Source organism: Sphingomonas sp. CFBP 13603 (assembly GCF_014892665.1).
Classification (GTDB): domain Bacteria; phylum Pseudomonadota; class Alphaproteobacteria; order Sphingomonadales; family Sphingomonadaceae; genus Sphingomonas.
On the sequence record NZ_JADBIA010000005.1, the window covers coordinates 1 to 230,686 of the forward strand.

Here is a 230,686-nt window from a genome sequence, read left to right on the forward strand (position 1 = left end):
TGCCGGGCGCTGGTGGCGTCGCAGGCGCGGCCGGGCCGGCGCGGGCGCGGTTGCAGGCGATCCAGGGGCAGCTCGCCGATGCGCGGGCGCGGGGCTATACCGAGAACCATCCCGACGTGATCGCGCTGAAGAGCCAGCTCGCGGCGGCGACCGCGGCGGCACGCAGCGAGCCCCTGTCGGGCGGTGCGGCGGCCGGGAACGCGCAGAACCCGCTCTACGCGTCGCTACAGTCGATGGTCGCGGATCGCCAGGCTACCGTCGCCTCGCTTCGCATGCGGAAGAGCCAGTTGCAGGGCGACCTCGACCTGCTCAATTCGAAGCTGTCGGGCGATCCCGAGGTTGCCGCCGAGCAAGGGGCGATCGATCGCGACTATCAGGTGCTCAAGGATCAGTATGACGCGTTGCTGCGACAGCGCGAGCAGACTGCGCTGGTCGGTCAGGCGCAGTCGCAGAACGATCATGTGAAGTTCAGCGTGATCGATCCGCCGACGATGCCGCGCACGCCCAGCGCACCCAACCGGATGCTGCTGCTGTCGGGCGTGCTGATCGCAGGGCTCGGCGCGGGGATCGGTGCGGCGTTCGCGATGGGCCAGTTGCGGACGACGTTCCCAACGACCTCGCGGCTCGAAAAGGCGGCGGGGATGCCGGTGATCGGCTCGATCGGCGAAGTCGTGACTCGCGTGCAATCGAGCCAGCGTCGCCGCAAACTGACGATGTTCCTGGGCGGTACCGCCGCGCTGGGCGCCGCCTATGTCCTGTTGCTGGGGGTGGAAATCCTTCAGCGCGGGCTGGCGGCATAAAGGGGGCATGACCGTGACCAAACCCGTCCGCGAACCCTCGCTGCTCGAACGTGCGGCCAAGGTGTATGATTTCGGCGCACATGCGCGCGCACGCGGTGTCGTGGTGCCGGAAGCGCCCGTGGTCGAGACGCCAGTGGTCGAGACGTCAGTAGTCGAGACGCCCGCTGCCGCTCCTACCACGGCACCGGTCGCTGCTGCCGCGCGCGAACCGATCTTCGCGCCGTCGCACGAGTTCACCGATCCGACGTTCCTTGCTATCCCCGAGGAGCTGCGCGCGCCGATCGGCGACGAACTGCCGGACGAGTTCTACTTTCCCGAAGAGACGGGCGACACCGCGCGGATCGACCGCGGGATGCTCGCAGGCAACGGCATGATCGTGCCCGGCGCACCGGTCGGCCCGCTCGCCGAGGAATTCCGGCTGATCAAGCGCCAGTTGCTGATCTCCAGCACGCGCATCGCCGAAAGCGACAGCCCCGACAAGGCGCGGATGATCCTGGTGTGCTCGGCCCGTCCGGGCGACGGCAAGACGTTCTGCGCGGTCAACCTCGCGCTCTCGATCGCCGCCGAGCGCGATACCGAAGTGCTGCTGGTCGATGCCGACGTCGCCAAGCCCGATGTCGTCAAGCAGCTCGGGCTCGCCGATGGCCCCGGCCTGCTCGATGCGCTGAGCGACGTGCGCGTGGATGTCGAAGACTTCGTGATCCAGACCGACGTGGCGCATCTGTCGATCCTGCCCGCCGGGACCAAGACGACGATGGACACCGAACTGCTCGCCAGCGCGCGCACCAAGGCAGTGATCGCGCGGCTGCTTGAGGCGAACCCGCGCCGTGTCATCATCTTCGATTCGCCGCCCGCGCTCGCGGCCTCGCCTGCCGCCGTGCTGGCGATGCGCGTCGGGCAGGTGATGCTCGTCGTCCGCGCCGATCGCACGCCCGAAAACGAACTGCGCGCCGCGGTCAATCTTCTCGACGGGTGCGAGCATATCCAGCTCGTCCTCAACGCGGTATCCTTCGTCCAGGGCGGCGCGCGCTTCGGCAGCTATTACGGCCAGGAGGCCTGATGATGACCCAGCCAACCAGGCTGACGACCCGCGCACTCGCGCTGGCAGGCGGCACCGCCGTGCTGGCAACGCTGCTCGCGGCGCCCGCTGCGGCGCAGGCCGCGCGTCGCGTCACCATCAACCCGTATATCGAGGCCAGCCAGACGCTGTATGCCGATCTGAACGGTGGCGACGTGCTGACCTACACCAGCCTTGCGGCGGGCGTGGATGCCGCGATCGAGACTCAGCGTGTTTCGGGGCAGCTCAGCTATCGGTACGAGCGCCGCTTCGGCTGGGGCGACGACCTCGGCGACCAGGATATCCATTCCGGCCTCGCGCGCGTCGACGCCCGCGTCACGCGCAACCTGACGCTCGAAGCCGCCGGCATCGCCACGCGCGCGCGCTCGGACATCCGTGGCGCAGCGCCCGGCTTGCTCGTCGGCAACGTGGACAACGTCAGCCAGCTCTATTCGGTCTTCGCCGGCCCGAGCTTCACCGACACCTTCGGCCCGGTCGTGTTCAACGCGAACTACCGCCTCGGCTATACCAAGGTCGAGACGCCGACCTTCGGCGATACCGCGGTGGGCGGACGACGGCTCGATTATTATGACGATTCGATCGGCAACACCGCCACCGCCAGCGCGACCGTCGCACCCGGCAGCATCGCGCCGTTCGGCATCACGCTCAGCGGCGCGTATGACCGCGAGACCGCAAGCCAACTCAAACAACGCTACGAAGGTTATTACGGCCGCGGCGACATACTCCAGCCGATATCGCCCTATGTCGCGCTGACCGCGGGCGTCGGCTACGAGACGATCGAGACGAGCCAGAAGGACGCGGTCGTCGACGCGACCGGTACGCCGGTGCTCGACCGCGACGGCCGGTTCATCACCAACGCAGCGTCGCCGCGACGGATCGCCTACCGTACCGACGGGGTCTATTACGACGCGGGCGTGATCTGGCGGCCCAATCGCCGGACCTCGGTCGAGGCGCATGTCGGCAAGCGCTACGGCTCGCTCAGCTATACCGGCACGGCGACGTATCAGGCGTCGCAATCGGTTGGGCTCTCAGTCAACGTCTATGACGGCGTGCAGACCTTTGGGCGCCAACTCCGCACCGGCATCGGCAATCTGCCGACCAGCTTCCTGACCGGCCAGCAACAGGGCTTTGGCCAGCAGTTCAACGGATGCGTGTTCGGTACCACGGGCGCGGCGCCTGGCGGCTGCCTCAACGACGTGTTCCAGTCGATCTCGACCGCCAGCTACCGTGCGCGCGGCGTCGACGGCGTGATCGTCGCGACCCGTGGCCGATCGACCTTCGGTGCCGGCCTCGGCTATGCTAATCGCAAGCTGTACGCGCCCAATTTCGCGCCGGGCATCGTCGTCACCGGTATCGAGGATCAGAGCTATTACGGGCAGCTGTTCTACCAGCGCTCGTTGACGCAGGCCTCGGGCGTCAACGCCGACCTGTTTGCCAATTATTATGATCCCGGCGTGGCCAATATCGCCCCTGAAGACGTTTCTGGTGACGACGGCGTATGGTCGTACGGGGCGACGGGTACATACTACCACAATTTCGGGCGACTCGGCACAACCGCGTCGCTCGGGCTTTACAGCTTCAAGGTCGGTGATTTCGACAGCGAGTGGTCGGCGCAGGCGCTGATCGGCGCGCGGTACCAGTTCTGAAGGCGAGCAGCAGATGTACGACGAACATTATGGACTGACGGGTCGGCCGTTCCAGCTGACCCCCGATCCCAAATTCTGGTTCGAGACGGCCACGCACCGCAAGGCCATGGCGTATCTCGGCTATGGCCTGGCGCAGGGCGAGGGCTTCATCGTGATCACCGGCGATATCGGCGCGGGCAAGACGACGCTGGTCGGTCACCTGATGGACACGATCGATCACCAGCGGCTGAACGCGATCAAGCTGGTGTCGACCGCGATCGAGGCGGACGACCTGTTGCGGATCGTCGCGACCGAATTGCAGGTCGATCCTGCCGGGCTGACAAAGGCCGAACTGCTGACCGCGATCGAGCGCGGGCTGCACGCCGTGGCGCGGACCGGCAAGCGGACGCTGCTGATCGTCGACGAAGCGCAGGCTCTGCCGGTATCGGCGCTCGAAGAATTGCGGATGCTGTCGAACTTCCAGGCTGGCGGCCATGCGCTGTTGCAGATCGTCCTGCTCGGCCAGCCAGAATTCCGCGATCGGCTGCACGGGTCTGAGCGGCTCGAACAGCTGCGCCAGCGCGTCATCGCGATCCACCACCTTGATCCGATGGAGGAGCACGAGGTCTCCGAGTATCTTGCGCACCGGCTGTCCGTGGTCGGCTGGACGGGCAATCCCGACTTTGCCGACGATGCGTTTGCCGCGTTTTTCGCAGGGTCGGCAGGCGTTCCGCGGCGGCTGAACCTGCTCGCGGGTCGCGTCATGCTGTATGCGGCGATCGAGGATCTGACGGTCATCGATGCTGCGGTCGTACAGTCGGTACAGCGTGACCTGGAAGGCGACCTGCCGATGCTGGCGACCGATACGGGGAAGGGCGCCGCTGCGTCCGCGCCCGTCTCCGGTACCGCCGAGTCCATCGCAAAGCCGACGCCGGTGGCGGAGGCGGAGCGTACCGATCCCGCGATCGCGGACCGCATCGCTGCGCTCGAAGCGCGTGTCGAGTTGCAGGACAAGGCGCTTCGTCGCGTGCTGACGCTGCTGGTCGACTGGATCGAGAGTGACGACGACAAGCCGGAATATGCACCGATCCGCGGTGTGACGGCCTGGCACGACGCAGCGTAAATGACTGTTCTCAACGGCATGTCGGTCGACGTCGAGGACTGGTTTCAGGTCGGCGCGTTCGAGAAGGTCATCGACAAGGCGGACTGGGATTCGCTCCAGCCACGCGTCGAGGCGAACACCGATGCGGTCCTGGCGCTGTTCGCCGAACGGGAGACGAAGGCGACCTTCTTCACGCTGGGCTGGGTTGCGCACCGCTATCCGGCGCTGATCCGGCGGATCGTCGATGCGGGGCACGAGATCGCCAGCCATGGCTGGGACCACCAGCGCGTGTTCACGATGACGCCTGAGGTGTTTCGCGCTGACCTCGTGCGGGCACGGACCGCGATCGAGGATGCGGCGGGGGCGAAGGTCACCGGCTATCGTGCGCCGAGTTTCTCGATCGACCAGCGGACGCCCTGGGCGCATGTCGAGCTGGCGGAGGCGGGCTATGCCTATTCCTCCAGCGTCGCGCCGGTGAAGCACGATCATTACGGCTGGCTCGATGCTCCGCGCTACGGTTTCAAGCCGCTTGCGGACAGCGCGCTGATCGAGGTTCCGGTGACGGTCGCCAAGTTCGGTGAGCGCAAGCTTGCCACCGGGGGCGGGTTCTTTCGGCTGCTGCCCGCTGCGATCACCGATTTCGCCGTGCGGCAGGTCAACCGCGAAGACCGGCCGGCGATGTTCTACTTCCACCCGTGGGAGATCGACCCGTCGCAGCCGCGCGTCGAGCAGGCACCGATGCGGTCCAAGATCCGCCATTATTCGCGGCTTGGCGCGATGGCGGGCAAGTTGCGCGGGTTGCTTGGTCGTCATCAATGGGGCCGCGTCGATGCGGTCGTCGCGCGCGAAGCGGCCCGGCTGGCGTGACCGCACCGATGCCCGTCGGCGTGCGCGAGGCGGACCTTCGCGATGCGGGCGAGTGCGCGCGGATCACGGCGTTCGTCGACGCGACGGAGGGCGCGACGCCGTTCCACCTGCCGGCGTGGAGCCGTGCGGTGCAGGACGGATGCGGCCAGCGCGCGCGGTATCTCGTGTCCGAGGCCGGTAGCGCGATCGTCGGCGTGCTGCCACTGACCGAGATGCGCTCGCCGTTGTTCGGGCGTGCGCTGGTGTCGACCGGGTTTGGCGTCGATGGTGGCGTGCTTGGGGGAGCGGTCGAACCGCTTGCCGCTGGCGCGTGGAACCTTGCGCTGCGCATCGGATGCCCGTCGGTCGAACTGCGTGGCGGGGTTGCGCCGAACGGCTGGGATAGCGACGACGGCAGCTATCTCGGTTTCGCGCGCGATCTGGCGGCGGACGACGATGCCGAACTGCTCGCCATCCCGCGGAAGCAGCGCGCCGAAGTCCGCCGTGCGCTCGGATTCGACCTGGAGATCGTCACGGGCAACGATCGGAAACTACTTGCCGAGCACTACCGGGTCTATGCGGAATCGGTCCGCAATCTCGGTACGCCAGTATTTCCCGCAAAGCTCTTTCGTAGCGTTGCCAGCGCGATGGATGCGGATGTTCTCACCATCCGGCATGAAGGCAGGGCGGTCGCCAGCGTCCTGAGCCTGTATTTCAACGGTACGGTCTACCCCTATTGGGGCGGCGGGACCGACGCGGCGCGGGGACTTCGCGCCAATGACCGGATGTATTTCGCGCTGATGGCGCATGCACGGGCGCGCGGCTGCACGCGGTTCGACTTCGGGCGTTCGAAGACGGGGACGGGGGCGGCGGCGTTCAAGAAGAACTGGGGCTTCACGCCCGAGCCGCGGCTTTACGCCAAGCGCAGCAGCGGTCCCGCGCGCGAAGTGAACCCGCTCAATCCGAAATACGCGCTGATGGTGCGGACGTGGAAAAAGCTTCCCTTGTGGGCGGCGACCGCAGCAGGGCCGTGGATATCCCGAGGGCTGGGGTGAGCCTGCTCTTCCTCGCGCACCGCGTGCCGTTTCCGCCCGACCGCGGCGACAAGATCCGCAGCTTCCATATCCTGCAGTATCTGGCGCAGCGCACGCCGGTGCATCTGGTGGCGTTTGCCGATGACGAGGCGGACTTCGATCCGCCTGCTGTGTTCACCGACCTGCTGGCGAGCTGCACGATCATTCCGCGCGCGAAGTCACAGACGCGTGCCGCCATCGAAGCGCTCGCCACCGGCAAGCCGGTATCGCTGACCGCGTTCGCGCATCCGGCGATGCAGGCCGCTTTCGATCGGGTCGTGCCGCAGGTCGGCGGCGTCTATTGTTTCTCGGGTCAGATGGCGCAGTATCTGCCGGCTGGCGGGCCACCGGTCGTCATGGATTTCGTCGACATGGACTCCGCCAAGTTCGCGGGCTTCGCCGAGGAGGCGCGTGGCCCGATGCGGTGGATGATGCGCCGCGAGGCCCGCCTGCTGGGGGCTTTCGAGCGGGAGATTGCGTCACGGGTCTCTGCGAGCCTGTTCGTCAGCGAGGCCGAAGCGGCACTGTTTCGCGCGGGCTGTGCGGGCGGCCGCGTCCTAGCTGTCGAGAACGGGATCGACTCCGCGAATTTTGACCCTGCGGCGAGCGACCTCAACCTCGCAATTGGTCACCTCCCCGGCGGAGGCCGGGGCCCAATTGGTGAGGTTGCAGTAACGACGCGCAAACCTCGATTTTCGACGTCCCCCAATTGGACCCCGGCCTTCGCCGGGGGGGAGGGGATGAGCGAGGCCTATGACTTTCCTTCCATCGTCTTCACCGGCCAGATGGACTACCGCCCCAATATCGATGCGGTAACCTGGTTCGCACGCGACATCCTCCCGCTGATTTGCCGCTACCGTCCCGTGCAGTTCGCGATCGTCGGCCGCGCACCCACGCCGGCCGTGCAGGCACTGGCGAGCGACCACGTCACCGTCACCGGCGCAGTCGACGACGTCCGCGGCTGGCTTGCCGCTGCGGACGTCTGCGTCGCGCCGCTCAAACTCGCGCGCGGGATCCAGAACAAGGTGCTCGAGGCGATGGCGATGGCGCGTCCCGTGGTCGCCTCCGCCGCCGCCGCCGAGGGCATCGACCACGCCGGTACGATCCGCGTCGCCGAGACCGCCGCCGGGTTCGCCGCCAAGGTGATCGCGCTGCTCGAAGCCCCCGAGGACGCAGCGCGGCTCGGCGAGTCTGCCCGGGCGCAAGTCATCCGCCACTATGGCTGGGACGCGCGTCTCGCACCGCTCGACGCGCTGCTCGGTCTGTCTGCATGACCGCGTGGCGCCGGCACGGTATCGCGCTGGCGGTCGCGTTCGTCCTGATCCTGCTGACGTTCCGCAGCGACGTGCGCGATCTCGCGCATATCTGGTGGAACAGCACGACGTTCGGGCATTGCCTGTTCATCGGCCCGGTGATTGCCTGGCTCGTCTGGCAACGCCGCGCGGAACTCGCGCAACTCACGCCGACGGGGTGGTGGCCTGGCCTCGCGCTGATCGCGATCGGCGGGTTCGGCTGGCTGATGGGCGACGCCGCCTCGGTCGGTTTCGCGCGCCAGCTCGGACTCGTGATGATGCTGCAAGGCACGGTGGTCACGATCCTCGGGCCCAACGTCGCGCGCGGGCTCCTGTTTCCGCTCGGCTACGCGTTCTTCCTCGTGCCGTTCGGCGAAGGCCTCGAACCTCCGTTGCAGACCATCACAGTCGCGATCGTGATGCCGTTGCTCCATGTCGTCGGCGTGCCGGCGGTGGTCGACGGCGTGCTGATCCATGCCGGTCGCTATTATTTCGAGGTTGCCGAAGCGTGTTCGGGCGCCAAGTTCGTCATCGCGATGGTCGCGTTCGGCGTGCTGGTCGCCAACCTAAGCTTCGTGTCGTGGAAGCGCCGCGCAGTGTTCCTCGTGGTCTCGGTCGTCGTGCCCGTCATCGCCAACGGCTTTCGCGCGTTCGGGACGATCTGGGCGGCGGACCTGACGTCGGTCGAGGCTGCGACGGGCCTCGATCATATCGTCTATGGCTGGGTCTTCTTCGCGCTGGTCATGGCGGGCGTGCTGGCGATCGGCTGGCGCTGGTTCGATCGCGCGCCCGATGATCCCGCGTTCGATCCGGCGACGCTCCAGGCGACACCCCGTCACCGCATAGACCTCCCGGTCGCTACCGCGCTCGCGCTTGCGACGGTCGCGGTCTTCCCGCTGTGGAGCGCGGCGATCGCGAGTCGTCAGCAGGCGCTGCCCGCGCATATCGATCTCCCCGACATTGCCGGCTGGCACCGCGTCCCGGTCAGCACGCGCGCGCCCTGGACGCCCTATTACCCCGGCGCCGACCACTATCTGTTCGGTCGCTACGCCGACGCGTCGGGCGTGACCGTCGACGTGAGTATCGCCGTGTTCGGTAGCCAGCATGAAGGCAAGGAGCTGATCGCCTATGGCACGGGGGTCCTGCGGCAGGAGGACCGCTGGGTCCGGGTCGAGACCCTGCCCGCGATTTCGGGCGGTTCGGCGATGCGGATCACCGCGCCGGGCCCCGTAGAGCGGATCGTCGCGACGTGGTACCGGGTCGGCGACACGACCACGCAGGACGAGACGCTGGTGAAGATCGAGACGATGAAGGCGCGGCTGCTCGGCGGTCCGCAACGTGCGGTGGCGATCCACCTGTCGGTCGAGGGCGCCGACCCGCGTCCGATCGCGCGCTTCCTCGCCGCGTTGGGGCCGATCGGTACGGTCGCCGATCATGCCGCGGGGATGCGCTAGATGTGCGGCATCGCCGGGATCTTCCACCCGGGTACGCCCAAGCCGGTCGACCCCAATCGCGTCCATGCGATGATCGCCGCGCTGGCGCATCGGGGCCCCGACGGCGACGGTATCTGGACCGCGCCGGGCGTCGGGCTCGGCCACCGCCGGCTGTCGATCATCGACCTCGAAGGCTCGCCGCAGCCGATGTCCGACGGTACGCTGACGATCACCTACAACGGCGAAGTCTATAATTTCGCCGAACTGCGCGACGAACTGATCGCCAAGGGGGCGATCTTCCGGACGACGGGCGATACCGAAGTCCTGCTCCACGCCTGGCGCGCCTGGGGGCCGTCAATGCTCGACAGGTTGAACGGCATGTTCGCGTTCGGGATCCACGATTCCGCCGCGCACACGCTGTTCCTCGCGCGCGACCGGATGGGCGTGAAGCCGCTCTATTACGTCGAGCTCGCCGACGGCTCGCTCGCCTTCGCGTCCGAACTGAAGGGCCTGCTCGCGCATCCGCAACTCCGGCGCGTGCCCGATTTGAGCGCAGTCGAGGATTACCTTGCGCTGGGCTACGTCCCCGATGATTCCTGCATCGTCGCCGGCGTGAAGAAGCTGGCGGCGGGGCATTTCCTGCTGGTCGAGCGCGGTCGCGCGGTGCGGCAACCGCGTAAATGGTGGGACATCGATTTCTCCAACCGCGCGACCGGCTCTGCAAAGGCACTCGGCGAGGAACTGGTCGACCGGATGCGCGCGGGCGTACGCTCGCGGATGGTCGCCGACGTGCCGCTCGGCGCATTCCTGTCGGGCGGGGTGGACAGCTCTGCGGTGGTCGCGCTGATGGCCGAGGCGAGCCCCAAGGCGGTCCGCACCTGCACGATCGGCTTCGACGAAGCCGGGCATGACGAGCGCGGCTTCGCCACCACCGTCGCGCGCCGGTTCGCCACCGATCACCGCGAGCGGGTGGTCCAGTCGGGCGACGTATCGCTGATCGACACGCTCGTCGCGAGCTTCGACGAACCCTTCGCCGACGCCTCTGCGCTGTCGACGTACCAGGTCTGCGCGCTGGCCCGCGAAAGCGTCACCGTCGCGCTGTCGGGCGACGGCGCGGACGAAGCGCTCGCCGGCTACCGTCGCTACAAATTCCAGTCCGTAGAGGAGCGCGTCCGCGGCCTGCTTCCGGCGCATTTGCGCGCGGACGTGTTCGGGACGCTTGGCCGCTGGTATCCGAAAGCCGATTGGGCACCGCGTCCGCTGCGCGCGAAATCGACGTTGCTCGCGCTCGCGCAGGGTGGCGGCGAGGCGTATGCGCGATCGGTCGGCGTCACCACGCCCGAGTTGCGCGCGCACCTGTTTACACCCGGTGCCCGCGCCACGCTCGGTGGGTACCGTGCCGAAGACCGCTACGTCGCGACGATGGCGAACGCGCCGGCGCGCGATGCGATCGACCGCGCGCAATATGCCGACATTAAGCACTGGCTGCCCGGTGACATCCTCACCAAGGTCGACCGGACCAGCATGGCGGTCGGGCTGGAGGCGCGCGAGCCGTTGCTCGATCACCGCCTGATCGAGTTCTGCGCGACGCTGCCGGCGGCCATGCGGTTGCGGCACGGCGAGGGCAAATGGCTGATGAAGAAGGCGATGGAGCCGTATCTGCCGCGTGAGATCCTCTATCGGCAGAAAATGGGTTTCGTGACGCCGATCAGCGCGTGGTTCCGCGAGACGCTGGCTGGGGAGGCGTCGGCTTTGGCTAAGTCGCGCACGCTTGGCGAGACGGGGTGGTTCGACATGGCGACGATTGCGCGGATCGCCGATGAGCACCGCATGGGCCGGGTCGAGCATGGCCGGACCTTGTGGCAGTTCGTGATGCTCGAGCGATCGATGAAGCGGATGTTCGGGTAACTTCTGATCCTCCCCCGCAAGGGGGAAGTGTTGCCGAAGGTGACGGAGGGGAGGACACGGAACAGTCGTTCCGCGTGCCTCCCCCTCCGTCTGGCAAGTGCCAGCCACCTCCCCCTCGCGGGGGAGGATTCAGCCTTAAAACAACCCCTCGATCAGCCCGTCCTCATTAAGGCGGATCGCCTCCGCCGCGGGCACGCGCGGGAGGCCGGGCATCGTCATGATCTCGCCGCAGATCGCGACCACGAAGCCGGCGCCGGCCGCGAGGCGTACTTCGCGTACCGGCACGATGTGGCCGGTCGGTGCGCCAAGCAACGCCGGATCGGTAGAGAAGCTGTACTGCGTCTTGGCGAGGCAGACGGGCAGGTGGCCGTAACCCGCATTCTCCCAGCGCTTGAGTTGTGCCAGCACGCTCGGCTCGGCAACCGCATGTTCGGCGCGGTAGATGCGGCGGGCGACGGTGTCGATCTTGTCGAACAACGAGAGTTCGTCACCGTAGATCGGCGCGAAACCGCCGCCATGTGTCTCGCAGATCTCGGCGACCGCGTCGGCCAGCTCGACCGCGCCTGCGCCGCCCTCCGCCCAATGCCGGCACAGGATCGCACGCGAACCGTGCTGCGCGGCGGCCTCGACGATAGCGGCGATCTCGGCGTCGCTGTCGGTGTAGAAATGGTTGATCGCGACGATTGCGGGAACGCCGAACTGGCGGATGTTCTCGATGTGACGGACGAGGTTGACCGCGCCACGCCGAACCGCTTCGACATTCTCTTGCGCGAGGTCAGCCTTCGCCACGCCGCCGTTCATTTTCAGCGCACGGGCGGTCGCGACAATCACGACCGCGTCGGGGGCGAGACCCGCCTGACGACATTTGATGTCGAAGAACTTCTCCGCGCCAAGATCCGCACCGAATCCCGCTTCGGTCACCACGTAATCGCCAAGCGACAGGGCGGCGCGCGTGGCGATCACCGAGTTGCAACCATGCGCGATGTTGGCGAACGGCCCGCCATGGAGGAACGCCGGCGTGCCTTCGAGCGACTGGACGAGGTTGGGCTTGATCGCCTCCGCGAGCAGCACCGCCATCGCGCCGTCCGCCTTCAGGTCACGCGCGGTGATCGGCGAGCGGTCGCGGGTGTAGGCGACGACGATATCGCCGAGCCTGCGCTCCATGTCCGCCAAGTCGTTGGCAAGACAGAGGATCGCCATCACTTCGGAGGCGACGGTGATGTCGAAGCCCGATTCGCGCGGATAGCCGTTGGCGACGCCACCGATCGACTGGACGATGTTGCGAAGTGCGCGGTCGTTCATGTCGAGCACGCGGCGCCAGACGACGCGGCGGACGTCGATCTGGAGCGCGTTGCCCCAGTGGATATGGTTGTCGATCATTGCCGCGAGGAGATTGTGGGCGGCGGTGATCGCGTGGAAATCACCGGTGAAATGGAGGTTGATGTCCTCCATCGGCGCGACCTGCGCGCGACCGCCCCCGGTCGCGCCGCCCTTGGTGCCGAAGCATGGCCCGAGCGATGGTTCGCGAAGCGCCAGCACCGCCTTGCGGCCGGTATGGCGGAGCGCGTCGGCGAGACCGATCGAGGTGGTGGTCTTGCCTTCGCCGGCCGGAGTCGGATTGATCGCGGTGACCAGGATCAGGCGTCCGCCCTTGCCCTTCTCGCGCGTTTCGAGCCAGTCGAGCGAGATCTTCGCCTTGAACCGACCATAGGGCTCGATCGCCGCATCCGGAATCCCGAGGCCGTCTGCGATGGCGGCGATGGGGCGCAGTGCGACGCTGCGGGCGATGGCGATATCGGTGTCCATGTCGCACGCCTAGCCGTGGAACGATCCGCTTTCCAGACGGCTAAACGATGAAACGTCGAACGGCGCCCGCGTACCAACGCGGACGCCGTCGATGTCGTACGACCTGCGTTACATCGATTGCAGTTCGGTGATGTGCGTCTGGACGACCGGCACGATCCCCGCCGCGACCGTCTTCAGGCCGGGGACGGTACCATTTGCCGCATAGCCCTGCTGCAACGCCAATGCCTTCTCATGCGCTGCCTTTTGCTGCGTCACGTAAAGCCGGTCACGCGCGGTACCCTTGGCGGCACGCAGCGCTGCGACGTTCTTGGCGCCGACTGCATCGAGCTTGGGCGGGGTGACTTTGACATGCGCCGCGGTTGCCGCTGCCTTCACGTCGGCAGTGCTCTTGGTGTGATCCGTGACCATCATCTGCGCGAACGACTTCAACTTCGGATTCGTCGTCGTCGCCAGGACGAGCTGGCTCGATGTCTTCTCGTACAGATCGCTTGCGCCCGCCTTCATGACATAGGTCGAGGCTGGGATCGGGGCCTGAGCAGACAGTGCGTAAGCGGGCAATGCTATCAATATGGCTGCGGTATAAAAGCGATTCATCATCTTCTCTCCTTGGCGGATATCGTTCGGTCGCCGTTGCCAGAACTTCGACCGCACGATCCGAACTGAGCGAACAACTGTACCGAGCGCGCTAATGTTCCGGTCATTACCGGATCATTCGGGGATCTTGATTTGGGTCATGACGGAACTGCCTCGAGCAGCATCCGCGGTGTAACGAAGTTTACACATCGACAGGCAAATTTACGCGTCGGTGACAGGCCGACCTCGATTTCGCGCGGTTGTAGCTCCAGACTCGTGTCAACAACTCTACACGCCGATCATTGCAGCAGCAGACGAGGATCGCCCGTGACCTACCAGACCCACATCGCCCAGTTGTCCAACCTCATCGCCGACCAGAACGGCACGTGGGACGCGATCTCGCCGGAGTCCGTCGCGCGGATGCGGCTGCAGAACCGGTTCACCACCGGGCTCGACATCGCGCGCTATACCGCGGCGATCATGCGCAAGGACATGGCGGCCTATGACGCGGATCCGGCGCACTACACGCAGTCGCTCGGTTGCTGGCACGGGTTCATCGCGCAGCAGAAGATGATCAGCATCAAGAAGCATTTCGGCACCACCGACCGCCGGTATCTTTACCTCTCCGGCTGGATGGTCGCGGCGATGCGGAGCGAATTCGGCCCGCTGCCCGATCAGTCGATGCACGAGAAGACCAGCGTTCCCGCGCTGATCGAGGAACTCTACACCTTCCTCCGTCAGGCCGATGCGCGCGAGTTGGGCATGATGTTCCGCGACGTCGACGCCGCGCGCGCCGCGGGCAACGCGATCGAGGAACAGCGCCTGCTCAACGCGATCGAGAACCACCAGACGCACGTCGTGCCGATCATCGCCGACATCGATGCGGGTTTCGGCAATGCGGAGGCGACGTATCTGCTCGCGCGGAAGATGATCGAGGCGGGGGCCTGCGCGCTCCAGATCGAGAATCAGGTCAGCGACGAGAAGCAGTGCGGCCACCAGGACGGCAAGGTCACCGTGCCGCACGAGGACTTCCTCGCGAAGGTCCGCGCGTGCCGCTACGCCTTCCTCGAACTCGGCGTCGAGGACGGCATCATCGTCACGCGCACCGACTCGCTCGGCGCCGGCCTGACCAAGCAGATCGCGGTCAGCAAGGAAGCGGGCGACCTCGGCGACCAGTATAACTCATACCTGGATTGCGAGGAGATCGATCCGGCGACCGCGCAGAACGGCGACGTCATCCTCAACCGGGACGGCAAGCTGTTGCGCCCCAAGCGCCTGCCGTCGAACCTGTTCCAGTTCCGCGCGGGGACCGGCGAGGATCGCTGCGTAATGGACTGCATCGCCTCGCTACAGAACGGCGCGGACCTGCTGTGGATCGAGACCGAGAAGCCGCATATCGAGCAGATCGCGGGCATGGTCGACCGCATCCGCGAGGTCGTTCCGAACGCGAAGCTCGTCTACAACAACTCGCCAAGCTTCAACTGGACGTTGAACTTCCGCCAGCAGGTGTTCGATGCCTGGTCGGCGGCGGGTGATGACGTCTCGGCCTATGATCGCGCGCGGTTGATGAGTGTCGATTACGACGGCACCAAGCTCGCGGACGAAGCAGACGAACGCATCCGTACCTTCCAGGCGGACTCAGCGAAGCGGGCGGGAATCTTCCACCATCTGATCACGCTGCCGACGTATCACACGGCGGCGCTTTCGACCGACAATCTCGCCAAGGAGTATTTCGGCGATGCGGGGATGCTCGGCTATGTGAAGGGCGTCCAGCGCAAGGAAATCCGCGAGGGGATCGCCTGCGTGAAGCATCAGAACATGTCCGGCTCGGATCTCGGCGACGACCATAAGGAGTATTTCGCGGGTGAGGCGGCTCTGAAGGCTGGCGGCGCGCATAATACGATGAACCAGTTCGCGGCGTGATGCCCAAGCCGGAGCGAAAGCTCCGGCGCGGATCCGGCATCACGCCCGGCCGGCGGGGCCAAAAGCCCCGTCCGACGACGCGGCTTTGCCGCGGCGCTAAGCTTCAGGAATGTTCGCGGAAACAGGTGGTCCTTCCGACGATCCTCCCCTTGACTGGGGAGGGTCGTCAAACTCTCGACCTACTTCACTCCGCCGGGTCCACCCGGTCCGCCGCAAGCGGTTCCGCCAGCGCCGTCTCACCCAGCGATGCCAGCACCGCCGCCGTCAGCGCATCGAGCCCATACGGCTTCTCCAGCATTATCGCATCCGTATCGCCCTCAACCGACGCGGTGTCGCCGCTCGCGAAGACGATCCCAACACCCGGCCGCAGCGCGCGCGCGGTGCGGGCGAAGTCCGGTCCAGACACGCCGGGCAGGTTGATGTCGGTCACCAGCGCGTCGATCGGCACAGTCTGAAGCGCGGTCATCGCGTCCTCCGCGCTCGCCGCGTCGACCACCACGAAGCCGCTGCCTTGCAGCATCTTGGCGGTGTTCGCGCGGATCATCTCGTCGTCCTCGACCAGCAGGACGGTGCGCCGTGCCGACGCGTCCAGCCGTCGCTCCGCCTCGATCCGCGCATCGCGGGCGCTCTTCGCGGCAGGCGTGTCGCCGCGTTGCCGATTGGCGAGCACTTCGCGGAATTTCCGCGCCAGCGCCTCGCGCGAATACGGCTTAGACAGCAGGTCGACGCCGGCATCGAGCTTGCCGCCGTGGACGATCGAATTCTCGGTATAGCCCGACGTGAACAGCACCACGAGATTGGGCAGCCGCTCCTTCGCCTTGCGCGCGAGTTCCGGGCTTTTCAGCGTTCCGGGCATCACCACGTCGGTGAACAGGATGTCGATCGGCACGCCGCTTTCGACGACGTTGAGCGCGCTGGCCGCATCGACCGACTTCAGGACGCTGTAGCCGAGATCGGTCAGCAGTTCGACGACGGTGGTGCGAACCTCGTCGTCGTCCTCGACCACCAGCACCGTCTCCGTGCCGCCGCAGATCGGCCCCGCATCGGCGACGACCTCGACGTCCTCGCTCTCCATCGCGCGCGGCAGGTAGAGCTTGATCGTAGTGCCTTCGCCGACCTCCGAATAGATCTTCACATGCCCGCCGGACTGTTTGACGAAGCCATAGACCATCGACAGGCCGAGGCCCGAGCCCTTGCCTTCGCTCTTGGTCGAGAAGAACGGTTCGAACACCTTCTCGATGATTTCCGGGCTCATGCCGCTGCCGGTGTCTGACACCGCGAGCAGGACGTACTGCCCGGCTTCGACCTCCTCGTGGCTGCGCGCATAGGCGTCGTCGAGGTGGGCGTTGCCGAGCTCGATAGTGAGTTTGCCCTGGCCCTCCATCGCGTCGCGCGCGTTGATCGCGAGGTTGAGCAGCGCGTTCTCGATCTGCGCGGGGTCGATGAAGGTGTTCCAGAGGCCACCGCCGACCACCGTCTCGATCTCGACGCCTTCGCCGATCGCGCGCCGCAACATGTCGTCCATCCCGCGTACGAACCGCGTGACGTTGACGACCTTGGGCTCAAGCGCCTGGCGACGCCCGAACGCGAGCAGCTGCGAGGCGAGCTTCGAGCCGCGCGTGACGCCGGCCATCGCGTTGGCGACCCAGCGCTCCGCACGCTCGTTGCCGGCGAGGTTCTTGCCGAGCAGCTGGAGATTGCCCGAGACGACCTGGAGCAGATTGTTGAAGTCGTGCGCGACGCCGCCGGTGAGTTTGCCGACGGTCTCCATCTTCTGCGACTGCGCGAGCTTGGCTTCGGCCTCTCGGCGTTCGCCGATCTCGGCGATAACGCGCGCCTCCAACGTTTCGTTGAGCTGGCGGAGTTGATCCTCGGCGCGCTCGCGGTGGCGGACCTGGCGGGCAAGCGCTTCGGCCTGTTCGCGCAAGGCCGCTTCGGCGGCGCGCTGGTGCGTGATGTCGGTGTGGACGCCGACCCATTCGATGACATCGCCGGCCGAATCGAGGATCGGCAGGCTGCGGACCGCGAACGTTCGCCAAGCTCCGCAATGGCGGCGGACGCGGTGTTCGAACACGAACATCGACTTGTTCAGGACGGCGGTGGTCCACGCCTTGATCGTCGATGCGACGTCGTCGGGGTGGATCGCGTCGGCCCAGCCGAAATTCTGGTATTCGTCGATCGACTGGCCGGTGAGCGTCGCCCAGCCAGGTTGCTCGCCGATCATCCGGCCGTCGGGGCTGTTGGTCCAGAGCACGCCGTGGACCGCATCCATCGCGGTGCGGAAGCGGCCGTTGCTGATGCCGAGTGCGGCCTCGCGTTCGGCGCGATCCTCGACGTCGATCCCGAGCACGTAGATGCCGGCGACCGAGCCGTCCGCCTGGACATGCGGAACGTAGCGGAATTCGGAGCGGCGCGGACGGCCGTCGCGGTGCGGGAAGACGGTCTGCGCGATGAAGCTCTCGCCGGCAAGCGCACGCTCGAACGAAGGGCGACGATCCTGGTAGACCGTATCGCCGAGCACTTCGCGGACAGGCTTCCCGATCATCGTCTCGGGCGCGACGCCGAGCCATTCGTCATATTGCGCGTTGGCGAGACGGTAGACGTGGTCGCGGTCTATGTACGAGATCAGCATCGGCACGGCGTCGGTGACGCGGCGGAGTTCGGCTTCGCTGGCGGCGAGGCGGTGCTCGGCTTCGACTCGGCCGCTATTGTCGACCATCGTGCACAGGACGCCGCCGACGGTCCCGCCCGCGCAGTAGACAGGCGTGTAGAACAGGTCGAGCGTCAGCGTTTCCGGGCCGTCGGGGCGCCGGAACAGGATCGGCTGGTCGCGGTAGGCGATGGTCTCGCCACGCAAGCCTGCTTCGAGGACCGCGCGGTTCCAGTCCCACACCTCGGGAAACGCGGTCGCGACCGGGCTGCCAAGCGCGGCGGGGTGGCGGTCTCCTGCGACGGCGCGGTAGCTGTCGTTGTAGAGCATGATGTGCTCGGGCCCCCACATCACGACCTTGGCGACGGGCGAGTTGAGGATGTTGGCGAGCGTGACGCGGAGTTCGGCGGGCCACGAGTCGATCGGGCCGAGCGACGTCGCGCTCCAGTCGCGCTGGCGGACGAGCATACCGCATTCGCCGCCGCCGATCAGAATTTCCGCTGGTGCTGCCGAGGCAGCGTCGCGGTCGCGCATCTGTTGGAGCGCGGTGCGGACGATCGCGGCGGCGTCGCCATGCCCTCCGTCGGTCAATTCGTCGATGTAGCTGCCGAGGTCTGCGGGCAGGGAAATGGTGCGCGACGAGTCAGGCGTTGTCATGCCGGACTAGTGAGTATCGCGCGCGCGCGTGTCAATGATTAGGGGGGCTTGGGGAGGGGGCGGATCGCGCATCCATCCGGGCATACCCTCCCAGCACCACCCCGGCGAAGGCCGGGGCCCAGTTGGGGGACGTTGCTAACGGAGCGTTGCCCTTCGTTACAACCACCTTTCCAACTGGGTCCCGGCCTTCGCCGGGGTGGTGGCCGGTAAGCCGGGATGGTGGCCAGTAAAATTCGTTCGACCCCAAGCATGTTTCCCCGCGAAGGCGGGGACCCAGACTGGGCTCCCGCCTTCGCGGGAGAACAAGGAAGAGGGGGCCGCCCTGCGACGGCACCACCTTCCTCGTACTCTCGAGTCGATCAGCCCTCGGTGCGCGGCAGGCCCAGCGGGTTGTCGTGCTTGACCGCCTTCGGCAGCAGTACGTCGGGCAGGTCCTGGTAGCAGACCGGGCGCAGGAAGCGCTCGATCGCCGCCGTACCGACCGAGGTCGTGCGCGGGTCCGACGTTGCGGGGAAAGGCCCACCATGCACCATCGCAGGAGCAACCTCGACGCCAGTCGGCCAGCCGTTCGCGAGGATGCGACCGGCCTTGCGCTCGAGCACCGGCACCAGCGTCGCAGCGTCGGCATAATCGCCTTCGTCGATCTGCAGCGTGATCGTCAGCTGACCCTCGACCTGTTCGAGAACCTGGCGGACCTCGGCGAGGTCGGCGCAGCGGACGATGATCGAGGCAGCCCCGAACACTTCGTGCGACAGCGCGGGGTCGGCGACGAACGCCTTGCCGGTGGTCGAGAACAACGCCGCACGACCGCGGTTTGCGCCCTCGGCCTCGGTGCCGCGGGCGAGCGTCTCGACCGCATCGTGACCGGCAAGCGCGGCGACGCCCTTGTCGTAGCTGGCATGGATGCCGGGGGTCAGCATGACCTGTGGCGCAGCCTCGCCAAGCGCAGCCGCGGCTGCTTCGACGAAGGTGTCGAGATCAGGGCCATCGACCGCGACGACGATGCCGGGGTTGGTGCAGAACTGGCCCGAGCCCATCGTCAGCGAGCCGACATAGGCCTTTCCGAGCGCTTCGCCGCGCGCCGCAAGCGCCGCGGGGAACAGGATTACGGGGTTGACGCTGCTCATCTCGGCATAGACCGGGATCGGCTCGGGACGCGCTGCGGCGAGTGCGACCAGCGCAAGACCACCGCCGCGCGAGCCGGTGAAGCCGACCGCCTTGATGCGCGCGTCCTTGACGAGTGCTGCGCCGAGTTCGTTCGCCGGACCCTGGACCAGCGAGAACACGCCTTCGGGCAGGCCGCACTTGGCGACCGCGGCCTGGATCGCCTTGCCGACCATCACCGACGTGCCGGGATGCGCTGGGTGGCCCTTGACCACGACCGGGCAACCGGCGGCGAGTGCGGACGCGGTGTCGCCGCCAGCGACCGAGAAGGCCAGCGGGAAGTTCGAGGCGCCGAACACCGCGACCGGGCCGACCGCGATGCGGCGCTGGCGTAGGTCGGAGCGGGGGGCCGGCTTACGATCGGGCTGTGCTTCGTCGATGATGACCGAGGCCCAGGTGCCGGCGCGGAGATGCTTGGCGAACAGGCGGAGCTGGCCGGTGGTACGGCCGCGCTCGCCTTCGAGGCGTGGGCGGGGCAAGCCGCTTTCCTGGATCGCACGCGCGACGAGCGGCTCGTGGATCGCCTCGATCTCGTCGGCGATCGTCTCGAGGAATTTCGCGCGCGTTTCGGGATCGGTTTCGCGGAAGGTATCGAACGCTGCTTCGGCGAGCTTGCACGCCTCGGCGACATCGGCCTCGCTCGATACGGCGAAGGCGGGTTCGATCTTCGCGTCGGTCGACGGATCGATCGCGAGGAAGGTGACGTCGCTGCTTACGGCGCGCGCGCCGATCGGGAAGGTACCGTCCATGTCAAATCTCCAGGCGTTCGGAGCGGTCCTGCCGATCGAGGGCAGGACCGCGAATGATGCTGGCCATGAAGTAAGGTTGGGAGCGATAACACGCAACCCAAGCTTGCTCCGACGGTGATGTGCCCGATGATATCGATTGCAGGCTGATTATCCCGCATTCCCCTGCTAGACGTCGGTGATGGGGACCATCACGCGCAAGCCGCGCACCGCAACCGGACGCCGGAGCGGAGCACCGACTATTTCCGACGTCGCGGCGCTCGCCGGCGTTTCGCCGATGACCGTATCGCGCGTGATCAACGGCGAGGCCAAGGTGCGCGATGCGACCCGGGACGCGGTCAACGCCGCGATCGCGACGCTTCACTACGCCCCGAACCGTGCCGCGCGCAGCCTTGCCGGTGGCGGACAGATGCGGATCGGGCTGCTCTACAGCAATCCGAGTTCGGCCTATCTCAGCGAGTTCCTGGTCGGTAGCCTCGAACAGGCGAGCCGCAGCGACGTGCAGCTTGTCGTCGAGAAATGCGACATCGGCGATCACGAGATCGAGGTGGCACGGCACATGATCGAGAGCGGGATCGACGGCGTGATCCTGCCGCCACCGCTCTGCGATTCACGCGCCGTGCTGGACGTGCTGACGGAGGCCGGCGTGCCGACCGTCGTCGTGGCGACCGGCTCGCCGCCGAGCGGGTCGGCGGCGGTCACGATCGACGACTTCGAGGCGGCACGCGCGATGACCGAACATCTCGTCAAACTGGGGCATTCGCGAATCGGGTTCATCATCGGCAATCCAAACCAGACGGCAAGCGAGCTGCGTCACCAGGGCTATCTGGCGGCGATGGCGGATGCCGGGCTGCCGGCCGACGATTCCCTCGTGGTCGGCGGATTGTTCACCTATCGATCGGGGCTCGACGGGGCGGAGCAACTGCTCGACGCGAAGGACCCGCCGACCGCGATCTTCGCGAGCAACGACGACATGGCGGCGGCAAGCGTTGCGGTCGCGCATCGTCGCGGGCTCGACGTGCCCGGCGACTTGACGGTGTGCGGGTTCGACGACAGCGCGCTCGCGACGACGATCTGGCCGGAGTTGACCACCATCCATCAGCCGATCGCGGACATGTCGCGCGCGGCGGTCGAACTGCTCGTGGCGGCGATCTCGCATCGCCGTGGCGGCGGCAAGGATCACAACGGCCACGTCGTGCTCGACTATACGCTGGTCCGGCGGCAGTCGGATGCGGCACCGCGCCGCCGCCCACCCGCGAGCGTGCGCGCTTGACCGACTCCCGGTGGTCGCGGTAGCGCTCCCATCGGATAACAGACCGCGTCTAGGAGAGTTTGCAGTGGACCGTGTACCGGTGAAGCCGTTCCGATCGCGCGACTGGTTCGCCGATCCCGCCCGCTCGGACATGACCGCGCTGTATCTCGAACGCTTCATGAATTACGGGCTGACTCCGGCGGAACTGCGCTCGGGGCGGCCGATCATCGGCATCGCCCAGTCGGGTAGCGACTTGAGCCCGTGCAACCGCATCCATCTCGAACTGGCCAAGCGCACGCGTGACGGCATCCGCGACGCCGGTGGCATCGCGATGGAGTTTCCGGTCCATCCGATCTTCGAGAATTGCCGCAGGCCGACCGCGGCGCTCGATCGCAACCTCGCATATCTCGGCTTGGTCGAGACGCTGTACGGCTATCCGATCGATGCGGTGGTTTTGACCACTGGGTGCGACAAGACCACGCCGAGCGGAATCATGGCGGCGTCGACCGTCGATATCCCGGCGATCGTGCTGTCGGGCGGGCCGATGCTCGACGGCTGGCATGACGGCGAACTGGTCGGGTCGGGCACGGTGATCTGGCGCAGTCGGCGCAAGCTGGCCGCGGGCGAGATCGACGAGGAGGAGTTCCTCAACCGCGCCACCGACAGCGCGCCGTCGGCCGGGCATTGCAACACGATGGGCACGGCCTCGACGATGAACGCGGTCGCCGAGGCGCTCGGACTGTCGCTGACCGGGTGCGCGGCGATCCCCGCGCCGTACCGCGAACGCGGGCAGATGGCGTACGAGACCGGCCGGCGGATCGTCGAGATGGCGTATGAGGATCTGCGCCCATCGAAGATCCTCACGCGCGACAGCTTCCTCAACGCGATCCGCGTGGTCAGCGCGATCGGCGGGTCGAGCAACGCGCAACCGCACATCATGGCGATGGCCCAGCATGCCGGCGTGACGCTGTATCCGGAGGACTGGTCGGATCATGGCTACGACCTGCCATTGCTGGTCAACATGCAGCCGGCGGGCAAGTATCTCGGCGAGCGCTTCCACCGCGCCGGCGGCGTGCCCGCGGTGCTTCACGAACTGATCGCTGGCGGTAAGCTCGACACGAGCTGCCTGACCGTGACGGGGCGGTCGATCGGCGAGAACATTGCGGGCCGCGAGACGCGCGATCGCGAGATGATCAAGCCGTTCGATGCGCCGATGATGGAGCGCGCCGGCTTCCTGGTGCTCAAGGGCAATTTGTTCGACTTCGGGATCATGAAGACGTCGGTGATCTCGCCGGCGTTCCGCGCGCGCTATCTCTCGACGCCGGGTGCGGAAGATCGGTTCGAGGCGCGGGCGATCGTGTTCGAGGGCTCGGACGATTATCACCACCGGATCAACGATCCCGCGCTCGACATCGACGAGAGCTGTATCCTGGTGATCCGCGGCGCGGGGCCGATCGGCTGGCCGGGCTCGGCGGAGGTCGTCAACATGCAGCCGCCCGACGCGCTGATCCAGCGCGGCGTGCTGGCACTCCCGACGCTCGGCGACGGGCGGCAGTCGGGGACGTCGGACAGTCCGTCGATCCTGAACGTCTCGCCCGAGAGCGCGGTCGGCGGCGGGCTGTCGTGGATCCGGACGGGAGACATGGTGCGGATCGATCTGGTCGCGGGCACGTGCGATGCGCTGGTCGCGCCGGACGAGATCGCACGACGCAAGGGCGAGGGGCTGCCCCCTGTGCCCGAAAGCAATACGCCGTGGGAGGAACTGTACCGCGAGAAGACCGGGCAGCTCGCCGAGGGCGGCGTGCTCGACTTCGCAGTGAAGTATCGCGGGATTTCGGCAAAAACGCCTCGGCATAACCACTGACGGCTTGAGGGGCAGGGCGTCCTGCCCCCTCGTCGTCATCCTGACGACGACGGTGGATGCGCTAGGTTCAGCCCCGCGCATTCGTCAGCGACATCGCGATCGTCCGGGTCTCGTCCGGCGCCAGGATCGTCGGATCCGCCAGGTTCAATGCGTTGGGCATGTCGCTCACCGGTTCGGCGCAAAAGAACCCTAACCCCGGCGGCGTGAAGACGTGGAGATAGGGCGTGCCCTCGCCCGTCAGCGTGATCGTGTCGTCGCGCGTCGCGATCGTCGCGTCCTTGCTCCAGCCTTCATAGGCGTTGTCGATCAAGGTCGAGCGTACGACCGTCTCGCCCGACGACCAATCCGCCAGCTGGTTCGCGCCGGCACGGTCGGTCGGGAGCATCGCATCGTCCGCGAGCCAGACGGACTTCGCATCGAAGCTCAGGCGCGTGTCGGCATCGGCGGGAAAATAGGGATGGAAACCCAGCCCGGCGGGCATCGCGCGGTCAGTGGTGTTCCGGACCGACAGCGATACGTGAAGGCCGGACTCGTCGAGCGAGACATGCTGTTCGGCGCGGTAGGACCACGGCCAGTTCGCGTCGGCTGCATGCGTATGGACCAGCACCGCCGAGCCCGCATCCGTCGCCTGCACGTCCCAGCCGCGCAGCCAGCCGACGCCGTGCAAAGGATGATCCTGCCCCGCCATGTTGCGCGGAAGCGCGTACGACTCCCCCGCGAACAGGAACCGGCCGTCGGCGATGCGGTTTGCGTAGGGCACGAGCGGGAAGCACGCGGTTTCCAGCGGGTTGGTCGCGCCCGCCGGCGTCGGGCGCAACACATCGCGGCCCTGGAAGGTGAGGGCGGCAATCGTGCCGCCCAACTCTGGCTGCAACGCGACCTTCCAGTCGCCCGCTTCGAGGCGGAGCATCAGCCCTCCATGTCCTCGAGCTCGCGACCGCGCGTCTCGGAGACCATCTTCCACACGAAGAAGAACGAGACGAAGGCCGACAGCGCGTAGAAGCCGTAGGTGAGCGACAGGCCGAGCGAGATCGCCATCGTCGGGAAGCTGACCGAGATCGCGAAGTTGGCAAACCACTGTGCGAAGCCCGCGACGGCCAGACCCGAACCGCGGATCTGCGTCGGGAACATCTCGCCGAGCATCACCCACATGATCGGGCCCCAGCTCAGGTTGAAGAACACGACATAGGCATTGGCCGCGATCAGCGCGATCAGGCCGTTCTGGTCGGAGAGGCGCAGCGAACCCTCGACGATCGCACCGCTGGCAAAGCAGATGCCGACGATCGCTAGCGTGACGGTCATGCCCGCCGAGCCGATCAGCAACAGCGGCTTGCGCCCAACCTTGTCGACCAAGGCGACCGTCAGCAGGCAGGCGACGATCGACAGCGAGCCTGACAGGATGTTGATGAGCAGCGCATCGCTCTCGCTGAAGCCGACCGACTGCCACAGCACCGAACCGTAATAGAACACGATGTTGATGCCGACGAACTGCTGGAAGATCGCAAGGCCGATGCCGGTCCAGACGATCGGGCGGATCTTGCCGCTAGCCTTGTCGATCAGGTCGGACAGCTTGGGACGATGCGCGTCGGCCGACAGCGAACCGCGGATCTCGGCGACTTTCCGCTTGGCCTCGGTGGCACCGAACAGGCGCGTAAGGACGGTCTCGGCTTCGTCGTAGCGTCCCTTGAGGACCAGGAAGCGCGGGCTTTCGGGGATCAGGAACAGCGTCACGAGATAGATCGCGGCGGGGATGACCTGCATCCAGAACATCCAGCGCCATGCCGGATAGTCGAGCCAGAACAGCGCGGTCGACGAGCCGGCGATCCGCGCGAGATACCAGTTGGCGACGAACGCACCGGTCAGGCCGGTGATGATCATGATCTGCTGCACGCTCGACAGCCGGCCGCGAACGTTCGCAGGCACGACTTCGGAGATGTAGACCGGCGCGAGCACGCTGGCGGCACCGATGCCGAGCCCGCCGATGATGCGGGCGAGCACGAACATCGTCGCCGAAGTCGCTGCGCCCGCACCCAAAGCGCTGATGATGAAGAGCACGGCGGCGATCATCATGACGTTGCGGCGGCCGAGATTGTCGGCGAGCCTGCCCGCCATGAACGCACCGACCGACGAGCCGATCAGGATCGCGCCGACGGTGAAGCCGGTGCCGAGCGACGACAGCGCGAACGTGCTCTCGAGCCCCGCCTGCGTGCCGTTGATGACGCCCGAATCATAGCCGAACATGAACCCGCCGATCGTCGCGACGATGACGATCATCGCGATAAGCGCTCGGTTCACGTGTTGGCCGGAATCTGCCGCAATGGTCATTGGTTTTCCTCTCTGGTGCAACGCTCTGGCGGCGTTTTGCGCATTATAGTGTGATGGGGTCGACGAGCACGCCGGGGACGGCGACGCGGAAGGTGAAGAGATTGCCGGCGAGCGGCTGCGCCGCGCGGGCGTCGTCGTCGAGCCCCTTGGCCGCGGTCGTCGCATAGGCGGTGCGACCATCGGGACCGCCGAGTGCGATCTTGGTGATGTTGGCCACCGGGAAGCGGACGACATCGGTAAGGCTGCCATCGGCGGCATAGCGTCGTGCTGCCCAGCCGCCGAAAAAACCAACCCACACGCCGCCCTCGGAATCGCAGATCGCGCCGTCCGGGTGTCCGTCGTCCGGCCCGACCGTCAGGAACACGCGCGGCGCGCCGAGCGTGCCATCGGCGGCGATCGGATACGCATCGATCGTCTTGCCGAGCGTGTCGACCGCGTAGAGCGTGCGGCCATCGGGCGAGATCGCCGGGCCGTTGGTGATCGCGACGGGCGGGATGTCGGTCTTGGTCAGCGCGCCGTCATGCCAGTGATAGACATGGCCGGTGAGGTCCGCCTCGGCATTGTCCATCGTCCCGAACCAGACACGGCCCGAGGGATCGCGTGCCGCGTCGTTGAGGCGGTTGCCGGGTGTTTCTGGGTGAACCGCGGCGAGATGCTCGAACCCGCCGGTTGCCGGATCGAACCGGTGGAGGCCGCCGCGGACCCCCGCGAGGAAGTTGCCATCGTCGGTGGGGATCACCCAGCCGACCTGATCGGGCGCTTCCCACGTGTCGAGCGTTGCGGTCGCCGGATCGAACCGGTGCACGCACGGTGCCTTGATATCGACGAACCAGAGTGCGGCGTCGCGCGCGATCCAGATCGGGCCTTCGCCGAGCGTCGCGCCCACGTCGCAAACGCTTTCCGCGGTGATCTCGTTCGTCATGTCAGCGCCAGCCGGCGTCGACGAAATAATCGTGACCGGTGCACATCCGCGCATCGTCCGACGCGAGGAACAGCACCAGCGCGGCGACGTCGGCGGGCTGGACACGGGTCTTCAGGCACTGCGCGGCGATGATCTCCGCCTCGCCCTCGGGCGTGTACCATTTCAGCTGGCGCGGCGTTTCGACGTTGCCGGGGACGATCGTGTTCACGCGAATGCCGTCGCCACCGAGGTCGCGGGCCATCGCGCGGGTCATGCCCTCGATGCCGGCCTTGGCCGTCTGGTAGATCAGCAGTTCAGGCAGCGCGAGATGCCAGGAGATCGAACCGAAATTGAGGATCACGCCGCCGCCGGCGCGCTTCATCGACGGCACCACGGCCTGGCCTGCGAAGAACAGGTGGCGCAGGTTGGTCGCCATCCGCTCGTCCCAATAGGCCGGCGTGACCTCTTCGATGCTGTGGCGATCGTCGTTGGCGGCGTTGTTGATCAGGATGTCGATCCCGCCGAGCCGCTCTTCGATTCCGGCGATCGTCGTTTTCAGGGCGTCGATATCGCGCAGGTCGAGCGATGCGAAGATCGGCGCGGTCGCGACGTCCGGCGCAAGCGTTTCGATCAGCGCATTGGCGGCGTCCTCGGCCATGTCGACGAACGCGACGTGCGCGCCCTGCCGTGCGAACGCCTCGACCAAGCCTGCACCGATCCCCGACGCGCCGCCGGTGATCAAGACGCGCTTGCCCTTGAGGCTGGGATAGATCGCCGTCTGGTCGGCGGCTTGGGTCTTCTGCAACACGGGCTTACGCTCCCTGGTTCTTGGTGGGCGCGAGCAGGCCCCGGCCTGCCAGATTGCGCATGAGATCGCCGATGCCGTACTCCCACGGTGCCGCGTCCTTCGACGTCGTCACCGGATTGACGAGCGCACCGAGCTTCGGATTGGAGATCGTGACGACGTCGCCGACCGCATGCGTGAAACCGCGACCGGGCTCGTCGCGGTCCTGCGTCGGCGCGAACAGCGTGCCGAGGAACAGCACGAAGCCGTCGGGATATTGATGCTCGCTCATCGCCTGGCGGACGAGCTCCTCGGGATCGCGGCTGATCTGGTCCATCGAACTGCTGCCGTCGAGCCGATAGCCCTCGGCGCCCTCGATCGTCAGCGCGATCTGCGCGGCGCGAACGTCGTCCATGCCGAAATTATCGTCGAACAGCCGGATGAACGGGCCGATCGAGCAGGACGCGTTATTGTCCTTCGCCTTGCCGAGCAGGAGCGCCGAGCGCCCCTCGAAATCGCGCAAATTGACGTCGTTGCCGAGCGCCGCGCCGACCGTCTTGCCGGTGCGGTCGACGATCAGGACGACTTCGGGCTCCGGGTTGTTCCAGGTGGAGTCGGATCGGATGCCGATCTCGCCACCCCAGCCGATCGTGGAAAGCGTCGGGCTCTTGGTGAAGATCTCCGCGTCGGGGCCGATCGCGACTTCGAGATATTGCGACCACATGCCGTCTTCGATCAACGCAGCCTTCAGCGCGGCGGCTTCGGGCGAGCCCGGTACGACCGAGCGGATGCTGCCACCGACACGTTCTTCGAGCCGGGCGCGGACGGCGACCGCCGCCGACGCATCGCCGCGTGCGCGTTCCTCGATCACGCGTTCGAGCGCGGAGACGGCGAAGGTGACGCCGGAAGCCTTGACGCACTGGAGGTCGATCGGGCTCAGCAGGCGGACGTCCGCGGTGGCATCGGGTGAGAGCGAAAGGTCGTCGAGATGGCCGAGATCGGTGCCGGCAGCAGTATCGAACTTGCCGCTCGCGATCAGATCGGCGACAGTCGGCGCGACGTACGACATATCATACACGCGGCCGCCGCGGACGATGACCGGGGTCGGCCCGTCGCCCAAGTCGATTCGGCCGAGCAACGCCGCCTGTTCCCAATCGGCGGGCAAGGCCCATGCCGATGCGAATGCGATCTCCACGATGTAATCCCCTCCAGGTTTGTTAGCGGTACCGTATGCTGCGCAGCGACAGCGTCAAGTCCCCAATGTGGCATCCCGTTGCGCGAAGCTGATGTCGATCGGGCTTGCGCAAACCGTAAATGAACGACATTAATCTTACAAATGATATGTGCGAAGAGCACGGACACCGTTGCTATGAGCAGCTGGGCGGGGAACTGGGAGAGGATGATGATCGCCATGTGCAGCTCGAAGCCGGCAACGCTCGAATTTTGATGATAGCGATATCATTCTGCACCGTCCGCGACGGCTTCGCGGGCAATTATCGCGTGTATATCGGCACCGATACCGAGGGGCGGGGGATCGGCTGTGCCGACCGCGCTTCTGCGCAAAAGGATTGAAGATGGTTCGTATGAAGAGCGTGCTCGCCGGGCTGGCGCTGTCGGCGTCGCTGATTTCCAGCGTCGCGACTGCGCAGACCACCACCGAGGTTCCACGTCTGGTGACGAAGAACGGCCGGCATGCGCTGATGGTCGACGGTGCGCCGTTCCTGATGCTCGCGGGGCAGGTCAACAACAGCAGCAATTATGCGTCGGCCTTGCCGCAGGTGTGGCCGCTGCTCGACCGGATCCACGCGAACACGGTGGAGATCCCGATCGCGTGGCAGCAGGTCGAGCCGGTCGAGGGCACGTTCGATCTCTCGTTCCTGCAGACGTTGCTCGATCAGGCGCGCGTGCATGACAAGCGGGTCGTGCTGCTCTGGTTCGGGACGTGGAAGAACACCTCGCCGGGCTACACGCCGGACTGGTTCAAGGCCGACAACAAGCGCTTTCCGCGGATGAAGGCGAAGGACGGCACCGACCATTATGTCCATTCGCCGATGTTCCGCGCGACGCTGGAGGCGGACAAGCGTGCGTTCGTCGAGGTGATGAAATACCTCAAGGCGCATGACCCGCAGAACACGGTGATCATGGTACAGCCCGAGAACGAGGTCGGCAGCTATCGTTCGCCACGCGATTACGGTCCGCAGGCCAATGCGGTGTTCGCGAAACCCGTGCCTGCCGAACTGGCGAAGGCGTTGAAGAAGCCGGGCGGAAGCTGGACGCAGATGTTCGGTGCGCAGGCGGATCGCGCGTTCAACACCTGGCATACCGCGCGGTTCGTCGATGAGATCGCGGCGGCGGGCAAGGCGATCAAGCCGTTGCCGATGTACGTCAACGCATCGCTCGCCGGGCCGTCGAACGTCCCCGATCCGACCGGCGTCGCGAGCGGCGGTCCGCAGCAGGACGTGCTCGATATCTGGAAGGCGGCGGCCCCCGCGATCGATTTCGCCGCGCCCGATATCTACGACCGCGATGCGGGCCACGTCGCGCTCTACCTCGACGCCTATGCGCGGCCGGACAACGCGCTGATGGTGCCCGAGATCGGCAACGCGAAGGAATTTGCGCGTTTCTTTTGGGTGGCGCTCGGACACGGCGCAATCGGCTACGCGCCATTCGGCATGGATGACACCGGGTATTTCAATTATCCGCTCGGGGCCAAGGCGCTCGACGCCGAGACCGTCGACGCGATCGGGGCCAAATACGGTGTGCTGTCGTCGATGGCGCGTGACTGGGCGAAGATCGCCTATGAACATCCGACCTGGGGGGCGGCCAAGCCGGATGACGGGGCCAGTCAGACGACGACGATGGGCCACTGGACGATCGCCACGAGCTATGGCGAATGGCAGTTCGGGCAGAAGGACTGGACCTGGATCAAGTCCGAGCCGCCCGCCTGGGCGAAGGAAGCGGTCGGCGGCGTCGCGGTCGCGCAGCTGTCCCCCAACGAGTTCCTCGTGGTCGGCGATCATGTCCGCCTGAACTTCGGCACGGGGAAGGACGGTCCCAAGAACGGCTCTGTATTCCGTGTCGAGGAAGGCCACGTGGTCGACGGGCGCTGGGTCATGAGCCGCGTCTGGAACGGCGACCAGACCGACTACGGTATCAACCTCATAACGCCGGTCATTCTTAAGGTGACCATGGGCAGCTACAAGTAAGAGCCGCGCGCTCGACCGATATCAAGGAATGAAGACGATGAAGGCATTCGGTTTCGCGCTGCTGTTGGCTGGCAGCGCACTCACCCCGGCGGTTGCGCAAGCGCAGACGGCCAAGGGCGGTTTCGAGACGATCGCCAACGGGATCGGCGTCGTGCCGTCGAGCGGTCCGGCGGGCTGGGTCGAGTTGACGGTGCATGGTGACGGGATCATCCACGTTGTCGCCAGCCCGACGCGCGTGACTACTGCGCCCAGCCTGATGGTACCGACGCCGCCCATCGCGGGCGAGTACACCGTCACACGAGCGGGCAAGCGCGTGCTGGTCGCGACCGCGCGTGATACAGCCGAGGTCGATCTGAAGACTGGCCGCGTCCGCTTTCTCGACAAGGCCGGGAAGGTCGTGCTCGATCAGGCGGCCGCGCCTGCGTTCGCCAAGACCCAAGCCGACGGCAAGCCGTTCGTCGTCGCCTCGCAGCAGTTCAATCGCGGTACCGACGAGGGGCTGTACGGGCTCGGCCAGCACCAGAACGCGCAGATGGATTACAACGGCGAGGACGTCGAACTCGCGCAGCACAACATGGACATCGCCGTCCCGTTCGTCGTCTCGACGCGCAACTACGGCCTGTTGTGGGATAACGACGGCATCACCCGCTTCGGCAATCCGCGCCCCTATTCGTTGGTCGGCACCGATGGCCTGAAGGTCACGAGCGGCGGCAAGTCGGGCTTCACCGCGCAATATTATCTGGGCGATCGGCTGGCGGTGACGCAGCAGGAAGCGTCGATCAACTATCAGTATATCAAGGATCAGGCGAAGTGGCCCGCCGCCGCCAAGGCGCAGACGGTCGCCGCGACCGGCGGCCAGAATACTGCGGGCAACGCGGTCGAGACACAGAAAGTGGTGTGGACCGGCGACGTGACGCCCGACGTCAGCGGCGTGCACAAGTTCCAGCTCTACGGATCGAGCTATTTCAAGGTGTTCGCGGACGGCAAGGAAGTGCTGAACCGCTGGCGCCAGAACTGGAACCCCTGGTACGCGAACTTCGACCTGCCGATGACCAAGGGCAAGCAGGTCAAGGTGCGGATCGAGTGGGAGCCGAACGCAGGCTACATCGCGCTGCTCCACAACAATCCGCTCGCCGCGCCCGATCGGCATTCGGTGTGGTTCACCAGCGATATCGCGAAGTCGGTCAACTATTGGTACGTGCCCGGCAAGGACATGGACGATGTCGTCGCGGGCTATCGCTCGCTGACGGGCAAGGCCGTGATGATGCCGAAATGGGCGTACGGCTTCTGGCAGTCGCGCCAGCGGTACAATACGCAAGATGAGGTCGTTGACGTCGTCAAGAAGTATCGCGACCTGAAGATCCCGCTCGATAACATCGTCCAGGACTGGTTCTACTGGCCCGAGAATGCGTGGGGTAGCCATGAGTTCGACAAGGCGCGCTTCCCCGAGCCGCAGAAGATGGTCGACAAGATCCACGACATGAACGCGCGCTTCATGATCTCGGTGTGGCCGAAATTCTATCCGACGACCGAGAACTACAAGGAGCTTGCTGCGAAGGGCTATACCTATCGCAACAATCTCGACGTCAAGAACATGGACTGGGTCGGCAAGGGCTACGCGAACACCGATTACGATCCCTATGCGCCCGAGGCGCGGACGATTTACTGGCGGCAGATCAAGGACAGCCTTGCGAAGCTCGGCACGGACGCATGGTGGCTCGATGCGAGCGAGCCCGACATCCACTCGAACCTGTCGATCCCCGAGCGGATCGCGACGATGGGCCCGACCGCGGCAGGGCCGGGCGCGCAGTATTTCAACAGCTATCCGCTGGTGCATGTCGGCGCGGTCTATGACGGCTGGCGGCAGTACAAGCCCGACGTGCGGCCGTTCATCCTGACGCGGTCGGGGTTCGGCGGGTTGCAGCGCGAGGGTGCTGCGGTGTGGTCCGGCGACGTCGCGAGCCGCTGGTACGATCTGCGCGCGCAGATCTCGGCGGGCGTGAACATCTCGATGTCGGGCATCCCGAACTGGACGCACGACATCGGTGGGTTCGCGCTGGAGGATCGCTATTCGACCAAGACGCCCACCGCGGCGAACCTCGACGAGTGGCGTGAGCTGAACCTGCGCTGGTTCCAGTTCGGCGCGTTCAGCCCGCTGTTCCGCAGTCACGGCGAGGCGCCGTTCCGCGAGATCTACGAGATTTCGCCCGAGGGTTCGCCGATGCGCAACTCGATGGTGTGGTACGACCAGCTTCGTTACCGCCTGATGCCGTATATCTACACGGTCGCGGCGGACACGTGGTTCAAGGACGGCAGCATCATGCGCGGCCTCGTGATGGACTATCCGAACGACGTGCAGGCGCGGAAGGTGAACGACGAATATCTGTTCGGCGACAGCTTCCTCGTCGCGCCGGTAACCGAGTACAAGGCACGGTCACGCGCGGTGTACCTGCCGGCAGGGACTGCCAGCTGGTATGATTTCCAGACCGGTCAGGTGTATCGCGGCGGGCAGACGGTTACGGTGGCCGCGCCGTTCGAGCGGATGCCGCTGTTCGTGAAGGCGGGCGCGATCGTGCCGATGGGGCCGGTCACGCAATATGTCGACCAGAAGTCCGACGCGCCGCTGACGCTGTCGGTCTACACCGGGGCGAACGGCAGCTTCGGACTGTACGAGGATGACGGCACCAGCGAGCAGTATCGCGGTGGCGCGTACAGCCGGATTCCGGTTACGTACGACGACGCGACCGGCGTCGTGACGCTCGGCGCGCGTGAAGGGCAGGGGTATAAGGCCATGCCCGCCAGCCGGACGGTTCGGGTTCGGTGGATGACGGCCGGGCGTCCGCTCGATCTCGATGGGGCGGGCGATGCGACGGTGACGTATCGTGGAACTGCGGTGGAGGTGAAGCGGCCTGGTAAGTAAGGGCTGGGCGGGGCGGGGCGGTTGGGGCCCCTCCGTCATGCCGGGCTTGTTCCGGCAGCCAGGGTGCCGCGGACCGAAGCTCAGTCGGAGCATGGTAAGACTGCCCTGCCACTTCCCGTTCTTTCACGAAGGCGGGGTGTGAGAGCTACGTACGCCATTGCTCGTAACCCTGGGCCCCCGCTTTCGCGGGGGAACTAGCGTCAGATGCTCTTACGGTTCGTGGGGTGTGCGGCGCGGTGGATGCCGGAATGAGCCGGGCAGGACGGGGGAGGGGACAGGCGCTCTGAAAAACACCCTCTTATCACGAGAACACCCCCACCCCGGCGAAGGCCGGGGCCCAGTTGGGGGACGGCGGTAACAATACCAATCGCTTCGTTACTGCGACCTTTCCAACTGGGCCCCGGCCTTTGCCGGGGTGGGGGGTTTTGTTGGAATGGTATCTCGTCAATTTGGCGGGCGGCTAGCCTAGACGAGCCCACGCCCCTCCAGCTTTAGCACCGGCACGAACCGCCCGCGCGTATTCGGCGGCATCGTCACATGCAGCCCCTTCGCATCCTGCCGATGCGCGATCACGCCGCCGCCGAGCAGCGTCACCCGCTCGACCACGCCGGCATTCACCGTCCGCGCCAGCGAGCCGATCGTCGCCGCACCCTCGGGCCAACCGAGGAACACCGCGTACAGCGCGCCCTTGTTGGTCGTGAAGCGGACGTCCTTCGCCGTGAACGGCTTCACCGTCTCGTTCTGCATGCCCGTCGGCAGGATCGTCGGCCCCTCGCCGTAGCGCCGCCACGGTCGCGAGCCGAAGATCGCTTCGCCGTTGATCGCCACCCAGTCGGTCATGCCGTCGAGAATATGCTCGACCTCGCTGTCGATCGAGCCGTCGCCCGGCTGCGGCACCGACAGCAGCAGGTTGCCGTTCTTCGACACCACGTCGGCGAGCCGCTGGATCACCTCGGGCGCGCTCTTGTAGCTTTTGTCGCGGAGGCGGGCGACATTGTAGAACCAGTCGCCGAGGCAGGTGTCGGTCTGCCACGGCTCGTCCCAGACATGGTCGGTATAGCCGCGCTCGACGTCCTCGACCAAGCCGAAGCGGTGCCCCGGCTGGATCTTCTTGGCGGTGAGGACGACGTCGATCTTGCCATGCCATGCGATCGAGCGGTTGTAATAGTCCGCGGCGGATTCCAGCCCGATCGGCCCGAACGGCAGTTCGTAATCGTCGAAATAGACCATGTCCGGCTTGTACTTGTCGATCAGGTCGGTCTGGCGGAGCAGCCACTTCGCCGCATAGCCGGGCGCGTCCTTGGGGCCGTGCTCCATCCACTGGCCGTCGTTCTTGTCGTGCCAGTCGTTCATCGCAGCGATGCTGTCGATGCCGTCCGGCGCGGCCATGTGCGCGCCGGTGTAGAGATGCTGCGGGTCGAGGCCGTCCCACCATTTGCCCGCGCCGTCCGCTTTCCGGAGCGTCGACGCGTCGTAGCGGACGCCCTTCAACGGCCCGGTTGGATCATAGGCGTATCCCGTCTGATACCAGTGCCACGCGTGCGCGGCATGGTTCGACACGCCGAACTTCAGCCCCGCCTTCCGCGCCGCCTTTTCCCAGATACCGACGACGTCGCGCTTCGGGCCGACACGCAGCGTGTTCCACGCATGATAACGGCTGTCGTAGCAGTCGAGATTGTCGTGATGGCAGGCGAGCGACATGAAGTATTTCGCGCCAGCCTTCTTGTAGCGTTCGATCAGCGCGTCGGCATCCCAGCGGTCCGCGGTCCAGCGGTTCATGATGTCCATCATACCGGTCTTAGACGGGTGGCCGTACGTCTTGAGGTGATGCTCGTACATCGGATGACTCTGCATATACAGGAAGCGGCCATACCAATCGCCTTGCTCGGGCACCGCCTGCGGCCCCCAATGCGACCATAGCCCGAGCTTCGCGTCGCGGAACCAGTCGGGGTAGCGATACGCGCCGACCAGCGAAGACCATTCGGGCTTCACCGGCCCGGCGGAGAGTCCCATCGGGCTTTGCGCAACCGCACCCCGCGCCGCACCGAGCGCCGCCATGCCGGCGAGAATCGACCGCCTGTTGAAATCCATCTTCTGTCCTTATCGGCCGAGGGTTTTAGCGATCGCGGCGAGTGCGAGCGGCTTCATCACGGCATAGCCTTGCGGAGTCGGGTGGACACCGTCGGTCGCGTAGCCGGGCCTCATGCCGCCATCGGGGCCTGCAAGCGCGGCGTGATAGTCGACATAGGTGAAGCCGTTCTTCGCTGCATAACCGCGCAGCCACGTGTTGAACGCGACGATCTGCGGCGCGGGTTTCATCGCCGGGCTCCAGGGGAACGCGGCGGCGGGGGGAATCGAGGCGAGGATCACCTTGATGCCGTGCGCGCGCGCGAGTTCGGCCATCGTCATGATATTGCCCTGCACGGTCTCGATCGTCGCCGCGCCGGTATTGCCCGCGATATCGTTGGTGCCCGCCATAATGTGGACCGCGCGCGGTTTCAGCCCGAGCACGTCGGCGCGGAAGCGGACCAGCATCTGCGGCGTGGTCTGCCCGCTGATCCCACGATCGACGAGGCCGCCGGTGAACAATGCGGCATCCGCGCCGATCCAGTTGTCGGTGATCGAATCGCCCATGAAGACGACACGGACCTTCTCACCCGAGCCGAGCAGCGCTGCGTTCTGCGCGGCGTAGCGGCAGAGCTGGGCGAAATCGCGCGTTAGCATGTGCAGTTTCCACTGCTCCCAGCCGGCGCCGTCGGTCGGCCGGGGGTGGATCGGGCAGGGATCCGCGACGATCCCGACCGGATCGCCGGTGTAAGGATCGCCCGCAATCCGGGTTTGCGCGATACCGGGCTGCAGCGCGCAGCCCGCGAGCAACGGCCCGCATACCGCACGTAGCAATCGTGTTTTGATCATATGCTGCCGTTTCCCAAACCGTTTCATGTCCGACAATCTCCGAAGGTGACGGAGTTTAATCTATTATAACCAAAAGTTACGGCTACCATCGACGCTATACTCTATCCGAGGCGAATATCCCGAGAGGAATCCCTCTTCACAACCGCAAACTTCGTGATATGACAAATCAAGGCCGTTAGCGCTAACGCTAGCTCAAGAGGTCGAAGGAGGGAACGGGCAGGGTCGTTGATCCGAGCCGTACCATCGAAACTTGACGCGGGATTCCGCGTACCCGGAACGCAACTGCCCCGGGAAGCAATCGGCGGCGACACAGCAGCGTGGCGTGGTCAATCGATGTGTTGAAAGGGTTTGTCATGTTCGTCCGTTCGCAGCGCGAGATCGCGCTTCGTCTGCTCACCGGGTCCTCCGCCGCCGTGCTGGCCCTGAGCCTGACGCCAGCCGCGTCTGCGCAGGATGCGACGCCTGCTGCTCCCGTTGCTGCTGCTCCGGCTGCCGAACCACAGGCGACACCCGATGCGCAGGCCACCACCGGTGCGGTCACCGCACCGAGCGGCGATGCCGGCCAGCCCGTCGAGGCGGCCTCGGCCCCCGGCGGCGAGGACATCGTCGTGACCGGCGTCCGCGCCAGCCTCCGCAGCGCGCAGGCCATCAAGCGCAACTCCGACCAGATTGTCGACTCGATCGTCGCCGAAGACATCGGCAAGCTGCCCGATCGCAACGTCGCGGAAGCCTTGCAGCGTATCTCGGGCATCCAGATCCAGCGCAGCTACGGCGAAGGCAGCAGCGTCGCGATCCGCGGCCTGACGCAGGTCCGCACCGAGATCAATGGTCGCGACAGCTTTACCGCCAGCGGTAGCAACGGCCTGAGCTTCGAGGATGTGCCGTCCGAGCTTCTCGCCGGCGTCGACGTCTACAAGAACCCCGCGGCCGACATGATCGAAGATCAGATCAGCGGCACGATCAACTTGCGCACGCGCAAACCGTTCGACTTCGACGGCTTCCGTGCTTCGGCTAGCGTCACCAACAGCTATTTCGACCTGTACAAGAAGAGCAAGCCATCGGGTTCGCTCTTGCTCAGCGACCGCTGGGATACCGGCATCGGCGAGATCGGCATCCTGGTCGACGTCGCGTACCAGAAGACCGCATTCCGCCAGGACGTGATCTCGACCGAGCCGTTCTACACGCTGAACCCGGCCGTGGCATCGGACGCCGCGACGTTGGCGGCGCTCGGTCGTACCGGTCAGGTGACGACATTGCCGCACGGTACCGGCATCGGCCAGACGCTCGGCGATCGGCGGCGCTTCGGCACCGACGTCTCCATCCAGTGGCGGCCGACCAGCACGCTGGAGTTCACCGGCGAAGTGCTGCGTTCGGACTATAAGTTCCAGTGGCAGGACTATAGCTATTTTGCGTACACCGGCGGCGATGCGATCACGCCTGCGGCGGGCGCGGCATTCACCTACGCACCCAATGGCGATTTCCAGAGCGGAACCTTCGCCAACGTGCCGACCGCGTCGAACACCAGCCTGACCCGGCGGCATTCGATCACGACCGATTATTCGCTGAACGGGAAATGGACGCCGTCCTCGAATCTGACGATCACCGCCGATGGTCAGTATGTGCGCGGCACGACCAAGAACCTGCGCTCGATCGTCTCGCTCGCGTCGTCGCCGGTGACGCTGTACCAGGATATTTCTGGGACGATCCCGGTCGTCAACATCACCAACGCGACCAGCCTGACCGACCCGAGCCAGTATAGCGTCGGCTATTATCTCGATCACATCGATCGTTCGACCGCCACCGACAAGACCGCGCGGCTCGACGTCGAATACAAGGTCGGCGACGGCTTTCTCCAGTCGATCAAGGTCGGCGGTCGCTTTGCCGATCGCAAGAACAGCACGCAGGATGCCGGCTATCGCTTCGTGTATGTCGGTCGCGCGATCGGCGATGGCGATCAGGAGCAGGCCAATCTGAGCGATTTCTTCCGCGGCAATGCCGACCTGTTCGGCAACGTCCTTGCGTTCCCGGCGGCGACCACGCTGGATTACGACGCGACGCTGAAGCAGCTCCAGATCGATTCGAAGGTTGCCTATGTCCCAAGCAGCCTGAACGAGCAGAGCCAGAAGACCTATACCGGCTATGCGACCGCCAAGTTCGCGGCGAATTCACTGCCGATCCCGATCGACGGCACGCTCGGCCTCCGCGTCGTCAGGACCGAGCTGAACACGTCCGGGTTCATCGAGAACCGCACGTATAATCCGGCCACCGGCACCAACAACGATCCGACCACGACGCCGGTCAGCTACGATCAGAGCTACACGTCGGTACTGCCGAGCGCGAACATCCGCATCCACCTGACCGACAAGCTTCAGGCGCGCGTGGCGGCATCGAAGGCGATCGCCCGCCCGACCTTCAGCCAGCTGAACGCAAGCGTGTCGTTCTCGGAGCCTGGCCGCAACGCCGATGGCTCGGTCGTTTCCGGTCCCTACACCGCGACCTTCGGCAATCCGTTGCTCAAGCCGTTGAAGGCCGATCAGCTCGATGGATCGCTGGAATGGTATTTCGCCAAGGCGGGATCGCTGACCGGTGCGGTATTCTACAAGAAGGTCCGCAATTTCATCCAGACCGTGTCGGTCGACCAGACGATCACCTACCCGAACGGCAATGCGTACGATTACCGCGTGACCACCTCGGCGAACGGCGACAAGGGCACGATCAAGGGCTTCGAGGTCGCGTACAACCAGTTCTTCGATTTCCTGCCCGCGCCGCTCGACGGCTTCGGCGTGCAGGCGAACTTCACCTATGTCGACAGCAAGGCCCCGAGCCCGCTGGCGGCCGATACGTCGGGCAATGCCGTTTCGGTGCCGCTCGAACTGCTGTCGAAGTACAGCTACAACCTCGTCGGCATCTACGAGAAGGGCAAGCTGTCCGCGCGTGCGGCGTATAACTGGCGCAGCAAATACGTGATCACGACCGCCGGCAACGGCACCGGATCGCTCCCCGTGATCAACAAGGGCTTTGGTCAGCTCGATGCGTCGGTGAACTACAACGTCACCGATCACTTCTCGCTGGGCGTCGATGGTACCAACCTGCTCGACACTCGTCGCGCGACCTATTTCGGCGTCGAGACGCGGCCGCGCGACGTGCAGCTGAACGATCGCCGGATTAGCGGGACCGCGCGCATCACGTTCTGATCTTCTCTTTCACCGTCTCTCCCACGACTGGCCGGATCTCACGATCCGGCCGTTTTTTTGTGCGTCGGGATTTCGGGAAAGCGGTTGGCGCGCCCGGAGGGGTTCGAACCCCCGACCGAGGAGGTAGAAGCTCCTTGCTCTATCCAGCTGAGCTACGGGCGCGCGCTGCGGCGACGACTAGCGCGGATTGTGCGGGCTTGGAACCTCGATCATAATGTCGGTCATGGATATTGGTACGGATCACGCGCAGGGGGCGAAGCCGGTGGACGCGAGCGCGGTCGGCGGCACGCAGTTTCGCTATTTCGATTTCGTCATGGCGGCGTTCGTCACGATCCTGCTGCTGTCGAACGTGATCGGCGCGGGCAAGCGCGCGGTGATCGACCTGCCGTTCATCGGCGCGTGGCCGTTCGGGGCGGGGATCCTGTTCTTCCCCATCAGCTATGTGATCGGCGACGTCCTGACCGAGGTGTATGGCTATGCGTACGCACGGCGCTGCATCTGGGCGGGGTTCGGCGCGATGCTGTTCATGGTGTTCATGTCGGCGGTCGTCGTCGCGCTGCCGCCAGATGCCGGTTGGACGGGGCAGGCCGCGTACGAGTCCGTGTTCGGCCAAGTGCCCCGGATCGTGTTCGCGTCGATCTGCGCGTTCTGGGTGGGCGAGTTCGCCAACAGCTTCGTGCTCGCGCGGATGAAGATTTGGACGCAGGGGCGGATGCTGTGGACACGGACGATCGGCAGCACGGTGGTCGGGCAGGCGTTCGACAGCCTGATCTTCTATCCGCTCGCGTTCTACGGTGCGCCGGACTGGCCGGTCGAGGCGATGCTCATGGTGATGGTCAGCCAGTTCTTGCTGAAGGTGTCGTGGGAGGTGCTGCTGACGCCGCTGACCTATGTCGCGGTGGGGTGGCTGAAGCGGCGCGAAGGAGTCGATGTGTATGACCGGGGGACGGACTTCTCGCCGTTCCGAACGCGGGTTTGACGCCTACCCGTCACGCCTCTCCGTCATGCCGGGCTTGTTCCGGCATCCACAGTTCCGCGCTCTCTCCGGCCATTGATTGCGCCGGGACCGTGGACCCCGGAACAAGTCCGGGGTGATGGAGGAGGTTGTGGGGAGATTTAAGCGCTGACCGCCTCCAGCAGGCCCTCGAACAAACGACGACCATCGGTGCCACCGTGCGCTGCTTCGATGCGCCGCTCCGGGTGGGGCATCATGCCGAGGACGTTGCCCTTGTCGTTGAGCAACCCGGCGATATTGCGAGCCGAACCGTTGACGCTTTCCGCGTAACGGAAGGCGACGCGACCTTCGCCGTCAAGGCGGTCGAGCGTCTCGGTGTCGGCGAAATAGTTGCCGTCATGATGCGCGACCGGAAAGGAGACGCGTTCACCGGCTGAGTAGCCCGAAGTGAACGTCGAGCTCGCCGTCTCGACCGTCAGCGCGACGTCGCGGCAGACGAAGTTCAACCCCTCATTGCGCATCAGCGCGCCGGGCAGGAGACCCGCCTCGGTCAGCACCTGGAAGCCGTTGCACACACCGAGCACAGGCAAGCCCTTACCAGCCTGCTCGACGACCGCACGCATGATCGGCGAGCGTGCCGCGATCGCGCCCGAGCGCAGGTAGTCGCCATACGAGAACCCACCGGGGACCGCGACCAGTCCGACATCCGCCGGCAAGTCCGCATCACCGTGCCAGACCATGCGCGGCTTGACGCCGGTCACCGCCTCCAGTGCGACGGCGATGTCGCGGTCACAGTTGGAGCCCGGAAAGACGATGACGGCGGTCTTCATGCGCGCTCGACCCGGTAATTCTCGATCACCGTGTTGGCGAGCAGCTTGCGGCACATGCCGTCGATCGTCGCGTCGTCGGTATCGTCGGCGACCTCGAGCTCGATCAGCTTGCCCTGGCGGACGTCCTGCACGCCGTCGAAGCCGAGGCTGCCGAGCGCGTGGTGGATGGCCCGGCCCTGCGGATCGAGAACGCCGGGCTTCAATGTCACGAAAACCTTGAGTTTCATTTACTTGCCCCGGTTCTTGCGATGCTTTTCGAGGTCGAGGACGGCGTTGTCCGCACCTTCGGGCAGCAGGCCGAGCCGGCGTGCAACCTCTTGGTACGCTTCGACTTCACCGCCGAGATCGCGACGGAAGCGATCCTTGTCCATCTTCTCGTTGGTTTCCATGTCCCACAGACGGCAGCCATCGGGGCTGATCTCGTCCGCGAGGATGATCCGACCGAAGTCGTTGTCGAAGATGCGGCCGAATTCGAGCTTGAAGTCGACCAGGCGGATGCCGACGCCGGCGAACAGCCCGCACAGGAAATCGTTTACGCGGATCGCGAGGTCGGCGATGTCGTGCATCTCCTCCTGGCTCGCCCAGCCGAACGCGGCGATGTGTTCGTCGGAGATCATCGGATCGCCGAGCGCATCGTCCTTGTAGTAATATTCGATGATCGTGCGGGGCAGCTTGGTGCCCTCCTCGATCCCGAGGCGCGTCGAGATCGAGCCCGCGGCGACGTTGCGCACGACGACTTCGATCGGGACGATCTCGACCTGGCGGATCAGCTGCTCGCGCATGTTGAGGCGGCGGATGAAGTGAGTCGGCACCCCGATATGATCGAGCAGCGTGAAGATGTGCTCGGAAATCCGGTTGTTGAGCACGCCCTTGCCGTTGATCGTGCCCTTTTTCTGGGCATTGAACGCGGTCGCGTCGTCCTTGAAATACTGGATCAGCGTGCCCGGCTCGGGACCCTCGTAGAGGATCTTGGCCTTGCCTTCGTAGATCTGGCGGCGGCGAGCCATGCGCGGTCCCCTGGAAATCGAGCGGTGAAAATCGAGCGGCCCCAGCCTACGCGCTATGCACCGCGAAGCCGAGGCCGGAATAGGCCGCGCCTATAGGCGAAGGGTGCGGGGGGTGCAATCGCGGCTTAGCGCGGTGTCAGGTGACAGCGAGGCGCTCGGCGAAGGCGGGGTCTCGCCAGGCTTCGGTTTCGAGCGTTTCGCGCAGAATGTCGCCGGCCCGCCAGACATCTTCGTGGCTGAGGTACAGCGGCGTCAGGCCGAGGCGGAGGATGTCAGGGTCGCGGAAGTCGCCGATGACGCCGCGGGCTATGAGGGCTTGGGTGAGTTCGTAGGCGTGCGGGTGGCGGAAGCTGATGTGGCTGCCGCGTTTGGCGGGGTCTCGGGGGCTGACGCAGTCGAGGCCAAGCGCATCGCCCACGGCGGCGAGGATGTCGAACAATTGGGCGCTCTTGGTGGCGACGGCATGCTGGTCGATGTCGGCCCAGAGGTCGAGCGCGGTTTCGAGTGCCGCGGTCGACAGCATCGCGGGGGTGCCGGCGAGCCAGCGTTTCATGCCGGGGGCGGGGCGGTAGGCGTCCTCGAACGCGAAGGGCGCGGCGTGGCCCATCCAGCCGGAGAGTGGGTTGGCGAGCGCCTCCTGCCAGCGCTTCGCTACGTAGAGGAACGCGGGCGCGCCGGGACCGCCGTTGAGGTATTTATACGTGCAGCCGACGGCGAGATCGGCTTGCGCGCCGGCGAGGTCGATCGGGACCGCGCCGACGCTGTGGCTGAGGTCCCAGAGCATGAGCACACCGGCGGCGTGCGCGCGAGCGGTCCAAGCGGGCATGTCGAAGCGGTCGCTGGTCTTGTAGTGGACGTGGGTGAGCAGCAGCACGGCGGTGTCGTCGTCGAGCGCGGCGGCGAGGTCTGCGCGGGCGACAACTCTCAGACGCCCGCCGGGCACGCAGGCGACTGCGCCCTCGGCGATGTGCAGGTCGGTAGGGAAGTTGCCGGCCTCGCTGACGACGGTGTGCCGGTCGGGGTTGCTGCGAAGAGCGGCGACCAACGCCTTGAAAAGATGCGTGGACGTGGTGTCGCCGACGATGACCTCATCCGCGCGCGCGCCGATCAGCGGGGCGATCTTCGCGCCGATCCGCTGGGGGGCCTCGATCCAGCCTTCGTTCCAACTGCGGATCAGGCGGTCGCCCCATTGGCGGGTGGCGACGTCGGCGAGTGCGGCGGGCGTGGCCTTGGGAAGCGCGCCGAGCGAGTTCCCGTCGAGGTAGATCACGCTCTCGGGGAGTGCGAACTTGTCGCGGTAGGCGGCGAGCGGATCGGTCGCGTCGAGCGCGCGGGCGTCTTCGAGAGTCACTGGCTCTTTCCGAAATAGGTCAGGATCAGGCGTCTGGCTTCGGCCCAGGCGGGCGTTTCGGGCGCAATCAGTTCGACATGGCCGGTCGCGGGGATGGTGTTTAGCGTCGCGGTGTCGCCGGCCGCCTTTGCCTTGGCGATATAGTCGGTTGCCATGACGAAGGGGATGATCCGGTCTTCGCGGCCGTTGATCAGGTCCTGCTTCATGCCGAGCGGCAGGAGGCGCGGGACCGAGGTGTCGGCGTAGACGTCTGGATGCTGCGGCGTGGGCGTGCCGACCAGTTTCGCGACGACTTCGGTGCCGCAACCATTGTCGGCATTGGTCGCGGTGGCTTCGAGATCGGGCAGGCCGCCGAGGCTGATGACCTGGCGGATGCGGAGTGGGTGCGCGGTGTGGAGGGGGCTCGTCGTCGAAAGCTTCGGGCGGGTGGCTAGCCAAAGCGCGAGGTGGCCGCCAGCCGAGTGGCCGATCGCGAGCACGCGGCGCGTGTCCAGGTTGAACGTCTTGGCGCTGACCTTGAGTTGGTCGGCGGCCTTGGCAGCGTCCGCGAACGTGCCGGGATAGCCGCCGCCGGTGCGGTCGACGCCGCGATAGTCGATGTTCCAGACCGCGACGCCGGCGTTGCGGAGGTCGTCGGCGATCCAGTTCATCAGGCTGCGGTCGGCGATGCTCGTCGTCCAGCAGCCGCCATGCACCATCACGACCACTGGGAACGGCCCCTTGGTCTTGCCCTTAGGAAGCCAGACGTCGACCTTCTGCATCTGGTCAGTGCCATAGTCGACGGTCGCATCGGGCATCGGTTTCTGCCGCTTCGTCAGGTCGGGCCATGTCAACAGCTTGGCCGGCGGGGGAGCGGGCGTTTGCGCCATGACGGGCGTGGACATTGCGGCGAGCGCGATAAAGGCAAGGCGGATCATAAGGTTGGTGTAGCGGGCTCGATCGACCGCGTCATGCGGGCATATCGTCGTGATCGAACGTGCAGGCCGCTTCGTACGTTCATGCTTTGATCGTTTCGTTCGCGGCTGCTATCGCTGCGCGCAATGGCCACCGATTTCAAAGATCCGTTCGACTCCATCGTCGACGCCCCCTTCGACAGCGCGCTGTCCGAGCGGTACCTCGTCTATGCATTGTCGACGATCACCGCGCGGTCGCTGCCCGACGTGCGCGACGGGATGAAGCCGGTGCATCGGCGCCTCTTGTGGGCGATGCGACTGCTGAAGCTCGATCCCGCGCAGGGCTACAAGAAGTGCGCGCGCGTCGTCGGCGACGTCATCGGCAAGTATCATCCGCATGGCGACCAGTCGGTCTACGACGCTATGGTGCGCTTGGCGCAGTCGTTCGCGATGCGGTATCCGCTGGTCGACGGGCAGGGCAATTTCGGCAACATCGACGGCGATAACGCCGCCGCATACCGGTATACCGAAGCGCGACTGACGCAGGTCGCGATCGACCTGATGGATGGGCTCGACGAGGACGCGGTCGCGTATCGCCCGACCTATAATGGCGAGGATCACGAGCCCGAGTTGTTCCCGGGGCTGTTCCCGAACCTGCTGGCGAACGGCGCGAGCGGGATCGCGGTCGGCATGGCGACGAGCATTCCGCCACATAACGCCGCCGAGTTGCTGGAGGCGGCGATCGTGCTGATCGACACGCCCGACGCCGACGATGCGGCGATTCTTGAGCATGTGAAGGGGCCCGATTTTCCGACCGGCGGGCTGGTCGTCGACCCACCCGCGGTGATCTGCGAATCCTATGCGACCGGACGTGGTGGCTTTCGCGTCCGAGCGCGCTGGGAAACCGAGCGCGAGAAGGGCGGCGGCTGGCAGTTGATCGTCACCGAGATCCCGTACGGCGTGCAGAAGGGCAAGCTGATCGAGCAGATCGCCGATCTGATCAACGCGAAGCGCCTGCCGATCCTCGCCGACGTGCGCGACGAATCGGATACCGAGATCCGCATCGTGCTCGAACCGCGCAGCCGCACGGTCGATCCGCAGATCCTGATGGACGGGCTGTTCCGGCTGACCGATCTCGAGACGCGGATCAGCCTCAACCTGAACGTGCTCGACAAGGATCGCACGCCGCGCGTGATGAGCTTGCGTGAGGCGCTGGCGGCGTGGGTCGATCACCAGTTCGTCGTGCTGCGCCGGCGTACCGAGCACCGGCTGGCGAAGATCGCCGACCGCGTCGAACTGCTCGACGGCTACCTGATCGCGTACCTCAATCTCGACCGCGTGATCGAGATCATCCGCACCGAGGACGAGCCGAAGAAGGTGATGATCGCCGAGTTCGCGCTGACCGATCGTCAGGCCGAGGCGATCCTCAACATGCGGCTGCGCAGCTTGCGGCGGCTCGAAGAGTTCGAGATCAAGACCGAGCGCGACAAGCTCGACAAGGAACAGGCGACGCTCGCCGCGTTGCTCGCCGATCCGAAGAAGCAGCGCGCGCGGATGAAGCGCGACATGGCGAAGATCCGCGATCGCTATGGTCTGGAAACGGTGCTTGGCAAGCGGCGCACGACGATCGAAGAGCATGCACCGACCCGCGACATCCCGCTAGAGGCGATGATCGAGCGCGAGCCAATTACCGTGATCCTGTCGCAGCGCGGCTGGATCCGGGCGATGAAGGGGCACAATGATCTGGCGAGCCCGGAGGCGCTGAAGTTCAAGGAGGGGGACGGGGCGGCGTTTGCGTTTCATGCACAGACAACTGACAAGTTGCTGCTCGCGGCGGAGAACGGGCGGTTCTACACGCTGGCGGCGGACAAGCTGCCGGGCGGGCGCGGGTTCGGCGAACCGGTGCGGGCGATGATCGACCTCGATGGCAGCGTCGGGATCGTCGCGCTACTGCCCGCTAGCAAGCATCCCAAGCTCCTAGTGGTGGCGACCGATGGGCGCGGTTTCTCGGTAAGTTCGGCGGAAGTGATCGCCGAGACCCGCAAGGGCAAGACGGTGATGACGCCGCGGCCGGGTGCGCAGTTGAAGATCGTTCGACCGATCGGCCCCAACGACGACTACGTCGCGGCGATCGGCGACAACCGGAAGATGCTGGTGTTCCCGCTCGCCGAACTGGTCGAGATGACGCGCGGGCAGGGGCTGCAGTTGCAGCGCTACCGTGACGGCGGGCTCGCGGATGCGATCACGTTCGTCTTTGCCGAGGGTCTGAGCTGGGCGATGGGCGGCGGCACGGGAAGAACCCGGACCGAATCGGACCTTGGCCCATGGCGTGCGGCACGCGGCGCAGCAGGAAGAATGCCACCGACCGGTTTTCCGCGCGATAATCGGTTCGGGTAAATCCAGCGGTAGCACGCTGTAAAACCGAAAGATTGGCGATAAACGACAGTTAAGAGCCGTTTCGGTTCCTTCAGGACGTTTTAACGAACGTCGGCTAGGCAAGGCGCATGGCATCGATGGCCCCGGATGCGATGACGCAACCAATCGTCGCGACGGAACTCGTCGCGCGGGCGCTCGAACTCGTTCCCATACCGGCGGCGCACGTGGTGGTGAACGCCGGTGTGTTCGATCTGTTCGCGATGAACCGCGCCTATCGGCTGGCCGGCCTGGGCGTCATCGCCGAGCGATCGCCGATGATCGCCGATCTGGGGTCGCGTATCCTTGCCTTCCTCGATTCGGCGAGCTTGCAGTCCGATTTCGAATGGTCGCTGGGGGACGAGATCGACTGCCGTTATTACCGCGTGACGATCGCGCGGACGTTCGCGTCGTTGCGCGATCGCTGCACGATCAGTTTCATCGACCAGACCTCGCAGATCCAGACCGAACGCAGCCTGCGCCGCGAGATGACGACCGACAGCCTGACCGGTTTGCCGAACCGCGAGGGATTCGAGGAACTGATCGAGGATATCGGCGATCGTAGCGCCAGCGCGGTTCTCGCGATCGATCTCGACCGGTTCGGGCGGCTGAACTCGTGTCTCGGCTCGCTGGCTGGTGACGAATTGCTGATCACCGTCGCCCGGCGGATCAAGGGGGCGTTGCGCGCCCGCGATACGCTGGCGCGCATCGGTGGCGATCAGTTCGGCATCCTCATGACGGTCGACAATGACCGCGACGAGGCGCACGCCTTGGCCGAGCGGATCCAGCGGACGCTGACGATGCCGTTTCGGCTTACCGATTACGAGATCAGCGTCGAATGCTCGGTCGGCATCGCGTACGGCGCCGACGAGGCTGCCGACGTCGCCGAACTGATCCGCCACGCGCAGTTCGCGGTGAAGCGGGCGAAGGTGAGCGGTCGCGCCGAGAGTTATTTGCCGCAGGACTTCGCGATTGCCCGCGCGCAGTTCAGCATGGAGACCGCATTGCGGCGCGCGATCGAGAATCGCGAACTGCGGCTGGCGTATCAGCCGATCTGCGATCTCGCGACCGGCCGGATCGTGTCGTTCGAGGCGCTCGCCCGCTGGACCGACGAACAGGGGCGCGCACACAACCCAACCGAATTCATCCCGGTTGCCGAGGAATCCGGCCTGATCGTGCCGTTGGGGCGCTGGGCGATCGAAGAGGCGGCTCGTACGCTGGCTGACTGGGACATGCGCCACGGCGGATCGTGCGGGGTGAAGGTCGCGGTCAATCTGTCGGCGATCCAGTTGCAGCGCGACGACATCGCGCCGGTGGTCGAGGCGGCGCTGGCGTCGACCGGATTGAGCGGGGATCGCTTCACGCTGGAGTTGACCGAGAGCGCGATCGTCACCGATCCGGACCGCATCGCGGGCACGATGCATGCGCTGAAGGCGCTTGGCACGACGCTCGCGATGGACGATTTCGGGACTGGATATTCCAACCTCGCATACCTCCAGAAGCTGCCGATCGACGTGCTCAAGATCGATCGCAGTTTCGTCTCAGGCATGCTCGCCGACCGCGACAAGGTGTCGATCGTCCGCGCGATCCTGAGCCTGGCGCAGGCGCTGGGGATGAAGACCACCGCCGAGGGTATCGAGACGAACGAACTGGCGCAGACGCTGGCCGCGCTGGGGTGCACGTTCGGGCAAGGGTATTTCTATGCCAAGCCGCTTGAAGCCGATGCGGCCTATGCGATGATCGGGTCGGTCGCCTAGCCTCCGCCCTGCTCCGATAGACCGGAGCAAGGGAATGACGGATGCCCTGCGTCCGGCTCCTTCGAACTCAAAAACGCCGCCTCAGAGCGCGGTTGCGACCATTTCGTCGGCGATTGCCGCGACCCGTGAGGCGTCGGGGAAGCGTTCTGCGATCCATTGCGTCTCGACCCGGCGCAGCATTGCCGCGACGTCCGGCCCCCTGCGGAGCCCGCGTTCGACCAGTGCGCCGCCGGAGAACGGGAAGGCGGGCGGCGTCCAGTCCGTGATCGACGTGACGTCGTCGCCGGCGATCAAAAGGCGGTCGACGGCGACGGTCGTGCCAACGCGGTAGGCAAGTGCCTGCGGGCCTTCCTCGCCGGGGCCGGCGGTGGCCGCGATCAGGCGCTTGCGGTCGGTGTTCGAGAGCTTCAAACGCGCGCCGACGGCTTCGGCCGCTGCGGGAGCGATCGTTATGGCGAGGCGGCGGATCGGGTCCGGCGCGATGCCTGCCGTCGTCTCGCGGTCGGCAAGGAGGGCGAGCCGCTCGGCACCGGCCGCGTCGATCTCCGGCAACACCGCACGAAAGATGCCGCGCTTGACCATCAGCGCGACCACGGGCACGGCGTTGGCCGCGACCAGCAGTTTCAGCACTTCGCTCGCGACGCGTTCGCGCGAAAGCGCCATCAGGTCGTTGGCACGTGCGGTGCAGGCGTCGAGCCCGGCTTCGTCGATCGTGGTGCCGAACCGCGCGTGGAAGCGGAAGAAGCGGAGGATGCGAAGGTGATCTTCGGCGATCCGCTGCAGCGGGTCGCCGATGAAGCGGACGCGCCGTGCCGCGAGATCGTCCAGGCCGCCGAAATAATCGAAGATCTCGCCGGTCGCGGGATCGGCGTAGAGCGCGTTCATCGTGAAGTCGCGGCGCGCCGCGTCCTCGCGCCAGTCGCCGGTATAGGCGATAATCGCGTGGCGGCCGTCGGTCGAGACGTCGCGGCGCAGCGTCGTCACCTCGACCGGCCCCGCAGACGTGACCGCGGTGATCGTGCCGTGTGCGAGCCCGGTCGGGACCGCCTTGATCCGCGCATCCTGAAGCCGCTCGATCACCTCCTGCGGGGGCAGGCGGGTGGCGATATCGACATCGGCGACGTCGATCCCGAGCAGCGTATCGCGCACCGCGCCACCGACGAAGCGCGACTCGCTCTCTACCGCGCCGAGAACCTTAGTCAGTGCGTCCAGGCCATCACGGTCGCGCCACGCCGCAGCCGGGAGTATCAAGACCACCTCAGACGGCGCGCGAGGTTGACGATCATCGCTGCGGTCGCACCCCAGATACGGCGCTCGTTCCACATGATCTCGTAATAATGCCGGTCGTGGCCCTGCCATTCGAGCGTCGCCTCGACATGATTCGCCTCGTCGAGCAGGAACGCGAGCGGGACTTCGAAGACGCTGGCGACTTCCGCTTCGCTCGGCGTGAAGATCAGGTCGGGCGGGATGATCCCGATTACCGGCGTCACCTGGAACCCGGTGACCGTGCGGTAGCTGTCGGCCTCGCCGATCACGCGGACCTGGTCGCGGGGGAGGGCGATTTCCTCCTCGGCCTCGCGCAGGGCCGCGGTCACGACGTCCTCGCCGGGATCGATCCGACCGCCGGGGAACGCGATCTGGCCGGGGTGGCGGCTCATCGTGTCGGTACGCTGCGTCAGGATCACGCCGGGATCAGCGCGGTCGGTAACCGCGATCAGCACCGCCGCGGGAAGCAACGTGTCGGCGGCAGTGAGATCGCCGTCATGCTGGTCTCCGGTGAGCAGGATCATGTGCGACCCGGCGCCCTTCGCCAGCGCCGCGGTCATCCGTTCCGTGAGGCTCATGCAGCGGGCTCCAGCGGGAAGAACGCGCCGTCGCTCCACAGCCCGGCGGGCGTCGCGTCGTCGGCGATCGCACGCTCGGCGAGTTCGTAATAGACCGAGCGCACGACCAGCGCCTCCATTCCGCCGCGCACGGCGAGGTAGGGGCGAGGGCCATCCGTATCCTCGACGAAGCGCAGCGGATGCTCCGGGCCTGCGGTAACCAGGTCGCCGGTGTTCAGCCGGAAGGCGAGCTTCGCATCGCGACCACTACCTTCGGCCTTCATCTCGACCGCGATGAAGGCCGCGTCCTCGACCTCGATATCGAGTTTCTCGACGGGGGTGACGAGGACGTGCGTACCGTCGGGTTCGCGCCGGAGGATCGTCGAGAACAGCCGGACCATCGCCGGGCGCCCGATCGGCGAGCCCTGATGATACCAGGTGCCGTCGCGCGCGATCCGCATCTCGCTGTCGCCGCAATGCGTCGGGTTCCATTTCTCGACGGGCGGCAACTTGGCCTCCTCGACGAGCTTGGCGATCTCGGCGAGACTGAGCGAGGCGATATCGGGAATGGGATCCATGGGCATGGCGGCGGACTAGGCGGGGAGGGGGCCGAGGTAAAGCGGCGCCTTATACGGATGCGGTGACTGGTATCGTCTCCGCCGTGCGTGGACCGAGTATGCCCGCGGTATCCGGTACCGAAGTGCCGCGCGCGAGCAGGCGGTGGCGCTCGACCGGGCCGGGGGCGTCCCAGAATGCGGTGCGCTCGGCCGAGAAGCCGAAGAAGCGACCGTAATAATCGGGGTCGCCGATCAGCATGAGCGCATCGGCGAGTCCGTTCGCTGCAGCGGCGTCGAGCACCCGCGCGACGAGGCTGCGGCCGATGCCGTCGCCCTGGCGGTTGGGGGAGACGGCGACCGGACCGATCATCACCAGCGGACTTTGCCGGTCGTCGTCGATCAGCGCGATCGGCCAGCACTGGATCGAGCCGACCAATACGCCGTCCTCGACCGCGGCGAAGCTGAGCGCAGCGATCGGCGTGCCGGTGCCACGGATCATATAGGCGGTCCGCGTGAACCGATCCGGGCCGAAAGCGGCATCGAGCAACATCTCGACCGCAGTCGGATTGATGACATCGAGGGGGACGAGCGTGATCACCGGCATCTCCTGCCCCGCATGCGCCGCGTGTCGACTGCGTGTCGGCGGCGCGTGAACGGTGGGGCAGCGCGCTTTAGCGTTGGCGACGCTGAACGCAAGGATAACCGAAGGCTTCGGAAAAGGGGGACACGCAGCGGGCATAGTGCATGAACTGCGCCTCCGTCATGCAAGTGCCCGCCACCCCCCCCTGGCAGGGGAGGATCGAGGGGGCCGGATATCCGACCGCGTTCGCTCTTCCGAAGAGCCGACTTTCATCTCGGCGTGCGTCTGCTAGAGGCGCGCCTATGGAAGACAGTCTTCAACTCGAAGTTCACGATCTCGAAGTGCAGGTCCTGACCGGCATCTATTCGGAAGAGACGCACCTGCCGCAGCCGCTGCGGATCTCGCTGACCGTCGACATGGTCTGCCCGAAGCGCTTTGCGCCGGATACGCCGTTGTCCGCCTCCAAGAACTATCTCGACCTGAAGAACGCGGCGACCACCGCGCTGCCGCCCGGCGTGCACTTCACGCTGATCGAGGGCGTGGCCGATCATATCTGCGAGACGCTGTTTCTGCAGGATGCGCGGGTGTTGCGGGTGCAGGTGAAGATCGTGAAGCTCGCGATCGCCGAAGCCGACGAGGCGATCGGGGTCACGCTCGTCCGTCATCGGCGGTGATCGGATGCGGCTGACGCTGGAGTCGGGTGGCGATATCGCGGCATTGGTCCGCGGGGCGGGGGGCGAATCGCTCGTCGTCGTTATCTCGCCGATGCTGGATGCGCTGACGATGGCGCAGGCGAGGGCATCGATCGCGCCGCTGGCGGTCGAGTTGGCGCCGTCGACTCGGCTCAACGCCGTCGTGCCGGGCGAGGAGGCAGACCCCGCCGACATCGATGCCGCCGTCGCTTTTCTCGAACAGGCGCAGTCGACTACCGGGCAGGTGCTGGAGATCGGCAAACGCTAAATCGTGAGGGCGTTCAGCTCTTCCGCGTCCGTCCACAGGGTCCGAGCGCGGCCAGGACGAAGGCGTAATCCTCGCGTGCGATCGTCGCGTCGGCGGCTTCGAGCGATCCGGTGCTCCGTTCGGGTAGCGTCGCCGGCAGCGCGCATGCCATCCGGTACCACAGCAGCGTCTCGGGAGCAGGCGGCGCTGCCGATTCGTCGACGATCTCGCTCAGTGCCACCGCCCAGCGGGGTTCCTCGCCTGGGCGACGCAGTACCGATAGCGAAACCGGACGTTGATCCGCCGTCGTCAGGAAGATCTGCGTCTCGCCTTCGCCGGGCAGCGCACCGGCGACGTGAAACGCGTTGCCGATCCCGGTGATAACCGGTGGCGCGTCGCTGGCCAGCGCATCCTTGGCGATCTTGCGGGCGCGCGCATCCGCCGTCGGTGTCCAGTCGAGTTGCGCATCGGGCGCGATCAGCTGGACCTGGTTGACTGCGCCTGCGACCGGCCGCGCGAAGATCAGCACGCGCGCCTTCTTGAACTTGGGCACCTTGCCGGCGGAATCGGGTGCGATATCGAGCAGGTACCCGATTCGCGGCGGCAGTCCGTCCGCACCCCGGATCAGCGCCGTGACGTCGACTTCGACATAGAGCCGGACAAGCCCGGGCGCGAGACTGGGCGCCTCGGCCGGCTTTATCTTCGCGGTCGACCGCACGGTCGCATCGGCGATGATCGGCGCCGAGAGAACTAGGTCGGCGACGTCGGCATAGCCGATCCCGCCTTGTGTTTCCGGTGGCGCCTCCCGTGGCGCCTGGCCTGCCGTGACAGGCGCCGTACCGGGAGAAACCTGCGGCTGCGGCGGGGCCCGGCCGGCATCGGCGGGCAGTGCGACGAGGGCGATCGCGAGGGCCGAAGCCGTAACGTGAAACAGTGGATTCATGTGTTCAGGCTACGCGACTGAAGCTGAACGATACAGAAATAATTCTGCCATCGTACGGTTGTACGTTTGTTGCGTCTGACAAAGCGTTTGCGTGTCGCAGAACGTGGCGATAGGACTTGGGCACTGCCCCGTGGTTATTCCGGCCAACGGCAGACGTATGTGTCGCGTACCGAGTGCGGATACGTGCGTACGGAGCAGGCAGATTAAGGGAGTGTCGTTTCTGAATGGCCTATACTGACCAGAAGATGTCCGGAGGCAAAATCGTCGCGATCGTGATCGTCGCGCTGATTCATGCGGCCTTGGGCTATGCTTTCGTCACTGGCCTTGCGTATCAGTACGTAAAGAAGGCCCAGGAAAAGATGACGACGTTCGACGTGGAGCCGCCACCGCCGCCGCCTCCACCCGACGAGCCCCCGCCGCCGCCGCCTGACCAGCCAAACCTGCCGCCGCCACCGACCACGGTCGTGACGCCGCCGCCGGTCGTGGTAACGCCGCAGCCCGCTCCAGCGATTACCACGTCGAGCATCATCCCCAAGTTCCAGCCGACGGCCCCGCCGTCGCCGCCAGCCCCGCCGGCTCCAGCAGCGCCTCCCGCGCCGCCAGTCGTCAGCAAGGCAGCCGGACCTAAGGGTGATCCTGCTCAGTGGGTTTCGACGGATGATTATCCGCCGAGTTCGCTGCGCGCCGAGGAAGAAGGCACCGTTGGGATCGCTTGGGACATCAATGCCCAGGGTCGCGTCGAGAATTGCCGCGTGACGTCGTCGAGCGGATCGTCCGCGCTGGATCGGGCCGCATGCGCCGCGATCACCCGGCGTGGTCGGTATTCGCCGGCAATGGACACGGCGGGCAATCCGATCCGGTCGAGTTCTTCGCGTCGTGTGACGTGGAAGATCCCGCCCCAGTGATTTGGGCCAGTGATTATCGGGCCCGGTGATTTGGGCTCGATACTCTGGTCAGTTTACGCTGCACTTTTCGTTTCAGACATTGACTATAGTCAGAGGACTAACCGATCATGATCACCACCATCCTTGCAGCGGCAGCGCCCGCCGCAGCCGACGCCAACCCGTACGGCCTGCAAGCCGCACTCCGTGAAGGCGGCCTGATTTCGCAGACCGTGTTCGGCATCCTCGTGCTGATGTCGGTCGTGTCGTTCTACATCCTGTTCTCGAAGCTGTTCGAGCAGCAGAAGATCATCGGCCAGGGCAAGCGCGTCCGTCAGGCCTTCTGGTCGTCGAACAGCCTTCGCGAAGGTTCGGCCAAGCTCGAGAAGAACTCGGCCTACAAGCAGATCGTCGACGACGGTCTCGCCGCTCAGGAGCAGCATTCGAAGCTGACCGATCCGGTCGAGGCGCATGACTGGCTGCACGGTTCGCTGGCGCGTTCGGAAGCCGCGATCAACTCGAAGCTCGGTGGCGGTCTCGCCTTCCTCGCGACGGTCGGTTCGGTTTCGCCGTTCATCGGTCTGTTCGGTACGGTTATCGGCATCTACCGCGCGCTCGTGAAGATCGGTGCATCGGGTCAGGCATCGATCGACAAGGTCGCAGGGCCGGTCGGTGAAGCACTGATCATGACCGCCCTCGGTCTGGTCGTCGCGGTTCCTGCCGTTCTGTCGTACAACTGGCTGCAGCGCCGCAACAAGTCGATCGCAGAGGACCTGTCGGCCTTCTCGAACGACGTGCTCGGCTTCCTCGCGTCGAACGGTGCGGTTCGTCCGTCGATCGCTTCGGGCGCAAAGCCGGTTCCGGCCAAGCCTGTCACGACGACCACGACTGCCGGCCAGACCGGTGGCGTACCGCGCGCCAACTGAGACGCGTGAAAGGCGGGGCTGCTGCTCGCAGCTGCCCCGCTTCATTGCTGCCGGCGGTTCCGGCGGCGATCAAATGGATAGGATAGTTCGCACATGGCGATGAGTGTTGGTGGCGATTCCACCGAGAGTTCGATATCGGACATCAATACGACGCCGCTGGTCGACGTCATGCTCGTGCTCCTGATCATCTTCCTGGTGACGACGACCGTCGCGGTCCAGGCGGTGCAGCTGAAGCTCCCGGATGTCCGCTTCGATCCGACGATGACCAAGCCCGAGAACGTCTCGCTGTCGGTGACGTCGGCCAACGGGCAGTGCCAGGTATTCTGGGGTCTTTCGCCGGTTACCCATGAAGAGCTGCTGCAGCGCGGCGTGGACAAGCTGAAGGCCGAGATCGCACGTCAGGGCGGTGCCAACGCCGCTGGCCTCGAGCTGCCTGAGGCGCATATTCGCGGCGACGTGAACGCACCGTATCGCTGCATCGGCGCCACGATCTACACGATGCAGCAGGCCGGGTTCGCCCGCGTCGGCTTCATCTCCGAACCGCCTCCCGGCGGCACCACCGAACGCTGATGCCGAACGCTGATGGTGGCTCGGACGTAATTAGGAGTAGTATAAAATGGCAATGAGCGGCGGCAAAGAAGATGGCGCGCCGATGATGGAAATGAACATGACGCCGTTGATCGACGTCCTGCTCGTTCTCCTCATCATGTTCATCATCACGATCCCCATTCAGACGCACGCGGTTAAGGTCGACCTTCCGGTCAACAGCCCGAACCAGCCGCAGAACCCGGTCAATCCCGAGAAGAACAAGATCTCGATCGATGCCGCCGGTGTTATCGCGTGGAACGGTGCGCCGGTCGACGAGGTCACGCTTCGCCAGTATCTGGATCAGTCCGCGGGCATGACGCCCGAGCCCGAACTTCACTTCCAGCCTGATCCACAGGCCCGGTACGAAGTGGTCGATCGCACGCTGGCCGTGATCAAGCGGTCCGCGATCACCAAGCTCGGCTTCATCGGCAACGAGCAGTACCGCAACGACTTCTAAGTCGCCTGCGTACAGTATCGAACGTCCAAAGGGCGGTCCTCCGGGGCCGCCCTTTTTTGTCGTGTGCTCGTGACGAGCGAGGCTCGGATCGAAGCGACGCGGGGCAGATCGATCGAGGCAATGAACCCGCGAGAGCGCGCTTGATCAATGTACTTGTATGACAGTCATCGAAGTGACACACCGTTGTCACAAAAGTGAAACCTTCCGGAATGCGAAGGTCAGTGGAGATGGATGATGCGCAAGTCCGTTCTGTTCGTTCTCGCAACTCTTGGCGCCGCGACGCCGGCTCTGGCGGACCAGTCCGCGACGGTCGATCGCACGGGCTACGTCGCGATCGCAGCCGGCGATCTGTCGATGGCGGAGCAGCGCATCGTCGCCGAGCGCAAGATCTTCCCGCAGCGCCCCGAACTGATGCTCAACCTCGCGTCGGTCTATCACCGCACGGGTCGCGAATCGGAGGCACGCGCGCTGTATGCGGCGGTGCTGGAGCGACCTGCGGTTGCGATGGACCTGCCATCCGGCGCGGTGGCATCGTCGCACGATCTGGCTAGCCGTGCGCTCGCTCGGCAAGCGCAGCAGATCGCCACTCGATAAAGGCTGATCTCGCGGTCGTGATCGCGAAGGGGGCGCGCTCTTGTTCTCCCGCGCAGGCGGGAGTTTAAGCTGGGCCACCGTTTTCGCGGGGAAACGAGATCGGCAAGGTTGTTGGTTCGGTATCTGTAGGACGGCGAACGGCGATCGGCTGCAAGGCACAACACCGTTTGGGCATGTGGGTTTGGCAGCGGGGTCAAATCGTCCGCGCTTGGTCTGTATGCCGAAGACGCGTGTGCTTGGTTCGGGTGTGCTCGTAGCGTCGTCAGCAGTCGTAAACTTCGTCTATCAAGAGAAGCACGACACCACCCGGCGGAGGCCGGGCCCCCAATTTGGGACGCTGCCGACGGACCGTTGAGCGTCGTCACCGAGACCTCGCCACTTGGACCCCGGCCTTCGCCGGGGAGGGGGGACGGGGAGGGCTCGGTTCGCCCGATTTGTTCACGTGTCTGATAGCTCGCTGGGCCGTTGAATCCGCGGCGGAAGCGGGTAATTCCCCGAGGCGGAGCAAACGTGCAGCAAGTCTATGTTCCCATAGCCCCTCGTCAGTCTCTCCGGCGGCAGCAGTACCGAGTATCCAGCCCGAGCCCCGAGCCCCGAGCCCCGAGCCCTAAAGCCGCGGCAGCGTCACCCCGCGCTGGCCCATGTATTTACCGGCGCGATCCGCATAGCTCACCTCGCAAGGCTCGTTCCCCTTCAGGAACAGGAATTGGCACGCGCCCTCGTTCGCATAGATCTTGGCCGGCAACGGCGTGGTGTTGGAGAATTCCAGCGTCACATGCCCCTCCCATTCCGGCTCCAGCGGCGTCACGTTGACGATGATCCCGCACCGCGCATAGGTCGACTTGCCGAGGCAGATCACCAGCACGTCGCGCGGCACGCGGAAATATTCGACGGTGCGGGCGAGCGCGAAGCTGTTCGGCGGGATGATGCAGACGTCGGTCTTGCGATCGACGAAGCTGTTCGCCGCGAAGTCCTTCGGGTCGACGATCGCGCTGTCGACGTTGGTGAAGATCTTGAACTCGTCGGCAACGCGCGCGTCGTAGCCATAGGACGACAGCCCGTACGAGATGCAGCCGTCGCGACGCTGCGCTTCGTGGAACGGTTCGATCATCGCATCGCCCAGCGCGCGCTCGCGGATCCAGCGGTCGGACATCACGGACATGGCAACTCCCTTTTCGGGAGCGGCTTTCGCCCGGATGCGTGCCGACGGCAAGAGGGACGCGCCGAATCACGCGCAGCCCCGTCCGCGCGCCTCTCACGAAGCGTCCGCTCACGCGCGTAGGCTATTGATGCGGTCGGGCGGTGGCGTCACAGTGCGACGTCACGATCGCCGCGATCGCGACTGCGCCGTCGGTGCTGGCCCGACGGCTGAAAGGGAAGCTGGCTTGAAGTTCATCGAGACCCCGTCACCCAATTTCGACGATCGTTCGCTGCCCATCACGATGATCGTGCTGCACTATACCGGGATGCAGGACGGCGCGTCGGCGATCGCTCGGCTGCGCGATCCCGAGGCGAAGGTGTCGTCGCATTATCTGGTCGAGGAAGACGGCACGGTCCTACGGATGGTCGCGGAGGACAAGCGCGCCTGGCACGCGGGCAAATCCCACTGGCGCGACGTCGACGACGTCAACTCCGCCAGCGTCGGCATCGAGATCGTCAATCCCGGTCACGAGTTCGGCTATCGTCCGTTCCCGCCGGAGCAGATCGCATCGGTCGTGGTGCTGGTCGCCGAGATCAAGGATCGCCACGAGATCACGCGCGGCAACATCGTCGGCCATTCGGATATCGCGCCGGTGCGCAAGCGCGATCCAGGCGAGCTGTTCCCATGGCATGAACTGGCGCGGCGCCGGCTGGCATTGCCGCGACCGACCAAGAATCTGATGGACCCGGGCTGGACCGAAGGCGGCTTCTGCCTCGCGCTCGAACGGTTCGGCTATGACGTCGAAAACCGCATGGCGGCGACGATGGCGTTCCAGCGGCGATTCCGTCCTGAACTGGTCGACGGCGAAGTCGATGCGGAGTGCCGGTGCATCCTGCTGGCGTTGTTGCTGCCCAAGCCGATAGGCGACGACTAATTCTCATCCTCCCCCGCCAGGGGGAGGTGGCACCGAAGGTGACGGAGGGGGAGGACACGGAGCAGAGGCAGTCCCTTGCCACCCCCTCCGATTGGCAAGCGCCAGCCACCTCCCCCTGGCGGGGGAGGATAGGCGCCCCAGCTAAAAACGGTGGTGCATCGCCCGCACCCGCGCTAGGGCTCGCCTCGCCAGAGGGTCGGGCGGCCGCGGGTGTTTTCGGACACGCGAGGAAAGTCCGGGCTCCGCGAAACGACGGTGCCGGGTAACGCCCGGCGAGGGTGACCTCAGGGAAAGTGCCACAGAGAGCAGACGGCCAACCCTCGGCTTTAGTCGGGGCGGTCAGAGTGAAAGGGTGCGGTAAGAGCGCACCGCGCGCCTGGTAACAGGGGCGGCACGGCAAACCCCACCGGGAGCAAGATCGAATAGGGGTGGCACATGGGCTTCGTTTCAGCTCGTCACCCGGGTTGATTGCTTGAGGCGGCGGGCAACCGTCGTCCTAGAGGAATGGTCGCCTAACTTCCGTATCGAAGGATCGGAAATGGACAGAACCCGGCTTATAGACCCTCTGGCATCCATCCCCGAACCATTGCAGACTGCGCGCAAATGACGCGGGGTGGCGACATGGGGGATGAGATGCGGATCAGGGGAGTCGCGCTGCTGAGCGTGGGGGTTTTGGCGATCGCGGGCGGATCGGTGCCGCTTGGCGCGCAGACGCCCTCGGCGACAACTCTCCAGCAGGATTTCGACGCTGCAGCCGCGCTGGATGCGAAGCCTGATCGCGCAGCGTCGCTAGCCGCTTGGGAAGAACTTGAAGCGCGGACGAAACCGGGGTCGCGTAGTCGCGGCATCGTCCTGGTTCGCAAAGCGCCGACATTGTTTGCATTGAACCGGTCGGATGAATCGGTGAAGGCCGCTCGCGCCGGGTTGGCCCTGCTTCCCCAGGGAGACGCCAGTCTCGCGGAAGACCGGACGCGTGCCTTTCTGATACTCGGACAGGTGGCGATGGATACGCTCGACTACGCGGGTGCGGTCGCCGCGTTACAGCAAGCAGAGGCTGGCGCGATCAGCACCGCGGACAAGCTGGGCGCGATGCTCTCGCTGGTCACCGCACAGATCTTCGTCGATCCGACAGCTGCCGCCGCGACGCTGGCACGGAGCGATGCGCTGATCGGTACGACGAAGCTCGATAAAGCGGTCCTTGCCAGGTTTGCGCGGGAGCGGACCATCCTTAAGCTCAACACCGGCGATATCGCAGGCGCTCGTACGAGTGCGTTGCAGGCCATCAAGCTTCTCGGCGGTATGGAAACGGCAAAGATCGACATTACGGACGCATCCGCGCGTTCCGACGCAGCGATCGCGTATCTGCTGAGCGGCAATGCCGACGAAGCGCGTCGTTATATGGCGTACACAGGTGCCGGACGCATGACGAAGGGATCGTTCGATCCTGCCGCAGAGATGCGCTCGCCGGATTGTGGCGGCGATGCAGGGTTGAAGCCGCAGGACGTCGCGGTGGTCGAGTTCAATATCGCGTCCGATGGCACGATCGACCAGGCGATGCCGATCTATGCCGCGGGTGGCGGGCAGGTGGCCCTGGAATTCGCCCGCGCGGTCAAGGGGTGGTCTTGGCCCGCCGAACAGGTGCAGGCGATCCCAGCCTTTTATCGGTATCACGTGCGGGTCGAGATGCGCTGCTCCACGGCGTTCGAGCGGCCGTCGATCAGCGATGGTTTGGACGGCATTCTGGAGCAGTGGCTGGTCAGCAAGGGCGTCGCCGTTCCGCCTGCGCCGACTGGCCCTCAGGGGACGGCCTTGCCAACGCAACGCGCCGAACTGGCATCGGCGACAGCGCAATCGCCCAATGCCCTTCGAACGCTGGCGGCCCTGTACCGCGTGACCAACAATCCGACCGTGGCACGTGAAGAGCGCGCCGCGCTGTATGCGCGCGGTCTGGCGATCGCGAGCGCCAACGATGCACCGCCGAGCGCGCGATTGAGCTTCGACCTCCCCGGTCGTCTCAGCGCGGTCACCGATATCTGGAAGCCGGGCGTCTACCAGCGGACCTTGATGCCGATGCTGTCCGAACCGGTTTACGCGAACGATCCTCAGGCTCGCGCCGCGATCAGGTTGATGATGGTCGACGGCACTGTCTCGCGGACGCGCAAATCGGACAAGAACGATACGTCGCTCGTGATCCTCCGCCAAGTCGCGGACGACAAGGGTTTGCAGCCGAACGATCCGCTCCGCGTCGGCGCGCTGATCCGGATCGCATCGATCGAGGAACGGAACGGCCAGATCGACGCGGCCCGCGCGACGTTCGCCTCCACTGGCCTGACGGCGAACCAGTGCGCAATCATGGATGCGCCACCGAAGATGGTCGCGATGCCTGGATCGGAAGCGTTTCCGATGGAGGCGCAGCGTTGGGGTTTCGAAGGCTGGACTCAGGTGCAGTTCGACATCGGGGCGGACGGCAACGTCATCAACCAGCGCGCGCTGCTGAGCTACCCCCCGTTCATCTTCTCGGAGGCGGGCACCAAGTTCTTCACCAAGGCCAAATACGCCAAGACGTATCGTCCCGACGGGGCCCTCGGTTGCGGCGCCACGACGACCCGCATCAAGTTCATGCTGCCAGAATCGGCGCGGCGCGGCTCGTAGGCGAAAGCCCGACCCCTTCCGACCGCTACGGTGGGAAGGGGGTACGCTTTACACCAGCACCTTGTCCGGCCGGCCGACCTCTTCGAGGACCGTCGTAGAATCGATCTCCATCATCGGTTTGATGAGCCCGTCGCGGATGTCGTAGACCCAGCCGTGGAGCAGCACTTCCTGCCCGCGGGCGAACGCGCCCTGGATGGTGGCCGTGCGCGCGAGGCGGAGGAGCTGGTCGCGGACGTTGACCTCGACCAGCCGGTTGACCTTCTGCTCGCGGTCGGGCTGCGCGTCGATCTCGTCGGCATGGTCGTGCATGACGCACCGCGCGGGGGCGAGCCAGGCATCGACGGCGCCTGTCGTGCGGCCATCGACCGTCGCGCGGATTCCGCCGCACGCATAATGCCCGCAGATGATGATGTGCCGCACGCCGAGCACGTCCACCGCATATTCGAGCACCGACATCAGGTTCATGTCGTCGGGATTGACGAGATTGGCGATGTTGCGGTGGATGAACATGTTACCCGGCGGCGTCATGGTCATCTGTTCGGGCCCGACGCGGCTGTCCGAACAGCCGATCCACAGGAACTCCGGGTTTTGGCCGACCAGCTGGCGCTGGAAGAAGTCGGCGCTCTCCTCGATGATCTCGGCCGCCCACGCCTTGTTGGCGAGCAGGAGCTGCTTGTACTGCCTCATGCGAAACGGACCTCGGTCTGGGGGGCGTTGATCAGCTTGACCGTGCGCAACGCGAGATCGCCGCGGATGAGCACGGTGATGCCGCGATACTCGGCGCCCTTGATGAACGCGTTGATGATGTCGACGTTGTCGAGATCGACGTAACTGGTCGACGACAGGTCGATCAGCAGGTCGGCGTTGTCGGGCACCCGGTCGAGCGACTTCTGCAACTCGTATTTGTGGATGAAGTACAGGTTGCGGCGGGCACGGACGAGGCAGTCCTCATCGTCGCAGGCGAACGTGATCGCGGTGCGGAAATTGCGCGCGATCACGAACACGAAGCCGACGACCATGCCGATCAGGATGCCTTCGAGCAGGTCGGTGAACAGGATCGCGGCGACCGTCACGACGAACGGAATGAACTGGGTCCAGCCCTGCTTGTAACGCTCGGTGAACAACTTGGGCTTGGTCAGCTTGTAGCCCGTCGCGATCAACACCGCGGCAAGCGCCGACAGCGGGATCAGGTTCAACACCGCGGGGATCAACGCGACGCTGACCAGCAGCCAGAAGCCGTGCAGGATCGTCGACAGCTTGCTCTCTGCCTTGGCGTCGACGTTCGCCGACGAGCGCACGATGACGGACGTGACGGGGAGGCCACCGATCAGCCCGGATAGGATGTTGCCGCCACCCTGCGCCATCAGCTCCCAGTTCTTGTCGGTCGAGCGACGGCGCGGATCGATCTCGTCGACCGCCTTGACGCTCAGCAGCGATTCGAGGCTGGCGACGATCGCGAGCGTCACGGCGCTGCTCCAGACGATGCCCATCGTGATCCCGGAGAAATCGGGGAAGGTGAACAGCGACGGGAATTGCGACAATGTCTGCGTGATCGGCACCTGGACGAGGTGCGTCGCCTTGAGCTGCCATTCGGGCTTCACCGCGCCAAGCAGAACGTTGCCGAAGATGCCGATCAGCACGACGACCAGCGGGCCGGGGACGAAACGCAACGGGCCGTTCTTCGGCTTGGCGCCGTCCCACCAGAACAGGAAGGCGAGGCTGACCGAGGCGATCAGGATCGCACCCGGCGTGACGGCAGCGCTCAGGCTGTCGAAGATCCGCGCGAACGTGTTGATGCCGTTCGCGGTGGTGAATTCGAAGATGCCCTCCGCTTCCCGGTCGAATCCCACGGCGTGCGGAATCTGCTTGAGGATCAGGATCAGGCCGATCGCGGCGAGCATGCCGGTGATGACCGACGACGGCACGAATTCGCTGAGGATGCCCGCGCGGGTCAGCGAGAAACAGATCTGAAGGACGCCGGCCAGCACGACCGCCATCAGGAACATCTGGTAGCTCGGCATGCTCTCGATCGCGGTGAGTACGATCACGGTCAGGCCCGCTGCTGGGCCGCTGACCGACAGCGGTGACTTCGAGAACAGGCCGACCGCGATACCGCCGACGATCCCCGAGATGACGCCCGCGAACAGCGGAGCACCCGAGGCGAGCGCGACGCCGAGACAGAGGGGCAGCGCGACGAGCGCGACGACGATGGAGGCGGGAAGATCCGCGCGCCATGTGGTAAGCCTTGGAATGAGAGTCGGCACCGATGCTCCTGTCGCTGAGGTGTCGGCTGGGAATACGTCCGACCCGGACGCGTCTATCCATGCCACATGACAAATAGTTCATGTTCAGTAAGCGATGAACGGTGGCTGACTCAAGGCGGAATGTTGCGCTGCGGGAGATTGTCGGAACGCGGGACTTTTGCTCGCGATCACCGCGTGCGGTTGCGTTGTCCGCGGGGACGCCTATCTCGGGCCGCTATGGCGAGAAGCACGACACGATCTTCCGACTGGGGTTTCCCACGCTGGCGCGAGTATGGCGCGAGCACCGAGGCGGTGACCGTCCGGCTGTGCGACCGGCATGGCTGCAACGAACCCGGAAACTGCCCGGCGCCGAAATCGCCCAACAGCCCCGATCGTTGGTATTTCTGCATGAACCACGCGGGCGAATATAATCGTGGCTGGAATTATTTCGAAGGCTTGAGCGCGGAGGAAGCGGCCGAGCGCGAAGCGGCCGAGACGCGCACCGCCGATGGTTATACCGATCCCAAGCATTATGCCTGGGCCGGTTCGGGCGACGGCAGCCGCTCGCGTGACGAGATGCGCGCGCTGGAGGTGCTGGACCTTGAGCCAGACGCGACCTTCGAGGACGTGCGTGCGGCATGGCGGCGGATGGCGAAGGCGAATCATCCGGATGTCCGCCCGAACGACAAGGACGCGGCGAAGCGGTTCCAGGGCGTGCAGGCAGCATACGAGGTTCTGAAGGTGGCCGAAGACCTGCGGACGTGGAAACCGGCGTGATCCGTGTCCTCGCCAGTCGTTGGCAGGGTAGCGTTCTGGTCTGCGGGAAATGCTCGAAGAAGCTGGATGGCGGGTTTGGCGAGAAGGGCCGGACCTCGCTCGTGAAACTGTTGCGCCAGGCGCTCGGCGTGAAGAAGGGCCGCAAGGCTGACCGCGGGGTGGTCGAGGTCAAGTGTCTCGGTGTGTGCCCGAAGAACGCGGTCGTGATGATCGACGGCGCTCGGCCGGACCGATGGATGCTCGTGCCGGCTGGTGCGGATACGGATGAAATCGTTGCAACCCTTACCGAACACCGCGAGGTGCCCTCACCCTCGCCGCCTCCGGCGTCTCTCCCTCTCCCCTGAGGGGAGAGGGAAGGGGCCCGCGGCCGCTTGGCCGTGGGAAGGGTGAGGGCACGGTTTTAGGTGGCGTACCGCTCGGCCGTTTCCCGGATCAGCGCGATCATGTTCGGGATCCCCTGCGTTCGGTTCGAACTCAGCTGCTTGCTCAGATCGAACGGCGCAAGTTCCGCAGTGATGTCGGTAGCGACGATCGCGCCCGGCACCTGATCCTGCACCGTCAGCAACACCAGCGCGATGATCCCCTTGGTGATCGCCGCATTCGAATCCGCGAGAAAGTGGAGCCGGCCATCATCGGTCGTGGTCGGATAGACCCAGACCGAGGCCGAACACCCCCGCACCAACGTCGCATCGGTCTTGAGCGCATCCGGCATCGGTTCGAGCTCTTTGCCGAGGTCGATCAGCAGGCGGTAACGATCGTCGGGTTCGAGGAAGTCGTATTCCTCGCGAATGTCGGTGAGAGTGGGCATGTGCGAGCGGTTACTCGGGTGAAGGTCCGGTCGCAACACTCCGGTGTTTGCAATACTCCTGGCGCCAAGCGGGTTACATTACACTGAGGCTCATTCCGTCACCCCAAGCCTATTTTCCGTCACCCCAGCGAAAGCTGGAGTCTCTCGGTTATGATGAGACCCCAGCTTTCGCTGGGGTGACGGCCAGAGGGGGGGCGCCAATCAGTCACTCAGTCGGCCTCAGAGATCCACCCCGGCAGCGATCGCCTCGAGCTTCTTGATCCGCTCCTTCAGATCCGCGATCTCGATCCGCGATCCGGTCGACACCGCGACCGGCATGCGACCGTCCTGCATCTGGTCCAGTTCCATCCGCCGCAGTGAGAGCCACCCGCGCCATCCGGCCAATCCGCCTGCGACAATCATCGCGAGGCCCGCAAGGCTCGCCAGCGCGAGCGTGATGTAAAGGTTCGGTTCGATCATGTCCGCCTCCTCTAGCGGTCGCGGAGCCGTTCGATCTCTCGGTCGAGATCGACGCTCTTGTGGTTGTCGGTGATCACGCGCTCCAGCACCTGGATGCGCTCCTTCATCTGCTGCACCTCGCCGCGCAGCCGCGCGGCCTCAGGATCGTTCATCAGTGATGTTCCCTCGGCATCTCGCGCGCTCTTGTGACGCGATTTGACGATGCCCGCGATCATCACGATCAGGACGATCATCACGACCATCACTTGTCCACCATTCATGATCTTGTCTCCCGTAATAAGATTTAGTTGGCAGGCGGCAGGTCGCGGAGTTGCTCGATCTCGTGGCTAAGCAAGTGGCTGCCGTCCGTGACGATCCGCTCGACATTGGCCAGGCGATCCTTGATCGATCCGATTTGCGCGTGAAGCTGCGCGTTCTCCTGGCTAAGCAGCTTGATGCGTTCCACCAATTCATCGTTCTTCTTTGGGTAAATGGCCTGTCCCCATGCGCCGTCTAGCGGGTAGCCATGTTTGATGCGAAGCCATGTCGTAATCACCCAACCCGCCATACCGGCCAGACCGACGATCAACGCGACCGGCACGAAAGATTCAAAAGGAAACATTGCTGATCCTCCTTAGCGGTCGCGGAGGGCGTCGATCTCGCGAGCGGTGCGCTCGGCGGGATCGGTGGCGATGCGTTCGAGGACCGCGATCCGCTCCTCGAGGCGGGAAACCTGACCGGTGAGACGCTCATTCTCGCTGCTGAGCAGTTCGACCTTGCGCTCATCGTCGGGACCGATCCCGTTCTTGTAGCTGAGGCGGTGGCGCTTGCCGCCATGATCGCTCTCCAGCGGGTAGCCATGTTTCGCGCGAACCCAGGTTCGGAAGGCGTGCGACGCGCTGACCGCCCCTACGATGCCAACCGGTACCATCCAACCCATATCCATCGTCTGTCTCCCTGAACCCCCCACGTCTCAGCGCAGGCTGTCGATCTCTGCCGCGAGGCTGTTGCTGGAGCGGCTGGTATAGTGCGTCTCGATGTCGGCGAGGCGGCGGTCGATGTCGCGGAACTTGCTGCGGACTTCGGCAGTCGACCGCTTTGGGTTCGAGCGGACGCCCTGCCAGAACTTCGCGTCGTCGGGCGTCTCGTACAGTCCGATCGGCTTGGCATGCCCCATCCAGGCAACCATCCAATAGGCCAGCAGCGTCCAGGGAAAGCCCCCGGCGAGCGTCAGGACGACCATGCCGACACGGACGAAGAGCGCATCGACGCCGGTATAGTCGGCGATCCCGGCGCAGACGCCCTTCCACTTGGCGTTCTGCTTATCGAGGTAAAACTGTGTGCGGCTGCCGGACATCTCAGTTCCTCCGATCAGAAGTGCGGTCGGACTGATGGTCCGACAGATACGGCGATTGCGTCGTGCCGAGGCCCGGCTTCCAGTCGGGATTGTCGGCGGCGATGATCCGTTCGACGGTCATCACGCGGTCCTCGAGGCGGCGGGCGAGCATCTGCATCTCGTCGAGCAGCCGTTCATCCTCTTCGGTGATCCGCGGCGCCTGCTTCCACTTGGTGATGTAGTGCAGGATCACCCACGGCAGCCCGATGAAGAGCACGGCGCAGACGAGAACGGGCATCAGGTCATCCATCTCAATCGTCCTTCTTCATGCGCGCCTTGAGCGCGGCGAGCTGGGCGTCGACCTTGTCGTTGCTGCGCAACTCGGCGATTTCCTCTTCGAGCGTCTTGACGACCCCGAGCCCCATCGCATCCGCGCGGCCCTCGGCCTCGTCGACGCGGCGGTCGAGGATGTCGAAGCGGCTGAACGCCTCGTGCGTCTTCGGACCGTTGTACATTTCCCGAAGCCGCGTCCGATTGTTCGCGCTCTCCAGCCGGGTCTGCACCGCGTTCTGCTTGGTGCGCGCCTCTCGGAGCTTGGTCTGGAGCTTGGCGATGTCCTCCTCCGACGCGCGGAGCGCATCGTCGAGCACGCCGACCTCGGCCTTCAACTGCTCGGCCATGTCGAATGCCTTCTGGCGCTCGACCAGGGCTGCCTTGGCGAGGTCCTCGCGGTCCTTGCTCAGCGCCAGCTCAGCCTTCTCGGTCCAGTTGTCCTGGAGCTGCTCCAGCTTCGAAATGTGGCGGCGCATCTCCTTCTGGTCGGCGATGGTGCGCGCGGCGGAGGCGCGAACCTCGACCAGCGTTTCCTCCATCTCGAGGATGATCATGCGGATCATCTTCGACGGGTCTTCGGCCTTCTCGATGAGATCGGCGAAGTTGGCGGCGACGATGTCGCGGGTGCGGGAAAAGATGCCCATGTAAATCCTACTCCAGGGGTCGGCCCGAGGCTCTTAGCGAGTCCGTCGGGGTCTTATGCCACGATTGCGGTGGTTGCCGCGATGGGCGTTGCGTTGGTTGCGATCGCGGGGCCGACTGCGCCGAGGACGCAGGTTGCGCTGACGACGATGGTGCAGAGGGTAGCGGCGACGGTGCGGGCGATGTTGGTGTTGGACATGGTGGGTCCCCTTTAAGGATGGTTGGTTCCGCTATTCGGCGGGTTGCCTGAAGCTCTGCATCTCTCGTGCCAGTTTTGAAAATGGCGGGTTTGCAGGGGTTTGCGCGATTTCGGGTGGTTGGGCGGTGGCGGAAGCTTGCCAAGAGTTGGGAATTCGCGCCACATCTTCGCCATGGAGCGAACAACCCAGGTCATCGGCGAGTCCGGCACGTTCATGGCGGCGCTCGAACGCGCGTCGCGAGCGGCGGCGTTGGACCGTCCGGTGCTGGTGATCGGCGAGCGCGGCACCGGCAAGGAACTGGTCGCCGAACGCCTCCACCGCCTGTCGCCGCGGTGGGATCAGCCGCTGGTGATCATGAACTGCGCGGCGTTGCCCGAGACGCTGATCGAGGCGGAATTGTTCGGGCATGAGGCCGGCGCGTTCACCGGCGCGACCAAGGCGAGGGTAGGTCGGTTCGAGGAGGCCGATGGCGGCACGCTGTTCCTCGACGAACTCGGCACGCTGTCGATGGCGGCGCAGGATCGGTTGCTGCGCGCGGTCGAATATGGCGAGATCACGCGGATCGGCTCGTCGCGGCCGATGCGCGTCGACGTCCGGATCGTGGCCGCAACCAACGAGCATCTGCCCGACAAGGTCGATCGCCACGAATTCCGCGCGGATCTGCTCGACCGGCTGTCGTTCGAGGTGGTGACTCTGCCACCTCTGCGCGCGCGGACTGGGGACGTGGTGGTGCTGGCAGAGCATTTCGGCCGGCGCATGGCGTCCGAGCTGGGGCGCGAACGCTGGGAAGGCTTCGGCCCGGCGGCTATGGATGCGCTGATCGCCTATCGCTGGCCGGGGAATGTCCGCGAACTGCGTAACGTCGTCGAACGGGCGGTGTATCGTTGGGAACAGGCTGGGCCGATCGACGCGATCGAGATCGACCCGTTCCAGTCGCCGCATCGGCCGGGCGCGTCGACTGCGCCGAAGCCTATGGTTGTGGTGCCGCGCGCGGTCGAACCGGATGAAGGCGAGGACCCGGTCGTCGCGTGCGAAGAAGGCCCCTCGGACTTCAAGTCCCGCGTATCCCGCTTCGAGCGCGACCTGCTCTCCCGCGCGCTGTCGGAACACCGCTTCAATCAACGCGCCACAGCTGAAGCACTAGGCCTCAGCTACGACCAACTCCGCCACGCCCTGAAACGCCACGACCTTCTCAACGCGGGAGGCTGAACCGCCAACACCCGTCATCCTGACGAAAGTCAGGACCCCGAGCCAAGCAGGACAGCGTTCGTAACCCTGGGTCCTGACTTTCGTCAGGATGACGGGGTGGGGATCAGGCGCTTTTTCACACCAACCCCGCCACGCCCCGAAACGGCACGAACTGCTCAATGCGGGAGGCTGACCCCAACGTCCGTCATCCTGACGAAAGTCAGGATCCAGAGCCACGCAGGACGGTGCTTGTTACCCTGGATCCTGAATTTCGTCAGAATGACGGAGCGGGGGATCAGGCGCTCTTCCCAACCAACCCCACCAGCTTCTTCAACTTCGGCGCGACCACCGGCACCGTCAGCATCGTGCTCGCCAGCGCCATCAGCAGCAGCGCCGTGAACGTCTCATTCGTAATGATCTTCTTATCCAGCAGGATATTGACGAAGATGATCATGATCAGCGCCTTGGTCTGGAGCAGCCAGCCGATCGCCGATGCCTCGCCCGGCCGCCATTTCAGGATCCGCCCGGCGGCGTGAACCCCCGCCAGCTTGCCGCCGACCGACGCGACCAGCAGCAACGCCGCCGCGCCGAACACCGCGAACCCGCCGACCGCCCACTGCGTCTTCAGGCCCGTCGACAGGAAGAACACCGGCATCACCGCGAGCAGCACGAAGTGGCGGAACTGGTCCATCCTAGCGGTCGTGAACCATTTCGAATCGAGCACCGCGCCCGACAGGAACGCGCCGACCATGAAGTGCAGCCCCGCCCAGTCCGCCGCGAACCCGCAGCCGGCGAGCCAGATCAGGCTGACATACCAGCGATCGCGCTCCTCGATCATCGCCATGAGCTTACGCACCAACAGCGTCGCCACGGCGAACCCGAGCAGGAAACCACCTTGTCGCCCGACGCGCTCCCAATCGAGCAGGATCAGCGCGAGCACGCCCCAGATCGCGATGTCGTCGAGGCTCGCATAGCGCAGGATCCGCTGGCCGATCGGTTCGCGCAGGATCTCGAGCTTTTCGAGGAAGAGGACGAGGATGGGGAGGGCGGTGACCGCGCAGGCCATGCCGATACCGAGCACCACTTGCCACGTCGCGCCGTCCGGCCCGCGCCAGCCGGGGTAACGCAGCATCAACACCGCGGCGATGCTGCCGGTGATCAGCGGTACCGCCAGTGCCAGCCCCGCCGTGACGCCGGTTTCGCCGCGCCGTTTCCAGGCCTCGCCGAGATCGAGTTCGATGCCGGCGACCCAAACGAACATCATCACTGCCCACCACGCGATGCCGTTAAGCGACCCCAGCGTCGCGGGCGTGAAGACCGTCGCATAATAGTCGGGATACGCCGCGCCGAGCACGCCCGGCCCGAGGAGGATGCCGCCGAAGATCTGCACGACCACCAGCGGCGCCCAGTAATCGGTCCGCCCGAGCCTCCACACCAGATACGGCACGGTGAAGATGATGAGTATCGCGAGGAGGAAGACCTCCGTCGGCGTCATGGCGTGCATGTGGATCCCCCGCGCCGATCGGTTCCCCCCGCCGGCTTTGTTACGGTAGCGGTATTATGCGGATCGGACGGTAGCGGCAATACGCCGTTGCGACGGGATTGAACCGAACCTTTTGCGCCATTCCGGGGTGCGCCATTCCGGGACACGCAGTGCGCTGGCGGGTGTTGGGCCGATCGATCGCGGGTGATAGTCCTCGAGCCGCATCGTACCGCCGCGGCTGGTAGGCGCATCGTGACCGTGAAAGGACGTCCCATGAAACGATCGTTGCTGGCGCTTGCGCTGCTCTCCGTCCCGGCGCTTGCGCAGACCAATGCGCCGTTCACCGTCAACGGCCAGGGGTTCGCGAGCCTCCAGGACGCGGTGTCGTCGATCCAGCAGGGCACGGCGACGATCCTGATCGCGCCCGGTACCTACCGGCAGTGCGCGGTGCAGGCGGGCGGGCACATCACCTTCAAGGCGGTGCAGCCAGGGACCGCCATCTTCGACAGCGTCGCGTGCGAGGGGAAGGCGGCGTTCGTCCTGCGCGGGCTCGGCTCGGCGGTCGATGGCATCGTCTTTCGCGGGTACAGCGTGCGCGACGGCAATGGCGCCGGTATCCGGATCGAAATGGGCAACCTCACGGTGACCAACTCGATGTTCCTCAACAGCCAGGAAGGCATATTGGGCGGCGGGCCGACGACGAAGCGGATCACGGTCGATCGCTCCACCTTCTCCGGGCTGGGCCAGTGCGACGTGTCACCGGGCTGTTCGCACGCGATCTACCTTGCGAATGACGGCAGCGTGACGGTGACCAACTCGCGGTTCGAGCGCGGCACCGGCGGGCATTACGTCAAGCTGCGTAGCCCGACGGTGACGATCACCGACAACAGCTTCGACGATACGGGCGGCCGCAAGACGAACTACATGATCGATCTATCCGATGGCGGCACCGGCCTGATCGCACGCAACACGTTCGTGCAGGGTTCGCACAAGGAGAATCACAGCGGCCTGATCGTCGTGGCGGCAGAGGCCAAGACGTTCGGCTCGACCGGGCTGCGGATCGAAGGGAATGACGCGCGGTTGTCGCCCGGCGATGCGACCAGCCCGGCATTCGTCGCGGACTACAGCCATGACAAGCTGGCGATCGGGGCAAACCGCCTGGGGGCGGGGCTGCGGCCGTTCGAGACGCGCTGAGTTGGTCCGCGTCTACCCACTGTTCGTCACCCCAGCGAAACCTGCGGTATCCCGGTTGGGATGGGCTCGCGCGGTCATGGGGGAATCCCGGCTTTCGTTGGGATGACGGATTTCGTGGGAAGCAGCGCCAACCCAAAAGATTTGTTCTCCCGCAAAGGCGGGAGTCCAGCCTGCGCTCCCGCCTTCGCGAGAGAACAGGCTTGTCGGTAAGGCGCGGCGCTCAGTTAGCGCACGTGCTCGCGGCACTCGGGTCGAGATCCAGACACCGCCCGTCCAGCCCACTCACCGGCAACCCGATCGTCGCCGCCAAGGTCGGCACGATATCCACCGTCTCCACCGACAGCGGCTGCTCGAACCCGGTCATCCCCTTGCGCCAGAACAGGATCGGGACGCGGCGGTCGTAATCCCACGGCGACCCATGCGTCTCGACATAGCCGCCTGCCGGGGACACGATCGTCGTCACGCGCGGCTTGAGGAGCACCACCATCTGCCCCGACCGCTCCGGATAGAACGATGCCCGTGCCCGCTCGATCAGCGTCCACGTCTCGGGCGGGGACTTCGCCATCGGCGTCGCCATGATCTCAGCGGCGGAGTAGGCACCCGCGATCTGCGGCATCGCCCGATAGCGACGCAGCGCTTCGGCAAGCACCTTGGCCTGCGTCTTCGCCGGCAGCGTGTCGTCGATATACACGTCGCCTTCGGTCCCTAGTAGCACACTACCCGGCAGCCCCATGTCCTTCGCGATCGCGGTGCCGACCTGCTTGGCGAGGACGTTCTCGTCCATGTGCGCCTCCATCGGCATCGCGCGCTGCTGCTGGCGTTCGGTCGCGTCGTGCGCGCCGTGATCCGCAGTCAGCACGACCTCGTAGTCGACGCCGGTCTCGTCCATCACCGCAAAGAAATCGCCCAGCGTCTTGTCGAGCTGCGCCATCTGGATGCACATCTCGGTGCCCTGCGTACCGTAGGTATGCCCGACATAATCGGTCGCCGACGCGCCGATATCGATGATGTCGGTCTGCGGACCCTTGCCGAGCTTCATGTCCTGCACCAGCGCCGCCGCCATCGCGAACACCGCCGCATCGGAGGCTGGCGACACGCGGAAGCCCTTCGCGTCGCCGGCCTCGCGCTCGAAGCGCCCCTGGCCGTAGGTCTTGCCCGCGATCACGATCGGATGGTTTACGCCCGCGCAATAGCCGGGCAGCGGCAGCGCCGCCTGCGGCTTGGCGATCAGCGCGGCGACCGCGTCGCGCGTGCGCTGCACCGCCGGCGGCACCGCGCGCCCCGCGTACGAAACGTACGTCTTGCCGTCCCACCACCAGAGCTCGTCGACCTTGTGGCCGCCCATCATCACCGCCGCGCGATCCTTGCCCGCGACCGAGACCGAGCGCGCCCGCGGATCGCGCGCCTTCATCATCTCGCCCAGCGTCGGCACCTTCAGATGCATGTCTGACACGGTGTAGCTGTCGTGCGTGCTGCCGGTGACGCGTTCGTCCTCCGAGCAATAGACGACCTTGTCGGGCCGGCCGGCGCGCTGGTCGATCCAGTTGTTGGCGATGATCCCGGTATGCGCGGGCCGCATGCCGGTCAGGATCGTCGAGTGGCCCGGGCACGTCTCGGTCGCGGCATGGCTCTGATATCCGCTCGGAAACACTGCGCCGTTCAGCAACCGGGTGAAGCCGCCGGTATAGTGATTGCGATATTGCTGGAACAGGTCGGCGGCGAACTGGTCGACCGAGATCGCGACGATCAGTTTTGGCGGAGTCGTGGGGGTCGCCGCGGGGGGCGCCGCCGTCTGGGCAGAGACCGAAGCGGCCGAAGTCAGCAGGAGCGCGGCGATAAGTGCTTTCACGAACAGTCCTTTAGACAGCGATGACCATCGAGCGGGGCCGTCGCTTTGAAGTGCAATACGAGATCGTCACCGCTATGGCTTTGCGCGATGAACGAAACAAGGATGGCCATGCGCGGATTACGTTGCGCCGTGATGACGGTCTTGCTGGCCGTGTGTGGGCTGGCAAGCACGCCCGCGCTTGCGGAATCGCTGAACGGCTCCAGCCAGCATCTGATGATGAAGCTGGTCGCCGAGAGCGATCACCCGAAAGCCGGCGCGCCGCTGACGATCGCGCTCGCGACGACGCCCGAAACGGGCTGGCACGGCTATTGGCGCAACCCGGGCGATGCGGGCTTTCCGGCGACGTTCGACTGGACTTTGCCGACGGGCGCGAAGGCAGGCGAGCCCGAATGGCCGGTGCCGACGACGCTGCTGATCGCGGGCCTGATGAACTATGTCTACGAGGCGCCCTATGCGCCGCTTGTGACGATCCAGGTCCCGGCGGGGCTGGCGGCGGGGTCGAAATTCCCCATCCGCCTGAAGACGAGCTACCTCGTCTGCTCGGCGACGATCTGCGTACCCGAAGAGAAGGCGCTCTCGCTCGACCTCACCATCGGTGACGGCGCGCCATCGCAGGCCGCCGCGTTCGCAGGCTGGCGTCAGGCGATTCCAAAGCCGCTCGATGCCGGCGCGACCTACGCGGCGAGCAACGGGACGATGCGGATCGCGGTGCCGTTCCCGGCGGGCGCGAAGATCGACAAGGCGTATTTCTTCCCGGTCACCACCGGCGCGATCGAGAACGGCGCGGCGCAGACGGTCACGCGCGACGGCGACCGGCTGACGATCAGCACCAAGGTCGCGGCGAACGCCAAGGCTGGCGGACCGATCGAGGGCGTGCTGCGGATCGGCGACGGGCAGGGGCTCGGCGTCAAGGCGACGCCTGGTGCGGTGGCTGAAGCGGCCGGCGGTGACGCGACGAGCGCAAATGGCGAGAGCCTCTGGCTGACGGCGCTGATTGCATTCGCGGGTGCAGTGCTCGGCGGTCTGATCCTCAACATCATGCCGTGCGTCTTCCCGATCCTGAGCCTGAAGGCGCTCAGCCTCGCCCGTGGTGGTGCGAGCAAGAAGGACGCGCGCGGCGAGGCACTGGCCTATACCGCGGGCGTCGTGCTGGTCTGCCTCGGCCTCGGCGGTGCGATCCTGGCGCTGCGCGCAGGCGGGTCCGCGGTCGGCTGGGCGTTCCAGTTGCAGCATCCCGGCGCGATCGTCGCGTTGCTGCTGCTGAGCACCGCGATCGCGTTTAACCTCGCCGGGCTGTTCGAGGTGCCGACGCCGCGCTTTGCCGGTGAGAGTGGCGCAAGCGGTGCGTTCGCGACGGGCGCACTCGCCGCGTTCATCGCGACACCGTGCACAGGGCCGTTCATGGGCGCAGCACTCGGTGCGGCGCTGGTGTTACCGTGGCCGGCGGCGCTCGCTGTGTTCGGCGGGCTTGGGATCGGCTTGTCGCTCCCCTTCCTCGCGATCGGATTCATTCCGTCGTGGCGGCGCTGGCTGCCGAAGCCTGGCGCGTGGATGGAGACGTTCCGCCACATCCTGTCGGTGCCGATGTTCCTCACCGCGATCGCACTTGGCTGGGTGCTCGGACGCCAGACCGGCGTGGACACGCTCACGCTCGCACTGGTCGCGGTGCTGGCGGTCGGCGCGGTGCTGTGGATCGGCGGCTCTCGCCAGCGCAAGGGCAAGTCGTTCGGCGTGGTGGCGCAGATCCTGCTGCTGGTCGTGTTCGTTGGCAGCGCAGTGTTGATCTCGCGCGCGCCGCCTGTGTCCGCGAAAGTAGCGACTGCCGGCGACGAGGCGTTCACTGAGGCCAAACTCGCCTCCCTGCGTGCCGAAAAACGACCGGTATTCGTGTACTTCACCGCTGACTGGTGTCTGACGTGCAAGGTCAACGAGAAGGCGGCGATCGACACCGCCGGCGTCCGCGACGCCTTCGCCAAGCACAACGTCGCGGCGCTGATCGGTGACTGGACCGACGGCGACCCCGTGATGGGCCGCTTCATCCAGGCCCACAACCGCGCCGGCGTGCCGCTATATCTATACTACGCGCCGGGCGCAGCCGAACCCACCGTCCTCCCGCAGGTCCTCACGCCAGGCCTGCTCGAAGGCCTGGGCGCCTAAGATACGATCTTCTTCCCGATGGGGGAGGATTGGGCGAATACCAGTTCACAGAAGGACTTGTGCAGCGCAGCGATGCGTTGCAGCATGGAACCGCAACGCTTGATGGGGAATTGACCGTTTCGATGGGGAAACAAGCGTTCGACGAAATCATGGGGACACCGGGCGATACGACCGCCCGGCCCGAACTGGCGGCATTGTGCAAGTGGATCGAGGATACGCCTGACGCCGAACTGCGTCGCCGTCAGGAAGCTGCCGAGACGACGTTCCGGCAGCTCGGCATCACCTTTGCGGTGTACGGCGAGAACGAGGCGGCCGAGCGGATCATTCCGTTCGACATCGTCCCGCGCGTGTTCCTCCACGACGAATGGACGCGGCTTTCCGAGGGCTTGGTCCAGCGCGTCGAGGCGATTAACGCATTCCTCGACGACATCTACGGCGAACGACGCATTCTGAAGGAGGGCATCCTCCCCGAGGACCTCGTACTCGGCAACGCGCAGTTCCGGCCGGAGATCGCCGGCATGCGGCCGCCACACGGCATCTGGGCGCATATCTGCGGCATCGATCTCGTCCGCACCGGCCCCGACGACTTCTTCGTGCTCGAGGACAATGCGCGCACGCCGTCCGGCGTCAGCTACATGCTCGAAAACCGCGAAGCCATGCTCCGGCTCTGTCCCGAACTCTTCCGCGAATTCCGCGTGGCGGCGGTCGACAGCTATCCCGACCGCCTGCTCGAGACGATGAAGTCGGTCGCGCCGCACGGCACGGGCTCCAACCCGACGTGTGTTTTGCTGACCCCGGGCCACTATAACTCGGCCTATTACGAACACAGCTTCCTCGCGGATTCGATGGGGATCGAGCTCGTCGAGGCCGCCGATCTCGTGGTCGACGACGACGTCGTGTGGATGCGGACGATCGCCGGCCGGGTGAAGGTCGACGTGATCTATCGCCGGGTCGACGACGATTATCTCGATCCGCTCGTGTTCCGTCCGGATTCGGCACTCGGCGTGCCCGGGCTGATCGCAGCCTATGCGGCCGGCAACGTCGCGATCATGAACGCGCCGGGCAACGGCATCGCCGACGACAAGGCGATCTACAGCTATATGCCCGACATCGTGAAATTCTACTCGGGCGGCGAGTGCAAGCTTCGCAACGTCGAAACCTGGCGCTGCCGTGAACCGCAGGCGCTGAAGTACGTCCTCGACAACCTAGAACATGTCGTCGTCAAGCTGGTCGACGGCTCTGGCGGCTACGGAATGCTCGTCGGCCCGACCGCGTCGAAGCAGGAGATCGAGGATTTCCGCGCCGCGCTGATCGCCGAACCGCATCGCTACATCGCACAGCCCACGCTTGCCCTGTCCACCGTTCCGACGATGGCGGACGGCGGTTTGAGCCCCCGTCACGTCGATTTCCGTCCGTTCGTGCTGACCGGCTCGAAAGGCGTGCAAGTCGTGCCCGGAGGCCTGACGCGCGTCGCGCTCAAGGAGGGATCGCTGGTGGTCAATTCGAGCCAGGGTGGCGGGACCAAGGACAGTTTCGTGCTGATGGCGGATCAATCGCAGCGCATGGCGGCGGGCGGGATGACGCAGACGATGGGCGGCATGTCGCAATCGCTCGGTACGATGCTGCCATCGCCGGGAGCGGACTCCTGATGCTCTCGCGCACTGCATCGTCGCTCTACTGGCTCGGGCGCTATTTCGAGCGCGCGGACTTCATAGCGCGGCTGGTCGAGGCCACCGTACGCCTCGATGTGCTGTCTTCCCAGCCGGCCGGAGAAGCGGCGTGGGCGTCCGCACTCGCCGTCACCGAAACCGAAGAGCCGTTCGCGACGCTCGGCGCGGGCATGACGCAGACCGAGGTGGTCCGCTTCCTGACGCTCGATTCGAGTCATCCCGGTTCGATCGTCCGCTGCGTCGACATGGCGCGCAACAACGCAAAGGCAGTGCGCACCGCGCTGACTCGCGAGGCCTGGACTGCGATCAATCGCGCATGGCTGCTGTTCGAGAACCGGACGACGCCGCGCAGCACGACCGACCAGATGAACCTGGTCGAGGCGGTCAAGAACGAGACGCGCGGGTTCGAGGGCGCGGTCCACCGCATGCTGCGCAACCAGACGACGTGGTTCATCCGGCTCGGGCAGGCGGTGGAGCGCGCGGACAACACCGCGCGTCTGCTCGACGTCAAATACCATATCCTGCTCCCCGAGGGCGAACGACTGGGCGGCGCGATCGATCGCGACCAGTGGACGACGATCCTCCAGACCGTCTCCGCGGTCACCGCCTATCGCTGGCTGTATAATGACGGTCTGCGGCCTGCGGACGTCATCGACCTGTTGCTAGCGCGCGCGGAACTCCCGCGAAGCCTCGCTGCGTCGGTCGAAGAGACGGTCGACGTGCTCAACCTGCTGGCGAAACGCACGGGCAATCACGGGGAGGCGGACAGGATGGCACGGATGCGCGCGAGCCGGATGGGCAAGACCCGATCCGGCGAAGTGATCTCGTCGGGGCTGCATCAGTATCTGCAAGCCTTCATCGCCGAGAACGCGCTGCTGCACGGCGCGATTGGTCGCCAGTTCAAGTTCCTTTGATGCGATTGTCGATCGATCACCACACGATCTACCGCTTCAGCCAGCCGCAGGGCCGGCTCGTCCAGATGCTCCGGCTGACGCCCGAGAACACGCATGACCAGACCGTGGCGTCGTGGCGGATCGATGTCGATTGCGACGCCAGGCTGCGGCCGGGCAGGGACGGCTTCGGCAACGCGGTGACGATGTTGTACGCGGAGGGGCCGGTCGACGGGATCGAGATCACCGTGACGGGCGAGGTGCTGACCAGCCATTCGGACGGCGTATTGCACGGCGTCCACGAGACTTTGCCGCCTGCCGTCTATCTGCGCTCGACAGAGGCTACGGCACCGGATGCGACGATCGCCGAGTTCGCTGCCGATGCGGCGATCGGCGCGCGCGACCGGATCGGGGCGCTGCACCGGTTGAACCGCGCGCTGCACAAGCAGTTCGTCTTCGATGCCGGTCGTCCGGAACCGGGGCGGACCGCCGCCGCGGCATTTCGCGAGGACAGCGCGACGCCGCGTGACATGGCGCAGATGTTCGCGGTCGCCGCACGCTCGCTCGGCGCGCCTGCGCGGTATGTATCGGGCTATCATCACAACGATCACGAGGTCGTGCATCTGCCCACGCCGCACGGCTGGGCGGAGGCGTTCGTCGACGGGCTGGGCTGGGTAGGCTTCGATCCCTGCACGGGGATGTCGCCGGAGGAGCATTACGTTCGCGTCGCGATGGCGCTCGATGCGGCAGGAGCGGCGCCGGTGGCGGGCTCGCGGCTGGGCGAGGGTGGCGAGGAGCTCGACGTCGACGTGGTGGTCCAACGCGAGGACTAAGGTTGTTTTATCGCGAGGGCGGGGACCCAGACTTGGCCCCCGCCCTGGCGATAAAGCAAGAAGGGGTTACGCCAGCGCCGCGACCCGTGCCAGCGGCGTTACCAGATCCGCATCCTCCAGCCGCCGCCACCCCGCCGGCCCGAGCACTTCCAGCGGCCGGTACCGCGTCTTGTATTCCATCCGCGGCGAGCCCTTTACCCAATATCCGAGATACACGTACGGCAGCCCCGCATCGCGGGCGCGCAGGATATGGTCCATGATGATGAAGTTGCCGAGCCCCGGTCGCGCCGTGTCGTCGGCCGCGAAGAAACTGTAGACCATCGAGAGGCCGTCCGCCTGGCGATCGGTCAGGCAGGCGCCGATCAGCGCTCCCGGCACGCCGTCGACCGACCGATCGCGGTACTCGACGATCACCGAATTGACCGGCGAATGCTCGATCATGTCGGCGTAATCGTCCTCGTCCATGCCGGCCATCCCGCCGCCCGGATGCCGCGTGCCGAGGTAACGGCGGAGCAACTGAAACTGCTCGTCGGTCGCCCATGCCTTGCACGCGGTAATCTCGATATCGCCGAGCCGCTTCAGCAGTTTGCGCTGGGTCGCGTTGGGCACGAACTCATCGGTCACCACGCGGACCGAGACGCACGCCGTACACCCCGAGCAGGACGGCCGATACGCCACGCCCTGGCTGCGACGAAACCCGATCCGCCCTAGCGCATCGTTCAGTTCGTTCGCGTGCGGACCGGTCAGTTCGGTGAACACCTTTCGCTCCTGACGATCCGGCAGATACGGACACGGCGCAGGGCTGGTGACGAAGAAGCGCGGGAAACGAAAGGGCGCGGTCACCGAGCGGAAAGTCCTTCAGGCAGGCGCGATCAGCCGCGTCGCCTCGTATATGGCCGTCCACCGCAAACGTGCAATCGGTTTACCACGAATGTCGGTAAACGCGGTAAATCGCCGTATCAGAATGGGATCACGCCAGCTCGACGGTCGACGTCTCGTACCCGCCAGCCCGCAATGCCCCCACCAGCCGATCGAGGTGCGCCCGGTCGCGGAGCTCGCATTCGATGTCGGTGATGAGCCCTTTCGCCGGCAACGTCGTGAAGACGCGCTGGTGATAGATTTCGATGATGTTGACGCGTTCCTGGTCGAAGATCCGCGCGACATGGAAGAGCGCACCCGGCTTGTCCTGCAACCGGATCCGCAACCGCGCGAGCCGCCCCGACCGCGCCAGATCGCGCAACAGCACGTTGGCGAGCAGCCGCGTATCGATATTGCCCCCGCACAGCACGATGCCGACGGTCTTGCCCGCGAACCGCTCGGGATGCGACAGCAGCGCGGCGAGCCCGGCGGCACCGGCGCCCTCGACCACGGTCTTCTCGATCTGGAGCAGCAGGCTGACGGACTCTTCCAGGCTGCGTTCGCTGACGAGGACGATCTCGTCGACCAGTTCGGCGACGATCTTCGAGGTGATCGCGCCCGGCTCCTTGACCGCGATGCCCTCGGCCAGCGTATCGCCCGCGCACGCCATGTCCGTGCCGTTGATGCGGTTGTACATCGACGGGAACAACTCGGCCTGCACGCCGACGACCTCGATCGGGTGACCGCCCGGCGCTTCGCTCAAAGCTCGCGCGACCGTCGACATGCCCGAGATCAGTCCGCCGCCGCCGATCGGGATGACCAGAGTATCGAGCTGCGGCACGTCCTGCAGCATCTCGATCGCGACGGTGCCTTGCCCTGCGATGACGCGCGGGTCGTCGAACGGGTGGACGAAGGTGAAGCCGCACTCGCCTTCGAGGATGCGAGCGTGGGCATAGGCCGCGTCGAACGTCTCGCCGTGCAGCACGACGTTGGCGCCGTGGCCCTCGGTCTGCATGACCTTCACGGTCGGCGTGTTGGTCGGCATCACGATCGTCGTCGGAATGCCCAGGCGGTTGGCATGATAGGCGAGGCCCTGCGCGTGATTGCCCGCCGACGCGGCGATGACGCCCTTCGCGCGCGCTTCGGCCGACAGCTGCAACAGCGTGTTGAGCGCGCCGCGCTCCTTGTACGCCGCGGTGAACTGGAGGTTCTCGAACTTCAGATACACCGTCGCGCCGGTCATCTTGCTCAGCGTCTTGCTGATCAGCGTCGGCGTGCGGACGATCGAGTCGCGGATCCGGTCATGCGCGACGCGGACGTCGTCGATCGAGACGGGGAGGGTGGGTGCCGCTACGGCAGCGTGGGTAGCCATGTCCGACCCGCTAGACCATCTGGCGCGCGTGGGAAACACCGCTTATGCGCGGACGCTATGGCAAAACTGGCATTCATCGGAACCGGCGTCATGGGCGCGCCGATGGCGGGACACCTCGCCGCGGCAGGGCACGACGTCACCGTCTATAATCGGACTCAGGCCAAGGCGTTGGCATGGGCCGATAAATCTGGCGGCAAGGTCGCCGACACGCCGGCCGCCGCGGCGAAGGATGCCGATGCGGTGTTCGCCTGCGTCGGCAATGACGACGATCTGGCCTTGGTCACTTTAGGCGAGGACGGCGCGTTCGCCGCGATGCGCGACGACGCGGTGTTCGTCGATCACACGACGGTCTCCGCCTCGATCGCGCGGCGGCTCGCGGGCGAGCGCACGCTGGTAGTCGACGCCCCGGTGTCGGGCGGACAGGCGGGCGCGGAGAACGGCAAGCTCTCGATCATGTGCGGCGGATCGGCCGAGGCGATGGCGAAGGCCGAACCCTTCATGCGGGCCTATGCCGCGCGCATCGTCCACGTCGGCGAGGCGGGGGCTGGCCAGACGACCAAGATGTGCAACCAGATCGCGATTGCCGGCGTGATTCAGGGCGTCGCTGAATCGCTGCGGTTCGCGCAAAATTCGGGGCTCGATCTCGACAAGGTGTTCGACGCGATCTCGGGCGGCGCGGCGCAGAGCTGGCAGATGGTCAATCGCTGGCCGACGATGGCGAAGGACAAATTCGACTTCGGTTTCGCGGTTGACTGGATGCGCAAGGATCTCGGGCTGGCCCTAGACGAGGCGCGGCGCAACGGCGCTGTGCTGCCGGTCGCAGCGCTGGTCGATCAATTCTACGCCGATGTTCAGGCCATGGGCGGCGCCCGCCAGGATACGAGCGCGCTGGTACGGAGATTGCCGAAGTGAAGCGTTATCTCATCTCTGCGGCCATCTTCGCGCTGCTCCCGACACCAGCTTTTGCCGATGGAATCGTCGACAACGTCAACGGCATCACCGTCGCCGACGGTGGCCGCGTGATCCACTTCAAGGCGATCCTGGTCGACAAGGACGGTCGCGTCACGCGGCTCGTGCCCCCCGGCGAGGAAGCCCCCAAGCTGAGCCGCAAGGAATTAAAGAAGAACGCTGGCAAGCCGCTCTACGACTGGCGTGTCGACATGGGCGGCAAGACGGTGCTGCCGGGCTTCGTCGACGCGCACGGGCATGTTCTCGAACTCGGCTTCGGCGCGCTGTCGCTCGATCTTTCGATGACCAAATCGCTCGACGAGGCGAAGGCGCGGATCGCGGCGTACATCGCGGGCAATCCCGATCGCAAATGGATCCTCGGGCGCGGCTGGAACCAGGAGGTCTGGGGGCTGGGTCGCTTCCCGACCGCCGCCGATCTCGAATCCGTCTCGGGCGGGCATCCGATCTGGCTGTCGCGCGCCGACGGCCATGCCGGCTGGGCGAACCGCGAGGCCATGCGTGAGGCCGGTGTCACCGCCGCCACCGTCTCGCCTTCCGGCGGACGCATCGAGAAGACCGGCGGCGCCCCCGCGGGCGTGTTCGTCGACGGCGCGCAGGCGCTGATCGAGAAGGTCGTACCACAACCGCTTCCCAAGGAGCGCGACGCCGCGTTCCTGACCGCGCAGAGCATCCTGCTCGGCTACGGCGTCACCGCTGTCGCCGACATGGGCACCACCCTCGACGACTGGCTCACCTATCGCCGGATGGCGGACATCGGCGGGCTTCGCGTCCGCATCATGAGCTATGCGATGGGCGTCGAGACCGCCAGCCGGATCGGCGGCAAGGGGCCGACGCCGTGGCTGTACAATGATCACCTGCGGATGGGCGGCGTGAAGCTCTATGCCGACGGCGCGCTCGGGTCGCGCGGCGCGTGGCTGCTGAAACCCTACTCGGACGCACCGGGCCAGTCGGGGCTCGGCTTCCTGACCGACGACCAGCTTCAGAACCAGATGAGCCGCGCGGCGATGGACGGGTTCCAGGTCGCGGTTCATGCGATCGGCGACAAGGCGAACCGGGAAGTGCTCGACGCGATCCAGGTCGAGAGCGAGACCTATACCGGCGATCGCCGCTGGCGGGTCGAGCATGCGCAGATCGTCGATCCGACCGACCTGCCGCGCTTCGGCAAGTTTGGCACGATCGCCTCGATGCAGCCCACGCAGGAAACCAGCGACCGGACGATGGCGGAGGCACGGCTCGGCCCGAACCGGCTGACCGGCGCCTATGCATGGAAATCTATGCTGACCAACGGAGCGAAGCTCGCCTTCGGGACCGACTTCCCGGTCGAGAAGCCCGATCCGTTCGCGACCTGGGCGGCGGCGTTCACGCGGCAGGATGCCGATGGTCAGCCACAGGGTGGTTGGCAACCGCAGGAACTCGTCACGCGCGAACAGGCTTGGTGGGCGATGACCGGTGCGGCGGCCTATGCCGGGTTCGCGGAGAAGCAGTTCGGTGCGCTCGCCCCGGGCCAGCGCGCGGACTTCATCGTCGTCGATCGCGATCCGACGATGGCCTCGCCGACTGACCTGCGCGCCACGAAGGTCAGCGAGACGTGGATCGGCGGGGAGAAGGTCTGGGTGCGCAAGTAACCGCGCGGGTTACTGGCGCATCCTGATCAACCCCTCCTGCGCGACGCTGGCGACGAGCCGGCCATCGCGTGAGAAAATACGCCCGCGGTTGAACCCGCGGGCATGTCCGGACCACGGTGCGTCGCAGGCATAGAGCAGCCAGTCGTCGGCGCGGAAATCCTCGTGCAGCCACAGCGAATGATCGAGGCTGGCCGTCTGCAGCCCCGGCGTGATCCAGTTGACGCCGTGCGGCAGCAGCGCGGTACCGAGCAACGCCATGTCCGACGCATAGGACAGGATCGCGCGGTGCATCGCCGGGTCGTCACCGATCGGTGCGACGAGGCGGAACCAGTTGGCATGCGCCGCGGGCTGCGGAACGGGCTCGATCCAACTGCGCGGGTTGACCGGACGGATCTCGATCGGCCGCTGGCGCAGCATGTGCGCGCGGAACTTCTCGGGGATGCCGTCGATGCTCTCCAGGCGCAGTTCGCGATCGGAGCGCAGGTCTTCGGGCGGGGCGACATCGGGCATCGCGTCTTGATGATGGAGGCCGTCCTCCGGCGTCTGGAACGACGCCGCCATGTTGAGGATCGGCTGCCCCTTCTGCATCGCGATCACGCGGCGGGTGGCGAAGCTCCGCCCCTCGAAGTCGCGGACGACGCGGTAGACGATCGGGTAGTCCTCGTTACCCGGCCGCATGAAATACGCGTGGAGGGAATGCGCGGCCTTGGGGGCTTCCGTCGAGCGTTGCGCGGCTTGGAGAGCCTGCGCGATCACCTGCCCGCCGAACACGCGGCCGACCCCGCCCGGCTGGCGCTTGCCGACGTAGAGATCGGTATCGACCTCCTCGATCTCGAGCAGGTCAACGAGCCCCTGCGCGAGTGCTTCGGGCGACGTATCGGCAGTATCCAAGCTCATCTGACCTCCGTGTTCACCCGCCTTCGCGGGGACACAAGTTCTGGTCAATACCCCGCCGCTACCGCCAGCCGATCCGCATGGAAGTTCGCATCCCCGAACATCTCAGCCAGCACCCGCGCGCGCTTCATGTAGAAGCCGATGTCGTATTCGTCGGTCATGCCGATACCGCCATGCATCTGCACGCCTTCCTGCACGCTGAGCGTTGTCGCCAGCGCGGTCATAGCCTTGGCCACCGACACCGCCTCGTCCGCGCGGTCGCTGCCGAGATCGAGCAGTTGCTGCGCCTTGAGAACGGCGGCCCGCGCCACCTCCATCTCCGAATACAGATGCGCGGCACGGTGCTGGAGCGCCTGGAAGCTGCCGATCAGCGTCCCGAACTGCTTGCGCTCCTTCATATAGCCGATGGTCATGTCCATCGCCCCACCACCGACGCCGAGCAACTCGGCCGACGCCCCGGTCCGACCTGCGCGCAACAGGCGATCGAGCGGCGTACGACCGGCATCGACCTCGCCGATCACCGCATCAGCGTCGACCTCGACTCCTTCGAACTCCAGCCGAGCAGCGAGGCTCGAATCAGCAAGGCGTTCGGCGTTCGCGGTCAGCCCGGCAGCATCCTTCGGCACGGCGAACAACGTGATGCCATCCTTGTCGTCGGCACTACCGCCGGTACGCGCGGCGACGATGATCAGGTCGGCGGTGTGGCCGTGCGTAACGAAGCGCTTCGCGCCGGTCAGCTTGAACCCGTTGCCCGAGCGTTCGGCGGTCATCGCCACGGTGTCGCGGTGCTTGGCGCCCTCGTCGATCGCGAGTGCCGCCACGGTCTCGCCGGCGATGATCCCCGGAAACCAGCGCTCCGCCTGCCCCGTACCCTTAAGCGCTTCGACTGCGGCAACCGCGGTGGAGAGGAACGGGGAGGGGGACAGGTTGCGCCCGATCTCCTCCAGCACCACGCCCGCCTCGACATGGCCGAGCCCGAGCCCGCCCTGGTCCTCGCCGATCAGGATGCCGGTAAAGCCCATCTCCGCGAACTGCTTCCATAGTTCGCGCGAGAACCCGGTCGCGTCCTCGGCGTCGCGCAACGCGCGCATGTGGCTGACCGGCGCGTGCTCTGCGACGAAATCGCGGATGGTGTCCTGCAGGACGGTCTGGTCGTCGTCTAGATACAGTGGCATTTCAGGGTACTCCGTCGCCCCGAAGACTTCCGTCACCCTAGCGAAAGCTGGGGTATCATGCGGCAGGGGGGCGTTCCGTTACGGGGAGACCCCAGCTTTCGCTGGGGTGACGTGCTGGGGGCGGGTTGCGAGAGTTTGCGTCAGGCAGGCAATTCCAGGATCCGCTTGGCGATGATGTTGAGCTGGATCTCGCTCGTCCCGCCCTCGATCGAATTCGCCTTGGTCCGCAGCCACGACCGCGGGATCGCCCCGCCACGCGACCGATCGCTGTCCCATTCGAGCGCATCCGACCCGCCCGCCGCCATCATCAATTCGTACCGACCCTTGTTCAGCTCGGTACCGTAATATTTCATCATGCTCGGCTGGGCCGGATGCGCCTTGCCCGCCTTCAGCTCGTCGATGAACCGCTCGGACATCGCCCCGAACGCCTTCGCGCGCACCTCGAACAGCGCGATCGACGCGCGCAACAGCGGATCGGCCAGCCGCCCGTCATGCCCGAGCCCGACGGTCGCGATCGCCCCGTCGATCAGCGGATTGCCGCCGCTCGACGCCAGCCCCATCCCCGAGATCATCTCGCGCTCATGCCCGAGCAGGTATTTCGCGACGTCCCAGCCCTTGTTCTCCTCGTAGACGCGGTTGACCTTGGGCACTTCGACATTGTCGAAGAACGTTTCGCAGAACGGCGAATTGCCGCTGATCAGCAGGATCGGCTTGGTCGACACGCCCGGTGAGGCCATGTCGAACAGCACGAAGCTGATCCCGCCCTGCTTCGAGGTCTTGTCGGTGCGGACGAGGCAGAAGATCCAGTCGGCCTTGTCGGCGTAGGAGGTCCACACCTTCTGGCCGTTGACGAGATAATGATCGCCCTTGTCCTCCGCCGAGGTGGCAAGCCCGGCAAGGTCCGACCCCGCATTCGGCTCCGAATAGCCCTGGCACCAGCGGATCTCGCCGCGCGCGATCTTGGTGAGGTGGTCGAGCTTCTGCCCCTCGGTACCGTATTTCAGCAACGCCGGCCCGAGCATCGAGATCCCGAACGAATTGAGCGGGTTGCGCGCCTTTATGGCCGCCATCTCTTCGCGCAGGATTTTGGTCTCAGCAGGTGACAGGCCACCGCCGCCATACGCCTTGGGCCAGTCGGGGACGGTCCAGCCCTTCGCCGCCATCTTGTCGAGCCACTCCTTCTGCGCGGGGCTCGAAGGCTTGAACTGACGCCCGCCCCAGCAGACGTCGTCCTCCGAGCGCACCGGCTTGCGCATCTCGGGCGGGCAATTCTCCGCGAGCCACGCGCGGGTTTCGGTACGGAAGGTGTCGAGGTCGGTCATGAGCGCATCCTGTCCTCTGTTATCTGTCATCGTCTCGTCCGCTGCCTCGTCTCCCGTCACCCCAGCGAAAGCTGGGGTATCCCCCTTGGCAGTCGCTGCGACCCTAAGGGGAGATCCCAGCTTTCGCTGGGATGACGGGGCTTGGGATGGGCGGGCAGTAGAAGTTACTTGATCTTACCGGCGGTTGCGGCTGCATCCTTCAACGACTTGGCAACGGTGAACCCGTATTTCTCCAGCCCGGCCACGACCTTCGCCAACCCCTCGGACTGCGCCCAGAACATCGGGCCGCCGCGGTATACCGGCCAGCCGTAGCCGTAGATCCAGACCACATCGACGTCTGACGCACGCTGTGCCTTGCCCTCTTCGAGTATCAGCGCGCCTTCGTTGACCATCGTGTAGAGCGTCCGCACAACGATTTCCTCGTCGCTGATCTCGCGCGGCGTGACGCCCGACTTCTTGCGGAAATCGTCGATGATCTCGGTGACGCGCGCAGAGTTCGACGGCGTCCGCTTCTCGTCGTAATCGTAGAAGCCCGCCTTGGTCTTCTGACCCCAGCGATTCTCCGCCGCGAGGGCGTCGCGGATGTTCTCGATCCGGCTCGGGTCGCGGTGCCAGCCGATGTCGACGCCCGCCAGATCGCTCATCTGGAACGGCCCCATCGGCATCCCGAACGCGACATGGACCTTATCGATCTGCTCCGGGCTCGCGCCTTCCAGCAGCAGCTTGGTCGCCTCGACCTGACGCGGCATCAGCATGCGATTGCCGATGAACCCGTAGGTGACGCCCGCCACCACGGCGACCTTCTTGATCTTCTTCGCGAGCGCCATGACCGTCGCCAGTACGTCGTCGGCGGTCTTGTCGCCGCGCACCACCTCGAGCAATTTCATCACGTTGGCCGGCGAGAAGAAGTGCATCCCGACGACGTCCTCGGGCCGCTTGGTGCACGCCGCGATCGCATCAATGTCGAGGTACGACGTGTTCGACGCCAGGATCGCGCCCGGCTTGGCGATCGCGTCGAGCTTGGTGAAGATCTCCTTCTTCACCTCCATCGTCTCGTAAACCGCCTCGATGATCAGGTCGCATTCCGCCAGATCGACGAAGTCCAGAGTTGGCTTCAGCGCGCCCATCGCCTGCTCGACCTGCTCGGGCTTCATCCGGCCCTTGGCGGCGGTCGCCTCGTAGTTCTTCCGCACGACGCCGGTGCCGCGGTCGAGCGCGTCCTGCTGCATCTCGACAATCGTGACCGGGATGCCCGCGGACAGGAAGTTCATCGAGATGCCGCCGCCCATCGTGCCCGCGCCGATCACGCCGACGCGCTTGATCTCGCGCAGCTTGGTGTCGGCGGGGACGTCGTCGATCTTGGCGGCCTGGCGCTCGGCGAAGAAGATGTGGCGTTGTGCGGCGGATTGCACGCCGGTCATCAACTTCATGAATTCCTGGCGTTCGAAGGCGATACCTTCCTCGAAGCTGGAGCCGTCGGCGGCCTTCTCGACGCAGGCGATGTTGGCAGCCGGCGCGTCGAAGTTACGGAAACGACGGGCGTTCTCCTTCTTGAACGCAGCCACGGCATCCGGATCGGCCTGCGCGGTTTTCTCGGACGCGCGGGGCAGGGGGCGCTTGGTCGCGATCTCGCGTGCGAACGCGACGGCATCGGCTTCGAGTGAGTCCTCGCCGACGATCTTGTCGATCAGCCCGGCGTCGAGCGCCTTCTTCGCCGAGATCGGATCGCCCTTCGCGGTCATCTCCAGCGCGAGCTTCGCCCCGGCGATCCGCGGGATGCGCTGCGTGCCGCCCGCACCAGGCAGCAGGCCGAGCTTCACCTCGGGCGTACCAATCTTCGCCGAAGGGACGGCGACGCGGTAATGGCAGCCGAGCGTCACTTCGCAGCCGCCGCCGAGCGCGGTGCCGTGGATCGCCGCGACGACGGGCTTCGACGACGCCTCTATCATGTCGACGACGGCGGGCAGGCCGGGCTCGACCATCTCCTTGCCGAACTCGGTGATGTCCGCGCCCGCGAAGAACGTGCGGCCATCACAGCGGATCACCATCGCGGTGATGCTGTCGTCGTTCACGCCTTCCTTGATCGCCGCTTCGAGGCCCTGCCGGACCGCAGCACCGAGCGCGTTGACGGGAGGGTTATTCGAGATGACGACGAGCACGTCGTCATGGCGTTCGGTGCGGATCGGGCTGGTCATGGAGTCTCCTGTGTTTTGAATGTCATGCCAGCGGAAGCTGGTATCTCCTCGTAATTGGGAGACCCCAGCTTTCGCTGGGGTGACGGGGAAGTTTGGGCTGGGTCAGGCCATTCGATTGCTCAGGTCATCGCGGCGTAGATCATCGTCTTCAGTTCGCGGCGGATGGGATAGAAACTGCTCGGCGAGAGCTGCGTCATGAACACCATCGACAGGCGCTCGACGGGGTCGACGAAGAACGCGGTCGAGAACATCCCGCCCCAGTAGAACTCGCCTTTCGACCCCGGCACCATCGTCTTCGCGACGTCGTCCGTGATCGCGAACCCGAGCCCGAAGCCGGTACCGGCGTTCGATGCCTCGCTGAACAGCGACTTCGACATCGCCGCGAGATCGGATTTTCCGGGCAGGTGGTTCTGCGTCATCAGGTCGAGCGTCTTGCGTCCGAGGATGCGTGCGCCGTCCAGTTCGCCACCGTTCAGCAGCATCGTGTTGAAGCGGTGGTAATCGAGCGCGGTCGAGACGAGCCCACCGCCGCCGGACACGAGCTTCGGCTGCCGGCTCCAGGCGCTCTCCGCCCCGCGATCGTACATCACGCGGCCCTTGCCGGGCGCAAGCGTGTAGCAATCGGTCAGGCGATCGAGCTTGTCGGCCGGAACCTGGAAGAAGGTGTCGTCCATCTTCAGCGGTGCGAAGATGCGCTCTTTGAAGAACTGGTCGAGCGGCAGGCCCGACACGCGCTGCACGACCGCGCCGAGCACGTCGGTCGCGACCGAATAATTCCACGCGGTGCCGGGCGAGAATTCGAGCGGAATCTTCGCCAGCGCGCCGATGAAGCCGTCGAGGTCATACCCGCCATGCCAACCCTCGATCTTGCCCTCGCGGTACGCGGCATCGACGTTCGACCGGTTCTGGAAGCTATAGGTCAGCCCCGAGGTGTGGCGGAGCAGGTCGACCATCCGCACCGGTTCGGCGGTTGGCCTGGTCACGAACGGCACGCCGCCGCCACCGCCATCATAGACGCCGATATCCTTGAACTCGGGCAGCACGTGGTGGACCGGCGTATCGACCGCGACGAGGCCCTGTTCGACCAGCATCATGAACGCGACCGAGGTGATCGGCTTGGTCATCGACGCGATCCGGAACAGCGACCCTTCGTCGACGCTCTTGCCGCCCTCACGCGCCGCGCCCGCATTCGAGAAATGGACGATCTCGCCGTCGCGCGCGATCAGCAATTGCGCGTTCGGCAGTTTGCCCGAATCGATGTACCGCGTCTGGAGCAGCGTATCGATCGCCGCCAATCGGCTCGCATCGAAGCCATGCGCCGCAGCCTTGGCGATTCTCATGATTCGATCGTTCCCGCCATCACTCGCTCCATACCCCTAGTTCGAACTCGGTGCCTCTATTGCCTTGAGTGCGGCAGGAATCAACTATAACCTGTCTTCGAACAGGCGATAAGCCAAACCCGAAATTCAACTCTGGAGTCAACCGGTCTTGGCAAGCGAACCGATCATTGCACTCGATCCCTCCTGGCCGGCGATGTCGCTCGCCGATGCCGAGCGAATGCTGACCGCGCCCGGCGCGAAGTTCGAGATGGAGATGCTGACGATCGACGGCATCGAGACGCGCATCTGGAAGAACGCGCCGCCGTCGTTGCGCTGGCTGGCCGAGGCGGCGCGCGCGCATGGCGAACGGGTCTTCACGGCGTATGAGGATGAGCGCGTCACCTACGAGGCGAACTTTCGGGCGATCGCGGTGCTGGCGCACCGGTTGCGCGAGATGGGGATCGGCCCCGGCGACCGCGTCGCGCTGGCGATGCGCAACCTGCCCGAATGGCCGGTCGCGTTCTTTGCGGGCGCGAGCATCGGCGCGATCATGGTGCCGCTCAACGCGTGGTGGACCGGCGCGGAGATGGAATATGGCCTCGCCGATTCTGGCGCGCGCGTGCTGATCACAGATGACGAGCGGCATCATCGGCTTGAGGCTGCGTATGCGACGCTGCCGGCGCTGGAGCATGTGTTCGTCGCGCGCGCGGCGGAAGCGCTGACGGGGATCGTGACGCGGCTCGAGGACGTGATCGGGACGCCGCACGACTGGGCTGCGCTACCCGACGTAGGTCTGCCCGAGGCGACCATCGCATCCGACGACGATGCAACGATCTTCTACACCAGCGGCACCACCGGCGCGCCCAAGGGGGCACTTGGCACGCACCGCAACATGATGTCGAACATCCTGTCGGGGGGGTATTCGTCGGCACGCTCGTTCCTGCGCCGCGGCGAGGCACCGCCCGAACCGACGCCGCGCGTGACGCTGACGGTGATTCCGCTGTTCCACGTCACCGCCTGCTCGGCGGGAATGATGGGGGTGATCGCGACCGGCAGCACGATGATCTTCATGCGCAAATGGGACACGATCCGCGCGATGGAGATCATCGAGCGCGAGAAGGTCAACATCACCGGCGGCGTGCCGACCATCGCGTGGCAGCTTCTGGAGCATCCCGACCGTGGCCGCTACGATCTCTCCTCGCTCGAATCGATCGCCTATGGCGGCGCGCCCGCTGCCCCCGAACTGGTGAAGCGCATCCATGCCGAGTTCGGCGCGATGCCCGGCAATGGCTGGGGCATGACCGAGACGATGGCGACCGTCACGCATCATGGCGGCGAGGATTACCTCAACCGCCCGACCAGCGCGGGACCTCCGGTCGCGGCGGCCGACCTGAAGATCGTGGCGGACGACGGCGTGACCGAGATGCCTCCGGGCGAGGTCGGCGAACTCTGGGCGCGCGGACCGATGATCGTGAAGGGGTACTGGAACAAGCCCGACGCGACCGCCTCGACCTTCGTCGACGGCTGGGTGCGGACCGGCGATCTCGCGCGCCTCGACGACGAAGGATTTTGCTACATCGTCGACCGGGCCAAGGACATGATCATCCGCGGCGGCGAGAACATCTACTCCAGCGAGGTCGAGAACGTCCTCTACGCGCACCCCGCAGTAACCGACGCGGCGCTGATTGGCATCCCGCACCGGATCCTCGGCGAGGAGCCGGCTGCGGTGGTCCATCTCGCACCGGGGGCGGTGACGACCGAGGCGGAGTTGCAGGGCTGGGTGCGGCAGCATCTGGCAGCGTTCAAGACGCCGGTCGCGGTACGCTTCGTGCATGAGACTTTGCCGCGGAATGCGAACGGGAAAATCCTGAAGAAGGACCTGCAGGTGCTGTTCGAGGACCGGGTGGGGGTGTCGGCGTAGGAGACCGTACCTGATACTGCTCCGTCATCCTGACGAAGAGCGGGGGGCTTGGGATCAAGACATGATCGGACATGCTGCGGTCTTTTCGAGGAATTCCATCGCGCTGGCGCCGCGCGCGGCTTGAATGCCGACCGCGTTTACGGGATGGGAGTGGCAAAGGAATTGCCATGACGGACGAGGGTCTTCGCCAGGAAACGCACCAGCCGGGGGGCGGGGACGGCGTCGTTGCGGAAGGTCCGCCGGCCGAGAGTGCGTTCGGGCTGCCGATCGCGGTCGGGGTCGAGGATGCGATGCGAATTGCGCAGCGTCGCGATCGGTTGCTCGCGGCGTTGACGCTGACCGCGGGTGTCGGGCTGATCCTCGCCACGCCGTTCGCGCTGAAATCGGGGGCGGAGTTTTTTCTGCCGCTCACCATCGCGCTCGTTATTTCCGTGGCGCTCGTGCCGGTGCTGGAATGGCTCGAGCGGCGTCACGTACCGTCGCCGCTGGCCGCGATATTGTGTCTGCTGGTGTTCCTGATCGCGGCGAACATCGCGATCGCCGCGATCCTCGTGCCTGCGACCGACTTCTTCCGCCTGCTGCCGACCCGGTTGGACCGGATCCAGAGCAACCTCGCACCGCTGCTCGATTTGTATTCGAGCCTCGAGAAATACGTGAACAAGACGCTGCGGCAGGTCGCATCGACGCCGATCAAGCAGCCGGCGACCGCAGGGGTCGCCGCGCCGGGGTCGATCCTCGAACTTGCGGCGACGTCGGCGCCGGCCGTGATCGTACAGTTCCTGTTCGGCGTGCTGATCGTGTTCTTCTTCCTCTCGGGCTGGACGCGGATGCGGCGGCAGACGATCACTGGGCGGACCAGTTTCGACGGCGCGATGGCGACGGCGCGCGTGATCCAGGACATCGTCGACGACGTGTCGGCGTACCTTGGCACGATCACGCTGATCAACATCGTGCTCGGGATCGTCACCGGGACCGCGCTGTGGTTTATCGGCATGCCGTATCCGGCGATGTGGGGCGGGATCGTCGCGCTGCTCAATTACATCCCGTATTTCGGGCCGGTGATCGGTGCGTTCCTGCTCGCGCTGGGCGGGCTGATGACGTTCTCGGACATCTGGATGGCGATGCTGCCGCCGGCGCTGATGTACGGGCTGCACCTGGTCGAGGCGAACGCGATCACGCCGTTCGTGGTCGGGCATCGGCTGACGATCAGTCCGTTGCTGATCCTGATCTCGCTGAGCTTCTGGGGATGGGTGTGGGGCACGTCGGGCGCGTTGCTCGCGGTTCCGCTGCTGATCATCATCCAGACGATCGTGAAGGCCGCTGGCAAGCCCGACATCGCCGGCTTCCTGTTCGAGCACGGGACGCTGGTGCAGCCCAAGACCGGGCGAAATCGCCGTCGTGGCGACCCGCCCGAGGCACAACGTGAAACTGGCGGATAATTTGGGTTGACGGTATCCGAACCCTCGCCTAGTTGCCGCCTCCACGCTGTTTCAGCGGGTGTAGCTCAGTTGGTTAGAGCGCCGGCCTGTCACGCCGGAGGTCGCGGGTTCGAGTCCCGTCACTCGCGCCATCGTTTGCCCTGACCGGGTAGATGGTTCGAGATAGTGTTGAGGTTTTGACGAGCCTTCCCGCGTGCCCCTTGGGGGCGCTAGGGTTCGTCATTGGGAATGCGGGTGTAGCTCAGTTGGTTAGAGCGCCGGCCTGTCACGCCGGAGGTCGCGGGTTCGAGTCCCGTCACTCGCGCCACCCTGTAGGGTGGGCGAGACCCTTCAAAGTTTTGGATGCTGCGAGCATCCAGTCCCACCGCTTGGTCAGGACCATTCCTCCACCCATACCGTTCGTGCTGAGTAGAGACCGAGTAGCTCAGTCAGGATCGTATCGAGGGCTCGTATCGAAGCATGGGTTCCGTTGCGCTAACCTTTCCTTCGATACGCCCCCTCGATACGCCGCTACGCGACTACTCGGTGGCTACTCGGGACGAACGGTAGGGGGGGCGAACGGAGCGCGTCGGTTCGTGGGAGACGGCAGGCGGGGCTGGGTTACCGCCCGAGTTCCATCCAGCGCAGTACCGGCTTCAGCGGTGCTATCCAGATCAGGCCGGTGAACAGGTAGAATACCAACTGCGCCAGCCAGTGCCAGCTGCCGACGATGTTCGACAGGCTGACAATGGCCACGCACCACACCAGGATCAGGAGCAGGATGCCGAGCATGCCGACGGGTTTGCGCCAGGTTGGCGTCATGGCGTGATCCAGTCTGATTCGGTGGCGATGGCGTGGAGCGGGACGTCCCACGGGTCTGGAGTCAGCGTGTCGACTTCCTGCACCGACAACGCAACCCCGACGCGCCACGCGTTCGGGTGGGCAAGGAAGGCGCGGTCGTAATAGCCGGCGCCCTGGCCGATCCGGTTGCCGCTGCGATCGAAGCCGACGAGCGGCGTCAGGATGATGTCGGGTTCAAGTTCTGCGGCGTCTTCGGCGGGCTGGTGCAACCCGAATGGCCCGGCGATCAGCGCCGCCTCGGTAGCCCAGGGCAGGAAGCGCATCGGCAGCGAGCGGCGGACGACATGGGGCAGGGCGATGACGCATCCGGCATCGACGGCGGCGCGCGCAAAGGGCGAGGGGTCCGCTTCTCCCCCGAACGGGACATAGGAGGCGACCGTCAGTCCGGGTTTCAACCTTGCCAGAAACGCCGACGGCACAGGAAGCTCCACGGGCGGGCGAGCTTCCCGCGCGGCGCGTAGCGAGGCTCTCAGCGCGCTCTTGTCGGTCATGCGCTTGTGACCCTGAGATAGGGGAAAGATGGTGGTGTGGCGGGCCCACCATGGCCGTGTGCCGGGTTATCCACTGACGCACGGTACGTCAGGTGGGGACCATATGCTTCGGACCAGGATCCTAACAGGGACAGCCCCCTATGGATGATGAATAGCCTCAGGGATAATAAAGGCTCGTACCGGGCAGAACCCGCCACAGCCAATCTAGGCGTTCGGAGGGCTTAGCTCAAGGGCTTGTGCAAGGCCTTCGAGACGATCTGCGATCCGCGTCAGTGCGATCTCGCTGACCGCCGAACCTTCGGGTGGCCGGTGCGCGGCTTCGTCGAGGTCGTCGGCGAGCATCAGCGCGACAAACAGCATCGCGCGCTCGGCGCTGAGGCCGCCCGCCGCGCGGTCCGCGGTGGCCCAGCGTTCGGCGACCATCGCGCCCAGCAGGCGCACGCGCGACTCTTCGCCGTCACGGCAGGCGACTGCGTGGGGACGACCGCCGATATCGAGCATGACCTGGGCCATCAGTTGGGGCTCCCGCGCGTGATGACGTCGTCGAGCGCGGCGACGGCTTCGGCCATCCGCGCCTTGAGTGCAGCGTGGCGCTTGGCGAGCGCGTCGCCGGCTTCGGTGCGGGCTGCAATGGCGGATTCGATCCGTGCGATCGCGGCGTCGATCCGTTCGACGGCAGTTGGTCCGTCGGGAAGTGTTTCTGACATGCCATGCGAGATAGCATGGACGGGGGGTGCGACAAGTCGGTTTAGGCGAAACCCATCACCATCCACGGTGTTGACAGGGCGCCCCACCGCCCCGCAAAGGCTGCGCGCCCGGAACGGACTCGCGGGCGTAGCGGAGAGACAGCAATGACGGTCAAGGTTGCGATCAACGGTTTCGGGCGCATCGGCCGTCTCGTCGCCCGTGCGGTACTCGAACAGTCGAACGGCGCACTCGAACTCGTCGCGATCAACGATCTCGGCGATGCCAAGTCGAACGCCTGGCTGTTCAAGCGCGACAGCGTGCACGGCAAGTATCCGGGTGAGGTTTCGGCCGAGGGCAACGAGCTGGTCGTCGACGGCAAGCGCATCCGCGTCACCGCCGAGCGTGACCCGGCGAACCTGCCGCACGCCGAGCTGGGCGTCGACATCGTCCTTGAATGCACCGGCTTCTTCACCGACAAGGCGAGCTGCCAGAAGCATCTCGATGCGGGTGCCAAGAAGGTGCTGATTTCGGCACCGGGCAAGAACGTCGACCTGACCGTCGTCTACGGCGTCAACCACGACAAGCTGACCGCCGAGCACACGATCGTCTCGAACGCGTCGTGCACCACCAACTGCCTCGCGCCCGTCGCTAAGGTGCTGAACGATGCGATCGGCATCGAGCGCGGCCTGATGACGACCGTGCATGCGTACACCAACGACCAGAAGATTCTCGACCAGATCCACCCGGACCTGCGTCGCGCGCGTGCTGCGGCGATGTCGATGATCCCGACCACGACGGGGGCCGCGCGCGCGGTTGCCGAAGTGTTGCCGGAGCTGAAGGGCAAGCTCGACGGTTCGGCGATCCGCGTGCCGGTGCCGGACGTTTCGCTGATCGATCTGACCTTCACGCCGTCGCGCGATACGACGCGTGAAGAGGTGAATGCGGTGCTGAAGGCGGCCTCCGAGAGCGGCCCGCTGGTAGGCGTGCTCGACTGGTCGGACGAGCCGCTGGTGTCGATCGATCTCCAGCATACCCCGGCGTCGTCGACGATCGACAGCCTCGAGACCGCGGTGATCGACGGCAAGCTGGTTCGCGTCGTCAGCTGGTACGACAACGAGTGGGGCTTCTCGAACCGCATGGTCGATACGGCTACCGCGATGGCGAAGTTCATCTGAAGGTAGACGGACGCTGCGTTCCATTCCCCTAGTCCGTCATCCCAGCGAAAGCTGGGATCTCCCCGTTCGGGTCGCGGCGTCCGCCAATGGGGATACCCCAGTTTTCGCTGGGGTGACGGCATAGTGGGTGTGTCGACAGTTGGCACGATCGCCGGGATCGCCCGCCACGCCCGCGCCAAGGGCCCGATGGAGGTCATCGACGATGTCGAGATCACCATCGAGGCTGGCTTGCACGGCGACTTCCGCGGTCGCGTGAAGCCCGGTGGCAAGGGGCGGCGGCAGGTTACGTTGCTCGAACGTGGCGACTGGGACGCCGCGATGGCTGAAGTCGGGCGCGATATTCCGTGGTACGAGCGCCGTGCGAACCTGCTCGTCGACGGCTTCGATCTTCCCCAGATACCCGGCACGCGGCTGCGCATCGGCGCGGACGTCGTGCTGGAGGTGACGCGTCACACCGATCCGTGCGACCGCATGGATGCACTGGCGCCGGGATTGTTCGCTGCGCTGACGCCGGACTGGCGGGGCGGGGCCTGTACCCGAGTTTTGATGGGCGGCAGAATCGCCGTCGGTGATGAGATCAGGATCGAAGAACCATGACCAAGCCATTCAAGACGCTCGACGATATGGGCGATGTCCGGGGCAAGCGCGTGCTCGTGCGCGAAGACCTCAACGTGCCGATGGCCGAGGGTCGCGTCACCGACGACACCCGCCTGCGCGCGACCGTCGCGACGGTTGGCGAGCTTGCCGACAAGGGCGCGATCGTCCTCGTCCTCGCGCATTTCGGCCGTCCTAAGGGCGTGCCGAGCCCCGAATTCTCGCTGTCGCAAGTCGTGAAGCCGTATAGCGAAGTACTCGGCCGTGAAGTCCGCTACATCGACTGGGAAGGGGCGGATAATGCCGTCGCTACGCTCGAACCCGGTGACATTGCGGTACTGGAGAACACGCGCTTCTTCGACGGCGAGGAGACCAACGACGCGGCGGTCGTCCAGCGGTTTGCAAGCCTTGGCGATCTCTACGTCAACGATGCCTTCTCCGCCGCACACCGCGCGCATGCCTCGACCGAGGGTCTCGCGCACGTCCTACCCGCCTTCGCCGGTCGCGCTATGGAAGCCGAACTCGATGCGCTCCAGAAGGCGCTCGGCGAACCCGAGCATCCGGTCGCGGCGGTCGTCGGCGGCGCCAAGGTGTCGTCGAAGCTCGACGTGCTGCGGCATCTCGTCACCAAGGTAGATCATCTGATCATCGGCGGCGGCATGGCGAACACCTTCCTCGCGGCACGCGGCGTCGATGTCGGTAAAAGCCTTTGCGAGCATGAGCTTGCGAGCGTTTGCGAACAGATCATGGAAGCTGCGGACAGGGCGAACTGCACGGTCCACCTGCCGTACGACGTCGTGGTCGCCAAGGAGTTCAAGCCGAACCCCGCCACCCGCACCGTCAACGTCCACGAAGTCGCCGCCGACGAGATGATCCTCGACGTCGGGCCGGCCGCCGTCGAGTCGCTCGGGGACGTGCTCAAGAATTGCCGCACGTTGGTGTGGAATGGTCCGCTCGGTGCGTTCGAGACGCCGCCGTTCGACAAGGCGACCGTCGCGCTCGCCAAGACCGCTGCGGCACTCACCGAAGGCGGATCGCTCGTCTCGGTCGCCGGCGGTGGCGATACGGTTGCGGCGCTCAATCACGCTGGCGTCGCGGACGCGTTCACGTTCGTATCGACGGCAGGCGGCGCATTCCTCGAGTGGATGGAAGGCAAGGACCTTCCCGGCGTCGCGGCGCTGACGCGTTAAGGCGCCGGTTCCCGCAGCAACGGGACCAGCAGGGTATTGAGTTCATTCAGGTCGAACGCGCCGGCTTTCGCATAGCGAACCACGCCGGCGCGATCGATGATGTTGGTGGGGAGGGCGCCCATCACCGCGAACGGCCCCTTGATTCGCCGCGCCGACGGGATCGTCATCGCCGCGAACAGGGGTTTCAGTTTCGACGCAGGCACCGAGTCCTCCGTTGCCACCGCGAACACGCGCAGGCCGTTGTCCTTGCGAATGCGGTAATAGCTGTCGAGCAGCGGAAGCTCTGCCTTGCACGGCCCGCACCATGTGGCCCAAAAGTTCAGGACGACGACCTGCCCGTGCAGAATGGCACTGCGCACCTTGGTTCCGTCGATCAGCGTCAGTTCGAACGGCGGCGCCGGTTCGCCCAGTTTTACCGAGGCCGTCGCGGCGGAGGCGGTCATGATCATCGCGCATGCGACGATGCCTTGCATGATCTTCATTGGCCCGCCCCTGTGCCGCCCGCCCCGTATTTCGAGAGTGTCGGCGTCGAAAGATCCAACGTCAATCGCTAGGTTAGCAGCCCAGCCGGGGTTGATCCTCAACACCCGCCCGCCTATGTTTAACACGTTAAACGGAGACTCGGATGCTTGGCGTCAGGCTCGATAGCGAACTCGAAGAGCGACTCGCGGCGGTTGCGCGCACCCAAGGGCGCAGCAAGAGCGATATCGCACGCGAAGCCGTGCGACGCTATGTCGAACGCCACGACGAGGCATTCCTGGCGGAGGCACGGCGTCAGTCGCTCGCGGCGGCTGATCACGATAGGCAGGCAGGTGAAGAGGATTGGGACGCACTCATCGGGGCGCCCCCTGCATGAAATTCGTCCGCGGTATGATCGTCGTCGGAGCGGGCAAGGGCGATTTCTCTGGCAAGCCGCGCCCCTTTCTTGTGGTCCAATCAGACCTTTTTGTAGATCACACGACGGTTTCTCTGTGCCCGCTGACCAGCGTCATTAGCGGGACGAACCTGTTTCGCGTGTCGCTCGAGGCATCGGCGGAAACCGGCCTCTTTCGCGATAGCGAGATCCAGATCGACAAGGTTGATACGGTCGACCGCAACAAGATCGTCAAGATTATTGGTACGATACCCATCACCACCATGACCCGAGTCGACGACGCACTGCGCCGTTGGCTCGAACTTTAAGACAGGATTTCAGCATGACTTCCACGATCACTCCCCAAGTCAAAACCATTCTCGACAAGTACGAAGCCACCAGCTCGGCGGTGAAGTCGAACCTCGCGCGCATCCTGATGCAGGGTAAGCTGGGCGGCACTGGCAAGCTCGTGATCCTGCCGGTCGACCAGGGGTTCGAGCATGGCCCGGCGCGCAGCTTCTCAGTCAATCCGGCGGCGTACGACCCGCACTACCACTATCAGCTCGCGATCGACGCGGGGCTCAGTGCCTATGCCGCGCCGCTCGGGATGCTCGAAGCGGGGGCGGATACGTTTGCCGGGCAGATCCCGACGATCCTGAAGTGCAACAGCTCGAACAGCTGGGCGACGACGATCGATCAGGCGGTGACGGCGACGGTGTCGGACGCGGTGCGGCTCGGGTCGGCGGCGATCGGCTTCACGATCTATCCGGGCGCGGACCAGTTCTTCGATCTCGTCGAGGAAATCCGCGAGTTGAGCGAAGAGGCGAAGTCGGTCGGCATCGCCACGGTGATCTGGTCGTATCCGCGCGGCGGCGAGCTTACCAAGGACGGCGAGCTCGCTTTGGACGTTGGTGCCTATGCCGCGCACATCGCGGCGCTGCTCGGCGCGCACATCATCAAGACCAAGCTGCCGACCGCGCATATCGAGCAGAAGGAAGCCAAGCCGCTTTACGCGAACACCGACTGGTCGAAGCAGTCGGATCGCGTGAAGCACGTCGTCCAGTCGAGCTTTGCCGGACGTCGCATCAACGTCTTCTCGGGCGGCGCGTCGAAGGGCGAGGACGCGATCTTCCAGGACGCGCGCGACATTCGCGACGGCGGCGGCAACGGCTCGATCATCGGCCGCAACACCTTCCAGCGTCCGCGCGACGAGGCGCTGGCGATGCTCGACCGGATCATCCGGATCTACAAGAACGAAGAATAAGCCTCGGTTTGCCTGCACGTCGCTTCGGTCATGCGCCGGGGTGACGTGGCGGGTATGAGCAGCTAGGGGGCGGACATGACCGAATTCGAAGATCCGCTGGGCCCGCTCGATCCCAATTTCGCCGAGAATTTCCGCCGCGACATGCGTCGGCCGGCTTGCCAGCTTTACCTGGTGTCGCCGCTCGAGTGCGGGGGCGACTTTCCGGAGCGTCTTGCTCGGGCGCTTGATGCTGGCCCCGTGGCGGCGTTCCAGTTCCGCGTGAAGGATATCGACCAGCATGCGGCGGCTGCGCTGGGCGAGCCGTTGCGTGCGATCTGTGCCGAGCGTGATGTCGCGTTCATCGTCAACGACGATATCGGGCTGGCGAAGCGGCTCGACGCGGACGGCGTGCATCTCGGGCAGGACGATGGCGATCCGCGCGAGGCGCGGGCGCAGCTCGGCCCCAATGCGCAGATCGGCGTGAGCTGTCACGGCAGTCGTCATCTGGCGATGGAAGCGGGCGAGGCTGGGGCCGATTACGTGGCGTTCGGGGCGTTCTATCCGACGACGACGAAGGTCGCGACGCATACCGCCGAGCCGGTGATCCTGTCTTGGTGGTCGACGCTGTTCGAGATGCCGTGCGTCGCGATCGGCGGGATTACGCCGGAGAATGCGGCACCGCTGGTGGCAGCCGGTGCTGACTTCATTGCGGTGTCGAGCGCCGTTTGGGGTGGCGACGAGGTCGCTGCGATCAAGGCGTTCGGCGAGGTTCTCGCGAAGCGCTGAGCCGTTGGAAACAACCGTCGTCCCGACCGTTTGATGCAGCAGCGTAACGGTTTGGGATGATGGGCATGACGGCATTTGCGATGAAGGCTTCGGTTCTTGCGGCCTGCCTGCTGGGTGCCGCGTCGCCAGCGGTAGCGCAGACCGCGCCCGCCAAACCCGTACCGATCGATCGCAATATCCTGCACGTGCAGGTGATCCTCGACCATCTTGGTTTCGGGCCGGGCGTGCTCGACGGGCGGGGCGGGCAGTCGCTGGTCGCTGCGCTGAAGGGGTTCCAGGAGGCGAAGGGGCTGTCGATTACTGGCAAGCCTGACGCGCGGACGTTGCAGGCGCTGTATCCGTACCGCGCTGCTCGGCCGACCGTGACGGTCGCGCTGACGCCGGAAATGCTGGCGGGGCCGTTCGTCAATCCGTTCCCGAAGGATCCCGCCAAGCAGGCCGAGCTCCCGTCGCTGGGTTACAAGAATGTCATGGAGAAGCTTGGCGAGATGTTCCACACGACGCCGGCGGTGATTGTGGCACTGAACTCGCCGACGACGAAGCTGGCGCCGGGTACCAAGGTCGTGTTCCCGAACGCGTTGCCATCGTCGCGCGCTTATGATCCGAAGCTGAAGCCGGACTGGATCGCGACGCTCACCATGCTGAACGTCGATGCGAAGCAGCCGCAGGCGGATCATGTCGTGGTCGACAAGTCGGATGGCGTGCTGCGCGTGCTCGATGCGAACGACAAGCTGATCGCGCAATTCTCCGCGACGATGGGTTCGAGCCACGATCCGCTGCCGCTCGGCACGTGGACGATCAAGGGTTCTGATTACAACCCGAAGTTCCACTTCAACCCGGCGCTGTTCTGGGATGCGAAGAAGGGGCAGCAGAAGGAGATGTTGCCGCCGGGGCCGAACGGTCCGGTCGGGGTCGTCTGGATGGACCTTTCGAAGGAGCATTACGGCATCCACGGCACGCCGAACCCCGAGACGATCGGACGTGCGGAGAGCCATGGCTGCATCCGCCTGACCAATTGGGATGCGGCGCGATTGTCGATGATGATCAAGCCGGGGACCAAGGCCGTGTTCCAGGCCTGAGGCGATGACGCGGACGTTCTGGATCATTCTCGGGCTGATCGTGGTGGCGATCGGCGCGTTCGCCTCGATGGTGTCGTTCGGCAGCAGCGGTAGCGGCATCGAGCGGCGGGTGCCTTGGCGCAAGCCGGTGCCTCCCGCCGAGGTCGCTGCTGTTACCGTGACGCCAGGCATGCTTGCTGTCCCGGTGGCGGGCGTCCCACGCAAGGCGATAGCGAATAGCTGGAACGATGCGCGGGGAGGCGGTCTGCGCGGCCATCACGGGACCGACATTATGGCACCAAGTGGGACGCCGGTCCTCGCGGCCGCGCCGGGACGGGTCGAGAAGCTGTTTCAGAGCGGGCTTGGCGGCATCACGCTTTACGTCCGCTCGCCCGACCGCCGCTGGACCTATTATTATGCACATCTTTCCGGGTACGCGGCCGGCATACGCGAGGGGATGGCGGTCAAGGCGGGCGATACGCTCGGCTATGTCGGCGACACCGGCGATGCGGGGGCGGGCAATTACCACCTGCACTTCGGGCTGACCAAGATGCAGCCGGGGCAGCGCTGGTGGCAGGGCGAGAACGTGAATCCCTACCCTATGCTTGCCGGAAGGGGGTCGTCCCGCTAAAGCCCGCCGCTTCGGGTTTCCGCAGAGTTATGCCCCAGGGTTATGCTTCGCGGACGGCCCCTAGCTCTTTCCAGCAGGAATCGGTCATGAAGATCAACGCGGTCGAGATTCGTCCCGGCAACATTCTTGAATATGAGGGCGGCATCTGGCGCGCCGTCAAGATTCAGCACACCCAGCCCGGCAAGGGCGGTGCCTATATGCAAGTCGAGATGAAGAACCTCATCGACGGCCGCAAGAACAACATCCGCTTCCGTTCCGCCGAGAGCGTCGAGAAGGTGCGGCTCGAGACCGTCGACTTCCAGTTCCTGTTTCGCGAGGGCGACATGCTCACCTTCATGGACAAGATCAATTACGAGCAGATCTCGCTCGATGCCGACATCCTAGGCGACGCCGCGGCGTTCCTGCAGGACGGCATGGACGTGGTGATGGAGCTTTGGGAAGAGCGGCCGATCTCGGTCCAGTTGCCCGACACGATCGAGGCGCTGATCGTCGAGGCGGATGCCGTTGTTAAGGGGCAGACTGCCTCGTCTTCGTATAAGCCTGCCGTGCTCGAAAACGGTGTGCGCGTGATGGTGCCGCCGCATATTGGTGCTGGCACACGGATCGTGGTCGATGTCTACGAGCAGACCTACGTTAGGCGCGCGGACTGACAACTGCTCCCCCTCCCGCAAGCGGGAGGGGGCCGGGGGGTGGGCGCCCGCCCTCCATGGTACGCGACGATACTGGCGCGAACTATTTCGATGCCGCGCGGCGATGATAGCGCGAGCCCACCCCCGACCCCTCCCGCACGCGGGAGGGGGGAGATAGAATACAATGGCTTCCCATTCCGGCATCATGACCGTCATCGAGCGCGCCGCCCGCAAGGCCGCGCCGCGCCTGCGCCGCGACTTCAACGAGGTCCAGCAGCTCCAGGTGAGCCGCAAGGGTCCGGCCGACTTCGTCAGCCAGGCCGACCAGCGCGCCGAGCAGACGATCTTCGAAGAACTTTCGCACGCGCGTCCCGACTGGGGCATGCTGATGGAAGAGCGCGGCGAGGTCGAGGGTGACCCCAACAAGCCGCGGTTCATCGTCGATCCGCTCGATGGCACGTCGAACTTCCTCCACGGCATCCCGCATTTCTGCATCTCGATCGCGGTCGAAGAGCCGATGCCTAACGGCAAGCGTGAAGTCACGACTGCGCTCGTGTATCAGCCGCTGACCGACGAGAGCTTCTGGGCGGAGAAGGGGCGGGGTGCTTGGCTCACCGACCAGCGTCTCCGCGTGTCGTCGCGGCGTGATTTGTCCGAATCGCTGATCGCGACGGGGATTCCGTTCCTCGGTCATGGCGACTTCGCGCAGTGGAGCCGGATTTTCGGCGCGGTTGCGCCTGAGGTTGCGGGGATCCGTCGTTTGGGCGCTGCGGCGCTTGACCTGGCTTGGCTTGCCGCGGGCCGGTTCGACGGGTTCTGGGAATCGAACCTGAAGCCTTGGGATGTTGCGGCTGGCATGTTGCTCGTGAAGGAGGCCGGCGGTTTCGTCACCGACTTCCGCGGTGGCGATCGTGCGATGGAGCGTAACGAGTTCCTCGCTGCGAACGATGCACTGCACTCGCGTCTGCACAAGCTGGTGGCCGGCGCACTGCGTTAAAGCGGATGACCAATCCTCCCCCGCAAGGGGGAGGTGGCAGGCGTTTGCCTGACGGAGGGGGAGGAACGAGCAACGGTTGTTCCGTGTCTTCCCCCTCCGTCACCTTCGGCGACACCTCCCCCTGGCGGGGGAGGATCGTGAGGTCGGGCCTCGTTAGCGCGCAGTCCGTCATCCCGCGCTTTTTCCGGCATCCACTCGCGCACAATTTCGTCCCTCGTTTGTTTGCGGTGCCGGGGGACCTCAGAACTACTCGGTGTACCCCCTAGAGCAGAAGTTAGCTTGTCTCCCCGCGAAGGCGGGGATCCAGACTGGGCTCCCGCCTTCGCGGGAGAACAAGGAGGCGGGGACTGTCGTTCGAACGCGGCGTCGTCTTTGCTTCTCAGCAAGGCGCCGAACACGTCCGAGGTGACGGATCGGTATCGGCGACGTCATGGAGCGCCAACGCTCGTGCGCGCCAGGTAACGCATGTTTCCCGCGACCCCAGCCCCTCCACTTGCGAGTGATTCTCACACCCTCCACGCCTTGCCCATCACCCCCCATCGGCCTAAAGCGGCCCCGTTCCGTTCGCACTTGCGAGAAGCAATTTGGTCGACCTGTCGCACTATCTTCCGATCCTCCTGTTCCTCGGGATCGCCATCGCATTGTCGAGCACGTTCGTGTTCCTGCCGATGGCCGTCTCGCGCCTCACGGGGTCACACAAGCCTACGCCTGAGAAGCTCAGCGAATACGAGTGCGGCTTTCCCGCATTCGAGGATCCGCGCAGCCAGTTCGACGTACGCTTCTACCTGATCGCCATCCTCTTCATCATCTTCGATCTCGAGGCCGCGTTCCTGTATCCCTGGGCCGTCTCGGTCTTCACGCTCGGCTGGACCGCGTGGATTTCGATGATGATCTTTATCGGCGAATTGGCCCTTGGCCTCGTCTACGCATGGAAGAAGGGAGCACTCGATTGGGAGTAGAGCTTCAGCCCGCACCCGGTTCGCCCAGTTCGCTGGTGCCACCCGACCAGGGCTTTTTCGACGGATTGAACGGTGAGCTGACGGACAAGGGTTTCCTCGTTACGTCGACCGAGGAGCTGTTCCAGTGGGCGCGTACCGGCTCGCTGTGGTGGATGACGTTCGGGCTCGCTTGCTGCGCGGTCGAGATGATCCACGTCAACATGCCGCGCTACGATCTCGAGCGCTTCGGCGCCGCACCGCGCGCGTCGCCGCGCCAGTCGGACGTGATGATTGTCGCCGGCACGTTGTGCAACAAGATGGCCCCGGCACTCCGCAAGGTCTACGACCAGATGTCGGAGCCGAAGTACGTGATCTCGATGGGATCATGTGCGAACGGCGGCGGCTATTATCATTACAGCTACAGCGTCGTCCGTGGCTGCGATCGGATCGTGCCGGTGGACATCTACGTCCCCGGGTGCCCGCCGACGGCTGAGGCTTTGCTGTACGGCATCATGCAGTTGCAGCGGAAGATCCGGCGGTCCGGGAGCATCGAGCGTTGAGGGCTCCCGCACCAGCTTACACGTCGAACGACGGTGTGATCGACAGCGCCCGCGCGGCGCTCGGTGGCATGCTGCTCGACGCGGTCGACCATGTCGGCGAAGTCGCGCTGCACGTTCGTCGCGAAGACCTGTACGACGCGATGATCGCGCTGCGCGATACGCCGGGGCTTGCTTATCAGCAGCTCATGGAGATCGCCGGCGTCGACTATCCGGATCGCGCAGAGCGGTTCGAGGTCGTCTATTGCATGCTGTCGCTGACGCGGAACCATCGCCTGCGCGTGCATGTCGCGACGGACGAGGAAAAGCCGGTGCCGTCGGTGACGGACATCTGGCCGGTCGCCGGTTGGCTCGAGCGCGAAGTGTACGACATGTACGGCGTGCTGTTCAGCGGCAATCCGGACCTGCGCCGCATCCTGACCGACTATGGTTTTCGCGGCCACCCGCAGCGCAAGGACTTCCCGCTGACCGGGTATGTCGAGCTGCGCTATTCGGAAGAGTCGAAGCGCGTCGTGTACGAGCCTGTGCAGCTTGCGCAGGATTTCCGTACGTTCGATTTCATGAGCCCTTGGGAGGGCGCGAACTACGTGCTCCCCGGCGACGAGAAGGGCGCATTGCCCGAGGCCAAGGGTGCTCCGACGCCGCTCAAGGCCGACACCATCGTCAAGGCGGATGCGGCGCAGTCGCCGACGCAGGCGCCGACCGAACCCAAGAGCACCGAGTCGACCGCGCAGACGGGCGCCGGCAAGTCGGAGTCCGACGCGACGCCGAAGCCTGCGAACCCCGACGTGGTCCCGACCAAGGGTGCCAATGCTAGCGGGGGACAGAACCAGTGAGTCTGTATGTCGAAGAGCTTCTGGGTGAAGCCGACGCAGCCGATCCCACGACCGGCGACGTTACGATCCAGAACTACACGATCAACTTCGGTCCGCAGCATCCCGCGGCGCACGGCGTGTTGCGCCTCGTCATGGAGCTGGACGGCGAGATCGTCGAGCGCGTCGATCCGCATGTCGGCCTGCTCCATCGCGGCACCGAGAAGCTGATCGAGTACAAGACGTACACGCAGGCACTGCCGTATTTCGATCGTCTCGATTATTGCTCGCCCTTGTGCATGGAGCATAGCTGGGTACTGGCGGTCGAGAAGCTGCTCGATCTCGAGGTGCCCGAGCGTGCGCAGTATCTGCGGGTGTTCTTCGCCGAGCTGACGCGCATCTCGAACCACATGCTCAACCTCGGGTCGCATGTCATGGACGTCGGCGCGATGACGCCGAACCTGTGGCTTTTCGAGATCCGCGAAGACTGCATGAACTTCTTCGAGCGCGTCTCGGGCGCACGCATGCATTCGAACTATTTCCGTCCGGGTGGCGTGCATCAGGATGCGCCGTTGAAGCTGCTCGCCGATATCGGCGACTGGCTCGACACGCGCCTGCCGCGGCTGTTCGAGGATGCGATCTCGCTCGTCGCGGACAACCGCATCTTCAAGCAGCGCAACGTCGACATCGCCGTGGTCAGCCGCGACGACGCGATCAAGTGGGGCTTTTCGGGCCCGATGATCCGTGGCTCGGGGATCGCCTGGGATCTGCGCAAGTCGCAGCCCTACGATGCCTATGCCAAGATGGACTTCGAAGTGCCGGTCGGCACGCGCGGCGATTGCTATGACCGGTTCATGGTGCGCGTCGAGGAAGTGCGTCAGTCCGCGCGGATCATGAAGCAGTGCCTGCGCGACATGCCCGAGGGGCCGATCGCGTCGCTCGACCGCAAGGTCGTGCCGCCCAAGCGTGCTGAGATGAAGCAGTCGATGGAAGCGCTGATCCATCACTTCAAGCTCTACACGGAGGGCTTCCACGTGCCCGCCGGCGACGTCTATGTCGCGACCGAGAGCCCCAAGGGCGAGTTCGGCGTGTACCTGGTCGCCGATGGCTCGAACAAGCCGTACCGCTGCAAGATCCGCCCGACCGCGTTCTCGCATCTGCAGGCCATGGACTTCATGGCGAAGGGCCACATGCTGGCGGATACGACCGCGATCCTCGGCGCGATGGATATCGTTTTTGGTGAATGTGACCGCTGATGGCTGAAGCTCCGAAAATTCCCGACGAGGCCGAGACCCGCGCACGCTGGGGTTCGTTCGCGTGGACGGACGAGAACCAGGTGAAGGCGAACGAGATTCTCGGGCGCTATCCCAAGGGTCGTGAGCAGTCGGCGTCAATTCCGTTGCTCGATCTGGCACAGCGCCAGGTCGGCGCGGAAACGCAGACGCAGGGCTGGTTGCCGGTACCGGTGATCGAGTTCGTCGCGCGTCAGATCAGCGTGCCGTACATGCGCGTGTATGAGGTCGTAACCTTTTACACGATGTTTAATCTGGCGCCGGTCGGTCGCTTCCACGTCCAGGTCTGCGGCACGACGCCGTGCATGCTGCGCGGGTCGGACGACGTTCTGGCTGCGTGCAAGAACCGTGGGCTGGTCAAGGGCGGCACGACGCCGGACGGCATGTTCACGCTGACCGAAGTCGAGTGCCTGGGCACGTGCGCGAATGCGCCGATGGTGCAGATCAACGACGATAACTTCGAAGACCTCGACTACGACAAGACGACCGAGATCCTCGAGGCGCTGGCCAATGGCGGGCACCCGACGCCGGGTCCGCAATTCGGTCGTCGCGCGAGCTGCCCCGAAGGCGGCCCGACCTCGCTGAAGGCGATGGTCGACGCGAACCACGATTACCGGGGGGAGTGGGCCTGATGCTCGCCGATAAGGACCGCATCTTTACCAACGTCTACGGTTTTCAGCCGTGGAATATCGACGCAGCGATCATGCGCGGCGATTGGGACAATACCAAGGACCTGATGGCGCTCGGCCAGGACGCGATCATCGACGTGATGAAGGCGTCGGGTCTACGCGGCCGTGGCGGTGCGGGCTTCCCGACCGGTACCAAATGGTCGTTCATGCCGAAGGAGCCGAAGCCCGATCGGCCGAACTTCCTCGTGATCAACGCCGATGAGTCCGAGCCGGGCAGCTGCAAGGATCGCGAGATCATCCGCCACGATCCGCACAAGCTGATCGAGGGCGCGCTGATCGCCGGGTTCGCGATGCGTGCGCGTGCCGCGTACATCTACATCCGCGGCGAATATATTCGCGAGGCCGAGACGCTGTTCGCGGCCGTCGCCGAAGCGTATGATCGCGGCTTCATCGGCAAGAACGCGTGCGGGTCGGGCTACGACTTCGATGTGTTCGTGCACCGTGGCGCTGGCGCTTACATCTGCGGCGAAGAGACCGCGATGTTGGAGAGCCTCGAGGGGAAAAAGGGCCAGCCGCGGCTCAAGCCTCCTTTCCCGGCAGGTGCCGGTCTTTATGGCTGCCCGACGACGGTCAACAACGTCGAGTCGATCGCGGTTGCCCCCACGATCCTGCGGCGTGGCGCGGCGTGGTTCTCCAGCTTCGGCGCGGAGAACAACCGCGGCACCAAGCTGTTCCAGATCAGCGGCCACGTGAACAAGCCCTGCGTGGTCGAGGAAGAGATGAGCATCTCGTTCCGCGACCTGATCGAGACGCATTGCGGTGGCATCCGTGGCGGGTGGGACAATCTGCTCGCGGTGATCCCGGGTGGCTCGTCCGTGCCGCTGGTGCCCGCCGCGCAGATCATGGACTGCGCGATGGACTTCGACGGCTTGAAGGCAGTCGGTTCGGGCCTCGGCACCGCGGCGATCATCGTCATGGACAAGTCGACCGACATCGTCCGCGCGATCAGCCGCATCTCGTACTTCTACAAGCACGAGAGCTGCGGCCAGTGCACGCCGTGCCGCGAAGGCACGGGCTGGATGTGGCGCGTGATGGAGCGGATGCGCACCGGCGACGCCGAACTGTCCGAGATCGACATGCTCCAGCAGGTCACCAAGCAGGTCGAGGGTCACTCGATCTGCGCGCTCGGCGACGCAGCCGCATGGCCGATCCAAGGCCTGATCAAGCATTTCCGCCCCGAGATGGAGCGCCGTATCCGTGAGCGCGGTGGCGACACCGCGCCGATGATGGAAGCCGCAGAGTAATGCCCTTAGTCAAAGTCGATGGCGTAGAGATCGAGGTGCCGCAGGGCGCCACCGTGCTGCAGGCGTGCGAGCTTGCCGGCAAGGAGATCCCGCGTTTCTGTTATCACGAGCGGCTGAGCATCGCCGGCAATTGCCGGATGTGCCTGGTCGAGGTGAAGCCTGGTCCGCCCAAGCCGCAGGCGTCGTGCGCGCTGCCGGCGGCGGACAAGCAGGAGATCTTCACCAACTCGCCGATGGTCAAGAATGCCCGCGAGGGCATCATGGAATTCCTGCTGATCAACCATCCGCTCGATTGCCCGATCTGCGATCAGGGCGGCGAGTGCGATCTGCAGGACCAGTCGGTCGCGTACGGTCGCGGCCATTCGCGCTACGACGAGAACAAGCGCGCGGTCACCGAGAAGTACATGGGCCCGATCGTCAAGACGGTCATGACCCGCTGCATCCAGTGCACACGCTGCATCCGGTTCGCCGAGGAAGTGTCCGGCGTCGAGGAAATCGGTGCGATCTTCCGCGGCGAGGACATGCAGATTACCTCGTATCTCGAGAATGCGGTCAAGAGCGAGCTGTCGGGCAACGTCGTCGATCTTTGCCCGGTGGGCGCGCTGACGTCGAAGCCGTATGCGTTCGAGGCGCGTCCTTGGGAGTTGCGCAAGACGCTGACGATCGACGTGATGGATGCGGTCGGCACCAACATCCGGCTCGACAGCCGTGGTCGCCAGGTGCTGCGGTGCGTACCGCGGATCAACGAGGACGTGAACGAGGAGTGGGCGACCGACAAGACCCGCCACGCGATCGACGGTCTCGTGCGTCGTCGTCTCGACAAGCCTTATGTCCGCGTGAACGGCAAGCTGGTTCCCGCGACGTGGGATGAAGCGTTTGCGGCGATCAGGGCGGTAAACGCTGGATCGAGCGTCGCGGCTGTCGCTGGCGATCTGGTCGATTGCGAGACGATGTACGCCGCCAAGGCGTTGCTCGCGAAGATGGGTTCGAGCCTGCTCGAAGGCCGTCAGACCGGCATGGACTATGACGCGACGAGCATCGCCGCGGTCAATTTCAACACGACGATCGCCGGCACCGAGCGCGCCGACGCGATCCTGCTGGTGGGCACCAATCTGCGCTGGGAAGCGCCGTTGGTGAACACGCGGGTGCGGAAAGCGATCAAGAAGGGCGCGAAGGTCTTCGCGATCGGGCCGGAGACGGACCTGACGTACAAGGTCGAGTGGCTTGGCGACGATCTTGCGATGCTCGGCGCTCTGCCTGAGGCGGTGACCGAGGCGTTTGGCAAGGCTGCGCGTCCGATGGTGATCGTCGGTGGCGGCGCGCTGAAGGGTGGCCATGCGGCTGCGCTGAAGCTGGTCGATACGCTGGGTCTCGTGAAGGAAGGCTGGAACGGCTTCAATGTCGTCCACATGGCGGCCTCGCGGATGGGAGGGCTGATGCTCGGCTATGCACAGACGGGCGGCATCGCCGACGTGATGGGGGCGAAGCTCGGCTTCTTCCTCGGCGCGGACGAGGTCGACTATTCGAAGTTCGTAGGCTTCAAGGTGTTCGTGGGTCATCACGGCGACAAGGGGGCTGCAGCTGCCGACGTCATCCTGCCGGGCGTCACCTATGCCGAGAAGTCGGGCACGTGGGTCAATCTCGAAGGACGTGTCCAGCGCGGCGAGCGTGCGGTGTTCGCACCGGGCGACGCGCGTGACGACTGGTCGATCTTCCGCGCGCTGTCGGACACGCTCAGCCACACGCTGCCGTTCGACAGCTTCGAGGGCCTCCGCGAGGAGATGTACGCGGACGTCCCCGCGTTGCGCCACCAAGCGCTCGCTACGTTCGAGTGGAACCCGCCTTCGCTTTCGGGTGAAGGGGAGGGCGTTCTCGTCGGCTATCCGATCAAGGACTTCTACCTGACCAACGCGATCTGCCGTGCGTCGCCGACGATGCAGCGCTGCTCGGCTGAACTTCTCCACGGAGAAGATTACGCGGAGGCAGCCGAATGATCTCTTGGTTCGAATCCTCGCTCGGTTACGACTGGGCGTTCTTCCTCGCGACGATCATCGACATCCTCGTGATCGCACTGCCGCTGATGCTGGCGGTGGCGATGATCATCTATGCCGATCGCAAGATCTGGGCGGCGATGGCGCTGCGTCGCGGTCCCAACGTCGTCGGTCCGTTCGGTCTGCTGCAGAGCTTCGCCGACGGCCTGAAGGTGTTCCTGCAGGAGACGATCGTCCCCGCAGCCGCCAACCGCACGCTGTTCCTGCTGGCGCCGATCATCACCTTCACGGTCGCGCTGATCGTTTGGGCGGTGGTGCCGTTCGGCGTCGGCGTTGTGCTCGCGGACATCAATGTCGGGCTGCTCTACGTGCTCGCGGCCTCGTCGCTCGGCGTCTACGGGATCATCCTGTCGGGCTGGGCGTCCAACTCGAAATACCCGTTCTATTCGGCGCTTCGTGCGGCCGCGCAGATGGTGTCGTATGAGGTCGCGATCGGCTTCATCCTGATTTCGGTCGTGCTGTGGACCGGCAGCTTCAACCTGTCGGCGATCGTGATGGCGCAGAAGTCGCACGTCTGGTTCTTCAACGGGTACATCCTGAACCCGCTGATGTTCCCGATGGCGGTGATGTTCTTCATCTCGTCGCTGGCCGAGACGCAGCGTGCACCGTTCGATCTGACCGAGGCGGAGAGCGAGCTCGTCGCCGGGTACCAGACCGAATATTCGTCGATGTCGTTCGCGCTGTTCTGGCTTGGCGAGTACGCCAACGTGCTGCTGATGTGCGCGCTCAACGCGACGCTGTTCTGGGGCGGCTGGCTGCCACCGGTCGACTGGGCGCCGCTGTACTACGTGCCGGGGATCATCTGGCTGTTCGCCAAGATCCTGTTCTTCTTCTTCCTGTTCAGCTGGGTGAAGGCGACCGTGCCGCGCTATCGCTACGATCAGCTGATGCGGCTCGGCTGGAAGGTCTTCCTCCCCGTCTCGCTGTTCTGGGTTTTCCTCGTGTCGGGCTATCTCATGCTGACGCGCGTTGGAGTGGGTTCATGAGCGTCGCTCAGATCATCAAGTCGTTTACCCTGTGGGAATTCGTGAAGGCGCACGCGTTGACGCTTCGCTATTTCTTCAAGGAAAAGGCGACGATCAACTATCCGTACGAGCGCAATCCCGTGTCGCCGCGGTTCCGGGGCGAGCATGCGCTGCGTCGCTATCCGAACGGCGAAGAGCGGTGCATCGCGTGCAAGCTTTGCGAGGCCGTGTGCCCCGCACAGGCGATCACGATCGAGGCCGAGCCGCGCGACGACGGCTCGCGCCGCACCACGCGCTACGACATCGACATGACCAAGTGCATCTATTGCGGCCTGTGTGCCGAGGCGTGCCCGGTCGATGCCATCGTCGAGGGGCCGAACTACGAGTTCGCCACCGAGACGCGCGAAGAGCTGATCTACGACAAGTCGAAGCTGCTCGATAATGGCGACCGTTGGGAAAGCGCGATCGCGGCGAACCTTGCCGCCGATGCGCCGTACCGTTAAGCGAGCGCCGCGATGACACAGATCAACTCCGTCATCCCAGCGCAGGCTGGGATCTCCCCGTTTCAGAGCGCGCCCGCGCGGCTTGAGACCCCAGCGTTCGCTGGGGTGACGAGGACCTCATGATTCAGGCCTTAGCCTTCTATCTCTTCGCCTTCGTCGTCGTCCTGTCGGGCGCTTTGACGATCGCGTCGCGCAACCCGGTCCATTCGGTGATGTGGCTGATCCTCGCGTTCTTCAACGCGGCCGGCCTAATGATCCTGGTCGGTGCCGAGTTCATCGCGATGCTGCTCGTCATCGTCTATGTCGGCGCGGTCGCAGTGTTGTTCCTGTTCGTGGTCATGATGCTCGACATCGACTTCACCGAGTTGCGCGCTGGCGTCGCCCGGTATTTCGGGATCGGGCTCGCACTTGCGGTTGCACTCGCGGCCGAGGTGATGATCGCGATCGGCGCGTGGAGCACCGGCCCGATCCAGCTCGCACGTCGTGCCGCACCGATCGACGACACCGTGCCGAACATCCAGGCGATCGGTAACCTGCTCTACACGCGCTATCTGTTCGTGTTCGAGGGGGCCGGCCTGGTGCTGCTGGTCGCGATGATCGGGGCGATCGTGCTGACCCACCGCCAGCGTGGCGGCGTCAAGGCGCAGAACATCAGCCGCCAGAACGCGCGTCGTCCGCAAGATGCCACGCGCAACACGAGCCCGGTCGTCGGGCAGGGAGTCGAACTGTGACGATCGGTCTCGTCCATTATCTGGTCGTCGCGGCGATCCTGTTCACGATGGGGGTGCTCGGCATCTTCCTGAACCGCAAGAACCTCATCGTCATCCTGATGGCGATCGAGCTGATCCTGCTGGCGGTGAACATCAATCTCGTCGCGTTCTCGGCGTTCCTCCACGATCTCGTCGGACAGGTGTTCGCGATGTTCGTGCTGACGGTCGCCGCGGGTGAAGCCGCGATCGGCCTCGCCATTCTCGTGATCTATTTCCGCGGTCGCGGCACCATCGCGGTCGACGACGTCAACCGGATGAAGGGGTAATACGGTTGATCCAGCTTATCGTCTTCCTGCCGTTACTGGCCGCGATCGTTGCCGGGTTCGGCAATCGCGCGATCGGCAACGTGCCGGCGAAAATCGTCACCACGGCTGCGCTGTTCGCGTCGTGCCTGTTGTCCTGGCCCATCTTCATCGGCTTCCTCTCGGGCACCAGCACGGCCACCGTCGCGCCGCTGCTCGACTTCATCCACTCGGGCGACATGAACGTCGCGTGGTCGCTGCGCGTCGATGCGCTGACTGCGGTGATGCTCGTGGTCGTGACGTCGGTCTCGGCGCTCGTGCATCTGTATAGCTGGGGCTATATGGACGAGGATCCCGACCAGCCGCGCTTCTTCGCGTATCTGTCGCTGTTCACCTTCGCGATGCTGATGCTCGTGACCGCCAACAACCTCGTGCAGATGTTCTTCGGCTGGGAGGGCGTGGGTCTCGCATCCTACCTCCTGATCGGGTTCTGGTTCCGCAAGCCGTCGGCCAGCGCGGCCGCGATCAAGGCGTTCGTGGTCAACCGCGTCGGCGATCTTGGCTTCATGCTCGGCATCTTCGGCACATTCCTGGTGTTCGGCACGGTCTCGATACCCGAGATCCTGGCCGCGGCCCCCGGTATGGCGGGCTCGACGCTCGGCTTTCTCGGCTACCGCTTCGACACGATGACGGTGCTCTGCTTACTTCTGTTCGTCGGTGCGATGGGCAAGTCGGCGCAGCTTGGCCTGCACACCTGGCTGCCGGACGCGATGGAAGGCCCGACCCCGGTGTCGGCGCTGATCCACGCAGCGACGATGGTTACGGCCGGCGTGTTCATGGTCTGCCGCCTGTCGCCGATGTTCGAGATGAGCCCGGTCGCGCTGACCGTGGTCACCTCGGTCGGTGCCGCCACCTGCCTGTTCGCGGCGACTTGCGGCCTGGTGCAGACCGACATCAAGCGCGTGATCGCGTATTCGACCTGTTCGCAGCTCGGCTACATGTTCTTCGCGGCCGGTGTCGGCGCGTACGGCGCGGCGATGTTCCACCTCTTCACGCACGCGTTCTTCAAGGCGCTGCTGTTCCTCGGCGCCGGCTCGGTCATCCATGCGATGCATCACGAGCAGGACATGCGCTATTATGGTGGCCTGCGTAAGAAGATCCCGGTGACGTTCTGGGCGATGATGGCGGGTACGCTCGCGATCACCGGCGTTGGCATCCCCGGCATCTTCGGCAACACCGCGATCGGGTTCGCAGGCTTCCATTCGAAGGATGCGATTATCGAGGCGAGCTGGGCTGCGGGTCAGCCTGGTGTGTGGTTCGTCGGTGTGCTCGTCGCGTTGCTGACCAGCTTCTATTCGTGGCGCGTGATGTTCCTGACCTTCTGGGGCAAGCCGCGCTGGGCCACATCGGAGCATATCCAGCATGCGCTCCACGATGCCCATGGTCATGACGACCACGCACACGACGCGCATCATGCGGACGATCACCATGCGAATCCGGCCAAGGCCGAGGATGCAGGCCATGCGCCGCACGATCCTCACGACGCGCAACATGCGCCGGCCGAAGGCGACGGTGGGTATCACCCGCATGAGAGCCCGCTGCCGATGCTGATCCCGCTGATCGTTCTGTCGGTCGGTGCGGTTCTCGCTGGCTTCGTGTTCCACGGGTTCTTCATCGAACCGACCGCAGGCGAAGAGTTCTGGAAGGGCGCACTCGCGTTCCGCGAACATCTGATGCACGAGATGCACGGCGTGCCGTTGCTGATCAAACTGTCGGCGACAATCGCGATGCTGCTCGGCCTGCTGACCGCTTGGTACGCCTATATCAAGGCACCAACGTTCCCGGCCAAGGTCGTCGAACAGTTCGGCGTGCTCTACGACTTCCTGCTGCATAAGTGGTATTTCGACGAGCTGTATGACCTCATCTTCGTCCGCCCGGCGTTCGCGATCGGCCGCTTCCTGTGGCACCGCGGCGACGAGAAGACGATCAACCGGTTCGGGCCAGACGGCGCGACCTGGGTCGTCCAGATCGGCAGTCGCGTGGCCAACCGCTTCCAGACGGGATACCTCTACACCTATGCCTTCGTCATGCTGATCGGGCTGACCGCAGCCGTAACCTGGGCGATCGGACTGTAATGACCGGCTTTCCTATCCTATCCGTCCTGATCGCGGTCCCGATGATCGCGGCCGTCGTGTGCCTGTTCGTTTCGGCGAACACGGCGCGGACGCTGGCTCTGGCGGCGACGCTGATCGACTTCGTTCTCGGCATCATGCTGTGGATGAACTACGACATCGGCGGCGCGCAGTGGCAGTTCGTCGAGCATGCCCCCGGCATCTTCGGCCCGTTCGGCTGGTCGCTCGGCATCGATGGCTTCGCGTTGATGCTGATCATGCTCAGCGTGTTCCTGATGCCGATCTGCATCGGTGCCAGCTGGCGCTCGATCACGACCCGCGTGCCGGAATACATGGCGGCGTTCCTGTTCACCGAAGTGCTGATGATCGGCACGTTCGCGGCGCAGGACCTGTTCCTGTTCTACGTGTTCTTCGAAGCCGGCCTGATACCGATGTACCTGATCATCGGCATCTGGGGCGGCGCGAACCGGATTTACGCGTCGTACAAGTTCTTCCTGTACACGCTGCTCGGCTCGGTCCTGATGTTCATCGCGATGCTCTATATGGCGAAGACCGCGGGCACGACCAGCATCCCGGCGCTGATGAACTACGACTTCCCGGCGCACGTACAAACGTGGCTGTGGCTGGCGTTCTTCGCGTCGTTCGCGGTCAAGATGCCGATGTGGCCGGTCCATACCTGGTTGCCCGACGCGCACGTCCAGGCGCCGACCGCAGGCTCGGTGATCCTGGCGGGCGTGCTGCTGAAGCTCGGCGGATACGGCTTCCTGCGCTTCCTGCTGCCGATGTTCCCCGAAGCTTCGGGTCAGCTGACCTGGCTGATCTTCGGTCTGTCGGCGGTCGCGGTAATCTACACGTCGCTCGTCGCACTCGTGCAGTCGGACATGAAGAAGCTGATCGCCTATTCGTCGGTCGCGCATATGGCGATCGTCACGATCGGCCTGTTCGCGTTCAACCGTCAGGGCATCGAAGGCGCGATGATCATGATGCTGAGCCACGGCCTGGTATCGGGCGCGTTGTTCCTGTGCGTCGGCGTGATCTACGACCAGCTCCATACCCGCGAGATCTCGCGCTATGGCGGCCTCGCGATCAACATGCCTAAGTACGCGATCTTCTTCCTGTTCTTTACGATGGCCTCGATCGGCTTGCCGGGCACCAGCGGCTTCGTCGCCGAGTTCCTGTCGTTGATGGGCACGTATCAGGTCTCGACTTGGACGGCGTTGCTCTGCACGACGAGCATCATCCTGGGCGCCGCGTACATGCTGTTCCTTTACCGTCGCGTCGTGTTCGGCGAGATCAAGTCGGATGACGTCCGCGCGATGGTCGACCTGTCGGGTCGCGAGATGTGGCTGCTTGCACCGATCGCGGCCGTCGTGCTGTGGATGGGCGTGTATCCCGAGAGCTTCCTGGCTCCGATGCGCAAGGATGTGGGTGTGCTTCTCGCCCGTGTCGACCGCGCCAAGCCGGCCAGCGATTCCAACCCAACTGCGGGGAAGCCCGCCGCAACCGTCCATAGTGCCGCGCACGGGGAGGCACACTGATGGATTACGCCGCTAACATCGCAATGACGCTGCCCGAACTGGTGCTGGCGTTGGGTGCGATCGCCCTGATGCTCGTCTCGGCCTGGGGCGGGGACAAGTCCACGCGCGCCGTCTCGATCGCCGCCGTGTTCGTGCTGGTCGGGGCAGGGATCGCATTGGTCGGTCCGGCCTCGTCGGGCGGCTATGCGTTCGATGGCCTGTACCGCGCGGACGCGTTCGGCGCGTTCGCCAAGGTGCTGATCTACATCGCCTCGGCGGTCGCGATCGTGATGGCGCCGAGCTTCTTCGCGCGTACCCACGGCGACGATCTGCGTCCGGAATATCCGGTGCTGATTCTGCTGTCGGCCTGCGGCATGGGGATCATGGTTTCCGCCACCGACATGCTCACGCTGTATGTCGGTCTCGAGCTCCAGAGCCTTGCGGCCTATGTCCTTGCCAGCTTCATGCGGCGCGACGGGCGTTCGGCGGAAGCCGGCCTGAAGTATTTCGTGCTCGGCGCGCTCGCGAGCGGCATCCTGCTGTACGGCATCTCGCTGGTCTACGGGTTCAGCGGCACGACGTTGTTCTCGGGCATCTCGGAAGCCTATGCCGGCACAAAGTCGCTCGGCTTGCTGTTTGGTCTGGTGTTCGTATTCGCAGGCCTCGCGTTCAAGATCAGCGCCGTGCCGTTCCACATGTGGACGCCCGACGTGTACGAGGGCGCACCGACCCCGGTCACCGCGTTCTTCGCGTCCGCCCCCAAGGTCGCGGCGCTTGCGCTCAGCGTCCGCGTGGCGGTCGATGCGATGGGCCCGGCGACCGACCAGTGGCGCCAGATCGTGATCTTCGCGGCACTCGCCTCGATCATCCTCGGTGCTGTCGCGGCGATCGGCCAGACGAACATCAAGCGGCTGCTCGCATACTCGTCGATCAACAACGTCGGCTTCGCGCTGATCGGTCTTGCGGCCGGAACGCCGGAAGGCGTGTCGGGCGTGCTGATGTATTTGACGATCTACGTCGCGATGACGCTGGGTTCGTTCCTGGTGGTGTTGCAGATGCGTGGTGACGACGGGCAGCCGGTCGAGACGATCGACAGCCTCGCCGGTATGTCCCGGACGCGGCCTGCACTCGCCGCGGCGCTCGCGATCTTCATGTTCAGCCTCGCCGGCATCCCGCCGCTGTTCGGCTTCTACGCAAAGTTCGCGGTGTTCAGCGCAGCGGTCGACGCCGGACTGTTCCCGCTGGCCGTGGTGGGCATCGCCGCTTCGGTGATCGGCGCGTATTATTATCTGCGCGTCGTCAAGACGATGTACTTCGACGATCCGGCACCCGCGTTCGCGCCGATGGAGAGCAAGGTCGAGGGTGGCCTGATCGCCATCGCCGCGGTGTTTGTGTCGCCAGCCGGCTACCTCCTCATCCCCGTGCTCGGCGCGTGGACGATGGCGGCCGCACGGGCGTTGTTCTGAGCATCATCCGCACCGTCGCGGAAACAGGATCGACCAACGCCGACCTGCTGGAGCTTGCGCGCGGCGGTGCCGACGACGGTCTCTGGTTGCGCGCGATCCGGCAGACGGCGGGGCGGGGGCGGCTCGGGCGCGAATGGTCGTCGCCCGAGGGTAACCTCTACGCGAGCACGCTCGTCCGGTTGCGACCGAACGATCCGCCCGCGGCCAGCCTCGCGCTGGTCGCCGCGGTCGCCTTGCAGGAAACCGTGTCGACGTTCCTCGTCGCCGGGATCTGCCAGGGTACGACCGATACAAGCGAGACGCTGGTCCTGAAATGGCCCAATGACCTGCTGCTCGCGGATGCCAAGTTGTCGGGGATCCTGCTAGAACGTGCGGACAATGCGGTGATCGTCGGCTACGGCGTCAACATTGCGCATCATCCCGATCTGCCCGGTCGTGCGACGACGGACCTTGCCGCGCATGGCGTGGTGGTCGATCCGGCGATGTTCCTCGATATCCTCGCCGATAGTTTTGCGCGCTGGATCGGCCGGTGGCGGACCGAGGGCATTGCCCCCGTCCGCGAGCGCTGGGTCGATTGTGCACACCCCGCCGGTACCGCGCTGACCGCTCGCCTCCCCGACGGCAGCGGGATCGACGGCCTGTTCGTCGGGCTCGACACTGATGGCGCGCTGATCCTCCGCTTGGCGTCTGGCGAGCGGCGTGTCATTCACGCTGCCGACGTCTTCCTGCTTTGAGGTCCCGCTGATGCTGCTCGCGATCGATGCCGGCAATACCAATGTCGTGTTCGCGCTGGTCGAAGCCGGCGAGATCGTCGCACGTTGGCGGATCGCGACCGATCCGCGGCGGACGGCGGACGAGTATGCGGTGTGGTTGAGCCAGTTGATGCAACTTGGCGGGCATGATCGCCTCGCGGTCGAGGGCGTGATCGTCGCCACCGTCGTGCCGCGCGCGCTCCACAATCTCCAGGTGCTCGCGTCGAAATACTTTAACACCGACGCGCTGATCGCCGGCCAGGCGCCGGTTGAATGGGGCATCGCTATCGACGTCGACGAGCCCGCCTCGCTCGGCGCCGACCGTGCGGTCAACACGATTGCCGCGCACGCGCTGCATCCCGGCGATCTGATCGTGATCGATTTCGGCACCGCGACCACGTTCGACGTCGTCGACTATAGCGGCGCGTACAAGGGCGGGATCATCGCGCCGGGGATCAACCTTTCGCTCGACGCACTAGTGACCGCCGCGGCGAAGCTGCCGCGGATCGCGATCGAGGCACCGACGGATACCAGCGTGATCGGGCTCAATACCGTCTCGCAGATGCACATCGGCATCTATTGGGGCTATGTCGCGATGATCGAGGGGCTGGTCGCGCGGATGAAGCGCGAGATCGGCCGCCCCGTGAAGGTCGTCGCCACCGGCGGGCTTGCCACATTATTCGAGAAACAGACCGACGTGTTCGACGTCATCGAAGCCGACCTGACGATCCAGGGGCTGGCGATGATGTGGGATCGTCACCATATCTAGGGCCATTGGGCTCGCGCCGACCGGCCTGCGGGCCATATTCCTGTATAATACTGAAAGTAATCAATGACTCCGAAGAACGAACTCCTTTTCTGTGGCCTTGGCGGCTCCGGCGAAATCGGCATGAACGTCAACCTGTACGGCTGCCAGGGCAAGTGGGTGATGGTCGATCTCGGCATCACCTTCGCCGATCCGCAATATCCCGGCGTCGACGTGATCCTGCCCGACCTGTCCTTTATCGAGGACCGGATCGACGACCTGCTCGGCATCGTCATCACGCACGGCCATGAGGATCACATCGGCTCGCTGCCGTACCTCGCCGAAGACCTCGGCGTGCCGATCTACGCGACGCCGTTCACGATGGGCCTGATCCGCGGCAAGCTCGAGGAAGAGGGCATCGCCAACCGCGTGAAGCTCAAGATGATCCCGATGGGTGGCAATTTCCAGCTCGGGCCGTTTGGCTTCACCTTCGTCGAGATGTCGCATTCGATCCCCGAGGCGAACGCGCTGCTGATCGACACGCCTTATGGTCGCGTGTTCCACACCGGCGACTGGAAGCTCGACAAGAACCCGGTGATCGGCAACCCGACCACGCCCGAGGGCTTCATGGCGATCGGCGACAAGGGAGTCGACGTGCTGGTCTGCGATTCGACCAACATCTTCAACACCACCGCGTCGGGCAGCGAGAGCACCGTCCGCAAGGGACTGTTCGAGGAGGTCAGCAAGGCCAAGGGCCGCGTGATGATCACCAGCTTCGCGTCGAACGCGGCGCGCCTCCACACGTTCGGCGAAGTCGCGAAGGAAACCGGCCGCAAGCTGTGCGTGACCGGGCGCTCGCTCGACCGGATCATCAAGGTGGCGCGCGCCACGGGCTATCTGAAGGATTTCCCCGACACGATCAGCCCCGACGAAGCGATGCGCCTGCCCAAGAACAAGGTGCTGATCATCGCCACCGGTGGTCAGGGTGAAGAGCGCGCGGCGTTGGCGCGTGTCGCCAATGGCCAGCACACGATCACGCTTGAGGCCGACGACATGGTGATCTTCTCGTCGAAGCAGATCCCGGGCAACGAGGTCCAGATCGGTCGCATCCAGAACACGCTGGCGGCCAAGGGCATCCGCATGATCACCGAGCGCCAGGCGCACGTCCATGTATCGGGGCATCCGGGTCAGCCGGAACTCGCGCAGATGTACGACTGGCTGCGGCCGGAGGTACTCGTGCCGACGCATGGCGAGATGCGTCATATGATGGAGCATGCGCGCTTCGGTCTCGAGCAGGGCATTCCGCGTGCGATCGTGCAGAGCAACGGCGACATCATCCGTCTTGCGCCCAAGGGCCCGGCGAAGATCGGCAATGCGACGGTCGGGCGCCTGGTGCTCGATGGCGACGTGATCCTGCCGGCGGACGGTGCGACGCTGAGCGAGCGGCGGAAGCTGGCGATCAACGGCCAGATTTCGGTCGGTGTCGCGCTCGGCAAGGACGGCCGGATGGTCGGCCAGCCGCAGGTTCGCGTGCAGGGTGTGCCGGTCGAGGAAGACCGCGCGGCGTTCATCGCCGATGCGGTCCAGGCGGCAGCGGACACGGTACGCGGCGGCAAGCGCGAGAGCGAGAAGATGCGCGAGCAGATCCGTCTCGCGGTCCGCAAGGTCGCCAAGCGCTGGACCGGTAAGCAGCCGATCGTTGACGTGCTGCTGATCGAGGGCTGAGTCGATGCGCTGGACCTCGGCACTCGCGATCTACATCCTGTTCTGGTCGTTCTCGGTGTTTCTGGTCCTGCCATTCGGCGTGAAGACGACACGCGAGGTCGGGGGCGAACACGTCCCCGGCCAGGCCGAAAGCGCGCCGCATGAGTTTCGTTCGGGGCGAACGGCGTGGCGGGTGACCTTGGTGGCGACGGTGTTGTTCGTGCTGTTCCAGCTGAATTATTCTTACGGATGGATCACGCCGCAGACTGTCGATTTGTTCGACCGCGGCAACATGGTCACGCGCTGAGGGGCGACCCCACGATCCTCTCCCGCCAGGGGGAGGTGGCACCGAAGGTGACGGAGGGGGAGGATACGGAACAGAGGTTTCCCTTACCTCCCCCTCCGTCTGGCAAGTGCCAGCCACCTCCCCCTGGCGGGGGAGGATTACAATTTAGCCTTTACCCCGGCGATGCGGCTGAGCCTGCCAGCAAGCCGCCATCGATGTTGATCTCCGTCCCCGTGATATACGGCGCCTCGTCCGACGCGAGCATCACCGCGACCGCAGCGACCTCGTCCGGCATTCCGAACCGCTTTAACGGCGTATCGGCCACCAGCGCCGCCATCCGCGCTTCGCGGTCCGGCCCATCCCCGTGCATTGGCTCCCAGATCGGCGTCAGGATCGCCGCGGGATGCACCGAGTTGCAGCGGATCTTCCACCCCTGCTGCGCACAATACAGCGCCACCGTCTTGCTGTGATTGCGGATCGCGGCCTTCGACGACGCATAGGCCGCGGCGAGGGGAATGCCGACTAGCCCCGACCGCGACGAGATGTTGATGATCGAGCCGGTACCCGCTGCTTTCATCGCACCGATCGCATAGCGGCAGCCGAGGAACGTGCCGTCAAGATTGACCGCATGAACCGCGCGCCAGTCCGACAAGGTCGCATGCTCGGGATCATGCGCGACCATGCCTTGCTCGAAACCCGTTACGCCCGCATTGTTCACGAGCACGTCGACCACCGGAACGATCTCCGCCAGGCGCTGCCAATCCGTCTCTTCGCGGACGTCGAGCTTTTCGAACCGGCAGCCTATCGCCGCCGCAGTCTCGGCGCCGGCGGTTTCGTCGATGTCGGTGAGGATGACGATGGCGCCTTCGTCATGGAAGCGCTCGGCGATCGCGCGGCCGATGCCGCGTGCTGCGCCGGTGACGACGCAAATTTTAGTGTTCAGTCTGGGCATGTAAGCCTCGAAATATGAGTCCGGTCGGCGGATTGCTCCGCTGGCGAGGGCCGCGTTAGCGGTGACGCTGGATCATTTCGAAAGCTCCTATGAGGTCCGGCTCAGCGCAGGCGTTCGATTGCCTGCGCCAATGCCACGTATAGTTTGCCCATGTCGGACGACAGCAACGTCACCCCGAGCGGCGAGCCGTCGCGTTGCGTCAAGATCGTGCGGAGCATTGCTTCGAAGTCGTGGATGTAGCGGTTGACCATCTCGCGGAACGTCTCGTCCTCGTCGTAGAGGCCGGCGATCTCGCGGACTTCGCTGGCATCGAGGATGCGGACGGCGCGACGCGTGAAGACGCCGCGGTCGCCCTTGAGATACGCGCCCCACGCACTGTCCGAGATTTCGGGGGCGATCGCCTTGGTGATGTCGATCGAGGCTGAGTTGAGCGATTCGATCAGCAGCGAGACGCGGCGCGCGAAGGTGTCCTGGTCGGCGTCTTCGCGTTCGGTACGCGCTTCCTGGATCCGGGTTTCGACGATCGCGGTCTGGTCGACGATCGCCTGGACTTCGCGCGCGAGGCGTTCGGTCGCGCCTGTGGCCGCGTCGACCGCAGCGCCGGTGGCGTCGGTGAGCGCCTTGACCTGGCGTTCCACGGTATCGTTGGTCGCGCGGCGCATCGCGTCGGCGCTGGCGGCTTCGAGTGCGGCTGCGGCCTCGGGTATGACTTTCGACAGCGTCTCGCGCGCCTTGTCGGCGGCGACGGCAGCGGTCTCGCGGACACGGTGGAGCGCCTCGATCAACTGCGGCGCGGCGTCTTCGGCGAAATGCTGCGTCCGGCCGATAGCTTCATCGACCATTTGACCGAGCGCATCGGCCTTCGCGCGGCCGGTGTTCAGCGTGTTGAGAAGGTCGGTCGAGAGCGTGTCGAGAACCTGACGCTGTTCGCCTATGACTCCGGCGATCGCCTCGATCGCGTCATGCGTGCTCTCCGCAGCGGTGACGAGCGCGAGCAGTTCGGGGCGCGCCGAGACGACGATGCTTTTGCTGGCTAGAACCTGCGTATCGAGGCGACCCAATGCTTCGGGCATCGTCTCGTCGATCTCGCGCGCGGCGGCATCGAGTGCGACGAGAAGCGTTTCGGTCGTGGCGATCGTCCGGTGCGCCATGTCGTCGCCAGCCCGCAGCGCTTCGGTCATCGCATCCGCCGAGCCACCTAGCGCGCTGATCGATGCCGCGAGGTCCTGCGTGCGCTCGGTGCCGTGGCGATGGAGCAATTCGATCCGCGATTCGACTTCGCCGAGCCCGGTGTGGAGGTCATCGACGATCCGGTCGCCGGCGCTGCGTTGCAGGTCGAGGCGGATCGCGACGCGTTCGATCGCGTCCTCCACGCTGGCGATGCGCTTGGCGAGCGCTTCGGCGCTGTCGCGGGCGGCGCTGTCGAGCGCGGCCTGGTTCGCGCCGACCATCGCCAGCATCGCGTCCCCCTGCGCGGCGATACCGCGGCGCGACAGGTCGACGGCGTCGGCGGTGCGGTTGAGCAGCGCGTCGACGGCGGCGGACATGCCGTCGGTGACAGATTCGAGATGTGCGCCGGCCGTCTGGCTGGTCGCCTCCATACGGACGATGTGGGCGGCGAGGCGCTGTGCAGCGCCGCTCGCCATCGCGTCGGCGTCGCGGCCGCGTTCGGCCAGCGCTACGATCTGTGCGTCGAGCGCTGCGGCGTGTTCGCTCGCAGACAGCCCGGTGCGTTCGAGGCGCTTGGCGACGTCGTCGATATCGGCCTGCGCGCGGGGGAGGGTGGCGATCAGGACGCCGAGGCTGGTCTGCGCGCCGGCCGTCGAGGTCGCGAGGTTGCGCGCGTGCGCCGCGGCCTGGTCGATCTCGGACACCATGCCGCGACCGATCGCTGCGAGCTGCTCGGTCGCGCCGCCGCCCATCGCCATCAATGCGTTGAGTTGCTCGGCGAGGTGTTGTCGGTTGACGTCGATCGTGTTCGAGAGCGCGGCAACGCTGCGTTCGAGACTGGCGGCCTCGTCGCGCATCGCCTGCGCGGTGATACCGAACCGGTGCGCCTCACTACGGCTGGTTCGCATCGCGAGTAGCCAGACGATGCCGATCAGCGCGGGGACGACGCAGAGCGCGGCGATGAACTGGACGAGCGCAACCGGCTCGATGGTTGCGAGCGATCCGCGCACGAGCCAGAGCATCGCCGCGAGCCAGACCACGACGATGGCGACCGCTATACCTGCGTAGAGACGTCCACGTTCGGGCGCAGGCTCTTGATAAACCTCATCAAAGCGTGTTTCGAGGACGGTGTCGGACATGTCTTCTATCACCGGATCCATCACGATATCCGCGCGAATGGGATGGGCATTGCCTGCCGTCGCGCGAAACCCGATCATTGACGAACCCCCGTTCATGAGTGTCGGAGGTATCACGAAACGCGGGCAGACAAAATGCATAGTGCAAGCTTTGCTTAAGCATCCGTCCGGTAAGCAGGGCGGCATGGCGTATGATCCCGGAGCTATCGGTACGACGCTCGCGGCTGCGGTCGGCGACGATCCGGCGCTGATCGCCGATCTGCGCAGCGCGTTCGTCGAAAGTGCGGAGCGCGTGCTGACCGCGATGACGCTGGCGGCGGACGCAGAGGATTGGCGCGCGGCGGCATGGCGACTGCGGGGATTGGCGGCGAGTTTCGGCGCGGTGCGACTGATGGCCCTCGCGACGGAGGTCGCCGAAGACCCGCGTGACGCAGAGGGTTTGAAGAAACTTCGCCGAGCGATTTCCCGCCTGTAACGCGGTTCCGACCATATAGCGGGGCGGTTCGGCCGAACGCGGGCTTTGCAGGACGGCGCGTACCGCCTAACAGCCGCGCATGCTTGCCGGCCTATTATTTGCAATTCACGACGCCGACGATCGCCCCGATCGTCTTGCCGCGACGCTGCCGTTCAGTGGCGTCACGCTTATCGAATACCAGGCGCGGTTGCTGATCGCGGCCGGCGTGTCGCAGGTGATCGTCGTCGTCGCGCGGATGACCCCCGAACTGCTTGGCGCGATCAACCGCATCGGACGGCGCGGCGTCAGCGTCGATACGGTGCGCTCGGCGACCGAAGCGGTCGAGAAACTTCATCCGCTGGCTCGCGTGCTGATGCTCGGCGACGGGCTGGTCACGACCGAGGCGATCGTAAAGGCGATGGCGACCGAGGAAGGCGATTGCCTGCTCGTCGTGCCCGAGAGCGATGCGGGTCCGGGGTTCGAGCGTGTCGGCGGGCAGATGGCATGGGCCGGCGTCGCGCGGCTGAGTTCGAGCCGGATCGCCGAAGTGGCCGCGTTGCCGCAGGATTACGATCTCCAGTCGTCGCTGTTGCGGCTGGCGGTGCAGTCGCGCGCGATTCATGTGCTGTTGCCGACCGACGCAGTGCGCGGCGGGCACGGGATCGAGCGTCAGGCACGGACGCTGGAGGAGCGTGGTCGCGCGGTGCTGATGACGATCGTGTCGGGGCGGCGGGGCTGGTTCGACCGGTTCGTGCTCGCGCCCATCGCGCGATTGGCGTTGCCGCTGCTCGTCGATCGCGGCGCGGCGGGAACGACGGTCGGCGCGGCCGGGGCGGCGCTCGGCGTCGCCGGGCTGGTGACGATCGGCTTCGGGTTGTCGTCGGTCGGGCTCTTGGTCGCGTTGATCGGGTGCATCGCTCTGGCACTGGGGTCGGTACTGAGCGGACTGCGCGACGAGGAGCCGATGGCGCATGGTCAGACGCTGGCGATCGCTGGCGTCGTTGCCGCCGCGATCCTCGTCTTCGCATTCTTCGTCAGCGGTTATGCAGGCGAGAACACGGCCTTGGCGATCGGCACTGCGCTTGTCGCGATCGGTGGACTCGCGGAGCGCGCCATCGTCGAACGTGAGCGGCAACTCTGGTGGGGCAGCCCCGCAGCCTATCTGCTGATCGTTGCCGTGTTTGCGCTGGTCGGTTTTCCGGTGTTCGGACTTGGGCTGACGGCCGTGTATGCGACCACGACGCTGGCGGCAGTAATCGAACGATTGCGTCGCACGCCTTAGGCGGACCTTAACGACCGGGGGCTAAGCACGGGATCATGTCGGTCGGCCCAACGATGCATGACGCTATGCCGTCCTACGATCCGGTGACGCGGGCGGAGACTGCACGCCTGCGGGCGGAAGCGCGGTTGGCGGGCACGATTGCCGACTTTTTCCTGGATGCGGACGCACGGCTCGACGACCGGACACGGCTGATGCTGGCGCATGTGCTCGGCGCGATCGTCGGCGCGATCGAGTGGGATATCCGGCGACATGCGGCGCGGCTGCTGGCGGGTGACGGGGCCACGCGCGCGGGTGAAGCGATCCTCAAGGCGGGGGCGGGGGGCGTCGTCGAACGCCTGACGCGCGCTGGATTGCTCCGTGACGAAGAGTTGATGGAAGAACTCATCGCCCGCGTTCGCCACGACCTGATCGCGGCATCGCTGCCCGTCGAGGTAGCCGAACCCGACGAGGCAAGCCTGCTGGTACGACTGGCCGGGGTGCCCGACAGCATCGTGGCATCGGCGGCGTCTGCGTTGCTTGCGGCCGAGAGCCGGCGACGGGTCGCGAACGAACTGGGTTCGGCAGGCGGGAGCGAACTGCCGGCCGAGCTGCATCACCGGCTGGTCTGGTGGGTCGCGGCGGCGATCCGCGATGGTTTGAAGTCCACACGCGAGAGCGACCGGGCGATCACTGATGCGGCCGAGCGCAGCCTTGCCGCGCATGACGAAGGCGAGCGACCCGACGCGGTCGCCATGCGGCTGGCCAAGGCGCTGGACGCGCGACCCAATGAACTGGCCGCCGTCCTGGTCGAATCGATCGGGGATCGGCGGCTGTCGCTGTTCGTCGCGGTCCTCGCGCATGCGCTCGGCATCGCGTTCGATCAGGCGCGATCGATCACGCTCGAGCCGGACGGCGATCGGTTGTGGCTGGCGTTGCGTGCGCTCGACATGGATCGACCGACGATCGCCAGGATCGGCCTGGCGCTGTCCGAAGCCGATCCGCGGCGCGATATCGAGGCGTTTGCCGATGCGCTGGATGCGATCGTATCGATCGGCGTCGAGGATGCGCGGGCGTCGATCGCACCGTTGGCACTGAACCGCGATTTTCGGATGGCGTTGCGCGCGCTGGCGCGTACGGATCGGCGATGAGCGTGTTCGACCCTTCGATCGAAAGTCCGATTGCGCATGCGATCGTCGCACCCGACGGTTCGCTGTCGTTCGCGGATCCGGCGCTGATCGCACTCAACCAGCGCGCGGGCGGGATGCGCGGCGCGCCGCTGGCGGTGCCGCAACTCGCGACGATCGCGCGGCTGGCGCGGCGGCTCGGGATCGTCGTGTCGCGCGGCGTGGTGGTCGCGGATGACGAGGCCGACGTCGACCTCTGGGTGCGTGCGCAACCGGACGGCGAGAATGTGCGGCTGACGGTCAGCGGCTGGCGCGAGATCGCGGCGTGGCGTCCGACCCGGACTGCACCCGACGCGCAGAATGATTTCCTAGGCAGCGATACCGACTGGCGATGGGAGACCGATTCGGCGCTGCGGCTGACGTTCGTGACGCTCGATGCGGGGCCGAAGCACGGTTTCGACGCCTTCGCGCTGCTGGGCCAGCCGCTGACCGCGATGTTTGCGCTCGATGCTGGCACGGACGGGACGTTGCCGATCCTCGATTCGCTCGCCCGGCGACGCGCGATGGCGGCGCAACCGGCGAGGTTACGGAGCTCGGGACGTGCGGTAACGCTGACCGCGAACGTGCGTCACGATGCTTCGGGCGATTTCGCCGGGTTCGTCGGCGTCGCGCGGATGGTCGTCGAGGACGTCGCGCCGTCCGTTGAAACGGCAATGGCAACCGCAACGCTGTCGCCGACCTTCACGAGTGGGCTCGACAAGGCGTTGCGGATCCCGCTCGCGCGGATCGTCGCCAACGCCGACAGCATCAACGCGCAGGCCGATGGCCCGGTGCAGCATGATTATGCCGACTACGCTGCGGATATCGCCAGCGCGGGGCGGCATCTGCTCGAACTGGTCGATGACCTCGTCGATCTCCAGGCGGTCGAGCGTCCGGACTTCGCGCTGGCACCCGAGCCGATCGACCTCGCCGACGTCGCCCGTCGCGCCGCCGGTCTGCTGACTGTACGCGCGAGCAATGCCGAGGTGACGATCGTGCGGCCGGCGATGGACGCACGCGTGCCGGCACTCGGTGATTTCCGGCGTGTGCTGCAGATCCTCGTCAATCTGGTCGGCAATGCGGTGCGCTATTCGCCCGCGGGGTCGCATGTCACGGTGTCGGTGGAGCGGTCCGAGACGCAAGCGATCGTCGTCGTCGCGGATCAGGGCAAGGGCGTCGCGCCCGAGGATCAGATCCGGATTTTCGAGAAGTTCGAGCGGGTCGATCCGTCGGAGGCCGGCGGCAACGGGCTTGGCCTGTACATAGCACGGCGCTTGGCGCGGGCGATGCAGGGCGATCTCATGATCGAAAGCGCTCCCGGTGAAGGTGCGCGGTTCGTGCTGACGTTACCGGCGGATCCGGCGCGCCACTAGAATCAGCGCGAGGCCGAACGCGGCGAGGAATGCGCCGCGATCCGCCCAAGGCCGCTGATCGAGCATGAAGCTCGACTGCGGCCAGTGGACGTATCCGAGCCCCTGACCGATCCAGAGCAGACCCATCAGCGCGCAGAGCACGCCGATGACCATCAGGATCGGCCGGAGCGTCTTCATCAGCGTGACGCCATCGGGACGTAATCACGCGCGGTCGGACCGCTGTAGAGCTGGCGCGGACGGCCGATCTTCTGGTCGGGATCGGTGATCATCTCGTTCCACTGCGCGACCCAGCCGACGGTGCGGGCAAGCGCAAAGAGAACGGTGAACATCGAGGTCGGGAAGCCGATCGCCGACAGGATCACGCCCGAATAGAAATCGACGTTCGGGAACAGCTTCTTCTCGATGAAGTACGGATCGCTCAGCGCGAGACGCTCGAGCTCGATCGCGACGTCGAACACGGGGTCGGTGACGCCCAGCTCGCCGAGCACTTCCTTGACCGTCGTCTGCATGACGGCCGCGCGCGGATCGTAGTTCTTGTAGACGCGGTGGCCGAAGCCCATCAGGCGGAACGGATCGTTCTTGTCCTTGGCGCGGGCGATGTATTCGGGGATCCGGTCGACGGTGCCGATCTCATGCAGCATGTTGAGCGCGGCTTCGTTGGCGCCGCCGTGTGCTGGGCCCCACAGGCAGGCGATGCCGGCTGCGATGCAGGCGAACGGGTTGGCGCCCGACGACCCGGCGAGACGGACGGTCGAGGTCGACGCGTTCTGCTCGTGATCGGCGTGGAGGATGAAGATGCGGTCCATCGCCTTTTCGACAATCGGGTTCACGACGTACTTCTCGGCGGGGACGCCGAACGTCATCTTCAGGAAGTTGCCGGTGTAGCTCAGCGTGTTGTCCGGATAGACGAACGGCTGACCGACGCTGTACTTGTACGCCATCGCGGCAATCGTCGGCATCTTGGCGATCAGGCGGTGCGACGCGATGACGCGCTGTGCCGGATCGTGGATGTCGGTCGAATCGTGATAGAACGCCGACAGCGCGCCGACGACACCGCACAGGATCGCCATCGGATGCGCGTCGCGGCGGAAGCCACGGAAGAACTGCGCGAGCTGCTCGTGCACCATCGTGTGGCGCGTGATCGTGTTCGAAAAGTTCGCCAGCTCGTCTTCGCTCGGCAGTTCGCCGTTGAGAAGCAGATAGGCGACTTCCATGAAGTTCGACTGTTCGGCCAGCTCGCCGATCGTGTAGCCGCGGTGCAGCAGCGTGCCCGCGTCACCATCGATGTAGGTCAGCTTCGACTGGCACGACGCCGTCGAGGTGAAGCCCGGATCATAGGTGAAATTGTCCGTCTGCGCGTACAGCTTGCGGATATCGATGACATCGGGTCCGACCGTACCGGACATCACCGGATACTGGAAATCCTTGCCGTCGACCTTGAGGGTTGCGGTCTCGCTCATGCTTGTATCCTTCCTCGAAATCTTATCAGCTAGCCATCCGGTCGGCGATCCGTCCCAGGCTCTCGTCGCGCCCGAGCAGGTCGAGCACGTCGAAGATCCCCGGCGACGTCTTGCGTCCCGTTAGCGCGGCGCGAAGCGGCTGTGCGACCTGGCCGAGCTTGACGCCCCGCGCTTCGGCCACGCGCCGTACCGCGCCTTCGAGCGCCTCCGTATCCCACTCGGCGAGCGCGTCAAGTTCGGCATGCGCGTTCGCCAAAATGACACTCGCTTCACCTTGCAAAAGGCTCGCTGCGGCGTCATCCATTGCCAATGGGCGCTGGCTGAACAGGAAATTCGATCCCTCGGCCAGCTCGTTCAGGTTCGCGGCACGGGGCTTGAGGACCGGCATCGCGCGCGTGAGCAGGTCCAGTCCGCCGGTCGGCAGATCGTGGCCGAGACGATCCGCCGCGAGTTGCGCAAGGCGCGCGTCGTCGGCTTCGCGGATGTAATGGCCATTGAGGTTCTCGAGCTTCTTCAGGTCGAAGCGTGACGGCGACTTGCCGACGCCCGACAGGTCGAACCACTCGACCGCCTGCTCGCGGCTGATGATCTCGTCGTCGCCGTGGCCCCAGCCAAGCCGGAGCAGGTAATTGTCGAACGCCTCGGGCAGGATACCCATCTCGTCGCGGTACGCTTCGATGCCGACTGCGCCGTGACGCTTCGACAGCTTGGCGCCATCGGGGCCGTGGATCAGCGGGATGTGCGCGTAGATCGGCTCGGGCCAGCCCATCGCGCGGTAGATCGGCAACTGGCGGAACGCGTTGTTGAGATGATCGTCGCCGCGGATGACGTGCGTGACGCCCATGTCGTGATCGTCGACGACGACCGCGAGCATGTAGGTCGGCGTACCGTCCGAGCGGAGTAGGACGAGGTCGTCGATCTCTTCGTTCTTGACCGTGACGGCGCCTTGGACGCGGTCCTCGATCGTGACGGCACCTTCCTGCGGCGCGCGCAGGCGGACGACGTGGGGCAGGTTCGGCGCTTCGCTCTCGGGGCGATCGCGCCACGGGCTGCGGATGCGAAGCGGCTTCTTCGCAGCCTGTGCCTCGGCGCGCATCGCGGCGATCTCGTCGTTGGTCATGTAGCAGCGATACGCATGGCCCTTCGCGACCATTTCGTGCGCGACCTGCGCGTGGCGTTCGGCACCCGCGAACTGCATGACGACGTCGCCGTCCCAGTCGAGCCCGAGCCAGCGCATTCCGTCAATGATCGCGTCGATCGCCGGCTGGGTCGAACGGACCCGGTCGGTATCCTCGATCCGCAGCAGGAATTTACCCCCGTTTGCTTTTGCGAACAGCCAATTGAACAGCGCGGTGCGCGCGCCGCCAAGATGCAGGAACCCCGTCGGCGACGGAGCGAAACGGGTAACCACGGGTGCGGCCGAATTGGCGGTGCCCGTATCAGATATTGCGCCCAACCGCGGGTGCTCCCAGACTGATGAAACGATGGAGAAACGATGGCCATGACAGCCGTCGCCGCCCCTAGCATGCGTCCTTGGCGGCGACAAATGGGCGTGCCGCGATGGGGGGCTGTCGTCGGGCTTGCCGTGGAACGCTGGCTCGAGGCGGAGCGCGACCAACTGGTGTTGTGGTTGCCGGTGATGCTGGGTGCGGGGATCGCGTTGTGGTTCGCGTTGCCGGACCCGGCGGCGTGGTGCTTGGCGATATTGGTGTTGGCCGCCGGTGGGCTGTCGTGTCTGGCGGTGGGGCAGGGCGGGCGTGCCGCGCGGTCGCTGGCGATCGGGTTGCTGACGGTCGCGCTGGGGCTCGGGCTTATTTGGGCTCGATCAGAGTCGGTGGCCCGGCCGGTGTTGGGCGGACCGACGATCGCGAGTTTCTCGGCCAAGGTGGAGGCGATCGAACCGCTGGTTGCACGCAAGCTGGTCCGGCTGACGCTGCTGCCGATCGGGAAGGGAGTGGAGGCCGACGGGCAACCGGTCGCCCTGCCATACCGTGTCCGCGTCAATCTGGCGGAAGCGGATGCGCCGAAGCTGCTGGGAACGGGAGCGGTCGTGCATCTACGGGCGCGGCTGATGCCGCCGCCGCTGCCCGCGGTTCCGGGCGCCTACGATTTCGCGCGAGTTGCTTGGTTCGGCGGGATCGGAGCGACAGGCCGGGGCTTCGCACCGGTCGCTGTGACAACGCCGAGCGAGTCGGGTGCCGGCGTCCGCGTTGCGCTCTCGCGCCATATCGTTTCACGATTGGATGGCAGCGCAGGCGGGATCGCCGCAGCGCTCGCAACTGGCGACGTCGGTGCGATCAGCGAAGAGGATTCGGAGGCGATGCGTCGCGCCGGGCTCGCGCATCTGCTGTCGGTGAGCGGGTTGCATATTACGGCGGCGGTGGCGGCGACGATGTTGATCGTGTTGCGGCTGCTGGCGCTGAGTCCTTGGTTAGCACTGCACGCGCGCTTGCCTCTGATCGCTGCGCTGGCTGGAGCGGCGGCGGCGATCGCCTATACGTTGCTGACCGGAAGCCAGGTTCCGACGATCCGGTCGTGTGTGGCCGCGCTGCTCGTGCTGGCGGCGCTGGCGATGGGGCGCGAGGCGATGACCTTACGTCTCGTCGCGGCGGGGGCAGCGTGCGTCATGCTCGTGCTGCCCGAGTCGGCGGCGGGGCCGAGCTTCCAACTCTCGTTCGCGGCAATCACCGCGATCATGGCGCTGCACGAGCATCCAGCCATTCGCGCGTTCTTCGGCCCGCATGAGGAAGGCAGACCGCGCCGCCTCGCTCGCGGCATAGCATCGCTGTTGCTCACCGGCCTGCTCGTCGAGTTCGCGCTCATGCCGATCGCGGTATATCATTTCCACAAGGCCGGGCTCTACGGCGCGTTCGCCAACATCATCGCGATCCCCCTGACGACCTTCGTCGTTATGCCGCTGGAAGCGCTGGCGTTGCTGCTTGATGCCGGCGGGCTTGGCGCGCCGATCTGGTGGCTGGTCCAGCGATCACTCGATGCGCTGCTGTGGCTCGCGCATATCGTTGCTAGCGCACCCGGATCGGTGCGCTCCCTGCCAGCGATGCCGACGGCGGCGTTTGCGTTGATGATCGTTGGGGGGATTTGGATTGCCTTGTGGCGAACGCAGTGGCGGCGGCTCGGGCTGGTACCGCTGACGATCGGCGCGGTCTGGGCGCTGACGACGCCGGCGCCGGATGTTCTCGTGACCGGCGACGGGCGTCATGTCGCGGTGCGGACGGCGGCGGGGCTCGCGATGCTGCGCGATCGGGCCGGCGACTATACGCGCGACATGCTGGCAGAGAACGGCGGGGTGGATGGCGAGCCGCTGCTGCTGGCGGACCAACCCGATGCGCGGTGCAGCCGCGATCTATGCGTCACCGATATCGCCGCACGGGGACGGATGTGGCGGGTCCTCGCGACGCGCAGCGCCTATATGGTCCCGATTGCCGAGTTCCTTGCCGCCTGTCGCAGCGCCGATGTCGTCGTCAGCGAACGGGGCTTGCCGAAACGCTGTGTGCCACGGTGGCTGAAACTGGATCGCCGCATACTCCGTCGAACGGGCGGCGTCGCGTTGACCTTGGGGCGCGGGACGGTCGTGACCATCCTGAACGCAGGCGATCGCCACCCCTGGCGCGATCCGCCTCTCCTCGAACGCACCGCGCATTTGTTCGGGCCGCGACATGGCCGGTTTCACGGTGCTACGTCGTCGTTTCGCGCCAGCCGAGGCCGTCAAAAGTAGAAATGTTCACGCGAAGGCGCAAAGGCGCGAAGGTGATGCGATTCGGGACACCTTCACACCTCCATGAACGATAAGCCGACGTCGGTATTTCGGTGGTCTGCGAAGGCAGGTAGTCGCAAATCTAAACACCACATCTTCGCGCCTTTGCGCCTCCGCGCGAACACAATCACCCGTCGTTGCATGCGATCTTGGTGCAAAGAATTGGTTCACGCGGAGACGCGGAGACGCGGAGAAGGTTCTTGTACGGCAGGATGAATCGGACTGGCGACTATCTGTCTTACTTGCGAAAGACGTTTGGAATGGTTTCGTTCTCCCTAAGCGAAACACCTCCGCGTCTCCGCGCGAACCAATTCTTCGGCTGTGCGAGGGATTGGCGGCGATATGTTCGCGCAGAGGCGCAGAGATTGAGGGTTCGAGTCGAGGTCGCGCTTATGGATCGGAGCGTGAGAGGGTCTTCCGAATGATTGGCGGTGTTTGCTTGGGCGTGTCGAAGAACTGGCCACTTTTTCGACCGCTCCAAGCACATCGCTTAGTTTGCCGAAGAGGCCCGGTCGCTGCTGCCGGTAGGAAAGAGCGACTTGGCTTCCCGGCTTGGCTGTCGCTTCCTTAGCAACCCAAAACCGAGACCGGGCTGCGTCGCGATAACGCAGGCCGGTCTCGGCAACTCAGTCGTAGCGGCGGAGGATGCCGGAGAGTTTGCCCTGCACGCGGACTTGGGCGGGGGCGTAGCGTTGGGGGTCGTAGGCTCGGTTTGCCGGGTCGAGGCGGACCATGGCGCCTTCGCGGCGGAAGTATTTTAGGGTGGCTTCGCTGTCTTCGATCAGGGCCACGACGATCTCGCCGTCTCGCGCCGTTTCGGTGCGGCGTATCAGGGCGTAGTCGCCGTCCAGGATACCGGCCTCGACCATCGAGTCGCCCGAGACTTCCAAGGCATAGTGTTCGCCGGTCCCTAACAACGCAGCGGGGACGGCTAGCATCGTGCTGCCCTCGAACGCTTCGATCGGGACGCCGGCGGCGATGCGGCCGTGGAGGGGAATCTCGATGACGTCGTTGGCCGGCTGCGGCGTTGCGGCCGCGGGGGCTGCCTTGACGTTCGACGGCTTGGACGGCGTCTTCTTTTCCGGACGCTCGGGCATGCGCAGCACTTCGAGCGCGCGCGCGCGGTTCGGCAGGCGGCGGATGAAGTTGCGCTCCTCGAGCGCGCTGATCAGACGGTGGACGCCCGACTTCGACTTGAGGTCGAGTGCGTCCTTCATCTCCTCGAACGACGGCGAGACGCCGGTATCATTGAGGCGATCGTTGATGAAGCAGACGAGTTCGTGCTGCTTGCGCGTGAGCATGGCGGTTCTCCGTCCGGAACAGACTGGGAACTTCTATGGAACATAATTAACGCCGTCAAGCGCTCGCTTCACCCGATCACGAGGATTTCCGCCGATTCGCCTGTCTTTGCTACGGGCGCGTTGCCGGGGCGGACGATGAGGCAGGTCGAGCGGGCCAGTGTCAGGAGCATCGAACTGTCCTGGATCGTCGAGGCATAGGCTTTGCCGTCGCGCAGTTCGGCGCGGAGATAGTCGGTGCGGGCGTTGTTGGCGGGGAGGTCTTCGCCGAGGAGGGCGTGGGTCGACTGGGGGAGCGGGTCGCGTGCGCCGGCCATGTGCGCGACGACGGGTTTGACGAACAACGTCGCGGTGACGAACGCGGAGACCGGGTTGCCGGGGAGACCGAGCACCATCATCTCGCCGATCCGGCCGGCCATCATCGGCTTGCCCGGGCGCAGCGCGATCCGCCAGAAGTCGATGGTGCCGCCGGCGGCTTCGATCGCGGGGCGAACGAGGTCGTGGTCGCCTACCGATGCGCCGCCGGTGGTGACGAGCAGGTCTGCCTGAACGCTGGCGAAGGCCTCGCGGAGGATCTCGAGATTGTCGGGCAGGATGCCGAGATCGATGATGTCGACGGGCATGTCGGCGAGCATCGCGGCGAGCATGATGCCGTTCGATTCGGGGAGCGCGACGCCGTCGGTGATCGAGCCGGGGGGGACGAGTTCGTCGCCGGTGGCGGCGACGGCGACGCGGACGCGGCGGTTGACGGTGAGGCTGCCGTGGCCGCCAGTCGCGGCGACGGCGATGCGCGCGGGGCTGAGGCGGTCGCCGGCGGCGATGAGGCGGGTGCCGGTCGAGAAGTCGAGGCCCTTGCGCCGGGTGTTGCGGCCGAGCGTCGGGGGGCCTTCGCCGGCTAGGATCAGGGTTGCGCCGTCGCGTTCGGCTTCTTCCTGGACCATGACCGTGTCGGCGCCTTCGGGCATTGCGGCGCCGGTGAAGATGCGGGTGGCTTCTCTTGGGCCGACCTTGCCGGTGAAGGGGCGGCCGGCGGCGCTTTCGCCGATGACTTTCCAGGGGCCGGGGAGGTCTTCGAAGCGGATCGCGTAGCCGTCCATGGCGGACAGGTCGGCGGCGGGTTGCGTGCGGCGGGCGAGGATGTCCTCGGCGGCCCAGCGGCCGGCGGCTTCGCGCAAGGCCACGGTTTCGCTGCCGACGCGGGGGGCCATGGCGAAGAGGCGGGACTGGGCTTCGGCGACGGGGACTAGGGTCATGCGTAAGACTCTGTTTTCGGGCGGTTTGGGAAAGTGAAGTATAGGAAGTGTAGACGCTGGGAGCGTTTTGGCGGTTGGCGCTTTTGGGGTGTTGTATGGGGAAGCGCGGGGCGTGGGGGTAGGTTCCGTGCTTTGCCATGGGTTTGGTGTGTAGGACAGGTGTCGTTGCCGGGAGTGCGACGGCAGGGCGGTCTTTGTGACTGACTTGACTGCGTTAGATCGAACGTCGCTGCCACCTCCTTGTTTTCCCGCGAAGGCGGGAGCCCAGTCTGGGTCCCCGCCTTCGCGGGGAAACAAGGGTTGGGCGGAACGGTTGCCCTCTAATACTGTGGCCTTCCCAACTGGGCCCCGGCCTTCGCCGGGGTGGTGTTTTGATTTGGTCGCGGGCTTCTCCGGCGGTGACTGCCGAGTGCGGATGGGTCCTCGATAGCGTTCCTCGACCGTTGGCCAGCGCGGGTTCATCCGATGCGGGGCTTTGTTTGTCGGAAAGAGACACCAGATCAGCATGATGACACGCAATCACCCTCGGGCGAAAGACAGGATCGGGGCGGCGGTGGGTGCTGTCCTGTTGCCGGGGGTGCTTGGCTATGCGCTGCTCAACGGGCTGGTGGTGCCGATGCCGGCGGCGGTGACCGATGCGTTGAAGGTGTTCGATGCGGCGCCGCCTCCGCCACCGCCGCCCGAGGAGAAGGTCAGGCCTCGGCCTTCGCCTAGCCGGAAGCCCGAGGGGGCTGCGTCGCCGCCTAATTTGAAGTCGAAGGCTACCGAGGTGGTGGCGCCGCCGCCGGTAGTGCCGGTTGTGGTGCCGCCGCCTGTCGTGGTTGCGGAGAAGGCGGGGGTGGGGGCGCAGGCGACGGCGGGCGCTTCGGATATTCGCGGGCCGGGGACGGGAAGTGGCGGAGTCGGGAGTGGCACCGGGAGTGGGGGATATGGCGACGGCGATGGCGGCGGGGGCGAGGAGACGCCGCCGGAGTGGCGCAGCGGGCGGTTGCGGGATTCGGATTATCCGCGGGAAGCCGCCGAGACCGGGATTCGGGGGCGGGTGTTTGTGCGGTACTTGGTCGAAACCAATGGGCGGGTGTCGGGGTGCCGCGTGACCCGGTCGAGCGGGAGCCGGGTGCTGGATAATTTGACGTGCCGGCTGATCGAGCAGCGGTTTCGGTATGATCCGTCGCTCGATGCTGCGGGCCGGCCGGTCGAGTCTACGATCGTGGAAAGCCACGACTGGTCGATGGATGGGGATTGAAGTCCCAGGCTAGGCGCGTTCTGCTTGGCTTGCCCTCACCCTCGCCGCCTTTGGCGTCTTTCCCTCTCCCCTTTGGGGAGAGGGTTTTCTTCTACGCGGTCCAGTTGCCGGATTTGCCGCCGGACTTAGCGCGGACGCGGATGTCGGTGAGGACCATCGTCTTGTCGATTGCTTTCGCCATGTCGTAGATCGTCAGGAGCGTGACCGTGGCAGCCGTCAGGGCCTCCATCTCGACGCCGGTCTTGCCTTCGGTCGAGGCGGTGGCTGTGGCGGTCACGCCGGTTTCGTCGACGACCAGGTCGATTTCCACCTTGGTCAGCGGGAGGGGGTGGCAGAGGGGGATGAGGTCGCTGGTGCGCTTGGCGGCCATGATGCCGGCGACGCGCGCGACGGCCAGGACGTCGCCCTTCTTCGCGGTGCCGGCGCCGATCGCCGCGGCGGCTTCGGCGGACATGGTGATGCGGCCGGAGGCGATGGCTTCGCGGGCAGTCACCGCCTTGCCGCCGACGTCGACCATGCGGGCCGCGCCGGCTTCGTCGATGTGGGTGAGGCCGGTCATCCGACGAGCGCCCGAGTAGCGGCCTCGACGTCGTCTTGGCGCATCAGCGCTTCGCCGATCAGGAAGCAGTGGATGTCGTGTTCGGCCATCGCATCGAGTTCGGCGCGCGTCGTGAGCCCGCTTTCGGCGACGAAGGTGCAATCCTTCGGGGCCTTGCCGACGAGATCGTAGGTGCGCTGGAAGTCGACCGAGAAGTCGCGCAGGTCGCGGTTGTTGACGCCGATCAGGCGCGACTTGAGCCTCAGCGCGCGCTCCATCTCGTGCGCGTCGTGGACCTCGACCAGCACGTCCATGCCGCATTCTAGCGCGGAAGCCTCGATCTCGGCCATCTGGATGTCGTCAAGCGCGGCGACGATGATGAGGATGCAGTCGGCGCCGATCGCGCGGGCTTCGGTCGACTGCCACGGGTCGACCATGAAGTCCTTCCGCAGCACGGGGATCGAGACGGAGTCGCGGGCCGCGGTCAGATAGGCGTCGGAGCCCTGGAACCATTTTTCGTCGGTCAGCACCGAAAGGCAGGCGGCGCCTCCGGCTTCGTAGGCTCGGGCGTGGGCTACGGGATCGAAATCGGCGCGGATCAGGCCTTTCGAAGGGCTGGCTTTCTTGACCTCGGCGACCAGCGCGTAGCCGGTCTTGGCGTCGCCCTTCTTCGCATCAAGCGCGGCGCGGAAGCCGCGAGGCTTCGACATGCGGGCGATGCCGGCGTCGATATCGGCGAGCGAGGTCGTGGCCTTGCGCGCAGCGACTTCGGCGCGCTTGGTCTCGAGGATACGGTCGAGCATGGTCATGTCAGTAGGCGATCCAGCGGGCGAGCAGCGCGTCGGCGCTGCCGGTGTCGAGGGCGGCGGCGGCTTTGGCCGCGCCGTCGACGAGAGTGGGGACGGTGCCGGCGACCATCAAGGCGGCGGCGGCGTTGAGCAGGACGGCGTCGCGGTAGGCGCCGGCCTCGCCCTTGAGCAGGCGGCGGAGCGCGTCGGCGTTGTGGTGTGCGTCGCCGCCGCGGATGTCGGTGATGGCGTGGCGGGTGAGGCCGGCGTCTTCGGGGGCGACTTTGGCGGGCAGCGTTACGGTGCCGACCGAGGCGACGATGCTGGGGCCGGCGCCCGATAGTTCGTCGAGGCCTTCTTCGCCCGAGACGACGAGCGCGGCTTCGGTGCCGAGCTGTTCGAGTGCTTCGGCGTAGAGCGTGACGTAATCGGGGCGGGCGATGCCGATGAGCTGGCGGGTGGTGCCGGCCGGGTTGGCGAGCGGGCCCATCAGGTTGAAGATCGTGCGCTTACCGATGCGCTGGCGGATCGGGGTGATGCGCTTCATCGCCGGGTGGTGGTTGGCGGCGAACAGGAAGGCGATGCCGATCTCGTTGAGGCTTGCCTCCGCGGTGGCGCCGGCTCGGTCCATGTCGAGGCCGAGGACCTCCAGCGTGTCGGCGGCGCCGGCTTTGCTCGATGCGGCGCGGTTGCCGTGCTTAGCGACGGGGACGCCGCACGCGGCGACGACCAGCGCGACCGCGGTCGAGACGTTCAGGGTGTGGTGGCCGTCGCCGCCGGTGCCGCAGACGTCGATCGCGCCGGCGGGGGCGTCGATCGGGATCATCCGGTTGCGGAGCGCGCGCGCGGCTTCGGCGATCTCAATGCTGGTTTCGCCGCGGATCGCCAGATCGGTGAGGAAGGTGGCGATCGCGTCGTCGCTCGCGCGGGCGTCGAGGATGTCGGCGAAGGCTTCTCGGGCGGATTCGCGCGATAGGGGGGAGCTGGGGTCGGGAAGGAGCGTGGTGGTGGTCACATTCCCCTCCCGCTTGCGGGAGGGGTTAGGGGAGGGGCTACTTCCTTCGCCGAGGTCGTGGGTGCGGCGCTGCCCTCCCCCGACCCCTCCCGCAGGCGGGAGGGGAGTTGGTGGGGAATGTTCGCCATCTTGAGGAAGTTGGCCAGCATCGCGTGGCCATGCTCCGTTGCGATGCTTTCCGGGTGGAACTGCACCCCGTGGATCGGCAGCGTCTCGTGGCGGAAGCCCATCACCGTGCCGTCCTGCGCGGTCGCGTTGACGACCAGCGTGTCGGGGACCGCGTTGACGATCAGCGAATGGTACCGCGTGGCGATGAACGGCGAGGGCAACCCGGCGTACAGCCCGGTATCGTCATGGACGACGGGCGAGGTCTTGCCGTGCATGAGCCCGCCGCGTTCGACCTTGCCGCCGAAATGCTGGCCGATCGCCTGGTGGCCGAGGCACACGCCGAGCAGCGGCTTGCCGGCATCCGCGCAGGCCGCGACGAGATCGAGGCTTACGCCCGCCTCGGTCGGCGTGCAGGGGCCGGGGGAAATGAGGAACGCGTCCGCGCCCGACGACAGAGCCTGCCCGGCGGAGATCGCATCGTTGCGGACGACTTCGACCTCGGCGCCCAGTTCCATCAGGTAATGGACGAGGTTCCAGGTGAAGCTGTCGTAATTGTCGACGACGAGGATCATGGCGCCGCCATAGCCGATGCGTCACGCCGCGCAACGGTGTTGCCGCAAACCGAGGCCGTTGGACGGGCGGTCGCAATTCTGTCGTGCTGCAGTCGCGAGAGCGGGGCACCGCTCCTATATGAGCGCTATCATTCAGGGCGGAGCAATGCCGCGTGCTGGACGTTATCCTTTCAAAGGAGCTTAACCGATGTTTCGTACCGCCGTCCTCGCTGCACTGATCGCACTTCCCGCCATGGCCTCGGCGCAGGACGCACAAGTCGACACGCCGCCGCAGCGTATCCGCAGCGTGACGCTGACCGGCGACCAGAAATGTCCGAAGTCGAGCGGTGGCGAGATCGTCGTGTGCTCGACGCTCGACCAGCCTTATCGCATCCCGAAATCGTTGCGCGACGACAAGCCCGTCGCGGCGCAGAACCAGAGCTGGGTGAACCGCGCGGCGACGATGGATCAGGTCGGGCGTGTGGCTGGCGGATTGCCGGATACATGTTCGGCGGTCGGCACGGGTGGCCAGTCGGGCTGCTTCATGCAGCGTAACCAGGCGTATGCGGCGGAGCGTCGTGCGTCGGCTACCGAGGCGAACCCGCAACCGTAAGTCTGTCGTTCTCCGGTGAAGGCAGGGACCAAGACTGTTCCCTGCCTTCACGGGTCGCCGTTCTGCCTACTCACCGAAACCCGGTGCCTTCGCCCGGCTGACCGCTTCGCGCGCGGCGGCGAGAATCGCGCCGGCCTTGGCTTCGCACTCGCGCTGTTCGTATTCGGGGATGCTGTCGGCGACGATGCCGGCGCCCGCCTGGACGTGGATCGTGCCGTCCTTCACCACCGCCGTCCGCAGCACGATGCACGAGTCCATCGAGCCGTCGGGGGAGAAATATCCGACCCCGCCGGCGTACGCGCCGCGGCGTTCGGGTTCCAGTTCGGCGATGATCTGGCAGGCGCGGACCTTCGGCGCGCCGCTGACCGTGCCGGCGGGGAAGCCTGCGAAGAGCGCGTCGAGCGCGTCCTTGTCGGGCGACAGCGTGCCGACGACGTTCGAGACGATGTGCATGACGTGGCTGTAGAATTCGACGCCGTAGCTGGCGGTCACCTTCACCGAACCGGGTGACGCGGCGCGGCCGACGTCGTTGCGGCCGAGATCGAGCAGCATAAGGTGTTCCGCGCGCTCCTTGGGGTCGGCGAGCAGGCTGATGCGGTTCGCTTCGTCCTCGGCGGCGGTCTTGCCGCGTGGCCTCGTGCCGGCGATCGGGCGAATCGTGACTTCGTCGTCGCGGACGCGGACGAGGATCTCGGGGCTCGAGCCGATCAGCGCGAAACCCGGCAGGTCGAGGTGGTACAGGAACGGCGACGGGTTGATGCGGCGTAGCGAGCGGTAGAGCTCGAACGGCGGCAGCGCGAACGGCGTGCTGAAGCGCTGCGCGAGCACGACCTGGAAGATGTCGCCGGCGAGGATGTAGTCCTTTGCCGCCGCGACCATCGCGCCGTAGCGGCCGTCGGGAAGCGCTGGCGTATAGGTGGGTTCGGCGACGTCGGCACGGATCGGTGCGGGGACGGGCGTGCTGGCGAGCTTGGCGGCGACCGCGTCGAGGCGATCTTCGGCCTCGGTCACGATCGCGTCGGCATCTCGTGCGGGATCGGGCCAGGCGGGCGCCACGAGGTACAGCGCGTCGGTCAGGCGATCGAACACGAGGATGACGGTCGGCCGTACGAAGATCATGTCGGGCAGGCCGAGCGGGTCGACCGGCGGCTGCGGCAGAGTCTCGACCAGCCCGATCGTCTCGTAGCCGAAATAGCCGACGAGACAGGCGAGCGCGCGGGGCAGTTCGGGCGGAACCTCCGCACGGCATTCGGCGACCAGCGCGCGCAACGCGTCGAGCGTAGGCACGGGGCACGGCGCGAACGTCTCGCGATCGGTGGCCCAGTGACGGTTGATCTCCGCGCTATGCCCATGCGCGCGGAACAGCAGGTCGGGGGCGAGGCCGATCAGGCTGTGGCGACCGCGGATCGCGCCGCCCTCGACCGATTCGAGCAGGAAGTCGCCACGCCCCGGCTCGATCAGCTTCAGCGCGGCGGCGACCGGCGTCTCGGTATCGGCGACCTGACGACGCCAGACGAGCGCGGGACGCCCTTCGGCCAAAGCTTCGCGCGCGCTCGTCATACGATCAGTTCCCGGCAGCGCCCTGGCCGAGCAGGTCGGCACGGACGCGGGCAATCGAGGTTGCGTTGGTCTTCACGCCGACGTCGGCGCGGACCGCCTTGGCGAACTGCTCGACATATTCGCGACCGACCGAGCGGGCGATGTTGCCGCGCGCGGCCTTGATCGCAGCCTGATTGCCGGCCGCGTTGCCGCTGGCGATGCTGTCGAGCTTGATGATGAACCAGCCGCTGTCGTCGGGTGCGGCGAGCGTCTTGGCGGTGTTCGGCGCCATGCTGAACATCAGCGCGAGGGCCGGCGGTGCCCCGCGCGGATCGGCGGCGATCTGCGCACGCGACGCGGTCAGCGGACGCGCGGCGGGAAGCGGCAGCTTGGTCTGCGCCAGCGACTGCTGGATCGGCATCCCCTTGTTGATGCGCGCAAGCACATCGGCAGCGACCTTCCGTGCAGCCTGGCGTGAGCGATCGGCGGTCACGTCACGAAGCACGTCGGCGCGAACCTGTGCCAGCGGGCGCGGGGTGGCGGGAACGACGCGGCCGAGCGCGACGACTGCGAAGCCGCCATCGGTGCCGAGCTGAACGAGCTGCGGCCCGTCGCCATCGGCGGCCTGGAACGCGGCAGCGACGAGCGGCGCGATCGCGGGATCGGGCTTGCTGGCGGCATCGTCGGGGTTGACGCCGTTGGCGATCAGCGCCGGCGTGGTGACGGCGGCGAGCTTCTGGTCGGCAATGACTTCATCGAACGTCGCGTTCTTCGAGAGCGAGTCGTCGATCTTGTCATGGACGTCGGACAGTGCGGCCGCGGCCTTCTGGATGCCGAGTGCAGCGGCGATTTCGCCCCGCACCTGGTCGAGCGAGCGACCGGCGACGTTCTCGATCTTGTCGACCTTTGCGACGGTCCAGCCGAGCTGCGTGCGGACCGGGCCGATCACCGCGCCATTGGCGGCGGCGAATACGGCGTCGGCGACCTGCGCGGAGGCGGTGCCGGCATAGGCAGCCTTCTCGACACCGGTCTGAGTCGAGGCTTCGAGGCCTGCTGCACGGGCAGCGTCGGCGAGGCTGGTGCCGGCCTTCACCTTGGCAGCAAGCGCGGTGGCACCGGCCTGATCGGCGATGACGACCTGCGTGATCGTGCGCTTTTCGGTCGCCGCGTAGCGAGCCCGGTCCTGCTGGTAGGTCTTGGCGATCTCGGCGTCGGTCGGGACGGCCTGCGCCTTGACCCGGTCGGGCGAGACGATCGCGTAGCGGACGATGCGGCGCTCGGGCACGGTGTAGCGTGCGATGTTGCGCTTGTAGAAGGTGGCGAGGTCGGCATCGCTCGGTGCCGGGCCGGCGGGGACGACCGCGGCAGGGATGAAGCCGATCGTGCCGGTGCGCTTTTCGAGCAGCAGCGAGGCGTAGGGCAGTGCGAGCTGGCTGGCGACCTGGGTCGCGCCGGTGCTCGGAATGGTCAGCTGTTGCGCGAACGTGTCGCGGACGATGTCGCTGCGGATCTGCGCGTCGGTCAGCTTCCGTTGGGCGAGCACCTGGCGGTACAAATTCTCGTCGAACTTGCCGGTCGGCCCCTGCAACGCGGGGATGCTGGCGATCTGGCCATCGACCGCGCGCTTGCTGACGACCATGCCCTGCGCACGGCCGAACTGCTCGAGCGCCATGCTGGAGACGATCCGGTCGAGCGTGCCGTCGAGCCCGCCCTGGTTGACGAAGGTCGCCATGTCGAGCGTCGGCTGTTCCTGGCGGAAGCCCTCGAGCTGCGTCTGCGCCTGCGTCTTGAGCTCGTTGACGGTGACCTCGGCCTTGCCGACCTTGGCGACGTCGCCGCCGGTGATCCCTGCGCCACCGGTCATCGAGCTCAAGCCCGTGATGTCGCCGGCGGCGAACGCGAGCGCGATCACGCCGAGCACGATGAACGTGATGACCACGCCGACCTTCGAATGGGTAAGGCGGCGAAAGAAAGCGAGCATGGACAGCCGATCGACAGGGATGGGAACGCGGTTGCTTTACGGGGGCGAGGGCGGCTCTTCAAGTCGGGCGGTTGCACAGTCGTTGGGGGCGTGTCGTCCCGTGCGGGCTTGTGCAGGGCGGTCGCGTCGCTATCGCTGGGCAAAACATGCGGGAGATCGTGATGCGGCGGAAGCTTGTAGCCGGAAACTGGAAGATGAACGGGTCGCGGGCGATGCTCGTCGAACTCGAGGCGATCGCGGCGGCAGCGCAGGCTGCGCCGGGGATCGACGTGTCGGTCGCGGTGCCATTCACGCTGATCGATGCGGCGTCGCAACGCGTGCCAGGGTTGGCGATCGGTGCGGAGGACGTGCACGAGGCGGATTCGGGCGCGCATACCGGCTGCGTCTCGGCGGCGATGGTCAAGGAAGTCGGCGCGTCGTTCACGATCGTCGGTCATTCGGAGCGGCGCGCCGACCAGCACGAGACGAGCCACGACGCGTGGGCGAAGGCGGCGGCGGCACGGCGGCAGGGGCTGCACGTGATCCTGTGCTGCGGCGAGACCGAGGCGGAGCGCGACGCCGACCGGGCCGAGCGGGTGGTGCAGGCGCAGATCGAGAAATCGGTGCCGGACAATGCGGACGGGAGCTGGTTCACGCTGGCTTATGAGCCGCGCTGGGCGATCGGCACGGGGCGCACGCCGACGCTGGACGAGATCGCGGCGATCCATGCGATTGCGCGCGCCAAGTTGCGGATGCTGATCGGTGACGCGGCGGCGGGCGTGCGGATCCTGTACGGCGGGTCGGTGACGGGGGCGAATGCGGCGGCGATCCTTTCCACGCCGAACGTCGATGGTGCGCTGGTTGGTGGCGCGAGCCTGACCGCGGAGAAGTTCGTGCCTATCATCGAGGCCGCGGCAACACTTTGAGGGCTTGCGCGATTGTTTGTTAAGTCCCGATAAACATTATCGACTTATGCTTAACGGACGATTCGGTGGTCGGATTGGCGTGACGCTGCTTTCGTGCGAGGTTGGTATGACCAGATGGTATTCCGGTTACGTTGGGGCCTCTGCGGCGATGTGCGCCGTCCTTTGCTCGACGCCGGTACGGGCGGAGACGCCGCGCGAGTTGCTGACGCAGGCCGGATTCGTCGACCGCGATCGCAGCATCGCGCTGGCGCGGATCGACCGGGCGGCGGCAGCGGCGGGGCAGGCGCTGAGCCGCTCGCCGAACGATGCCGAGGCCGCGATCATGCAGGCGATGGCGAACGGGTATCGCGCGAAACTGCTGGGGAACCGGGGGCAGGCGATCGCCGCGCGAAAACAATATGAGGCGCTAGTGGTCCGCTATCCGCGCAATGCCGAGGCGCAGGCGGCGTTGGGCGCCTGGCATGTCGGCGTGATCGCGAAGCTCGGGCGGTTCGTCGGGCGTGCGGTGGCGGGCGCGCAGAAGGCGGTCGGGTTCGAGGCTTTGGATAAGTCGGTGGCGTTGGGTGGCAATCGCGCGATGTTTGCCGGGCTTGCCGGGCTGTTGCGGCTGGAGCTGGATCCGAACGATGCTCGGGGACGCGCGCTGGTCGAGACCGCGAGCAAGGCACCGACACCGACCGCGATCGACGGGTATGTGCGGAAAGCTGCGGTAGCGGTGCTCGTGCCGCTGCGCGCGGGTGATGCGAATGCGACGAAGGCCCTGGCGGACAAGTTGCTGCCGTTCGGGCAGTTCGCGACGGGGTGATCCCGGTTACGGTCTCACCGCTGTCATTCCCGCGGAGGCGGGAACCCATACTGGCTCGCGTATCGGTGTGATCACCGACACCTGAGATTATGGATCCCCGCCTGCGCGGGGATGACGGCGTGTTTGGCGTTCCCTTTATTTAGCGCGAGTACCGCTTGGCCAACATCGCGAACGCGGCGCGGAGGGCATAGGCTTCGCCACCCTTCGGTCGCCCTGGTTTGGCGGACGGGCGCCATGCGAACACGTCGAGATGGGCCCACGCCGCGGTCTTCGGCACGAACCGACGCAGGAACAGCGCGGCGGTGATCGCACCAGCGAACCCGCCATCGGGTGCGTTGACCATGTCGGCGATGTCCGACTTGAGCATCTCATCATAGCCGTTCCAAAGCGGCAGGCGCCACATCTGGTCGTTCTGCTCCAGCCCGGCTGCGAGCAGGTCCGCCGCCAGCGACTCGTCGTCGGTGAACATCGGCGGCAGGTCCGGACCTAGTGCGACGCGCGCCGCGCCGGTCAGCGTCGCGAAGTCGAGGATCAGTTCGGGATTGCCCTCGCCCGCCTTGGTCAGCGCATCGCCGAGCACGAGGCGGCCTTCCGCGTCGGTGTTGGTGTTCTCAACCGTCAGGCCCTTGCGCGTAGCAAGCACGTCGCCGGGGCGGAAGGCGTTGCCGGCGATCGAGTTTTCCACCGCGGGGATCAGGAGATGGAGGCGGACCGGAAGCTTGGCCGCCATCACGAGGCTCGCCAGCGCCAAGGCATGCGCAGCGCCGCCCATGTCCTTCTTCATCAGCCGCATGCCCGCGGATGGCTTGATGTCGAGCCCGCCGGTGTCGAAGGTGACGCCCTTGCCGATCAGCGCGATGCGGGGGTGCGTGGGATCGCCCCATTCGAGTTCGATCAGCCGTGGCGCGCGGTCCTTGCTCGCGGCCTGCCCGACCGCATGGATCATCGGGTAGCCGGCCGCTAGCGCATCGCCGCGCGTGGTCGTGACGGTCGCGCCGTGGCGTTTGGCGAGCGTCTCGGCAGCGGCTTCGAGGTCGGCGGGGCCCATGTCGGAGGCGCCGGTGTTGACAAGGTCGCGGACGAGAGCGGTGGCTTCGGCGAGGCGCACAGTCTGGTCGATGTGCGCGGCGTCTTCGGTCAGCAGCACGCCGGCGCCGATCGCGTCTGGCTTTACGTACCGCGTGAACTGGTGCTGGGCGAGCAGCCAGCCGAGTCCGGCCGCGTCGACCGGACCTTCCGCGAGGCGGTAGGTGCCCTCGGGCAGCGAAGCGCCGAGCGAGGCGATCCGCCACGGCGACGTCATCGCTTCGTTGCAGACCAGCAGCATCGACCAGTCGTCCGCGGTATCACCCGGCAGCACCGCGCGGTCGCCGGGCTTGCCGGTCAGGCGATGCGCGGCGATCGTTGTGCGGATGCGCTGCGACTGTTTGGCGAGCCAACCTTCATACGCGGCGGGCTGGACGACGTGGATCGTCCGTGCGGGCTGGCCGCGGTCGGGTTGGAGCATCGAAGCGAAGTCGGTCATTGTGCGGGCGCCACCAGGAGTTGTTCGTACCGGCCGCTGGATCCCTGCTCGGCATAGGTGCTGAGCGAGAGCGTGCGGTCGGGATAGGTGATGCGGTAGGTGCGGTTGACGAAGCCGCCGCGCAAGCGGGTCTTGCCGGTTTGCGCGAACGTAGCGGGCTCGCCGAGCGCACCGAGGCTGGTCTTGTAGTCGGCGAGCGCGACCGGTTTGAAATAGTAATTCGCGTCTTCGGTCAGGCTTTTGCGGTCGAGCGTGCCGGTGCGAAGCTGGTCGTAGACGGTGCGGGCCCGGGCGAGTGCGGCGGTGTCTTCGGCATTGGACGTGGCGGGCGGCAGGACGATCTTGGCGACGCCGGCGGCGATGCGGCCCGTTGCGTCGCTGAACCAGCTGTTGGTGAGGACGACGATCGCGGCCTTGTCGTCGGGATAGACGGTGTTCTTGGATAGGAAGCCGACCGCTTCGCCGCTATGCTCGACATAGCGGCGGCCGTTCGCGCTGCCGGTGAAGACGCCGAGGCCGTAGCCGTTGCTCGATCCGTCGGCGAGCTTGACGGGGGTTTCCTGCGCGGCCCAGTCGTCGGCGGGGAGCGTGGTGCGGTCGAGGCGGGCGACGTCCCATTTCGCTAGGTCTTCGGCGCTCATCGAGAGTTCGCCGGCGGCGTAGAGCCAGCCGTCCGCGCTCGGCGTCTCGGGGCGAACCGGGCCGAGGGCGAAGCGGCCATAGCCTTGTGGGAACGCTTTGCCGATCGCCTTGTCCTGGTCGATCGCGCGGATGTCGAGCGGCTTGAAGATGCGTTGCTGGAGGAAGCTCAGCAGCGGTTGTTTGGCAACCTTCTCGACGATCAGCCCGGCGACGACGTAGCCGGTGTTGGAATATTGCCACTGCGTGCCGGGTTGGAAATCGAGCGGCTTCTTCGCCCAGCGATCGACGATCTGCTGCGGCGTGACGGGCTTGGCCATCGCCGCGAAGCTATAGTCCTGCGGCCAATAGTCCTGCAGGCCCGAGGTGTGGCTGAGCAGCTGGCGGATGGTGATGCGGTCGCCGCCGGTGATGCCGGGGATGTATTTCGACACGGAGTCGTCGAGGCTGAGCTTGCCTTCGTCCTCGAGCAGCAGGATCGCGGCGGCGGTGAACTGCTTCGAGATGGAGGCGATCTGGTAGGGGAGCTTCGGGTCGGCGGTGGCGATCGCCTCGGACGGTTTTCCATAGGCCTTGGCGAACACGATACGGCCGCCGCGGACTACGGCGATCGAGGCGGACGGCACGCCGGTGTCGCCGAGCGCGCCGGTGACCAGCGTGTCGATCTGCGCGGTTTCGGCGGGGGTGAGCGACTGGGCGAGGGCGGGGGCCGGCAGCAGCACGGCGACGGCGAGAAGGCGGAGGATCATGGCCGTATCGAAGCAGAAGCGCTTGGCGCACGCAACGCCCGCGATTTTAATTTCGTACCGGTTGAAGGGGTTAGCCTAGGGCAGAAATGTTGACGGAACTGGGCGTGTTACAGCCACGTTTCACCCCGTGCCGGGAGGCCAATACTCTCAAGGGGACTGAATAATGTTGTACACCATCGCCGTCATCCTGCTGATCCTCTGGCTGGCAGGCTTTGCCTTCCATGTCGCAGGCGGACTGATCCACATCCTGCTGGTGATCGCGGTCATCGTCGTTCTGGTGAAGCTGTTCACCGGTCGCAACGTCGTCTGACATTGGTTCTCCTGCGAACGCAGGAGCCCAGGGTTACGGGCGGTATCGCGCCGGACCCTGGGCTCCCGCTTTCGCGGGAGAACAGTAAGCGGAGTTAGGCGACTGGGACGCCGTAGAGGTCGTGATCGTCGGCGTCTTCGATTGTGACCGGGACGATGTCGCCGACCGTCAAATGGCCGGCGTCGCGGAGGAAGACTTCGCCGTCGATCTCGGGCGCGTCCGCCTTTGAACGGCCGGTTGCGCCTTCCTCGTCTACCGCATCGATGATCACGTCCAGCGTGCGGCCGATCTTCGCCTGCAACTTGGCCGCGGAAATTGCCGCGGTCTTTTCCATGATGCGGGCGTAGCGCTCTTCCTTGAGCTCTTCGGGCACGTGGTCAGGAAGCAGGTTCGCCGCCGCCCCTTCGACCGGTTCGAACCGGAACGCGCCGACGCGGTCGAGTTGCGCTTCGTCGAGCCAGTCTAGCAGATACTGGAAATCCTCCTCGGTCTCGCCGGGGAAGCCGACGACGAAGGTCGAGCGGATCGTGATGTCGGGCGCGATCGTCCGCCAGTTATGGATCCGCTGGAGCACTTTCGCATCGTTGCCGGGGCGCTTCATCCGGCGCAGCACCGACGGCGCGGCGTGCTGGAACGGGATGTCGAGATACGGCAGCACGAGGCCCTCCGCCATCAGCGGGATGACGTGGTCGACGTGCGGATACGGGTAGACGTAGTGGAGGCGGACCCACGGCGCGATCTTGCCGAGTTCGCGCGAGAGGTCAGTCATGTGCGCGCGGACTTCGCGTGCCTCGCCGCGTGCCATCGGGCCGCCGGTCTTCACCGGCCAGCTGGCGTGGCGCAGATCTACCCCGTACGCCGAGGTATCCTGGCTGATGACCAGCAGTTCCTTGGTACCGGCTTCGACGAGCTTCTCCGCCTCGCGCAGGATCGCGTCGGGGCGGCGGCTGACGAGGTCGCCGCGCAGGCTCGGGATGATGCAGAACGAACAGCGGTGGTTGCAGCCTTCCGAGATCTTCAGATAGCTGTAGTGGCGCGGGGTCAGCTTCAGGCCGGCGTCGGGGATCAGGTTGAGGAACGCCGACGGCGGCATCGGGGCGGCCTCGTGGACCGCCCCGACGACCTGCTCGTATTCGTGCGCGCCGGTGATCGCGAGGACCTGCGGGAAGCGCGCGCGGATCGCGTCGGCTTCCTTGCCCATGCAGCCGGTGACGATGACGCGGCCGTTCTCGGCGATGGCCTCGCCGATCGCCTCCAGGCTTTCCTCCTTGGCGGAATCGAGGAAGCCGCAGGTGTTGACCAGCACGATGTCGGCGCCAGCGTAATCGGGCGACATCTGGTAGCCGTCGCCGCGCAGCTGCGTGAGGATCCGTTCGCTATCGACGAGGTTCTTCGGACAGCCGAGCGAGACCATGCCGATCTTCGGCGGGGAGGGGAGTGTTGTTGCCATGAAGCCCGCGCACATAGGCGCAAAGTTCGGTTTTTTCTAGGCGGCGGAAAATGCATCCGCCATGGGTGGAGATCTTGCGCGGGAAGGAACCGATATGCTGGCGATTGGACTGATGTCGGGAACGTCGCTCGACGGGATCGACGCGGCGTTGATCGAGACCGACGGCGAGGCGTTCGTGCGGCCGATCGCGTTTCGCGGCGAGCCGTATTCGGATTCGGCGCGGGCGCAGCTGGCGGAGGCTACGCGGATGGCGCTGACGTTCGACAAGCCGCGTGCCAGTCCGCCGGTGGTCGCGGCGGGGGAGCTGATCACGCGCGCGCACGTGTTTGCGGTGCATAAGCTGCTGGCGGATGCGGGCGTTGTGGCGGCGGATGTCGATGTGATCGGCTTTCACGGGCAGACGATCGCGCATCGGCCGGATCGGCGCTGGACGTGGCAGATCGGCGATGGGGCTGCGGTGGCGCGGGCGACCGGGATCACGACGGTGTCGGATTTCCGGTCGGCGGATGTGGCCGCGGGCGGGCAGGGGGCGCCGTTGCTGCCGGTGTATCATGCGGCGCTGGCGGCGGGGCTCGAGGGGCCGGTTGCGGTGCTGAACCTTGGCGGGGTGGGGAACATCACCTTCATTCCTGGCGGGCGCGACATGCACGATTCGCGCGAGATGTCGCCGGAGCGGGCGCAGATGATGGACCGCGATGGGCTGGTGGCGTTCGATACCGGGCCGGCGAACGGGTTGATCGATAGCTGGGTCGAGGCGGAGACTGGTGCCCGGTATGATGCCGGGGGGGCGTTGGCGGCGTCCGGGCAGATCGACGAGACGGTGCTGACGGCGATGCTTGATCACCCGTTTTTCGATGCGCCTCCACCGAAGTCGCTCGATCGGAATGACTTTACGATCCAGCCGGCGCGAGGGTTGTCGGCGGCTGATGGGGCGGCGACTTTGACGGCGTTTACGGCCGCTACCGTGGCCGAGGCTTTGCGGCATTTGCCGGCTCGGCCGGTGCGGTTGCTGGTTGCCGGGGGTGGTCGGCATAATCCGACGATGCTGGCGATGATTGCGGAGCGGACCGGGTTGGTGGTGGAGCCTACCGATGTGCTCGGGTGGAACGGCGATGCGCTGGAGGCCGAGGGGTTTGCGTATATGGCGGTGCGGACGCTGAAGGGACTGACGATCAGCTTTCCGGGGACGACTGGGGTTCCGGTGGCAATGGCTGGTGGGGTTGTGGATCGGGTTTGAGGGGGGCGGCTGGCCTTTAAAAGTTGTTCTCCCGCGAAGGCGGGAGCCCAGACTGGGCTCCCGCCTTCGCGGGAGAACAAGGAAGTGCAAGCCCATCCAGTGGTGTATCTCCACCCCGGCGGAGGCCGGGGCCCAATTGGAAAGGTTGCGGTAACGAAGCGCGCGCTCAGTTAGCGACGTCCCCCAATTGGGCCCCGGCCTTCGCCGGGGTGGTGCACCGGACTAGGTGCACCAAGCTATCAGTGCGGCTTCTTGGCCTTGGCTGGCTTCTTCGGCTCCGGCTTCTTTTCGGGTGCCTTCTTCTCCGCCGCATCCTTCGCGCGCAACGCAGGCGCTGCGATCGCCGCTGCAATCCCCGCGATCACCGTCGCGCCGACCGCGATCGCCGTCTTCGGATGCGACTTCACCGCATCGGTCGCCGTCGCGAGGCCGGCCTTGGCCGCATCGGTCGCATCCTCGACCCAATCGCTGGTCGCCGCGGTCTTCTTCGCGTCGGGCTTCGGCTTGTGGTCGTCGTCGTGATGGACCTTGGCGTGCGGCATGGCGGAGTTGGGGATCGACGACATAGGGCTTGTCCTTCGGTAGGGATGATGCCCGATAAACCGATCGCGTCCGTGACGGTTCCGTTACGGTCAGCGGCTCACCGCGCCAAACTCACCGTTTCCGCGTCAGCTCGCGCATCGCGTCGTCGAGCCCGGCGAGGCTCAGCGGGTACATCCGGTCGGTCATCAGCTCGCGAATGATTCGTACCGACTGCGAATAGCCCCATTGCGCCTCGGGCACCGGGTTGAGCCACGCCGCCGCCGGATAGGTGTTGGTCAGCCGCTGCATCCACACCGCGCCCGGCTCCTCGTTGAAATGTTCGACCGAGCCGCCCGGATGCGTGATCTCGTACGGGCTCATCGACGCGTCGCCGACGAAGATCAGCTTGTAGTCGTGGCCGTATTTGTGGAGCAGATCCCACATCGGCGTGCGCTCCGCAAACCGCCGCGTGTTGTCCTTCCACACGCCTTCGTACGGGCAGTTGTGGAAGTAGAAGAATTCGAGGTTCTTGAACTCGGTGGTCGCGGCGGAGAACAGCTCCTCGCAGAGCTTGACGAACGGGTCCATCGAGCCGCCGACGTCGAGGAACAGCAGCAGTTTCACCGCATTGCGGCGTTCGGCGCGCATGACGATGTCCAGATAACCTTGCCGCGCGGTGCCGGCGATCGTGCCGTCGATGTCGAGTTCGTCGGCGGCGCCGTCGCGGGCGAAGCGGCGCAGGCGGCGGAGTGCCACCTTGATGTTGCGGGTGCCGAGTTCCTTGGTGTTGTCGAGGTTGCGGAACTCGCGCTGGTCCCAGACTTTCAGCGCGCGCTTGTGCGTGCTTTCGCCGCCGATGCGGACGCCTTCGGGGTTGTAGCCGCCGTTGCCGTAAGGTGACGTGCCGCCGGTGCCGACCCATTTGTTGCCGCCCTGGTGGCGTTCCTTCTGTTCCTCGAGGCGTTTCTTGAGCGTCTCCATGATCTCGTCCCACGAGCCGAGCGACTTGATCGCAGCCATCTCCTCGGGGGTCAGGAATTTCTCGGCGACCGCCTTCAGCCAGTCCTCGGGCACTTCGCCAGCGGGCGTGCCGTAGCTGGTGGCGAGGCCGCGGAAGACCTTGGCGAAGACCTGGTCGAACTTGTCGAGCAGCCCCTCGTCCTTCACGTACACCGCGCGGGAGAGGTAGTAGAAGTCCTCGGGCGTCCGCTCGATCACCTCGGCGTCGAGCGCCTCCAGCAGGATGAGGTGCTCCTTGAGGCTGGCGGGGATGCCGGCGCTTCGGAGTTCGTCGAGGAAGTTCAGGAACATGGGGTCACGTCCTCACTTGGTAGCCGCGATCGGCAGTTCGATCGCGCTGGGTTGCGCGGCCGAGTGGAAGACGCTGATCGTGGCCTTGCGGTAGTCGGCGGGTTTGGCGTCGAAGATGTTGGGGACGTAGGTCTGCGGGTTGCGGTCGTAGAGCGGGAACCAGCTCGACTGGACCTGGACCATGATGCGGTGGCCGGGGAGGAAGACGTGGCTGGCGTTGGGTAGCACGACGCGAAAATGCGTCGGCTGGCCGGCAACGATCGGGGTCGGCTTCTCGAAGCTGTCGCGGTAGCGGCCCCGCAGAATGTCCATCGAGACGGCGAGCTGATAGCCGCCCATATCGGGCTTGTCGGAATATTCCGCTGGATAGACGTCGATCAGTTTCACCACGAAATCGCCGTCGGTGCCGGTGGTGCTGGCGATCAGGTCCGCGACGGGGGCGCCGGCGATCGCGACCGCGGTCGTCAGCGGCGGCGTCTGGTAGGTCAGGACGTCGGTGCGGTCGGAGAACGGGCGTTGATCGTCGACCAGCCATTGCCGCCAGGTCGAGCCGGTCGCGTAGGTCGGACGAATCGGGCGGAGGCGGTAGGGGATCGGCTTGGCGGGGTCGGAGATATAGTCGTCGTGGCCGTCCTGCGCGGGGGCGGCGGCGCCGAGGCCGCTGGCGGGCTGGAAGTAGAGTTTCTGCGTGGCGGTCGAGTTTGGCCAGCCGGCGAGCGTCTGCCACTGGTTCGCGCCGGTCTGGAACGCGGTGACGGGGGCGAGCGCGGGCGGTGTCGCGCCGGTCTTTAGCGCGCCGTTCAGGAACGGAAGCAGCACGTTCTTGCGGAACCAGAGTGCGGTGTCGGCATCGAAGCGGATCGCGCCGAGCGTCGAGCCGTCGCCGTTCGCGCCGCCATGCGCCCAGGGGCCGAGCGCGAGGTGGTTGACGTGGTTGGGGTCGACTTTCGATACGGCTTCGTAGGCTGCGACCGCGCCGTAGATGTCCTCCTGGTCCCATTGGCTGGCGACCCAGAGCGTCTGCACGGTCTGTGGTTGCTTGGGCAGGATCGTCTCGAGTGCCTGGCCTTGCCAGAACGCGTCATAGGTCGGGTGATCGTGGAGGCGGTTGACGAACGGGAGCTGTTCGAGGCCGCGGTTTTTCACGAATTCGCTCGCGGACCCGGCGCGGAGGAACGTGTCGTAATCGTCGTAGGCGTCGCGCCAGAGGTCGCCGGCTTCGCCTTTCGCTGCGTCCTGCGTGTAGTAATAATCGTAGCCGATCTGGCGGAACGCGCCGCCGTGGAAGTCGTCGTCGCCCTTCCAGGTGTTGATGACCGGGTTCATCGGGACGGCGGCCTTCAGCGCGGGGTGCGGGTTCACCAGCGCCATCGCGGCCATCATGCCGTCGTAGCTGCCGCCGATGATGCCGACGCGGCCGTTGCTGTTCTTGAGATTCTTCACGAGCCAGTCGATCGTGTCGTAGGCGTCGGTCGAGTGATCGACTTTCGTCTTGTTGAGCGGGCCGATCAGCGGGCGTTCGTTGATGTACGCGCCGTTCGAACCGTTCTTGCCGCGGACGTCCTCGAACACGCGGATATAGCCGGCGTCGAAGAACATCGCGTCCGATGCGCGGAGATTCATCGCGCCGCTGGGGCTGGAGGATCGGCTGGCGCTGCTCTCGGCGTTGTAGGGGGTGCGCTGGAGCAGGATCGGTGCGTCGGTGACGCCCTTGCGCTGAAGAATGACCGCGTGGAGCGTGACGCCGTCGCGCATCGGGATATCGACTTCGCGGCGGTCGAAGTCGAAGCTGGCGTTGGCGGGGACGAACTTGGCGGGGATGTCGCCGCCGGGGGGCGGGGCCTTTTCCTTCTGCGCGCCGACGATCGCGGGGGCGGTGGTCGCGAGCAAGGCCAGCGTGACCGTCGTAAGAGCCTTGAACCGCATCGCTATCCTCACCGTCTTTTCGAATACGGTGGTGGCACGGTTTGAAGGGTGGCGGAAATCCATTCGCGCCGTCATCCTGACGAAAGTCAGGATCCAGGGTTGCGAACGCGGTCTTTCTTGGCTCTGGATCCTGACTTTCGTCAGGATGACGGACGCGCGTTCAGCGGGCGATGGGTTCGCCGCTGACGGGCACGTAGGCGTCAATCAGCGCACCGACATAATCGGGGTTGCGGCTCGTCAGTTCGGCGGCGGCGTGCGCGTGGCCGTAGATGAAGCCGTAGACCGGGTAGATCCCGCCGCCGAGGCCGTCGACGTCCTTGTACCAGACCTTCACGTCGCTCCAGTCGTTGTTGCGCGACACGTCGAACAGCGTGACGTCCTGTTCGGCATGGCCGCGTTCGCCGTTCTGGCGCGACCAGTTGGCGTGGGTTAGCATGACGACGCGCTTCTCGACCACCCGGCTGACGACCGCGACATGACCCATCGGCAGGCGCTTGGTCTTCTCGAACACGATCACCGCGCCTTCCTTGGGTTTGTGCGTGCGTTCGTATTTGCCGTCGGCCTGCTCCCACCAGGTCCAGGCGTTGCCGTAGATCTGGATCCCCGACGCGGCGCGGGCGAAGGGGACGCACTGGCCGACATAATCGAGCAGCGAACCGGCATGGGCGCTGGCGGCCGTCGTGGCGGCAAGAGCGAGGCAGAGGAGCGTTCGGGGGATTCGCTTCATGCTCCCCCGATACGCAGTCGACGATGACCGGTCGGTTTCGGCCTATGGTTAACGGTCTCGCTCGCCCCGTTTTTCGGGCAGGTGGGCGCGTGGTCTGTGATTAACCCTGGTTCTTCTGCCGTTTCGCCATGAACGCGAGGCGTTCGAACAGCATCACATCCTGCTCGTTCTTCAGCAGCGCACCGTGGAGCGGCGGGATCGCCTTGGTCGGGTCTCGGTTCTGCAGGATGTCGAGCGGCATGTCCTCGTGGAGCAGCAGCTTCAGCCAGTCGAGCAACTCGCTGGTCGACGGTTTCTTCTTCAGCCCCGGCACGTCGCGGACGTCGTAGAACAGGTCCATCGCCTTGCTGACCAGGATCTTCTGGATGCCGGGGAAATGCACGTCGACGATCGCCTGCATCGTCTGGCGATCGGGAAACTTGATGTAGTGGAAGAAACAGCGGCGGAGGAACGCGTCGGGCAATTCCTTCTCGTTGTTGCTGGTGATGATGACGATCGGGCGCTCGACCGCGCGCACCGTTTCCTTGGTCTCGTAGACGTGGAACTCCATCCGATCGAGTTCCTGCAACAGGTCGTTGGGGAACTCGATATCGGCCTTGTCGATCTCGTCGATCAGCAGCACGGGCGGCGCGGGTTGCGTGAACGCCTCCCACAATTTGCCCTTGCGGATATAGTTGCCGATGTCGTGGACGCGCGCATCGCCGAGCTGGCCGTCGCGCAGGCGAGCGACCGCGTCGTATTCGTACAGGCCTTGCTGCGCCTTGGTGGTCGACTTGATGTTCCACTCGATCAGCGACGCGCCGAGTGCCTTGGCGATCTCGTAGGCGAGGACGGTCTTGCCAGTGCCGGGTTCGCCCTTGATCAGCAGCGGACGGCGCAGCGTCACGGCGGCGTTGACCGCGACTTTCAGATCGTCGGTCGCGACGTAGCTCTGGGTGCCCTCGAAGCGCTTCATGCGATGTCCCGTCCGGTTCTGAATACCGGGTATGGATAGAGGGGAAGCGTTGGTCAGCGCAAGCCGGTTACAGGTCGCCGCGGGCACTCGATCGCGCTTCGAGCAGCGACCACAGGCCGCGGTGCTGCGCGAAGAGTTGCTGCGCGCCGAAGAGGATCGCGCGTTCTCGACCGGGCGATGCGCCAAGGCTGGCGATCGCCGCGGCCGTTTCGGACGCCGGCGGAAAAGTCGATGGAGGTGTCTCGACACCGAACCGGTCCGCGGCCGCGTCGAGGACACGCCGGACACTGGCCCAGTCGTGGATCAGGGCGGCGACCGCGCCGGTCGCGCAGCCGGTGCGTTCCGAGCGCGCGAGCATCTCGAGCGCATGGCGTTCGCCGACCAGTGCGGATTCGCTTTCCGCCTGGCCCGGCGTCGACGGCAGTGGACCAACCGCGGCGGTCAGTTGGGCGAGATACGCACGTTCGTCGGCAAACCCGGCTGCCACGACAGTCAGCCAGCCGGTCGCTTCGGGGTGCACGGCGTGGGCGAGAACGTCGGCGATCATGCCGGGATGATGGCAATGGATCGCGCATACCGCGTGCACCGCGTCGGAGAGGTTGCGCTGCGCCGGGCCGCCACCGGTCAGGCGATGGATGTGCGGGTGCGCTGCGCTGCCGTCGGCCGCGCCCAGGCGGACGAGCGCGTCCCATGCGCTTGACGGCTCGATCTGTGTTACGGCGTTGGAAATCATCATATCCCAGACGTAATGCAGCGCGGCAAACCTCAACCGCGCTCCCTTGTCTCCGGTATCCTTATACGAAGCGCGTAAAGACGCGGTGAACGTGACTTTAAGTATCGCAGGATGCGGCAAGGTGCGATCGCGCGTCCCGTTGCTCCCGAGCGTTTACCCCACAATGCGGACTTTACGCAGCGATGTGGCACCGCGATAACGCGCCGCGTCGCCGATACGGCTCGGCGGCATGATCCCACGGAGACTACAGGATGCGCACATGGTTGCTCGGGCTTGCACTTGCTTCGGTCGGAACCGCCGCGATGGCCGCTGATCAGGTCACGCCGTCGGCTGCCCCCGCTGCACCCGCCCCTGCACCGATACGTCCGGTCGAAGCCGCCAAGCCCGGCGACCTGACGATGGCGCGCGTGTTCGGCAACCCGGACCTGTCGGGATCGCAGCCTAAAGCGGTCCGGCTATCGCCCGACGGCACGCTGCTGACGAGCTTGCGCAACCGCGACGACGAGAAGGAGCGCTTCGATCTCTGGGCGGTCGACACCGCGACCGGGCAGGCGCGGATGCTGGTCGATTCGAAGACCGTCGGCAGCGGCGCGGAACTGACCGAAGCCGAGAAGATGCAGCGCGAGCGCGCGCGGATCGGTGGCCAGAAGGGCATCGTCGCGTATGACTGGGCGCCGGACGGCAAGTCGATCCTCGTGCCGCTCGACGGCGACCTGTATCTCGCCGGGCTCGACGGCAAGGTGAAGCGGTTGACCAACACCCCCGGCGGCGAGCTGAACCCGGTGGTCAGCCCCAAGGGCAGCTTCGTCTCGTTCGTTCGCGACCAGAACGTCTTCGTGCAGCCGCTCGCCGGCGGCGACGCGCGCGCGGTGACGACCGGCGGCGGCGGCACGGTCCACTTCGGCGAGGCGGAGTTCGTCGCGCAGGAGGAAATGGATCGCCGCACGGGCTATTGGTGGTCACCGGACGAGCAATATGTCGCGGTCGAGCGGTTCGACGAGGCGCCCGTCCATACCGCGACGCGCGCATCAATCGGCGCGACCGGGACCAAGGTTTACGAGCAGCGCTATCCCGCCGCGGGCACGCCCAACGTGCTGGTCGATCTGTACATCATGAAGCCGGATGGCTCGGGGCAGGTGAAGGTCGATCTCGGCACCAACCCCGACATCTATCTCGCGCGGGTGGACTGGACGCCGGATGGCCGGATGCTGCTGGTCCAGCGCCAGAGTCGCGACCAGAAGCTGCTGGAGATGCTGCGTGTCGATCCGGCGACGGGCAAGTCGACGGTGCTGTTCACCGAGAAGTCGGGCGTGAAGAGCTGGCTCAACCTGTCCGATGCGTATCACGTGCTCAAGGACGGCAGCCTGATCTGGCGGTCGGAGCGGAGCGGCTACGGCCAGCTCTACCGGTTCGCGTCGGGGAAGTGGACGCAGCTGACGAAGGGCGATTGGGTCGTCACCGATCTGGTCGGCGTCGATGAAACCAAGGGGCGGCTGTTCTTCCTCGGCAACAAAGACGACGTGCTTGAGCAGCAGCTCTATTCGGTCGACGTCGCCAAGCCGAACGTCATCACCAAGCTGACCGAAGCGGGCTGGTGGAACAGCGCGACGATGGATGCGGCAGCCAGCCGGTTCATCATCTCGCGCTCGAACCCCAAGCAGCCGACTCAGGTCTATCTGGCCGACGCGACCGGCAAGCGGATTTCGTGGATCAACGAGAATGCGGTGGTCGAGGGGCATCCCTACTACCCGTATCTTTCGAGCCACCAGGAGACCAAGTTCGGGACGCTCAAGGCCAAGAACGGCATGACGCTCTATTACGAGATGATCACGCCGCCGCTGGAGCCGGGCAAGAAATACCCGGTGTTCTTCGAACATTACGGCGGACCCGGCACCGGCCAGCAGGTCACGCGCGGCTGGCAGGGCGGATTGCCGCAGTATCTGGTCGATCGCGGCTGGATCTACTTCAAGATCGACAATCGCGGCTCGTATAACCGCGGCAAGGCGTTCGAGGACCAGATCTATCACGCGATGGGGACGGTCGAGGTCGAGGATCAGCTGGCGGGGGCGAACTATCTGAAGTCGCTGCCATTCGTCGAACCGAGCAAGATCGCGACCTATGGCTGGTCGTACGGCGGCTACATGTCGCTGAAGATGCTGGAGAAGACGCCGGGCGTGTATGCGGCCGCCGTCTCGGGCGCACCGGTCACTGACTGGCAGTTGTACGACACGCATTATACCGAGCGGTATCTGGGCGATCCGGCGAAGGATCCGGCGAGCTATGCGACGTCGGCGGCGGTCGAGGAGGCGAACCGCATCGTCGATCCGTTGCTGCTGATCCACGGCATGGCGGACGACAACGTGTTCCTCGACAATTCGACCAAGGTCGCCGCGCGGATGCAGGCGACCGATACGCCGTTCGAGATGATGTTCTACCCCGGCTACACGCACCGCGTGGCGGGGCCGGGGATCAGCGAGCATGTCTGGGGGACGATCCTGAACTTCCTCGACCGGACGGTGAAGGACAAGCCGGTGCCCGAGGCGGCTGCGGCGCCGGTGAAGTAACGTCCGATGCGGTTCGTCGAGACGTTTCACCTGTGGCCGTTCCTCGACACGCTGGTGAGCTATATCGCCGCGTTCGTGTTCGGGACGTTGATCGGGGCGGAGCGGCAATATCGCCAGCGCACCGCAGGGTTGCGGACGAACACGCTGGTCGCGCTCGGTTCGGCGGCGTTCGTCGATCTCGGCCAGCGGCTGGGCGGGGACGTCGAGTCGATCCGGATCATTGCCTATGTCGTGTCGGGGATTGGCTTCCTCGGCGCGGGCGTGATCATGAAGGAGGGGATGAACGTCCGCGGGCTGAACACCGCGGCGACCTTGTGGTGCTCGGCGGCGGTGGGGTCGTGCGCGGGGAGCGACATGATCGCGGAGGCGGGCTTGCTGACGTTCGTCGTGCTGCTGGCGAACACCGCGCTGCGGCCACTGGTCGACGGGATCAACCGGATCCCGACCGAGGGGCGGACGATCGAGGCCACGTATAGCGTGATGGTGACGGTGGCGGCGGGGGATGCGGGGCCGATCGGCGATCTGGTGGTCGAGCATCTGGAGGCGGCGCAGTTGCAGGTGGCGGAACTGGACGTGACTGAGCGGGGCGAGGACCGGGTGGAGATCGCGGCGACTCTGGTGGCGACGAACGTGCCGGCGGAGGAGCTGGATGCGATCACGGATCACCTCGCGAAGGTGCACGGGATCGAGCATGCGACGTGGCAGGCGCGGACGCACGATTGAGGGTCGGATCTAGCTCTGCACCTTCCCCAGCCGCCACCCCGGCGAAGGCCGGGGCCCAGTTGGAAAGGTCGCAGTAATGGACCGCAGCCCTCAGTTAGCAACGTCCCCCAACTGGGCCCCGGCCTCCGCCGGGGTGGTGCTACTGCTGGGACAGGTGCTGATCACTATCGCCCAGCACTAGCGTGTTCCCCCGCGAAGGCGGGGGCCCAGTCTGGGCGACCGCCTTCGCGGGGGAACAAGGAAGCGGGTGAAACGGTCGCCGTGATCCACTCCCCAAACTCCCCCTATCCGCGCAATAAGTCGAAAGCCGTTGGACCTCGCCGCGCAACGTCGGTACTGCCCGCCCAAGTCCAATCGGAGTTAAGACATGGGTTATCGGGTGGTGGTCGCGGGTGCGACCGGCAATGTCGGGCGCGAGATGCTCAATATCCTGGCGGAGCGCGAGTTTCCGGCGGACGAGATCGCCTGCGTCGCGTCGTCGCGCAGCCAGGGGTTGATGGTCGACTACGGCGACACCGGCAAGCAGATCAAATGCCAGAACATAGAGCATTTCGACTGGAACGGCTGGGACATGGCGCTGTTCGCGATCGGCTCGGAGGGCACCGCAGTCTACGCGCCGATCGCCGCCGCCGCCGGCTGCGTGGTGATCGACAATTCGTCGCTCTACCGCATGGACCCCGACGTGCCGCTGATCGTGCCCGAGGTGAACCCCGAGGCGATCGACGGCTACAAGGTCCGCAACATCATCGCCAACCCGAATTGCTCGACCGCGCAGATGGTCGTCGCGCTGAAGCCGCTGCACGACGCGGCGAAGATCCTGCGCGTGGTCGTCTCGACCTATCAGTCGGTGTCCGGCGCGGGCAAGGCCGGGATGGACGAGCTGTTCGAGCAGAGCCGCAACATCTTCGTCGGCGATCCGGCCGAGCCCAAGAAGTTCACCAAGCAGATCGCCTTCAACGTTATCCCGCACATCGACAGCTTCCTCGACGACGGCTCGACCAAGGAAGAGTGGAAGATGGTCGTCGAGACCAAGAAGATCCTCGACAAGAAGATCAAGGTTACCGCGACCTGTGTCCGCGTGCCGGTGTTCGTCGGCCATTCGGAAGCGATCAACATCGAGTTCGAGAACGAGATCACGGCCGAGGAAGCGCAGAACATCCTCCGCGAGGCGCCTGGCATCATGCTGGTCGATAAGCGCGAGGACGGGGGGTATATCACGCCGATCGAGTGCGTCGGCGACTTCGCGACGTACATCAGCCGCGTGCGCGAGGATCCGACCGTCGAGAACGGCCTGAACCTGTGGTGCGTCAGCGACAACCTCCGCAAGGGTGCGGCGTTGAACGCCGTGCAGATCGCCGAACTGCTCGGGCGCCGGCATCTGCAGAAGGCCTGAACCGGACGGGGTGATTCGCCCCGTTTTCGGACAGATCGCGCGGACAGAACCGCGTCGCCATCGAGTATGGCGGCGCGGTTTTTCCTTGCCTGCCGGATATGGGCAAAATTTCTGGGAAGGCATTTATCCAGTTTGGAAGTCGTCCCGAGCGGAAACCTATTTCATTTCCGGTTCCGTTTTCTTTGTTGGGAATCGAAGCATAATCCGGAACGCTAACGATCCACGAAGCAACGCAATTCATGATGGTTCGAAATTGAAACCATTGCGAACTGTAATTCTGATTGAATAGACGTCGATATCGATATCAATACCGTTTAATCGGGTAACTTGCTGTTAGGATTGGAGGTCGGAAACTTCACGCGTTCCAGTGATCAGGTCGGAATACGATCAGTCACCGGTAATGTTCGGGCTGCTGCCGCAGTCGCTAGTGGAGGTTATTGGCATGTCTACCGCGTCGACTTATCGCAATGCGTCAGCAGGTGATCCACGGGGATCGAAATCCGGCATCGCCAAGACCGGCCAAGGCCATCGCAGCCCGACGCTGTCGCGGCAGTTGCGTGGTGGAGTTTCACTGATCGGGTTGGCCGCGACGACGTTGCTTGCAGCGCAGCCCGCGGCAGCGCAGGTCGCACCGCCGCCCAACGTTGTCGGCGCGTGTTCGGGTGTAAGCCTACCACGATCGGTGGTGACCGATATCCTGACGCCGGTGGTGACGGGGATCGTCACGCCGATCCAAAACACCGTCAATCCGGTTCTGGGAAATGTCACCAACGTCGTGAACATCGTCGGGGGATTGAATGTCCTCGGGCTCCCGCTTCTGCCGGTTACGGCGCCGCCGCTCAGCATCAACGCGGCCGGGCTGCTGGCCAACGCCGCGGCGGGCGCGCCGATCACGTTGCAGGTGCTGAACTCCGGCGGCACGATCGTCGGTCCCGGAGATCGCTGCGATACGCAAGCGGACGGCTTCATGCTGCGCACGCCCGCCGGCATCGCGATCGGCGGCAACCGGATCACTGGGTTGGGTTCGACCGGTCTCGAAGCCTTCGCCGGCGAGGAGAACTCGATCGCGTTCGGTAACGGCGCGTTGACCGATGCAAGCGCGACGGGATCGATCGCCTTCGGTGGCGGCGCGGAGGTCGGTGCAGGCGCGACGAATGCGGTTGCGCTCGGCACAGGCGCAACCGCGACCGGCGTCAACGGGGTCGCACTGGGCGCGGGCAGTGTCGCGGCGCGCGTTCCGCTGACGGGGTATGCCGCGATCGGGCTGGCCGCTCCCCAGACGTCGGTCGGCGAAGTCTCGGTCGGGGCACCGGGGGCCGAGCGCCAGATCACCAACGTCGCGGCTGGATCCGCGGGTACAGACGCCGTCAACGTCAGCCAGCTCGCGGGCGTGCAGGCCCAGATCGGCACGCTCGCCAGCGGCGCGGTTCAATATGATACCGCGGCGCAGGACCGCGTGACGCTGGCCGGAGCAGCCGGTACGACGATCGGTAACCTAGCGCCGGGCGCGCTGAGCGCGACATCGACCGAGGCGGTCAATGGCAGCCAGTTGTTCGCGACCAACACCAACGTCGCCAACACCAACACCGCGGTCACCAATCTCACGACCAGCATCACCAATGGCGGCATCGGCGCGCTGCAATATTCCAGCGCAGGGGCACCGACCACGCCGAACGGTGGCGTGCCATCGAACGACGCGACGCTGGTCGGCGGCGCGGCTGGTGCGGTCGCGTTGCACAATGTCGGTGACGGTGCGATCGTCGCAGGGTCGACCGACGCCGTGAACGGTGGCCAGCTTGCCACTGTGACGGGACAGGTCGGCACCCTGGCAGCGCTTGGCGTGCAATATGACGACGCGACGCGCGCTCGGGTGACGCTGGGCGGTGTCGGTGCTGGTGTGCCTCCCGTTGCGATCGGCAACGTCGCGGCGGGTACGCTCGGCGCGACTTCGACCGAGGCGGTCAACGGCAGCCAGCTGTTTGCGACCAACACCAACGTCACCAACCTGACGACCAACATCGCCAATGGCGCGATCGGTGCGCTGCAATATTCCAGCGCGGGTGCGCCGACCACGCCAAACGGTGGCGTGCCGTCGAACGATGCGATGCTCGTGGGCGGTGCCGCCGGCGCGGTCGCTCTGCACAATGTCGCCGATGGCGCGGTCGCGGTGGGTTCGACCGACGCGGTCAATGGCGGTCAGCTTGCCCTGGTCTCGGGGCAGGTCGGCACGCTGAACGGTTTGGCGGTGCAGTATGACGACCTCACCCGCTCTCGCGTGACCTTCGGCGGGGCTGGTGCTGCCCCCGTGGTACTCGGCAACGTCGCGGCGGGGGCGCTCGGTGCGACCTCGACCGAGGCGGTCAACGGCAGCCAGTTGTTCACGACCAACGCCAACGTCACCAACACCAACACGGCGTTGACCAACTTGACGACCAACATCGCCAATGGCGGTATCGGCGCGGTGCAATATTCGAATGCCGCGACGCCGACCACGCCGAATGGAGGCGTGCCGAGCAACGACGTCACGCTGGTCGGTGCGGCTGCGGGGCCGGTCGGGCTGCACAATGTCGCTGACGGTAATGTCGCGGTGGGATCGACCGACGCTGTGAACGGTGGCCAGCTCGCCAGCGTATCCGGTCAGGTTAGCGGCCTGTCGGCGCTCGCGGTGCAGTATGACGACCTCGGCCGGTCGCGGATCACGCTCGGCGGCGTCGGGGCCGGTGCGGCGCCCGTCGTGATCGGCAACGTTGCGGCCGGGACGCTCGGCGCGACCTCGACCGAGGCGGTCAACGGCAGCCAGCTGTTCGCGACGAATACCAATGTCTCGAACCTGACGACGAGCATCGCCAATGGCGCGATCGGTGCGCTGCAATATTCGAGCGTCGGTGCGCCGACCACGCCAAACGGCGGCGTGCCGTCCAACGACGTGACGCTGGTTGGCGGAGCGGCTGGTGCAGTGGCGCTGCACAACGTCGGCGACGGTGTGGTTGCAGCCGGCTCGACCGACGCGGTCAACGGTGGCCAGCTGGCGACCGTGTCCGGGCAGGTCGGCAATCTCGCCGCACTGTCGGTGCAGTATGACGATCCGAGCCGGACGCGGGTGAGCTTCGGCGGCGCGGGCGCGGCACCGGTGGTGCTCGGCAACGTCGCGGCAGGGACGCTGGCGGCGGGTTCGACCGAAGCGGTCAACGGCGGGCAGCTCGTCGGGCTGGGTACCAGCGTTGCGGCCGGCCTGGGTGGCCTGTCGAGCTATGACGCGGCAACCAACAGCGTGCTCGCCTCGATCGGCTTTGGCGGCGTGCAGTATGGCAGCGTCCAGTCGGTGTTCAACGCCGTCGATGGCGCGATCAACGGCGGTGCGGGTATCCGCTACTTCCGCGTTCTCTCGACCCGTGCCGACAGCGTCGTGACGGGTACCGACAGCCTGGCGATCGGTCCTGAGGCGACGGCAACGGCGGACAACAGCGTTGCGCTCGGGACGGGTTCGTCCGCGCTCCGTGGTGGCGCGCTCGGCTATGCGGCGCTCGGCCTTGGCGGATTGCAGAACTCGGTCGGCGAAGTGTCGGTCGGTTCGGCCGGTGCGGAGCGACAGATCACGAACGTCGCGGCAGGTACCGCGGCAACCGATGCCGCCAATGTCGGACAGGTGGCCGGCGTTGCAGCGCAGGTTGCGGCCCTCGGCACCACGACCGTCCAGTACGACAACGGCACGAAGAGTTCGATCACGCTCGGCGGCGCCGGCGGGACGGTCATCACCAATGTCGCGGCGGGCAATGTTGCCGCCGGCTCGACCGATGCCGTCAACGGATCGCAGTTGGCCGCGACCAACACGCAGGTGGCGAACAACACGACCGCGATCACCAACCTGGGCAACCAGGTCGCCAATGGTGGCACCGGGCCGGTGCAATACTCCAACCCCGGCAGCGTCACGACGCCGAACGGCGGTACGCGGACCAACGACCTGACGCTGGTCGGTGCAGCGGCTGGGCCGGTCGGGTTGCACAACGTCGGGGGTGGCTCGATCGCGGCCGGATCGACCGATGCAGTCAACGGCGGCCAGGTGTACGCCCTGGCACTGACGGCGGTGAACGCGGTGTCGTACGGCACCGACGCGAACGGCGCGCGGACCAACACCGTGACGCTGGCGGGCGGTAACGCGGCGGCGCCCGTGACGGTGACGAACGTCGCGGCGGGCGTGGTCGCGGCGGGATCGACCGACGCGGTGAACGGCGGCCAGCTGAACTCCACCAACCAGGCGGTCGCGACGGCGCAAGGGACCGCCGACAACGCGCTCGCGATGGGCAACAACTCGGTGCAATATGGTCCGTCGCATACCAACGTGACGTTCAACGATGGTGGAGCCGCAACCGTCCTAAGCAACGTCGGGGCGGGCGTCTCGACCACCGACGCGGTCAATCTCGGGCAGATGAACGCCGGGATGAACTCCGCGGTGACGCAGGCCAATGCCTATACCGACGGACGGATCGCGGCGCTCGACTTCGATCTCCGCTCGGTACGACGGGACAGCTATGCCGGGACTTCGGGTGCGCTTGCCGCGGCCGGGCTTCCCCAGGCGTATGAAGCCGGCAAGGGCATGGTCGCGATCGGCGGCGGTACCTATGCCGGGCAGTCCGCAGTCGCGGTCGGCATGTCGAAGGCGTTCAGCGACGGGCACACCGTCGTGAAGCTCAGCGGCACCTATGACTCGCAGGGCCGGGCCGGCGGATCGGGCGGGATCGGGTATCAGTTCTGATCCCATTGGACGATCAACGGAACGGGCGGCCTGCGGGTCGCCCGTTTTCGTTTCGGCGCGACGGTTGACAGCGCGGGCCGAGGCCACGAACTGGCGACTGCACAGTTTAGAGGACGAGACCGTGGCCAGCACCCCGAGCGATACCCAGTTTTTCGAGAGCTTCGACGGCACGCGGATCGCGTGGCGCGAGGTCGGCGAGGGTCGACCGGTGGTGCTGATCCATGGCTATTTCTCCGACGCGAAGACCAACTGGATCCGCTATGGTCATGCCGCGAAGATCGCCGCCAAGGGCTTTCGTGTGATCATGCCGGACCTGCGCGCGCACGGCGAAAGTGGCAAGCCGCACGGGCTTGAAGCGTATCCGGCGGATGCGCTGACGCAGGATGGCCACGCGCTGGTCGCGCATCTTGGGCTGACCGACTATGATCTCGGCGGGTATTCGCTGGGTGCACGGACTACGTCTCGGATGCTCGCGACGGGCGCGACACCGCGGCGCGTGATCTTCTCCGGCATGGGGCTGGAAGGGCTGACGCAGACGTCGCGGCGCGCCGGGCATTTCCGGAATATCCTGACTAGGCTCGGGCAGCATGTGCAGGGTACGCCGGAGTGGCTGGCGGAGGCGTTCCTGAAGACCACCGGCGGCGATCCGGTCGCGTTGCTCGGTATCCTCGAGACGTTCGTCGATACGCCTCTCGAGTCCGTGAAGGCTATCCAGCAGCCGACGTTGGTCGTGTGCGGCGGCGAGGATCAGGATAATGGTTCGGCGCCGGATCTGGCTGCGGCGTTGCCGAACGGGACGTATGTAGAGACTCCGGGCGGTCATATGAGCGCGGTGGTGAAGCCCGAACTCGGCCAGGCGATCGCGGACTTTCTGGCGGATTAAGACCGAACGCTCGCCTCCAGGTCCGTCATCCTGGGTTGACCGCGACCGGCTCCACCAGCCATCACCGCCCCATAAAAAGGGGATGACGATGGTTCGGTTCGGTATTTCGATGTTTGCTCTGGCCGGAGCCTTGTGCGCCGTGCCGTCCGTCGCCGGCGCGCAAGTCGCTCCGGCTGTAACCGGCAAGCCGACGGTCGCGCAGGCAGATGCGTTCGTGGCCGAGGCCGAGAAGGCGATGGCGGCTGCCTCGCTCGACGCCAACCGCGTGGCGTGGGTCAATGCAACCTACATCACCGACGACACCGATGCGCTGGCGGCGAAGTCGGGCGCGGAGATGACCGATCTCGGGGTGAAATATGCGCTTGGTGCCGCACGTTACGCGTCGCTGCCGGGGCTGTCGTTCGATACCAAGCGCAAGCTCGACCTGCTGCGCGGCGGGCTGACGCTGCCGGCACCGACGCGGCCGGGCGCGTCCGAGGAACTGTCGACGCTCACCACCAAGATGTCGTCGTCCTACGGCAAGGGCATGGGAACGCTCGACGGCAAGCCGATCAACGGGTCGGATATCGAGGCTGCGATGGGCTCGACCCGCGATCCGGCCAAGCTGACGGAGATGTGGACGAGCTGGAACGACAAGGTCGGTGCGCCGATGCGCGGCGACTATGCGAAGATGACGTCGATCTCGAACGAAGGCGCGCGCGAGCTCGGCTACAAGGATGTCGGTGCGCTGTGGCGCTCGGGCTACGACATGACGCCCGAACAGTTCGCGGCGCTGACCGACAAGATCTGGAAGCAGGTCGAGCCGCTCTACATGGCGCTCCACACCTACACGCGGTGGAAGCTGAACGAGAAATACGGCGACGCGGTGCAGGCGAAGACCGGGCCGATCCGCAGCGACCTGCTCGGCAACATGTGGGCGCAGGAATGGGGCAACATCTACGACATCGTCGCGCCGAAGGGCGCGGGCGACGTCGGGTATGACACCGGCGATCTGCTGAAGGCGAAGGGCTATGATCCGCTCAAGATGGTGAAGCAGGGCGAGGGCTTTTATTCGTCGCTCGGCTTCGCACCGCTGCCGGAGACGTTCTGGAAGCGGTCGCAGATCACCAAGCCTGCCGACCGCGACGTGATCTGTCACGCATCGGCGTGGGATCTCGACAATCAGGACGATATCCGGATCAAGATGTGCACGAAGGTGAATGCGGACGACTTCGTCACGATCCATCACGAGCTCGGCCACAATTACTATCAGCGGGCGTACAAGGCGCAGCCGTTCCTCTACAAGAACGGCGCCAACGACGGCTTCCACGAGGCGATCGGCGATACCGTCGCGCTGTCGATCACGCCGGATTACCTGGTGAAGATCGGCCTGCTCGACCAGGCGAAGGTGCCGAGCGCGGACAAGGATATCGGGCTGCTGTTGCGACAGGCGATGGACAAGGTCGCGTTCCTGCCGTTCGGGCTGCTGATCGACAAATGGCGCTGGGGTGTGTTCTCGGGGCAGATCCCGGCGACCGGCTATCAGGCGGCGTGGGATGCGTTGCGGCTCCAGTATCAGGGGATCAAGCCGCCGGTCGCGCGTGACGAGACCAAGTTCGATGCGGGCGCCAAATACCATATCCCGGCGGCGGTGCCCTACACGCGCTACTTCTTGGCGCGCGTGTTGCAGTTCCAGTTCTACAAGGCGGCGTGCGACCAGTCCGGCTGGAAGGGGCCGCTGCATCGCTGCTCGTTCTATGGCGACAAGGCAGTCGGCACGAAACTGAACGCGATGCTGAGCATGGGACAGTCGAAGCCTTGGCCGGATGCGTTGCAGGTGTTCACCGGGAGCCGGGAGATGTCGGGCAAGGCGCTGGTGGAGTATTTCGCGCCGTTGAAGGCTTGGCTGGACGTGCAGAACAAGGGCAAGCCGACCGGGTGGTGAGGGGGTTCCTGGCCGTCACCTTCTAGTTCCCCCGCGAAGGCGGGGGCCCAGGGTCACGAACGCTCCCGTGGTTTTAGCTGGGCCCCCGCCTCCGCGGGGGAACCAAGGCGGCGTGGGGCGACACCTACAACGCACCACCCCGGCGAAGGCCGGGGCCCAATTGGGAAACGCCGCTAACAGAGCGATGCGGTTCGTTACTCAACACGTTCCAATTGGGCCCCGGCCTTCGCCGGGGTGGAGTATTCGTCTGGGAACGGGGGCGGTCTTACTCCGGGACCGTACCCGGATCGGCGATGCCCGCGTCGAACGATTTCGACGAGTCCGCCCCGTCAGCCTGATGCGCGTGCGTGCCCTTCGGCTTGGGCGCTGACTGAGTCTTGGGCGTGCTCCCGCGCAAGGTCAGCAACGCGCCAACCGCCGCACCAGCAACCGCGACACCACTGAAGATCGCGGCCGCACCCCATTTGCCGCGGGTCTTTTCCGCGGTCTTGGCAACCGGGGCCGGCGTCGCCGCGTTGCGCACGGGGACCGGGCGCGGCGTGCTGCGCTTGGTCGAGCGTGGCTTCGGCGCAGGCTTGGCCGCAGGCTTTGGCGGCGCTGCAGCCACAGGCTTGTCCGCAACCGGCTTTGCGACCGGTACCGGCTTGGCCGCGACCGGCTTGGCGGACGACGTCGCTGCCGGAGCCGCCTTCGGCGCGCTTGTCTTGCGCGGCGCGCGACGGCGGGTGACGGGCTTCTTTGCTTCCGTATCGGGCGTGTCGGTGTCGGCCACTTCTATCTTCCCTCAGCAATGATTTCGAAAGCGTAACGCATTCCCGCGCGATGCGCTCCGGTTTTTACCTGAACGGGGGCTCGTCGAATGCGCGGAGCTTGCGGCTGTGGAGCTTCGAGCCTTCCAGGCGGAGCTGTTCGCACGTCTCGATCCCGATCCGCAGATGCTCGCTGATCGCGCGCTCGTAGAAGCGGTTGGCCTGGCCCGGCAGCTTCAGCTCGCCGTGGAGCGGCTTGTCGGAAACGCAAAGCAGCGTGCCGTAGGGAACGCGGAAGCGATAGCCCTGCGCGGCGATCGTCGCGGACTCCATGTCGATGCCGACCGCGCGCGACAGCGAGAAGCGGAGCGCGGACTTCGAGTAGCGCAGCTCCCAGTTGCGGTCGTCGGTAGTTACGATCGTGCCGGTGCGCAGGCGGCGCTTAAGCTCCTCGCCCGACTGGCCCGAGACGATCTCCGCCGCCTTGGCCATCGCGAGCTGGACTTCGGCGATCGCGGGGATCGGGATTTCGGGGGGCAGGACGTCGTCGAGGACATGGTCGTCGCGCAGATACGCGTGCGCGAGGACGTAATCGCCGATCCGCTGACTCGGACGCAGGCCGCCGCAATGGCCGATCATCAGCCACGCCTCGGGACGCAGAACCGCCAGATGGTCGCAGATCGTCTTCGCGTTGGACGGCCCGACGCCGATGTTGACGAGCGTTATGCCGGTGCGGTCGTCCGCCATCAGGTGATAGGCGGGCATCTGGTGGCGGCGCCAGGCGCTGTCGGAGATGATCTTGTCGATGTCGTCGCCCGACGAGATCGTGATGCCGCCCGCGCCCGAGAGGCTGGTGAAGCGCGAGCCTTCGCCCAACTGCGTCCCGGCCCAGCGGACGAACTCGTCGACGTAGCGGTGATAGTTGGTGAACAACACGAAGCGCTGCGCGTGCTCCGCCGGCGTGCCCATGTAATGGCGCAGGCGCGCGAGGCTGAAATCGGTGCGCAGGCCATCGAACAGCGCGAGCGGACGCGTCTCGTCGTTGGCGACCCAGAGGCCATCGGCGATCTCGTCGCCGATATGCGCGAGTTCGGTCGCGGGGAAGTGGCGCGACAATTCGGTCGCGGAGACCTCGTCGAGGCTCAGCGCGTGGCCGGGCTCGATCACATAGGGGAACGGAATTTCCTGGCGGCCTTCGACCGCTTCGACAGTGACGTCGTAATCTTCGATCAGCAGCGTAAGCTGTTCGGTCAGGTATTCGGCGAAGATCGCGGGCTTGGTAACGCTGATGCGGTATTCGCCCGCGTTGACCAGGCGACCGAACGAGCGGAGCGGGGTCGGGCGATCGACGCCACCCTTATAAGTCAGCCGGATTTCGGGATAGGCGAACGAGCCGTCGGTGCGGCTGATCGGATCTGGCGTCGTGCCGTCGGCGATATAGGCGCTCATGGCGGCTTGGAGGCGCTCGACGGAGGCGCGGTAAAGGCGGTCGAGGTCGGCGACGAGGTCGGATGCGATTGTCATCGGGCAGTGTTAGGTGGCGGACGTTACGGTGGCAAGACCACCTAAATCCTCCCCGTGTCGGGGAGGTGGCAGCCCACTCGGACTGACGGAGGGGGCGCTCCACGACCGTAACGCTCGCGGTGAGCCCCCTCCACCCTTCGGCAAAGGTGCCGAACGGTCCCCCTCCCCGTGCCGGGGAGGATTAGATCTCGCTCAGCAGGTGCTCGGCCGAGCTCACCTTGAACTCGCCGGGAGCCTCGACGTTTAGCTGCTCGACCACGCCGTCGTTGACCAGCATCGAGTAACGCTGGCTGCGAATGCCCATGCCGAAGCCCGAGCCGTCCATCGTCAGCCCGATCGCCTTGGCGAAGTCGCCATTGCCGTCCGCGAGCAATGTTATGTCGCCGGCGCCTGCCGACTTGCCCCACGCACCCATCACGAACGCATCGTTGACCGAGACGCAGGCGACCTCGTCGATGCCCTTGGCCTTCAGTTCGGCTTCCTTCTCGACGAAACCGGGCAAGTGCTTGGCGGAGCAGGTCGGCGTGAACGCGCCGGGGACCGCGAACAGCGCGACTTTCCGCCCCTTGAAGAAGCTGTCGGTGTCGACCTGGTCGGGGCCGTCTGCGGTCGCCTTGACAAGGTTGGTGGTAGGAAGCCGGTCGCCGACGCTGATCGTCATCTGAAATCTCCTGTCGCCGCGCGTTGGTCGCGGGCGAGCCGTACCTTGGACGCGGACGCGGGTATTTCAAGCGTGGCGGGCGATCGTCCGCGTCGCTATGGTCCAACGCATGGACAAGACGCCCTTTCTTTCCGGACAATTCCTGCTCGCGATGCCGGGGATGAGCGACCCACGGTTCGCTCGCGCGGTAATCGCGATGTGCAGCCATGACGAGAATGGCGCGATCGGCATCGGGATCGGCGCGACGATCGATGGTCTGGGTTTTCACGATCTGCTCGAACAGTTCGGGATCGAGCCCGGCGATGCGCCGAATGCACCGGTACATTTCGGCGGGCCCGTCGAGCCGCGGCGCGGGTTCGTGGTGCATTCGTCAGACTGGGGCGGGCAGGACTCGGTCGATGTCGCCGGGCGGTGGAAACTGTCGAGCACGGTCGACGTGTTGCGCGCGATCGCCGAAGGGAAGGGCCCGTCGGATTGGGTGGTGGCGCTTGGCTATGCCGGTTGGGATGGCGGACAGCTCGAGGGCGAGCTGTCGCGGCCGGGGTGGTTCAACGTGCTCGGCGATACGGAATTGTTGTTCGATACCGCTGCGGAGGATCGCTGGACGTTCGCCTTCGCGCAGGCCGGTGTGGATCCGCGGTTGCTGGTGGCGGAGACGGGGCGGGCTTAGCCGTTTTCCTGCGAATGCAGGAGCCCAGGATCGCATAGGACACCGTTCGTTAACCTGGGCTCCTGCGTTCGCAGGAGAACGTGCTGCCCAGGGGCAATGACACGTCATATAAAGATATCTTTATATTTGATTTGAGGCCCCCGATCGCCTAAGTGGCACGGCATCCGGCACGGGCATGAGGCTCGCCGATCACAGAATTTCCAGGAGACCCATCGTGGCCACCACCCTCGCCCCCGCGAAGACCGACTACGTCGTCGCCGACATCAGCCTCGCCGATTTCGGACGCGCCGAGATCAACATCGCCGAGACCGAGATGCCCGGCCTGATGTCGCTGCGCACCGAATTCGGCGCGGCACAGCCGCTCAAGGGCGCGCGCATCACCGGTTCGCTCCACATGACGATCCAGACCGCGGTGCTGATCGAGACGCTGACCGCACTCGGCGCCGACGTCCGCTGGGCGACCTGCAACATCTTCTCGACGCAGGACCACGCCGCCGCCGCGATCGCCGCGACCGGCGTGCCGGTGTTCGCGATCAAGGGCGAGAGCCTCGCGGATTACTGGAACTATGTCGGCGACATCTTCTCGTGGGATCGCGACGTAGAGGGCCAGACCGCCAACATCATCCTCGATGACGGTGGCGATGCGACGATGTTCGCGCTCTGGGGCGCTAAGCTCGAAGCCGGCCACACGATGCCCGAGCCCGAGAACGAGGAAGAGGTCGAGATGCAGCGTGCGCTCAAGGCGTACGTCGCGAAGAACCCCGGCTACCTGACCGAGACCGTCAAGAACCTGAAGGGCGTCTCGGAAGAGACCACGACGGGCGTCCACCGCCTGTACGAGATCGCCAAGAAGGGCGAGCTGCCGTTCCCCGCGATCAACGTCAACGACTCGGTGACCAAGTCGAAGTTCGACAACCTCTACGGCTGCAAGGAATCGCTGGTCGACGCGATCCGTCGCGCGACCGACGTCATGCTCGCCGGCAAGGTCGCCTGCGTCGCCGGCTTCGGTGACGTCGGCAAGGGCTCCGCGCAGTCGCTCCGCAACGGCGGCGCGCGCGTGATGGTCACCGAAGTCGATCCGATCTGCGCACTGCAGGCGGCGATGGAGGGCTTCGAGGTCGTGACGATGGAAGAGGCGGTCAGCCGCGCCGATATCTTCTGCACCGCGACCGGCAATGCCGACGTCATCACTGCCGATCACATGAAGGCGATGAAGCCGATGTCGATCGTCTGCAACATCGGCCACTTCGACTCGGAGATCCAGATCGCCGCGCTGTCGAACTACGACTGGACCGAAGTGAAGCCCGGCACCGACCTGGTGAAGTTCCCGGACGGCAAGCAGATCATCATCCTGGCGAAGGGTCGCCTGGTGAACCTGGGTTGCGCCACCGGTCACCCGTCGTTCGTGATGTCGGCCAGCTTCACCAACCAGACGCTCGCGCAGATCGAGCTCTGGACCAAGGGCGAGAACTACAAGAACGAAGTGTACGTCCTGCCGAAGCACCTCGACGAGAAGGTCGCGATGCTCCACCTCGAGAAGCTCGGCGTGAAGCTGTCGAAGCTCTCGGACAAGCAGGCCGGCTACATCGGCGTGCCGGTCGAAGGCCCGTTCAAGCCCGACCACTACCGCTACTAAGATAGCCGCCACGATCGCTGTCGCGGTCGTTGCCGGGAAGGCCGCGTCTACCGAGAGGTAGGCGCGGCCTTTTTTGTTCTGGTCCGCCTGGAGGTGCTGCCGAGCGCGGATCCGTTGGTGAGTCGGCCGGTTCGCCGATGGCTGTCAGGTGGGCTTCCAGCCTCAGTGGACTCAGCAGTTACCCCGGCAAGTACCGCTCTCAATAGGTATCTCGTCGCTTCGGGAACACGATTCATCGGATATAGGATATCGTATATTATATTTGACAATGTCGTGAGGGCGTGATGAATTGTTCCCAACACATCAGGGAACGGGGCATTCATGAAATCTTTCGCCAGTCTGCGCGGTAATCGTTCGAGCATCGGTACGGTCGTGGCGATGCTTCTTTCGTCCAGCGCCTACGCGCAGGTCGTGCCCGTTCCCCAGCCGGGCACGACCGCGACGAACGAGGCCGGCGAAGATTCGATCGTCGTGACGGGGACGCGCATCCGTCGCCCCGACCTTGCGAGCAACAGCCCGGTCACGTCGGTGACGGATCAGGAAATCAAATATCAGGGCGCGGTGAACGTCGAGAGCGTGCTGAACCGGCTGCCGCAGTTCAAGGCCGATGCGAACGAGAACGTCTCGAACGGGTCTGACGGTACGGCCAACATCAACCTTCGCAGCCTGGGGCCGAACCGGACTCTGGTCCTGCTCAACGGCCAGCGGTTGCTGCCCCAGCAGGCGATGGATCTGAACTTCGTGCCCTCGACGCTGATCGACCGGGTCGACGTGGTGACCGGCGGCGCGTCCGCGGTGTACGGGTCCGACGCGGTGGCGGGCGTGGTGAACTTCGTGCTGAAGGATCATCTCGACGGGTTGCGGATCGATGTGCAGTCCGGACTTGGCGTTCACACCAACGACAACAGCGCGGTGCGCGATATCATCACGACGCGCGGCTATGCCAATGCGCCGCACCGCGTCGCCGATGGCGGCAAGCAGGATATCAACGCGGCGTACGGCAAGAACTTCGCCGATGGCCGTGGCAACATCACTGTCTATGGCGGGTATCGCCACACCGATCCGGTGTTGCAGGCGAACCGCGACGTTTCGGCGTGCGCGCTGAACCAGGCGGACGATGCCGGCACGGGGCTGGTGTGTGGCGGATCGAGCAACTCGCCCTACGGCACGTTCGCCCCGCTCGGCGGGCCCAATGCCGGCAAGACGCTGACCAACAACATCGACGGCACGCGAGCCTGGGTGCCCTACACCTCGGCCTACGCCTACAATTACTCGCCGACCAACTACCTCCAGCGCTCCGACGATCGCTACATCGGCGGCGGGTTCGCCAAGTTCGAGATCGCGCCGATCGCCGAGGTCTATGGCAGCTTCATGTACATGAAGGATCACACCTTCTCGCAGGTCGCACCATCCGCGCTGTTCCTGGGAACGAGCTTCACCGTGCCATGCAACAATCCGCTGATGAGCACCGCGCAGCAACAATCGTTATGCGGACCGACCGCCGGCACCGCGGCGACGCAGGATACGCTGATCGGCTACCGCCTCGGTGACGGCCAGTCACGCCGCGACGATCTTCGCCATCAGGATTACCGCTATTCCGCCGGCGTGCGCGGCGATCTGGGCCACGGCTTTCAGTACGACGTGAACTATCTGCATTCGCTGGTGAAGTTCAACGAGACGTACATGAACAACGTCGACAATGTGAAGGCGCAGCGCGCGCTCGACGTGGTCAACGTCAACGGCGTGCCGACCTGCCGTTCGGTAATCGACGGCAGCGATCCCGCCTGCATTCCGGTCAACGTCTTCCAGCCCAACGCGATCACCGATACGCAGGCCGCCTATCTGTTCTCGGAGAGCAACACCGCGTCGCGCAATGCGCTCACGGTGATCTCCGCAAACGTCAACGGCGACCTCGGCACGTTCGGCATCACGAGCCCCTGGGCCAAGCGCGGCGTCAACATCGCGCTGGGCGCGGAACGTCGCCGCGAGACGCTGAACTTTACGGCGGATGCGGTCGCCGAACAGGGCGGCGTGACCGACTCGGACGGGCGCATCACCGTCAACGAAGCGTACGGCGAGATCGAAATTCCGATCCTGCAGGACCTGCCGTTCGCGCATGCGCTGACGATCAACGGCGGCCTCCGTTATTCGGCGTATCGCAACCACCAGCAATCGACCGGCCTGAAGTCGAAGTACAATGTCTGGACCTACAAGGGGGAGGCAAGCTGGGCACCGTCGCGGGATGCGCGTCTTCGCTTCAGCTACAACCGAGCGATCCGCGCACCCAATATCGCCGAACTGTTCGGATCGCGATCGATCGGCAACGTCGCTGCACAGGATCCGTGCTCGGGCGCCTCGCCGACCGTATCGTTCGACGTCTGCCGGCTGACCGGCGTGACGCAGGCGCAATATGGCAGCATCATCGAATGCCCGTCGGACACTTGTTCGGCACAGTTCGGCGGCAACACCGCGTTAAAACCGGAAAAGGCGGATACCTATACGGCGGGCATAGTGCTGACGCCGCGGATGGTGCGCAACTTCACGCTGACGGTCGACTATTTCCACATCAAGGTGAAGGATTATATCAGCTCGGTCGATCCATCGCTGGCGATCAGCCAGTGCGTCGCGGGCGGCGATCCATTCTATTGCGGACTGTTCACGCGCGATCCACGCTCGGGCGCGATCTTCGGCACCAATGGCTATATCGTCTCGACGACGTACAATACCGGATCGCTGACGACCTCCGGGGTCGACATCACCGCAGATTACACGTTCGGGATCGGCGCGCTCGGCAAGCTCAACGTGAACCTGGTCGGCACGCGCCTGATCGAGCAGGTCTCCGAACCGCTGGCCGGTCTCGGCAGCTTCGATTGCAAGGGGCTGTACGGCTATACCTGCGCCCAGCCCAACCCGACATGGCGGCATGCGATGCGGGCGACGTGGCAGATCCCGCAGGGTGCCTCGGTGTCGGTTGCCTGGCGCCATACCGACTCGGTCAAGTTGTCGTCGTTGGCGGACAACAGCTTCTTGGACCAGAATGCGAAGAGCAACATCAACCGGAAGATCTCGGCGTACGACTACATCGATCTCGCGGGCACCGTCGCGGTCGGGGAGGGGCTCCAGTTGCGGGCGGGCGTCAACAACCTGTTCGACAAGGACCCGCCGGCGATCGCAGCCGGCATCCTGTCGTCGTTCGGCAACGGCAACACCTATCCCGGCGTGTACGATACGCTCGGGCGGACTATGTTCGTCGGCGCCACGGTGAACTTCTGACGCGGATTGGGAAGACGATATGACGCGTTTCGGCCGCCGCGACGTTTTGAAGACGGGCGGCGTGTCCGCACTCGCCGCCATCGTTCCCGCAGGGGCGATCGGTGCGGCGGGAACGGCGCGACCGGAAAATCCGCGCGAGATCGTGTCGCTCGGGACCGGGTGGCGGTTCCATCTCGGCCATGCGAGCGATCCGGCGAAGGATTTCGGCTTCGGTCGCTCGCACGACACCTATGGCAAGTCGGGCGATGTCGGCACGCCGGTTGCCGAACCCAAGTTCGACGATAGCGCGTGGGCGGCAGTGACGCTGCCGCACGACTGGGCGGTCGACCTGCCGTTCGAACGGTTCGGGCCGGCGGGGAGCGAGGCCGACCGGACCGGGTCTTTCCAGGGGTTCAAGCCGGTCGGGCGGATGTGGCCGGCGACCAGCGTCGGCTGGTATCGGCGTGTGCTCACGCTCGCGAAGGCAGACGCGGGGCGGCGGTTGCTGCTTCAGTTCGACGGAGTGGCGCGCGACTGCATCGTGATCCTTAACGGCTTCGTCGTCGGCTCGAACGAGAGCGGCTATGCGCCGTTCGAGATCGACGTCACCGACTTCGCCAAGCCGGGCGAGGACAATGTGCTGGTCATCCGTTGCGACGTGAGCCTGGGCGAGGCGTGGTCGTATGAAGGCGCGGGGCTCTACCGCGACGTGCGGCTGGTGAAGACCGCGCCTGTGCATGTCCGGCGATGGGGGACGACGGTGCGGTGCTCGGTCGGCTCGGATGGCGCGATCGTGCGGGTCTCGACCGAGATCGACAATGACGGTCCCGCCGCCAGTGCGCGCGTGCGGTCCACGTTGGTCGGCCCGGACGGGAAGACGGTCGCGGTATTGTTTGCGGACCCGCTGGACTTGCCGGCCTGGGGGAAAGCGATTGCCGCGCAGGAAACGCGTATTGCTGCGCCCGCGCTATGGTCGCTGGAGACGCCGCGCCTCTACACGCTGGTCAGCGAGATCTTCGTCGACGGCGCGGTGGTCGATCGCGACACCTGCACATTCGGTATCCGCACGATCCGGTTCGATGCGAACCGCGGCTTTTTCCTCAACGGCAAGCCGGTCAAGATCAAGGGCACCTGCAACCATCAGGATCATGCCGGGGTCGGCTTCGCGGTGCCCGACAGCCTGCACATCTGGCGGCTCGAGCAGCTGAAGGCGATGGGCAGCAACGCCTATCGCTCGACGCATCATTCGCCGTCGCCCGCGATCCTCGATGCGTGCGACCGGATGGGCATCCTGATGATCGACGAGACGCGGCAGATGTCGAGCAATGCCGAAGGGCTGGGGCAACTCGAACGGATGGTCCGGCAGGGGCGCAATCATCCGAGCATCATCCTGTGGAGCATCGGCAACGAGGAGATCCACCGCGGCACCGAGACCGGCGCGCGGATCGCCGAGACGATGAAGCGCAAGGTGTACGAACTCGACGGGACGCGGCCGGTGACGGAGGCGTTCAACGGCAAGTTCGGCGAGGGGGCGTCGCGCGTGCTCGACGTCATGGGGTGCAATTATTACCTCGACGCGATCGATCCGTATCATGCCGCGCACCCGGACATGCCGATGATCGGCACCGAGACGGGCAGCACGGTGATGACCCGCGGCGAATATGCGCGCGACGACAAGGCCGGGTTCGTACCGGCGTATGATCGCGAATTCCCCAAATGGGCGACGACCGCGGAAAAATGGTGGAGTTTCTACGACGCGCGGCCGTTCCTGAGCGGCGGGTTCGTGTGGACCGGGTTCGACTATCGCGGCGAGCCTACCCCGTTCGAACGCTGGCCCGAGAACGTCTCGAACTTTGGCCAGATGGACCTGTGCGGCTTCCCGAAGGACAATTTCTATTACTACCGCGCATGGTGGAGTGGGGAGCCGGTGCTGCACCTGTTCCCGCACTGGAACTGGGCGGGGCGCGAGGGTCAGCCCGTGTCGGTATGGGTGCACAGCAATTGCGACGCGGTCGAGCTGGTCCTGAACGGGCGTAGCCTCGGACGGCAGGCGGTGGTGAAGAACACGCATCTCGAATGGCAGGTGGCCTATGCGCCGGGGAGGATCGAGGCGTACGGGTATCGCGGCGGCAAGCGCGTGATGCACGCGGTGCGCGAGACGACCGGCGCGGCGGCACGGATCGGGCTGTCGAGCGACCGGCGGCAACTGGCGCCGGGCGAGGTCGCGGTCGTGCGCGTGGCGATCCTCGACGCGAAACGGCGCGAGATGCCGACCGCGTCCGATCGCGTGACGTTTGCGCTGTCTGGGGATGCGAAACTGCTTGGCGTCGGCAATGGCGATCCGCGGAGTCTGGAGCTCGATCATGCGACGTCGCGCTCGGCGTTCAACGGGCTGTGCATGGCGCTGGTTCAGGCGGGCACGACGGGTGGCCCGATCCGTCTCGAAGCACGCGGTGACGGACTGGCGCCGGCGATGCTGCCGTTGATCGGCATGACCAAGGAAATCTGATGCTGGTACGTCGTTCGTCGCGGGCGCTTGCGCTGGTGTTGCTATGTGCATCGGCGGCGGCGCACGCTGCGCCAGACGAAGCCGCGTTGCGGCGCTCGATCGGCTTGCGTCGCGCGTGGCAGGATCTCACGCGCGACATTGCGTCGCCGGCGCATTGGACGCCGGACGGGCGGCGCTTTTCCTATCGCAAGACGGTGGCGGGCGGGTTCGCGTTCGAGACGGTGGATGCAAAGACGCTCGCCAAGTCGCCCGCGTTCGATACGGCCAAGCTTGCGGCGGCGCTGGGCGATGCGCGTCACGAGGCGGTCGATGCGATGCACCTGCCGTTCGCCGAGTTCGACTATGCCGACGACGGCAAGGCGATCGCGTTTTCCCTCGACGAGACGCGGTGGCAGTGTGGGATCGTCGTCTACCAGTGCGAGGCGGTCGTCGATCGCACCCGCCCGCGCGGCTTTGGCGTGGTGCGCGATATGGCGGTGCCGGCTGACAACAGTCCCAAGGTTTCGCCGGACGGCAAATGGACTGCGTTTGTCCAGGGCGACAACCTCGTCGTGCGCGAGACCGGCGGTGCAACCGTCGTTCCGCTGAGCGTCGACGGGACAGCAGGTGACTTCTACGATCCGGAGACGCTGCGCTGGTCGCCGGACAGTCGCCACATCATGATCTATCGGGTCAAGCCGGGCTATCAGCGGCGGGTATTGCGGGTCGAGTCTTCGCCGCGCGATCAGCTTCAGCCAAAGCTTCAGAGCCAGTTATACCCCAAGCCCGGCGACGCGATCGACCAGGAACGACCAGTGCTGTTCGACGTGGTGACCCGGCGCCAGACGGTAATCGACGATGCGCTGTTCCCCAATGCGTACGAACTCTCCGCGCCACGCTGGCGCAGTGACGGCCACAGCGTCGCGTTCGACTATGTTCGACGTGGTTTCGGGCAGGCGCGGATCGTCGCGGTCGATGCGGAGACCGGTGTCGCGCACGCCGCGGTGACCGAGGATGCGAAGACCTTCGTCTACGCCGACCGCCGCTATGCGCATGAGGTCAACGGTCTCGGCGCCGAGATCGTCTGGGCGTCCGAGCGTGATGGCTGGAACCATCTGTATCTCGTCGACGGGCGCACGGGAAAAGTGAAGAACCGGATCACGACTGGGGACTGGGTGGTGCGCGACGTGGTCGCTGTCGACGACGCCAAGCGCCAGATCGTGTTTTCGGCGAGCGGGATGAACGCGGGCGAGGATCCGTATTTCCGCCACGTCTACCGGATCGATTTCGACGGCCGCCACCTGACCGCGCTGACGCCGGCCAAGGCGGATCACGACGTGCGGTTCTCGTCCGATCGGTCGCTGTATGTCGACACCTATTCGCGCGTCGACCTGCCTACGGTCAGCGAACTGCACCGGTCGAGCGACGGCGCGCTGGTCGCGACGATCACCAAGGGCGACGACAGCGCGTTGCGCGCAGCGGGGTTTCGGCCGCCCGAGGTGTTCGTCGCGAAGGGTCGTGATGGCAAGACCGACATCTGGGGTGTCGTTGTCCGGCCGCGCGATTACGATCCACGCAAGAAATACCCGGTAATCGAGAACATCTATGCGGGGCCGCACGACAGCTTCGTGCCCAAGCAATATTGGCCGTTCGGCTTTCATTCCGGCGGCGACAAGGTCATCGGCATGCAGGAGCAGGCGGATCTCGGCTTCATCGTCGTGCAGATCGACGGGATGGGGACCGCCAACCGCTCGAAGGCATTCCAGGACGTCGCGTGGAAGAACCTCGCGGACTCGGGTTTTCCCGATCGTATCCTGTGGCATCGCGCGATGGCGGCGAAGGACCCGTCCTACGATATCGGCAGGGTCGGCATCTACGGCGCTTCGGCGGGCGGGCAGAGTACGCTGAACGCGCTGCTGTTCCACGGCGATTTCTACAAGGTCGGGGTGGCCTATGCGGGGTGCTACGACAACCGGATGGACAAGATCAGCTGGAACGAACAGTGGCTCGGCTGGCCGGTGGATGCGAGCTATGCCGCCGCTTCGGGCGTCGATCATGCCGCGCAGCTGACCGGCAAGCTGCTGATGATCGTCGGCGAGCAGGACAGCAACGTCGACCCGGCCTCGACGATGCAGGTCGCCGACGCCTTGATCCGCGCGGACAAGGATTTCGACCTGCTGGTGGTGCCGGGTGGCGAGCACAGCGTCGGGCGCTCGACCGGACCGATCGACTATGTCGCGCGGCGGCAGTTCGGGTTCTTCGTGGCGAACCTAGCGGGAGAAGCGGTGCCCAATCGGAATGCTCTCCCGCCGTCCTGACGAGGAGCCGGACCGGCGACGAAGGCGGATGCGATGTGGTGCGGCGTCACCGGGCGGAGGGGGCCGCGATCCGCGACCCGAGGAGATCGACAAACTGGTTCAGCGGGCACGGTGCTGCGCAGTTCGGGATCGCGATCTGTGTCGCCACGACATCGGGGCGTAGCGCGCGGATCGCGGCGAGCGGTTGCGCACGGTAGAACAGCCGGACGAATCGGGTTCCTGAACGCCGGTCGCGCAACCGGTCGATGACGATGGCACCGCCCGGCGCGACGTCGTTTCGGGCAAAGCCTGGCGCATCGAGATCGACATGCAGCGCTGCGGCGAGCGCGGTGACGTTGGTATCGTGGCCGACCAGTATGTCGAGCCGCGGCGCGTCGGGCGCGGTGAGCGTGTCGAGAATCCGGTGGCCGAGTACCGCAGCCTGATGCGCTGCCATGTAGGGCGCGCGCGTGAACACGTCGAACAGCGCGGCATGGAGTGCGCCCAGGCGTGCGATCGTCGCGGGATCGGTGCGGCCCCAACCAACGTCCGCGCGGGACATGCCCTCTGCCTCCTGCAGCAACAGGACCTGCGCAATGCCCGAGGTATCACGGATCGGCCCGGTGAGATCGATGCCGTGGCCATCGGCGGACGGGGTCAGAGTCGCCGGTCGCGCAGGGCTGCATGCGCCGCCGCCGCCGCAGCCGAGTACGCGCTCCAGCAAGGCGATGGTCGGCCGGTGGCGCGCGACGAGGGCGTCCATCCCGCCGGTAACGCGGTCGATCGAGGCGATCGCCTGTTTCGGGTCGAACGCGGTGGCGGCCGCGCGCAATGGTTCGAAAATCGGATCCGTGCGGTCTTCGGCGAGGTGGCCGACCGACATCGTGCAACCCGGCGCAAATCCCTCGGCATAGGCCTTGCCGCTGGCGATCGTGCGTTCGGCGGTATTGGTCCAGATCCGGACGGCACCGGCGGCGGGGCAGCGGGCGATGCCGAGCGGTGCAAGCCAGCGCCGATCGTAGCGTGCGAGCAACCGCATCGCCGCTGCGCCGTGCGGGGTCAGATGACCTTCGGGAACCGACCATTTCGGCCAGCGCCGCGCGGTCCTGGTGTTGGCCGGGACCTCGCCGGACAAGGGCGCGCGGACGCCGTGACGCATCACGATCACGACGCGTTCGAGGTCCAGCCGGTTCGGAGCCGGACGCGCCGATGCCGTCATTGGCAGGCCCGCCAGGACGGCGGCACCGAGCATGGTCGAGAGAAGTCGGAGAGGGCGCATCGGGGGGACCTGCTGTATTCAGGGAAAGGGTGCCGCCGGTCACGCAAATCACCGGCGGCAAGCGGTCGGACTACATCTTCATCGTCAGGCTGAACTGGAACACGCGGCCGGTCTTCATGTACCCGCCGTTGCGATCGTTCGAAATGTACCGCTCCGACTTGCCGACCGTCGCCCAATAGGTGTGCTGGTCGAGCAGGTTGCGTGCCGCCACGCCGATTTCGAGGTTGTCGGTGGCGGCGAACGCCAGGCCGAAGTTCAGTTCGCCGACCGGCTGGACGTAGATGTCGGGCTGGCTGTCCTGCACGTTCGAGAGAAAGCGACCAGTATGGTTGTACGACAGGTTGGTGCGAACCTTGCCATCGGCGTAGAAGACCTCGGCATTGTAGATCAGGTCCGGTGCCTGCGGCAGGCTGGAGCGGCGGATGTCGGTTGCCGAGATCTGGTAGTTCGCCTCGGTGCGCTGATAAGTGATGTTGCCGCCGACGCCGAAATTGCCGAGAAAAGTCGAGCCGACCATGTCGCCGATGGTGAAACGCCCCGACGCCTCGACTCCCTTGGCGTTGCCGCCGCGACCGTTCACCGGCTGGATGGTGACGACATTGCCCACCGTTTCGCTCAGCGACCGCGTGCCGGTAGGCACCAGGATGTTCTTCAGATCCTTGTAGTACAGAGCGACCTGAAGGTAGCGGCCGACGCCGCCATAATATTCGATGCCAGCGTCATAGCTCCAAGCCTCGACCGGCTTCAGGTCTGGATTCGGCCGAGTGACGGTGATCACGCCGTTCGAGTCCGCATCGCTGCGGCGGGTCGGTCCGGCGATCTGATCGAACCCCGGGCGGGCGTAGCTCGACCGGATCGCCCCGCGCACGACGAACCGGTCGTCGGGCTTCCATGCCGCCAGCACGCTGGGATCGAGATGGTCGTAATTGCGGCCGGCATTGACGAAGCTGCCGCCGACGCCGTTCGCATTCGCGGAGAAGTAGCGTGCATCGAAGCTGTTGTCCTCATAGCGGACACCCGGCACGACTTCGAGCGTTCCCAGCTTGAGCGTCGCGGTGCCGTACACCGCCTTGCGCTTTTCGTTCGCCTTCAACAGCCCCTGGTTGATCACCTGCTGAGACACGGTCGCCAGGTTCACAGATTGGCTGACCTGAGAATCGAGCTGGCTGCGCTCCAGGACCTTAATCCCGCGAGAGGGATAATAATCGAGGAAGTCCTTGAGGACATAGCCGAGATACTGGTTGATCGTCGGCCCCTGCACGGTGCCCGCCTGCAACGGCGTCAGGAACCGGTAGCGAGTGACGTCGGGCGACAGCGAACGGCCGTCGCGATCCGAATCCTCGTACAATCCGCCGACCGCGATGCTCGCGAGGACCCCCGTACCTTCCCAGCCCACGCTGCCCTTCACGGTCTTCTTGACCTCCGACAGATAGTCATAGCCCTGCTGGACATAGAGCTGTGTCGGCCGGTCGAGCGAGCCGACATAGGCGCTGGCGCCCGACGACAGCACCGGGCGCGGCGAACGTGGGTTGGACAGGTCGACGACCACGCCTTCGCTCGACAGACCGGTATTCGTCGCCGCGCCGTTGTAGGCGACGCCGCGGAACGCTGCCTCGATCCGCTGCGGCTGGTCGAACCGGCCATCCGCATAGGCAGCCTCGAGCGACGCGGTGAAGCCGTTCCAATGCGCCTTGCCGCCGACTTGCGCCGAGAACAGTTCCTGCTCGACGTCCTCCGTGCGGAAGTAGCTGGCCGGGTTGATGCCGAGCGGGGTGTAGATCCCGGCGGCGTTGTACGCCTGCGTCGTCCCACCGCCGGTCAGCGTACGGACCGGGTTGCTGTTGGTCTGGCCGCGCGTGAGTTCGTTGCGCAGACCGGTCTGGTTCATCGTGTTGGTGTTGAGATAGGTCGCATAGTTGACGCGGGCGAACAGCTCGACGGGGTCGCTGTGGAAATCGAGCGAGCCTGTCGCGCCGTACCGCTTGATCTCGTTGTCGTAGAAATTCCACTGGACGCCATCTGCCGACAGCGCATCGCCATTGGCGCGAGCAGTGCCGACGTTGAAGTTGGTCGTCTTGTAGTCGTTCTGGACCGCGGTCGATTCGGCGGCGTTGGCGCGCTCCTCGTAATAGCCCGCGACATAGACGCCGAACTGGCGGTCGCTGCCGAACCGCCGTGCCGCATCGATGCCGACCGCGCCGCCAAAGCCCTTCTGCTTGCGATCGAGCGCGAGTTGCGCGCCTTGGGCCAGCACGCGGGCGCGGGTGAAGTCGGTCGAGAAGTCGAACGCGGTCGGCGTGCGCAGGTCGACGATACCCGCGATCGAGTCCGAATCCTTGGCGGCGCCCGGCGTCTTGTCGACCGCGATCGCGCCGACCGCGAACGGCGAGAACAGGTTGAGCGAGATCGCACGCGAGCTGCCCGCGACTTGCGGCAGGCGCAGGCCGTCGAGCGTGTACGCGTTGTAGCTGGTGTCAAATCCGCGGATCGAGACGTATTGCGCCTCGCCGGTAGCGCTCTGGTTGCGCCCCTGGTCTCGGCTGACCGAGATCCCCGGCAGCGTCTTGGCGAGATCGGCGATCCCGGTCTGCGAATGGATCGCGACGTCGCCGGTGGTGACGATGTCGATCACGCCGACCGCGTCATGCTCCTCCGCCAGTGCGTTCTGCTGGCGACGGCCGTTGACGACGATATCGCCGGTGAGCGCTTCGCTGGCGGTTTCGGCGGGAATCGGATCGGTCGCAGCAGCCTCTGCCGGTGCGGTCTGCGCGAACGCAGCGCTGGCAGGCAGGCACAGGATCGCGGCCGCGAGCGCACCCGGCGCGGCGTGGGCGAGCAGGGCAAGCGCGCGCGATCGCTGCCGGCGTACCGGCAACGTGTAGGTCGAATTCATGGGTCCCCCCTGGGATGGTCGTTATGGGCAGAGCCGCCCGTTCGAGGGGTGCGTTAGGGCCGGTTCGATACGATTTTGTGACACTCCGCCGCGTTTGCGTGCGAATATGACGGCGCGTGCAAAAAGTTGCCGCGGTTTGGAGACGGTCGGACATCGGGCGGAATTTTCGCTGGCGGGGTCGGCGCGGAGTCCGTCATCGCTACGCAATGATCGGCCGATAATACGCTGTCGCAAAGCCGTTTCGGCGAGCACGTCCTTGCTTCGAGATTTACGTCATGCCCTTGATAGTCCTGCGTCTAATCGCGCTGTTGTCACTCGTCCTGGCCAGCCCCGTTTTCGCGCGGACGCTCGATCCGGGTTTGCGGGTGATGACCTTCAACGTCCGCTATCCAAATCCGGACGACGGTCCGAACGTCTGGGCAAAGCGCCGCGCGCTGTTCGTGCGGACGATCGCCGCGGCGAACCCGGATGTGATCGGCACGCAGGAGCTGTTCGCTGGCCAGGGTAACGACATCGTTGGAGCGCTGCCGGGCTATGCGTGGTTCGGTCGCGACCGGCGGGGTGGCCATGCCGACGAGCATATGGGGATCTTCTATCGGCGCGACCGCCTTCGGCTGGTTCGGCACGGCGATTACTGGCTGTCCGACACCCCTGCTGCAATCGGCAGCATGGCGTGGGGCGTGACCCTGCCGCGGATGGTCAACTGGGGCGTGTTCGAGACCCGCGGCCCGGTGCGACGTCGCTTCGTACTGTTCGACACGCATTTCGCGCACCGCGACGAGGACGACGTCGCGCGGACGAAATCCGCGACGCTGTTGCTGGAACGGTTGGCGCCGATTGCCGGCGACCTGCCGATCGTGCTGACCGGCGACATGAATGCTACCCCCGAAAGCGACGCTTATCGCCTGCTTGCAGGCCATCTGACCGACGCCTGGGCCGCGGCGTCCGTACGCCGCGGCCCAGACCGTACTTTCCACGATTTCACCGCGAGTCCCGATCGACGCATCGACTATGTTTTCGTCCGCGGCTTCCGGCCGAGCCGCGCGGAGGTGCGTACCGACCACACTGGCCACCTGTATGCATCGGATCATTTCCCGGTCGTCGCAGAGTTGCAGTTCGAGAACCCGACCGTGCGATGAATGGCGGGGAACATCCGGCGAAACCCGGCGATACGCCCGTCTTGATGTGCCCCTAGATGCCGACCTTGTCGGAGAACCGGGGCACGCGCGTATCGCCGGGTATTCGTATCATCTGCGACTGGAACGCGACGAACTCGAGAACAGTGCCGTATTTTCGGCGACGAAATTCTGTCCGCTTTCTGGTGTCTTGAGGACACGCTGGCGTCAGCATTGCCGCGACGTCGCAGGTTGAGGTCAAGCTCGCGGGATGACGCCTCGTTTCATCCGACTGCTCGCCTGGGTTCGGCATCGCGCGCGGCGATCAGTTCGTGGACGACCGGCAGCAGGTCGCGGCCATAGTCGATCGCGTCCTGCAACGGCTCGAAGCCACGGATCAGGAAATGGTCGATGCCGAGGTCGTAATAATCGAGCATCGCGTCCGCGACCTGTTCGGGAGTGCCAACCAGTCCGGTCGAATTGCCCTGCGCACCGCCGAGCGCCGCCACCCCGGTCCACAGCCGCTTGTCGACGCGGTAGCCCTGGCTTGCAGTCTCGAGCAGGCGTTGCGAGCCGGCGTTGGGTGGGGCGTGGCCGCTGGTCGCGGCGCCGGCCGAGACACGCAGATCGCGGACCTTTTCGACGATCTGGTCCGCCTTCTTCCACGCCGCTTCTTCGGTGCCGGCGATCACCGGGCGCAGCGACAGCGAGAAGCCGGGGCTACGGCCATAGCGTGCGGCGGCATGGCGGATCGTGCCGACCGCCTCGCGGACCTGCGCCTGCGTTTCGCCCCACAGCGCATAGACGTCCGCGTGGCGCCCGGCGACGTCGATCGCGGCAGGCGACGAGCCGCCGAAGAAAACGGGTAGATTGGTCGGCTTGATCTGGCTGAACGCCTGGCGGACGTTGTAGAAGCGCCCGTCATGGTCGAACGGCGTGGCCGACGACCATTCCTGCTTCAGGATCTCCAGATATTCGTCGGTGCGCGCGTAGCGATCGTCCTTCACCGAATGATCGCCGTCGCGCGCCATCTCGCTGTCCGCGCCGCCGGTGATGATGTGGACCGCGACGCGTCCGCCGGAAAGCTGGTCGAGCGTCGCCAGTTGCCGCGCGGCGAGCGTCGGCTGGGTGAAGCCGGGGCGGTGCGCGATCAGGAAACCGAGCTTGGTCGTGATCGCGGCAGCGTGCGCGGCGACGATCTGGCTTTCAGGGCTGTCGGAGCCGAACGGGATCAGGACGCGGTCGAAGCCGCCCTTTTCCTGCGCGATCGCGGCGGCCTCGACATAGGCCTTGTCGAGCCCGCGCGCCTTGCCGACGCCGTGGATTTCGGACGCGTCGTTGAAACCGATATAGCCGATGAACTTGACGGGCATGACGTGTCTCCTGTGGTGTTAGATGACGTAGAAGCCGTGCGTGCCGTCGCGCGCGAGCTGGTCGACCAGGCCGTATTCCCAGTCGAGATAGGCCTGCATCGCGGCGGCGGCGTTGTCGGTGCCTTCGTAGGGGCGCTTGTACCGGTGCGCGGGATCCCCCGGCGGGATGGTCGGGCCGGGACCGGTTTCGAAGTCGCCCCCAGCGCCATTGGCGAACCCGCCATCGAGCACGAACACCTCCCAGCCGAGTTGCGCGAGCCACGACGCGGTCATGTCGGCTCGCGGCCCGATGTCGTCGGCGAGGACGATCCGCGCACCGCGGACGGGTGCGGCGATGTCGGTTTCCTGCACCAGCTGTCCGCCGGGATAGGACCGGAAGCCGGCGATGTGGCCGGCAGCGTATTCGTCGGGGCGGCGCACGTCGAAGCGGTAGAGCGTGCGGCTGGTGTCGCGTTCGAGCACCGCAAGCTCGGCGGGCGTCAGGCGTTTTACACCGGCGCGGTAGGCGACGGCGCGGGCGGTGGCGGCGGTCTCGTCGCTGTGTCGTACTTCCGGCGCAGAACGGTTGCTGCCGTGCGCAAGCGACTGGCCGGCGAGCGTCCAGCCGATCGTGCCGTTGCGCAACGCGACGACGCGGTTGGGGATGCCGGCGTTGATCAGCGATTGCGTGCCGATGATGCTGCGCGTTCGGCCGGCGCAGTTGATGATGATCGTCGTGTCGGGATCGGGCACCGCCTCTGCGACGCGCAACACGAGTTCGGCGCCCGGTACGCTGGTCGAGCCGGGGATGTTCATCGTCGCATATTCCTCGAACCGGCGCGCATCGAGGATCGCGATGTCGGCCTTCTCCTCGATCAGCGCGGCGACGTCCTCGGCAGCGAGCCACGGCGTGTGCCGGCGCGCCTCGACCAGCTCGCCGAACGCCTTCGAGTAGGAGTTCACGTCCTCGAACACTTCGAAACCTGCCGCCCGCCAGCTTGCGAGACCGCCTTCGAGGGTGGTAATTTGGGTGTAGCCGAGCGCGGTCAGCGCTTTGGCAGCGGCGGGGACATAGCCCTCGCCGTCATCGTACAGGACGATCGGTACGTCCTTGCGCGGGAGGCGGATCGTCGCTTCCAGATCGATGCGATCGAAGGCGAGATTGGCGGCGAACAGCGGGTGTCCGGTCGCGAACGCGGCTTCGTGACGGACGTCGAGCAGTGCGATTTCGTGCCCGAGCAGCAGCGCGGTGCGAATTTCGGTGGGATTAGTCAAAGCGTTGCTCCCGAACGGTCCCAGAGGTTCGGCAGCACGGCGTTGGCATAGCCCGACACGAACCGCTTTGGGGTGCCCGCCGCATCATAGGTGGCGCGTTCGACCGCGCCGATGTTGCTGCCGTAGAGGTGGATGCTGATCGACACGCGGTCGTCGAACGCATTGGAGACGCGGTGGATATCGCCGACCGAGGGCGAGACGGCCTCGACTTCGCCGGCTTCGAGCCGTTCGATCGCGCCGACCGCGTGCAAGCCACCGTCCGGGTACCGTGCGAACCGTTCGGACAGCTCGGCACCGCGCAACACGCCGACCAGGCCCCAGACGCGGTGATCGTGGATCGGCGTCGCCTGACCCGGTCCCCAGACGAAGCTGACGACGGAGAAGCGTTCGCGGCTGTCGCAGTGGAGGAGGTATTGCGAGTAACGATCCGGGTTTGGCGCGGCGTAGGCGTCGGGCAGCCAGTCGTCCTGCGCGACGAGCCTGCCGAGTAACGCGCCGCCTTCCTCGAGCAGCGAGCGTTCGTCACGAGTGCGGTCGAGCAGCGTGCCGATGCCGGTGACGAAATCGCGTAGGCGGTCGAGGCGCGGGCGGTGTTGTACGAGGCTCGCCATCATTCGGCCTTCACGAAGGGCAGGGGCTCGTCCCGTTCGACGCCCAGCGATCCCAGCAACCGCTCGCGCAACGCCGTCGCGATACCGGTACGCTGACCGCGCGGGACCGAGATGCGTTCCTCGACGACGATCCGCCCGGCATCGAGCACCAATACCCGGTCGGCCAGCGCGATCGCCTCGTCGACGTCGTGCGTCACGAGCAGCACGGCGGGCTTGTGCGCGCGCCACAGCGCCATCACGAGGCCGTGCATTTTCACCCGGGTCAGCGCGTCGAGTGCGGCGAACGGCTCGTCGAGCAGCAGCAGTTTCGGTTCGCGGACCAGCGCGCGGGCGAGCGCCACACGTTGCGCCTCGCCGCCGGACAGCGTCAGCGGCCAGACGTCGAGCCGGTGGCCGAGACCGACTTCACGTAGCGCCGCCTCTGCACGGTCGCGTACGTCCGCGCCCTTCAGTCCGAGCCCGACATTGCGCCACACGCGCTTCCACGGCAGCAACCGCGCATCCTGGAAGACGACGGCGCGCGACGTCGGTATCGTCACGTCCTGTGCATCGGCGGCATCGAGTCCCGCGAGTGTCCGCAGCAACGTCGTCTTGCCCGACCCCGAACGGCCGAGCAGCGCGACGAACTCGCCTTGCGCTATATCGAGATGGAGATTGTCGAGGACGGTGTTCGTGCCGAAGCTGCGCGAGAAGCGCGTGAGCTTTACTACGGGGCGGACGGGTTGCGGCATCGGGATGATGTGCGAGATGGTCATGGTTCAGGCCTCCACGAGCTTGGGGCGCCACGCGAGCGCACGGTCTTCGATCAGGCGCACGGACTGGTCGGCGAGCAGGCCGAGCGCGGCATAGACGAGCAGGCAGACGACGATGATGTCGGTCCGCATGAAATCGCGTGCATTGTTGATCAGGAAGCCGAGACCCGCCGACGCGTTGATCTGTTCGGCGACCACAAGGATCAGCACCGCGACCGAAAAGGCGTAGCGCAGACCGACGAGCAGTTGGGGCAGCGCGGCGGGCAGGACGATGTCGGTGACGATCTGCGCGCGCGACAAGCCGAAGCTGCGCCCCGCGTCGATCAGCCGGACATCGACGCCGCGGATGCCGTTGTAGAGGTTGAGATAGACCGGAAACAGCGTCGCGAACGCGATCAGCGCTATCTTGGGGGTCTCGCCGATCCCGAACCAGACGATGAACAGCGGCGACAGCGCGAGCGCGGGCAATGTCCGCAGCATTTGCACGGGCGAGTCGACCGCCGCTTCGCCCTCGCGGGTGAGGCCGGCGACCAGGGCGAGGACGATGCCGAGGCTCACCCCGATCACGAGGCCCGCCGCCGCACGACCGAGCGATACGGCAAGGTTGGCGGGCAATTCACCCGAAACGATCATGCCCCACAGCGTGCCCAGCACCTGCGAAGGCGCCGCCAATGTACGGGTGGGGATCAGGCCGATCCGGGACGCCGCTTCCCACGCCAGCATGAGCGCTATCGGCGATACCCAGCGGCTACGCTGGAGCTTGCTCTGCCATGATCGGCTGGTGGATCGTTGGGACGTCTTCGCCATGGACAGCCTTTCGGACGCTCGTTTTCCGGAGCGTCTTCAATGCGTCTTCAATTCCCAGTCGTTCAATAGAGAATGACTTGCCAGCCTTATGAGCGTTGCAAATACGGGCTCAAAAAATCATCGATTTCAACGTGTTGTCCGGCCGGGAAAGAAAGCCTCTGCGGGCGTGAAGAGCGTCAATCTGCGCTGGCGGATTCGACGATCGAACGAAGGACGACGTCGTGGAGTCGGTCGAGTACCGGATGTCGCGTGTCGTTGATGCAAAGAACATAGGCGACGCGGGGCAGGGCGGGGAGTCCGTCGTGGATTTCCGGATCGAGCCCCATCAAGGCGTCGGTGCGACAGGTTATACCGATCCCGCCGGTCACCGCCGCGCGCAGGGCGGACAGGCTCGGCGTTTCCAGGACGATCCGGTAGGGCCTGCCCGCCGCCTCCAGCGCGGCGATCGCGGCATCGCGGAACCGGCATGGCTTCTGGAGCACCGCCAGAGGCAGGATCGCAGCGGACATCAGGCGCGGATTGCCGAGCCAGTGCATGTCGGCGGTGGCGACGGCGGCCTTGTCGGTGTCCTCGCCGATGCACAGGACGATGTCGAGGCGGTCGGTCGCGAGCAGATCGAGCAGTTCGGCCGACCCTGCGACCCGAACGTCGAGCGAGGCGTCTGGGTTGCTGGATGCAAACACCGACAAGACGCCGGACAACAGCGTCTCCGCGAAATCCTGGACGAAGCCGATCCGCGCGGGGCCGGCCAGGCTGCCGTCGCCAAGTGCTGCCAGCGCGCGATCGTTGACCGCAAGCAGCTCGCGCGCGTGCGGCAGGAACCGTTCGCCCTGCACCGAGAGGACGAGCCTGCGCCCTTCGCGGCGGAACAGCGCGACCTGGAGCAGTTCCTCCAGCCGTTTCATCTGCAAGCTGAGCGCGGACTGGCTGACGAACACGCGGTCCGCGGCACGCAGCATCGAGCCGGCATCGACGATCGCGACGAAGCTGCGCACGACGTCGGTGGGAATGTTGACGGCCATGATCGGTCCTAGAAGCCAGGCTCATATGCGTTAGCAGACAATCTATATTGATTCGATGGGAAATGAAGCGCTCCTTGCTGCGGGAAGGAGCGCAGCCTTGGTACATCGTAATCCTCGACCCGGATCGCAGCGCGGCGGCCACGCGCCGCGCTCGACCGATCGTCTTCACGTGAAGCCTGTCGGCGATCTGACCGACATGGTCCTGCGATGAGTGCGCAACTCCTCTCGATTGCGCCGCAGGGGCCGACGCTTGATCTCGATGCGATCCTGCCGGGCGTGACGGCCGCGTTCGCTGCAACCGCTGCGCAGCATGACCGCGCCGGCACGTTGCCCGTCGAGAACTTCGCGCTGCTGCAGCGTCACGGCCTGCTCGCGCTGACCGCGCCGCGTCGGCTTGGTGGTGGTGGCGGCGATCTGGCGGAGGCTCGACGCGTGATCGCAGCAGTCGCTCGCGGCGAACCGGCGACCGCGCTCGTCCTGACGATGCAGTATCTGTTTCATGCCGGGCTCGACGATCGGTCCGGTTTCTCGGAGGCGCTGAAGGTGCGTGTCGTCGGTGAGGCGTTGCGCGACGGTGCGCTGATCAATGCGCTGCGGGTGGAGCCGGATCTGGGCACGCCGGCGCGGGGCGGCCTTCCCGGCACGATCGCGCGGCGCACGGCCGAGGGCTGGCGGCTCGACGGGCGGAAGATTTTCTCGACCGGCTCGACCGCGCTGACTTGGATGGTGGTCTGGGCGCGTTCGGACGATGCGGAGCCACTGGTCGGCGGCTGGCTGGTACGCGCCGATACGCCGGGCATCCGGATCGAGGAGAGCTGGGATCATCTCGGGCTGCGCGCGAGTGCCAGTCACGACGTCGTGTTCGAGGACGTTCTGGTGCCGTTCGATCAGGCGCTGGAACCCAGGCCGGTCGGCAAGCAGCCGCCCTATTCCGCCGCGTTCGCCAATTGGTCCGCGGTGCTGACATCGGCGATCTATGACGCCGTCGCACGGAATGCGCGCGACTGGCTGGTCGGCTGGCTGATCGATCGCAAGCCGACCAATCTCGGTGCGTCGTTGTCGACCTTGCCGCGGTTCCAGGAGGTGGTCGGGACGATCGACGGATTGTTGTTACAGAACCGGTTGCTGCTCGACGCGGGCACGAGCGGCGCGACGAGCGGGCTGGAGGCGGGGCTGGTCAAGCACCTCGTCACCGAGAACGCGATCGCCGCGGTCGAGAAGGCGATCGCAGTCACCGGGAATGCCGGGCTGACGCGGCACAACCCTCTGGAGCGACACCTGCGCGATGTGCTGTGTGGCCGCATCCATACGCCGCAGGGCGATGTCGTGCTGGGCAGCACCGGTCGCGCGGCGTTTGCGGGCCGTGGCGCGTGACGCGTGTGCAGGTCGCCAGCCAGTTACCGGCGCTCTTCAACGACGCCTTTGCAGCCTCGACGCAGGCGGCGGAGATCGTCAGCATCGCGCCAGGATCGGTCGGGCTCGCGCACGGGCCCGAGGTATTGATCGCGGCACCGTTTCGTCGGCCGGGCGACGCGTTCCCGGCGCAGCCGAGGGGCTGGCCGTTCGATCTGCGCTGGATCCAGCTCGTTTCGGTGGGCATCGATTTCTACCCGGACTGGCTGTTCGAGGGGCCGGTCGTCACCACCGCGCGCGGCGCTTCGGCGATTGCGCTGGCCGAGTTCGCGCTTGCCGCGATCCTGGCGGAGGCGAAGCACCTACCCGACATCTGGATCCGTGATCGCAAGGATTGGGTGGCCAAACCGCTCGCGACCGTTGCCGGCACCACGCTCGGCCTGATCGGGTTCGGCGCGATCGGCGAGGCGCTCGCCCCGCGCGCGCAGGCGCTCGGGATGCGGGTGATCGCCACGCGTCGCTCGGACCTGCCGCTCGCAGCGGGTGTCGAGCGTGCCGATCCCGCGACGATCTTCGCGCAGGCCGACCACGTCGTCCTCGCCGCGCCGGCGACCGCACAGACCGAGCGGATGATCGATGCGAAACTCCTGTCGCTAGCCAAGCCGAACCTGCACCTCATCAACATCGCGCGCGGCATCCTGATCGACGACGATGCGTTGCTCGCCGCGCTCGACGAGGGGCGGGTCGGGCGCGCGACGCTCGACGTCACATACCCGGAGCCGCTGACCGCCGGGCACCGCTTCTACACGCACCCCCGCGTCCGCCTGTCGCCGCATACCAGCGTCCACACGACCGAGACGCGGCGCAATCTTTCGCTGAGTTTCGCCGCCAATCTCGATCGCTTCCGCCGCGGGCAACCGCTCGACGGCGTGGTGGATCGCGCCCGCGGCTATTGAGGAGACCGACGATGACCAACCCGCTTCCCCTGCGGCGCAAGGAGCCGAACGAGACTGCGATCGTCGAGGCGCTGTTGCCCGAGTTCGGATCGTCCGTGATCCCGGTCCACGCCGATCCCGCGGTCGAGCGGCTGTATCGCAAACAGCGTCTCGCCGCCGCGTACCGGCTGTTCGGGCGCAACGGCTACGACATGGGCGGCGCGGGGCACATCACGGTGCGCGATCCCGAATGGCCCGATCATTTCTGGGTCAACCCGTTCGGCGTGCATTTCGGCCGGATCAAGGTGTCGCACCTGATGCTCGTCAGCCACGAGGGCGTCGTCGTCGAGCCCCCCAAGGGCGTGCCCGCGCGCCTAAACCGCGCGGCGTTCGCGATCCATTCGGAACTGCACAAGGCCCGGCCCGACGTGATCGCGGCGGCGCATTCGCACTCGCTGTACGGCAAGGCATGGTCGTCGCTCGGTCGACTGCTCGATCCGCTGACACAGGATTCGGCGGCCTTCTACGACGATCACGCGGTGTTCGAGGAGTATAGCGGCGTCGTGCTCGATGCGAGCGAGGGCGAGAAGATCGCGCAGACGCTGGGCCATCGCAAGGCGGTGATCCTCCAGAACCACGGCATCCTGACCGTCGGTCATTCGGTCGAGGCGGCGGTCTGGCGCTATCTCGCGATGGAGAATGCTTGTCAGGCGCAGTTGCTCGCCGAGGCTGCGGGCACGACCAAGCCAATGAGCGACGCGGTCGCGCGGCACACCGCGTCGCAGGTCGGCACGGAGGTCGGCGCACTGTGGGCGTTCCAGCCCTATTGGGACGTGATCGTCTCGCAAGAACCGGACCTGCTCGATTGAGCGCGCTAGTTTCCCGCCGCGCGGTGATCGGCGGCGCGCTGGCCCTGTCGGCGTGCGGACGCGGGGGGGCCAAACCGGTCGCGCTGAAGGACGTCACCCTGCGCGTCGCCACCTACAAGGGCCAGATCGACTCGTTCTTCGCGCAGGCCGGCGAAGCCGCGCCGCCCTACACGGTGAGCAAGGCGCTGTTCGCGGGCGGCAACCAGATCGTCGAGGCGATCAACGCCGGCGCGATCGACTTCGGCGGGATGAGCGAGATACCGCCGATCTTCGCCGCCGCCGCGGACCCGCTGTTCCGACTGGTCGCGGTGCAGCAGTACGACGTGAACAATCAGGTCGTGCTGGTGCCGGCTGGCTCGACCATCCGCGATGCGGCGGGTTTGCGCGGCAAACGGATCGGCTATGTTCGCGCGACGACCTCGCATTACATCCTACTGCGCCTGCTGGATGAGGCCGGCCTCACGTTCGCGGACGTCGTGCCGATCGCGTTGTCGCCCTCGGACGGACTGACCGCGTTCCAGCAGGGACGGCTCGACGCATGGGTGATCTACGGCGTGCAGGGCAGCCTCGCCCGGTCGACCGGCGCGCGCGTGCTCGCCACCGGCAAGGGAAGGTTGTCGGGCAATTACGTCGTCGCGGCGTCGACCGCCGCGCTCGCCGACCCGCTGCGGCGTGAGGCTATCGGCGATTACCTGGGAAAGATCGCGCGGACCTTCGCATGGTCGGTGGCCAACCCCGCGGCCTGGGCGACGGTGCTCGCCAAGGATACCGGGGTGCCCGAGGCGATCTGGCTCCAGCAGTTTCGAGAGCGCAGTTCCGATCCGCGCATAGTGCCCGTCACCGATGCGGCGATCGCCTCGCAGCAACAGGTTGCGGACCGGTTCGCGACGGCAAAGGTGATTCCGGCGAAGGTCGATGTCCGTCCGCTCTGGTCGACTGTCTTGAATGCCTGGATCGGCCAGATCTACTGAACTTGGTCGGGGCGGTCGCTTGACGGGGGAAGCGATGCACCATGGCCGCCGAAGCGGGCGACGGACCCAACCGGCGCGAATACGGGCGATCGCGCGTGCTGTGTGAGGATCGTCACCGCCCAGGTAATCGTTGGCGAAGCGACGTGTCGGCGAGTGCGGATCTGATCAGCACCAGACCGGGTAAGAGCGGCAGCCACACCGTGAAGACCCGTAGCAGCAAGGTCGCTGCGAGCGCTGCTTCGACGGGGACGTCCATCAATGTCAGCATACCGGTCGATCCCGCCTCGAACGTACCGAGACCGAGCGGGATCGGACAGAGTGTCGCCAGCATCGACGCCGTCATGACCGCGACGAATGCGACGGCGAAGCCGACCGGGTGACCGAGCGCGAGGAAGCACACCGTGAGGCTGGCGGCGTCGGCGAGAAAGACCAGGCTGTTCACCGCAGCGACGCGCATGATGAGCTGGCGGTCGACCAGCAGGCGCTTCGGTGCCTCGCCGACGATCGCCACGAGCGTCCGGATGGACGCAAATCGAACGAATGCCGGCGAGAACGGACGTCGCCCGCGTCGCCGGATCCACAGCGCCAGTCCCGGTATCGCCGTTGCGACGACGAGAAAGATCGCGACGAAACCGGCGATCCAGATCGAGGCGAGCCCCTTGATCCACACCATTACGAGCATCGCCAGCGCCAAGACGCCGTACGCCGCATAGAAGCCGGTCATCGCAACGAGCAGTGCGGCGACGGCATGGCCTCGATGGACGCCAAGCACGGTGAGGCGATCGACGAGGTACAGGTTGCCGCCCATGCCCGCGACCGGGATGACTTGATCGGCGAAGAGTTTTCCGACCGCGATCGGATAGAGCTTGCGGAACGGTTGCGGCTGACGGGCTTCGGCCAGCACGAATGCCCAGCCGGCCGCGACGCTCGCATAGGTGGTTGCCTGTAGCACCACCGCGACGAGCAGCCAGCCGGGTCGAGCATCGCCGAGCATCATCGCGAATGCGTGCAGGTCGCCGATCCGCAACACGGCGGCGACGACGATCGCGATCACCGCGATGCCGAGCAGCCAGCCGGCATGGCGTAAAGCCCCGCGCCAGATGTTTGCCATCGTCATCCAGCGCGACCGCGGCCGTGGCGCCGGGGTTGCGCAGGGCGATGGTCGAACAGGAACGTCTTCAGGAGTTCGGCGAGCACCAGATAGGCCAGCGTGACGCCCGCCAAGCTGGCCATTACCGCGAGCGGCGGCGCGACGAATCCGAACCAGTCGCCGACCGGCGTGAACGGCAGCACCATCGCCACGAGCAGCGCACCGAGCGACGACAGCGCGAGCGCCGGGCGCGGCAGGTCCGCCCACGGGCGACCGTTGGTGCGGATGACGAAGATCACCAGGATCTGCGTCGCCATGGATTCGAGGAACCAGGCGGTGCGGAACTCGGGTGCGGCAACGTGGAAGATCAGCGACAGCCCCGCGAACGTCAGCAGGTCGAACGCCGACGACAACGGACCCATGACGGCGGCGAAGCGGATCAGCGCGGGCATGCTCCACACCTGCGGCCTTGCGACGGCTTCGGGCCGGACGCCGTCGAACGGAATGCCGATCTCCGACACGTCGTAGAGCAGGTTGTTGAGCAGGATCTGCGTCGGCAGCATCGGCAGGAAGGGCAGGAACAGCGACGCTGCCGCCATCGACAGCATGTTGCCGAAGTTCGAACTGGCCCCCATCCGGACGTATTTGAGGATGTTCGCAAACGTCCGCCGACCCTCCTCGACGCCGTCCGCCACCACGCCGAGATCGCTGTCGAGCATGATCATGTCCGCCGACGCCTGCGCGACGCTGGCGGCGCCTGCGACCGACAGGCCGATATCGGCGAGCTTCAGCGCAGGCGCGTCGTTGATCCCGTCGCCGAGATAGCCGACGATCGCACCGTCCGCCTGCAACGCGCGGACCAACCGCGCTTTCTGGTCGGGCGCGAGCCGGCCATAGGCGTCGACCTCGCGAACTTGCACAGCCAGCGCGTCGTCGCTGAGCCTCGCGATGTCGGCGCCGGACAGCACGCGGGACGTAGCAAGGCCGACCAGTCCGGCAAGGCGCGCGACCACCACGGGATCGTCGCCCGACAGAATCTTCAGCCGGATCCCCGCCGCCTGCAGCCGCGCGACGGCGGCGGGCGCGGTGTCCTTCGGTGGATCGGCGAATGCGCAGAGGCCGGCGTAGACGAGATTGGTTTCGTCCTGCGGCGTCGGCGGGCGAGCCGGGCCGTCCCAGGGTCGCGAGGCGATCGCGATCGCGCGAAGACCCTGTTCGGCAAGCGTGCGGACCTGCGCGAGGACGGTTGCCCGGTCCGCGTCGGTCAACGTGGCGCATCCCGCGAGCACGGCCTCGGGCGCGCCCTTGGTGATCAGGATGATGCCGTCGGTTCCGCTCGCCAGCACCGTCCCGAGCCGCCGGTCGAAGTCGAACACGCTCTGCGCGGCCAGCACCCAACCCTTCGCGGCGCCCGGCGATGCGGTCACCAGGGCCGTATCCAGCGCGCCGCGGTCACCGCCGAGCGTGGCAGCGATAGCGCCGAGCCGTGCGGCTTCCGGATCGTCCCGGCCTGTGCGGTCGATGCTCCGCGCCAGGGTGATCTGCGCGGAGGTGAGCGTACCGGTCTTGTCGGTGCACAGGATCGTCATCGCGCCGAGATCGTGGATCGATGCGAGCCGCTTCACGATCACCTTGCGCTTCGCCATCCGCATCGCGCCGCGCGACAGCGTGACGGTCGTGATCATCGGCAACAGCTCCGGCGTCAGCCCGACGGCGAGCGCGACCGCGAACAGCAGCGACTGGAGCAACGGCCGACCGAGGAAGATGCTCGCGGTCAGCACGACCACGACCAGCGCCAGCGTCAACCGGGTCGTCAGCAGGCCATAGGCATGGAGGTCGCGCTCGAACGGGGAGGGGGCGGCGTCGGTCGCCAGCGCCGCCGCCGCCGAACCGAACAGCGTCGCCCGTCCGGTGCCGACGACCAACGCGGTCGCGGTACCGGTCTGCGCGATCGCCCCGCGGAACAGCGCGTTCGAGGCTTCGGCAGCGGAGGTCGCCGTGACGATGCCGGCACGCTTGTCGACCGGATAGGGTTCCCCGGTCAGCGCGGCTTCGTTGGCGGTGAAGGCGGTGCTGTCGAGGATCAGCGCGTCGGCGGGAATGATGTCGCCCGCGCGAACCTCGACGATGTCGCCGGGCACCACCCCCTCGACCGCAACCGCGACGAACGCGCCATCACGAAGAACGCGCGCGGAAACGGCGACGGACCGGCGCAGGATCGCGGCGGCGTGAACCGCCTGTCCCTCCTGATAAGTGTCGAGCAGGACCGAGAAGCCGAGGATCACGACTATGATCGACCCGCCGACCGCATCGCCGGTTGCGGCCGATACGAGTCCCGCGGCCAGCAGGATGAGCGAGAGCGGTTCGAGCAAGCGTCGCGCCATCGCGCGTGCCGGGCCGGTGCGGGCTTCGGCGCTGTCGCTGTTGGGGCCATAGCGCGTAAGGCGTGCCGACGCCGCGATCGCGGCTAGGCCGCTCGGGGTGGCGCCGAGTTCCGCGAACAGCGCGGCGGCCGTCCGGGTCCAGAAGGGCGGTGAATCCTGAGTCAGCGGACGCGCTCGGTCAGGATCGAGGGGCTGTCGGTCATCGCCTCGTTCTCGCCGACGGACGTCGCTGAACCTGGACGCGGCGCCGCGAAGGCATCGGACTCGGCCTAATCCGCCTAAAGAGTCATCCGGAGGATCATCGCGGCGGAATCGCCCGGACAGGCCGACGCGATCCAGCCGCGCTCGCGTTCGAGGTCGATCGCCTGATGGTTGTCGCGGCTCTCGATCGACTCCAGCGTGCGAATGCCTTTTGCCCGCGCGAACTTCGCGACGTGATCGAGCAAGGTCCAGCTGATGCCGAGGCGTTTGAAATCGGCGCGGATCGCGATGGCGACCTCGGCATTCGTGAGCGTCTCGTCGGCGGCCAGCATCGCGGTCGCGAGGATCCGGTCGGTGCCGTATTCGAAAGCGAGAAAGTTCTCGGTATGCTCGTGATCGACCGTCACCAGGGCCTTGAGCTGGGTCTCGTCGACCTTGTGGATCGCGCTGAGAAAGCGGAACCGCAGGTCTTCCTTGTCGACCTTGGTGAAGAATTCGCCGAGCGCGGCCTCATCCGAGGGCGAAGCGGGGCGGACGTGGAAGACGTAGCCGCTGCGCGTCACGAGGTCCGCGGTCCACGTCACCGGTTCTTCGACGGGCGGCGATGGCGCTATTATACGCTCGGGGGCGGTTGCACGCTCGCTGACGAGTTCGACCATCGTGGCGTCCTTATCCGATTACGCACCCGACTTGGGTACGGTTCTGGATTAGCCGCAATGCGTGCCTCGCCGGAGCGTCGGGAAACACGTAGTTTCCGATCCTAGCGACGGTTCCCCTCCAAACTAGGTTGCGGATGGGCGATCCTTCGCCCCTGCCAGGAGACTCCATGACGATCGATATCCAGCGGATGCAGGATCTCGCGCACGAGATCGTCCGGCTTCAGGGCGAACTCGACCGCGAGATCGAGCAACGACGGCGTGCACTTGGCGTCGAGCTCACCGGGCGGATCGTCGGGTTCGAACACGGCGTGCTCGATGCGCAGCGGCGGTTGAAAGTATCGGTGCTGCGTTTTGTCGCGCGTTCCGATCTGGTCTCGATCGTGACTGCGCCGGTGATCTACTCGCTGATCGTGCCGCTGCTGATCGTCGATGCGTGGGTGAGCCTGTACCAGGCGATCTGCTTTCGCGCGTACGGGATCGCGCGGGTCCGGCGCGGCGACTACATCATGTTCGATCGCGCGCATCTGGGCTATCTGAACCGGATCGAGGCGCTCAACTGCGCCTTCTGTTCGTACGCGAACGGGCTGGTCGGGTTCGTCCGCGAAGTCAGCAGCCGGACCGAGCAATATTGGTGCCCGATCAAGCATGCGCTGCGCGTCGACGATCCGCTCCACCGCTATTACGCGTTTCTCGAATACGGCGATGCGGATGGCTATCGGTCGCGGCTCGCCGAGTTTCGGGATCTGCTGCGATGATGTGGGTCTGCCCGATGCATCCGGAGATCCGTCGGGAGGGACCCGGCATATGCCCGATCTGCGGGATGGCGCTCGAACCCGAGGCACCGACTCTGGACGACGGCGCCAATCCCGAACTCGTCGATTTCACGCGGCGGGTCTGGATTGCCGGGGTGCTGACGGTGCCGTTGCTCGTGCTCTCGATGGGGGCCGAAATGACGGGGATCGCGATCGTCCCGCAGGGTTGGTCGGCTTGGATCCAGTTCGCGCTGACCACGCCGATCGTGCTGTGGGCGGGGCTGCCGTTCTTTCAGCGCGGGTGGGTTTCGGTGCGGACCTGGCGGCTCAACATGTTCACGTTGGTTTCGCTCGGTGTCGGTGCGGCGTTCCTGTACAGCGTTGCCGCGACGATTGCGCCCGGCCTGTTCCCGCAGTCGATCCGGATGCACGGGACGGTGCCGGTCTATTACGAAGCGGCGGGCGTGGTGGTGACGCTCGTCCTGCTCGGCCAGGTGCTCGAACTCCGCGCGCGGGCGGCGACCGGGCGGGCGATCCGCGTGTTGCTCGATCTGGCGCCGAAGACCGCGCGGCGGATCGTCGGGAGCGGCGAAACCGAGATTGCGCTGGCCGACGTCGCGCTCGGCGATCGTTTGCGGATACGGCCGGGCGAGGCGATCCCGGTCGACGGCATCGTCGTCGATGGCCGGTCGTCGGTGGACGAGGCGATGCTGACCGGCGAGCCCGCGCCCGTGCTCAAGACGATCGGCGCCACGCTGACCGGCGGCACGATCAACGGCACCGGCAGCCTCGTGATGGAGGCACGGGCGGTCGGCGCGGACACCGTGCTCGCGCGGATCGTGCGGATGGTCGCGGAGGCGCAGCGCAGCCGTGCGCCGATCCAGGCAGTGGCGGACCGCGTGTCGGGCTGGTTCGTGCCGCTGGTGGTCGCGATCGCGGTCGTGACGTTCGTGGTCTGGTATGCGACCGGCAGTTTCGGCCATGCGTTGCTCAACGCCATCGCGGTGCTGATCATCGCGTGTCCATGCGCGCTGGGGCTGGCGACGCCGATGGCGATCATGGTCGGCACCGGACGCGGCGCGCGGGCGGGCGTGCTGGTCAAAACCGCGGAGGCGTTGCAGGCGCTCGAACGCGTCGACACGCTGGTGATCGACAAGACCGGTACGCTGACCGAGGGGCGGCCGAGGCTGATCGCGGTCGAGACGCTCGGCGGGATGGCGGAGGACGAATTGCTCACGCTGGCCGCGGCGGTCGAGCGCCCGTCGGAGCATCCGCTGGCGCACGCGATCGTCGTGGCGGCGGACGATCGCAGGCTGGCGACGATGGTGGCGACGGGGTTCGTCTCGACGACCGGGCTGGGCGTGGCGGCGGATGTCGGCGGGCGGCGCGTCGCGATCGGCAATGCGGCGATGATGGTGTCGGTCGGCGCGGATCCGGCATCCCTTGCACGGCAAAGCGAGACGCGGCGGGGCGAGGGCTCGGGGGTGATGCTGGTCGCGGTCGATAAACGGCTCGCGGGAATGCTCGTCGTCGCCGACCCGATCCGCGAGACCGCCAAGGCTGCGATCGCCGACCTGCACGCGGAGGGGCTGCGTATCGTCATGCTGACGGGCGACGGTCGCGGGACCGCGGAGGCCGTGGCGCGCGCGATCGGTGGCATCGATGCGGTCCACGCCGACCTCAAACCCGAGGACAAGGCGCGGATCGTCGGCGACCTGAAACGCGGCGGCGCGGTCGTCGCGATGGCGGGGGACGGGATCAACGACGCACCGGCGCTCGCCGCCGCCGATGTCGGCATCGCGATGGGCACGGGCACCGATGTCGCGATCGAAAGCGCGGGCATCACGCTGACCAAGGGTGATCTCGCGGCGCTGGTGCGTGCGCGGCGGCTCGCGCGGGCGACGATGCGCAACATCCGCCAGAACCTGGCATTCTCGTTCCTGTTCAACGGGATCGGCGTGCCCGTGGCTGCGGGCGTACTGTACCCGATGACCGGCATCCTGTTGTCGCCGATGCTCGCGGGCGCGGCGATGGCGCTGTCGTCGTTCGCGGTGGTGACCAACGCGCTGAGGCTGAACGCGGTGCGGTTGTAACCGCCGCCCCGCCACATCCGCATCGTCCCCGTATCGAGGAACAGCTGGTGCCACGACGGCTAGACATATCGGCTTCTGCAAGGGGGGGGCGGGGTAGACGATGCATGTCTTGTCGCTGGCGTCGATCCTGCCCTGGCGCCGCTGACCGATCGCACCATCAGCGGCTACCGTTACCGAGCAAGGCTAGCTCCCCCGCGTGCGCGGGCGGTCTGGCGCGCGTCATCGATGCTGTTCGCGCCGACGATACAAATACGATGCTGACGAATCCGGGCATGCCGTGAAACGTCTGCGAACGTCGTCAACACTATGAAACCGTTCGTTTAACTTTTCGCGGTTATGCGGGCGTATGCCGACGTCTCCCTCTGCACTTGCGACTGCGAAACCCGATCGCGCCGGGAATGTCCTGTCCGGCGCAGTCCGAGGCTGCCGGCGGCATCTGGTGTTCGCGGCGCTGTTTTCCGGGTTGGTGAACATCCTGTACCTCGTGCCGTCGATCTTCATGTTGCAGGTGTATGATCGCGTGGTGCCGACGCGCGGTGGTGCGACGCTGTTGCTTCTCACGCTGATCCTCGTGCTGTCGCTAATCGTATTCGCGATCCTCGATGCCGTCCGTATGCGACTGTTGCTGCGCGCGAGCATGCGGCTCGAGCGTCGCGCGGCACCGGGCATCTTGCTGCGGATTCTGGGCACCGACGGCGCGACGATAGGACAGCGCAGCCAGGCGATGCGCGATTTCGATACGGTGCGGGGCACGCTGACCGGGCCGACGATCATCGCACTGTTCGATGCGCCCTGGGCGCCGATCTATATCGGCATCGCGTTCCTGCTGCATCCGTGGATCGGCGTGCTGGCGCTGGTCAGCGCGTTGCTGCTCGGCGGGATCGCGATCCTCAGCGACCGGGTGACCGCGGGGGCTGCGCGCGACACGCAGGCGCGCGCGGTGCTCGCGACGCGCGAACAGGACGTATCGATCCACGGATCGGAAGTCGCGCGGGTGATGGGGATGCGCAATGCGCTGATCACGCGGCACCTGCTGGAGCGTGCCGAGCTGGTCCGTCGCCAGTCCGCGCTCGCCGGCACGTCGGGCCAGTTTCTCGCGATCACCAAGTTCCTTCGCCTGCTGCTGCAATCGCTCGCGCTGGCGCTCGGGGCGTTGCTGGCCATCCGGCAGGATATCTCGGGCGGCGCGATCTTTGCCGCGTCGCTGTTGCTCGGGCGTGCATTGCAACCCGTCGAGCAGATCCTCGGTGCGATGAAGCCGCTCGCCGCTGCGCGTAACGCCTACCGCGATCTCGACGCGTTCTGCGCGATGCCGGGGCCGTCGATCGATGCGACGACGCTCCCCGCGCCGGTCGGCCGGATCGACGTCCGCGGCGTCACCGTCCGCGCCGAAGGTAGCGACCGGGCGTTGCTTACGGACATCAGTTTCGCCGTCGAACCCGGCGAGATCGTCGCGCTGGTCGGTCCGAGCGGTGCGGGCAAGTCTACCTTGCTGCGCGTTCTTTCGGGAGCCTTGTCGCCGGACACAGGCGAGGTTCGGATCGACCGCGCGAGTCTCGCCGACTGGAACCGCGAACAGCTCGGCCGGCACGTCGGGTACATGCCGCAATCGCCGTCGCTGTTCCCGACCTCGGTCCACACCAACATCTCGCGCTTCCAATCGGTGTTGGCGGGCGAGAGCGAACAGCTCGACGCTGCGGTGGTCGAGGCGGCGCACGCGGCGGGCGCGCATGAGGTGATCCTTGGCCTGCCCAATGGCTATGCGACGATGCTGAGCATGGCGGACGGATCGGGGCTGTCGGCGGGGCAGAACCAGTCGGTCGCGCTGGCGCGCGCGCTGTTCGGCACGCCGACGATCCTGTTCCTCGACGAGCCCAACGCGCATCTTGACAGCGATGGCGAAGCGCGGCTGGTGACGACGTTGGCAGCACTGCGCGCGCGCGGGGCGACGGTGATCGTGTCGACGCACCGGACCGGGCTCCTGCAAGCGGTCGACAAGATCATGGTTTTGCGCGGCGGCACGATCCAGTTGTTCGACGAGCGCACAAAGGTTGTTCGTCCCGCCAACGCCGCGCCCGCGGCTGCTACCGGAGGCGCACGATGATCCCCGCCGAACTGGCCAGTCCAGTCCCCGCCGCTGGCGGCGCGAGCCTCGGCGATCGCCTCCGCCTCGACGATTCCCCGCGGCACGCGATCCTGGTCGGCGGGATCGTCGCGATCCTGTTCTTCGTCGTCGGGCTCGGCTGGGCGGCGTTCGCGCGGCTCGATGCGGCGGCGGCGGGCGACGGGCAGGTGGTCGTCGCCGGCAATCGCCAGACCGTCCAGCACCGCGAGGGCGGGATCGTCGCGGCAATGGCCGCGCGGGATGGGCAACACGTCCGCGCGGGGGACGTCCTGTTCCGGCTCGAAGGTGCGGAAGTGACCGCGAGCGAGCGCGCGTTGGCGGCCAGTGTCATCGACCTCCAGGCGCAGCGGGCGCGGCTCGAAGCGGACGTTCGCGGTGGCGCGATCGTCTGGCCCGCCGAGTTCGCGTCCGCGCAGGGCGACGACCTGCGGCTGGTCGAGCGAGCGAAGTCGCTCCAGATCGCGCAACGCACCGCGCGGTCGGCTGCGCTGGCGGCAAACGGCGCAGTGCTCCGCCAGCAGGCGGCGGCCGTCGCGCAGCAGACCACCGGCTTCAACGCACAGGCGCAAGCGACCGCCCGCCAGCGTGCGTCGCTCCGCCAACAGCTAGAGAGTACGCGTACGCTCGCCGATCAGGGCTATGTCTCGCGCAACACAGTGCGGGCGATCGAGCGCTCGATCCAGCAGCTCGAAGGGACCGACGCCGACTATGTCTCTCGCTCGGCGGCGGCGCGCGAACAGATCGGCCAGACGCGCGCGGAAGGTGTCCAGACCCGGCGCAAATATGTCGAGGACAGCGCGACGCTGCTCCGCGATACGCAGTTCCAGCTGAACGAGGTGATGCCGAAGTTCGCCGCCGCGCGCGAGCAGCTGGCGCGGACGATCATCCGCGCGCCAGTGGCGGGCCGGGTAGTCGGATTGCGTGTCTTCTCGGTGGGGGGTGTGATCCAGCCGGGGCAGGCGATCCTCGACATCGTCCCCGACGCCGCGCCGCTGGTGGTCCGCGCGAACTTCTCGCCCGGCGACATCGACGGCGTCTTCGCCGGTCGTGAGGCCGAGGTGAAGTTCCTGTCGCTGCACGAACGCGACCTGCCGATCCTGCTCGGCACGGTCCGCACGGTGTCCGCGGACTCGCTCCGCGACGAGCAGACCGGTCACAGTTATTTCAGCGCCGAGATCACCGTGCCGCGCGACCAGATCGCCAAGATCGAGGCCGTCCGCGGGCGCGATACCGGCATCCGCGCGGGCGTACCCGTCACCGTCCTCGTCAAGCTGCGGTCGCGCACCGCGCTCGACTATCTCCTCGATCCGTTGACCGAGGCTTTTTTACGGTCGCTCCATGAACGCTGATATCCTTCGCCTCGCCGCCGTCGTGCTTCTGTTGCCCGCCGGATCCGCGCTCGCGCAGACGGCGCAGGAGGCACGGTCCGCCGCGCCGGAAACGCTGGGGCAGGCGATCGCGGACGCGTATCGGAGTAATCCCTCGCTGGAGGGGCAGCGTGCGCAACTCCGTGCGCTCGACGAGCAGATCGTCCAGGCGGGGGCGGCGTATCGGCTGACCGCGGGCGTCAACATGACGCTGCAATACCAGTCGCAGGATCAGCGCGGGCGGCTCGGCGATTTCGATACCGCGCGAGGGCGGACGCTTGGCGCATCGCTGACTGCCTCGCAGATCCTGCTCAACGGCGGGCGCACCGCGGCGCAGGTGTCCGCGGCCGAGGCGACCGTGCTGGCGGGGCGCGAACGGCTGCGGGAGGCGGAGAACGCGATTCTGCTCGAAGTCGTCGACGCGTTCGTGTCGGTGCGGCGCGACCAGGCGCTGGTGGCGATCCAGCAACGCTCACTCGACTCCTACGGGCGGCAGGTCACGCAGGCGATCGCGCGCGAACGCGGCGGCGACCTGACGCGTACCGACATCGCCCAAGCACAGGCGCAACGCGAGATCATCCGCGCGCAGCTCGCGCAGGCGACCGTCAACCTCCAGGCGAGCCGGGGGCGGTTCGCGGCCGTGGTCGGGCGCAATCCGGGCACGCTGCTCGTCCCGCCGACGCTGCCCGGCCTGCCGCGCTCGCTCGATGCTGCCTTCGCGGTGGTCGAGAAGGAAAGCCCGAGCCTGTGGCAGGCGATTCTCGCCACCAAGGCGGGCGATGCGAGGATCGCTGCACAACGCGCCGAGCGTGCGCCGATCGTCGCGCTGTCGGGCAGCTATGGCTATGCGAGTCCGTATTCCTACCGTCTCCGCGATGCAGGGGCGCAGGCGACCGGCGGGGTCACGCTGACGATGCCGCTGCTGACAGGCGGGGTGATCGGCTCGCGGGTCCGCGCTGCGGTCGCCGAACGCCAGCAGCTCGGGTTCGAGGTCGAGACCGCGCGTCGGGCCGCCCTCGCCAATGCGCAAAACGCGTGGAACCAGGCGGTGGCCGGCGGCGAGCAGATGGCGGCGGGGCAGCTCGCGACCGAGGCCGCGGAGTCCGCGCTCACCGGCGTCCAGCGCGGCTTCGCGGAAGGATTTCGCTCCAATTTCGAAGTGCTGGACTCGGAGCAGCGGCTGCTGACCGCACAGCTCGTCTTCGTCAACGCGACCTATGGCGCCTATGCCGCGGAGGCGCGCCTTCTAGCGACGCTCGGTCGATTGCAGGCGGCGGCGATCGATCAGGCCGTGCCGACCTATGATCCGGCGCAGAATACGCGGCGCGTCCGGGCGAAGACGTTCGGGCCGTTCGATCCTGTGCTGGCGCCAATCGATCGCGCGCAGGTTCCGAGTGCGGCGGCTCGACCCGCACCGCAGCTTGCGCCCGCGACCGACGCGAGGATCAGGCCGGCGCTCGTACAGGCGTTGCCTGGACCGGTCGGCATGACCTTGCCGATCACGAGCGTTCCCATTCTGGCAGGCCCAACGATCGGCGACCTGAGCGACACGGTCGTGACGGGTGGGACTTAACGCTTCAATTGCCCTCTGTCCGTCGCGCGGCCCAGGCAACTGCAACTATCGCTCAAGTCCTTCGGCACGGTAGAATTGCGCCAAGTCGCGCGTGGTCGACAGCATGAGTTTTGGCAGGACGACCTGGTCGAACAGCGCCGCGTACCGCCTGCGGTTGGCGGGTGTCGTTAGCGCGATGTGTCGGATCATCGCCCCTGTGACCCGGTCGCTGCCGCCGTCGAGTGCTCCGTGCCTCGTTCGGTCGAACCAGGATCGCCGGAGATAGCGCAGTAGGCTGGTCATCGTCGGCGCTTCGAGAAGTATCACGCCCGTCGCCCGTCCGAGACGCTGCGACAGGCACCCCGAATAATTGCCGTCCATCACCCAGCGTGAGCCGGCGATAGCCAGGTCGTGCAAAGCCAGGAACTCGTCGTCCGGCCGCGGCTGCCAGTCGGTATTTGGCCAGTGGTGAAGCTGGTCGAGATGGATGGCGGGCAGGCCGCGTCCCCTTGCGATCGCGGCTGCCAGCGTCGACTTCCCGCTGTTCGATGGCCCAAGGATGCACAGGCGAGGGCCGAGATCGTCGAGCGTCATGACCCGTTTTCTACGCCGATCACGGATCGTGCGGCAACAGCACGACCGATCCTACCCCGTCATCAATGATCCATACAGGGCGGCATACGCCTCAATAATCGTGCCGTGGTCGTAATCCCGCCGCACGCGCTCGCGCATCGTTTCCCCCATCGCCAGCCGCATCGCCGGATCGCCGGCGATCGCCAGGATCCCCGCCGCGGTCGCTGCCGGATTGACCAGCGGCGTGACGATGCCGCCATGGCCCGAATCCGCGCCGCCGCGTCCCTCGATCATCTCGCGGCAACTGCCGACGTCGGGTGCCACCACCGGGATCCCGCATGCGCCACCCTCCAGGATCACCAGCGGTTGCGCTTCCGACAGGCTGGTGAGCACGAGCAGGTCGATCTTCGCCATCCAGTCCTCGATCCGCACGCGGCCGGCAAAACGGAAGACCGGCGTCAGCGCCAGATCTTCGACAAGCCGCGTGCACTCGGCGGCATATTCCGGGTCCTCGTCCTCGGGGCCAAGCACCACGAAGCGGATATCGGGGCGTTCGGCGTGCGCGATCGCGGCGGCCCGGATGAACGTCTTCACGTCCTTGATCGGCACCACCCGGCCCAGCAACGCGACCAGCGGATGCGCCGGATCGCGCTGGTCCGGGAGGCTCGCGAACCGCCGTGAATCGATCCCGTTGGGGATCACGCGGACCCGGTCGGCGGCGGCGCCCAGCCGGCGCTGGACCGCCGTGTTCGCGCCGTACAACGCGACGATCGGATCGCAGCTGTCGTAGCAGGCGGTCGCATAGCTGGTGAACGCGCGCACCCACAGGTCGCGAAGATCGCGGACGCTGCGTTCGAGCTCGAGCCCGGTGTCGACCTGATCGCCGATCCAGTCCGCCATCATCACCTCGATCTGGCGTTCGAGCAGGTAGATGCCGTGCTCGGTGATGAACGCCGGTCGCCCGGTCTGGCGTGCGGCACGGGCGGCGAGCAGGCCTGCGAACCCGGTCGAGATCGTGTGATACGCCTTCGCGCGAGGCAGCGGCGTGGTCAGCACCGCGAGCAACCCGCCCAGCAGAACGCGCATCGCCCAGAAATAATGGTGGAAGGACGCCTTGGGCAGCATCGCCTGATAATGACGCCGGAGGCGTGCGAAGACGGCGGGGTGCGACAGGATATCGCCGGGCGCGAGCGGCCGGGCGCTGCCGCCGATCACGTCGATCAGCGTCGCGAGCCGATCTGCGCCACCGGTCGCGACGAAGGCGACCAGCGCATCGGCGATCGGCACTGCGATCCGGTCCGGAATGGCGCGCGGAACGGCCGGCGCGGGCGCGAGTCCGATCTCGACCACCGCGACGACATTGGGCGGCGGCGTCAACTGGAACGGGAGCAGCCCGGCGCCAGGCTTGATCGCGGCGATCACGAACCGGACGTCCGGCAGGTGCGTGATCAGATCCTGCAACCAACCGGACACGCCACCGATCACATAGGGGTAAGCGCCCTCGACGATCAGGCAGATGTCGGCGTCCGGTATGTCGACAGACGCTTGTCGCGACCTTTCGGCAAGGGCCGAGAGCGGGATCATGCCGCCGCTCCCGTCAGCCACCACGTGGCCCGCGTCGTCGCACCGCGATGGGTAGCGTCCATCGGCGCATCGTTCCGCTCCGACGCGGCCTCGATCGCAGTCGCCATCCGGTCGATCGCCGCGTAATCGCCCGCGGCCCACAATGCTTCCATCATCAACGCGTCGCGCGTTCCAGACCTTTCGTCCGCCTTTGAAGGGACCGCGGCGACCATCGTTGCGACCGCGTCCTCGCGAAGGTGGAGGCGTTGCGAATCCGACAGCAGCACGTCCGAACGGGCATGATCCGCGAGCAGCGTCGCTAGGCTGATGGCGGCTTCCGGATCGGCGCCATCGGCAACGCGCGCCGATAGCCTCGCCCGTGCCAGGACGAGGTTCTCCGCGACCCGGGCCGAGGCCGCCGCCGCCAGCGCGCGGATGGTCTGGTCGCTGTCGGTCAGCGCCAGCGCGATCAACGGCGACAGTGCCGGCTCGAACGATCGCACCACCGTCTCCAGCGCGCGCCGCCGCTCGGCAACCGCACCGTGACGCATGATCGTGACCAGTGAACTGAGCGTATCGGGCGTCGCATGATGAACCCGTCCGTCGAGCATCCGCGCGACAGCCAGACGCGCGCCGCGCTGTGCGGAGCCGCGCGCAACCGGGCCGAACATCTCGTCGTCGCTGCGCTGCGTCGTGGGCCTGGATAAACGCCCGAGCGGCAGCGCGACGAGCAGCCCGAGCGGCCCGAGCACGCCGAGCATCGTCGGCGCAAAGCCGGCCGCTGTTCCGCTGCGAAGCCATACGCCGAACCCGAACGCGCTTGCCACGGCATGCACGGCAAGGCCCCAGCCGACCGCGACTTCGGACATCCAGCACACCGCCTGGATCATCATCTCGAAGACCGCCAGCGCGATCAGGCGGAGGGTCACGCGACCAGCCCGGCGGATCTCACCGGTTGCCGTGTCGCCTGCGGTAGATCGGCGAGCAGGGGCGTCAACCAGGCGGCGATCTCGGCGAGTTCCGCGGTACGACTCGCGTTCAACGCCTCGAAGGGCAGAGTGTGGAGAACCAGGCAGCCGACGATCTCGCCGGTCTTCCGATCGGGCAAGGCGATCGCGGCGACGCCGACGCCGTCGAGCGCGTGCCGATCGCTGCGCTTGGCGACATGCAAGATCCGCTTGTGCCGCTCGATCCTCTCCAGGAGGGACGCGGGCAGGACGTCGCGGCGCCCTGCGGTGACCGGCCCGCGGAGCCAGGCACGCGCCTCCCCGCCGGTGACCCTGTAGCAGGTGAAGTCGGCGGTCCGCGCGGCGAGCGCGACCAGTTCGCCAATCGCGCCGCGCCGCTCTGCCCGGTCCTCCGAACTGAGCCGCGTCGCCGTCTCGATCGCATGGCCGACGGTGTGCGCTTCCGTCGCGATCTGGACCTGCAACAGGCGATTGGTCTGCGACAGCGTCGCAAACGCGTCGGTCAGCCTTGCCAGATTCCGCGTCGCGACCCGGCCGCGCTTTTCCAGCCGATCGTGACGCCCGGTCCGCATGATCGTCACTTCGCCGATGATCCCCGCCACGACGAACCACATCAACGGCTGTAGCGACAGATGGAACAGGTGGTCGAGGTAATCGCGTTCGCCCGGGGTGTCGTGGACGTTGGCGAGCCACAGTCCCGATGCGATGACCGCCGCGAGAACGCCGGGGCCGGTCCCATACGCCAGCGCCATCACGAGGACCGGCACCCAATAGGGATTGGGATGGACATGCGCGAAGCCGGTGCCGCCCGTCAGCCACCAGTCGAGTGCTACCAGCGCGGCGAAGGTCAGCGCGATCTCCGCGGCGACGCGCGCGGGGCGTCGCCACCGGGTCTGCCATTTGCGAACTTGGTCGTCGTCGGTCACTGCGTATCCCCAAGGCTGCGCGTCAGCAGCGCCCGTGCGTAGAGTTGGCGACCCGAAAAGCCGGGGCGTGCGATCGAGGTGATGCCGCCGCTGCCCTCGACCCGCCAAGCCACCGCGATTGGTGCGGCGATGCCAAGGCTGGCGGTCGGCCCGTCGCCACCGAACCTGTCGACGGTCCAGCCTGCCAGTGCGGTCATCTGCACCGTACCGAGCGCGCCGCTGAGCACGCCCTGGACGGTATGGTTCTCCCGCGTGGCGAGCGGGATGATGGCCAGGCTGTCCGCGCCGAGTTGCAAACGCTGGACGTATTCGGCCTCGAACCGATAGGTCAGGCCGAGCGCGGGGAACTGGCGGCGGATGAGATAGTCGACCCCGCCGCTCGCGACGATGGTATCGCTCGCGCCGTTGCTGCCGGCCAGCCCGTAGCGGTTCGCGCCGATATCGCCTTGCACGACGAGACCCGGAGTCAGCCGATAGGTCACCCCGAGCAGGGCACGCGACAGATACCCGCCTGCCAGAACCTGCGCCGGCGTCGAGTAATCGGGCATGTGCCGGGTCAACGTCACGCGAAACTGCGCGTCGGCGGACCCCGCGACAGCCTTGGCACCGCCGCCGGTGACGCCATCGTCGAGTGCGGCGGAGGCGAGCAGTTGCACGCGGACTGCGCCGTCGAACGCTGCGGCCAGCGAGGCATCGACGATCGTGTCGCCGGTTCGCACGGTCCGTGCGTCGTCGCCGACACGACTGGCGACATGGCGGATACCGCCACCGACGGTGAAGGTATCGCCGACCGCCGCGTCGATCCGTGCGGCGAACTCCGCCTGCGACAGGTCGCTGCCGTCGCGCGCGGTGACGCCGATGCTGGCGGTCCCCGGTGCGGCAGCGATGGCGCGCCTTGCAGTCAGGTCGTCGGCTGCGAGCTCACGGTAATCGCGCGCCGCGCCGCGCACGTCACCGTCGGCGAGACGCGTGTCAGCGAGCATGCGCGCCGCGCGTGGGTCGGTCGGATAGCGTTTCGCCAATAGCGTTGCGGCGCGTCGTGCCGGCCCCGGATACCCGGCCGCGGCGTCCGCCTCGATAGCGGTCAGCGCGGCATCGGATGCGGTATCGTCGGTAGTCTCGGCGAGCGGTTGGGTCGTGGCCGGCGGTGAGAAGGTCACCGCGACCGTTGCGCCCGCCTGCCGCCAGGTCATGGACCAGCCGTCAGCGGGACGCAGGACGAGGCTGTCGTCGTTCCAGCGAAGATCGCCGATCGCATCGCCCGCCGCCTCGCGGAACGCGGCGAGCCGGTCGGCGCTCATCGGCTGATCGAACCGCGCGACAAGCTCTCCATCGTGGTCCTCAATGCGGACGATGGCTTGGTCGGGCCAGGCCATCACCGACTCGGGCACCACGATCCGGCTGTCCGCGAAGACCGTACGGGGAACGGTCAGTGCGGGTGCGTCCATCAAGCAAAGGAGTAGCGCGATCATTGTGCCAGCACCGTTCGGGCACGCCCGGCTTGGCCCTGTGCGATCAGCAGGCGGGCATGCAACGCAGCGAGCGATCGGTCGCGCGGGGTCTCGGCGCGCAGCGTCTCGACCAGCGCCACGGCCTCGGCCCGACGACCGAGCTTTTCCAAGATCTCCACGCGCGCCTTGCTGGCGGCGGGCGTCTGGGCGAGCGCGCGGTCCAGCCAGGGTCGTGCCGCACGCTCGCCCCCGGTCCGCGCCTGCACGTCGGCCATCAGCCGCAGCGCAGTCAGGTCCGTCGGATCGCTTGCCAGATGCTGATCGAGCCACTTCGCCGCGCCCTTGGCATCGCCCGCATTCCACGCCGTCCAGGCTAGGTCGAGCTGATCCCGCGGCGCCGCGACCCCGGCTGCGACGCGCCGTTTCGCGATTGCCGCTGCTTGTGCCGGGTCGATCTTTGCGGGGGCTGCGGCGGACAGGGCGGCGACCTGCGCTGGATCGAGCGAGCGGCCGTCGAGCAACGACGCCAGCACCGCACGACCGGCGGTATCATTGCCAGACGCGCGGGCCAGTGACAGCCGCATCAGCATCACGTCGGTCTGGCCCGCGAGCGGATGCCGCGACAGGAACGCCAGCGCCTCGCCCGGTCGATCGCGCTCGGCATAGCGCGTCAGCCAGGCGCGCTGCTGGTCCGCGCTGCCCTGCAAACTTTGCTGTTTAAGCCAGGTGAGATCGTCGCCCCCCGGCCGCGGCCCCATCAGGTACAGCAGGCGCTGCGCTGCCGGTGCGGTCGGCGCCATTCCGGTTGCCGCCCGCCGCAGCACCGCCATCGCATCGCCGCGGTAACCCGTTGCAAGCAGCCGCTCCGCCTCCCGCTCGGGTTGCGCGCCCGGCGCCGCGGCACGCGCCAGGAGTTCGGTACGCAGGCCATCTCGGTCGCCGGCCTCGGTCAGGATCGTCTCGCGCGCGGTCGCCCGCTGCTCGACCGGCAGATAGTCGGCTGCCCTCAGCCCTGCCGCGGTATCCTTCGCGCGCGCCGCGACACGGATCGCCAGCCAGGGATCCGCCGCCCGCCAGTTCGCGGTCGTCGCCTTGTCGAGCAATGCGATCAGGTCAGTGCGCCCAGCCTTGTCGGCACGCCGTGCCAGATCGAGCGACAGCGCGGCATCGGGCGGCGGTACGACGTGGTTCGCCGCTGCCACGATCACGAGGTCGGGCCGATCGATCGCATAGGCCGCTGCAACGATATCCGCCGCCGCCACCGCCCCGCGCGTCTGCGCCGCCCGCGCGACGAGTGCAGCCGCATCCGCGGTCCGCCCGGTTTGGCGAAGAAGATCGACACGCAGCCGCCACGTCGCTGCCGCCCCGCCGTCCGGCCGTGCCGCCAGATAGCCGAGCGCCACCGCCGGCCGCTTCGCTGCGACCAGGTCATAAGCGACCTGCAGCGTCGACACCGACTGCCCCTCGGCGATCAGTTGCGCGGTCAGCGTGGCAAGCGTCGCTGCATCGGCAGTCGCGATCTGCGCCGCGATCGCCGGGTGCGCAGGCGGTTGCACCGGTGGCGATACCGGCGCGGCGGGGAGCGAACTGCTCGCCGTCGGCACAGGCTGCGCACGGCGCGCGGCGTGGCGGATCTCTCGGTCGTTCGGCAACAGCATCAGTCCGCCCGCAAGCAGGCCGAGCCCAGCCAATGCAGGCAGGACGATCGCAAGCCGTCCGCGTCGGCGGTCGATCCTCATCAGCTCGGCTCCGGTACCAGCCGGTCGAGCGCCAGCGTCGCGACATAGGGGCTGAACCCAGCCGCCCGTTCGCGCGCGTACAGCGCGGCGACCTTCTTCGTGTCGGCCGGATCCCAGTAATCGAGCGTCATCAGGCTCAGTGACGGGTTGCGGGTCTTGGCCGCACGCAGGCGACCGGCTTGCCAGGCCCAGTCCGAATCGCTGAGCAATTCATGGCGCTTGGCAGCAAAATTCCATCGCGACGCCATCGCCTCACCAAGCAGGTAATCGATCTTCGGCGCGACGTCGGGCAACAGCGCATAGCCGCGGTTGAGCATGATGCGCATCTTGGGAAAGCGCGCGCGTACGGCGGCGATCAGCGTCACGCCTGCGGCCACCATGTGCTTGTTGGCCACCGGATCCTGCCGCTCCATCGCTTCGGCATTATCCATCGTGTCGATGAAGATTCCGTCATAGCCAAGCGCCAGGATCGCGGGGACGAGTTGGTCGAGTACCGCCGCACGCCATGCCGGATGGCGCAGGTCGGCAAGCCGCGCGTCGGGCCAGTTGGGATTGGCGGCCCTCAGTGCGCCGGCCTTTTCGAGCGCGGCGAAATACGGCCGGCCGCGTTCGACCTCGCCGAAGCTGACATAGCCGAGCAGGATGCTGCCGGGGCCCCGGAGCGGCGCGATCGGGCGCGCATGATGCGGCTCCAGCACCAGCAGCGCGCACGTCCTCGCCAATGCGGGATCGGTCGCTGCACCGTAATCGACGCCCCAGCGCAGCGCAGCGTTCGCGGACGGCTTGGGGGTGGCATCCGACCGCGACCGCATGCCCAGCGTCAGGGCCGTTGCACCCAGCGCCAGCATCCGCTGCACGATCTTCCTGCGCGGCATATCCGTAATTCCCGTCACAACAGACGCCCTCCGTGCCCCACGACCGAGGGATTGTTGCCGACGAACAGCAGGTAGGTGAGGTTGACCGTGGCCTCGGCGACCAGCGCCATGCCGACCGACGCACCGACTACCGCGCCCGCCATATAGCCCCAGCCGAACGCGGCAAACCCCGCGTCCCATTGCAGCAGCGTCGCGACGCCGCTGCCGATCGCGAACGCGGTCCAGGTCAGCAGGATCCGCCCGAACAGGTCGTAATAAGCGAGCACGACCGTCGTCGCGATCACCACGAGGTGGAAGACGGTGCCGAGCGAGGTCTGGCGGAACGCGAAGATCGCCCGCGCGTCCGCGCCGATCAATTCGAACAGCGGCACCGCGAACACCCAGGCGAGCGCGGCGACGAGCGCCTGCACCAGCAGCATGATCCGCAGCCCGTCGAACATCGTCCGCGCGAGTTCGCTGCGCGCCTCCTCGATCCGTTGCAGTGTCGAGGTGCCGGTACACCGCACGATCATGTCGCCGAACGCGCGATCGAACCGCGTCTCGGTGACGATCAGCAACAGCGTCAGGCCCGGCACCATCGTCAGCAGCCCGAGAAAGCTGCCCTGGTCGTTGATCGGATTGAGCCGCAACAGGCCGAGCGCGCGGATGCTGTCGGGGCCGGCCCACAACAGCCACTTGTCGATCCAGATCGCGGCGACCCCGGCGATGCCCGCCGCCGCGACGATCCACGCCAGCCGCGGCGTCATCGCATCCCGCGTCGGCAGGACGGGCGGTGCGGAGAAATGGCGGCGGATCACCACGACGATTGCAGCCAGGGTCAGCCCGATGCCGCCGGCGATGACCGCGAGCACGCTGACGACGCCGGGCTTCGGCAACAGCGCCAGCAACACCGTCGCAAAACCGATGCCGAGCAGATAGGCGAGGGGGATCGCGCGGTAACGGCGCAGGGCCGTAAGCAGGGGGGCCGCGATCCAGACCTGCGTCAGCCACCCGAGGATCAGCGTCGCGAGCGCCGCCTCACCAAACGGAAGCTTTCCAAGCGTCCCGAACACCACAGCCCCGATGCCCAGCGCGATCGCGCCACCGATGGCGAGGGCGACCAGCATGATCCCCGATACGCCGCCAGCATCGCGTGCGAAGATTCGATCCGCCACCATCCGGGTTGCGAGAATGCCGACGGGTGCCGCGGCGAGCGCGGACAGGCTGAACGCATAGACCAGGATCGTCTGGACGGTCCGCGCGCCATCGGCGCCGAGATGCGCGCCCGACCAGTGGTTGAGCAACGCCATCGCGACCGCGGTGATGAGCCACGGTCCGGCGCTGATCACCGCACCGAATGCGGCGGCGCCGACGATCCCGCCGACGCCGCCCTCACGCGCGGTTTTCGCTAATTGGAAGCCTATGCCCGCCATAACACTGCCGGCCTATGCCGCGGACTACATGAAGAAATCGTTCGCAGTCAGGACATGGTGGCCGGTCAGCGCGATCGAGAAATCGGCGGCCGAACCGCTATCGGTATTGCCCTCGACGACGGTGAATTCCTTGCCGCCGATCATCTGGTAGCTGTAGCGGAGCTGGCCCGGTGCGGTGAAGCGGGCAGACGTGCCGATGAAGCTGAACGCCTGGTCGCCGCGCGCGAACAGCGACGTGTTGGCGTCGATCATCGACAGGTCGATCTTGTCCTGCCCGACGGTGAAATCGGTGATCACGTCGCGCGACGACGACGTCAGGCTGTCGCCCTTCACCTCGAAGCGGAAGATGTCTGCGCCCGCGCCGCCGGTCATCGTGTCCATGTCGTCGCCACCGATCAGAATGTCGTTGCCGTCGCCACCGTTGAGGATGTCGCGACCGTCGCCACCGATCAACGTGTCGTTGCCCGCGCCGCCGTTGAGCGTGTCGTGGCCCATGCCGCCGATCAGGCGATCGTTGCCGCCCAGCCCGTTGAGCACGTCGTTGCCCCAGCTGCCGTCGAGCACGTCCTGCTCGCTGGTGCCGTTGATCGTCTCGGCGAAGATCGTGCCCGTCTTGGTGATGCCGACCACGTCGGTGACGCCGATCGTCAGCGTCTGCGTGTCGATCGCGCCACGCGCGTCGGTCGCCACCACCGTGACGCCGTAGATATTGTCGCGGTTGGCGTCGGTCGGCGCCTCGAAATCGGGTGCGGTCACGAACTTCAGTACGCCCGTGGTCGCGTCGATCGAGAAGTTGGCGCTGTCGCCGCCAGAGCCGATCGAGTATTTGATCGAATCGCCCCAAACGATGTTCGCGTCGGTCGCGGTGATCGTCGTCAGCGCGGTGCCGTTCTCGGCTATCGACAGTGCCCCCGTGGTGCCGCCACCGAACGAGGTCAGCACCGGACCGACATTGGCCTGATGGCCGATCTTGACGTCGTGCACGCCGATCGCGCCGAGATCGATCGTCAGGATCTCACCGATCTGGCTGGCGATCGTGCCGCCGCTCAGCGTCGTCCAGTCGGTCCCGGGCGCCTTAAGGTCGACGGTCACCTTGCCCTCGCCCTCGACGGTGAACGCGAGGTCGCGGCCGTCGCCGCTCAGCGTCGTCAGCGTCGCACGCATCGGCAGCGCGGTGACGTGCGTCACGTCGTCCGCGACCGCGCCCATCGTGATCGCATAGGTGCCGCCCGCCTTCGGCAGGAACACCGTGTCCGCGTCATAGGCGTACCAGTTGGCGACGCCCTTGATCACCTGGCCGTTGCTCTGGCCATCGACGTCGAGCGAGAAGGTGCCGGTGGTCGCGCCAACCGTCGCGGTGATCGTGTTGCCGACGACGGTCGAGCTGATCGTCGTGTTCTGGAACGCGCTGACGCGCCCCGCGAGATCGGCGAGCGTCACGAATTCGACACCGGCGGCGGCCGCCTGCGCGACGAAGGTCGTGAACATCTGCTTGGTGTACAGGCTGGTCGCGCCATCGGCGGCCCACATCGTCGGGCCGTAATCATGCCACGGCCACACGATGACCGGGGCGTCGGCACCGGCGGTCAGCGCGCCCAGTTCCTTCGCCCAGATCGCGCTGGCCTCGGCGACGGTCTTCTTCTGGAACTCGATCAGCGAGAAGTCGAACGACGTGTTCGGCGCCAGGTACACCTTGTCGTCGGCGGCGTTCTGCGGCGTCATGTAGCCGATCGCGTTTGGATAGCCCGCGCCGACGCCCGAATAGCCGCCGCTGAGATACGTCACGTATTTCAGGATTTCCTGGCTCGTCGCGATCTGCTCGGGCGCGCCCGGCACCGCGGCCCCGCCGACGGTCACGGTCTTGCCCAGATAGGCGCTCAGCTGCTTTTCCAGCTCGGTCCGCGACTGGCCGAACTCGAACGCGATCTGCGCATCGGTCAGCAGGTTCGTGTCCATCGGATGCGTATAGCTGTGCGTGCCGATCTCGTTGCCCGCATCGAGCAGCGCCTTGTAGATCGGCAGCGACACCGCCCAGTCGGTCGCCTGGCCGTTCGCCGGATCGTTGCCGATGTTGACGTAATAGCTGCCGACGAAATTGTAGTTCGTCTTCCACTCGGTCAAGATTGGCAACAGCTTGTCGTAGATGCCGGGCGCGGTGCCGGCCGGATTGACCTCGTCGATCTGCTTGCTCTGGTCCATATCGACGCGCGACGCGAACAACCCCGATTGACGGGTCATCTGCAACCCGACCGACAGGCCGTCACCGTGTACCGAGTAATCGATCGCCTTCTGCAGCAAATTGTCGTCGGCCATCACCGCTTCGCTCGAGAACAGCACGTTGCGGCCCCCGGTCTGCGTCGCGATCGCCGCCGAATAGGTCTGGCCGTTGACCGTCTCGGTCGCGATCGTCGTGCCCGTGCCGCTGACGCTGGTGAACGCGTTCCAGCCGACGCCGGTATATTGGCGGATGACCTGGCCGTCGCTGTAGCCGTCGAGCACGAGGTGCGACGCATCGCTCGCCTTCACCGTCACGTCGGCGGGGAATCCACCGGTCACGCGCGTGGCGTCGAACAACAGCTTCATCCGCGAATAGGAATCGCCCGCGAGCGCGGTGTTGTCCGCGCCGTTGGTCATGAACTCGCCTGCCGCGACCAGGCCGATGCCGAACTGCTTGGTCGCCTGCTCCAGCGTCTGCGCGATCAGGTCCGCCTTGCCCGCCTCGACGTTGCGGAACGACGGGAAGACGATCGTATCGTACTTGGCGAGCGTCGCCAGGCTCGTCAGGTCGCCCTCGGTCAGAATGTCGAACGGCACGCCGGCCTGCATCGCCTGGGACTGCGCGGCCATGAACAGCTGCGAATAGGCGGTCTTGCTGAAATAGGCGTTGGCGGTCGAATCGGACCAGACGATCGCGATCCGGTGCGACGGGTCGGCGACGATGCCGGTATCGTTGAAGACGGTGAAGGCGGGGTTCGAATAATTGCCCGGCAGGAACGCGGTGTCGTTGACGTCGTAGATCGTGTCGATCGCCTGCGGATTGCCGATCGCCGCCTTGGGCACCTTGAACTCGACGGTGGTACGATCGGCGGACCACGCCGCCTGCAAACCGCTGGCCACGAGCGTCTGCCCGGCAGCCCCACTGTAGAGCGATACCGTGCCGTCCGCGGCGAAGTTCACATTATACTCGGCGCCACCGGCAAAGCCGAACACCTGGTATCCGGTCTTGGCGTTACGATCCGTGTTGAGCCACGCGGTGGTGTTCGCGCCGATCGCGGTGGGGGCGGTGATTGCGAAGGCGAAATCGGCGCCATCGCTGCGCGCATAGATCGCGTATCCTGCGCCGAGGCCGCGATCGATCCGGTCGCCGACGGTCCAGTCGTTCAGATTGCCATCGAGGGTCACCGGTGTTGCGTTCGCCATCATTCGTCCCCGTTTCCGCTACGGGCCTCACCGACGGGCAAGCCAGCCGTCGTGAAGCTCGGCGCGGGCTGTAGCAAAGGCATGGGGCCATTCGTACCGCTAAGATGCGGTGATCACGCCGAACTTGTATCAACCTGGCACGGGCGATGACGCGTGAGGTTCCGGATATCGAACGGCGATCGCCTGAGCTGTTAAGCCGGTCGGGCTCCGGCCGTTACTAGGGCATGCTGTCGACGATATCTCCGACGAACCTGCTCGCGCGGGTCGCCTCCAATCCGCTCCAGCGGCCTGCCGCCCGCACGCTTCTGGAGACCGACGGCCAGATAACCCAGGAGCCGGGCTCCGACGCGACGACGGTTGGTGGCGTGATTGGCCAAATCCAACCTGCCAGAACCGAAGCATCGACCGACAAGGATATGGCGCAGAGATCTGCTGTAAACGGGAAGAAGACCATCGTCGATCAACGGACGACCGACGCGGGGCCCGTGCGGATCACCGTCATCGCCTACAGCGACGGATCAACCGAGACGCTTCAAGAGATGAAGAGCATGGATCGTCTGGCGCAGGCGGTCATGCCGATCAGGAACGCTGCACCCACGCTGGATAAAGCGATGGTGATCGACAGGCTGGCGTGATTGAACTTTGACGTGTCCAAACCGATCGGCGTTCGGCATCCCCGACTATCACCGACCTGTCGTCCTCGATCAGTTACATGACGGCGGGACGCGTCATTACGAGCCGGAACGACCTTCTGGTCAATCAACCGGAAGATGCGGCGAAACGCATTCCGTGGTTTAGCGCACATTTGTATTGGAGCGTCGGTCCGATCTGCTGGATGTCCGGCATGCTGAAGATCGTCATCGAGAAGTCTGCCGAACCATCGGCGTGGACCTGGTAACGCAGGAATTGCCGGATGGGCTTGCCATCGCGTCCGATCGTGAAGTGGTCGTCGGCGAAGGCCAGGGTTCCGTCTTCGGTCTCGCGGTACGCGTCGATACGCAGGCCTCCGCGTGTCCGTGTCGGCTTGGTTTCCGTCGATGCTGGACTACACAGTCCCAGGTCCATGACGACCGATACGGTTCGTCCGCTTTCCAGCATGCGTTCGACGGCTTGCAAGCTATCGAGCTTGGCGGTCGCGTTCGCCCCGGACGCAGATGCGCAGATCACCATACCTGAAACCACCAGGCGCTTCATCGTCATCATGGTCATAATTCCTGTCGAGATGCTGAAAATATGCCTGAATTTCAGACCGGCTTTACCTGCCGCCCGCGAAATCTACGGTGGCCTTGCAGGGCAGTTCGTCGCTGAAGATTTGCGCGACATGGTGTCCACCGTATCTGTGAGCGCCCTTTCTAGATTCCACGGAATGACGGAAAGGGCGCGTCACTATCGATCGCGATACTGTGGATCCAACGGCTCTCGAAGGCTGCTCGGTTCAGGAGTCGTGGCAGCGCACAGTGTGACTTGCCACCGGGCGCCGAGACGATCAGCCAGCAGAGCCGAGGGGGAAGATCAGCAATGTCGACGTCGCCGTTGCACACACCTTGCCATTACGATCGGTCAGCCTGGCCTCGGCAAACCCGGTACGGCGGCCGATCGACACGATGTTGCCCTCGGCTCGAACGGGACCGCTCGCATCGGTCAGCGGGCGATGATAGGCGACCTTGAGCTCCAGCGTCGTGTAACCCTGGTCGGCGGTCAGCGTCGAATGGACCGCGCAGCCGCAAGCCGTGTCGAGCAATGTCGCTGCATAGCCACCGTGCACTGCGCCGATCGGGTTGTAGACGCTCTGGTCCGGATTGCCCTCGAACACGGCACGGCCTTCTTCGAACTCGGTCAACGTGAAGTTCATGGTCCTGTTGATCGGCGGTGGTATGTTCGCAGCGATGAGTGCGTGAAGTTGTTCCAGCCCCGACAAGCGGGCTTTGTTGTCTTTGATCATATCCATGAAACATCTCTCCTAAACGCTACCTAAGGCGAACTATTCGGCAAAACAGAAAGGTTCGAACTCCGATCGAAATGGTCGGTAAGAACTATCTGATTCGCTCGCTAGCAATTTAGGGCCGTGTCGGAGCGAATAATATAGAATA

195 protein-coding genes, 3 tRNA genes, 1 other RNA gene and 1 pseudogene are annotated in these 230,686 nt (G+C 66.0%); 105 read left to right on the top strand and 95 right to left on the bottom strand.

Going from position 1 to position 230,686, the window contains the following annotated elements; genetic code table 11:
• From IFR23_RS09705 to IFR23_RS09745, 9 genes are all read left to right on the top strand, one after another.
• The coding region (locus IFR23_RS09705) for a GNVR domain-containing protein (protein WP_274599175.1) at window positions 1-800 on the top strand (800 nt) is incomplete at its 5' end.
• Between the two features lie 7 nt (window positions 801-807).
• Window positions 808-1,860: an AAA family ATPase gene (locus IFR23_RS09710; protein WP_192975724.1), complete on the top strand. Its 1,053-nt coding sequence runs from the start codon at window positions 808-810 to the stop codon at window positions 1,858-1,860.
• Window positions 1,860-3,524: a hypothetical protein gene (locus tag IFR23_RS09715; protein WP_244655578.1), complete on the top strand. Its 1,665-nt coding sequence runs from the start codon at window positions 1,860-1,862 to the stop codon at window positions 3,522-3,524. The genes IFR23_RS09710 and IFR23_RS09715 overlap by 1 nt, the downstream gene beginning before the upstream one ends.
• A gap of 13 nt (window positions 3,525-3,537) precedes the next feature.
• A complete protein-coding gene (locus IFR23_RS09720) occupies window positions 3,538-4,626 on the top strand; it encodes an ExeA family protein (RefSeq protein ID WP_192975725.1) in 1,089 nt (362 codons plus the stop codon).
• Window positions 4,627-5,472, top strand: coding sequence for an XrtA system polysaccharide deacetylase (locus IFR23_RS09725; protein ID WP_244655579.1), 846 nt, complete (start codon window positions 4,627-4,629; stop codon window positions 5,470-5,472).
• On the top strand, window positions 5,469-6,506 hold the full coding sequence (locus IFR23_RS09730; protein WP_192975726.1) for a FemAB family XrtA/PEP-CTERM system-associated protein: 1,038 nt from the start codon (window positions 5,469-5,471) through the stop codon (window positions 6,504-6,506). The genes IFR23_RS09725 and IFR23_RS09730 overlap by 4 nt, the downstream gene beginning before the upstream one ends.
• Entirely contained in the window at window positions 6,503-7,798 is a 1,296-nt protein-coding gene (locus IFR23_RS20190; RefSeq protein WP_342344923.1) for a glycosyltransferase, read from the top strand. The genes IFR23_RS09730 and IFR23_RS20190 overlap by 4 nt, the downstream gene beginning before the upstream one ends.
• Window positions 7,795-9,270 (top strand): exosortase A, encoded by a 1,476-nt coding sequence (gene xrtA / locus IFR23_RS09740; RefSeq protein WP_192975727.1) that lies wholly within the window; start codon window positions 7,795-7,797, stop codon window positions 9,268-9,270. Before IFR23_RS20190 ends, xrtA begins: the two co-directional genes overlap by 4 nt.
• Window positions 9,271-11,157 (top strand): XrtA/PEP-CTERM system amidotransferase, encoded by a 1,887-nt coding sequence (locus tag IFR23_RS09745; RefSeq protein ID WP_192975728.1) that lies wholly within the window; start codon window positions 9,271-9,273, stop codon window positions 11,155-11,157.
• 135 nt (window positions 11,158-11,292) lie between these two features.
• Here the strand turns inward: IFR23_RS09745 and IFR23_RS09750 are convergent, their stop codons facing one another.
• Together IFR23_RS09750 and IFR23_RS09755 are read right to left on the bottom strand one after the other, a co-directional pair.
• Complete coding sequence (locus IFR23_RS09750) at window positions 11,293-12,963, bottom strand: formate--tetrahydrofolate ligase (RefSeq protein ID WP_192975729.1); 1,671 nt, start codon at window positions 12,961-12,963, stop codon at window positions 11,293-11,295.
• Window positions 12,964-13,071: 108 nt separating this feature from the next.
• On the bottom strand, window positions 13,072-13,560 hold the full coding sequence (locus IFR23_RS09755) for a DUF4142 domain-containing protein (protein ID WP_244655580.1): 489 nt from the start codon (window positions 13,558-13,560) through the stop codon (window positions 13,072-13,074).
• Window positions 13,561-13,863: 303 nt separating this feature from the next.
• On the opposite strand from IFR23_RS09755, the gene IFR23_RS09760 reads away from it, so the two are divergent.
• Window positions 13,864-15,459, top strand: coding sequence for an isocitrate lyase (locus tag IFR23_RS09760; protein ID WP_192975730.1), 1,596 nt, complete (start codon window positions 13,864-13,866; stop codon window positions 15,457-15,459).
• A 184-nt stretch (window positions 15,460-15,643) separates the two neighbouring features.
• Here the strand turns inward: IFR23_RS09760 and IFR23_RS09765 are convergent, their stop codons facing one another.
• Complete coding sequence (locus IFR23_RS09765) at window positions 15,644-18,766, bottom strand: PAS domain-containing protein (protein WP_192975731.1); 3,123 nt, start codon at window positions 18,764-18,766, stop codon at window positions 15,644-15,646.
• Window positions 18,767-19,125: 359 nt separating this feature from the next.
• Entirely contained in the window at window positions 19,126-20,679 is a 1,554-nt protein-coding gene (locus tag IFR23_RS09770) for an aldehyde dehydrogenase (NADP(+)) (RefSeq protein WP_192975732.1), read from the bottom strand.
• A 178-nt stretch (window positions 20,680-20,857) separates the two neighbouring features.
• Here IFR23_RS09770 and IFR23_RS09775 point away from each other — a divergent pair, with 178 nt between their 5' ends.
• Together IFR23_RS09775 and IFR23_RS09780 are read left to right on the top strand one after the other, a co-directional pair.
• Window positions 20,858-21,949 (top strand): LacI family DNA-binding transcriptional regulator, encoded by a 1,092-nt coding sequence (locus IFR23_RS09775; RefSeq protein ID WP_192975733.1) that lies wholly within the window; start codon window positions 20,858-20,860, stop codon window positions 21,947-21,949.
• A gap of 64 nt (window positions 21,950-22,013) precedes the next feature.
• Entirely contained in the window at window positions 22,014-23,792 is a 1,779-nt protein-coding gene (locus tag IFR23_RS09780) for a dihydroxy-acid dehydratase (RefSeq protein ID WP_192975734.1), read from the top strand.
• Between the two features lie 67 nt (window positions 23,793-23,859).
• Here IFR23_RS09780 and IFR23_RS09785 read toward each other — a convergent pair whose 3' ends face one another.
• From IFR23_RS09785 to IFR23_RS09805, 5 genes are read right to left on the bottom strand one after another with little or no spacing between them, the layout of a single operon-like run.
• Window positions 23,860-24,702 carry an aldose 1-epimerase gene (locus tag IFR23_RS09785; protein ID WP_192975735.1) on the bottom strand — a complete coding sequence of 281 codons (843 nt, stop codon included), beginning with the start codon at window positions 24,700-24,702 and terminating at the stop codon, window positions 23,860-23,862.
• Window positions 24,702-26,117: a sugar porter family MFS transporter gene (locus IFR23_RS09790; protein ID WP_181321085.1), complete on the bottom strand. Its 1,416-nt coding sequence runs from the start codon at window positions 26,115-26,117 to the stop codon at window positions 24,702-24,704. The genes IFR23_RS09785 and IFR23_RS09790 overlap by 1 nt, the downstream gene beginning before the upstream one ends.
• A 43-nt stretch (window positions 26,118-26,160) precedes the next feature.
• Complete coding sequence (locus tag IFR23_RS09795; protein ID WP_192975736.1) at window positions 26,161-27,039, bottom strand: SMP-30/gluconolactonase/LRE family protein; 879 nt, start codon at window positions 27,037-27,039, stop codon at window positions 26,161-26,163.
• 1 nt (window position 27,040) lies between these two features.
• Window positions 27,041-27,826, bottom strand: a complete 786-nt coding sequence (locus tag IFR23_RS09800) for an SDR family oxidoreductase (RefSeq protein WP_192975737.1) — start codon at window positions 27,824-27,826, stop codon at window positions 27,041-27,043.
• A 4-nt stretch (window positions 27,827-27,830) separates the two neighbouring features.
• Complete coding sequence (locus IFR23_RS09805) at window positions 27,831-29,000, bottom strand: fumarylacetoacetate hydrolase family protein (protein WP_192975925.1); 1,170 nt, start codon at window positions 28,998-29,000, stop codon at window positions 27,831-27,833.
• A 116-nt stretch (window positions 29,001-29,116) separates the two neighbouring features.
• Here IFR23_RS09805 and IFR23_RS09810 point away from each other — a divergent pair, with 116 nt between their 5' ends.
• Genes IFR23_RS09810 through IFR23_RS09820 form a run of 3 tightly spaced genes read left to right on the top strand, consistent with a single transcriptional unit; the run spans window position 29,117 to window position 33,928 of the window.
• Entirely contained in the window at window positions 29,117-29,374 is a 258-nt protein-coding gene (locus IFR23_RS09810) for a hypothetical protein (protein ID WP_192975738.1), read from the top strand.
• An 11-nt stretch (window positions 29,375-29,385) separates the two neighbouring features.
• Entirely contained in the window at window positions 29,386-31,008 is a 1,623-nt protein-coding gene (locus tag IFR23_RS09815; protein ID WP_192975926.1) for a DUF5597 domain-containing protein, read from the top strand.
• Window positions 31,009-31,036: 28 nt separating this feature from the next.
• Window positions 31,037-33,928 (top strand): TIM-barrel domain-containing protein, encoded by a 2,892-nt coding sequence (locus tag IFR23_RS09820; protein ID WP_244655581.1) that lies wholly within the window; start codon window positions 31,037-31,039, stop codon window positions 33,926-33,928.
• 465 nt (window positions 33,929-34,393) lie between these two features.
• On the opposite strand, the gene IFR23_RS09825 is transcribed toward IFR23_RS09820, so the two are convergent.
• Together IFR23_RS09825 and IFR23_RS09830 are read right to left on the bottom strand one after the other, a co-directional pair.
• Window positions 34,394-36,019 (bottom strand): alpha-L-fucosidase, encoded by a 1,626-nt coding sequence (locus IFR23_RS09825; protein WP_192975739.1) that lies wholly within the window; start codon window positions 36,017-36,019, stop codon window positions 34,394-34,396.
• 9 nt (window positions 36,020-36,028) lie between these two features.
• A complete protein-coding gene (locus tag IFR23_RS09830) occupies window positions 36,029-36,844 on the bottom strand; it encodes an SGNH/GDSL hydrolase family protein (RefSeq protein WP_192975740.1) in 816 nt (271 codons plus the stop codon).
• Window positions 36,845-37,197: 353 nt separating this feature from the next.
• On the opposite strand from IFR23_RS09830, the gene IFR23_RS09835 reads away from it, so the two are divergent.
• On the top strand, window positions 37,198-40,038 hold the full coding sequence (locus IFR23_RS09835) for a TonB-dependent receptor (RefSeq protein ID WP_192975741.1): 2,841 nt from the start codon (window positions 37,198-37,200) through the stop codon (window positions 40,036-40,038).
• An 85-nt stretch (window positions 40,039-40,123) separates the two neighbouring features.
• Here IFR23_RS09835 and IFR23_RS09840 read toward each other — a convergent pair.
• A tRNA-Arg gene (locus tag IFR23_RS09840) sits at window positions 40,124-40,200 on the bottom strand.
• A 61-nt stretch (window positions 40,201-40,261) separates the two neighbouring features.
• Between IFR23_RS09840 and IFR23_RS09845 the strand changes: the two genes are divergently transcribed.
• A complete protein-coding gene (locus IFR23_RS09845) occupies window positions 40,262-41,017 on the top strand; it encodes a queuosine precursor transporter (RefSeq protein ID WP_192975742.1) in 756 nt (251 codons plus the stop codon).
• A gap of 137 nt (window positions 41,018-41,154) precedes the next feature.
• Here the strand turns inward: IFR23_RS09845 and purQ are convergent, their stop codons facing one another.
• The 5 genes from purQ to IFR23_RS09870 form a co-directional block, all read right to left on the bottom strand.
• The gene (gene purQ / locus IFR23_RS09850) at window positions 41,155-41,823 is read right to left on the bottom strand and encodes a phosphoribosylformylglycinamidine synthase subunit PurQ (protein WP_192975743.1); all 669 of its coding nucleotides are present in this window, start codon (window positions 41,821-41,823) and stop codon (window positions 41,155-41,157) included.
• The gene (gene purS / locus IFR23_RS09855; protein WP_056050714.1) at window positions 41,820-42,050 is read right to left on the bottom strand and encodes a phosphoribosylformylglycinamidine synthase subunit PurS; all 231 of its coding nucleotides are present in this window, start codon (window positions 42,048-42,050) and stop codon (window positions 41,820-41,822) included. The genes purQ and purS overlap by 4 nt, the downstream gene beginning before the upstream one ends.
• Window positions 42,051-42,830, bottom strand: a complete 780-nt coding sequence (gene purC / locus IFR23_RS09860) for a phosphoribosylaminoimidazolesuccinocarboxamide synthase (RefSeq protein ID WP_056050712.1) — start codon at window positions 42,828-42,830, stop codon at window positions 42,051-42,053.
• Window positions 42,831-42,966: 136 nt separating this feature from the next.
• The gene (kynU, locus tag IFR23_RS09865) at window positions 42,967-44,181 is read right to left on the bottom strand and encodes a kynureninase (protein WP_192975744.1); all 1,215 of its coding nucleotides are present in this window, start codon (window positions 44,179-44,181) and stop codon (window positions 42,967-42,969) included.
• Complete coding sequence (locus tag IFR23_RS09870; RefSeq protein WP_244655582.1) at window positions 44,178-45,098, bottom strand: alpha/beta hydrolase family protein; 921 nt, start codon at window positions 45,096-45,098, stop codon at window positions 44,178-44,180. Before IFR23_RS09870 ends, kynU begins: the two co-directional genes overlap by 4 nt.
• A gap of 123 nt (window positions 45,099-45,221) precedes the next feature.
• Between IFR23_RS09870 and parC the strand changes: the two genes are divergently transcribed.
• Window positions 45,222-47,471 carry a DNA topoisomerase IV subunit A gene (parC, locus tag IFR23_RS09875; RefSeq protein WP_192975745.1) on the top strand — a complete coding sequence of 750 codons (2,250 nt, stop codon included), beginning with the start codon at window positions 45,222-45,224 and terminating at the stop codon, window positions 47,469-47,471.
• A gap of 107 nt (window positions 47,472-47,578) precedes the next feature.
• Window positions 47,579-49,243: a putative bifunctional diguanylate cyclase/phosphodiesterase gene (locus IFR23_RS09880; RefSeq protein ID WP_192975746.1), complete on the top strand. Its 1,665-nt coding sequence runs from the start codon at window positions 47,579-47,581 to the stop codon at window positions 49,241-49,243.
• 81 nt (window positions 49,244-49,324) lie between these two features.
• Here the strand turns inward: IFR23_RS09880 and IFR23_RS09885 are convergent, their stop codons facing one another.
• The 4 genes from IFR23_RS09885 to IFR23_RS09900 are packed head-to-tail and all read right to left on the bottom strand — an operon-like array spanning window position 49,325 to window position 52,221.
• Window positions 49,325-50,500: a CCA tRNA nucleotidyltransferase gene (locus tag IFR23_RS09885; RefSeq protein WP_342344925.1), complete on the bottom strand. Its 1,176-nt coding sequence runs from the start codon at window positions 50,498-50,500 to the stop codon at window positions 49,325-49,327.
• Window positions 50,491-51,087, bottom strand: coding sequence for a CoA pyrophosphatase (locus tag IFR23_RS09890; protein ID WP_107961973.1), 597 nt, complete (start codon window positions 51,085-51,087; stop codon window positions 50,491-50,493). The genes IFR23_RS09885 and IFR23_RS09890 overlap by 10 nt, the downstream gene beginning before the upstream one ends.
• Complete coding sequence (locus IFR23_RS09895) at window positions 51,084-51,650, bottom strand: DUF1285 domain-containing protein (RefSeq protein WP_107961974.1); 567 nt, start codon at window positions 51,648-51,650, stop codon at window positions 51,084-51,086. The genes IFR23_RS09890 and IFR23_RS09895 overlap by 4 nt, the downstream gene beginning before the upstream one ends.
• A gap of 43 nt (window positions 51,651-51,693) precedes the next feature.
• Window positions 51,694-52,221: a GNAT family N-acetyltransferase gene (locus IFR23_RS09900; protein ID WP_192975748.1), complete on the bottom strand. Its 528-nt coding sequence runs from the start codon at window positions 52,219-52,221 to the stop codon at window positions 51,694-51,696.
• Between the two features lie 284 nt (window positions 52,222-52,505).
• Between IFR23_RS09900 and IFR23_RS09905 the strand changes: the two genes are divergently transcribed.
• On the top strand, window positions 52,506-52,877 hold the full coding sequence (locus IFR23_RS09905; RefSeq protein WP_107961975.1) for a dihydroneopterin aldolase: 372 nt from the start codon (window positions 52,506-52,508) through the stop codon (window positions 52,875-52,877).
• A 4-nt stretch (window positions 52,878-52,881) separates the two neighbouring features.
• Window positions 52,882-53,163, top strand: coding sequence for a Rossmann fold domain-containing protein (locus IFR23_RS09910; protein ID WP_192975749.1), 282 nt, complete (start codon window positions 52,882-52,884; stop codon window positions 53,161-53,163).
• Window positions 53,164-53,176: 13 nt separating this feature from the next.
• Here IFR23_RS09910 and IFR23_RS09915 read toward each other — a convergent pair whose 3' ends face one another.
• Window positions 53,177-54,085: a hypothetical protein gene (locus tag IFR23_RS09915; RefSeq protein ID WP_192975750.1), complete on the bottom strand. Its 909-nt coding sequence runs from the start codon at window positions 54,083-54,085 to the stop codon at window positions 53,177-53,179.
• Between the two features lie 245 nt (window positions 54,086-54,330).
• Here IFR23_RS09915 and IFR23_RS09920 point away from each other — a divergent pair, with 245 nt between their 5' ends.
• From IFR23_RS09920 to IFR23_RS09940, 5 genes are all read left to right on the top strand, one after another.
• Window positions 54,331-54,990 carry an energy transducer TonB gene (locus IFR23_RS09920; protein WP_446740788.1) on the top strand — a complete coding sequence of 220 codons (660 nt, stop codon included), beginning with the start codon at window positions 54,331-54,333 and terminating at the stop codon, window positions 54,988-54,990.
• 107 nt (window positions 54,991-55,097) lie between these two features.
• A complete protein-coding gene (locus IFR23_RS09925; protein ID WP_107961979.1) occupies window positions 55,098-55,892 on the top strand; it encodes a MotA/TolQ/ExbB proton channel family protein in 795 nt (264 codons plus the stop codon).
• A gap of 93 nt (window positions 55,893-55,985) precedes the next feature.
• Window positions 55,986-56,462 (top strand): ExbD/TolR family protein, encoded by a 477-nt coding sequence (locus IFR23_RS09930; RefSeq protein WP_107961980.1) that lies wholly within the window; start codon window positions 55,986-55,988, stop codon window positions 56,460-56,462.
• Between the two features lie 46 nt (window positions 56,463-56,508).
• Complete coding sequence (locus IFR23_RS09935; protein ID WP_181321086.1) at window positions 56,509-56,937, top strand: ExbD/TolR family protein; 429 nt, start codon at window positions 56,509-56,511, stop codon at window positions 56,935-56,937.
• A 234-nt stretch (window positions 56,938-57,171) separates the two neighbouring features.
• Window positions 57,172-57,531, top strand: coding sequence for a tetratricopeptide repeat protein (locus tag IFR23_RS09940; protein ID WP_192144946.1), 360 nt, complete (start codon window positions 57,172-57,174; stop codon window positions 57,529-57,531).
• Between the two features lie 607 nt (window positions 57,532-58,138).
• On the opposite strand, the gene dcd is transcribed toward IFR23_RS09940, so the two are convergent.
• On the bottom strand, window positions 58,139-58,693 hold the full coding sequence (gene dcd / locus IFR23_RS09945; protein WP_055878967.1) for a dCTP deaminase: 555 nt from the start codon (window positions 58,691-58,693) through the stop codon (window positions 58,139-58,141).
• 280 nt (window positions 58,694-58,973) lie between these two features.
• Here dcd and IFR23_RS09950 point away from each other — a divergent pair, with 280 nt between their 5' ends.
• From IFR23_RS09950 to IFR23_RS09960, 3 genes are all read left to right on the top strand, one after another.
• Window positions 58,974-59,606: an N-acetylmuramoyl-L-alanine amidase gene (locus IFR23_RS09950; protein WP_446740905.1), complete on the top strand. Its 633-nt coding sequence runs from the start codon at window positions 58,974-58,976 to the stop codon at window positions 59,604-59,606.
• Window positions 59,607-59,794: 188 nt separating this feature from the next.
• An RNA gene (gene rnpB, locus IFR23_RS09955) (RNase P RNA component class A) lies at window positions 59,795-60,179 on the top strand.
• A 60-nt stretch (window positions 60,180-60,239) separates the two neighbouring features.
• Window positions 60,240-62,258 carry an energy transducer TonB gene (locus IFR23_RS09960; RefSeq protein WP_192975752.1) on the top strand — a complete coding sequence of 673 codons (2,019 nt, stop codon included), beginning with the start codon at window positions 60,240-60,242 and terminating at the stop codon, window positions 62,256-62,258.
• Between the two features lie 48 nt (window positions 62,259-62,306).
• On the opposite strand, the gene IFR23_RS09965 is transcribed toward IFR23_RS09960, so the two are convergent.
• Together IFR23_RS09965 and IFR23_RS09970 are read right to left on the bottom strand one after the other, a co-directional pair.
• Window positions 62,307-62,945: a carbonic anhydrase gene (locus IFR23_RS09965; protein ID WP_192144943.1), complete on the bottom strand. Its 639-nt coding sequence runs from the start codon at window positions 62,943-62,945 to the stop codon at window positions 62,307-62,309.
• A complete protein-coding gene (locus IFR23_RS09970; protein ID WP_192975753.1) occupies window positions 62,942-64,522 on the bottom strand; it encodes a SulP family inorganic anion transporter in 1,581 nt (526 codons plus the stop codon). The genes IFR23_RS09965 and IFR23_RS09970 overlap by 4 nt, the downstream gene beginning before the upstream one ends.
• 216 nt (window positions 64,523-64,738) lie before the next feature.
• On the opposite strand from IFR23_RS09970, the gene IFR23_RS09975 reads away from it, so the two are divergent.
• Both IFR23_RS09975 and IFR23_RS09980 read left to right on the top strand, forming a co-directional pair.
• Window positions 64,739-65,278: a J domain-containing protein gene (locus tag IFR23_RS09975; RefSeq protein ID WP_192975754.1), complete on the top strand. Its 540-nt coding sequence runs from the start codon at window positions 64,739-64,741 to the stop codon at window positions 65,276-65,278.
• Window positions 65,275-65,622, top strand: a complete 348-nt coding sequence (locus IFR23_RS09980) for a (2Fe-2S) ferredoxin domain-containing protein (protein ID WP_192975755.1) — start codon at window positions 65,275-65,277, stop codon at window positions 65,620-65,622. Before IFR23_RS09975 ends, IFR23_RS09980 begins: the two co-directional genes overlap by 4 nt.
• A gap of 56 nt (window positions 65,623-65,678) precedes the next feature.
• Here the strand turns inward: IFR23_RS09980 and IFR23_RS09985 are convergent, their stop codons facing one another.
• The 9 genes from IFR23_RS09985 to IFR23_RS10025 form a co-directional block, all read right to left on the bottom strand.
• The gene (locus IFR23_RS09985; RefSeq protein ID WP_192975756.1) at window positions 65,679-66,086 is read right to left on the bottom strand and encodes a SufE family protein; all 408 of its coding nucleotides are present in this window, start codon (window positions 66,084-66,086) and stop codon (window positions 65,679-65,681) included.
• Between the two features lie 219 nt (window positions 66,087-66,305).
• Window positions 66,306-66,545 carry a hypothetical protein gene (locus IFR23_RS09990; RefSeq protein WP_192975757.1) on the bottom strand — a complete coding sequence of 80 codons (240 nt, stop codon included), beginning with the start codon at window positions 66,543-66,545 and terminating at the stop codon, window positions 66,306-66,308.
• Between the two features lie 11 nt (window positions 66,546-66,556).
• Window positions 66,557-66,805: a hypothetical protein gene (locus IFR23_RS09995; RefSeq protein WP_192975758.1), complete on the bottom strand. Its 249-nt coding sequence runs from the start codon at window positions 66,803-66,805 to the stop codon at window positions 66,557-66,559.
• 23 nt (window positions 66,806-66,828) lie between these two features.
• Window positions 66,829-67,146 (bottom strand): hypothetical protein, encoded by a 318-nt coding sequence (locus IFR23_RS10000; RefSeq protein ID WP_192975759.1) that lies wholly within the window; start codon window positions 67,144-67,146, stop codon window positions 66,829-66,831.
• A gap of 12 nt (window positions 67,147-67,158) precedes the next feature.
• Window positions 67,159-67,464 (bottom strand): hypothetical protein, encoded by a 306-nt coding sequence (locus IFR23_RS10005; RefSeq protein WP_192975929.1) that lies wholly within the window; start codon window positions 67,462-67,464, stop codon window positions 67,159-67,161.
• A 33-nt stretch (window positions 67,465-67,497) separates the two neighbouring features.
• Window positions 67,498-67,881 (bottom strand): envelope stress response membrane protein PspC, encoded by a 384-nt coding sequence (gene pspC / locus IFR23_RS10010; RefSeq protein ID WP_056482352.1) that lies wholly within the window; start codon window positions 67,879-67,881, stop codon window positions 67,498-67,500.
• 1 nt (window position 67,882) lies between these two features.
• Window positions 67,883-68,170, bottom strand: coding sequence for an envelope stress response membrane protein PspB (gene pspB, locus IFR23_RS10015; RefSeq protein WP_056058227.1), 288 nt, complete (start codon window positions 68,168-68,170; stop codon window positions 67,883-67,885).
• 1 nt (window position 68,171) lies between these two features.
• Window positions 68,172-68,837, bottom strand: a complete 666-nt coding sequence (gene pspA / locus IFR23_RS10020; RefSeq protein WP_055878009.1) for a phage shock protein PspA — start codon at window positions 68,835-68,837, stop codon at window positions 68,172-68,174.
• Between the two features lie 53 nt (window positions 68,838-68,890).
• Window positions 68,891-69,034: a hypothetical protein gene (locus tag IFR23_RS10025; protein WP_192975760.1), complete on the bottom strand. Its 144-nt coding sequence runs from the start codon at window positions 69,032-69,034 to the stop codon at window positions 68,891-68,893.
• A 172-nt stretch (window positions 69,035-69,206) separates the two neighbouring features.
• Here IFR23_RS10025 and pspF point away from each other — a divergent pair, with 172 nt between their 5' ends.
• The gene (gene pspF / locus IFR23_RS10030) at window positions 69,207-70,244 is read left to right on the top strand and encodes a phage shock protein operon transcriptional activator (protein WP_107954891.1); all 1,038 of its coding nucleotides are present in this window, start codon (window positions 69,207-69,209) and stop codon (window positions 70,242-70,244) included.
• Between the two features lie 274 nt (window positions 70,245-70,518).
• Here the strand turns inward: pspF and IFR23_RS10035 are convergent, their stop codons facing one another.
• A complete protein-coding gene (locus IFR23_RS10035) occupies window positions 70,519-71,727 on the bottom strand; it encodes a cation:proton antiporter (protein WP_192975761.1) in 1,209 nt (402 codons plus the stop codon).
• 252 nt (window positions 71,728-71,979) lie between these two features.
• Between IFR23_RS10035 and IFR23_RS10040 the strand changes: the two genes are divergently transcribed.
• A complete protein-coding gene (locus tag IFR23_RS10040; protein WP_192975762.1) occupies window positions 71,980-72,900 on the top strand; it encodes a right-handed parallel beta-helix repeat-containing protein in 921 nt (306 codons plus the stop codon).
• A 220-nt stretch (window positions 72,901-73,120) separates the two neighbouring features.
• Here IFR23_RS10040 and IFR23_RS10045 read toward each other — a convergent pair whose 3' ends face one another.
• Window positions 73,121-74,749 carry an alkaline phosphatase family protein gene (locus IFR23_RS10045; protein ID WP_192975763.1) on the bottom strand — a complete coding sequence of 543 codons (1,629 nt, stop codon included), beginning with the start codon at window positions 74,747-74,749 and terminating at the stop codon, window positions 73,121-73,123.
• A gap of 108 nt (window positions 74,750-74,857) precedes the next feature.
• Here IFR23_RS10045 and IFR23_RS10050 point away from each other — a divergent pair, with 108 nt between their 5' ends.
• The 4 genes from IFR23_RS10050 to IFR23_RS10065 all read left to right on the top strand — a co-directional run bounded on the left by IFR23_RS10050 (window position 74,858) and on the right by IFR23_RS10065 (window position 80,299).
• A complete protein-coding gene (locus IFR23_RS10050) occupies window positions 74,858-76,906 on the top strand; it encodes a protein-disulfide reductase DsbD family protein (protein WP_192975764.1) in 2,049 nt (682 codons plus the stop codon).
• A gap of 122 nt (window positions 76,907-77,028) precedes the next feature.
• The gene (locus IFR23_RS10055; protein WP_192975765.1) at window positions 77,029-78,555 is read left to right on the top strand and encodes a circularly permuted type 2 ATP-grasp protein; all 1,527 of its coding nucleotides are present in this window, start codon (window positions 77,029-77,031) and stop codon (window positions 78,553-78,555) included.
• A complete protein-coding gene (locus tag IFR23_RS10060; protein ID WP_107961994.1) occupies window positions 78,555-79,490 on the top strand; it encodes an alpha-E domain-containing protein in 936 nt (311 codons plus the stop codon). The genes IFR23_RS10055 and IFR23_RS10060 overlap by 1 nt, the downstream gene beginning before the upstream one ends.
• Window positions 79,490-80,299, top strand: coding sequence for a transglutaminase family protein (locus IFR23_RS10065; RefSeq protein ID WP_192975766.1), 810 nt, complete (start codon window positions 79,490-79,492; stop codon window positions 80,297-80,299). Before IFR23_RS10060 ends, IFR23_RS10065 begins: the two co-directional genes overlap by 1 nt.
• 66 nt (window positions 80,300-80,365) lie before the next feature.
• Here IFR23_RS10065 and IFR23_RS10070 read toward each other — a convergent pair whose 3' ends face one another.
• The gene (locus IFR23_RS10070) at window positions 80,366-81,142 is read right to left on the bottom strand and encodes an arginyltransferase (RefSeq protein ID WP_192975767.1); all 777 of its coding nucleotides are present in this window, start codon (window positions 81,140-81,142) and stop codon (window positions 80,366-80,368) included.
• Between the two features lie 127 nt (window positions 81,143-81,269).
• Window positions 81,270-82,529 (bottom strand): threonine ammonia-lyase, encoded by a 1,260-nt coding sequence (locus tag IFR23_RS10075; protein ID WP_192144929.1) that lies wholly within the window; start codon window positions 82,527-82,529, stop codon window positions 81,270-81,272.
• A 57-nt stretch (window positions 82,530-82,586) separates the two neighbouring features.
• Here IFR23_RS10075 and IFR23_RS10080 point away from each other — a divergent pair, with 57 nt between their 5' ends.
• Together IFR23_RS10080 and IFR23_RS10085 are read left to right on the top strand one after the other, a co-directional pair.
• The gene (locus tag IFR23_RS10080) at window positions 82,587-83,441 is read left to right on the top strand and encodes an NAD(P)-dependent oxidoreductase (RefSeq protein WP_192975768.1); all 855 of its coding nucleotides are present in this window, start codon (window positions 82,587-82,589) and stop codon (window positions 83,439-83,441) included.
• Window positions 83,438-85,123: an amidohydrolase gene (locus IFR23_RS10085; protein ID WP_342344928.1), complete on the top strand. Its 1,686-nt coding sequence runs from the start codon at window positions 83,438-83,440 to the stop codon at window positions 85,121-85,123. Before IFR23_RS10080 ends, IFR23_RS10085 begins: the two co-directional genes overlap by 4 nt.
• A 9-nt stretch (window positions 85,124-85,132) precedes the next feature.
• Here the strand turns inward: IFR23_RS10085 and IFR23_RS10090 are convergent, their stop codons facing one another.
• From IFR23_RS10090 to IFR23_RS10110, 5 genes are all read right to left on the bottom strand, one after another.
• Window positions 85,133-86,020: an acyl-CoA thioesterase gene (locus IFR23_RS10090; RefSeq protein ID WP_056058260.1), complete on the bottom strand. Its 888-nt coding sequence runs from the start codon at window positions 86,018-86,020 to the stop codon at window positions 85,133-85,135.
• Between the two features lie 44 nt (window positions 86,021-86,064).
• Entirely contained in the window at window positions 86,065-87,192 is a 1,128-nt protein-coding gene (locus tag IFR23_RS10095) for an acyl-CoA dehydrogenase family protein (protein WP_192975769.1), read from the bottom strand.
• A gap of 140 nt (window positions 87,193-87,332) precedes the next feature.
• Entirely contained in the window at window positions 87,333-88,514 is a 1,182-nt protein-coding gene (locus IFR23_RS10100; RefSeq protein WP_192975770.1) for an acyl-CoA dehydrogenase family protein, read from the bottom strand.
• A gap of 164 nt (window positions 88,515-88,678) precedes the next feature.
• Entirely contained in the window at window positions 88,679-90,709 is a 2,031-nt protein-coding gene (locus tag IFR23_RS10105) for a 3-hydroxyacyl-CoA dehydrogenase NAD-binding domain-containing protein (RefSeq protein ID WP_192975771.1), read from the bottom strand.
• Between the two features lie 119 nt (window positions 90,710-90,828).
• Window positions 90,829-92,049 carry a serine hydrolase domain-containing protein gene (locus IFR23_RS10110; RefSeq protein WP_192975772.1) on the bottom strand — a complete coding sequence of 407 codons (1,221 nt, stop codon included), beginning with the start codon at window positions 92,047-92,049 and terminating at the stop codon, window positions 90,829-90,831.
• A 193-nt stretch (window positions 92,050-92,242) separates the two neighbouring features.
• Here IFR23_RS10110 and IFR23_RS10115 point away from each other — a divergent pair, with 193 nt between their 5' ends.
• From IFR23_RS10115 to IFR23_RS10130, 4 genes are all read left to right on the top strand, one after another.
• The gene (locus IFR23_RS10115) at window positions 92,243-93,949 is read left to right on the top strand and encodes a class I adenylate-forming enzyme family protein (RefSeq protein ID WP_192975931.1); all 1,707 of its coding nucleotides are present in this window, start codon (window positions 92,243-92,245) and stop codon (window positions 93,947-93,949) included.
• A gap of 290 nt (window positions 93,950-94,239) precedes the next feature.
• Complete coding sequence (locus IFR23_RS10120) at window positions 94,240-95,388, top strand: AI-2E family transporter (protein ID WP_107962265.1); 1,149 nt, start codon at window positions 94,240-94,242, stop codon at window positions 95,386-95,388.
• Window positions 95,389-95,442: 54 nt separating this feature from the next.
• A tRNA-Asp gene (locus tag IFR23_RS10125) sits at window positions 95,443-95,519 on the top strand.
• A 99-nt stretch (window positions 95,520-95,618) separates the two neighbouring features.
• A tRNA-Asp gene (locus IFR23_RS10130) sits at window positions 95,619-95,695 on the top strand.
• A gap of 293 nt (window positions 95,696-95,988) precedes the next feature.
• Here the strand turns inward: IFR23_RS10130 and IFR23_RS10135 are convergent.
• The 4 genes from IFR23_RS10135 to IFR23_RS10150 all read right to left on the bottom strand — a co-directional run bounded on the left by IFR23_RS10135 (window position 95,989) and on the right by IFR23_RS10150 (window position 97,426).
• Window positions 95,989-96,189, bottom strand: a complete 201-nt coding sequence (locus IFR23_RS10135) for a DUF2842 domain-containing protein (RefSeq protein ID WP_132739963.1) — start codon at window positions 96,187-96,189, stop codon at window positions 95,989-95,991.
• Entirely contained in the window at window positions 96,186-96,719 is a 534-nt protein-coding gene (locus IFR23_RS10140) for a 5-formyltetrahydrofolate cyclo-ligase (RefSeq protein WP_192975773.1), read from the bottom strand. The genes IFR23_RS10135 and IFR23_RS10140 overlap by 4 nt, the downstream gene beginning before the upstream one ends.
• Before the next feature lie 204 nt (window positions 96,720-96,923).
• Window positions 96,924-97,232, bottom strand: coding sequence for a cell division protein ZapA (locus tag IFR23_RS10145; RefSeq protein ID WP_056048487.1), 309 nt, complete (start codon window positions 97,230-97,232; stop codon window positions 96,924-96,926).
• Complete coding sequence (locus IFR23_RS10150) at window positions 97,232-97,426, bottom strand: hypothetical protein (protein ID WP_181321090.1); 195 nt, start codon at window positions 97,424-97,426, stop codon at window positions 97,232-97,234. Before IFR23_RS10150 ends, IFR23_RS10145 begins: the two co-directional genes overlap by 1 nt.
• A 144-nt stretch (window positions 97,427-97,570) precedes the next feature.
• On the opposite strand from IFR23_RS10150, the gene gap reads away from it, so the two are divergent.
• The 3 genes from gap to IFR23_RS10165 all read left to right on the top strand — a co-directional run bounded on the left by gap (window position 97,571) and on the right by IFR23_RS10165 (window position 100,365).
• The gene (gene gap, locus IFR23_RS10155; protein ID WP_056048489.1) at window positions 97,571-98,581 is read left to right on the top strand and encodes a type I glyceraldehyde-3-phosphate dehydrogenase; all 1,011 of its coding nucleotides are present in this window, start codon (window positions 97,571-97,573) and stop codon (window positions 98,579-98,581) included.
• Between the two features lie 186 nt (window positions 98,582-98,767).
• On the top strand, window positions 98,768-99,178 hold the full coding sequence (locus tag IFR23_RS10160; protein ID WP_060524688.1) for an MOSC domain-containing protein: 411 nt from the start codon (window positions 98,768-98,770) through the stop codon (window positions 99,176-99,178).
• A complete protein-coding gene (locus tag IFR23_RS10165; protein WP_192975774.1) occupies window positions 99,175-100,365 on the top strand; it encodes a phosphoglycerate kinase in 1,191 nt (396 codons plus the stop codon). Before IFR23_RS10160 ends, IFR23_RS10165 begins: the two co-directional genes overlap by 4 nt.
• Here IFR23_RS10165 and IFR23_RS10170 read toward each other — a convergent pair.
• Window positions 100,362-100,838 (bottom strand): TlpA family protein disulfide reductase, encoded by a 477-nt coding sequence (locus IFR23_RS10170; RefSeq protein WP_192975775.1) that lies wholly within the window; start codon window positions 100,836-100,838, stop codon window positions 100,362-100,364. The two genes, IFR23_RS10165 and IFR23_RS10170, sit on opposite strands and share 4 nt — an antisense overlap.
• Window positions 100,839-100,990: 152 nt before the next feature.
• Here IFR23_RS10170 and relB point away from each other — a divergent pair, with 152 nt between their 5' ends.
• From relB to IFR23_RS10300, 26 genes are all read left to right on the top strand, one after another.
• Complete coding sequence (relB, locus tag IFR23_RS10175; protein WP_056482291.1) at window positions 100,991-101,221, top strand: type II toxin-antitoxin system RelB family antitoxin; 231 nt, start codon at window positions 100,991-100,993, stop codon at window positions 101,219-101,221.
• Entirely contained in the window at window positions 101,218-101,547 is a 330-nt protein-coding gene (locus IFR23_RS10180) for a type II toxin-antitoxin system PemK/MazF family toxin (protein ID WP_244655585.1), read from the top strand. The genes relB and IFR23_RS10180 overlap by 4 nt, the downstream gene beginning before the upstream one ends.
• Before the next feature lie 14 nt (window positions 101,548-101,561).
• Window positions 101,562-102,482: a class I fructose-bisphosphate aldolase gene (locus tag IFR23_RS10185; protein ID WP_192975776.1), complete on the top strand. Its 921-nt coding sequence runs from the start codon at window positions 101,562-101,564 to the stop codon at window positions 102,480-102,482.
• A gap of 75 nt (window positions 102,483-102,557) precedes the next feature.
• Complete coding sequence (gene thiE, locus IFR23_RS10190) at window positions 102,558-103,247, top strand: thiamine phosphate synthase (protein WP_192975777.1); 690 nt, start codon at window positions 102,558-102,560, stop codon at window positions 103,245-103,247.
• Window positions 103,248-103,312: 65 nt separating this feature from the next.
• The gene (locus IFR23_RS10195) at window positions 103,313-104,326 is read left to right on the top strand and encodes a L,D-transpeptidase family protein (protein WP_244655586.1); all 1,014 of its coding nucleotides are present in this window, start codon (window positions 103,313-103,315) and stop codon (window positions 104,324-104,326) included.
• Between the two features lie 4 nt (window positions 104,327-104,330).
• On the top strand, window positions 104,331-104,936 hold the full coding sequence (locus tag IFR23_RS10200) for a M23 family metallopeptidase (protein ID WP_192975778.1): 606 nt from the start codon (window positions 104,331-104,333) through the stop codon (window positions 104,934-104,936).
• 86 nt (window positions 104,937-105,022) lie between these two features.
• Window positions 105,023-105,586 (top strand): elongation factor P, encoded by a 564-nt coding sequence (gene efp, locus IFR23_RS10205; protein ID WP_093397280.1) that lies wholly within the window; start codon window positions 105,023-105,025, stop codon window positions 105,584-105,586.
• Window positions 105,587-105,749: 163 nt separating this feature from the next.
• The gene (locus IFR23_RS10210) at window positions 105,750-106,562 is read left to right on the top strand and encodes an inositol monophosphatase family protein (protein ID WP_133031328.1); all 813 of its coding nucleotides are present in this window, start codon (window positions 105,750-105,752) and stop codon (window positions 106,560-106,562) included.
• Between the two features lie 584 nt (window positions 106,563-107,146).
• Window positions 107,147-107,521: an NADH-quinone oxidoreductase subunit A gene (locus tag IFR23_RS10215; RefSeq protein ID WP_056048518.1), complete on the top strand. Its 375-nt coding sequence runs from the start codon at window positions 107,147-107,149 to the stop codon at window positions 107,519-107,521.
• Window positions 107,512-108,060 carry a NuoB/complex I 20 kDa subunit family protein gene (locus IFR23_RS10220; protein WP_056058310.1) on the top strand — a complete coding sequence of 183 codons (549 nt, stop codon included), beginning with the start codon at window positions 107,512-107,514 and terminating at the stop codon, window positions 108,058-108,060. The genes IFR23_RS10215 and IFR23_RS10220 overlap by 10 nt, the downstream gene beginning before the upstream one ends.
• Window positions 108,057-108,893 (top strand): NADH-quinone oxidoreductase subunit C, encoded by an 837-nt coding sequence (locus IFR23_RS10225; protein WP_192975779.1) that lies wholly within the window; start codon window positions 108,057-108,059, stop codon window positions 108,891-108,893. Before IFR23_RS10220 ends, IFR23_RS10225 begins: the two co-directional genes overlap by 4 nt.
• A 20-nt stretch (window positions 108,894-108,913) precedes the next feature.
• Window positions 108,914-110,125, top strand: a complete 1,212-nt coding sequence (locus tag IFR23_RS10230; RefSeq protein ID WP_197978397.1) for an NADH-quinone oxidoreductase subunit D — start codon at window positions 108,914-108,916, stop codon at window positions 110,123-110,125.
• Window positions 110,125-110,793: a complex I 24 kDa subunit family protein gene (locus IFR23_RS10235; RefSeq protein WP_056048529.1), complete on the top strand. Its 669-nt coding sequence runs from the start codon at window positions 110,125-110,127 to the stop codon at window positions 110,791-110,793. Before IFR23_RS10230 ends, IFR23_RS10235 begins: the two co-directional genes overlap by 1 nt.
• Window positions 110,793-112,094, top strand: coding sequence for an NADH-quinone oxidoreductase subunit NuoF (nuoF, locus tag IFR23_RS10240; protein WP_056050371.1), 1,302 nt, complete (start codon window positions 110,793-110,795; stop codon window positions 112,092-112,094). The genes IFR23_RS10235 and nuoF overlap by 1 nt, the downstream gene beginning before the upstream one ends.
• Window positions 112,094-114,088 carry an NADH-quinone oxidoreductase subunit NuoG gene (gene nuoG, locus IFR23_RS10245; RefSeq protein ID WP_192975780.1) on the top strand — a complete coding sequence of 665 codons (1,995 nt, stop codon included), beginning with the start codon at window positions 112,094-112,096 and terminating at the stop codon, window positions 114,086-114,088. The genes nuoF and nuoG overlap by 1 nt, the downstream gene beginning before the upstream one ends.
• Window positions 114,085-115,131 (top strand): NADH-quinone oxidoreductase subunit NuoH, encoded by a 1,047-nt coding sequence (gene nuoH, locus IFR23_RS10250; protein ID WP_056058320.1) that lies wholly within the window; start codon window positions 114,085-114,087, stop codon window positions 115,129-115,131. Before nuoG ends, nuoH begins: the two co-directional genes overlap by 4 nt.
• A complete protein-coding gene (gene nuoI / locus IFR23_RS10255) occupies window positions 115,128-115,613 on the top strand; it encodes an NADH-quinone oxidoreductase subunit NuoI (protein WP_055877898.1) in 486 nt (161 codons plus the stop codon). The genes nuoH and nuoI overlap by 4 nt, the downstream gene beginning before the upstream one ends.
• Before the next feature lie 119 nt (window positions 115,614-115,732).
• On the top strand, window positions 115,733-116,344 hold the full coding sequence (locus IFR23_RS10260; RefSeq protein ID WP_056048540.1) for an NADH-quinone oxidoreductase subunit J: 612 nt from the start codon (window positions 115,733-115,735) through the stop codon (window positions 116,342-116,344).
• Window positions 116,341-116,649, top strand: coding sequence for an NADH-quinone oxidoreductase subunit NuoK (gene nuoK / locus IFR23_RS10265; RefSeq protein WP_082441002.1), 309 nt, complete (start codon window positions 116,341-116,343; stop codon window positions 116,647-116,649). The genes IFR23_RS10260 and nuoK overlap by 4 nt, the downstream gene beginning before the upstream one ends.
• A gap of 5 nt (window positions 116,650-116,654) precedes the next feature.
• Window positions 116,655-118,760 (top strand): NADH-quinone oxidoreductase subunit L, encoded by a 2,106-nt coding sequence (gene nuoL, locus IFR23_RS10270; RefSeq protein WP_192975781.1) that lies wholly within the window; start codon window positions 116,655-116,657, stop codon window positions 118,758-118,760.
• Window positions 118,760-120,295: an NADH-quinone oxidoreductase subunit M gene (locus IFR23_RS10275; RefSeq protein WP_093397292.1), complete on the top strand. Its 1,536-nt coding sequence runs from the start codon at window positions 118,760-118,762 to the stop codon at window positions 120,293-120,295. Before nuoL ends, IFR23_RS10275 begins: the two co-directional genes overlap by 1 nt.
• Entirely contained in the window at window positions 120,295-121,740 is a 1,446-nt protein-coding gene (gene nuoN / locus IFR23_RS10280) for an NADH-quinone oxidoreductase subunit NuoN (protein ID WP_060524719.1), read from the top strand. The genes IFR23_RS10275 and nuoN overlap by 1 nt, the downstream gene beginning before the upstream one ends.
• Before the next feature lie 2 nt (window positions 121,741-121,742).
• A complete protein-coding gene (locus IFR23_RS10285) occupies window positions 121,743-122,474 on the top strand; it encodes a biotin--[acetyl-CoA-carboxylase] ligase (protein ID WP_192975934.1) in 732 nt (243 codons plus the stop codon).
• Between the two features lie 10 nt (window positions 122,475-122,484).
• Window positions 122,485-123,261 carry a type III pantothenate kinase gene (locus IFR23_RS10290; RefSeq protein ID WP_192975782.1) on the top strand — a complete coding sequence of 259 codons (777 nt, stop codon included), beginning with the start codon at window positions 122,485-122,487 and terminating at the stop codon, window positions 123,259-123,261.
• A gap of 63 nt (window positions 123,262-123,324) precedes the next feature.
• Complete coding sequence (locus tag IFR23_RS10295) at window positions 123,325-124,962, top strand: ribonuclease J (protein ID WP_192975783.1); 1,638 nt, start codon at window positions 123,325-123,327, stop codon at window positions 124,960-124,962.
• Between the two features lie 4 nt (window positions 124,963-124,966).
• A complete protein-coding gene (locus tag IFR23_RS10300) occupies window positions 124,967-125,248 on the top strand; it encodes a DUF1467 family protein (RefSeq protein ID WP_192975784.1) in 282 nt (93 codons plus the stop codon).
• Window positions 125,249-125,399: 151 nt separating this feature from the next.
• Here the strand turns inward: IFR23_RS10300 and IFR23_RS10305 are convergent, their stop codons facing one another.
• Window positions 125,400-126,179 (bottom strand): SDR family oxidoreductase, encoded by a 780-nt coding sequence (locus IFR23_RS10305; protein ID WP_192975785.1) that lies wholly within the window; start codon window positions 126,177-126,179, stop codon window positions 125,400-125,402.
• Between the two features lie 101 nt (window positions 126,180-126,280).
• Window positions 126,281-128,566, bottom strand: a complete 2,286-nt coding sequence (locus IFR23_RS10310) for a hypothetical protein (protein WP_244655587.1) — start codon at window positions 128,564-128,566, stop codon at window positions 126,281-126,283.
• A 103-nt stretch (window positions 128,567-128,669) separates the two neighbouring features.
• Between IFR23_RS10310 and IFR23_RS10315 the strand changes: the two genes are divergently transcribed.
• The 4 genes from IFR23_RS10315 (at window position 128,670) to IFR23_RS10330 (ending at window position 132,736) form a co-directional block, all read left to right on the top strand.
• Complete coding sequence (locus tag IFR23_RS10315) at window positions 128,670-128,960, top strand: Hpt domain-containing protein (RefSeq protein WP_192975787.1); 291 nt, start codon at window positions 128,670-128,672, stop codon at window positions 128,958-128,960.
• A 79-nt stretch (window positions 128,961-129,039) separates the two neighbouring features.
• Window positions 129,040-130,221 (top strand): hypothetical protein, encoded by a 1,182-nt coding sequence (locus tag IFR23_RS10320; protein WP_192975788.1) that lies wholly within the window; start codon window positions 129,040-129,042, stop codon window positions 130,219-130,221.
• A gap of 35 nt (window positions 130,222-130,256) precedes the next feature.
• On the top strand, window positions 130,257-131,348 hold the full coding sequence (locus tag IFR23_RS10325) for a DUF2336 domain-containing protein (RefSeq protein ID WP_192975789.1): 1,092 nt from the start codon (window positions 130,257-130,259) through the stop codon (window positions 131,346-131,348).
• Entirely contained in the window at window positions 131,345-132,736 is a 1,392-nt protein-coding gene (locus IFR23_RS10330; protein WP_192975790.1) for a sensor histidine kinase, read from the top strand. Before IFR23_RS10325 ends, IFR23_RS10330 begins: the two co-directional genes overlap by 4 nt.
• Here IFR23_RS10330 and IFR23_RS10335 read toward each other — a convergent pair.
• The 3 genes from IFR23_RS10335 to gltX are packed head-to-tail and all read right to left on the bottom strand — an operon-like array spanning window position 132,710 to window position 135,652.
• Window positions 132,710-132,913, bottom strand: coding sequence for a hypothetical protein (locus tag IFR23_RS10335; RefSeq protein WP_192975791.1), 204 nt, complete (start codon window positions 132,911-132,913; stop codon window positions 132,710-132,712). The genes IFR23_RS10330 and IFR23_RS10335 overlap by 27 nt on opposite strands.
• A complete protein-coding gene (locus IFR23_RS10340) occupies window positions 132,913-134,196 on the bottom strand; it encodes a citrate synthase (RefSeq protein ID WP_107962027.1) in 1,284 nt (427 codons plus the stop codon). Before IFR23_RS10340 ends, IFR23_RS10335 begins: the two co-directional genes overlap by 1 nt.
• A 25-nt stretch (window positions 134,197-134,221) precedes the next feature.
• The gene (gltX, locus tag IFR23_RS10345; RefSeq protein WP_197978382.1) at window positions 134,222-135,652 is read right to left on the bottom strand and encodes a glutamate--tRNA ligase; all 1,431 of its coding nucleotides are present in this window, start codon (window positions 135,650-135,652) and stop codon (window positions 134,222-134,224) included.
• 90 nt (window positions 135,653-135,742) lie between these two features.
• Here gltX and IFR23_RS10350 point away from each other — a divergent pair, with 90 nt between their 5' ends.
• Complete coding sequence (locus IFR23_RS10350; protein WP_192975936.1) at window positions 135,743-137,932, top strand: ComEC/Rec2 family competence protein; 2,190 nt, start codon at window positions 135,743-135,745, stop codon at window positions 137,930-137,932.
• A 665-nt stretch (window positions 137,933-138,597) separates the two neighbouring features.
• Here the strand turns inward: IFR23_RS10350 and lexA are convergent.
• Entirely contained in the window at window positions 138,598-139,272 is a 675-nt protein-coding gene (lexA, locus tag IFR23_RS10355; protein WP_056048586.1) for a transcriptional repressor LexA, read from the bottom strand.
• A gap of 68 nt (window positions 139,273-139,340) precedes the next feature.
• On the bottom strand, window positions 139,341-140,522 hold the full coding sequence (locus tag IFR23_RS10360) for a molybdopterin molybdotransferase MoeA (RefSeq protein ID WP_192975792.1): 1,182 nt from the start codon (window positions 140,520-140,522) through the stop codon (window positions 139,341-139,343).
• Between the two features lie 553 nt (window positions 140,523-141,075).
• On the opposite strand from IFR23_RS10360, the gene IFR23_RS10365 reads away from it, so the two are divergent.
• Window positions 141,076-141,768 (top strand): energy transducer TonB, encoded by a 693-nt coding sequence (locus tag IFR23_RS10365; protein WP_342344930.1) that lies wholly within the window; start codon window positions 141,076-141,078, stop codon window positions 141,766-141,768.
• 91 nt (window positions 141,769-141,859) lie between these two features.
• Here IFR23_RS10365 and moaC read toward each other — a convergent pair whose 3' ends face one another.
• Genes moaC through IFR23_RS10385 form a run of 4 tightly spaced genes read right to left on the bottom strand, consistent with a single transcriptional unit; the run spans window position 141,860 to window position 144,789 of the window.
• Entirely contained in the window at window positions 141,860-142,327 is a 468-nt protein-coding gene (gene moaC / locus IFR23_RS10370) for a cyclic pyranopterin monophosphate synthase MoaC (RefSeq protein ID WP_192144895.1), read from the bottom strand.
• Window positions 142,324-143,115: an indole-3-glycerol phosphate synthase TrpC gene (trpC, locus tag IFR23_RS10375; RefSeq protein ID WP_192975794.1), complete on the bottom strand. Its 792-nt coding sequence runs from the start codon at window positions 143,113-143,115 to the stop codon at window positions 142,324-142,326. The genes moaC and trpC overlap by 4 nt, the downstream gene beginning before the upstream one ends.
• 1 nt (window position 143,116) lies before the next feature.
• Window positions 143,117-144,109 carry an anthranilate phosphoribosyltransferase gene (gene trpD / locus IFR23_RS10380; RefSeq protein ID WP_192975795.1) on the bottom strand — a complete coding sequence of 331 codons (993 nt, stop codon included), beginning with the start codon at window positions 144,107-144,109 and terminating at the stop codon, window positions 143,117-143,119.
• On the bottom strand, window positions 144,106-144,789 hold the full coding sequence (locus IFR23_RS10385) for an anthranilate synthase component II (protein ID WP_192975796.1): 684 nt from the start codon (window positions 144,787-144,789) through the stop codon (window positions 144,106-144,108). Before IFR23_RS10385 ends, trpD begins: the two co-directional genes overlap by 4 nt.
• A gap of 187 nt (window positions 144,790-144,976) precedes the next feature.
• On the opposite strand from IFR23_RS10385, the gene IFR23_RS10390 reads away from it, so the two are divergent.
• Window positions 144,977-145,381 (top strand): hypothetical protein, encoded by a 405-nt coding sequence (locus tag IFR23_RS10390; protein WP_192975797.1) that lies wholly within the window; start codon window positions 144,977-144,979, stop codon window positions 145,379-145,381.
• A 66-nt stretch (window positions 145,382-145,447) separates the two neighbouring features.
• Here IFR23_RS10390 and trpE read toward each other — a convergent pair whose 3' ends face one another.
• Window positions 145,448-146,941, bottom strand: a complete 1,494-nt coding sequence (trpE, locus tag IFR23_RS10395; protein WP_192975798.1) for an anthranilate synthase component I — start codon at window positions 146,939-146,941, stop codon at window positions 145,448-145,450.
• Window positions 146,942-146,945: 4 nt separating this feature from the next.
• Window positions 146,946-148,901: a peptidylprolyl isomerase gene (locus IFR23_RS10400; protein ID WP_192975799.1), complete on the bottom strand. Its 1,956-nt coding sequence runs from the start codon at window positions 148,899-148,901 to the stop codon at window positions 146,946-146,948.
• Window positions 148,902-149,062: 161 nt separating this feature from the next.
• On the opposite strand from IFR23_RS10400, the gene tpiA reads away from it, so the two are divergent.
• Together tpiA and IFR23_RS10410 are read left to right on the top strand one after the other, a co-directional pair.
• Window positions 149,063-149,806, top strand: coding sequence for a triose-phosphate isomerase (tpiA, locus tag IFR23_RS10405; protein ID WP_197978383.1), 744 nt, complete (start codon window positions 149,063-149,065; stop codon window positions 149,804-149,806).
• 148 nt (window positions 149,807-149,954) lie between these two features.
• Window positions 149,955-150,611 carry a hypothetical protein gene (locus IFR23_RS10410; RefSeq protein ID WP_244655588.1) on the top strand — a complete coding sequence of 219 codons (657 nt, stop codon included), beginning with the start codon at window positions 149,955-149,957 and terminating at the stop codon, window positions 150,609-150,611.
• A gap of 139 nt (window positions 150,612-150,750) precedes the next feature.
• Here IFR23_RS10410 and IFR23_RS10415 read toward each other — a convergent pair whose 3' ends face one another.
• A complete protein-coding gene (locus IFR23_RS10415; RefSeq protein ID WP_192975801.1) occupies window positions 150,751-152,136 on the bottom strand; it encodes a leucyl aminopeptidase family protein in 1,386 nt (461 codons plus the stop codon).
• A complete protein-coding gene (locus tag IFR23_RS10420; protein WP_192975802.1) occupies window positions 152,133-153,524 on the bottom strand; it encodes a serine hydrolase domain-containing protein in 1,392 nt (463 codons plus the stop codon). Before IFR23_RS10420 ends, IFR23_RS10415 begins: the two co-directional genes overlap by 4 nt.
• 163 nt (window positions 153,525-153,687) lie before the next feature.
• Here IFR23_RS10420 and IFR23_RS10425 point away from each other — a divergent pair, with 163 nt between their 5' ends.
• Window positions 153,688-153,834 (top strand): lmo0937 family membrane protein, encoded by a 147-nt coding sequence (locus tag IFR23_RS10425; protein WP_107954842.1) that lies wholly within the window; start codon window positions 153,688-153,690, stop codon window positions 153,832-153,834.
• 94 nt (window positions 153,835-153,928) lie between these two features.
• On the opposite strand, the gene rimO is transcribed toward IFR23_RS10425, so the two are convergent.
• Entirely contained in the window at window positions 153,929-155,284 is a 1,356-nt protein-coding gene (gene rimO, locus IFR23_RS10430) for a 30S ribosomal protein S12 methylthiotransferase RimO (RefSeq protein WP_192975803.1), read from the bottom strand.
• Window positions 155,285-155,378: 94 nt separating this feature from the next.
• Here rimO and IFR23_RS10435 point away from each other — a divergent pair, with 94 nt between their 5' ends.
• Window positions 155,379-156,521, top strand: a complete 1,143-nt coding sequence (locus IFR23_RS10435; protein WP_192975804.1) for an anhydro-N-acetylmuramic acid kinase — start codon at window positions 155,379-155,381, stop codon at window positions 156,519-156,521.
• A gap of 239 nt (window positions 156,522-156,760) precedes the next feature.
• On the opposite strand, the gene IFR23_RS10440 is transcribed toward IFR23_RS10435, so the two are convergent.
• The 6 genes from IFR23_RS10440 to IFR23_RS10465 all read right to left on the bottom strand — a co-directional run bounded on the left by IFR23_RS10440 (window position 156,761) and on the right by IFR23_RS10465 (window position 162,698).
• Complete coding sequence (locus IFR23_RS10440; RefSeq protein WP_192975806.1) at window positions 156,761-157,087, bottom strand: hypothetical protein; 327 nt, start codon at window positions 157,085-157,087, stop codon at window positions 156,761-156,763.
• Between the two features lie 88 nt (window positions 157,088-157,175).
• A complete protein-coding gene (locus IFR23_RS10445; RefSeq protein ID WP_060525609.1) occupies window positions 157,176-158,354 on the bottom strand; it encodes a vWA domain-containing protein in 1,179 nt (392 codons plus the stop codon).
• Between the two features lie 12 nt (window positions 158,355-158,366).
• Window positions 158,367-160,280 carry a CocE/NonD family hydrolase gene (locus IFR23_RS10450; protein ID WP_192975807.1) on the bottom strand — a complete coding sequence of 638 codons (1,914 nt, stop codon included), beginning with the start codon at window positions 160,278-160,280 and terminating at the stop codon, window positions 158,367-158,369.
• Window positions 160,281-160,440: 160 nt separating this feature from the next.
• The gene (locus tag IFR23_RS10455; RefSeq protein ID WP_192975809.1) at window positions 160,441-161,007 is read right to left on the bottom strand and encodes a CHAP domain-containing protein; all 567 of its coding nucleotides are present in this window, start codon (window positions 161,005-161,007) and stop codon (window positions 160,441-160,443) included.
• Between the two features lie 100 nt (window positions 161,008-161,107).
• Window positions 161,108-161,962 (bottom strand): AAA family ATPase, encoded by an 855-nt coding sequence (locus tag IFR23_RS10460; RefSeq protein ID WP_192975811.1) that lies wholly within the window; start codon window positions 161,960-161,962, stop codon window positions 161,108-161,110.
• Window positions 161,963-162,029: 67 nt separating this feature from the next.
• Entirely contained in the window at window positions 162,030-162,698 is a 669-nt protein-coding gene (locus tag IFR23_RS10465; RefSeq protein ID WP_342344931.1) for a DUF6975 family protein, read from the bottom strand.
• 248 nt (window positions 162,699-162,946) lie between these two features.
• Here IFR23_RS10465 and IFR23_RS10470 point away from each other — a divergent pair, with 248 nt between their 5' ends.
• The 6 genes and pseudogenes from IFR23_RS10470 to IFR23_RS10495 all read left to right on the top strand — a co-directional run bounded on the left by IFR23_RS10470 (window position 162,947) and on the right by IFR23_RS10495 (window position 174,935).
• Window positions 162,947-165,259 carry a S9 family peptidase gene (locus tag IFR23_RS10470; protein ID WP_192975813.1) on the top strand — a complete coding sequence of 771 codons (2,313 nt, stop codon included), beginning with the start codon at window positions 162,947-162,949 and terminating at the stop codon, window positions 165,257-165,259.
• A gap of 6 nt (window positions 165,260-165,265) precedes the next feature.
• A complete protein-coding gene (locus IFR23_RS10475) occupies window positions 165,266-165,982 on the top strand; it encodes an MgtC/SapB family protein (protein ID WP_192975814.1) in 717 nt (238 codons plus the stop codon).
• 367 nt (window positions 165,983-166,349) lie between these two features.
• On the top strand, window positions 166,350-167,375 hold the full coding sequence (locus IFR23_RS10480) for an aspartate-semialdehyde dehydrogenase (protein WP_192975815.1): 1,026 nt from the start codon (window positions 166,350-166,352) through the stop codon (window positions 167,373-167,375).
• Window positions 167,376-167,817: 442 nt separating this feature from the next.
• A pseudogene (locus tag IFR23_RS10485) lies at window positions 167,818-172,113 on the top strand (hypothetical protein); the annotation flags it as partial.
• Window positions 172,114-172,249: 136 nt separating this feature from the next.
• The gene (locus tag IFR23_RS10490; RefSeq protein WP_446740903.1) at window positions 172,250-173,011 is read left to right on the top strand and encodes an alpha/beta fold hydrolase; all 762 of its coding nucleotides are present in this window, start codon (window positions 172,250-172,252) and stop codon (window positions 173,009-173,011) included.
• Between the two features lie 88 nt (window positions 173,012-173,099).
• Window positions 173,100-174,935, top strand: coding sequence for a M2 family metallopeptidase (locus IFR23_RS10495; RefSeq protein WP_192975939.1), 1,836 nt, complete (start codon window positions 173,100-173,102; stop codon window positions 174,933-174,935).
• 265 nt (window positions 174,936-175,200) lie between these two features.
• Here IFR23_RS10495 and IFR23_RS10500 read toward each other — a convergent pair whose 3' ends face one another.
• The 3 genes from IFR23_RS10500 to IFR23_RS10510 form a co-directional block, all read right to left on the bottom strand.
• Window positions 175,201-175,707, bottom strand: a complete 507-nt coding sequence (locus tag IFR23_RS10500) for a hypothetical protein (RefSeq protein WP_192975820.1) — start codon at window positions 175,705-175,707, stop codon at window positions 175,201-175,203.
• Window positions 175,708-175,771: 64 nt separating this feature from the next.
• Window positions 175,772-177,208, bottom strand: a complete 1,437-nt coding sequence (locus IFR23_RS10505; RefSeq protein ID WP_192975823.1) for an AMP nucleosidase — start codon at window positions 177,206-177,208, stop codon at window positions 175,772-175,774.
• A 181-nt stretch (window positions 177,209-177,389) separates the two neighbouring features.
• Complete coding sequence (locus tag IFR23_RS10510) at window positions 177,390-177,869, bottom strand: peroxiredoxin (protein ID WP_056482135.1); 480 nt, start codon at window positions 177,867-177,869, stop codon at window positions 177,390-177,392.
• A 109-nt stretch (window positions 177,870-177,978) separates the two neighbouring features.
• On the opposite strand from IFR23_RS10510, the gene IFR23_RS10515 reads away from it, so the two are divergent.
• From IFR23_RS10515 to IFR23_RS10535, 5 genes are all read left to right on the top strand, one after another.
• Complete coding sequence (locus tag IFR23_RS10515; RefSeq protein WP_192975825.1) at window positions 177,979-178,539, top strand: YqgE/AlgH family protein; 561 nt, start codon at window positions 177,979-177,981, stop codon at window positions 178,537-178,539.
• Window positions 178,540-178,714: 175 nt separating this feature from the next.
• Window positions 178,715-180,175, top strand: coding sequence for an adenosylhomocysteinase (gene ahcY / locus IFR23_RS10520; protein ID WP_197978384.1), 1,461 nt, complete (start codon window positions 178,715-178,717; stop codon window positions 180,173-180,175).
• A gap of 321 nt (window positions 180,176-180,496) precedes the next feature.
• Entirely contained in the window at window positions 180,497-183,448 is a 2,952-nt protein-coding gene (locus IFR23_RS10525; RefSeq protein ID WP_244655589.1) for a TonB-dependent receptor, read from the top strand.
• A gap of 19 nt (window positions 183,449-183,467) precedes the next feature.
• A complete protein-coding gene (gene galA / locus IFR23_RS10530; protein ID WP_192975829.1) occupies window positions 183,468-185,936 on the top strand; it encodes a beta-galactosidase GalA in 2,469 nt (822 codons plus the stop codon).
• Entirely contained in the window at window positions 185,936-188,233 is a 2,298-nt protein-coding gene (locus IFR23_RS10535) for a DPP IV N-terminal domain-containing protein (protein WP_192975830.1), read from the top strand. The genes galA and IFR23_RS10535 overlap by 1 nt, the downstream gene beginning before the upstream one ends.
• Window positions 188,234-188,279: 46 nt before the next feature.
• On the opposite strand, the gene IFR23_RS10540 is transcribed toward IFR23_RS10535, so the two are convergent.
• Together IFR23_RS10540 and IFR23_RS10545 are read right to left on the bottom strand one after the other, a co-directional pair.
• Window positions 188,280-189,491, bottom strand: a complete 1,212-nt coding sequence (locus IFR23_RS10540; RefSeq protein WP_197978385.1) for a histidine-type phosphatase — start codon at window positions 189,489-189,491, stop codon at window positions 188,280-188,282.
• 70 nt (window positions 189,492-189,561) lie between these two features.
• A complete protein-coding gene (locus IFR23_RS10545; RefSeq protein WP_192975832.1) occupies window positions 189,562-192,384 on the bottom strand; it encodes a TonB-dependent receptor in 2,823 nt (940 codons plus the stop codon).
• Window positions 192,385-192,659: 275 nt separating this feature from the next.
• On the opposite strand from IFR23_RS10545, the gene IFR23_RS10550 reads away from it, so the two are divergent.
• Window positions 192,660-193,523 (top strand): endonuclease/exonuclease/phosphatase family protein, encoded by an 864-nt coding sequence (locus IFR23_RS10550; protein ID WP_192975834.1) that lies wholly within the window; start codon window positions 192,660-192,662, stop codon window positions 193,521-193,523.
• A 260-nt stretch (window positions 193,524-193,783) separates the two neighbouring features.
• Here the strand turns inward: IFR23_RS10550 and IFR23_RS10555 are convergent, their stop codons facing one another.
• The 6 genes from IFR23_RS10555 to IFR23_RS10580 all read right to left on the bottom strand — a co-directional run bounded on the left by IFR23_RS10555 (window position 193,784) and on the right by IFR23_RS10580 (window position 199,318).
• The gene (locus tag IFR23_RS10555) at window positions 193,784-194,872 is read right to left on the bottom strand and encodes an LLM class flavin-dependent oxidoreductase (protein ID WP_192975836.1); all 1,089 of its coding nucleotides are present in this window, start codon (window positions 194,870-194,872) and stop codon (window positions 193,784-193,786) included.
• Between the two features lie 18 nt (window positions 194,873-194,890).
• Window positions 194,891-196,126 (bottom strand): rhodanese-like domain-containing protein, encoded by a 1,236-nt coding sequence (locus IFR23_RS10560; protein ID WP_192975837.1) that lies wholly within the window; start codon window positions 196,124-196,126, stop codon window positions 194,891-194,893.
• Entirely contained in the window at window positions 196,123-196,737 is a 615-nt protein-coding gene (locus IFR23_RS10565) for a cysteine dioxygenase family protein (protein ID WP_192975839.1), read from the bottom strand. Before IFR23_RS10565 ends, IFR23_RS10560 begins: the two co-directional genes overlap by 4 nt.
• Window positions 196,737-197,492: an ABC transporter ATP-binding protein gene (locus IFR23_RS10570; RefSeq protein ID WP_192975841.1), complete on the bottom strand. Its 756-nt coding sequence runs from the start codon at window positions 197,490-197,492 to the stop codon at window positions 196,737-196,739. Before IFR23_RS10570 ends, IFR23_RS10565 begins: the two co-directional genes overlap by 1 nt.
• Before the next feature lie 3 nt (window positions 197,493-197,495).
• A complete protein-coding gene (locus IFR23_RS10575) occupies window positions 197,496-198,296 on the bottom strand; it encodes an ABC transporter permease (protein ID WP_192975842.1) in 801 nt (266 codons plus the stop codon).
• Between the two features lie 176 nt (window positions 198,297-198,472).
• The gene (locus tag IFR23_RS10580) at window positions 198,473-199,318 is read right to left on the bottom strand and encodes a LysR substrate-binding domain-containing protein (protein WP_192975844.1); all 846 of its coding nucleotides are present in this window, start codon (window positions 199,316-199,318) and stop codon (window positions 198,473-198,475) included.
• A 207-nt stretch (window positions 199,319-199,525) separates the two neighbouring features.
• On the opposite strand from IFR23_RS10580, the gene IFR23_RS10585 reads away from it, so the two are divergent.
• Genes IFR23_RS10585 through IFR23_RS10600 form a run of 4 tightly spaced genes read left to right on the top strand, consistent with a single transcriptional unit; the run spans window position 199,526 to window position 203,446 of the window.
• Complete coding sequence (locus IFR23_RS10585) at window positions 199,526-200,692, top strand: acyl-CoA dehydrogenase family protein (protein WP_192975846.1); 1,167 nt, start codon at window positions 199,526-199,528, stop codon at window positions 200,690-200,692.
• Window positions 200,689-201,627 (top strand): NAD(P)-dependent oxidoreductase, encoded by a 939-nt coding sequence (locus tag IFR23_RS10590; RefSeq protein WP_192975848.1) that lies wholly within the window; start codon window positions 200,689-200,691, stop codon window positions 201,625-201,627. Before IFR23_RS10585 ends, IFR23_RS10590 begins: the two co-directional genes overlap by 4 nt.
• An 11-nt stretch (window positions 201,628-201,638) precedes the next feature.
• Window positions 201,639-202,475 carry a class II aldolase/adducin family protein gene (locus tag IFR23_RS10595; protein ID WP_192975850.1) on the top strand — a complete coding sequence of 279 codons (837 nt, stop codon included), beginning with the start codon at window positions 201,639-201,641 and terminating at the stop codon, window positions 202,473-202,475.
• Window positions 202,472-203,446 (top strand): ABC transporter substrate-binding protein, encoded by a 975-nt coding sequence (locus IFR23_RS10600; RefSeq protein ID WP_192975852.1) that lies wholly within the window; start codon window positions 202,472-202,474, stop codon window positions 203,444-203,446. Before IFR23_RS10595 ends, IFR23_RS10600 begins: the two co-directional genes overlap by 4 nt.
• A gap of 112 nt (window positions 203,447-203,558) precedes the next feature.
• On the opposite strand, the gene IFR23_RS10605 is transcribed toward IFR23_RS10600, so the two are convergent.
• The 3 genes from IFR23_RS10605 to IFR23_RS10615 form a co-directional block, all read right to left on the bottom strand.
• A complete protein-coding gene (locus tag IFR23_RS10605) occupies window positions 203,559-204,557 on the bottom strand; it encodes a lysylphosphatidylglycerol synthase transmembrane domain-containing protein (RefSeq protein ID WP_244655590.1) in 999 nt (332 codons plus the stop codon).
• Window positions 204,558-204,559: 2 nt separating this feature from the next.
• Window positions 204,560-207,085: a magnesium-translocating P-type ATPase gene (gene mgtA, locus IFR23_RS10610; protein WP_192975942.1), complete on the bottom strand. Its 2,526-nt coding sequence runs from the start codon at window positions 207,083-207,085 to the stop codon at window positions 204,560-204,562.
• A 113-nt stretch (window positions 207,086-207,198) separates the two neighbouring features.
• A complete protein-coding gene (locus IFR23_RS10615; RefSeq protein ID WP_192975856.1) occupies window positions 207,199-207,780 on the bottom strand; it encodes a GNAT family N-acetyltransferase in 582 nt (193 codons plus the stop codon).
• 167 nt (window positions 207,781-207,947) lie between these two features.
• On the opposite strand from IFR23_RS10615, the gene IFR23_RS10620 reads away from it, so the two are divergent.
• The 5 genes from IFR23_RS10620 (at window position 207,948) to IFR23_RS10640 (ending at window position 215,690) form a co-directional block, all read left to right on the top strand.
• Window positions 207,948-208,535 (top strand): hypothetical protein, encoded by a 588-nt coding sequence (locus tag IFR23_RS10620; RefSeq protein WP_181321093.1) that lies wholly within the window; start codon window positions 207,948-207,950, stop codon window positions 208,533-208,535.
• A complete protein-coding gene (locus tag IFR23_RS10625; protein ID WP_446740904.1) occupies window positions 208,532-210,625 on the top strand; it encodes a copper-transporting P-type ATPase in 2,094 nt (697 codons plus the stop codon). The genes IFR23_RS10620 and IFR23_RS10625 overlap by 4 nt, the downstream gene beginning before the upstream one ends.
• A gap of 346 nt (window positions 210,626-210,971) precedes the next feature.
• Window positions 210,972-212,729, top strand: coding sequence for a type I secretion system permease/ATPase (locus IFR23_RS10630; RefSeq protein ID WP_244655591.1), 1,758 nt, complete (start codon window positions 210,972-210,974; stop codon window positions 212,727-212,729).
• The gene (locus IFR23_RS10635; protein ID WP_192975858.1) at window positions 212,726-214,099 is read left to right on the top strand and encodes an HlyD family type I secretion periplasmic adaptor subunit; all 1,374 of its coding nucleotides are present in this window, start codon (window positions 212,726-212,728) and stop codon (window positions 214,097-214,099) included. Before IFR23_RS10630 ends, IFR23_RS10635 begins: the two co-directional genes overlap by 4 nt.
• Window positions 214,089-215,690, top strand: coding sequence for a TolC family protein (locus IFR23_RS10640; RefSeq protein ID WP_192975859.1), 1,602 nt, complete (start codon window positions 214,089-214,091; stop codon window positions 215,688-215,690). The genes IFR23_RS10635 and IFR23_RS10640 overlap by 11 nt, the downstream gene beginning before the upstream one ends.
• Before the next feature lie 45 nt (window positions 215,691-215,735).
• On the opposite strand, the gene IFR23_RS10645 is transcribed toward IFR23_RS10640, so the two are convergent.
• The 9 genes from IFR23_RS10645 to IFR23_RS10685 are packed head-to-tail and all read right to left on the bottom strand — an operon-like array spanning window position 215,736 to window position 228,596.
• Window positions 215,736-216,263, bottom strand: a complete 528-nt coding sequence (locus IFR23_RS10645; RefSeq protein ID WP_192975861.1) for an AAA family ATPase — start codon at window positions 216,261-216,263, stop codon at window positions 215,736-215,738.
• Window positions 216,264-216,314: 51 nt separating this feature from the next.
• Window positions 216,315-217,826 carry a GT4 family glycosyltransferase PelF gene (pelF, locus tag IFR23_RS10650; RefSeq protein ID WP_192975863.1) on the bottom strand — a complete coding sequence of 504 codons (1,512 nt, stop codon included), beginning with the start codon at window positions 217,824-217,826 and terminating at the stop codon, window positions 216,315-216,317.
• Window positions 217,823-218,734: a hypothetical protein gene (locus tag IFR23_RS10655; protein WP_192975865.1), complete on the bottom strand. Its 912-nt coding sequence runs from the start codon at window positions 218,732-218,734 to the stop codon at window positions 217,823-217,825. The genes pelF and IFR23_RS10655 overlap by 4 nt, the downstream gene beginning before the upstream one ends.
• Entirely contained in the window at window positions 218,731-219,699 is a 969-nt protein-coding gene (locus tag IFR23_RS10660; protein WP_192975867.1) for a hypothetical protein, read from the bottom strand. Before IFR23_RS10660 ends, IFR23_RS10655 begins: the two co-directional genes overlap by 4 nt.
• Window positions 219,696-221,147, bottom strand: coding sequence for a hypothetical protein (locus IFR23_RS10665; RefSeq protein ID WP_192975868.1), 1,452 nt, complete (start codon window positions 221,145-221,147; stop codon window positions 219,696-219,698). Before IFR23_RS10665 ends, IFR23_RS10660 begins: the two co-directional genes overlap by 4 nt.
• A 20-nt stretch (window positions 221,148-221,167) precedes the next feature.
• On the bottom strand, window positions 221,168-222,889 hold the full coding sequence (locus tag IFR23_RS10670; protein WP_192975869.1) for a tetratricopeptide repeat protein: 1,722 nt from the start codon (window positions 222,887-222,889) through the stop codon (window positions 221,168-221,170).
• Window positions 222,889-223,764, bottom strand: a complete 876-nt coding sequence (locus IFR23_RS10675) for an endo alpha-1,4 polygalactosaminidase (RefSeq protein ID WP_244655592.1) — start codon at window positions 223,762-223,764, stop codon at window positions 222,889-222,891. Before IFR23_RS10675 ends, IFR23_RS10670 begins: the two co-directional genes overlap by 1 nt.
• Window positions 223,765-223,778: 14 nt before the next feature.
• On the bottom strand, window positions 223,779-225,176 hold the full coding sequence (gene pelG / locus IFR23_RS10680) for an exopolysaccharide Pel transporter PelG (RefSeq protein ID WP_192975870.1): 1,398 nt from the start codon (window positions 225,174-225,176) through the stop codon (window positions 223,779-223,781).
• A gap of 24 nt (window positions 225,177-225,200) precedes the next feature.
• Window positions 225,201-228,596, bottom strand: coding sequence for a M10 family metallopeptidase C-terminal domain-containing protein (locus IFR23_RS10685; protein WP_192975871.1), 3,396 nt, complete (start codon window positions 228,594-228,596; stop codon window positions 225,201-225,203).
• 224 nt (window positions 228,597-228,820) lie between these two features.
• Here IFR23_RS10685 and IFR23_RS10690 point away from each other — a divergent pair, with 224 nt between their 5' ends.
• Window positions 228,821-229,231, top strand: coding sequence for a hypothetical protein (locus tag IFR23_RS10690; protein WP_107962080.1), 411 nt, complete (start codon window positions 228,821-228,823; stop codon window positions 229,229-229,231).
• A 124-nt stretch (window positions 229,232-229,355) separates the two neighbouring features.
• On the opposite strand, the gene IFR23_RS10695 is transcribed toward IFR23_RS10690, so the two are convergent.
• Window positions 229,356-229,799 (bottom strand): VirK family protein, encoded by a 444-nt coding sequence (locus IFR23_RS10695; RefSeq protein WP_197978386.1) that lies wholly within the window; start codon window positions 229,797-229,799, stop codon window positions 229,356-229,358.
• A 283-nt stretch (window positions 229,800-230,082) separates the two neighbouring features.
• A complete protein-coding gene (locus IFR23_RS10700) occupies window positions 230,083-230,544 on the bottom strand; it encodes a PaaI family thioesterase (protein ID WP_192975872.1) in 462 nt (153 codons plus the stop codon).
• Window positions 230,545-230,686 lie beyond the last annotated feature (142 nt).

What these genes read in the sequence shown, in the direction of transcription:
- IFR23_RS09710 (WP_192975724.1), top strand. Translation starts at nt 808, where the DNA reads ATGACCGTGACCAAACCCGTCCGCGAACCCTCGCTGCTCGAACGTGCG.
- IFR23_RS09715 (WP_244655578.1), top strand. Translation starts at nt 1,860, where the DNA reads ATGATGACCCAGCCAACCAGGCTGACGACCCGCGCACTCGCGCTGGCA.
- IFR23_RS09720 (WP_192975725.1), top strand. Translation starts at nt 3,538, where the DNA reads ATGTACGACGAACATTATGGACTGACGGGTCGGCCGTTCCAGCTGACC.
- IFR23_RS09725 (WP_244655579.1), top strand. Translation starts at nt 4,627, where the DNA reads ATGACTGTTCTCAACGGCATGTCGGTCGACGTCGAGGACTGGTTTCAG.
- xrtA (WP_192975727.1), top strand. Translation starts at nt 7,795, where the DNA reads ATGACCGCGTGGCGCCGGCACGGTATCGCGCTGGCGGTCGCGTTCGTC.
- IFR23_RS09745 (WP_192975728.1), top strand. Translation starts at nt 9,271, where the DNA reads ATGTGCGGCATCGCCGGGATCTTCCACCCGGGTACGCCCAAGCCGGTC.
- IFR23_RS09750 (WP_192975729.1), bottom strand. Translation starts at nt 12,963, where the DNA reads ATGGACACCGATATCGCCATCGCCCGCAGCGTCGCACTGCGCCCCATC.
- IFR23_RS09755 (WP_244655580.1), bottom strand. Translation starts at nt 13,560, where the DNA reads ATGATGAATCGCTTTTATACCGCAGCCATATTGATAGCATTGCCCGCT.
- IFR23_RS09765 (WP_192975731.1), bottom strand. Translation starts at nt 18,766, where the DNA reads ATGACAACGCCTGACTCGTCGCGCACCATTTCCCTGCCCGCAGACCTC.
- IFR23_RS09770 (WP_192975732.1), bottom strand. Translation starts at nt 20,679, where the DNA reads ATGGACGGTACCTTCCCGATCGGCGCGCGCGCCGTAAGCAGCGACGTC.
- IFR23_RS09775 (WP_192975733.1), top strand. Translation starts at nt 20,858, where the DNA reads ATGGGGACCATCACGCGCAAGCCGCGCACCGCAACCGGACGCCGGAGC.
- IFR23_RS09785 (WP_192975735.1), bottom strand. Translation starts at nt 24,702, where the DNA reads ATGCTCCGCCTCGAAGCGGGCGACTGGAAGGTCGCGTTGCAGCCAGAG.
- IFR23_RS09790 (WP_181321085.1), bottom strand. Translation starts at nt 26,117, where the DNA reads ATGACCATTGCGGCAGATTCCGGCCAACACGTGAACCGAGCGCTTATC.
- IFR23_RS09795 (WP_192975736.1), bottom strand. Translation starts at nt 27,039, where the DNA reads ATGACGAACGAGATCACCGCGGAAAGCGTTTGCGACGTGGGCGCGACG.
- IFR23_RS09810 (WP_192975738.1), top strand. Translation starts at nt 29,117, where the DNA reads ATGAACGACATTAATCTTACAAATGATATGTGCGAAGAGCACGGACAC.
- IFR23_RS09815 (WP_192975926.1), top strand. Translation starts at nt 29,386, where the DNA reads ATGAAGAGCGTGCTCGCCGGGCTGGCGCTGTCGGCGTCGCTGATTTCC.
- IFR23_RS09820 (WP_244655581.1), top strand. Translation starts at nt 31,037, where the DNA reads ATGAAGACGATGAAGGCATTCGGTTTCGCGCTGCTGTTGGCTGGCAGC.
- IFR23_RS09825 (WP_192975739.1), bottom strand. Translation starts at nt 36,019, where the DNA reads ATGGATTTCAACAGGCGGTCGATTCTCGCCGGCATGGCGGCGCTCGGT.
- IFR23_RS09830 (WP_192975740.1), bottom strand. Translation starts at nt 36,844, where the DNA reads ATGATCAAAACACGATTGCTACGTGCGGTATGCGGGCCGTTGCTCGCG.
- IFR23_RS09835 (WP_192975741.1), top strand. Translation starts at nt 37,198, where the DNA reads ATGTTCGTCCGTTCGCAGCGCGAGATCGCGCTTCGTCTGCTCACCGGG.
- IFR23_RS09845 (WP_192975742.1), top strand. Translation starts at nt 40,262, where the DNA reads ATGGATATTGGTACGGATCACGCGCAGGGGGCGAAGCCGGTGGACGCG.
- purQ (WP_192975743.1), bottom strand. Translation starts at nt 41,823, where the DNA reads ATGAAGACCGCCGTCATCGTCTTTCCGGGCTCCAACTGTGACCGCGAC.
- purS (WP_056050714.1), bottom strand. Translation starts at nt 42,050, where the DNA reads ATGAAACTCAAGGTTTTCGTGACATTGAAGCCCGGCGTTCTCGATCCG.
- purC (WP_056050712.1), bottom strand. Translation starts at nt 42,830, where the DNA reads ATGGCTCGCCGCCGCCAGATCTACGAAGGCAAGGCCAAGATCCTCTAC.
- IFR23_RS09870 (WP_244655582.1), bottom strand. Translation starts at nt 45,098, where the DNA reads ATGATCCGCCTTGCCTTTATCGCGCTCGCCGCAATGTCCACGCCCGTC.
- parC (WP_192975745.1), top strand. Translation starts at nt 45,222, where the DNA reads ATGGCCACCGATTTCAAAGATCCGTTCGACTCCATCGTCGACGCCCCC.
- IFR23_RS09880 (WP_192975746.1), top strand. Translation starts at nt 47,579, where the DNA reads ATGGCATCGATGGCCCCGGATGCGATGACGCAACCAATCGTCGCGACG.
- IFR23_RS09890 (WP_107961973.1), bottom strand. Translation starts at nt 51,087, where the DNA reads ATGAGCCTCACGGAACGGATGACCGCGGCGCTGGCGAAGGGCGCCGGG.
- IFR23_RS09895 (WP_107961974.1), bottom strand. Translation starts at nt 51,650, where the DNA reads ATGCCCATGGATCCCATTCCCGATATCGCCTCGCTCAGTCTCGCCGAG.
- IFR23_RS09905 (WP_107961975.1), top strand. Translation starts at nt 52,506, where the DNA reads ATGGAAGACAGTCTTCAACTCGAAGTTCACGATCTCGAAGTGCAGGTC.
- IFR23_RS09910 (WP_192975749.1), top strand. Translation starts at nt 52,882, where the DNA reads ATGCGGCTGACGCTGGAGTCGGGTGGCGATATCGCGGCATTGGTCCGC.
- IFR23_RS09915 (WP_192975750.1), bottom strand. Translation starts at nt 54,085, where the DNA reads ATGAATCCACTGTTTCACGTTACGGCTTCGGCCCTCGCGATCGCCCTC.
- IFR23_RS09920 (WP_446740788.1), top strand. Translation starts at nt 54,331, where the DNA reads ATGTCCGGAGGCAAAATCGTCGCGATCGTGATCGTCGCGCTGATTCAT.
- IFR23_RS09925 (WP_107961979.1), top strand. Translation starts at nt 55,098, where the DNA reads ATGATCACCACCATCCTTGCAGCGGCAGCGCCCGCCGCAGCCGACGCC.
- IFR23_RS09930 (WP_107961980.1), top strand. Translation starts at nt 55,986, where the DNA reads ATGGCGATGAGTGTTGGTGGCGATTCCACCGAGAGTTCGATATCGGAC.
- IFR23_RS09935 (WP_181321086.1), top strand. Translation starts at nt 56,509, where the DNA reads ATGGCAATGAGCGGCGGCAAAGAAGATGGCGCGCCGATGATGGAAATG.
- IFR23_RS09940 (WP_192144946.1), top strand. Translation starts at nt 57,172, where the DNA reads ATGCGCAAGTCCGTTCTGTTCGTTCTCGCAACTCTTGGCGCCGCGACG.
- dcd (WP_055878967.1), bottom strand. Translation starts at nt 58,693, where the DNA reads ATGTCCGTGATGTCCGACCGCTGGATCCGCGAGCGCGCGCTGGGCGAT.
- IFR23_RS09950 (WP_446740905.1), top strand. Translation starts at nt 58,974, where the DNA reads ATGATCGTGCTGCACTATACCGGGATGCAGGACGGCGCGTCGGCGATC.
- IFR23_RS09960 (WP_192975752.1), top strand. Translation starts at nt 60,240, where the DNA reads ATGCGGATCAGGGGAGTCGCGCTGCTGAGCGTGGGGGTTTTGGCGATC.
- IFR23_RS09965 (WP_192144943.1), bottom strand. Translation starts at nt 62,945, where the DNA reads ATGAGGCAGTACAAGCAGCTCCTGCTCGCCAACAAGGCGTGGGCGGCC.
- IFR23_RS09975 (WP_192975754.1), top strand. Translation starts at nt 64,739, where the DNA reads ATGGCGAGAAGCACGACACGATCTTCCGACTGGGGTTTCCCACGCTGG.
- IFR23_RS09985 (WP_192975756.1), bottom strand. Translation starts at nt 66,086, where the DNA reads ATGCCCACTCTCACCGACATTCGCGAGGAATACGACTTCCTCGAACCC.
- IFR23_RS09990 (WP_192975757.1), bottom strand. Translation starts at nt 66,545, where the DNA reads ATGATCGAACCGAACCTTTACATCACGCTCGCGCTGGCGAGCCTTGCG.
- IFR23_RS09995 (WP_192975758.1), bottom strand. Translation starts at nt 66,805, where the DNA reads ATGAATGGTGGACAAGTGATGGTCGTGATGATCGTCCTGATCGTGATG.
- IFR23_RS10000 (WP_192975759.1), bottom strand. Translation starts at nt 67,146, where the DNA reads ATGTTTCCTTTTGAATCTTTCGTGCCGGTCGCGTTGATCGTCGGTCTG.
- IFR23_RS10005 (WP_192975929.1), bottom strand. Translation starts at nt 67,464, where the DNA reads ATGGGTTGGATGGTACCGGTTGGCATCGTAGGGGCGGTCAGCGCGTCG.
- pspC (WP_056482352.1), bottom strand. Translation starts at nt 67,881, where the DNA reads ATGTCCGGCAGCCGCACACAGTTTTACCTCGATAAGCAGAACGCCAAG.
- pspB (WP_056058227.1), bottom strand. Translation starts at nt 68,170, where the DNA reads ATGGATGACCTGATGCCCGTTCTCGTCTGCGCCGTGCTCTTCATCGGG.
- pspA (WP_055878009.1), bottom strand. Translation starts at nt 68,837, where the DNA reads ATGGGCATCTTTTCCCGCACCCGCGACATCGTCGCCGCCAACTTCGCC.
- IFR23_RS10025 (WP_192975760.1), bottom strand. Translation starts at nt 69,034, where the DNA reads ATGTCCAACACCAACATCGCCCGCACCGTCGCCGCTACCCTCTGCACC.
- pspF (WP_107954891.1), top strand. Translation starts at nt 69,207, where the DNA reads ATGGAGCGAACAACCCAGGTCATCGGCGAGTCCGGCACGTTCATGGCG.
- IFR23_RS10035 (WP_192975761.1), bottom strand. Translation starts at nt 71,727, where the DNA reads ATGCACGCCATGACGCCGACGGAGGTCTTCCTCCTCGCGATACTCATC.
- IFR23_RS10040 (WP_192975762.1), top strand. Translation starts at nt 71,980, where the DNA reads ATGAAACGATCGTTGCTGGCGCTTGCGCTGCTCTCCGTCCCGGCGCTT.
- IFR23_RS10050 (WP_192975764.1), top strand. Translation starts at nt 74,858, where the DNA reads ATGCGCGGATTACGTTGCGCCGTGATGACGGTCTTGCTGGCCGTGTGT.
- IFR23_RS10055 (WP_192975765.1), top strand. Translation starts at nt 77,029, where the DNA reads ATGGGGAAACAAGCGTTCGACGAAATCATGGGGACACCGGGCGATACG.
- IFR23_RS10060 (WP_107961994.1), top strand. Translation starts at nt 78,555, where the DNA reads ATGCTCTCGCGCACTGCATCGTCGCTCTACTGGCTCGGGCGCTATTTC.
- IFR23_RS10065 (WP_192975766.1), top strand. Translation starts at nt 79,490, where the DNA reads ATGCGATTGTCGATCGATCACCACACGATCTACCGCTTCAGCCAGCCG.
- IFR23_RS10075 (WP_192144929.1), bottom strand. Translation starts at nt 82,529, where the DNA reads ATGGCTACCCACGCTGCCGTAGCGGCACCCACCCTCCCCGTCTCGATC.
- IFR23_RS10080 (WP_192975768.1), top strand. Translation starts at nt 82,587, where the DNA reads ATGGCAAAACTGGCATTCATCGGAACCGGCGTCATGGGCGCGCCGATG.
- IFR23_RS10090 (WP_056058260.1), bottom strand. Translation starts at nt 86,020, where the DNA reads ATGAGCTTGGATACTGCCGATACGTCGCCCGAAGCACTCGCGCAGGGG.
- IFR23_RS10095 (WP_192975769.1), bottom strand. Translation starts at nt 87,192, where the DNA reads ATGCCACTGTATCTAGACGACGACCAGACCGTCCTGCAGGACACCATC.
- IFR23_RS10100 (WP_192975770.1), bottom strand. Translation starts at nt 88,514, where the DNA reads ATGACCGACCTCGACACCTTCCGTACCGAAACCCGCGCGTGGCTCGCG.
- IFR23_RS10105 (WP_192975771.1), bottom strand. Translation starts at nt 90,709, where the DNA reads ATGACCAGCCCGATCCGCACCGAACGCCATGACGACGTGCTCGTCGTC.
- IFR23_RS10110 (WP_192975772.1), bottom strand. Translation starts at nt 92,049, where the DNA reads ATGAGAATCGCCAAGGCTGCGGCGCATGGCTTCGATGCGAGCCGATTG.
- IFR23_RS10115 (WP_192975931.1), top strand. Translation starts at nt 92,243, where the DNA reads ATGTCGCTCGCCGATGCCGAGCGAATGCTGACCGCGCCCGGCGCGAAG.
- IFR23_RS10120 (WP_107962265.1), top strand. Translation starts at nt 94,240, where the DNA reads ATGCGAATTGCGCAGCGTCGCGATCGGTTGCTCGCGGCGTTGACGCTG.
- IFR23_RS10135 (WP_132739963.1), bottom strand. Translation starts at nt 96,189, where the DNA reads ATGACGCCAACCTGGCGCAAACCCGTCGGCATGCTCGGCATCCTGCTC.
- IFR23_RS10140 (WP_192975773.1), bottom strand. Translation starts at nt 96,719, where the DNA reads ATGACCGACAAGAGCGCGCTGAGAGCCTCGCTACGCGCCGCGCGGGAA.
- IFR23_RS10145 (WP_056048487.1), bottom strand. Translation starts at nt 97,232, where the DNA reads ATGGCCCAGGTCATGCTCGATATCGGCGGTCGTCCCCACGCAGTCGCC.
- IFR23_RS10150 (WP_181321090.1), bottom strand. Translation starts at nt 97,426, where the DNA reads ATGTCAGAAACACTTCCCGACGGACCAACTGCCGTCGAACGGATCGAC.
- gap (WP_056048489.1), top strand. Translation starts at nt 97,571, where the DNA reads ATGACGGTCAAGGTTGCGATCAACGGTTTCGGGCGCATCGGCCGTCTC.
- IFR23_RS10160 (WP_060524688.1), top strand. Translation starts at nt 98,768, where the DNA reads ATGGAGGTCATCGACGATGTCGAGATCACCATCGAGGCTGGCTTGCAC.
- IFR23_RS10165 (WP_192975774.1), top strand. Translation starts at nt 99,175, where the DNA reads ATGACCAAGCCATTCAAGACGCTCGACGATATGGGCGATGTCCGGGGC.
- IFR23_RS10170 (WP_192975775.1), bottom strand. Translation starts at nt 100,838, where the DNA reads ATGCAAGGCATCGTCGCATGCGCGATGATCATGACCGCCTCCGCCGCG.
- relB (WP_056482291.1), top strand. Translation starts at nt 100,991, where the DNA reads ATGCTTGGCGTCAGGCTCGATAGCGAACTCGAAGAGCGACTCGCGGCG.
- IFR23_RS10180 (WP_244655585.1), top strand. Translation starts at nt 101,218, where the DNA reads ATGAAATTCGTCCGCGGTATGATCGTCGTCGGAGCGGGCAAGGGCGAT.
- IFR23_RS10185 (WP_192975776.1), top strand. Translation starts at nt 101,562, where the DNA reads ATGACTTCCACGATCACTCCCCAAGTCAAAACCATTCTCGACAAGTAC.
- thiE (WP_192975777.1), top strand. Translation starts at nt 102,558, where the DNA reads ATGACCGAATTCGAAGATCCGCTGGGCCCGCTCGATCCCAATTTCGCC.
- IFR23_RS10195 (WP_244655586.1), top strand. Translation starts at nt 103,313, where the DNA reads ATGACGGCATTTGCGATGAAGGCTTCGGTTCTTGCGGCCTGCCTGCTG.
- IFR23_RS10200 (WP_192975778.1), top strand. Translation starts at nt 104,331, where the DNA reads ATGACGCGGACGTTCTGGATCATTCTCGGGCTGATCGTGGTGGCGATC.
- efp (WP_093397280.1), top strand. Translation starts at nt 105,023, where the DNA reads ATGAAGATCAACGCGGTCGAGATTCGTCCCGGCAACATTCTTGAATAT.
- IFR23_RS10210 (WP_133031328.1), top strand. Translation starts at nt 105,750, where the DNA reads ATGGCTTCCCATTCCGGCATCATGACCGTCATCGAGCGCGCCGCCCGC.
- IFR23_RS10235 (WP_056048529.1), top strand. Translation starts at nt 110,125, where the DNA reads ATGGCTGAAGCTCCGAAAATTCCCGACGAGGCCGAGACCCGCGCACGC.
- nuoF (WP_056050371.1), top strand. Translation starts at nt 110,793, where the DNA reads ATGCTCGCCGATAAGGACCGCATCTTTACCAACGTCTACGGTTTTCAG.
- nuoG (WP_192975780.1), top strand. Translation starts at nt 112,094, where the DNA reads ATGCCCTTAGTCAAAGTCGATGGCGTAGAGATCGAGGTGCCGCAGGGC.
- nuoH (WP_056058320.1), top strand. Translation starts at nt 114,085, where the DNA reads ATGATCTCTTGGTTCGAATCCTCGCTCGGTTACGACTGGGCGTTCTTC.
- nuoI (WP_055877898.1), top strand. Translation starts at nt 115,128, where the DNA reads ATGAGCGTCGCTCAGATCATCAAGTCGTTTACCCTGTGGGAATTCGTG.
- IFR23_RS10260 (WP_056048540.1), top strand. Translation starts at nt 115,733, where the DNA reads ATGATTCAGGCCTTAGCCTTCTATCTCTTCGCCTTCGTCGTCGTCCTG.
- IFR23_RS10275 (WP_093397292.1), top strand. Translation starts at nt 118,760, where the DNA reads ATGACCGGCTTTCCTATCCTATCCGTCCTGATCGCGGTCCCGATGATC.
- nuoN (WP_060524719.1), top strand. Translation starts at nt 120,295, where the DNA reads ATGGATTACGCCGCTAACATCGCAATGACGCTGCCCGAACTGGTGCTG.
- IFR23_RS10290 (WP_192975782.1), top strand. Translation starts at nt 122,485, where the DNA reads ATGCTGCTCGCGATCGATGCCGGCAATACCAATGTCGTGTTCGCGCTG.
- IFR23_RS10295 (WP_192975783.1), top strand. Translation starts at nt 123,325, where the DNA reads ATGACTCCGAAGAACGAACTCCTTTTCTGTGGCCTTGGCGGCTCCGGC.
- IFR23_RS10300 (WP_192975784.1), top strand. Translation starts at nt 124,967, where the DNA reads ATGCGCTGGACCTCGGCACTCGCGATCTACATCCTGTTCTGGTCGTTC.
- IFR23_RS10305 (WP_192975785.1), bottom strand. Translation starts at nt 126,179, where the DNA reads ATGCCCAGACTGAACACTAAAATTTGCGTCGTCACCGGCGCAGCACGC.
- IFR23_RS10310 (WP_244655587.1), bottom strand. Translation starts at nt 128,566, where the DNA reads ATGATCGGGTTTCGCGCGACGGCAGGCAATGCCCATCCCATTCGCGCG.
- IFR23_RS10315 (WP_192975787.1), top strand. Translation starts at nt 128,670, where the DNA reads ATGGCGTATGATCCCGGAGCTATCGGTACGACGCTCGCGGCTGCGGTC.
- IFR23_RS10320 (WP_192975788.1), top strand. Translation starts at nt 129,040, where the DNA reads ATGCTTGCCGGCCTATTATTTGCAATTCACGACGCCGACGATCGCCCC.
- IFR23_RS10325 (WP_192975789.1), top strand. Translation starts at nt 130,257, where the DNA reads ATGTCGGTCGGCCCAACGATGCATGACGCTATGCCGTCCTACGATCCG.
- IFR23_RS10330 (WP_192975790.1), top strand. Translation starts at nt 131,345, where the DNA reads ATGAGCGTGTTCGACCCTTCGATCGAAAGTCCGATTGCGCATGCGATC.
- IFR23_RS10335 (WP_192975791.1), bottom strand. Translation starts at nt 132,913, where the DNA reads ATGAAGACGCTCCGGCCGATCCTGATGGTCATCGGCGTGCTCTGCGCG.
- IFR23_RS10340 (WP_107962027.1), bottom strand. Translation starts at nt 134,196, where the DNA reads ATGAGCGAGACCGCAACCCTCAAGGTCGACGGCAAGGATTTCCAGTAT.
- IFR23_RS10350 (WP_192975936.1), top strand. Translation starts at nt 135,743, where the DNA reads ATGGGCGTGCCGCGATGGGGGGCTGTCGTCGGGCTTGCCGTGGAACGC.
- lexA (WP_056048586.1), bottom strand. Translation starts at nt 139,272, where the DNA reads ATGCTCACGCGCAAGCAGCACGAACTCGTCTGCTTCATCAACGATCGC.
- IFR23_RS10360 (WP_192975792.1), bottom strand. Translation starts at nt 140,522, where the DNA reads ATGACCCTAGTCCCCGTCGCCGAAGCCCAGTCCCGCCTCTTCGCCATG.
- moaC (WP_192144895.1), bottom strand. Translation starts at nt 142,327, where the DNA reads ATGACCGGCCTCACCCACATCGACGAAGCCGGCGCGGCCCGCATGGTC.
- trpC (WP_192975794.1), bottom strand. Translation starts at nt 143,115, where the DNA reads ATGACCATGCTCGACCGTATCCTCGAGACCAAGCGCGCCGAAGTCGCT.
- IFR23_RS10385 (WP_192975796.1), bottom strand. Translation starts at nt 144,789, where the DNA reads ATGATCCTCGTCGTCGACAATTACGACAGCTTCACCTGGAACCTCGTC.
- IFR23_RS10390 (WP_192975797.1), top strand. Translation starts at nt 144,977, where the DNA reads ATGTTTCGTACCGCCGTCCTCGCTGCACTGATCGCACTTCCCGCCATG.
- trpE (WP_192975798.1), bottom strand. Translation starts at nt 146,941, where the DNA reads ATGACGAGCGCGCGCGAAGCTTTGGCCGAAGGGCGTCCCGCGCTCGTC.
- IFR23_RS10400 (WP_192975799.1), bottom strand. Translation starts at nt 148,901, where the DNA reads ATGCTCGCTTTCTTTCGCCGCCTTACCCATTCGAAGGTCGGCGTGGTC.
- tpiA (WP_197978383.1), top strand. Translation starts at nt 149,063, where the DNA reads ATGCGGCGGAAGCTTGTAGCCGGAAACTGGAAGATGAACGGGTCGCGG.
- IFR23_RS10410 (WP_244655588.1), top strand. Translation starts at nt 149,955, where the DNA reads ATGTGCGCCGTCCTTTGCTCGACGCCGGTACGGGCGGAGACGCCGCGC.
- IFR23_RS10415 (WP_192975801.1), bottom strand. Translation starts at nt 152,136, where the DNA reads ATGACCGACTTCGCTTCGATGCTCCAACCCGACCGCGGCCAGCCCGCA.
- IFR23_RS10420 (WP_192975802.1), bottom strand. Translation starts at nt 153,524, where the DNA reads ATGATCCTCCGCCTTCTCGCCGTCGCCGTGCTGCTGCCGGCCCCCGCC.
- IFR23_RS10425 (WP_107954842.1), top strand. Translation starts at nt 153,688, where the DNA reads ATGTTGTACACCATCGCCGTCATCCTGCTGATCCTCTGGCTGGCAGGC.
- rimO (WP_192975803.1), bottom strand. Translation starts at nt 155,284, where the DNA reads ATGGCAACAACACTCCCCTCCCCGCCGAAGATCGGCATGGTCTCGCTC.
- IFR23_RS10435 (WP_192975804.1), top strand. Translation starts at nt 155,379, where the DNA reads ATGCTGGCGATTGGACTGATGTCGGGAACGTCGCTCGACGGGATCGAC.
- IFR23_RS10440 (WP_192975806.1), bottom strand. Translation starts at nt 157,087, where the DNA reads ATGTCGTCGATCCCCAACTCCGCCATGCCGCACGCCAAGGTCCATCAC.
- IFR23_RS10445 (WP_060525609.1), bottom strand. Translation starts at nt 158,354, where the DNA reads ATGTTCCTGAACTTCCTCGACGAACTCCGAAGCGCCGGCATCCCCGCC.
- IFR23_RS10450 (WP_192975807.1), bottom strand. Translation starts at nt 160,280, where the DNA reads ATGCGGTTCAAGGCTCTTACGACGGTCACGCTGGCCTTGCTCGCGACC.
- IFR23_RS10455 (WP_192975809.1), bottom strand. Translation starts at nt 161,007, where the DNA reads ATGAAGCGAATCCCCCGAACGCTCCTCTGCCTCGCTCTTGCCGCCACG.
- IFR23_RS10460 (WP_192975811.1), bottom strand. Translation starts at nt 161,962, where the DNA reads ATGAAGCGCTTCGAGGGCACCCAGAGCTACGTCGCGACCGACGATCTG.
- IFR23_RS10465 (WP_342344931.1), bottom strand. Translation starts at nt 162,698, where the DNA reads ATGATGATTTCCAACGCCGTAACACAGATCGAGCCGTCAAGCGCATGG.
- IFR23_RS10470 (WP_192975813.1), top strand. Translation starts at nt 162,947, where the DNA reads ATGCGCACATGGTTGCTCGGGCTTGCACTTGCTTCGGTCGGAACCGCC.
- IFR23_RS10475 (WP_192975814.1), top strand. Translation starts at nt 165,266, where the DNA reads ATGCGGTTCGTCGAGACGTTTCACCTGTGGCCGTTCCTCGACACGCTG.
- IFR23_RS10480 (WP_192975815.1), top strand. Translation starts at nt 166,350, where the DNA reads ATGGGTTATCGGGTGGTGGTCGCGGGTGCGACCGGCAATGTCGGGCGC.
- IFR23_RS10495 (WP_192975939.1), top strand. Translation starts at nt 173,100, where the DNA reads ATGGTTCGGTTCGGTATTTCGATGTTTGCTCTGGCCGGAGCCTTGTGC.
- IFR23_RS10505 (WP_192975823.1), bottom strand. Translation starts at nt 177,208, where the DNA reads ATGACAATCGCATCCGACCTCGTCGCCGACCTCGACCGCCTTTACCGC.
- IFR23_RS10510 (WP_056482135.1), bottom strand. Translation starts at nt 177,869, where the DNA reads ATGACGATCAGCGTCGGCGACCGGCTTCCTACCACCAACCTTGTCAAG.
- IFR23_RS10515 (WP_192975825.1), top strand. Translation starts at nt 177,979, where the DNA reads ATGGACAAGACGCCCTTTCTTTCCGGACAATTCCTGCTCGCGATGCCG.
- ahcY (WP_197978384.1), top strand. Translation starts at nt 178,715, where the DNA reads ATGAGGCTCGCCGATCACAGAATTTCCAGGAGACCCATCGTGGCCACC.
- IFR23_RS10525 (WP_244655589.1), top strand. Translation starts at nt 180,497, where the DNA reads ATGAAATCTTTCGCCAGTCTGCGCGGTAATCGTTCGAGCATCGGTACG.
- galA (WP_192975829.1), top strand. Translation starts at nt 183,468, where the DNA reads ATGACGCGTTTCGGCCGCCGCGACGTTTTGAAGACGGGCGGCGTGTCC.
- IFR23_RS10535 (WP_192975830.1), top strand. Translation starts at nt 185,936, where the DNA reads ATGCTGGTACGTCGTTCGTCGCGGGCGCTTGCGCTGGTGTTGCTATGT.
- IFR23_RS10540 (WP_197978385.1), bottom strand. Translation starts at nt 189,491, where the DNA reads ATGCGCCCTCTCCGACTTCTCTCGACCATGCTCGGTGCCGCCGTCCTG.
- IFR23_RS10545 (WP_192975832.1), bottom strand. Translation starts at nt 192,384, where the DNA reads ATGAATTCGACCTACACGTTGCCGGTACGCCGGCAGCGATCGCGCGCG.
- IFR23_RS10550 (WP_192975834.1), top strand. Translation starts at nt 192,660, where the DNA reads ATGCCCTTGATAGTCCTGCGTCTAATCGCGCTGTTGTCACTCGTCCTG.
- IFR23_RS10555 (WP_192975836.1), bottom strand. Translation starts at nt 194,872, where the DNA reads ATGCCCGTCAAGTTCATCGGCTATATCGGTTTCAACGACGCGTCCGAA.
- IFR23_RS10565 (WP_192975839.1), bottom strand. Translation starts at nt 196,737, where the DNA reads ATGGCGAGCCTCGTACAACACCGCCCGCGCCTCGACCGCCTACGCGAT.
- IFR23_RS10570 (WP_192975841.1), bottom strand. Translation starts at nt 197,492, where the DNA reads ATGACCATCTCGCACATCATCCCGATGCCGCAACCCGTCCGCCCCGTA.
- IFR23_RS10575 (WP_192975842.1), bottom strand. Translation starts at nt 198,296, where the DNA reads ATGGCGAAGACGTCCCAACGATCCACCAGCCGATCATGGCAGAGCAAG.
- IFR23_RS10580 (WP_192975844.1), bottom strand. Translation starts at nt 199,318, where the DNA reads ATGGCCGTCAACATTCCCACCGACGTCGTGCGCAGCTTCGTCGCGATC.
- IFR23_RS10585 (WP_192975846.1), top strand. Translation starts at nt 199,526, where the DNA reads ATGAGTGCGCAACTCCTCTCGATTGCGCCGCAGGGGCCGACGCTTGAT.
- IFR23_RS10595 (WP_192975850.1), top strand. Translation starts at nt 201,639, where the DNA reads ATGACCAACCCGCTTCCCCTGCGGCGCAAGGAGCCGAACGAGACTGCG.
- IFR23_RS10605 (WP_244655590.1), bottom strand. Translation starts at nt 204,557, where the DNA reads ATGGCAAACATCTGGCGCGGGGCTTTACGCCATGCCGGCTGGCTGCTC.
- IFR23_RS10615 (WP_192975856.1), bottom strand. Translation starts at nt 207,780, where the DNA reads ATGGTCGAACTCGTCAGCGAGCGTGCAACCGCCCCCGAGCGTATAATA.
- IFR23_RS10620 (WP_181321093.1), top strand. Translation starts at nt 207,948, where the DNA reads ATGACGATCGATATCCAGCGGATGCAGGATCTCGCGCACGAGATCGTC.
- IFR23_RS10625 (WP_446740904.1), top strand. Translation starts at nt 208,532, where the DNA reads ATGATGTGGGTCTGCCCGATGCATCCGGAGATCCGTCGGGAGGGACCC.
- IFR23_RS10630 (WP_244655591.1), top strand. Translation starts at nt 210,972, where the DNA reads ATGCCGACGTCTCCCTCTGCACTTGCGACTGCGAAACCCGATCGCGCC.
- IFR23_RS10635 (WP_192975858.1), top strand. Translation starts at nt 212,726, where the DNA reads ATGATCCCCGCCGAACTGGCCAGTCCAGTCCCCGCCGCTGGCGGCGCG.
- IFR23_RS10640 (WP_192975859.1), top strand. Translation starts at nt 214,089, where the DNA reads ATGAACGCTGATATCCTTCGCCTCGCCGCCGTCGTGCTTCTGTTGCCC.
- IFR23_RS10645 (WP_192975861.1), bottom strand. Translation starts at nt 216,263, where the DNA reads ATGACGCTCGACGATCTCGGCCCTCGCCTGTGCATCCTTGGGCCATCG.
- pelF (WP_192975863.1), bottom strand. Translation starts at nt 217,826, where the DNA reads ATGATCCCGCTCTCGGCCCTTGCCGAAAGGTCGCGACAAGCGTCTGTC.
- IFR23_RS10665 (WP_192975868.1), bottom strand. Translation starts at nt 221,147, where the DNA reads ATGGACGCACCCGCACTGACCGTTCCCCGTACGGTCTTCGCGGACAGC.
- IFR23_RS10670 (WP_192975869.1), bottom strand. Translation starts at nt 222,889, where the DNA reads ATGAGGATCGACCGCCGACGCGGACGGCTTGCGATCGTCCTGCCTGCA.
- IFR23_RS10675 (WP_244655592.1), bottom strand. Translation starts at nt 223,764, where the DNA reads ATGCCGCGCAGGAAGATCGTGCAGCGGATGCTGGCGCTGGGTGCAACG.
- pelG (WP_192975870.1), bottom strand. Translation starts at nt 225,176, where the DNA reads ATGGCGGGCATAGGCTTCCAATTAGCGAAAACCGCGCGTGAGGGCGGC.
- IFR23_RS10685 (WP_192975871.1), bottom strand. Translation starts at nt 228,596, where the DNA reads ATGGCGAACGCAACACCGGTGACCCTCGATGGCAATCTGAACGACTGG.
- IFR23_RS10690 (WP_107962080.1), top strand. Translation starts at nt 228,821, where the DNA reads ATGCTGTCGACGATATCTCCGACGAACCTGCTCGCGCGGGTCGCCTCC.
- IFR23_RS10695 (WP_197978386.1), bottom strand. Translation starts at nt 229,799, where the DNA reads ATGATGACGATGAAGCGCCTGGTGGTTTCAGGTATGGTGATCTGCGCA.
- IFR23_RS10700 (WP_192975872.1), bottom strand. Translation starts at nt 230,544, where the DNA reads ATGGATATGATCAAAGACAACAAAGCCCGCTTGTCGGGGCTGGAACAA.